The following is a 230,686-nucleotide window of genomic DNA, read 5'->3' as shown; positions in this document are numbered from 1 at the left end:
TCTAAAACTGATGGCCGAAGAAATGTGTCACTCGTCACACAATACAATCTGCCGTACCGTTGTCACAAAACCGACAAAATTGCTGTCAGGTGATGCGTTTAGCCCGGCTAACCTTCGTCCATTCTGGATTCGTACAGCGGGGGCATAATTGATGATCGCCCGCCTGCATGACCACCACATGACTACATTTTATGCAGGCATACTCCCCCGCTTCAGGTACAGTTTTGTATCGCTCGATGAGCATATCCGGCAGGATGCACAGACCGGGCTTCACCTCATCGTCGGGATAGTAATAAACGCTGATTTGACCATTCGTTTCCATAATCGCCAGACGCACCTGCCCCAGTTGCTCAACACTGCTCAGACGGAGTTCCATAAAGAACTCAAACTCCGTCATATTGGCGCTTTGCACATTCTCCCAGGCCAGTTGACCATCTTCGACAATCACCACCGGCTTCCCTTCGAGCAGATCTTCAAGTTTCTCACTTTTCGACATCAGCCACATGACCAGCCGGTACAGCAGTGCAAGCGTCACAAAGACGATAAAGACCGGCACCATCGGCACATCGTCATAAAAGGCAACGTCCCCTGCCGCCGACCCCAGCGTCAGGATAATCAGTACTTCAAACAGCGACATCTGCCGCACGCCGCGACGTCCGGTGATTTTCAGAAACAGGAAGACGAGTACAAAGGTGTAAAGGCTACGCAACGCCACTTCGCCTAAAAACTCAGGCGGGACTTTATCAAACGCCATCCGCTGGAGATCAAATGCTTTCATTTTTCTATGCCTTAACAGTAGGTTACTGCTTATAAGCATAGCCCAGCCATTTATTTTCGCCGGAGATAGCACCCGTCACGCAAAACCCGTATCATTGCGCGCTTTACGTACGATAAAAGTGAACGCCATGACTCAAACGTTTATCCCCGGCAAAGACGCCGCTCTGGAAGATTCCATCGCTCGCTTCCAGCAGAAACTGACCGACCTGGGCTTTAATATCGAAGAAGCCTCCTGGCTGAATCCTGTGCCTCACGTCTGGTCCGTGCATATTCGCGACAAAGACTGTGCGCTGTGCTTTACCAACGGTAAAGGCGCGACCAAAAAAGCGGCGCTGGCCTCTGCGCTGGGTGAGTATTTTGAGCGTCTGTCCACCAACTACTTCTTCGCCGACTTCTGGCTGGGCGAAACTATCGCCAACGGTCCGTTCGTTCACTACCCGAACGAAAAATGGTTCCCGCTGACCGAAAACGATGAACTGCCGGAAGGCATTCTCGATGCCCGCCTGCGCGCGTTCTACGATCCGGAAAACGAGCTGACCGGCAGCATGCTGATCGACCTGCAATCCGGCAATGAGGATCGTGGGATCTGCACCCTGCCGTTCACCCGTCAGTCTGACGAGCAGACCGTTTATATCCCGATGAACATCGTCGGCAACCTGTATGTGTCCAACGGCATGTCTGCCGGTAATACCCGCAACGAAGCGCGCGTGCAGGGGTTGTCTGAAGTTTTCGAGCGTCACATCAAAAACCGCATTATTGCTGAATCCATCAGCCTGCCGGAGATCCCGGCTGACGTGCTGGCGCGCTACCCGGGCGTGGTGGAATCCATCGCCAAACTGGAAGCAGAAGGTTTCCCAATCTTTGCTTATGACGGCTCTCTGGGCGGCAAATATCCGGTTATCTGCGTAGTGCTGTTCAACCCGGCCAACGGCACCTGCTTCGCCTCCTTCGGCGCGCACCCTGACTTCGGCGTGGCGCTGGAGCGTACCGTGACCGAACTGCTGCAAGGTCGTAGCCTGAAAGATCTCGACGTGTTTACGCCGCCGACCTTTGATGACGAAGAGGTCGCCGAGCACACCAACCTCGAAACGCACTTCATCGACTCCAGCGGTTTGATCTCCTGGGATATGTTCAAACAGGACGCGGACTATCCGTTCGTGGACTGGAGCTTTGCCGGTACGACGGAAGAAGAGTTCGCCACCCTGATGGCGATCTTCCACGCGGAAGATCAGGAAGTCTACATTGCCGACTATGAACATCTCGGCGTTTACGCGTGCCGTATTATTGTGCCAGGTATGTCGGACATTTATCCGGCAGAAGATCTGTGGCTGGCAAACAACAGCATGGGCGCGCATCTGCGTGAAACCCTGCTGGCCCTGCCAGGCAGCGAGTGGGATAAAGAAGATTATCTGAACCTGATCGCCCAGCTGGACGAAGAAGGACACGATGATTTCACCCGCGTACGCGAACTGCTGGGTCTGGCGACCGGAAAAGATAACGGCTGGTACACCCTGCGCATCGGCGAGCTGAAAGCGATGCTGGCGCTGGCGGGCGGCGATCTGGATCAGGCTTTGGCCTGGACCGAGTGGACGATGGAGTTTAACCAGTCCGTCTTCTCCGCCGAGCGCACTAATTATTACCGTTGCCTGCAAACGCTGCTCCTGCTTTCTCAGGAAGACGACCGCGAGCCATTGCAGTATCTGAACGCCTTTGTGCGTATGTACGGTGCGGATGCCGTTGAAGCTGCCAGCGCGGCGCTGAGCGGTGAAGAACCATTCTACGGCCTGCAAGCGGTTGACAGCGATCTGCAAGCCTTCCCGGCGCATCAGTCACTGCTGAATGCGTATGAAAAATTGCAGAAGGCAAAAGCCGCTTACTGGTCAAAATAAGCGCATATAACATTAATGGCTGTAGGCGTATTCAATCGCCTGAGCTATATTACGGGGCAATTTCATTGCCCCTTTTTTTTATTTTTCCGCAATGACGTTTAATTGTAATAATTAAGTTAACCACGGGTAAATATAAAAACGCTTACCTGAGCTTTACTGTTACTAATTATAATAAATACTCCATTTTAATTAACTGTTCCATGGGAGGCTGAAGGAAAAAATTCAACTCTTTTCATAACTTTTAAAATTTATTTTTATACGGATAATCAAATACTTACTCCGCTTTTGCTGTAAAACCATACACACTGCGGGCCTATAAGCCAGGCGAGATATGATCTATATCAATTTCTCTTCTATAATGCTTTGTTAGTATCTCGTCGCCGACTTAATAAAGAGAGAGTTAGTGTGAAAGCTGACAACCCTTTTGATCTATTACTCCCCGCTGCGATGGCGAAAGTTGCCGAAGAAGCGGGTGTCTACAAAGCCACGAAACATCCGATGACGACGTTCTTTCTGGCCATTACGGCTGGGGTGTTCATCTCCATCGCTTTCGTCTTCTATATCACAGCCACCACCGGCACTGCCGGGATGCCTTTCGGCATAGCGAAACTGATTGGTGGTATTTGCTTTTCACTGGGCCTGATTCTCTGCGTCATCTGCGGCGCCGACCTCTTCACCTCAACGGTGCTGATTGTTGTGGCAAAAGCCAGCGGAAGAATTACCTGGGGTCAACTGGGGCGCAACTGGCTCAACGTTTACGTTGGCAACCTGATTGGCTGTCTGCTCTTTGTTCTGTTGATGTGGCTCTCTGGCGAGTATATGACCGCCAACGGCGGCTGGGGGCTTAACGTCCTGCAAACCGCTGACCACAAAATGCACCATACATTTATCGAAGCCGTTGCTCTCGGCATCCTTGCAAACCTGATGGTCTGCCTGGCGGTCTGGATGAGCTACTCTGGTCGTAGCCTGATGGATAAAGCCATGATTATGGTTCTGCCGGTTGCGATGTTTGTTGCCAGCGGCTTTGAGCACAGTATTGCGAATATGTTCATGATCCCGATGGGGATTGTTATCCGCAACTTTGCAAGCCCGGAGTTCTGGACTGCTGTAGGTTCAACCCCGGAAAGTTTTTCACACCTGACGATTATGAACTTCATTACTGATAACCTGATCCCCGTCACTATCGGGAACATTATCGGTGGGGGTCTGTTAGTTGGGTTGACATACTGGGTCATTTACCTGCGTGGCGGCGATCATCATTAATGGTTGTCTCAGGCAGTAAATAAAAAATCCACTTAAGAAGGTAGGTGTTACATGTCCGAGCTTAATGAAAAGTTAGCCACAGCCTGGGAAGGTTTTACGAAAGGTGACTGGCAGAATGAAGTCAACGTCCGTGACTTTATTCAGAAAAACTATACCCCGTATGAAGGTGACGAATCCTTCCTGGCTGGTGCGACTGACGCAACCACCAAGCTGTGGGACAGCGTAATGGAAGGCGTTAAACTGGAAAACCGCACTCACGCGCCAGTTGATTTTGACACCTCCGTTGCTTCTACCATCACTTCTCACGATGCTGGCTACATCAATAAAGCCCTTGAGAAAATTGTTGGTCTGCAAACTGAAGCACCACTGAAACGCGCAATCATCCCGTTCGGTGGTATCAAAATGGTTGAAGGTTCCTGCAAAGCGTATAATCGCGAGCTGGACCCAATGCTGAAAAAAATCTTCACCGAATACCGCAAAACCCATAACCAGGGCGTATTCGATGTTTACACCAAAGACATTCTGAACTGCCGTAAATCTGGCGTTCTGACCGGTCTGCCAGATGCCTATGGCCGTGGCCGTATCATCGGTGACTACCGTCGCGTTGCGCTGTACGGTATCGACTTCCTGATGAAAGACAAATACGCGCAGTTCGTCTCTCTCCAGTCTGACCTGGAAAACGGCGTAAACCTGGAAGCGACTATCCGTCTGCGTGAAGAGATCGCTGAACAGCACCGTGCGCTGGGTCAGATCAAAGAGATGGCGGCTAAATACGGCTGCGATATCTCTGGTCCTGCTACCAACGCTCAGGAAGCTATCCAGTGGACCTACTTCGGCTACCTGGCCGCAGTTAAGTCTCAGAACGGTGCAGCAATGTCCTTCGGCCGCGTATCTACCTTCCTGGATGCGTACATCGAACGTGACCTGAAAGCAGGCAAAATCACCGAACAAGACGCTCAGGAAATGATTGACCACCTGGTCATGAAACTGCGTATGGTTCGCTTCCTGCGTACCCCAGAATATGATGAGCTGTTCTCTGGTGACCCAATCTGGGCAACCGAATCTATCGGCGGTATGGGCGTAGATGGCCGTACTCTGGTAACCAAAAACAGCTTCCGCTTCCTGAACACCCTGTACACCATGGGTCCTTCTCCGGAGCCGAACATCACCGTTCTGTGGTCTGAAAAACTGCCTCTGAACTTCAAGAAATTCGCCGCTAAAGTGTCCATCGACACCTCCTCTCTGCAATATGAGAACGATGACCTGATGCGTCCTGACTTCAACAACGATGACTACGCTATCGCTTGCTGCGTAAGTCCAATGGTTGTTGGTAAGCAAATGCAGTTCTTCGGTGCGCGTGCAAACCTGGCGAAAACCATGCTGTACGCAATCAACGGCGGCGTTGATGAAAAACTGAAAATGCAGGTTGGTCCTAAGTCTGAACCGATCAAAGGCGACGTGCTGAACTATGACGAAGTCATGGATCGCATGGATCACTTCATGGACTGGCTGGCTAAACAGTACGTGACCGCGCTGAATGTTATCCACTACATGCACGACAAGTACAGCTACGAAGCCTCTCTGATGGCGCTGCATGACCGTGACGTCATTCGCACCATGGCATGTGGTATCGCAGGTCTGTCCGTTGCGGCTGACTCCCTGTCTGCAATCAAATATGCGAAAGTTAAACCAATTCGTGACGAAGATGGTCTGGCTATCGACTTCGAAATCGAAGGCGAATATCCGCAGTTTGGTAACAACGACGCTCGCGTTGATGACATGGCGGTTGACCTGGTAGAACGTTTCATGAAGAAAATTCAGAAACTCACTACCTATCGTAACGCTATCCCGACTCAGTCTGTTCTGACCATCACCTCTAACGTTGTGTATGGTAAGAAAACCGGTAACACCCCAGACGGTCGTCGTGCTGGCGCGCCATTCGGCCCAGGTGCTAACCCAATGCACGGTCGTGACCAGAAAGGTGCGGTTGCCTCTCTGACCTCCGTTGCTAAACTGCCGTTTGCTTACGCGAAAGATGGTATCTCTTACACCTTCTCTATCGTGCCAAACGCGCTGGGTAAAGACGACGAAGTGCGTAAAACTAACCTCGCGGGTCTGATGGATGGTTACTTCCACCACGAAGCGTCCATCGAAGGTGGTCAGCACCTGAACGTGAACGTGATGAACCGTGAAATGCTGCTCGATGCGATGGAACACCCTGAGAAATATCCTCAGCTGACCATCCGCGTATCTGGCTACGCAGTACGTTTTAACTCCCTGACGAAAGAACAGCAGCAGGACGTTATTACCCGTACTTTCACTCAGTCCATGTAAGTGGAATTGACTGAAATCACGCGTTAAAAAGCGTACAATAAAGGCTCCACGCAAGTGGGGCCTTTTTAACACCCTCGCTTCATCAGTCTCTTTTGTCCGCTATCTATACTTAATGGATAACAGCCAAAACAGACTCGACATAGCCTTTGAGCTGTGCATCTACATAGGCCCCCGGATGGGCCAAATTCGGAGATATCACCGCAATGTCAATTATTGGTCGTATTCACTCCTTTGAATCCTGTGGCACCGTCGATGGCCCGGGGATCCGCTTTATCACTTTCTTCCAGGGCTGCCTGATGCGCTGCCTGTACTGCCATAACCGTGACACCTGGGACACCCATGGAGGTAAAGAAGTCACCGTAGAAGATCTGATGAAAGAGGTGGTGACCTATCGCCACTTTATGAACGCGTCCGGCGGTGGCGTGACGGCATCCGGCGGTGAAGCCATTCTTCAGGCTGAATTTGTGCGCGACTGGTTCCGCGCCTGCCACAAAGAAGGCATTCATACCTGCCTCGACACCAACGGCTTTGTGCGCCGTTACGATCCAGTTATTGATGAACTGCTTGAAGTGACCGATCTGGTCATGCTCGATCTCAAGCAGATGAACGATGAGATCCACCAGAATCTGGTTGGCGTCTCGAACCACCGTACCCTGGAATTTGCCAAATACATTGCCAACAAAGGCGTCAAGACCTGGATCCGCTACGTGGTGGTGCCGGGCTGGTCAGATGATGATGACTCTGCACATCGTCTGGGTGAATTTACCCGGGATATGGGTAACGTGGAGAAAATCGAACTTCTGCCCTATCACGAGCTGGGTAAACATAAATGGGTGGCGATGGGTGAAGAGTACAAGCTCGATGGCGTGAAGCCGCCGAAAAAAGAGACGATGGAGCGCGTCAAAGGTATTCTTGAGCAGTATGGCCACAAGGTCATGTATTAACGAAAAGGCCCGGTGAAAACCGGGCCTTTTTATATTCTATTTAAAGACGCCGTTAATAACGGAAGTCACAATCGCTGTACTCAGCGCAATTAAGACCAGGTCGTCACCTACCACGCGCCATTCATAGCCCGGATAGGAAGGAAGCTGACCCAGCATATCGGCTGGCACGGTTTTCTTCGCAATGCCCGGAGGCAGTGGCTTACCGCGCGCCAGGTTTTTCGCAATACCCGGAGGCAGAGAGTCGTAGCCCGTTAAGCCGTAATTCAGGGCCAGATGGCGGGCATGATCGAAGCTTACGCGAGCATCCACATCATTACCGACATCTTTGCTGTTTTTAAAGCTCTTATCCGATTTCCCAGGGTTATCCTGACCGTTATTGTGCTTATTACCATGGTTACCAGAGTTCCCGTTACCATGATTGCCGCTATTACCTTGTCCGCCACCGTTTCCGTGACCACCGCCATTCCCGTTTCCAGGATTAGCCATGGCCGGAGCCGTTGCAAACGTTAAAGCCAACACTACGGCAAGTGCGGTAGTGGAAAAACGACGAGTAGACATGATGGCTGCCTTTTAGTGGGAGAACTCATTGGAATTATCGCCAGGCAGTAAAAACTCACAATAAGTAAAAGTCTTATATGTGACAGGGACAAAAAAGCCTGTCATCGACAGGCTTTTAATAAATCAGGCATGGGCCACTGGCGTTGGATGTTCGCCCACTTTGCGCAGCAGCATTAGCAGATAAATAAACGACACGCTGGCGATCATAATAAACAGCAGATTATCAGAATAATTTTGCATGAGCATAGCGGTAAAAGTCGGCCCCAGTAAACTGCCGATGGTGTAACTCAGCAATAAAGCCTGGTTCATCGCCACCAGCTGGTGATGCTCAACTTTCTCACAGGCCCACGCCATCGCGACCGGATAGAGCGTAAAGCCCGCAGCCCCCAGAATGAACAGCGCGGGCGCCATCGCGGCGTTGCTGAGCATGGCGAGACAGCCCATGATGACCACGAAGACCTGAACGCGCAGCACCAGCAGACGACCAAAGCGGTCCGCCAGGCGGCCAATCGGCCACTGGCCGACAATCCCCGCGCTGACCATCACCGCCATCCAGAAACCGATCCCGGAATCACTGACGCCCTGATGGTTAAGATAGAGCGGCATCAGGCCATAGAGCGAGCCCAGCACAATCCCGGAAATAATGCAGCCGTTAACCCCCAGACGCGCCTGGCGCAGTCTCAGCATCGGCCAGACGTGGGTGGCTTCCTGATGTTCGCTGTTTTGATTCACAATACGGGTAAAGAGCAGCGGCAGGATCGCCGCCAGCACCATGCCCGTCACCCACGGCAGCACGCTCATCAGGTCGGTTGGCAGTTTGCTGACCATCAGCTGTCCCAGAACGGTACCGACGTAGTAAACCATCATATAGGCCGCCAGCAGACGCCCGCGATTACGGGACGTGCCGCTGCACATCAGCGCACTTTCAACCACCACCCAGATCATGGCGCAGCCGACGCCCGCAATAAAGCGCCAGACCATCCAGCTCCAGAAGCCGACCATAAGGCCTAAACCGGCGCAGCCGACGGCAAAGATCAGCGACGCCAGATAATAACTGCGGTTAAAACCAAAGCGCTTAATAAGGCTGCCCGTTAATAAGGTGCCCAGCAGATTGCCCGTAAAAAAGGACGAGCTAACCATACCCACCTGCCAGGTCGGTAAGTTTTCATGGGCGAGCCATAGCGGGACGAGTGTGTTTAACACCGCGATCGCCAGGGTCAGCAAAAGCAGGCCACAGAGCAACAAAAGCACCGGGCGGGTATAGGTGGTCATGGATTAAAAACCGTGAGGAAGTTCAGATTTCGTGCGCATCATGCCACTGGCAAAAATAAAGTCAATCCACCGATTCAGGCGTCACGCACGTTATGCACCTTGTCGATTTAAAAAACTCATCCTGCTAATGCAAAGCCTGCTACTGATATTAATTATCTATTTGTTTTTATTTATTTCCGGGAATTTTTACAACGAAACATCAGTCGAAAAATTTCATGAATGAAAAAAGAAAAGCCGGGCGCTATGTCCCGGCTTTTTATAACAAAATCTAAAATTAGCTGGCGATAGCCAGACCGACCGTCATATGCAGACCATAAAATACGCCGCGACCAATTAACTCCCCTGCCAGCACCAGTACAAAGGCCAGGGACAGTAACGGCAGCGCAGGCGAGTAACCTTTAAGCTGAGGGGCAATCCAGCACACCAGCGCAGCCGTCAGCAGCACCACACGCCAGGCCATCAGCGAACCGTAATCCGGCACCAGCGCCGAAGCCTGCTGGATAGAGCTGTGAATGGTCGCCAGCTCCGCTCCCTGCATGAGCGCGACAACGGTACTGATTACCAGCGCCAGCAGCGAGACCGCGGGCAGCAGGCGCATCGCCCAACCATTAATGCCAGCCACGCGCAGCAGCAGATAACCCAGCAGGGGCCCGCCAATAAACATGGTCAGGAAGAAGCTCATCGGCGTCCAGACGCTGTACCAGGTTGGAACCGTATCAATGGTGTTGTACACCCTGACCATCATCCAGACGAAGACAACGCCCAGTACCATGGTGACGATGAGCCACAACGCGCGTAACCCTGACGGCAGCTTTTTCACCGCTGCCAGTAACCACCCCAGCCCGCCAACGGCAAAGAAGATTGCACCGCTGGCAATCTCGTTACTCAGCGAAGAGGCACCTACGCGGTTCAGGGAGTTAAACGCGCGCATCGGTGAGCCCAGGTGCAGCGTAGAGGCGATAAACCCAATGCCCATCAACACCCACAGGCCAAACATGCTTAACACTAAACGCTGCTGCTGTTCAGTATTGAGGTTCCCTTTTAACAGCGCCAGCGCAAGAACGATAAACCCGCCCGCCACGCACTGCCCAAAGACCGTGAAGATCATCAGCGGCCATTCATGCCATCCACTTCCCATCTCACACCTCCTTCGGGTTTGCCAGGTAGCCGGTGGTGTCACCCGTCGGACGGCTGTTGGCGTTAGGTTTAATCACAATACTCGGCTTTGTGAAGTGCGCAGACGGCAGCGGCGCGACGGCAGCAAGCTGGCCGTGTTTTTTGCGCAGCTCCTCAATCGGGCCAAAGTCCAGCGCGCGCAGCGGGCAGGATTCGACGCAGATGGGCTTTTTGCCGTCCGCCACCCGGCTGTGGCAGCCGTCGCACTTGGTCATGTGGCCTTTGGCGGCATTGTACTGCGGCGCGCCGTACGGGCAGGCCATGTGGCAGTAGCGACAGCCGATGCAGACATCCTCGTCCACCACCACAAAACCGTCGTCACGCTTGTGCATTGCCCCGCTCGGGCAGACCTTGGTGCAGGCCGGATCTTCGCAGTGGTTGCAGGCAATCGACAGGTAATAGGCGAAGACATTCTGATGCCAGACGCCGTTATCCTCCTGCCAGTCGCCGCCCGCGTATTCATAAATACGACGGAAGCTAACGTCCGGGGTCAGATCTTTGTAATCCTTGCAGGCCAGCTCGCAGGTTTTGCACCCGGTGCAGCGGCTGGAATCAATAAAAAATCCATACTGGGTTGTCATCGGTTACTCCTTACGCCTTTTCAACCTGAACGAGGTTTGTGTGGGATGGGTTGCCCTTCGCCAGCGGCGATGGACGCTGCGTAGTGAGAACGTTGATGCAGCCCGCCTGATCGATACGGTTCGCATCCGGGTTATACCAGGCGCCTTCCCCCAGCGCGACAACGCCAGGCATCATACGCGGAGTCACTTTAGCTTCGATATGCACTTCGCCACGTCCGTTGAAGATACGTACGCGATCGCCATTACTGATGCCGCGGGCTTTCGCATCCATCGGGTTGATCCACATCTCCTGTCGGCAGGCCGCTTTCAGTACGTCAACGTTGCCGTAGGTGGAGTGAACACGCGCTTTGTAGTGGAAACCGGTCAACTGAAGCGGGAATTTCTCCGTCAGCGGATCGTTGTAGTTTTCGAAACCAGGCGTATAGATCGGCAGCGGATCGATAACGTCCCCTTCCGGCAATTCCCAGGTCGCGGCAATTTTTGCCAGCTCTTCCGAATAGATCTCGATTTTGCCCGACGGCGTGGTCAGCGGATTGGCCACCGGATCCTCGCGGAAGGCTTTGTACGCCACGTGATGCCCGTCCGGATCGCGCTGTTTGTACATCCCCTGCTTGCGGAAGGTATCGAAGTCCGGCAGGTCTGGAATGGCTTTGCGGGAGAGCTCATGCAGATGGCGCATCCACCCTTCCTGTGTGCGTCCCTCGGTGAACTGCTGCTCAACGCCAAGACGTTTCGCCAGTTCGGACGTCATCTCATAGATGGTTTTGCACTCGAAGCGCGGTTTGATGGCCTGGTCAGTGAAGATCACATAGGACATGTTGCCGCAGGAGGCGTCCAGCGCAAAATCCATCTGCTCAGAGGCGGTGCAGTCTGGTAGCAGGATATCGGCATACTTCGCCGACGAGGTCATATGGCAGTCGATCACCACAATCATTTCGCACTTCTTATCATCCTGCAAGATTTCGTGGGTGCGGTTGATTTCGGAGTGCTGGTTAATCAGGCAGTTGCCGGCATAGTTCCAGATCATTTTGATCGGCACATCCAGCTTATCTTTGCCCCGAACGCCGTCGCGCAGCTCGGTCATTTCCGGGCCGCGCTCGATCGCGTCAGTCCACATAAACATGGAGATGCTGGTCTGAACCGGATTATCCAGCGTTGGCATACGTTCAAACGGTACTTCATATGAGCCTTCACGCGCGCCGCTATTACCGCCATGAATGCCGACGTTGCCGGTCAGAATCGAAAGCATAGAAATGGCGCGGGTGGCAATTTCGCCATTCGCGTGGCGCTGAGGTCCCCAGCCCTGGCTGATATAAGCCGGTTTGGTTGAACCAATTTCACGTGCCAGCTGAACAATACGTTCGACAGGAATGCCGGTGATAGTGGATGCCCACTCCGGGGTTTTCGCCACGCCGTCGCTGCCCTGGCCAAGAATATAGGCTTTATAGTGCCCGTTAGCCGGTGCGCTGGCTGGCAGCGTCTTCTCGTCGTAACCGACGCAGTATTTATCCAGGAACGGCTGGTCGACGAGGTTTTCAGTAATCATCACATACGCCAGCGCATTGACCAGCGCCGCGTCGGTACCAGGGCGGATGGGGATCCACTCGTCTTCACGCCCTGCGCCGGTATCGGTGTAGCGCGGATCGACGATGATCATTCGTGCGTTGGATTTGGCGCGCGCCTGCTCAAGGTAATAGGTTACCCCGCCGCCGCTCATGCGCGTTTCGCCTGGGTTGTTGCCGAACAACACCACCAGTTTACTGTTCTCGATATCCGACGGGCTGTTGCCGTCTGCCCAGCCTCCGTAGGTATAGTTCAGGCCCGCGGCAATCTGTGCGGAAGAGTAGTCGCCGTAATGATTGAGATAGCCGCCGCAGCAGTTCATCAGGCGCGCCACCAGCGTTTTACCCGGCGGCCAGGAACGGGTCATGGTGCCGCCAAGCGTCCCGGTGCCGTAGTTGAGGTAGATAGATTCGTTGCCGTACTGTTTGATCAGGCGCTGCATGTTGGTCGCGATAATATCGTAGGCTTCATCCCAGCTAATGCGCTCGAACTTCCCTTCCCCACGCTTACCGACGCGCTTCATTGGGTATTTCAGACGATCCGGGTTATATACGCGACGGCGCATTGAGCGACCACGCAGACAGGCACGAACCTGATGTAACCCTTCGTAGTTATCATCGCCGGTATTGTCGGTTTCGACATATTTGATTTCACCGTCCACCACGTGCATACGCAGTGGGCAGCGGCTACCGCAGTTAACGGTACAGGCACTCCACACCACTTTTTCCGGGGCTGAAGCGGGAGACAGAGCCTCCGCCGCCGACGCCAGTCGGGTAAAGGGGAGCGTAAAGGCGCTGCTGGCAACCGCCAGACCACCTATTGCCGTGGTTTTCATCAACCCACGGCGAGTGACCTCGGCAGCCATTAACGCTTCAGGCGCTTTGATTTTCATAAAGACTCACTTTGGTTGCTCACAAAGAAAAGAGAGGCGGCGCAAACCGCTATGTAGTTTTATTTATAACGAATTACAACGTTATTGGTGTTTTATGCTGACTTTCGTTCGGAGGAGTATTACTACTTTAGAGGGAGGGGTTATTGCTTCGTATCAAATCAGAGTCATAAAAAAAGCGCCCTGAGGCGCTTTTTTGTCTTAGAGCAAATAATTAGCCGATGAACTGCTGGCCTTTCATGTAAGGGTGCAGCACTTCAGGGATCTCAATGCGACCGTCTGCCTGCTGGTAGTTCTCCAGCACGGCCACCAGCGTACGACCAACCGCCAGACCAGAACCGTTCAGGGTATGAACCAGACGGGTCTTCTTGTCGGACTTGCTGCGGCAACGCGCCTGCATACGACGCGCCTGGAAATCCCAGACGTTAGAGCAGGAAGAGATTTCACGGTAGGTGTTCTGCGCAGGTACCCACACTTCGAGGTCGAAGGTTTTGCAGGCGCCGAAGCCCATATCCCCGGTGCACAGCGCCATACGGCGGTAAGGCAGCCCCAGCAGCTCCAGCACTTTTTCCGCGTGGCCGGTCATCTCTTCCAGCGCGTCCATAGACTCTTCCGGACGAACGATCTGCACCATCTCAACTTTATCGAACTGGTGCATACGGATCAGACCGCGCGTATCGCGACCGTAAGAACCGGCTTCAGAACGGAAACATGGAGAGTGCGCAGTCAGTTTGATTGGCAGATCGTCTTCGTCGATGATCTCATCACGCACGAGGTTGGTCAGCGGCACTTCCGCAGTTGGGATCAGCGCGTAGTTGCTGCTGTCAGCTTCCTCGTCCAGCGGACGGGTATGGAACAGATCGCCGGCAAATTTCGGCAGCTGGCCTGTACCGTACAGCGTATCGTGGTTAACCAGATACGGAACGTAGGTTTCGCTGTAGCCGTGCTGCTCGGTGTGCAGATCCAGCATGAACTGCGCCAGCGCGCGGTGCAGGTGAGCAATTTGCCCTTTCATTACCACGAAGCGAGAACCGGTCAGCTTAACCGCTGCCGCAAAGTCCAGGCCCGCGTGCATTTCGCCCAGCGTCACGTGATCGCGCACTTCGAAGTCAAACTCGCGAGGCGTACCCCAGCGTTTCACTTCAACGTTGTCGTTTTCGTCTTTGCCGACAGGCACGCTGTCGTCAGGAATGTTCGGGATCGCCAGAGCAATATCGCGAATTTCAGCCTGAAGAACGTCCAGTTCAGCTTTCGCCTGATCCAGCTCTTCACCCAGTTTGTTCACTTCCAGGCGTAATGGCTCAATATCTTCCCCGCGCGCTTTCGCCTGGCCAATGGATTTCGATCGAGAATTACGCTCTGCTTGCAGATTTTCAGTTTGTACCTGCAAAACTTTACGACGCTCTTCAAGAGCGCGCAGCTTATCTACATCCAGCTTAAAGCCCCGGCGTGCCAGTTTTTCAGCGACTGCGTCTGGCTCATTACGCAGCAGATTGGGATCGAGCATGCTTATCCTGTGCTTATCGAATTAAAAAAGGAAAAAGTGACCACAGCCTGCGGCCACAGAGATATATTGCCAACATTACCGCAACGATTGAACTAACGGTAGCGTTTTATAGGGCTATTTTGATCCTGTCCGGCAAGCCAGGCGAGCTTTTCGCCAATCTTACCCTCAAGACCTCTGTTTGTAGGGTGATAATAGCGGGTTTGTGCCATCTCCTGCGGGAAATACTCCTCCCCGGCGGCGTAGGCATTGGGTTCATCATGGGCGTAGCGATACTCCTGCCCGTAACCCATTTCTTTCATCAGCTTTGTAGGGGCATTGCGAAGGTGTACCGGAACGTCGTAATCCGGACGTTCACGTGCATCCGACATCGCCGCTTTGAAGGCGGTATACACCGCGTTACTTTTCGGCGCGCAGGCCAGATAGACAATTGCCTGCGCAATGGCACGCTCACCTTCCGCGGGTCCGACGCGGGTAAAGCAGTCCCAGGCGGAAATAGCGACCTGCATGGCGCGTGGATCGGCATTACCGACATCTTCTGACGCAATGGCCAGGCAGCGACGCGCGACATATAACGGATCGCCACCGGCGGTAATGATACGCGCATACCAGTAGAGTGCCGCATCCGGCGCGCTGCCGCGCACGGATTTATGTAACGCAGAGATAAGATCGTAGAAACGGTCGCCTTTATTATCGAAGCGCGCACTGCGTTCACCGGCAATTTCGGTGAGCAGTTCAGGCTTCAATACGCGCTTGCCCGCATCGTCCACTTCGGCCATATCGGCCATCATTTCCAGCGTATTCAGTGCCCGACGCGCATCGCCGTTGACCAGTTCAGCGATCGCACGACGCGTCTCGTCCGGCAGAACGATATCCTGTCCGCCGTAACCCCGCGCTTTGTCCTCCATCGCCTGGGTCAGAACCTTTTCGATATCCTCTGTGGTCAGGGATTTAAGCAGGTAAACGCGGGCGCGGGAAAGCAGCGCGGAGTTGAGTTCAAACGACGGGTTTTCCGTGGTTGCGCCGATGAAGAAAATCGTGCCGTCTTCAATGTGCGGCAGAAACGCATCCTGCTGGCTCTTGTTGAAACGGTGGACTTCATCAACAAACAGAATGGTGCGGCGCCCGGCATTACGGTTTTGCCGTGCGCGCTCGATCGCCTCGCGGATCTCCTTCACGCCGGAGGTAACCGCCGAGATGCGCTCAACGTCCGCGTTAGCATAGCGGGCGATCACTTCAGCGAGGGTGGTTTTGCCGGTGCCGGGTGGCCCCCAGAGGATCATGGAGTGCAGATGCCCCGCCTCAATAGCGCGCGGCAAGGGTTTCCCCGCAGCCAGCAGGTGTTGCTGGCCGATGTACTGCGCTAAATTTTCTGGCCGCATACGGGCGGCCAGAGGTTGAAACGCATTATCTGAAAAATCGAGCGACAGGTTGCTCACTCATGCCTCTTACTTATTACGTTGGTCATCCACCGTTACGCCCTGCGGCGGGGTAAAGGTGAATTTCGAAGCATCTACAGCGCCGTTTTGCTGAGACTTAAGCTGATAGCTACTGCGCTGATCGTCCTGCTCAACCGCGCCGAACTGATTGATGGTACCGTTGCTGCTCACGTTAATCGTGAACTGCTTCAGATTACCGTTGCTGCCTTTTGGCGTCAGGACGAACTCATCACCGTTTTGTTTGATGTTGTACTGCTGCCAGTCGCTGGACTGGTTACGGGCAATGAGCATAAACGGCGTATTGCTGGTCGCGTCTTTCAGCCAGGTGGCGGTCGCCTGCTCAACAAACGGGTTGTAGAACCACAAGGTTTTCCCGTCGGACACCAGCACGCTTTCATCAGGCTGGGTCATGTGCCAGTTGAAGAGATTCGGGCGTTTCACCCACAAATCCCCCTGACCTTCCTGCACCGCGTTGCCGCTGCCGTCAGTCACTTTTTGCGTGAAGCTGGCGTGGAAGCTGCTCACTTTATCCAGTCGGCTTTTAAGGTCGCTGGCTGCATCAGCCCAGACGCTGCTGGCAACAAAACTGGAGAGTAATGCACAGGCGATGGCGATTTTTTTCATTGTTATTCCTTAAAATACGTCTTCCCGATATGGGGGTTCCGTTTCTATTCTGGACCTGCCCGAAGGCAGGCGACAGAAGAATATGCTTAATTTTTGCTGATTTACCCTTCTTTGCAATCGCTGAAGGTTAATCAAAAGGCGGTGGTGCCAGCACCTCTCGGTTACCGTTATGCCCCTGTTCGCTCACAATACCCTGGGCTTCCATCTGCTCGATAATACGCGCCGCGCGGTTGTAGCCGATACGGAACTGGCGCTGGACGCCGGAGATGGACGCCTTACGTTTTTCGGTGACGAAATTAACCGCCTGGTCAAATAACGGATCCAGTTCTTCGCCGCCGTCAAAACCACCGCCGCCACCTTCGCTTTCACTGTCGGAGGTGATGCCGTCAACGTATTGCGGCCGCCCGCGCGCTTTCCAGTCCTGTACCACCGCATGCACTTCCTGGTCGCGAACAAACGCACCGTGGACACGCACCGGCGAGGTGGAGTTCGGGCCGGAATAGAGCATATCACCCATTCCCAGCAGCGACTCTGCACCGCCCTGGTCAAGGATAGTACGCGAGTCAATTTTACTCGACACGGTAAACGCGATACGGGTCGGGATGTTTGCCTTAATAAGACCGGTGATAACGTCTACGGACGGACGCTGCGTTGCCAGTACCAGGTGGATGCCCGCCGCACGCGCTTTCTGTGCCAGACGCGCAATCAGCTCTTCCACTTTCTTACCAACGGTCATCATCAGGTCGGCAAATTCATCCACCAGCACCACGATGTAAGGCAGTTTTTCCAGCACCGGATGCTGGGCATCCATGCTGTCACCCGGCTTCCAGTATGGGTCCGGAATCGGACGGCCCATACGCGCCGCCTCGGCGATTTTCTCGTTATAACCGGCCAGGTTACGCACGCCCAGCGCCGACATCAGCTTGTAGCGACGCTCCATTTCATTGACGCTCCAGCGCAATGCGTTGGCGGCGTCCTTCATGTCGGTCACCACTTCCGTTAACAGGTGCGGAATGCCTTCGTAGACGGACAGTTCAAGCATTTTCGGGTCGATCATGATGAAACGCACATCTTCAGGCTGCGCTTTGTAGAGCATACTGAGGATCATGGCGTTCACCCCGACTGATTTACCGGAGCCGGTGGTACCCGCAACCAGCAGATGCGGCATCTTCGCGAGATCGGCAACCACCGGATCGCCGGCGATATCTTTACCCAGCACCACGGTCAGCGGGGACGGGTTGTCGCGGAATTTGGTGTTATCCAGAACTTCACGCAGATAAACGGTCTGGCGTTTCTTGTTTGGCAGCTCAAGGCCAACGTAAGGCTTACCTGGGATCACCTCCACCACGCGTACCGCCACGGTCGACAGAGAACGCGCCAGGTCACGGGACAGGTTAGAAATACGTGCCGCTTTTACGCCTGGCGCCAGATTCAGTTCGAAACGGGTGATCACCGGGCCAGGTGAGTAGTTCACCACGTCCGCTTTAATACGGAAGTCAGCCAGACGCGCTTCCACCAGACGGGCCATCTGTTCAAGGGCAAAGGTATCCACCGGCTCGACTTCCGCTGGCGGCGGCGTTAACAGATCCAGCGACGGCAGCGGCGTACTTGGTCGTTGCAGCGGACGGCTGTCTCCGTTACGCATCAGCAGCGGGTGAATCAGGCTTTCCTGCGGCTGTGGTGCTGGCTGCTGGAACTGCGGCTGCGGCGGTTGGGCCGGTGGTGTATGCGGCTGCGCATAAGCCTGCGACGCTGGCTGTGGTGGCTGCGCATTAACCTGTGGCGCTGGCGCCTGACGCACCGGTTCCGCTTCCGGCATCACGCTCGGCGTGAACAGCGGTTCGCTCGGACCGTCATCCACCAGATCTTTCATCGGTGAAAATTCAAAGTCCGAGAGCGAGAACGGATTTGCCCCCGAAGGCTGCTCACCGGAATAACGTTGCTGTTGCGTGGCGGCAAACTGACGCGCTAATTCCGCTTCGGCAGCATCATCTTCATCCTGCTGAGAATGAACATCGTGTTGGTACTCATTCCCGTAGCGTTGAGTCTGTTGGGCAGCAAACTGACGCGCCAGCTCATCCTGATGCAGTTCGTCGGCATCATCTTCGTAGTCGGATTCACGGGCTTTCTCTTCGGCCATACGCTGAGAAGGCAGTTTAATGCCATAAGAGGCCAGCTCCCGGCGCGTAGGTACGCGCACGCGATTAGGGCGCGGCAATTGTGGACCAATGCCCTCTTTCACCTGAGGACGCGGCGCACCGTCGATTGCCGGGCTAAATAGCGGAGCGGACGCGGCAGCGGCTGCCGTTGCCTGCTTCACGGTTTCTGCTCCTGACGCAACGGCTGGCGCTGGGTCTACAGGTGCAACGCTCGCAGAAGGCGCTTTTACAACAGGCTCCTGCACCGGCTCAGGCACGGGCTGATACCAGGCGGCAAGCTGCTCGCGCTCACGGGCACGGCGCTCTTCCACTTCTTCAAAATAGTACAATGGCGGACGGGATGGCTTCGCTTCCTCCACCACTTCGGGTTCAGACACCGGCGCAACATATGGCTGTTCAGGCACAGCGGGTTCGGGCGTATAAGCCTGATACGGCTGTTGCGGCTCGCTGGCAGGTTCAGACGGATGATACGATTGCTGACACTGTTCCTGCTGCACAGGAATATAGCTTTCAGGCTCCGGCGCAATGGTCGGTTCAGGCGTATGGACGCCTGGCGCAGTCTGCCAGTCCACCTGCGGTTGCTGGATCGCGGACTCCGGTGCCGGAACAGGCGAGGACGGCATCACGGCTTCAACAGGCGCAACATGGGCCTGCGCAGCCGTCGTTGCGGCAGCAGCAGCGGCTACCGGTTCAGTCACGGAATGACCATGCAACAGCGGATCGTATTCGTCATACTCACCCGGCGTAGCTCGATGACCAGAGAACAACACATCATCAGGATCGACGGCCGCACCGCGATACTCAATCTGCTCGTCTTCATCCATACGTTTGCCGGAGAAAAGCGCGGCATCCGTTTTACGGCCTAACGGGTTAGCGAATTTTTCAGCAACGCGCTGGCGGCGTGCCAGAGCACCGCGCAGAATACGGGCACGGCGGGATTCACGACGCTGCACAGGTGCCTCGTCTTCCTCTTCGTATTCATCTTCATATTCGTCTTCATCGACCCACGTATCATCACGACGGGTGCGATTGCTGGCAAACGTCAGCAGAGTCAGAATAAAGCTGCCGATTTTTTCGGCAATGCTCACCCAGGACCAGCCGGTAAACAGCGTCAGGCCCGCCGCCCAGATGCAGAGCAGCGCCAGCGTGCCGCCGCTGCTGTGAAGCATCGGTTGCAGCGCGGAGCTCAACAGGCTGCCAATCACACCGCCGGAGGCGAAATACCAGATGTCATCGGCATTGATCGCCGCCAGTCCGCAGGAGGTGAGGATCAGCGCCAGGGCGCCAATCAGGCGCAGCGAAACGGCAAAATAATCGATGTAGTCGTCGTTCTGTCGATGACGCCAGGCAAACCAGCATCCGCCAATAATGATGACAGGAAGGGTATAGGCCATCACACCGAAAATGAAGAAGAGCGTGTCCGCAAGCCAGGCGCCGGGAACGCCACCCAAATTATGGATAGGCTCATGCCATGCGGTTTGCGACCAGCTGGGATCTGAGGGGTTGAAACTGAGTAAGGCAGCCATCAGCCAGACGGCAAAAAGGGCAATAACAATCAGTAACGCCTCAAGGAGACGACGTCCGCTGCTTAGCTTAGATAATGTGACTTCTTTGTCTTCAGTGTATTCCTGGCTCAAGAAAGGCTCTCCAGGTATCAGGCATGTCCTGCCTGTGTGCTAAAACGGACAACAGCGCCGGGACTCCCCGGCACTGTTGCTGTATGGATTAACAGGAGTGTAATCAAACTACACTGATTTTGCACCTGTTCCGTGTTAGCGCGTCTTAATAACCAGACGATTGCTCTGTTTGACCTCTTCCATCACCACATAAGTACGGGTGTCGTTCACGCCTGGCAGACGCAGCAGGGTTTCCCCCAGCAGCTTACGGTAGGCGGACATATCAGGCACACGGGTTTTTAACAGGTAGTCAAAATCACCGGAAACCAGATGACACTCTTGAATTTCTTCAAGTTTTTGTACAGCGGCGTTAAATTGCTCAAACACATCTGGTGCACCACGATTCAGAGTAATCTCAACAAATACCAGAAGTGAGGCATCCAGATAATGCGGGTTCAGCAGAGCCGTATAGCCCTGAATAAAACCCTGTCTTTCCAGTCGACGCACACGCTCAAGGCACGGCGTCGGGGAAAGTCCCACACGTTTTGAAAGCTCGACGTTGGAAATACGCCCATCCTTTTGCAATTCATTAAGAATGTTACGATCGATACGGTCGAGATCTTTGCCAGGGCGCTTCTTGCTATCTACCATTATTATTGTCTCTCTGTATTCCTTCCCTACTCCTGCCTGGACCCTGTGCACATCACTGTTCAGAGCCTGTACCCGTTATTCATCACATCGCCTGGTTATGTATTAGACGCGATGTGGATTCGGGTTCTGCGGTAAGAAGACCGTTGCCCGAAAGCAGTCACAGACATCACGTATGGCGTCTGTCCACACCATGCGTAGATTTCACTGACCCGGTAAAAATGGCATTTCCGTGCATGTCTATGCGGCATGCAGTTCGTGCGTCTTTTTTTCTTCCTTGAATGTTTTCGCAAAAGCGCAGGGGATTGTCAAAGCAAAACATCGATTTTTAGTACAAGATGCCGGATATTCATTACGGAGGGGTATTAATCCTCATTTTATTGCCTTATAAACGCGCTGTTTTCAGTAGCAGACGTGATGTGACCGCCTCTGACCCATAGGGCGCGTCTATTGCATATATCGGAAGCAAAACTGCCCTGCTCTTTTTTTACGGCAACAAATTCCCTACAATCCAGCCCATTGCCTGCCAACAACAATGGGGATCTCATGGGCACGACCAAACACAGTAAGCTGCTAATCCTTGGATCTGGACCTGCGGGTTATACCGCAGCGGTCTATGCTGCACGCGCTAACCTGCAACCGGTACTGATCACCGGGATGGAAAAAGGCGGTCAGTTGACCACCACCACGGAAGTGGAAAACTGGCCGGGCGACCCGAACGACCTGACCGGGCCGCTGCTGATGGAGCGCATGCACGAGCATGCCGCCAAATTCGAAACCGAAATCCTGTTCGACCACATCAATAAAGTGGATTTGCAGAACCGTCCGTTCCGCCTGACGGGTGACAGCGGCGAATACACCTGCGATGCGCTGATCATCGCCACCGGCGCCTCTGCCCGCTATCTCGGTCTGCCGTCTGAAGAAGCGTTCAAAGGCCGCGGCGTGTCAGCCTGCGCGACCTGCGACGGTTTCTTCTATCGCAACCAGAAAGTTGCGGTGATCGGCGGTGGTAATACTGCGGTCGAAGAAGCGCTGTATCTGGCAAATATTGCCTCAGAAGTACACCTGATCCACCGTCGCGACACCTTCCGCGCGGAGAAGATCCTGATCAAACGCCTGATGGACAAAGTGGCGAGCGGTAACATTGTGCTGCATACCAACCGTACGCTGGAAGAAGTAACTGGCGATCAGATGGGCGTGGCGGGGCTGCGTATCCGTGATACCCAGAACACCGATAACGTCGAAACGCTGGAAGTGGCAGGCCTGTTTGTGGCAATCGGTCACAGCCCGAACACGGCTATCTTTGAAGGTCAGCTGGAGCTGGAGAACGGCTACATTAAAGTGCAGTCTGGCATTCACGGCAACGCCACCCAGACCAGCGTTCCGGGTGTCTTCGCAGCTGGTGACGTGATGGACCATATTTATCGTCAGGCGATCACCTCTGCGGGCACCGGTTGTATGGCCGCGCTGGACGCAGAACGCTACCTGGACGGGCTGGCTGAACAAGGTAAATAATCTTTACAAGTCAGTAACAAACGTAAATAAAGGCGGCCACTGGTCGCCTTTATTTTTGCTCACGTGTAACATGCAGATGTCTAATTTCTTATAACGTCACCTGCAAAGTACGCAATGGAAAAAACCCGTCAACAAGAGTTAACCCGCTGGCTGAAACAGCAAAGCGTTCTGTCCCGCCGCTGGCTTATGATTTCCCGCGTTCTGGGATTTATCAGCGGTCTGTTGATTGTTGCCCAGGCATGGCTGCTGGCCCGCATTCTCAACCATATGATCATGGAGAACATCCCGCGCGAAGCGCTGCTGTTGCCGTTTATCGTTCTGGCGCTGGTTTTCGTTCTGCGTGCGTGGGTGGTCTGGCTGCGCGAGCGGGTTGGGTTCCATGCCGGGCAGCACATCCGCTATGAGATCCGCCGCAAGGTGCTCGATCGGCTTTCAGAAGCCGGGCCTGCGTGGATCCAGGGCAAGCCGGCCGGTAGCTGGGCGACGCTGATCCTTGAGCAAATCGACGATATGCACGATTACTACGCGCGTTATCTTCCGCAGATGGCGCTGGCGGTGTTTGTGCCTCTGATGATTGTTATCGCCATCTTCCCGGTTAACTGGGTGGCGGCGCTGATCCTGCTGGGGACCGCCCCGCTGATCCCGCTGTTTATGGCGATGGTCGGCATGGGCGCGGCTGATGCTAACCGCCGCAACTTCCTGGCGCTGGGTCGGTTGAGCGGTCATTTCCTGGACCGTCTGCGCGGTATGGAAACCCTGCGGATCTTTGGTCGTGGTGAAGCGGAAACCGAAAACATTCGCCTGGCGTCGCAGGATTTTCGTCAGCGCACCATGGAAGTGTTGCGCATGGCCTTTCTCTCTTCTGGCGTACTTGAATTTTTCACCTCCCTGTCGATTGCGCTGGTGGCGGTTTACTTTGGTTTCTCCTACCTCGGCGCGCTGGACTTTGGTCACTACGGTACGGCGGTTACGCTTTCCGCTGGGTTCCTGGCGCTGATCCTGGCCCCGGAATTTTTCCAGCCGCTTCGCGATCTCGGCACCTTTTACCATGCCAAAGCGCAGGCGGTGGGTGCTGCCGACAGCCTGAAAACCTTCATGGAAACGCCGCTGGCGCATCCGGAGCGTGGTGAGGTAACGCTGAATACGAACGATCCGGTGACCATTGAAGCACAGAATTTTTCTGTTCTGTCGCCTGAAGGCAAAGTACTGGCCGGTCCGCTGAACTTTACCCTGCCTGCCGGGCAACGTGTGGTGCTGGTGGGTACCAGCGGCTCAGGTAAAAGCTCATTGTTGAATGCGCTTTCAGGTTTTATGGCGTACACCGGATCGCTGCGTATCAACAAAACGGAGCTGCGCGAGCTCGATCCTGATGCCTGGCGTAAACAGCTAAGCTGGGTGGGGCAAAACCCGCAGCTGCCAGCTCCGACGCTTCGCGAGAATGTGCTGCTGGCACGCCCGGATGCGCGTGACGATGAGCTGCAATCGGTCCTCGACCGCGCCTGGGTCAGCGAGTTTCTGCCGCTGCTTGCGCAGGGTATCGATACCGTCATTGGCGATCAGTCTGCCGGGCTGTCAGTAGGCCAGGCACAGCGCGTCGCGGTTGCCCGTGCGCTGCTGAACCCCTCTTCGCTAATGCTGCTGGACGAACCCGCCGCCAGCCTGGACGCTCATAGCGAGCAGCGCGTGATGGATGCGCTTAACGCAGCCTCACGCCAGCAAACCACCCTGATGGTGACTCACCAGCTGGAAGGTATTGCCGACTGGGATCAGATCTGGGTGATGGAAAACGGACACATTGTTGAGCAAGGCGACTACGCCGCGCTTGTTGCCGCGCAGGGGCCGTTTGCGACCCTGCTGGCGAACCGTCAGGAGGATATCTGATGCGCGCCCTGCTTCCGTATCTTGCACTGTATAAACGCCACAAATGGATGCTGACGCTCGGGATCGTGCTGGCGATCGTCACGCTGCTCGCCAGCATCGGCCTGCTTACGCTTTCCGGCTGGTTCCTCTCCGCGTCTGCGGCCGCAGGCTTTGCCGGACTGTACAGCTTTAACTACATGCTGCCTGCCGCCGGGGTGCGCGGCACGGCGATTACGCGAACTGCCGGGCGCTACTTCGAGCGTCTGGTCAGCCACGACGCGACCTTCCGCGTGCTGCAACACCTGCGTATTTATACGTTCAGCAAACTGCTGCCCCTCTCCCCTGCCGGGCTGGCACGTTTTCGACAGGGCGAATTACTCAACCGCGTGGTCGCGGATGTGGATACGCTGGATCACCTCTATTTGCGCGTCATTTCACCCATGGTGGGCGCGTTTGTGGTGATTGTCGTGGTCACGCTGGGGTTGAGTTTCCTGGATGTTCCCATCGCACTGACGCTCGGCGGCATCATGCTGATGACGCTGATTATTCTGCCACCCCTGTTTTATCGTGCAGGTAAAACCACCGGGGAAAACCTGACGCGCCTGCGCGGGGAATACCGCCAGCAGCTCACCGCCTGGTTGCAGGGACAGGCCGAGCTCACCCTTTTTGGTGCCAGCAAGCGCTACCGCGCCCGCATGGAAAATACGGAGCTGAACTGGCATGAAGCCCAGCGTCGCCAGTCTGAACTGACCGCTTTCTCCCAGGCGCTGATGATGTTAATTGGTGGGATTGCCGTAATCGCCATGCTCTGGATGGCCTCCGGTGGCGTGGGCGATAACGCGCAGCCTGGCCCGCTAATTGCGCTGTTTGTTTTCTGTGCCCTGGCAGCCTTTGAAGCCTTAGCCCCGGTTACGGGCGCCTTTCAGCATCTCGGCCAGGTGATTGCCTCTGCGCTGCGCATTACGGATATTGCCGAGCAGGAGCCGGAAGTGAAGTTCAGCGCGGGTCAAACCGCTGTGCCGGAGCAGGTCGCGCTGACGCTCAGCAATGTCACTTTCGCCTACGACAAGCCGGCGCAAAACGCGCTGGAAGACATCACCCTTTCTGTTGATGCCGGCCAGCGCATTGCGATCCTTGGCCGTACGGGATGTGGAAAATCGACACTTCTGCAACTTCTCACGCGCGCGTGGGACCCACAGCAGGGCGAGATTCGGTTTAACGACGTTCCGCTGTCTGGTTTTAGCGAAGCGGCCTTGCGTAAAACGGTCAGCGTCGTGCCCCAGCGGGTGCATCTGTTCAGCGCTACGCTGCGCGATAATCTTCTTCTGGCGGCACCAGACGCCTCCGACGATACGCTGCGGGCAATGCTGGAGCAGGTTGGGCTGCACAAGCTGCTTGAAGACGATGGCTTGAACAGCTGGCTGGGTGAAGGGGGTCGACAGCTTTCCGGCGGCGAACTGCGTCGTCTGGCCATTGCGCGTGCGCTGCTGCACGATGCGCCGCTGATGTTGCTGGATGAACCGACAGAAGGACTGGATGCCACGACTGAGAGTCAAATCCTTGATTTACTGGCGAATGTGATGAAAGGTAAAACCGTACTGATGGTCACGCACCGTCTGCGCGGGCTGGTGAATTTCGATCAGATAATTGTGATGGACAACGGACACATAATTGAGCAAGGTAGTCACGCAGAGCTGCTGGCAAAACAGGGTCGCTACTACCAGTTTAAACAGCGCCTGTAGACTATATTTGTAGCGTCCTCTCTCGCGTACTGGAGTTCTGTTGTCATGCGCCTGGTGCAGCTTTCTCGCCATAATATTGCGTTCCCTTCACCGGAGGGGGCGCTGCGTGAACCTAACGGCTTGCTGGCTCTGGGCGGCGATCTCAGCCCGGCACGGCTCTTAATGGCTTACCAGCGCGGCATCTTCCCTTGGTTTTCGCCTGGCGACCCGATCTTATGGTGGTCTCCCGACCCGCGAGCCGTGCTGTGGCCTGGGCAGTTTCACCTGAGCCGCAGCATGAAGCGGTTTCATGCAAAATCACCCTTTCGCGTCACGCTCAATCACGCCTTCGGCCAGGTTATCGAAGGCTGCGCTGAAGATCGTCATGAAGGCACCTGGATAACCCGCGATATCATTATCGCCTACCACCAGCTTCATGAGCTGGGCTACGCGCACTCTATTGAAGTATGGAAAGAGGATAACCTCGTCGGCGGAATGTACGGCGTGGCGCAGGGCACGCTGTTCTGCGGTGAGTCGATGTTCTCCCGTGCCACGAATGCGTCAAAAACCGCGCTGCTGGTGTTTAGCGAGGAATTTGCCCGACGTGGCGGACGGCTGATGGATTGTCAGGTGCTGAATGAGCACACCGCCTCGCTCGGCGCCGTTGAAATCTCCCGCCGACACTATATCGAACATATTGAACAATGCCGAAAAGAGACCCTTCCACGCGATTTTTGGGTTCCCAGAGCGCTCTTTATGCCCAATGCCTAAATGTTTTCCGCATATTTTTTATGAGGGTGTTATAATTATGCCGCAGAGTAGCTTCTGCCTGTTGCCCCGCCGCCGTTTGGGACCCTCGCTTCAGATAACGTCCTGACGTTTATCCTGTCGTCTCCCCTTTACGAATGCGCTTTCCGTTCGGTTGTACCGTGACGCTTGGGCAATACGCTGAGACTGTTTTGCTGCGTTTTAAACGCGCAATTCTTTACTTAATTGAGGAATTTCGGCATTATCTTGCCGGTTCAAAACTTGGTAGTGATACCCCAGAGGATTAGATGGCCAAAGAAGACAATATTGAAATGCAGGGTACCGTACTTGATACGTTGCCTAATACCATGTTTCGCGTAGAACTGGAAAACGGTCACGTGGTAACTGCGCACATCTCCGGTAAAATGCGCAAAAACTATATCCGCATTTTGACGGGCGACAAAGTGACTGTTGAACTGACCCCGTACGACCTGAGCAAAGGCCGCATTGTCTTCCGTAGTCGCTAATTGTTTTCGCCTGTAATGGCAGATGAATATTTAAAAGGTCGGGATATTCCCGGCCTTTTTTATTTATGGTCTTAGTGTGGCTGTGTCGGCAGATGTATAGTCATGCTCGGGTTCATAGGTACGATTAAATCTTCAGCTATCGCGTGGGTAATGTCATGCAGCAGTCCCGTCAGGTGCGGCAGCATATCGCGGTCAACATGCGATACCAGCAGCACATGGTTTAACGCCCGGCAGTAGTCGCATTTCGTTTCGGTATCTTCCAGCAACCACTCTTTTTGTCGCGGTTGCTCCGCGTCGTCCTCAAATTCCACCACCTGAAAATCACGCATGGATTCTGCGAGTCCGGTTTTAACTACTTCCAGATAAGCCCCGAGGCAACGGCAAACGGGCTGCGTTTGTGGGAGCGAATGGCAGTCAAGCAGGATTTCGGTGAGCAGGTTGCAGCGTTCGGCAAGGGTTGGCAGATCGGGGTTGAGGGAGAGTTCGCTATATAAATGGGCCAAATTATTTTCTGTATTCATTGGGTAATTCCTTCACACACTTTGAATTTACCACCGCAGGAAACGCCAATTCGCTGGCGGCGGACGAAAAGGAATTGGCGTACCAGTGTGTGTGCTACTGGCGCTTCAAGAGAAGCTTCCGATTCGCCCGCCAGATGCAGAATTATACCCCTTTCCTTAGGGCGAACGAAGCCTTCAGCATACTGCTGCTCACACACTTTCAGGACGCCAATCCCGGCACCTGATTTTGCAGGTGCGCCGCCATTTTATTACTGTGGATTTATCCAGCAACCAACGTAGTACGAAACTGGAAAGCGCTTCGCAAAATTCCTCTGCGGTCTGTTGCCCTCACCCCAACCCTCTCCCACAGGGAGAGGGGGAAAAGCAGGCATAAAAAAACCGGGCATTCGCCCGGTTTTTAACATTAACGTTCAATTCACTCAGTGAGCCGCTTCCGGCTTGTGCTTCGCCGCACTCTGGAAATCGTACGTCAGTTCGTTCTTCGCCTGATCCAGCCCTACCGTGACCTGGCCGCCGTCCACCAGCGAGCCAAACAGCAGCTCGTTCGCCAGCGGCTTCTTCAGGTTGTCCTGAATCACGCGCGCCATCGGACGGGCACCCATCGCACGGTCGTAGCCTTTCTCAGCCAGCCAGTTGCGGGCCTCCTGGCTCACTTCCAGCGACACGCCTTTCTGATCCAGCTGAACCTGCAACTCGACGATGAACTTGTCCACCACCTGATGGATCACCTCGGTAGACAGGTGATCGAACCAGATAATGTTGTCCAGACGGTTACGGAACTCCGGCGTGAAGATCTTCTTGATCTCTTCCATCGCATCGGTGCTGTTATCCTGGTGGATCAGGCCGATGGATTTACGCTCGGTTTCCCGCACGCCCGCGTTGGTGGTCATCACCAACACCACGTTGCGGAAATCGGCCTTGCGCCCGTTGTTATCGGTCAGCGTCCCGTTGTCCATCACCTGCAACAGGATGTTGAACACGTCCGGGTGCGCTTTCTCGATTTCATCGAGCAGCAGGACCGCGTGCGGATGCTTGATCACCGCGTCAGTGAGCAGGCCGCCCTGGTCAAAGCCCACGTATCCCGGAGGCGCACCAATCAAACGGCTGACGGTATGACGCTCCATATACTCGGACATATCAAAGCGCAGCAGCTCAATGCCCAGCGCTTTGGAGAGCTGAACCGTTACCTCGGTTTTACCCACACCGGTCGGACCGGCGAACAGGAAGGAACCAACCGGCTTGTGGTCATGCCCCAGGCCAGCACGAGCCATCTTGATCGCTTCGGTTAAAGCCTCAATGGCTTTATCCTGACCAAAGACCAGCATTTTCAGGCGATTGCCGAGGGTGCGCAGCGTATCACGGTCGCTCTGAGAAACGCTCTTCTCAGGAATACGCGCGATGCGGGCCACCACGGACTCGATATCCGCCACGTTCACGGTTTTCTTACGCTTGCTGGCTGGCATCAGGCGCGCACGCGCACCCGCCTCATCAATCACGTCAATCGCCTTATCTGGCAGATGACGGTCGTTAATGTATTTCACCGCCAGCTCCACCGCCGCACGGACCGCTTTCGCGGTGTAACGCACGTCGTGGTGTGCTTCGTACTTGGTTTTCAGGCCGTTGATGATCTGCACCGTTTCGTCAACCGACGGCTCGGTAACGTCGATTTTCTGGAAACGACGCGCCAGCGCACGATCCTTCTCAAAGATGTTGCTGAACTCCTGGTATGTCGTGGAGCCCATCACGCGGATCTTGCCGCTGGAGAGCAGCGGTTTAATCAGGTTAGCCGCATCCACCTGGCCACCGGAGGCCGCACCTGCGCCGATAATGGTGTGGATCTCATCGATAAACAGGATGCTGTTGGTATCCTGCTCCAGCTGTTTTAACAGCGCTTTGAAGCGTTTTTCAAAATCACCACGGTATTTGGTGCCCGCCAGCAGCGAGCCGATGTCGAGCGAGTAGATGGTGCAGTCGGCAATCACTTCCGGCACGTCGCCCTGCACAATGCGCCAGGCAAGGCCCTCGGCAATCGCGGTTTTACCCACGCCAGATTCCCCCACCAGCAGCGGGTTGTTCTTGCGTCGACGGCACAGCACCTGGATGGCACGCTCCAGCTCTTTGTCGCGGCCAATCAGCGGGTCGATACCGCCAACGCGAGCAAGCTGGTTAAGGTTGGTGGTGAAGTTTTCCATACGATCCTCCCCGCCTGCTTGCTCTTCATTGCTGTTGATCTGTCCGCTGGGATCCGATGCCTGGTTAGGCTCGTCTTTTCGCGTTCCGTGAGAGATGAAGTTGACCACGTCGAGCCGGCTGACTTCGTGTTTGCGCAGCAGGTAGGCCGCCTGGGACTCCTGCTCGCTGAAGATGGCGACCAGGACATTGGCGCCAGTCACTTCGCTACGTCCGGAAGACTGGACGTGGAAAACCGCGCGCTGCAACACGCGCTGGAAGCTGAGCGTCGGCTGCGTGTCGCGCTCTTCTTCACTGGCTGGCAGCACCGGTGTGGTTTGTTCGATGAAGGCTTCGAGTTCCTGACGTAGCGCCACCAGATCCACGGAGCAGGCTTCCAGCGCTTCGCGGGCAGATGGGTTGCTAAGCAGTGCGAGCAGCAGGTGCTCGACGGTCATAAACTCATGTCGGTGCTCACGCGCTCTGGCGAAAGCCATGTTTAAACTGAGTTCCAGTTCTTGATTGAGCATAGGCACCTCCCCCAATTTTATGCCTTATCAGGCCTTTTCCAGCGTACACAGCAACGGATGCTCGTTCTCCCTCGCATAGTCGTTCACCATCGCTACTTTGGTTTCCGCGACTTCGGCAGTGAAGATGCCGCAGATCGCTTTGCCACGATAATGAACGGTAAGCATCAGTTGCGTTGCACGTTCAACATCATAAGAAAAGAACTTTTGTAGCACGTCAATAACAAATTCCATTGGCGTGTAATCATCGTTCATTAACATAACTTTATACATAGATGGCGGTTTTAGCGCGTCGCGCACTTTATCTTCCGCCAGCTGGTCAAAATCCAGCCAATCGTTGGTCTTACCCATTATGCATAACCACTTTGAATCTACCTCAGATGTTAGATAACAATCATCTATTACTGTCATCCGCGATGTCTGTCACAAACTGTTGCAATAGCGTTAACTGCCTCAAATTTTGGTTGATTATTGTCCCAACTCCAGCGCCAAACGCTTGACGGCTTCTTCCGTTTCTCTAAATTGTACAAGCGTGAGTTGGCGAGGTTTTGAACAGCCCCCACTCCACCACCGGTTCATTCCATCTTAATTTATAAGATTTACGAAGGATGTCGAAGCATGGAAATGGGTACTGTTAAGTGGTTCAACAACGCCAAGGGGTTTGGCTTCATTTGCCCCGAAGGCGGCGGCGAGGATATCTTCGCTCACTATTCCACCATTCAGATGGATGGTTACAGGACGCTCAAAGCCGGGCAGTCCGTCCGGTTCGATGTACACCAGGGGCCAAAAGGCAATCACGCCAGTCTTATCGTGCCCGTTGAAGCAGAAACGGTTGCATAGCTCTCTGATTCATTGTGTACACCCCGCAGGCAAAATGCCAGCCCGATCGGCTGGCATTTTTATTTTCGGGCTATTCCCGCGCCAGCGCATCCACCGGATCGAGCCGCGCCGCGTTTCGCGCAGGCAGCCAGCCGAAAAGAATACCGGTGAAGGTGGAACATAAAAACGCCGTCAGGATCGCCATCGGCGAGAAGCCAATTTCCCAGCCCGGTAAGAAGAGCTGGAGCGCGAAGGCGATCATCATCGAAAGCGCAATCCCCATCGCGCCTCCCACCAGACACACCAGCACCGCTTCAATCAAAAACTGCTGGAGCACGTCGCTGGCTCTGGCCCCGACCGCCATGCGGATGCCTATCTCCCGCGTACGTTCGGTCACCGACACCAGCATAATGTTCATCACCCCAATCCCGCCGACGACCAGCGAAATCACCGCCACCAGCGTCAGGAACAGCTGAAGAGTACGTGTGGTCTTTTCCGCCGTTTTCAAGAGGCCGTCCATGTTCCAGGTGAAGAAATCCTTTTTCCCGTGGCGCAGGGTTAACAGCCGCTCAAGCTGCTGTTCCGCCAGCGCGCTGTCGTAGCCCTCCTTCACTCGCACGGTAATGGAGTTAAGCCAGGACTGCCCCATAATGCGCCCGGAAATGGTGCTGTATGGCAGCCAGACGCGCAGGATCTTGCTGCTGCCAAACATGGACTGTTTCTCTTCCGCCACACCAATCACCGTGGCGGGCATGTTACCCACCAGGATCACTTCCCCCACTACACGGGTTTTATTGGGGAAAAGCTGTCTGCGCGAGTTCGCGTCCAGCACCACCACCTGCGCCCTGCCCGCCAGCTGCTCCGCGTTGAAGGTCGCCCCTTCGCTAAAGGTCATGCCGTAGACGTTGAAGTAATCTCCGCTGACGCCGTTAGCACTGGCCGCCACGTCGATGTTGCCGTAGCGCAGACGCAGGTTTTGCGACACGGCAGGCGTGGCGGAGTTCACCCACGGCTGCTTCTGAATAGCCGCCAGATCGTCGTATTTCAGCGCCTGCTGATACTGCGGCTCGTCGTCGCCAAAATCTTTGCCGGGGTAAACGTCGATGGTGTTAGTCCCGATGGCCCGAATATCCGCCAGCACCAGCTGTTTCGCCGCATCGCCCACCACCACAATCGACACCACCGAGGCAATACCGATAATGATGCCGAGCATGGTCAGCAGAGTGCGCATTTTGTTGGCCGCCATCGCCAGCCAGGCCATGGTCAGCGCCTCGCGGAAACCGCTGGAAAACTGGCCCCAGCCGGTGGACGCAGGCAAAGCTTCTTTCGCCGCCGCCGCTCTGGACTGACGCGGCGGCGAGTTGCTGACCAGCTCGCCGTCGTGGATCTCGATAATGCGTTCCGCCTGCGCCGCCACCTGCGGATCGTGGGTGACGATAATCACCGTATGCCCCTGATCGCGCAGTTGATGCAGGATCGCCATCACCTCTTCACCGGAATGGCTGTCGAGCGCACCGGTTGGCTCATCGGCGAGGATCACCTGTCCGCCGTTCATCAGCGCGCGGGCAATACTCACGCGCTGCTGCTGACCGCCGGAAAGCTGCGAAGGCTGATAATCAACACGCTCCGCCAGCCCAAGACGCGTTAACAGCGCCTTCGCGCGTTCAAGGCGTTTTTTGCGCTCGACGCCCGCATACACCGCCGGCACTTCCACATTCTGCGCCGCGCTCAGGTGTGAAAGCAGATGGTAACGCTGAAAGATAAAGCCAAAATGCTCGCGACGCAGCTGCGCCAGCGCGTCGCCGTCCAGGGTGGAAACATCCGTCCCGGCCACGCGATAGGTGCCGCTGGTGGGCTTATCCAGACAGCCAAGAATGTTCATCAGCGTTGATTTACCCGAGCCCGACGCCCCGACAATCGCCACCATTTCACCGGCTTCAACGCGCAGGGAGATGCCCTTCAGCACCTCCACCGGCCCGTCGCCGGACGGATAGCTGCGACGAATGTCATTCAGCTCAAGCAGCGCCGTCATTGCGCGGCTCCGGGCAGGGTTTCGCTGGTGACCACTTCTTCACCCTCTTCCAGCCCTTTTACCACCACCACGTCGGTGTCGTTACGCGCGCCAATCACTACTTCCCGCTCGCGGGTTTCGCCGTTGCGCAGCACTTTCACCTTGTAGCGATTGTCCCCGGCGGATTCGCCCAGCGCGGAGAGCGGAACCGTCAGCACGTTTTTCACGCCGGTCAGCTGGATATGCACCTGGGCGGTCATGTCCAGACGCAGCACGCCCTGCGGGTTTGGCACCTCGAAACGCGCGTAGTAGAAGATGGCGTCGTTGACCTTTTCCGGCGTCGGCAGGATATCTTTCAGCACGCCCTCATAGCGGGTTTGTGGATCGCCCAGCACCGTAAACCAGGCTTTCTGCCCCGGCTTAAGGTGAATGACGTCCGCTTCGGATACCTGGGCTTTCACCAGCATGGTGCTCATATCCGCCAGGGTCAGGATGTTTGGCGCCTGCTGCGCGGCGATGACCGTCTGGCCTTGCAGGGTGGTTATCTGCGTCACTTCCCCGGCCATTGGCGCAACGATTTGCGTGTAATCGAGGTTGGTTTTCGCCGTATCCAGCGAGGCCTGATTCCGTTTGATTTGCGCATCGATGGTGCCAATCTGCGCCTGCTTCACCGCCAGCTCCGTGGCGGCTGTGTCCAGATCCTGTTTCGAGATGGCCTGCGTTTTCGCCAGCGCCTGCTGGCGCGTCAGGGTGACCTGAGCGAGATTACGCTCCGCCTGAGCCTGCGCGCGCTGCGCGCGCAGCTCCATCAGCGTCGCTTCCACTTCGCGGATCTGGTTTTGCGCCTGCTCAGGATCGATCACGCCCAGCAGCTGGCCTTTTTTAACCTTATCGCCAATCTCAACTGACAGGGTTTTAAGCTGACCGCTGACCTGCGCGCCCACGTCAACCTTACGCAGGGCATCCAGTTTCCCCGTCGCCAGCACGTTTTGTTGCAGCTCGCCCGGACGAACAATCAGCGTTTGATACTGTGGTACCGGCGCGTTCAGTACCTTCCATAACCAGAATCCGCCCGCTAACACCACTACCGCCAGCAGCAGAAACAGCTTTCTGCGTTTTCCCTTCAGGTTCATAAGTATTCCAAATAGTTGTTCTGGCTATCATCACCGTTGATTTTATCTAAACCACTCCTCAACGAAACCCCCGATCCCCGTAATCGTCGGGAATTGTTTACCCGATGTTGATAAAGCGCCTGCTGAAATAGCGATATTCCACCAGAAGCAGGATCTAACATGTCTTCCATCGTCGATACACCTTATTCAACGCTGCCCCAGCCTAAATCGGGCTGGCAACTGTTTAAAAGCCTGACATCGGGTTCCCTCACGCCGGGGCTGGCGTGGCAAAATCCGGCCTATCGACGTAAGTTTATGTTGCGCTCGCTGGCAACGCCGTTCACCACTGCGCGCCTGCTCGGAAACCTTGCAAAACAGCCCCGTCTGATGCAGATCCTGCGCGTGCAGCCCGGCCTGCCGTGCCGCCTGCACCGGCCGTGGCTGACCGTAAATATGGGTCGTCAGAATACGCTGGACGCATTGAACGATCACTATCAGATGATGAGCCGCCATCTTCCGGCGTCGCTGCTCAACGGCTACCTCTCCAGCCAGGGCATCACGCTGGTGACGTTAACGGGCAAAGAGGAACAGCAGTTTAGCGTTCGCCTGAGCGCGGATGCGTTTCTGGACAAAGAAGGGGAAGCGACCCTCACTTTTTGCGACCACCAGAACACGGTGCTGGCCGAGCTGACCTTTACGCTGTGCAAATACCAGGGCAAGACAACGCTCTTCATCGGCGGAATGCAGGGGGCGAAAGCGCATGTCCCGCACGAGCACATTCAGCTGGCGACCAAAGCCTGTCACGGACTGTTCCCAAAACGTCTGCTGGTTGAAGCGGTCATGACGCTGGCAGGCGCCTTCCCGGTCGAGCAGATCCTCGCGGTGAGTAACGCCACCCACATCTACCGCAGCTGGCGCTATCGCAAGAAAAAAGAGGGAAAATTGCTGGCTGACTATGACAGCTTCTGGCGCTCCCTTGGCGGACAGCAGCAGGATAACGGCAACTTTGCCCTGCCACTGACCATGCCACGCAAACCGATGGAAGAGATTGCGAGTAAAAAACGGTCCGAATACCGCCGCCGCTATACCCTGCTTGATAGCCTGATCCAACAGGTTTCGCAGGCGACTGACCGCTAATCGGCCCTCCCGCGAGCCAGCCAGAGGACGCGGGAGAACATTTTACGCAGCAGCGTGGGCACCGACTCCACGCCTCGCCTGCCGGCTTCCGTCGCGACTTCAATGGCCAAATCCGGTTTTGACGACCGATGGATAGCTTTGGCAATCACCCGACGCATGTTCATGGGTACATCCACCGGGATCATCGCCACGCGGTGAAAGACGTCGTCAAATCCCTGACGGTACATAAAGTGCTCCATGTCCATCGCAGGCAGCGCGGTCAGATGTTCCCGCTCCTCTTCACGATCGTTATTGAGCAGGCTGCGCACGGTCGCCGCATATTTTTTACCCGCCTCATCGCCATCCACCAGCACGTGCCACTCTATCCCCATCCGGCGCGCAAATTTGATCAGCGGTTTTAAGCCAGACTGAGCAAATTCGATCACTTTGATCCCTTCGGCATCAAAGTGGTGCCCGCACTGGCGAGCCAGCTCGTTTATCACCCAGGTTTCCGTTTCCCCTTCCACCAGCAACCAGCAGCGAGCAAACAGGGAAGAGGCACGGTTAAAACGGATATGAAACGCAATCCGTCGGCCATCTTCGGCATTTAACCCGCCGGGCCCGAGCCGGTAGGCGGTGACCCGCGACGATTCACGCACCAGGCGGCAGACATACTCTACCGGCGTCAGAGAGAGCAGCTCTCCGGAATTCGTGGTGGTGACTCGCTGCAACGGCAGCAGATTAAGAAGATGCCACGCCACGGAAAGCATAATCGGGTGGAGCCGCGTTTCCGGATCTTCCACCAGCAGCAGCGGGCGCGCGTCCCGATCCAGGCGCACCGTCCCTTTCGCCTGTAAAAGCGTGGAGAATAAACCCAGCAGGATCACCCGATGCGTACGCCCGCCGGGGCGGTCGATCATGCGGTTGATAATATCGAGATAGCGCCAGCTTCGTTGTTCATCGTGCGAGCGGCGACGCATCAGACGGTGGCGCGCCTGCCCCGTTCCCTGCTCGGAGAAGTAGTGCTCCAGCAGTTGTACCATGGCAGACAGTCCCTGACGGATCTGGCCGTCGGTGAGGTTCTGCGGCCGTGAGACCAGTTCACGGGCGAGGAAATCCAGTTCGCGGGCGGTTACTTCCACCTCGGGCATATTCGGCACGGTGCCGTTACGGATCCGCCGCATAAAACGCGCGTCGCGTAAGCGCAATACGGGGGAGAGGCGGATAAGATGTCGGGCAAGCTCGTCAATATTATCGAGCGGGATCGGATTCCCCTTCTCATCAAGAAATTCACGCAGGGTTAATACCCCGTCGTTTTGCGCCATTTCGCCCTCAAGGCGATAGAAAATACGCTGGACCCCATCTTCACAGGGAACCCAGCAGGCCGACATAGGGCGAAAACGACGCACGCGATGGCGGCCGGGCTCGGATTCGCGGAAGGTCAGAATGATATGCAGGTGTTTCTCGCGCCCGTTGACATCCCCCGGCGGAAACCAGAAGTCATCATGAACGAAGTGGTACAAGTTCTCTTCGGGCGAAAGCAGCAGCGTCAGGGCATCCAGCAGGCTGGATTTACCCCAGGCGTTTTCGCCTATCAGGACGTTGTTCTGTTCCAGTTGCAGCGACAGGCGGTTAATCCCGCGAAACCCGACAATCTCCACACGTTCGAGTAGCATACATCCCCCGCAATTCGGCCACTTTTTCCTTCAAGTTATCAGCAGTATAGCGGCAGGCTGTGGGTCACGACAGCAGAATATACGCCCCCTTAATTATTGGGCTATGCTCTAATTACCTCCGTTCTGAACAAGGATTGACATCACATTGCCTTAAATCAAATTTAGTGAATTTATTTGAGTGGCGAAGGGATGTTGATGGTTTCAAAATACTGGCTCTTTGAGTCGTCATCCCTTTATGGCGATATAACCCGCGCGCAGGAATGGGCGCGGACGTTTATTATTGAGGTGGTTATGTTCAGAAAATTAGCGGCAGAATGCTTTGGCACATTCTGGCTGGTGTTTGGTGGCTGCGGTAGCGCAGTACTGGCAGCCGCATTTCCGGAATTAGGTATTGGTTTTGTCGGCGTCGCGCTGGCATTCGGTTTAACTGTATTAACCATGGCATTCGCCGTGGGGCATATTTCCGGCGGTCATTTCAACCCGGCCGTCACATTAGGTTTATGGGCGGGCGGACGTTTCCCGGCGAAAGATATTATTGGCTATATTATTGCCCAGGTTATTGGCGGTATTATTGCCGCGGCGGTGCTGTATGTAATTGCCAGCGGAAAAGCCGGGTTTGACGCCGCGGCCAGCGGATTTGCGTCGAACGGCTTCGGCGAACACTCGCCAGGCGGCTACTCAATGCTGTCTGCTATCGTGATTGAAATTGTGCTCACCGCAGGTTTCCTGTTGGTGATCCACGGCGCAACGGACAAATACGCGCCTGCGGGCTTTGCCCCCATCGCTATTGGTCTGGCGCTGACGCTGATCCACCTCATCTCCATCCCGGTGACCAACACCTCCGTTAACCCGGCGCGCAGCACCGCGGTGGCTATTTTCCAGGGCGGCTGGGCGCTTGAACAGCTGTGGCTATTCTGGGTGATGCCAATTATCGGCGGTATTCTGGGCGGCGTGCTGTATCGCACCCTGCTGGAAAAACGCGATTAATGGTTTTCCCCCCTCTCCCTGTGGGAGAGGGCCGGGGTGAGGGCATCAGGCCGCACCACCCCAAATAGACAAGCCGGGTAAGGCGTAGCCGCCACCCGGCTTTTTTTGTAGCTTTACCTCACAGCCTTTATTGGGTAGTGTCTCTGGCGCTTAACTGATACTCAAAAGGACCGGCTGTTCATGTTCTCAGGACTCCTCATCATTCTTCTGCCCCTGATTGCGGGCTACCTTATTCCGCTGCGTCATGAATCGGCCTTAAAGCTTATTAATCGTTTTCTCAGCTGGATTGTTTACGTCATTCTGTTCTTTATGGGGATCAGCCTGGCCTTCCTGGATAATCTGGCGACGAACTTGCTTTCCATCCTGCATTATTCTGCGGTTACGGTAGTGGTTATTCTGCTGTGCAATATTGCCGCGCTGTTCTGGCTGGAACGCACTATTCCCTGGAAAAATCACCATCATCAGGAAAAGCTTCCCTCCCGTATTGCGATGGCGCTGGAATCATTAAAGCTGTGCGGCGTGGTGGTACTCGGTTTTTTACTGGGTCTGACCGGCTGGGCATTTTTACAGCACGCAACGGAAGCCAGCGAATATACGCTTATTTTCCTGCTCTTCCTGATTGGTATTCAGCTGCGAAATAATGGCATGACGCTGAAACAGATTGTCCTTAACCGCCGGGGCATGATGGTTGCCGTTATCGTTGTGGCCAGCTCACTGGCGGGGGGAGTGATTAACGCCTTTATTCTCGATCTGCCGCTGAAAACCAGCCTGGCGATGGCGTCCGGTTTCGGCTGGTATTCGCTCTCAGGTATTCTGCTGACCGAATCGTTTGGTCCGGTGATCGGCAGCGCCGCCTTCTTTAACGATCTGGCGCGCGAGCTGATAGCCATCATGCTGATCCCCGGCCTGGTACGCCGCAGCCGCTCTACTGCGCTGGGCCTGTGCGGGGCCACCTCAATGGACTTTACCCTGCCGGTGTTACAGCGCTCGGGAGGGCTGGAGATGGTTCCTGCCGCCATTGTACACGGCTTTATTCTGAGCCTGCTGGTACCCATTCTGATGGCGTTCTTCTCAGCCTGATACTGCTTTGGCGGTAGTGAACCTGCCGCCAAAATTGCGCTAAATCAATAACCCTCCACTTAGTATAAGAAAGCACTTTTCTCTGCTGTGGCACAGGCATAACCTTAAACATGTATCTCAAATATAACTTTAACAGGTGTGATTATGTTTTGTGTGCAATGTGAACAAACCATCCGTACCCCAGCAGGCAACGGCTGCTCTTACGCGCAGGGTATGTGCGGCAAAACCGCAGAAACGTCCGATCTCCAGGATCTGCTGATTGCGGCGCTGCAAGGCTTGTCCGCCTGGGCCTTCAAAGCCCGTGAATATGGCATTGTCGATCACTATGTCGACAGCTTTGCGCCGCGCGCATTTTTCTCCACGCTGACCAACGTTAACTTCGATTCTCCACGCATTGTGGGCTATGCCCGCGAAGCGATTGCCCTGCGTGAAGCCCTGAAAGCGCAGTGCCTGAATGCCGACGCCAGCGCCCGCGTGGACAACCCGATGGCGGAGCTACAGCTGGTGAGCGACGACCTGGGCGAGCTACAGCGTCAGGCCGCAGAATTCACCCCAAATAAGGACAAAGCGGCAATTGGCGAGAACATCCTCGGCCTGCGCCTGCTGTGCCTGTACGGTCTGAAAGGTGCTGCGGCCTATATGGAGCACGCGCACGTACTCGGCCAGTACGATAACGCTATTTACGCCCAGTACCACAAAATCATGGCATGGCTGGGCACCTGGCCTTCCGACATGAACGCCCTGCTGGAATGCTCGATGGAAATCGGCCAGATGAACTTCAAAGTGATGAGTATTCTGGATGCCGGTGAAACCAGCACCTACGGCCACCCAACGCCAACGCAGGTCAACGTCAAAGCGACCGAAGGCAAATGCATCCTGATCTCCGGTCATGACCTGAAAGATCTCTACAACCTGCTGAAGCAGACCGAAGGCACCGGCGTTAACGTTTATACCCACGGCGAAATGCTGCCCGCGCACGGCTACCCGGAGCTGCGTAAATTTAAGCATCTGATCGGTAACTACGGCAGCGGCTGGCAGAACCAGCAGGTGGAGTTCGCCCGCTTCCCTGGCCCAATTGTTATGACCTCTAACTGCATCATCGACCCGACCGTCGGCGCGTATGACGACCGTATCTGGACCCGCAGCATCGTCGGCTGGCCGGGCGTGAGCCACCTTGAAGGCGACGATTTCGGTCCGGTTATCGCTCAGGCGCAGCAGATGGCAGGCTTCCCGTACAGCGAAATCCCGCACCTCATCACCGTCGGTTTTGGCCGTGAAACCCTGCTGGGTGCGGCGGATTCCCTGATTGACCTCGTCAGCCGTGAAAAACTGCGTCACATCTTCCTGATCGGCGGCTGTGACGGCGCGCGCGGGGAACGTAACTACTTCACCGATTTCGCCACCCGCGTACCGGAAGACTGCCTGATCCTGACCCTGGCCTGCGGTAAGTACCGTTTCAACAAGCTGGACTTCGGCAACATCGAAGGTCTGCCGCGCCTGGTGGATGCGGGTCAGTGTAACGATGCGTATTCAGCCATCATTCTGGCGGTCACGCTGGCAGAGAAACTGGGCTGCGGCGTGAACGACCTGCCGCTGTCGCTGGTGCTCTCCTGGTTCGAGCAGAAAGCGATCGTTATTCTGTTGACCCTGCTCTCTCTCGGCGTGACCAACATCGTCACCGGGCCGACTGCGCCAGGCTTCCTGACGCCGGACCTGCTGGCCATCCTGAACGAGAAATTTGGTCTGCGTTCCGTGACCAACGTTGAAGATGATATGAAGCAACTGCTGAGCGCGTAAGGAGTAACTCATGACCATGCCAACCTCACAATGTCCGTGGCGGATGCAGGTTCATCACATCCATCAGGAGACGCCGGATGTGTGGACGCTGTCGCTGCTGTGCCATGACTACTACCCGTACCGCCCAGGTCAGTATGCGCTGGTTAGCGTGCGTAATTCGGCGGATACCCTGCGCGCCTACACCCTCTCCTCCACGCCGGGCGTGAGCGAATACATTACGCTCACCGTCCGTCGTATTGATGACGGCGCAGGATCCGAGTGGCTGACCCGGGACGTGAAGCGCGGGGATTACATCTGGCTGTCTGACGCGCAGGGCGAGTTTACCTGTGACGACAAGACGGAAGATAAATTCCTGCTGCTGGCGGCAGGCTGTGGCGTGACGCCGATTATGTCGATGCGTCGCTGGCTGGCGAAATACCGTCCTCAGGCCGACGTGCAGGTGATTTTCAGCGTGCGTTCCCCGGAAGATGTGATTTTTGCCGAAGAATGGCGCAACTATCCGGTGACGCTGGTGGCTGAGCACAACGCGACGCACGGTTTTGTCGCGGGGCGCCTGAGCCGCGAGCTGCTGCAAAGCGTGCCGGATATTGCGAACCGCATCGTGATGACCTGCGGCCCGGCGCCTTATATGGAGATCGTGGAGAAAGAAGTGAAAGCGCTCGGCGTGACCCGCTTCTTCAAAGAGCAGTTCTTCACGCCTGTAGCGGCAGCGGCGACCAGCGGGATGAAGTTCACGAAGCTGCAACCGGCGCAGACTTTCTTTGGCCGCGTGGGCACCACGCTGCTTGAAGCGCTTGAAAGTAACAACGTGCCGGTAGCGGCGGCCTGTCGCGCCGGGGTGTGCGGTTGCTGTAAGACCAAAGTGGTTTCCGGTGAGTACACGGTCACCAGCACCATGACGCTGACCGACGCGGAAATTGCCGAGGGCTATGTGCTGGCATGTTCGTGCCATCCGCAGGGCGATCTTGTGCTCGCATAATCTGTCGTGGTTCACCTGTAGGCCCGGTAAGCGTCAGCGCCACCGGGCTTTTTGCCGGGTGGCACTACGTTTACCCGGCCTATGTTGTGCCTACTGCCTGTACGGCAGCCCGTTATTTGTTTGACTTTGCCAGGCGCGTCGCGCAGAAAAACCACCTGTACTTAAAGAGGACTGAGCAGCCAATACAGCGACTTTCTTCTAAGCTTGTAAGCGATATCACATAAAGGAGAAGGACCACCATGAAACAAACCGTGGCTGCATACATAGCGAAAACCCTGGAGCAGGCTGGCGTAAAGCGTATCTGGGGCGTCACCGGCGATTCGCTGAACGGACTCAGCGATAGCCTTAACAAGATGAAAACTATTGAGTGGATGCCCACCCGCCATGAAGAGGTCGCCGCCTTTGCCGCCGGTGCCGAAGCGCAGCTTACGGGTGAACTCGCCGTATGTGCGGGTTCCTGCGGACCAGGAAACCTGCACCTCATCAACGGTCTGTTCGACTGTCACCGCAACCATGTTCCGGTGCTGGCGATTGCGGCTCACATTCCGTCATCTGAAATCGGTAGCGGCTATTTTCAGGAGACGCATCCGCAGGAGCTGTTCCGTGAATGCAGCCACTATTGCGAGCTGGTCTCATCACCGGAGCAGATCCCACAGGTGCTGGCGATAGCCATGCGTAAGGCGATCCTGAATCGCGGGGTTTCGGTGGTTGTGCTGCCGGGGGACGTGGCGCTGAAGGCCGCACCTGAAACCGCCACCACCCACTGGTACTCTGCGCCACAGCCAACCATTACCCCTGCCGAAGAAGAGCTGAAAAAGCTGGCGCAACTGCTGCGATACTCCAGCAATATCGCCCTGATGTGCGGCAGCGGCTGCGCCGGTGCGCATAAAGAGCTGGTGGAATTTGCCGGCAAGCTCAAGGCGCCAGTGGTGCATGCCCTGCGCGGGAAAGAGCACGTTGAATACGATAACCCGTACGATGTCGGCATGACCGGGCTGATCGGTTTTTCCAGCGGCTTCCACACCATGATGAACGCCGACACGCTGATCCTGCTCGGCACTCAGTTCCCGTACCGCGCGTTCTACCCGACGGATGCCAAAATTATCCAGATCGACATTAATCCCGGCAGCATCGGTGCGCACAGCAAGGTGGATATGGCGCTTATCGGCGATATCAAATCCACCCTCGCCGCCCTGCTGCCGCTACTGGAAGAAAAAACGGACCGCAAATTCCTGGATAAAGCCCTGAGCGACTATCGCGATGCGCGTAAGGGGCTGGACGATCTCGCCAAACCGAGCGAAAAAGCGATCCACCCGCAGTATCTGGCGCAGCAGATCAGCCACTTCGCCGACGACGATGCCATCTTCACCTGCGACGTGGGTACGCCCACCGTCTGGGCAGCACGCTACCTGAAAATGAACGGCAAACGACGCCTGCTTGGGTCGTTCAACCATGGCTCAATGGCCAACGCCATGCCGCAGGCGCTGGGCGCAAAAGCGACGGCACCGGAACGTCAGGTGGTGGCGATGTGTGGCGACGGCGGGTTCAGTATGCTGATGGGGGATTTCCTGTCGGTGGCGCAGATGAAGCTTCCGCTGAAAATCGTGGTCTTTAACAACAGCGTGCTGGGCTTCGTGGCGATGGAGATGAAGGCCGGAGGCTACCTCACGGACGGCACCGAGCTGCACGACACCAACTTCGCCCGCATCGCCGAAGCCTGCGGTATCACCGGTATTCGGGTGGAGAAAGCCTCAGAGGTGGACGACGCCCTGCAACGCGCCTTCGCCATCGACGGCCCGGTGCTGGTGGATGTGGTGGTCGCCAAAGAAGAGCTGGCGATCCCGCCTCAAATCAAGCTGGAACAGGCCAAAGGATTTAGCCTCTACATGCTGCGCGCCATCATCAGCGGGCGCGGTGACGAGGTGATCGAACTGGCAAAAACCAACTGGCTCAGGTAAAACATCTGGCATCGCCTTTTTAAATATAAGGACATGCCATGATTGATTTACGCAGTGATACCGTTACCCGTCCGGGCCGCGCCATGCTCGAAGAGATGATGGCCGCCCCGGTCGGGGACGACGTCTACGGCGATGACCCGACGGTCAACGAACTCCAGCGCTATGCGGCCGAGCTGAGCGATAAAGAGGCTGCTCTGTTCCTGCCCACCGGCACGCAGGCTAACCTGGTGGCGCTGCTGAGCCACTGCGAGCGCGGCGAAGAGTATATCGTCGGCCAGGGGGCGCATAACTACCTGTACGAAGCCGGCGGCGCGGCGGTGCTCGGCAGCATCCAGCCGCAGCCGATCGATGCTGCGCCGGACGGTACGCTGCCGCTGGACAAAGTCGCGGCGAAAATCAAAGCCGACGATATTCACTTCGCCCGCACTAAACTGCTGAGCCTCGAAAACACCCATAACGGTAAAGTCTTGCCGCGCGAATACCTGAAAGCGGCATGGGATTTTACCCGCGAGCGCAAGCTCGGCCTCCACGTCGACGGCGCACGTATCTTCAACGCCGTGGTGGAGTACGGCTGCGAGCTGAAAGAGATCACCCAATATTGCGACTCGTTCACCATTTGCCTCTCTAAAGGGCTGGGCACGCCGGTAGGTTCCCTGCTGGTTGGCAGCGCAGACTACATCAGACGCGCCAACCGGTGGCGCAAAATGACCGGCGGCGGGATGCGTCAGGCGGGTATTCTGGCGGCTGCCGGACTGTACGCCCTGAAAAATAACGTGTCACGCCTGAAAGACGATCACGACAATGCGGCGTGGATGGCAGCGCAGCTGCGTGAAATCGGCGCTGATGTCATGCGACACGACACCAACATGCTGTTTGTCCGCGTCGGCGATGAGCATGCTGCCGCGCTGGGCGACTTTATGAAAGCCCGAGGCGTGCTGATCAACGCCTCCCCGGTCGTGCGACTGGTGATGCATCTTGACGTTAACCGCGAGCAGTTGACCGAGGTGGTGAAACACTGGCAGGCGTTTTTACAGCGTTAAGGAGCATACCGTGCCGCAACGTATTCTGGTGCTCGGCGCCAGCGGGTATATCGGTCAGCATCTGACCACTGCGTTAAGCCAGCAGGGGCACCAGGTGCTGGCAGCGGCACGCAACACGGAACGCCTGCAAAAGCTACATTTGCCTGGCGTGACGTGTCACAACGTTGACCTTAACTGGCCGAAAGCGCTTCCTGCGCTGCTGGAAGGGGTCGATACGCTTTACTACCTTGTCCACAGCATGGGCGAAGGCGGCGATTTTATCGCCCACGAGCGTCAGGTGGCGATGAACGTTCGTGATGCGCTGCGGCAAACGCCGGTGAAGCAGGTGATTTTTTTAAGCTCACTCCAGGCGCCTGAGAACGAGCAGTCAGATCATCTGCGCGCCCGACAGCTGACGGCAGAAACGCTGCGAAGCGCCCGTATCCCCGTCACCGAACTCCGGGCAGGGATCATCGTCGGCGCGGGTTCCGCCGCGTTCGAAGTGATGCGCGATATGGTCTACAACCTGCCTGTGCTGACGCCGCCGCGCTGGGTACGCTCGCGCACCACGCCCATTGCGCTGGAGAATTTACTCCACTATCTGGTGGCATTGCTGGATCACCCGGCGGAGCAGCATCGCGTGCTGGAGGCGGCAGGCCCGGAAGTGCTGAGCTATCAGGCGCAGTTCGAACATTTTATGCGGGTGAGCGGCCGCCGCCGCTGGCTGATCCCCATCCCCTTCCCGACCCGCTGGATATCGGTGTGGTTTTTGAATGTGATCACCTCCGTGCCGCCGACGACCGCCAAAGCGCTGATCCAGGGGCTGAAGCACGATCTGCTGGCGGACGATCGCGCGCTGCGCGCCTTAATCCCTCAGGAATTGATCCGCTTTGACGACGCGGTGCGTAATACGCTGAAAGAAGAAGAGAAGCTGGTGAACTCCAGCGACTGGGGCTACGACGCGCAGGCGTTTGCCCGCTGGCGGCCCGAGTACGGCTATTATCCGAAACAGGCGGGCTGTACGGTCAAAACCACGGCCAGCCTGGCAGCGCTGTGGGAAGTTGTGAACCAGATTGGCGGCAAAGAGCGCTATTTCTTCGGCAATATTCTGTGGCAAACGCGCGGCGCGCTGGATCTGCTGGTCGGTCACCGGCTGGCAAAAGGGCGCCCTGCCCATCCCTGGCTGAAGGTGGGCGATACCGTCGACAGCTGGAAGGTGATTATCGTTGAGCCGGAAAAACAGCTGGCGCTGCTGTTTGGCATGAAGGCGCCGGGGCTGGGGCGGCTCTGCTTCACCCTGAAGGACAAGGGCGACCATCGTGAACTGGACGTTCGGGCATGGTGGCATCCGCACGGAATGCCGGGTCTGTTTTACTGGTTGCTGATGATCCCGGCACACCTGTTTATCTTCCGCGGAATGGCGAAACGGATTGCGCTACTGGCAGAAGAAAAGCGGGAAAATAACTAAATAAAACTCTTAATCTTTCACCTTTCCCATTGCAACACATCGTAATTCACGAAAGAATGCGCACGAAATTCTTTTCAACACAGTGGATTGTTATGAAGGTACTGGTTACCGGGGCGACCAGCGGCTTAGGCCGAAATGCGGTCGAGTTTCTGCGCAACAAAGGCATCAGCGTGAGGGCCACCGGTCGCAATGAGGCGATGGGTAAGCTCCTGCAAAAAATGGGCGCTGAATTTGTCCATGCCGATCTGACGGAGCTGGTCTCCTCTCAGGCCAAGGTGATGCTCGCCGGTATCGATACGCTGTGGCACTGCTCCAGTTTTACCTCCCCGTGGGGTACCCAGGAAGCCTTTGATCTCGCCAACGTGCGCGCCACGCGCCGTCTGGGTGAATGGGCCGTCGCCTGGGGCGTGCGTAACTTTATTCATATTTCCTCTCCATCGCTCTATTTCGACTATCACCACCATCGTGATATTCAGGAAAATTTCCGCCCGGCGCGCTTTGCCTGTGAGTTTGCCCGCAGTAAAGCGGCGGGCGAAGAGGTGATCGACCTGCTAGCCCAGTCAAACCCGCACACCCGCTTTACCGTGCTGCGTCCGCAGAGCCTGTTTGGGCCGCACGACAAAGTCTTTATCCCGCGACTGGCCCAGATGATGCATCACTACGGCAGCGTGCTGTTACCGCGCGGCGGCGATGCGCTGGTGGACATGACCTATTACGAAAATGCCGTTCACGCCATGTGGCTGGCGAGCCAGCCGGAGTGCGATAAGCTGGTGTCGGGGCGCGCGTATAACATCACCAACGGCGAACCCTGTACCCTGCGCAGCATTGTGCAAAGGCTAATTGACGAATTAAAAATCGACTGCCGGATCCGTTCCGTTCCCTACCCAATGCTGGACATGATTGCCCGCAGCATGGAGCGTTTTGGCAGCAAATCGGCGAAAGAGCCTGCGCTGACGCATTACGGTGTGTCGAAGCTCAACTTTGATTTTACGCTGGATATTTCTCGGGCGGAGAACGAGCTGGGATATAAACCGATTGTCTCGCTGGATGAAGGGATAGTGCGTACGGCGGCATGGTTACGGGATCACGGGAAGTTGCACCGGTAAGCGTTCCAGCCTCATGTAGGCCGGGTAAGCGCAGCGCCACCCGGCAAAAAACAGAGAGTGCGGACTGATGCCCTCACCCCGGCCCTCTCCCACAGGGAGAGGGTGCAGACACTAAAACGGCAACCCTGGGGGTTGCCGTTTGCTTTTACAGAGCCGTCCAGGCTTCAGCCCATGCCAGACCTGCGCCTGGTTCATAGTACGTTGGAGAGTTGTTACACCAGCCGCTGTACGGGAACGGTTTGCACTGGAACAGTTTACCGTGGTTGTTCACGATATCACCGGCGTTGTACTTGCTGTTCGCGCTCCATGCCGGGTAAGACGTATCTTCTCCGGATGGCGTTGCCGCTTTCGCTTTCACGTTCAGCAGGTAAGACGTGGTGCTGCTCAGCTCGCCATCGCTGACGGTCAGGCTCACTTCATACTGCTGCGCCGTCGCAGACTCTGGCGCTGTGAAGGTCACAACCGCTTTGTCCTGACCGGTAACAGTCTGACCATCCTGGGAACGCCAGGTATACGTCAGTTTGTTGCCATCAGGATCGGTAGAGCCTTCCGCACTCAGAGAAACCTGCGCACCTGCTTCCACTGCACCGATCGGACCGGCAATCTGCGCAACCGGCGCGTGGTTCACCACAACAGGTTCGACCGGGGTTTCATCCGGCGTTGGTGTTGGCGCTGGCGTTTCATCGCCAGATGGCGTCGGTGTTGGCGTGACCGGGGTTTCGTCCGGGGTAACGGAAGAACCATCATCGTTAACGATTTTCACGTTAAAGAACTTCTGCACGCACTTGCTGTAGTCACCTTCTTTAAAGGCGCTGAACGGAGTCTGGTAGCCCACCAGCTGGCAAGAGTAGGTTTTGCCGTCCGGGGTATCCGCGCTCCATCCCCAGTCCTGTTCCCAGTAAATCTTCAGGGCGCCTGCGCCACCTTCGTCGAACTGCTTCATGTTGGCGCAACCCAACACTTCGTTCGCCGGAACAGGCACTTTCAGGTAGTTTGCAAACTCTTTGTAGTATTTGATACGGTTCTGAGACTGCGCAATTTCAGTCGGGCCGCCGCACTCAACGCCGCCGTTGATGATCTGGGTGGTCACACCAAAGCCCGGAACCAGACCGTTGGCTTTATCGTGGTCGTTCGGCTGCCATGTACCGTCGATCACCTGCAACATGCTTGGTTTTGGCGGCTGCGGATAGGCGAAGAAGAAGATCGCACTCGCCAGGTTCAGCCAGGTGTCCGCCACCAGCTCAGGTTTGTCGAGCAGCGTACGCACGTCGCCGTACATCGCTTCAGAGAATGGACCGTAGTTGTAGTTGTAAGACAACTGTTTCGCACCGCGTCCGAAATAGCTCAGGAAATCGCCGTCTTTATCTTTACCGCAAGGCCAGGTCTGTCCTTGCCAGACGTCCGGGTTACATTCGCCGTTATAACCGCCCTTCTGCCCTTCGCTCCAGCCCATTTCACGTACGTGGACCAGCGCCTGACGCCATTCGGCTTCCGGACGCCAGCTTTCGTGGCCGCCAGTTTCCTGGGCAAAGTGGGCAAACATGGTGGCCAGCTCTTTGCGACAGATGGCGTCGCTGTCACGACCGTCATTATAGGTTTTACACAGCGCCGGGAATTTACCCACGGCTTTCAGGAAGTTGCTGTAGGTATAGGCCTGGGCGCGCAGCGGGAAGAGATATTCCCAGTCGCTGGCTTTCACAATCCCTTCAACGCGTTTAACGTTGTCCGGGTTCGCCGCCCGGCCTGGCTCAATCAGTTCGACCTGCGCGTTATCCAGCGTCTGGATGGTCTCTTTAACCGAAGCCATCAGCGGGAAGTCCGTCAGTTCCTTCTCTTTCTTCGCCAGATCGCTGGCTTTGATGGTGTACGGCTCACTGCTGGTCTCCTTCAGATTCGCAGCCTGGGCCATGAATGGCGCCACGCAGGCTCCCGCAATGAGTATACTCAGTAACGTCCTTTTGTTCATTTCAGTTTTCCTGTTCGTTTCAAATTAAATGTTAATATCCCGGCTTAGGTATTACTCCGTTAATACATAAACCACATTCAGCTGTTTTCACTTTTCGAAGAACACCTTCAGGAATTCTTCAAAAATAAAAAACGTTAATAACGTGCTGCTAATTTCAGTTGCTGATATTTGGCCCAGACCTTATGGGCATATTTCATCCTCTGCGGATAATTTTCTTTTTTCAGTCCGGCGTTATACGCGCCAACGGCTTCCCAGTTATAGCCATACACCCTGATCATCCCGGAAAGGATAGAAGCCCCGACCATGATCGAAGTACACGGCTCCGTGATTAATCGATATTCGTCGATGCCTCTGCTTTCCAGCGCGGTAAAATGCGAACTGTTGATTTGCATCAGCCCGACATCCCGCGTGCCATCACGGTTTTGCCCAACCGCATACGGATTCATACCGGATTCCACATTCGCTATCGCGTACAGTAAATAAGGATCGACATGATAATAATGCGCCGCTTTATCCCAACAATTTGCCAGTGCGCTTTGGCTTATTATCAATAACAACAAAATTAACTTTTTCATTTTTACCTGCTGACAGTTTCGGTTATTTCTCCTTACCAACATCCTGTAAAATGAATTTTGAATCACTCCCCCTCTAAAGGGGGAGTGATTAATGGGTTAGATTATTTGCAATCTGTTGATGCGCCTTCTTTTACCCATACGTCGCTGTTGGCTGGGTTATCACCACGGGTCCACCATTTCGCACGGTAAACGTTACCTTCATAGGTGGTAGTGTCGCCGCCGTTGTAGACCAGGTCAGAACGCCAGTTCATCTTCACGTTGCTCACCAGCTCCCATGCATCCACACCGAAGCCAGGCTGATTGCCCTGAGTCCAGTACTTCGCTTTCCACACCAGATGGTCGAAGCTTACGGTATCGCCACCGTTGTAGATTTTGCTGGATTCCCACGCCGCGTATTTGCTGGCGTTAGCATCCACAGGTGCATCGCAGCTTCCTTTGTCAGACGGAGGAGTCACATCATCAGCCGGAGGGGTAACGTCATCCACCGGGTTAGTGTCTTCGTCAGCAGGTACCGGTGCAGGCGCCGCTTTCGGATTCACGGTAACCTGGACGTTAGACTGCACGCTGGTCTTACCGTCGCTCACTACCACGCTCAGGGTGTAGGTAGACGTCGAGCTCACTTCCGGCGCCGTGATATTCACGTTCGCGGAGTCAGTTCCGGTGGCGTGCATATCTGCTGGTACGCTCCAGGCGTAGGTCAGCGCATCACCGTCTGGGTCCGCAGCCTGGGCATGCAGCGCATAGGTTTCACCAGATTCAAGCGTGATCGCTTCCATTGGGTTTAAAACCGGTGCCTGGTTAGCTTTCGGCGCCTTGTTCACCACCTGGACATCAATCGCGTTGCTCAGGCCTTTTGCATCGGTCACCGTCAGGCGGAACGTCATGGTCTGGTCGGTGGTCGCTGCCGCAACATTGAAGGTCGCTTTCGCTTTGGTGCTGTTGTTGATGGTGACAGACGGACCAGAGACCTGAGTCCATTTGTAGGTAATCGCATCGCCATCAGGATCGCTGGAAGCAGAGCCATCGAGCGTGACGGTTGCCGGGCCAGACACGTTCTGATCGGCAGAGGACGCGATTGGCGCGTGGTTGGTGACCACCGGATCAACCGGAGTCGAGTCGCCGCCCAGCAGGCTTTCGTTCATCGCATTCAGAATGTCGCCGGTATCAGAGTCGATAGACCACGCGAACAGACCGCCCAGTTTATTGGCCAGAACATACTTGCCTTTCGCCGTGGTTGAACGCGCATCTTCATACGAGATCAGGTCGCCGGTGGATTTGTTGAAGACGTAAGGGGCTTCAGCGGTCGTGTCGTAGCCGTATTCCCAGCCCGGTTTGCCTTTGTATTCGTTCACGATCTGACGGTAGTCAACCACGCCCGGTTCCCAGGTGCCTTTCACCATGCCGGTTGCCGTACCGGTGAATGGATTGTCACCGGTGTAGCCATGCACGCCGGTCCAGCCGCGGCCATACATGCCCGCACCCACCACGATCTTGCCTGGCTGTACACCCTGCGCAAGCAGCGCGTTAACGCCGTTTTCAGTGGTGTAATCAGTGTCCGGACGCCATGCTGGCGCACGCAGCGCAGCCTGGTGGCCGAGAACGGTGTTGCTCCAGCCGCCGTAGAAGTCGTAGCTCATCAGGAAGATGTGGTCGAGATACTGCTGAGCCGTGGTGTAATCCACGTCTTCGATCTTATCGCGACCTGCACCGATGGCGCTGGTCAGTTCATAGGTACGGCCCGTCTGTGCAGACAGCTCGTTCAGCATGGTGCGCAGGTCGTGCATCAGTGCGGTATAGGTTGCTTTATCCTGCTGCGGGTTACCCAGGTTTTCGGTTACACCGCCACCGCCCGGGAATTCCCAGTCGATATCCACGCCGTCAAAGAATTTCCACGTCTGGAGGAAATCTTTCACAGAAGAGACAAAGCGTGCTCGGATAGCCGGGTCGCCCATGTGGAAGAACGGATCGGAAAGCGTCCAGCCGCCGATAGATGGCAGCACTTTCAGGCCTGGATGCGCTTTTTTCAGCGCCATCAGCTGGCCAAAGTTACCTTTGTACGGATCATCCCAGTTGGAGACGCCAGCCTGTGGTTTTTGCAGCGCAGCCCATGGGTCGTGGATCGCCACGGTAAAGTCAGGACGGCCCTTACAGTCGTTCTGAAGCACGCGGAAGCTGTTACCACCTTCAATGGTTTTCAGGCCGTCGTTGATGCCGTCACCGCCACAGATTGGAATGAAGCCGTACAGAATGTGGTTGAGGTTTGCCGCAGGGATCTTATCAACCGGGAAGTTACGGTCGTAAACGCCCCATTCCGGGAAGTAGGCCGCAACCACTTTATCGGTATGCTTCGCGAACGCTTTGTTGTTCTCCTGGAGAGACGTATTCAGCGGCAGCAGGTGGCTACCGTCGGTGTCAGCCACAATAATCAGCTTACTGGCGCTTTTCGCACAGCCGCTGGCATTACAGACTTCAACCTGTTCCTGATAACGCCCGCCTTTTTTCACTTTAAACGTTGCAGAGCCCGTCGCACCGGCTGCGCCGGTCCATACGGTCTGTCCGTCCAGCAGAACTTTCGCAGAAGTTGGCGCATCACCACTCCAGACGTTCCACTCAACTTTTACATCCACGCCATCGTTATGCACTTTGACAAGATTGTTATAATCCTGTGCAGCCTGATCCACTTCCACCAGGGCAAATTTGTCATTGCCATAGCCGATCGTCGGTGCACCTGGCGCTGCTGCAAATGCGGAGCTGGTTGCCGCCGCAATAAAGAGCGCCAGATATTTTGGCTTCATAAATTTCATTTTTATTTCCTGATAAATTTATTTATAACGTAGTAACCCATGTCTTCCGTGAGATCATGGATGCGTTTCGCGTAATGCGTATTTAACCAACGTGAGTGCCGTGAACAAAAAATTGTTACTGCGTTGTATTCCTCCATTAAAAGATACAAGCCAAATCCCGTGTAGCTTATATCTCTTACGATACACTGAGCGTAAAGGATCGTCCTTTCCTTCCTCCATCAAAAAGATTTATAAAAAATCTTGACCTGTATATTTAAAATGTGAAAGCAATTTGCTGACTAATAAAAACCCCTATTCCAGCAAAGGCGAGATAAGGACCAAAAGAAATAGTGAGGTTATTTTTATTTAAATTATTTACGGCGAAATAACCGACAATACCGCTTAACGCTGCCGCCAGCTCAATAGAGGGCAACGCCTGCCAGCCGCACCAGGCGCCCAGCGCCGCCAGTAGCTTAAAATCCCCGTAACCCAGACCTTCTCGTCCCGTGATCAGACGAAAAGCCCAGTAGAGCAGCCAGAGCGACAGATAGCCCGCCACCGCGCCGAACAGCGCATCGCGTAGCAGCAACGTGTGGTCAAACACATGAAGCAAGAGACCTGCCCACAGCAGCGGCTGGGTCAGGCAGTCCGGAAGCAGCTGGTGCTGCCAGTCGATCATGGCCAGCGGCAGTAAAAAAGCCGCCAGTAACCACAAAGAGAACAGCGCCTGAACGTCTGGCATGCACCAGGCCGTGATGCCAAAAAACAAGGCGGAGATCAGTTCGACCAGAAAGAGTCGCAGCGGGATCGCGCTGCCGCACTGGTGGCAGCGCCCCCGTAATAAAAGCCAGCTGAGCAGCGGGATGTTTTCCCACGCGGCGAGCGCGTGCTGGCACACCGGACAGTGCGAGGCCGGAATGAGCAGATTACCGCTCCCCTCCTCATCCATCACCATCCCCGGTACGCGTTCGGCGACAACGCCAAGAAAACTGCCCACAATGCCGCCCAGGATCGCACTCATTATCGGGAACCCTACCGGAAAGGCATCCCGCATCAGCGCGAAGGTATTCATGCGTTTTTTGCCCAGGTGAGTTGCACCTGCGCTTTCACATCGCTGAGGTGGTCAAGCGGCGTGAGGTTTATTTTTTGCAATCTCACACCGGTGGTCTGATTAATTTCACGCAGCCAGCTTTTTAATTCATACACATTAACCCGATTCACCACGAACGATAAAGTTTGCCCCTCCTGGCGCACATCCGTCAGCGAAAGGTTAATTTCATGGGCGCTATTCTCGACCACCGTACGCGGATTATCCGTTTTGACTAACTGGATCTGAAGATGATTTTTATCAATTTCACTGCGCATCCAGTTAAGCGTCTCTTTTTGTCTTTTAAGTGTCGATTTACTATTTTTAATCATATTATCCAAGGGGATCACTCCTGTGTAATACACCGCTGCCCCCACAATGGCAACGGCACATATTTTTAAAATGATTTTTTCCCGGGCGCTGTAATTCTGATAGCGCGCTTTCAGCTGTGCGATTCGCTCTTTCATTTATGTTTCCCTGCGATCATGGCGGTATACGGTTCGGTTGTTGAAACAGGCTGTAAGGTAAAATCAAAATTCTCACTGGTCTGGTTAACAAACGCCTGCAACGCGGGCTGGTTTTGCGCGCTGACGCTCAGCGTCAGGGTGTTTTGCTGCGCATCGTATTCCAGCAGATCGATCTCCATCGCAGGGACTGACTGCCGGGCTTTCTCCAGCTCCTCAAGCTGAAGAAAGAACCCCTTGCTCTGTTTTTTCAGGCTTTGGCCAAAGTGATATTTGATATTGGTCTGCTGGCGCATGCTGGGGAAATGGTGCTGATAAACCTGGACGATCTCCTGCTGCACCCGATTTTCCTGCTGCACCAGCATCCAGGCCATCGCAATGCGTGGCCCCAGCAGCAGACCAACAGACAGCACGCCCGCCGCCACCATCGCGGCTTTCATCCTTTTCGCCGCCCGCCCATGACCGGCCTTAAGGCTGAATTCACCGTGAAGCAGGTTAACGCGACAGGTTTGCCACTGCGGCTGGATCAGCGCCAGCGGATGCTGCCAGGCATGCTGCACGTCAACGTGCACCTTCGCAGGCGCATCGCCGTAACACCACACTTCCCCGACCCCAGCTTTCTGCATTAACAGCGGCAGCAGGGTTGCCTCCATTTCACCCGCCACATGGGGCGATAAACGCAGCCAGTAGCCATCATCCTGCGCGACCAGCGTGCTGCCCCCTGCCGTCACGGGCAGGAGCCAGGCATCAGGCAGGGCCTGAATCACGTTTAATCCGGCCTCCTGACAGCGGGTTAATGTTGCGCGCAGGCGGTCGGCGTCAATGGCCACGGCGTCGACGTCGGCGCCTTTTTTGTGGAGTACCGTCCAGTGGAGGTTGTCCACGTCGCCAATCAGCGTCTCTTCTGCCATCCACGAGAAGGCCATTCCCTGAGAAGCCACCTTTTTCGGTAGCCTAAAATGGCGGAAAATCATGTCGCTGGCGGGTAACAGGAGACAAACGCGCGTAGCCAGGGGGTGTTCGGCCAGCATCTCCAGGCTGTCGACCACCTCGACGCGCTCGCTGCCGGACTCACACCACATTATTTTCCCGCCCTCGCGGCTGTCGGGACGAACAAAAAGTACCTGTTTCATAACGTTCTACTTTTCTTATTCAATCATTCGGTAACGACGCTGCCACGTCACGATCTCACCGGCTTCGTTATTCACCTGAAGCTGGCTGACCACGCGAAGCGTTAATTCATCGGTATTGCCGGTGTAATTCACGCGGAAGTACCGGCTGTTTATAGAAAATTGATCCACCACCTGCGGGAGATCGTCTTTTAACTGCGGGAAGGCCTGCTCCAGCGCTTTGCTGAACGCTTCCATATTTTCCCAGCCCGATTCCGGACGCGAATCCAGCAGGCGAACGGCGTCATCCCGCGTGAGTTTTCCCGGGAACATGGCCGCCAGCACGGCGGCCTGTTCCGGTTGCAGGGTGTTCACGTCCACCTTGCTGGCGGCGTCCGGCAGCGCGCATAACAGCTTGCTCACCTTTGGATATGCCGTAACAGGGAACGCCGGCAGCAGTTTGATTTCCGCGATGCTGCGCATCATCTGATTTGCCGGTTGCCGCGCGGGCACGACGCCAGCCCACGCATCGCTTTCGGCCCCCTCCTTCGCCGTGGTGCTGTCACCATCGAGATAATCCACCAGCTGGAAATAGACCGCCTCCGCCGTGCCCGGACTGAGCCCACTTTCCGTCAGAAGTTGTTCTACAATCCGCGCTTTACGCGGTGTTTCCGCCACCGCGGGAGCGCTTTGCCCCTGGGGTGCGATGTCGGCGGTCAACAGGTTATTGACGTTAAAGCAGTCCTGCGCATCTTCCACCTGGCTCACGACCGTGTAATCTTCACCCTGCGTCTCCAGCGGCTGATGCCAGTCGCCGTCCAGCGCCAGCGGCTTGCTCTCGCCGCTGGCGTCGGTCTGTAATCGGTCCTTCACCACTTTTTCCTGGGCCTGCATCGCCCAGCGCAGCTGCTGCTGGCTTACCTGATAATGCGTTTTCTGCAAATTACGGCAGAACTGCTGGCTGATTTTGGCGGCCAGCGCCGACATCATCACCAGCAAAATCAGCACCACCAGCAGGGCGACGCCCTGTTGTTGACGGATCCGCTTCATGGTCTGGTCTCCGGCGAAGGGGCAGGCGCAGGGGCTGCATCCGGGGGCGTCCCAGGCGCGTCGGCGGCTTTCTCTGGCGCCGCGGCAGCGGCCACCTCCGGCATATCACCCGGCGTGGTAAACACCCAGCGCCAGGTATCCCCGTTTTCCATCGTCAACGTAACCTCCACGCCGTCCGGCAGATGGGCGGCGTCGCTCCAGCTTTTCAGCCAGCCCTGACGATAAAACCGCCACTGCAATGATTTAACGCCGCTGACAATCGGCACTTCGTCAGGCTTAACGTCCGCCGGGCCGTCAATGACCGGCCAGACGTCGCGATACAAACGCCCCTCTTCCAGCCGCCAGCGCACGCGCTCCAGCTGGACCGTTCCGCTCACGCCATTCAGGGTGGTCAGTTCAAGGGCATCGCCCGCCTGACGAAACAGCTCCGGCTCATTACGCGGGGCGCGCGCCTGAAGCTGGAAAAAATCACGCTCCATCAGACTCCAGGCGCGCTGAAGCTGGTTGAGCTTTGCGGCGCTGGCATCCGTCGCCGAGCTGGTACGCATCGCGCCGTCCAGAATTTGCCAGGCCAGGGTGCTGATCACCGCGAAGATAGTCAGCGCAATCATGATCTCCAGCAGGGTAAATCCGCGCTGGCGTCGCATTTTCTTCACTTGCTCTCTCCCGGCGGAATGATATGCAGGGAAATAACCGGCTGGCTCTCATCGCCTTCCGCATACACGCGTATTGTATTCGCCCAGACGTTGTCGGCCGTTTTCACCCGCTGCTTACGCCAGTTCCAGCTGCGCCCGCCCATGATTTCCGTCCCCTGCTGTTCAGCATCCGGGAAGTCGGTTTTCGTGAGCTGTGCTTCCGCCAGCTGGTTTTCCGCCACCCAAGTGGCCTGCAAGGTATCGGCCAGGCCATGGGTAAAACGCACGTTCAGGGAGACCGAGTTCATCAGCGCCAGCGCGGCGGTGGAGAAAATCACCAAAGCGACCATCACCTCCAGCAGCGTCATCCCCTTTTGCTTTTTGTTGCCGTTAGCCATCGTTTTCTACCGATACCGGCGCCGCACCTTGCGACACCACGCGGAAATGGTGCTGTTTGTCATAACTTTGCAGCGTCAGCGTAAAGCGGCTGATTTCACCGTCCGGTAAAAAGATCACCTGCGGCTCGGACGTCACCGTCGCGGCCAGGCGCTGCGGCGAGAGCGACACATGCATCTCTTCCGGAAAATCACCTTTGGTGGTAATGCGTCCGGCAGATAATGGCACCCAGTGACGCTCGCCATTTTCATCGGCGATCGTCACCAGCTGATATTTATCGGTGGCGATCACCAGCCCGACAATATTTCCGTCCATCACCGCACGGTCTGAACCATAATCAACAAGCGCTTTTAATTGCTGGCCAAATATATCCGCGCCGCTGCGCGAAGGAATGGTGGACACCACCATCATGGCGCAACTGGCAAATATCACCAGCGCCAGAATAATTTCCAGCAACGTAAAGCCGCGTTGATTTTTCATTATTTCTCTTTCTTATCCAGAGACCAGTTGGTAATGTCATCGGCGGTATTGGCTTCGCCGTCCGGACCGGCTGAGAAGACGTCCACCGCGCCGTGTTCACCCGGGCTCACCAGAAGATAATCATTGCCCCAGGGGTCCTGCGGCAGGCGACGGATATAGCCGTCCGTGCGGTAGCCGTTCGGGATTGGCGCGATTTCAGGTTTGGTCACCAGCGCCTGCAAACCCTGCTCAGTGGTCGGGTAGCGGTGGTTATCCAGCTTGTACATATCCAGCGAGCCTTCGAGCGCGACAATATCGCTGGTTGCTTTTTGCGTATCGGCTTTTTCCTTATTGCCCATTAAATTTGGCACCACCATACTCGCCAGTACGCCGAGAATAACAATGACCACCATTAATTCGAGCAATGTGAAGCCCGCCTGGCGAGCCAGGTTTTTACGTTTTAAAGCCATGATTTAACCTACCATATTATTAAGTTGCAGAAGCGGTTGTAATATTGAAAGCACGATGAATAAAACAATCGTCGCCATGGATACCACCAGCGCCGGTTCAAAGACCGACAGCGTTAATGTAATTCGATGTTGTAAGGCCGATTCCTGATTTTCCGCCGCGCGATCCATTAAATTACCTAATTCCCCGCTCTCTTCACCGGAGGCAATCATATACAGCATGGTGGGCGGGAATAATTTCGCCTGTTCCAGCGCCGCATACAGCGACGCCCCCTGGCGCACGGTGTCGGCGGCCTGCTCCAGCACCTGCTGGGCATAGCAGTTTTCGATACCGTCCATCGCGATATACATCCCCTCCAGCAGCGGCACGCTACTGGCCTGCAAAATACTCAGGGTACGGATATAGCGGGCGCTGTTGATGGCGCAGACCAGCTTTTTAATCGGCGAGCCGTTCACCAGCCAGCTGTGCCAGCGAAAACGGTTTTTGGCATTCCTCAGCCAGGTTTTGAAGCCGATAAAGCCGCCCCCCAGAATGCCCACAATATAAATGCCCCAGGCTTGCAGGAAATCACTTACCGCAATCAGCGTCCGGGTGGTGATCGGCAGCTGCTGCTTCATGTGAGTGAACTGCTCGATCACCTGCGGCACCACCGCCACTAGCAGTATGCTGATGACCGCGATGGCGACCACGGTGAGGGTTATCGGGTAGACCATCGCCTGCGTCAGCTTGCTTTTCATTTTCTGGCGCTGCTCGTTGTACTCCGCCAGCTTCTCCAGCACGTCGCCCAGGTGACCGGTTTTCTCCCCGGCCATCACCAGCGTGCAGTAAAGCTTGTCGAAGGTGCGCGGGAACTGGCTGAAGGCATCGAACAGGGTGTGGCCTTCCACCACCTTCTCGCGGATCTCCACCACCATCGCCGCCAGCTTTTTGTCTTCCGTCTGCTTCGAGATCGCTTTCAGCGCGCTCTCCAGCGGCAGCGCGGCGTTGACCAGCGTCGAAAGCTGACGGGTAAACATCGACAGCACCGGAGTGGAGAGCTTCACCCCGGTTTTCGCTTTCCCGCCAGCCGCCGTTTCGCGGGTTTCGGTAATGCTGACGGGCATCAGTTTTTGCTCGCGAAGCCACTGGCGAACCTGCTTCTGCCCCTCGGCCTGTAACGTCCCGCGCTGGGTTTTCCCCGCGGCATCCGTCGCTGTCCAGGCGTAGAAAGCCATTATGCATCCCCCCCACGCTCGGCGGTGACGCGCATGACCTCTTCCAGAGACGTCACGCCGCCGATCACCTTCAGCAGCCCGTTTTCACGCAGGCTGTAGGCCTGCTTAAAGAGCTGCGTTTCGAGGGACATTTCGTCCTTATCTTCATGGATGGCGCGGCGCATGGCGCTGTCCACCACCAGAAATTCATGAATACCGGCGCGGCCCTGATAGCCGCTCTGACGGCAGTGTTCGCACCCCACCGCGCGGTAAATCGCTTCTGGCGGCGCGTCCATAAAGCTGAACAGCGCTTTTTCATTGGCGTCCAGCGGACTGGTGGTCCGGCAGTGCGTACACAGTCGACGCACCAGACGCTGGGCAATGACACCGAGCAACGATGAACCGATTAAGAAGGACTCCAGCCCCATATCCCGCAGACGGGTTATCGCCCCTGCGGCACTGTTGGTGTGCAGCGTCGACATCACCAGGTGACCGGTCAGCGACGCCTGCACCGCAATCTGGGCGGTCTCACCGTCACGAATTTCCCCGATCATTACCACGTCCGGGTCCTGACGCAGAATGGCGCGCAGCCCGCGGGCAAAGGTCATGTCCACGCGCGGGTTAACCTGCGTCTGCCCCACCCCTTCCAGCTCGTACTCAATCGGATCTTCCACGGTCAGAATGTTGCGTTCGTGGCCGTTCAGCGCTGAAAGAATGGCGTACAGCGTGGTGCTTTTACCGGAACCCGTCGGGCCGGTAACGAGGATGATCCCGTGCGGGCGTTCGATCAGCCCTTTCAGCTTCTCCAGTTCTTCATCAATCAGCCCCAGCTTGTTGATGTCCGGCTTGAGATTGCTTTTATCGAGCAGACGCATCACCACGCGCTCGCCGTACTGGGACGGAATGGTCGACACACGCACGTCGATCGCCTTGCGACCGATGCGCAGGGAGATACGGCCATCCTGGGGGAGACGTTTCTCGGCGATGTCGAGTTTCGACATCACCTTGATTCGCGATACCAGCAGCGGGGCGAGCTTACGCGCCGGTTGCAGCACCGGGCGCAGCACGCCGTCAACGCGAAAGCGAATGCTCAGGGTGCGCTCGAAGGTTTCGATATGAATATCCGACGCGCCGTCCTTCACCGCCTCGCCGAGAATGGCGTTGATCAGGCGGATCACCGGCGAGTTTTCGTCGTTATCGAGCAGATCTTCGTTATCCGGGATCTCCTCGGTTAACGCCATCAGATCGATATCCGCGTCCATGTCGTCCACCAGCTGCTGCGACACGCCGCTGCTCTGCTGCCAGATTTTGGCCAGCATCTCATCAAACGCTTCCGGCGCCAGGGTGATCGGGACGAACGCGCGTCCAAGCACCCGGCGCACCTCCAGCAGTGCTAACGCCGGGGTGTCCTCACGGATATAGACGTCATTGTTGTAAAGCAGAACGCCGTTATCTTTTGCGTAGTTGCTGCTACACAGGGATTTACTCAGTTCGTCCACGTTTTATCCCTCCGCCTTACTCTTTAAACGGATTGCGTGCCGCGGAGGTTTTCACCGGTGCGACGTGAGGGCTTGCTGAAGGAAACGCGGGCAGGACGGCATTGTCGCTCGGCTCAACAATACCGAGCTTTTTCTCTTCCACGCGCTGCATCTGGCGCACCCGGATCTGGTCATATTTCTCTTTCGAGGCTGCGCTGTAGTTGTCGTCGTCACGCAGGACGGTGGTATGAATAAACACCATCAGGTTGCGTTTAGAGGTATCCTGCGAGGTGTAGCGGAACAGCTGCCCGACCAGCGGGATATCGCCGAGCAGCGGCACTTTGGAGACGGACTGTTTGGTCACATTTTCCATCAGGCCGCCGAGCACCACCGTCTGGCCACTGTGAACCATCACTTCGTTATTGATCGTGCGCGTGTTGAAGGTTGGGCCGAGGCTGGAATCTTCCGTCGCGCTGTTGTCAACGCTGGACACTTCCTGCTCAATCTTCAGGTGGATCATGTCGCCATCGTTGATTTGCGGCACAATCTTCAGCTTGGTACCGACGGTTTTACGCTCAACGGAGTTAAACACGTTGTCGCCGCTGGTGGTTTGCGAACCGGAAAGCACCGGCACATCCTGACCGACGTTGAATGACGCTTCTTTGTTATCCAGCGTGACCACGCTTGGCGTGGAGAGGATGTCGTTTTTGCCGTTGGTGGAGAGCGCGGTCATCAGCGCACCGAAATCACCGTTAAAGAAGCCGGTCGCAAGGCCAGTGAAGCTCGCCCCTTTCATGGTGCCATTTTTAATCTGGCTGATTGGCAGGCCGGTAGCGCCAAACTGCACGCCGCCGTGCTTGCTGGTCCACTGCACCCCAAGATCCAGGCCGTTGCCGTCCTGCACTTCGGCAATGATCGCTTCCACCAGCACCTGCGGACGGCGAATATCCAGCTTGTCGATCACCTTCTCCAGGGAGTTCATCACATTAGGCTGCGCGGTGATCACCAGGGAGTTGGTTGACTCGTCGGCGGTGATATTCAGATCGGTTGAGGCGCTCGCGGTTTTCGCTTTGGCCGCGCCCGGCTTGTCTTTCAGCTGCTCGCCAATCCCGGTCAGCACCGGCACCACTTTGGTGGCGCTGGCATATTTGAGGTAGAAGACGCGGGTGTTCCCCTCGTTATTCTGCTCGCGATCCAGCTGATGGATAAGGGAACGGGTACGCGCGCGCGCATCTTCCGAACCGCTGATCACCAGGCTGTTGGTTTCGTCATCCGCCACCACCTTGGTCGCCAGCTGCGGCGCGTTCTGCCCTTTCTGCTCTTCGTTGTTGAGGTTGTTCAACATATCCGAAAGTTCTTTGGCAGAGGCAAAGCGCAGCGGGATGATTTCGCGGCGCTGAATACCGTCTTTATCGACGCGCTGCACCAGATCCACCAGGCGGTTCACCACCGAGGCTTTACCGGTTAACAGCAGGACGTTGGACGGCTCAAAGTGCACCACGTTCCCGATGCCAGTGGCATCGTTGAGCTGACGCAGCAGCGGGGCCAGCTCGCGAACGGGTACGTTTTCCATGCGCACCACGCGGGTGATGATCTCGTCACCTTTGCCCGGGTTCTTGCTGTCTGCCAGCGGCGCACCGGCGGTACGCGCCACGCTTGAGCGCACCACTTTGACCATGCCGTTGTCCATCGGGATCACCGACAGGCCGTAGAGATCCAGCACGCTCAGAAAGAATTGGTAGTACTCATCTTCCGTCAGCACGTTGTAGGTTCGGACCGAGACGGTGCCCTGGGCGGACGGGTCGACCAGAATGGTTTTGTTGAGATTGCGGCCTACCGTATCGATAAACTCGCGAATATCAGTATTTTTAAAACTCGCGCTAAAGTTAGCTGCAAGCAGCGAACTGGAATATAACGACAATGCGGTCAGCGCCACGCACGCCCAGGGAAATTTTTTCATGTCTGCACACTTGTTAATTGTTTAGAACATTAACCCGAATATTTTCAAGGTGAGCGTGACGCCGCACGACGACATCCGCTTCTTTCATTTTCGACCAGTTGGCAATAATGCTTTTCGCTTTTGCTTCATCGGTCATATCGACAGAGTTAACCTGAACCGCCACATCGCCTTTTTCCAGACCTGACTGACTGTAAAAGGCGGAGGCATTCCTTGGATTTATCCTGTAGCCTTCCAGTCGGCCTTTTTCAATGATGGGTTTTAACACCAGATAATCATCAAGATGCAAACTTTCTGCGCCAGCATCTTTCGTCGATTGTGTAACCGGGCCGCTATCCACGCCCCCCTTAAAATAGTCCGGTTTATTTAACGCCAGTACCTGCGTAGCACCTTCATAATTAACCACCACATTATCTTTGTTTATTTCCTGAATAAATGCGTCGTTAAATCCGGCGAGAGGTTCACCCTCACGGTAGCTTCGCTGACCGCCTGGGGTTTTGATAACAGCAAAGGAGAGCCAGGCGTCATCACTGCGCACAATGCCCTCTATCTCCGCTGCCAGCGGGGCTTTTGCCGCATCCGCTAAGTTCTCCTGACGGACGGCAGCCGTAAAAAGCGTGAAGGGTTTATCCTCGCGCGTTTTTTTCAGCGGCTGTAGATCAGCTTTAGCCAACTTATTCGTAACTTTTTTATAATCTTTTAAGGTGAGATACCCTTGCTGGCCGCTAAAAATGAGCAGCACAAACATAATACAAGGCGTTATCCCCCGTGACAGAAATGAGAACCTCATTTTTTATCCGGCCTATAGCAAAGCAAAAATAAGCAGCGTCATACTGCGCCAATATGGAGGAAAATAGTAATAAGCTGTTGCAAATACGACCACTGACTTCGCCACCAACTTTCATACAGAAAAATATTGACCGTATAAAATCCAGATGTTAGGCGCGGCCAGCTGGATATTTTTACCCTGTCTGCAAATTGACCGCTCAGGGGCATTACCTTACTTTCTGCTGCTGTTGCTATTCCTAATCAGAGACGGTCAGTCGTTATGTATCAGAGCCACTTTAATTTTAAAAATCCGCCATTCAGGACAATCACCCGTTTATCCGGTGATTTTCTGGTGCCTTATCATCAGGACGTGTTCAACCTGCTGAAAGAGAAAACCCAGCTGGCGGGTATTATCGGGCTTTTTTGCGACGACGCTCCGCTTCTGAGCCACTTCATCGACGCGCTGAAAGCCAGCAGCAATACCGTTATTGCCATCAACGCGTTTCCCAAACTGAGTGCCAGTAGCCTGCTGTACAAACTCAACCCGGGAACGAAAGCGATTAAAGATCGCATGCAGGCGGTGGATGCCGTCCTGCGCCAGTGGCAGGAGGGGAAAGCAAAATCCAGAGTGCTGACCATCGCCCATTCCGAAGCCATGAAGGAGAGCTGCCGTGAAGTCCTGGGAACGCTGCTCACGCGCGCCCAGGAGCTGAACTTCCGGCTCGCCGTGGTGCTGACGGGTGCTGCGGAGCAGGAACGCCTGCTAAAGCAACCTGAACTGCGCGAATATACGCACACACATCATGTCCTGCGCCCCCTCACCTGCCGCGAATACCTGAGCTATGTGCAGGCGCAGTGCGAAGAACACGACTGTGAACATTCGCCGTTGCCGCCTGCCCGCGTGCGCAAAATGCACACGCTGACCAAAGGCAACATCAGCAAACTGAACGCGCTGGCACACCTGTCAATGCTCGCCGCCTGGACGGAACGCGCGGCGCAGGTCAGCCCACGCCATTTACGTCTGGCGGCGGGAGAGATCCTGCCCGCCAAAAAACACGGTAAGCGCCTGGCAACCGTGGGGCTGTTTGCGTCCGTGCTATTTGCCGCCTGCGGCTGGTATTTTACCTCGTCGATCGGCGCGCGCCTGCCGATCCAGCTGCCGGTGCCCGTCAGCTGGAAACAGCAGACGCCAAAACCTGAGGCAGCCGTAGTGCCGGTTATCGACAACGAAATAGTTAATCAGCCGGATGCGATGCATCAGCTTTATCTCATGTGGGGGTATGACGCCTCGGCCGACGATGCGCTGTGCCAGAACGCCGCTAAAGTGAACCTGATGTGTAAACAGGGGAACGCGTCCCCGCAGACGCTGGCGCAGGAAGGGTATCCGTGGGTCAGTGAGCTGAAAACCAGCGGTCACCTTAACTATGCAGTGGTCGCCAGGGTCGGAGATACATCAATTGACTTGTTAATGAATAACCGGACCTGGCAGGTAAGCCGCAGCTGGTTTAACCGGCATGCGACCGGCAACTTCACCCAGTTGCACCGCCTGACACCGGAAGGAAAAGACGCGATCGGCACGGCCAGCGACAGCAAAGACATGGCCTGGCTCGATCAGCAGTTAAGCATCGCGTTGAGCCAGCCCGAAACGCATGCCCGGATCTGGACCGCAGAAATGATGAAACGCACCCGCGAGTTCCAGCAAAAAATGCATCTGCACGTGGATGGCATCCCCGGTGAAGAAACGCTGATGCAGCTGATGCGCGTGACCAACAGCACGCCGGGCGTACTGATTCAGGCAACCCGCACCACCCCGGACGCAAAAATGCAGGAGAAGAAAGCCTAATGTCGACCATCTGCCTTGCGGCCCAGCGCAGCTATACAACCGGGGAAGCGGTCTGGTTTTCGTACCGCCTCCCCAGCCTGAAAAACGTATTCGGCAAAACAGCGTTATGGCTGGTCGGGCTTTGCGCCATGCTGGTTGTCGGCCTGTATATGCACGTCTACTGGAACCTGCGCCACCCGGCACCTGAACCGGTCAACGCCAGCGTTGCCAAACCGGAAACGCAGCTTTCGGAAATGCATTACGTGTACGTGAGTAAACCGTTCCCGCATCCGCAGCCTAAAGTTGCGCCAGTGCATGTTGATGTTCCACCGATGCAGGATCTGCCGATCAGCAGTGATGATGCCGACTGGCAGCAGGCGCCCGAGGGCGCGGTGCCGCACGATACCTCGCGGGATACCTTACCCGGAACCGAGGCGCATGAGCACGATATCGCCCCCGCCAGCACGAGCAGTGAAGAGTCATCATTAACGGAATTATTTAAGCAGGCATTAAAAGAGCAGGAGCAGGATTATTCTCAAGGAAAAATTCCCGCGCCGCCGGTTGACGAAACGCAGGATAATTCACAAGCGAGTGTAAAAAACAGTGGAAATAGCCGTTCTCCTTTGAGTGAGAAAGGAGAACAGCGGGAGTAAGTATTAATATTTTTCAGGCAGTGCGGTGAGGTTAAGCAATCGACCTTTTTCCACCACAATATATTGACCTTTTTTCAGATCGGAGAGGATTTTGATAATAGTACTACGTGCGAGGTTAGTGTATTCCTGAATGTAATCATAAACGTTAATATCACGTTGCTGATGAACAGTCAGATCGTTGATCTCATATAAAAATTCACGAACAACAGAATACGCACTGCGGGCAACCAGAACATCATCACGTTTGCTCATCAGGCATATGTACCAGGAAAGGACTTTGGTCAGGTCAGGCCACAGATTTTTTTCGGTCATCAGCTGGGCGAAGACCTCTTTCTTGATCGAGCGAACGACCGTATTCGTCCGGACAAGGCCGTACATATGGGTGGCGTTGTAATACATTGACGATAGGCCGAAAAGGCATTGTCCGGTGACAGTAAACATGCACAGTTCGTCAGATTCACGTCGAAATTCGACTTCGCCGCTGACGATGACATGAATGTAACCGGAATCAGTAGTGGAAATTTTCTGCCATTTCTTTAACGTTTTTTCTTCAACGCCTGCGGTTGCAGAAATAATTCTTTCCATTTCATATTGTGGACGTAATTTTTTTCCATAGATGCTTAACATTGTTATACCCGATTTAAGATGTGATTTTTTAAAATAAGATGGCCGCGGCATTTACGCCGAACCATAAATTTTTACCTGATGAAAATCTCAAGAATAAAAATAAAAGAGTAAAGTTTTTGATTAATTCGCTACATTACTTAGCGCGCTATGTGTCCATCTTAAATCGGGATAATTTTAAGTCAATTAACTAAAAATGAAATGAGTTTGTACTTAGGATTAATCTGATAGAAACTTAAGAAAATATACTCACTCGGGGGTAATCCGAAGGTTTACCCCTGCCCGTATTTCTCTAAAAGTGCTTCGACAATCGCCATGGTTTCCACATCCGCTACGCCATTCCATAACTGCGGGCGGAAATGCATCTGGAAAACCATGATGATGCGTTTTTGCTGTGCGGGCGTGCTGTTTTCTGGCACCTCGTAACCGTAGCGCGCCAGCAGATCGAGCAGCGCTGCGGTATCAACCTGCTGATAATGCGGTCGGCCGTTGATATAAAAATTCACCCGCGCCGGATCGGGCCAGGCCCCGATACCCTGCTGCGCCAGCTCGCGCCACGGAAACATCGGGCCAGGATCGTCTTTGCGCTGCGGGGCGATATCCGAGTGTGCCACCACGTTCTGCGGTTTTATGTCGTAGCGGGCGATGATGTCTCTGGCAAGCGGGATCAGCGCCGCAATTTGCCCCGGTTCGAAGGGGGTAAAGGTTTTCACGCCATCGGTTTGCCGCCAGCCGCGGTTTTCCAGCTCAATGCCGACGGAGGTATCATTTATGCGGTTGGTGCCACGCCAGAAGCTGATGCCCGCATGCCAGGCCAGCTCGCTCTCCGGGACCAGCTGCCAGATACGCGGTTTGCCCTGGGGTGCTGGGGGCTTTGCGGGAATGAGATAGTGAGAGCTGACGTTTTTATCGGTCAGGGTCGCAAGCGAGGTGTCGAAATCGTCGGCGGTGTAGTGAATAACCAGCACCTTTATACGCGGGTAGGCCGCCTGCGCCTGATGGCGCGTATCCAGCTCGTACGCGCCTTTATCAACGATGCCCTCTTCCGAGGCGCATCCTGCCAGCAATATCGCCAGCAGGAGGGTTGAGAGCGAACGCTTCATCGACGGGTTTTCACCGCCGTACCGCTTACGCTCACCATCAGCATGCTGGCATCTTTCCCGACCGTTTCGTAGTCGATATCAATACCTACCACCGCATCCGCGCCCAGCGCTTTGGCCTGCTCGCCCAGCTCCTTAAACGCAATGTCACGCGCTTTACGCAGCTCTTTCTCGTACGCGCCGGAGCGACCCCCGACGATATCCCGAATGCCGGCAAAGAAGTCCCGGAATATGTTCGCGCCCAGAATCGCCTCACCGGTGACCACGCCGCAGTACTCGGTAATCGGTTGACCTTCCAGGGTTGGCGTTGTTGAAAACTGCATACTTTCTCTCCTTCTTTAGCGTTCAATGCGTTAGCAACTGCATTATCGGTTCGTTACGCTATGATTGAAAGGATAGTTAATAAATAAGGAAATCAACATGCGCTACTCTGCTTTAACGCTTTTAGTGCCATGCGCGCTGGTGCTCAGCGCCTGCACAACGCCGGTCACGCCAGCCTTTAAGGATATCGGAACCCGCAGCGGCCCTTGTATTGAGGGTGGCCCGGACGCCGTGGCGCAACAATTCTATGATTACCGTATTCAGCATCGCGGTAATGACCTGACCGCCCTGCGCCCGTACCTGAGCGATAATCTGGCGAAACTGCTCACCGACGCTTCGCGCGATCCGCAGCATAACGCCCTGCTGTCATCCGATCCGTTCTCCAGCCGCGCCACGCTGCCGGACAGCGCCGACGTCGCCAGCGCATCCACCATTCCAAATACTGACGCACGCAATATTCCCCTGCGCGTGAAGCTAACCCAGGGGACGCAAACCTGGCAGGATGAGGTGCTGATGATCCGTGAAGGCCAGTGCTGGGCAGTAGATGATGTACGCTACATTGGCGGCAGCGTTCATGCCCCGGCAGGCACCCTTCGCCAGTCGATTGAGAACCGCTAACGCATCCGTTAAATAAACGTTAACCCCGTAAAATGTCCGGCATTTCAGGCGGAATGCCGACATTTATACTCGCCCCCCTTTCCCGTCGCTATTTTGTGCTATGTTTAAGAGTAAACACGGGTTATATTTAACTTTTAACGCATAAATATTGCATAACTATTCTGTCAACGGTACTATCTGCGGCCTCAATTGCTATAGTTTGCCTGGATGAGTAAAGACTGCCCCGATGAGTATTAAACTAAACGGCATTAACTGCTTCTACGGCGCACACCAGGCGCTGTTCGACATTACGCTGAGTTGCCCGGAGGGCGAAACGCTGGTTTTGCTTGGCCCAAGCGGCGCGGGAAAAAGCTCCCTTCTGCGTGTTTTAAATCTGCTTGAAATGCCCCGTTCGGGAACGCTGGCCATCGCCGGTAACCATTTTGACTTCGCGAAAACCCCTTCTGATAAAGCGATTCGTGAACTGCGTCAAAACGTGGGCATGGTTTTCCAGCAATACAATCTCTGGCCGCATCTGACGGTGGTGCAAAACCTGATTGAAGCCCCGTGCCGCGTGCTTGGCTTAAGCAAAGACCAGGCGATGGCGCGCGCTGAAAAGCTGCTGGAACGTCTGCGTCTGAAACCGTACAGCGACCGTTATCCTCTGCATCTCTCTGGTGGTCAGCAACAGCGTGTGGCGATCGCCCGTGCGCTGATGATGGAGCCAGCGGTGCTGCTGTTCGATGAGCCGACCGCGGCGCTGGATCCGGAAATTACTGCCCAGATCGTGAGTATCATTCGTGAGCTGGCGGAAACCAACATTACCCAGGTCATCGTGACCCACGAGGTGGAAGTGGCGCGCAAAACCGCCAGCCGCGTGGTCTATATGGAAAACGGGTATATCGTTGAGCAGGGTGACGCGAGCTGCTTCACTAACCCGCAAACCGATGCCTTCAAAAACTACTTATCACACTGATGTGTTAGGGAAATTATAATGAAAAAAGTATTGATTGCCGCGCTGCTTGCTAGCGTCAGCCTTTCCGCTACCGCAGCCCAGACCATCCGTTTCGCCACTGAAGCGTCCTACCCTCCGTTTGAATCCATCGATGCGAACAACAAGATTGTTGGCTTCGACGTGGACCTGGCAAATGCCCTGTGTAAAGAGATCGACGCGACCTGTACCTTCAGCAACCAGGCGTTCGACAGCCTGATCCCAAGCCTGAAGTTCCGCCGTATCGACGCCGTAATGGCCGGTATGGACATCACTCCGGAGCGTGAGAAGCAGGTTCTGTTCACCACCCCTTACTACGACAACTCTGCGCTGTTCATCGGTCAGAAAGGTAAATACGCCTCCGTTGACCTGCTGAAAGGCAAGAAAGTCGGCGTGCAGAACGGCACCACGCACCAGAAATTCATCATGGATAAGCACCCGGAAATCACCACCGTGCCGTATGACAGCTACCAGAATGCGAAACTGGACCTGCAAAACGGTCGTATCGATGCGGTGTTCGGGGATACGGCTGTCGTGACTGAATGGCTGAAAGCGAACGACAAGCTGGCTGCCGTGGGTGACAAGGTGACCGATAAAGACTACTTCGGTACAGGTCTGGGTATTGCCGTACGTCAGGGCAACACCGAGTTGCAGCAGAAATTCAACGCTGCGCTGGAAAAAGTGAAGAAAGACGGCACCTACGAAACCATCTACAAAAAATGGTTCCAGAAGTAATTCCTGATGAATGAAATTTTTCCTTTAGCAAGCGCCGCCGGGATGACCGTCGGCCTTGCCGTTTGTGCACTGATTATCGGCCTCGTACTGGCGATGTTCTTTGCGGTGTGGGAGTCCGTTAAGTGGCGCCCTGTCGCATGGCTCGGTTCAGCGCTGGTGACTGTGCTGCGTGGACTCCCGGAAATTCTGGTGGTCCTGTTTATCTATTTCGGCTCCTCACAGCTGCTGTTAACGCTGTCGGACGGCTTCACGATTAATCTCGGCTTTGCGCAAATCCCGGTGCAGATGCAGATCGAGAACTTCGACGTCAGCCCGTTCCTGTGCGGCGTGATTGCGCTCTCCCTGCTCTATTCAGCCTATGCGTCACAAACGCTGCGCGGCGCGCTGAAAGCGGTGCCACAGGGTCAGTGGGAATCCGGTCAGGCGCTGGGCCTGTCGAAAGCGGCGATCTTCTTCCGCCTGGTGATGCCGCAGATGTGGCGTCATGCCCTGCCAGGGCTGGGTAATCAGTGGCTGGTACTGCTGAAAGATACCGCGCTGGTAAGCCTGATCAGCGTGAACGATTTGATGCTGCAAACCAAAAGTATCGCCACCCGTACGCAGGAGCCGTTTACCTGGTACATCGTCGCGGCGGCAATCTACCTGGTGATCACGTTGCTGAGCCAGTACGTTCTGAAGCGTATTGACCTGCGCGCAACGCGTTTTGAACGGAGACCAGGCTGATGCTGGATTATTTACCCGAACTGATGAAAGGGCTGCACACCAGCCTGACGCTGACCGTCGCGTCTATCATCGTGGCGCTGATCCTGGCGCTGATCTTCACCATCGTCCTGACGCTGAAAACGCCAGTGCTGGTGTGGATTGTACGTGGCTACATTACGCTCTTTACCGGTACGCCGCTGCTGGTGCAAATCTTCCTGATTTACTACGGCCCGGGGCAGTTCCCGTCGTTACAGGAATACCCGGTGATCTGGCACCTGCTCTCTGAACCGTGGCTCTGCGCCCTGATTGCCCTCTCGCTGAACAGCGCCGCCTACACCACGCAGCTGTTCTACGGTGCCATTCGCGCGATCCCGGAAGGCCAGTGGCAGTCCTGCGGAGCGCTGGGCATGAGCAAGAAGGATACGCTGGCGATCCTGCTGCCCTATGCCTTTAAGCGCGCGCTCTCTTCCTATTCCAACGAAGTCGTTCTGGTGTTCAAAAGCACCTCACTGGCCTACACCATCACCCTGATGGAAGTGATGGGCCACGGACAGCTGCTGTACGGACGCACCTACGACGTAATGGTGTTCGGTGCGGCGGGTCTGGTCTATCTGGTGGTCAACGGTCTGCTGACGCTGATGATGCGTCTTATCGAGCGTAAGGCGTTAGCGTTTGAGCGCAGGAATTAACCACCCAAATGCATAAAACGGTATTCATGGAGCGGGTAACCTGATGGGTTATCCGCTTTTTTTTGTGATTAAAATAATACTTAATCATTTTTATTGCATATAAATTCATTAACTGGCATTGTACATCCAGGCCGCAGACACGGCGCATCAATAAGACAGACGGGAGCATTACAATGAAAAAGTTAGTTCTGGCCGCATTACTCGCAACCTTCGCCGCTGGCGCATCCGCCGCCGATAAAATCAATTTTGGCGTTTCTGCCACCTATCCGCCGTTTGAATCGCTGGATGCCAGCAACCAGATCGTCGGTTTCGACATTGACCTGGCGAAAGCGCTGTGCAAACAGATGCAGGCCGACTGCACCTTTACTAACCACGCGTTTGACAGCCTGATCCCGTCCCTGAAATTTAAAAAATACGATGCGGTGATCTCCGGCATGGACATTACGCCAGAGCGCAGCAAGCAGGTCGCGTTCACCGACCCGTACTACGCGAACTCTGCGGTGGTGATTGCGAAGAAAGGAGCTTATAAATCTTTCGACGAGCTGAAAGGCAAGCGCATCGGCATGGAGAACGGCACCACGCACCAGAAATACCTCCAGGACAAGCATCCTGAAGTGAAAACCGTGGCCTACGACAGCTACCAGAATGCCATTATCGACCTGAAAAATGGCCGTATCGATGGCGTATTTGGCGACACCGCAGTCGTGAATGAGTGGCTGAAAACCAACCCGCAGCTGGGTACAGCGACGGAGAAAGTGACCGATCCGCAGTATTTCGGCACTGGCCTCGGTATTGCCGTGCGTCCGGATAACAAGGCTCTGCTTGAGAAACTGAACGGCGCGCTGAAAGCGATCAAAGCTGACGGTACGTACCAGAAAATCAGCGAGCAGTGGTTCCCTCAGTAATCTCTTTTTGCCGGGTGGTCTGGCCTGCGGGGGTGGTCTGTAGGCCGGATAAGCGCAGCGCCACCCGGCAATTTCTCATAGCGGTACAAAGAACCTGAACCGCGCCCCGCTCACGGACTCCATCAGCCTGATCCCACCGCCGTGCAGCTCCAGCATTCTCTTCACGATTAACAGCCCTAATCCCCCACGGTTCTCCCGCGACGCCTGAGGATTTAACGCTGAAGGCCGCTGGAACAAATCGTCGCGCAGCGAGGCATCTACGCCCGTACCATTGTCTGCCACTTCGACCTGAAGTCGTTCATTCTCCTGCCAGACCGCCAGACGAATTTCTCCGCCGCTCGGCGTATGACGGATGGCGTTATCCAGAAGGTTAGTGACCACGCGCTCGATCATCGACACGTCGGCGTTCACCAGCGGCAATCGCCCCGGCACATCAATACGCAGGTTCACCTCGCGCGTGCGGGCGGTAAGCTCAAACTTCTGCGCCACGTCGGAAATCAGTTCAGCCATGGCAAAACGTTCGCGCTGGGGCTTGATGCCGCCGTGCTCAAGACGCGCCAGCTCGAACAGCTGCTGCGACAGATGGCGTACCTTTTGCCCCTGACGCAGCGCGGTAGCGAGGTACTGCTGATGCTCCTGCGGCGACAGCGTGGCGGATTTGAGCGACAGCGTTTCCAGATAACCCAGCAGCGACGTCAGCGGGGTGCGTAAGTCGTGCGAAATGTTGGCGATAAACTCCCGGCGCTGGCGGTCGCTGTCGGCCAGCCGATCCCACTGAGAGGTGATTTTGCGCGCCAGCTCGATAAAGGTATTGCGCAGGATCGCCACTTCATCCTGGCCGGCAGGCTCAAGCGGCTGGGCCGCCAGCTGCTTAATCGCGCTGATGCTGTCCTGCTCCAGCCCGGCCACGTCCAGCGTGAGCTCTTTAACCGGGCGCGTCACCCAGTACCAGAGCAGCACCCCCGCCAGCAGACCAAACAGCGCCACCAGCAGCATCGACCACAGCGCCGTACTCCAGAGCGCTTTGTGCCAGGCCATCTCCGCCAGCGCGTTGGACTCTTCCCCCTGCAAAATAATGTACAGATACCCCTTCAGCTCGCCGTCCTGCCGCAGCGGGGTGGCGCTGAAGACTTTCTTATTCTGGCTTCGGGGATCGTCGCCAAACACCGGCATCACCGTCCCGCTCAGGAAATTCTGTATCGGCGCGAGGTCAATTTTTTGCCGCTGAATGTGCCCCGGCGGGGCGGCATCGGCCAGGATATCGCCATCAGGCGAGACAACATACAGCTCGACGCTCGGATTAAAGGTCATCAGCCGGTCGAACAGCGGTTTTAAGGCGCTGCGATCCACCCTGCCCTGCGAATCCAGAATCGCTTCCCGCTGCACAATCTGCTGCGCCAGCCCGCCGGAGAGCCGCTGCACCATCGCGTTGCCGTACTGCATGCTACTGTAGAGCTGCACCGCACAGGCGACGGTGGCGCAGAGCAGCAGTAACACCGTAAACAGCAGCGTCAGGCGCTGGCTCAGGCTAAAGCGACGCATCATGATTCTGCTCCGCAAATTTGTAGCCTTTGCCCCAGACGGTGCGAACGATCTCCGGCTCGGCGGCATCTTTTTCTATTTTGATGCGCAGGCGGTTAATATGGGTGTTGACGGTGTGTTCGTAGCCTTCGTGCTGATACCCCCACACCTGCTCCAGCAATGCCAGACGTGAAAAGACCTCTCCAGGATGACGAGCAAAAAAATAGAGCAGTTCAAATTCACGCGGAGTGAGATCGACGTGTTGACCGTTAAGACGCACGGTGCGCGCCAGCGGATCGATAGTCAGACCGTGCGCCTGAATAATGCCGTCCGTCTGCGCCTGGCCCATCGCCTGCTGTCGGCGGAACAGCGCCTTAATGCGGGCAATCAGCTCCTGCACCGAGAAAGGTTTTGCCAGATAATCATCCGCCCCGGTTTCCAGGCCGGTAATACGGTCAGTTTCACTGCTGCGGGCGCTAATGATGATAATGGGCAGGTAACGGGTCATCTGGCGGATACGGCGGCAAATCTCCAGACCATCAACATTCGGCAGCATCAGATCGAGGATCACCGCGTCCCACGGCTGTGTTTCAAGACGCTGTAAGGCGTTGCCCCCGTCGGGCTCGTGGGTAATGGCGTAGCCTTCATCTTCCAGGTTAAGACGCAGGAGTGCCGCGATATCGTGGTCATCTTCTACCAGCAGGATCTGCTTCATGGGTAAGCCTTCAATCATTTGTTATGTCGTAAGCTTACCTGATTTCGAGCGGGGGAAGAGTTCACATTTTGTTGAACATTGTGTGGGGTTTATGCCGGGGGGCGGCTTCGCCTTACCCGGCCTACGCTTTGGTTAACAACGTCAACACTTCATAATGGGCGGTATGGGGGAACATATCGAAAAGCTGAACGCGCGCGATGCGGTAGCCCGGCAGGCTGGCGATATCCTTCGCCATGGTCTGCGCGTTACAGCTGGAGTAGACGATGTACTCCGGCGCCATCTGGCTCAGGTAGTCGCAGAGCGCCTGGCCGATGCCCCGGCGCGGCGGGTTCACCAGCACCAGCTCCGGCACGTTGCCCTGCCCGGTCGCGAACTGCGTGGAGTCCAGCGCCTGGAAGTGCAGATTCGTCAGCCCCAGCTCCGCGGCGGACTGCTTCGCGCAGGCAATCGCTTCGGCGGAGATCTCAATGCCGGTGAGCTGCATGTCTGGCGTGGCACAGTGCAGGCCAAAGCCGCCGACGCCGCAGAACAGATCCCACATGTGATGAACCTGTAACGCACGCACCCAGTCGCGCGCGGTGATGTACAGCGCGCTGGCGACGGTGGGGTTAGTCTGAAAGAAGCTTTGCGGACGGATCCACAGCGGCACGCCGTTAAAACGCTCCTCCAGCGCATGCTGTTCGGTGAAGAAGATCTCTTTCTCCCCTTCCATGATCGCCATATGCACCGGCTGAATATTTGCGGTGATAACCTTGAGCTGCGGAAGCTGTTGCTGCAATCCCGGAAGTGCCGCGCGCAGCTGCTCCAGCTTGTTTTCCGAACGCAGCACAAAGCGCAGCATCATCCCGCCGTCGATCTGGCTTTCGGTCAGCAGAAGGTATTTCAGCTCGCCGCGCCTGCGGGCAACGTTATAGGGCGTTAACCCCGCCCGGGCGATAAACGGTTTCAGAGCGCTAAACACCGGCTCAAACGAGGCGGGATACAGCGGGCAGTCGGTTAAATCTTCCGGCGTACCGTCGCGGTGCAGCATCCCCAGCAGCGGCTTTTCAACGCTGCCGCTGACCACCATTTTGGCTTTATTGCGAAAGCCCTGCTCCGGGCCGCTGACGGGTGCGCACCACTCGCCCACCGCGTGTGCTGCCAGCAGCTGTTGCAGGTTGGCCATTTTGGCGGTGAGTTGTTGAGAGACCGGCTGTTCTATCCACTGACAGGAGCGGCAGCGTCCGGCGTCATAGAGTGCGCACTGCATATGAAAACCTTAAGAAACACGAGGGCTGCGATTATACACATTATTGCAGGCGGAAGAACCGCCGGCTCGAAGCTGGTGCAAATAGCAGGAACAGAACCAGCATATCCGGCAGTTTTTGCATCACCAGTGAATGGAAAATCTCACGTCGCGACTCACCGGGTATGCTGAACAGCTCCGGATAGCCATAGCCCAGCGAGGCGGCCCACAGGTAGCCTGCGGCGGTGATCTGCGTCAGCAGATACACCCAGCGCGCCCAGTTACGGCCTTTCACCAGCGAGAACGCACAGTAGATCTCAATAAACACCAGCATCAGGCTGCTGAGAAACACCAGCGTCAGATTCCACGTCTGCGCGCTGCGGTGAATAAATTCCCCCATTCCGCGCGGACCCAGCGTGTTCATTATCATCAGCACATCCAGACAGCGGATCATAATAATGGCGAGCGCCGCCACCTGCACCAGTGCAGGGACGTTCGGACGGGCGTGCGAATGACGTGTTTTTTGTAAGAATCCCAATGTTTTTACTTCCCTGAAAAACAGTGCCGCGTCATACGCGGCACATCACTGGAAATAGTAATTCCTTCAGCCGCGTCTTGCACGCTGGATATCGCGCACACGCTGTTTTTCCGCGCGCGCCATCAAATACCAGGCGATAAATCCGACAATTCCGACCACGCCAAGGATGATGGAGGCCAGGGCGTTGATCTCCGGATTCACCCCCATCCGCACGCTGGAGAAGACCAGCATCGGCAGCGTCGTCGCGCCCGGTCCCGACACAAAGCTGGCGATAACCAGATCGTCGAGCGAGAGCGTGAACGCCAGCAGCCAGCCGGAGATCACCGCCGGCATAATCATCGGCAGCGTGATGATGAAAAAGACCTTCAGCGGCGTGGCGCCGAGATCCATCGCCGCCTCTTCAATGGAGCGATCCAGCTCGCGCAGCCGCGAGGAGATGACCACCGCCACATATGCCGTACAGAAGGTGACGTGCGCCAGCCAGATGGTGAGCATCCCGCGATCCGCTGGCCAGCCGATGGCGTGCGCCAGCGCGACAAACAGCAGCAGCAGCGACAGTCCGGTGATCACGTCCGGCATGACCAGCGGGGCGGTGATCATAAATGCAAAACCATTTGCCCCGCGGAAACGGCCAAAGCGCACCATCACCAGCGCGGCAATCGTGCCCAGCACGCAGGCCATCGTCGCCGCCAGCGCCGCAATGGTCAGGCTCAGCCCCACCGCGCTCATCATCGCATCATCGTGGAACAGCTCGCTGTACCAGCGCGTCGACCAGCCCGCCCAGACGGTGACCAGCTTAGAGCTGTTGAACGAGTAGATCACCAGCATCAGCATCGGCGCATACAGGAAGGTAAAGCCGATAATCAGGATCGCAATTCGCCACGGGGAGCGTACTACCGGTAAGTTGTTCATCCGTGGTCTCCCATCTGTTTCTGCTGATGTTTATGGAACCACATGATCGGCACGATCAGCAGCAGTAACATGACGATCGCCACCGCCGAGGCCACCGGCCAGTCGCGGTTATTGAAGAACTCCTGCCACAGCACGCGGCCAATCATGATGCTGTCCGGGCCGCCGAGCAGTTCCGGGATCACAAACTCCCCAACAGCCGGGATAAACACCAGCATCGATCCGGCGATGATTCCGCCTTTGGTGAGAGGGACAATGACGCTGAAGAAAGTCTTCAACGGGCGTGCGCCGAGATCCAGCGAGGCTTCCACCAGCGAGTAATCAATACGCGTCAGCGCCGTATAGATCGGCAGCACCATAAACGGCAGATAGGCATAGACAATCCCGATATACACCGCAAGGTTGGTATGCAGGATCGTCAGCGGCTGGTCGATCACCCCAAGCCACAGCAGGAAGTTATTCAGTATGCCGTTATTCTTCAGGATCCCCATCCACGCGTACACGCGGATCAGGAACGACGTCCACGACGGTAAAATGACCAATAGCAGTAAAATATTTCGCGTCGACGGCTTGCTGTGCGCCACTGCCCACGCCAGCGGGTAGCCCATCAACAAGCAGCAGATCGTAGAAATAGCCGCAACCTGTAACGACTGCAAATAGGCTTCGAAATAGAGCGGATCGTCGGTCAGTTGCAGGAAATTACCGAGGTTTACGGTCAGCGTCAGCTGCCCGTCGGCCCACTCCCACAGATCGGTATACGGTGGGATCGCCCGCGCCATCTCCGCCAGGCTGATCTTAAAGACGATCAGGAACGGCAGCAGAAACAGCAGGATCAGCCAGATATAGGGCATGGCGATGACCAGCTTGCGGCCATGCGCCATCTGCATGCGCGCCAGCCAGAGCGCGAAACCGCCCGGTTTTTTGACGCGGGCTGGAGGTTCAAGTGTACTCATGACCGCTCCTTATACCGTCAGGACTACGCAACTGTCCGCATCCCAGCAGAGGCTCACTTCGTCGCCCCAGGTTGGCTGTCCCTTGCGATACCGGTGTTCGTTCTGTAACTGGGCGCTGAGCATCTGGCCGCTTTTCAGGCGGACATGGTAAATCGACAGATCGCCGAGATAGGCAATGTGCACCACTTCGCCCACGGCAAAGTTATAGCCATCGGCGGGTGGCTCATCGCATAGCATGATTTTTTCCGGGCGCAGGGCAACGTAAACCGGCACGTTGTCCACCACGGAGTTATCAGAATCAACCTTCAGCGGGTGCACCAGCCCCGGCGATTCAATCACCAGACCGTCGTCCTGGCGTTCCTTCAGCAGCCCTTCGAAGACGTTCACCGAGCCGATGAACTCCGCGCTGTAGCGGGTTGTCGGGTGTTCGTAAATCTCTTCCGGCTCGCCGATCTGCACGAACTTACCGCGATTCATGATCGCAATGCGCCCGGCCATGGTCATCGCCTCTTCCTGGTCGTGAGTCACCATCACGCAGGTCACCCCAACGCGCTCGAGGATATCCACCACTTCCAGCTGCATCCGGTCGCGCAGCTTTTTATCCAGCGCGCCCATCGGCTCGTCGAGCAGTAATAATTTTGGACGCTTCGCCAGACTTCTTGCCAGCGCCACGCGCTGACGCTGGCCGCCGGAAAGCTGATGCGGCTTACGCTTCGCAAACTCCTGCATATGCACTAGGCTCAGCATCTCCGCCACGCGCGCGGTGATTTCGGCTTTCGGCAGTTTGTCCTGCTTCAGGCCGAAGGCGATGTTCTGCTCGACGGTCATGTGCGGGAACAGGGCATAGGACTGGAACATCATGTTGATGGGCCGCTGGTACGGCGGCACGCTGGAGAGGTCTACCCCATCCAGCACGATCTGCCCGGCGGTGGGCTGTTCAAACCCGGCCAGCATGCGCAGCAGGGTCGATTTACCGCAGCCGGATGCGCCAAGCAAAGCAAAAATTTCACCTTTGTAGATCGTCAGGCTGACATCGTCCACGGCATGCTGGCCGTCGAAGGATTTGGTGAGGTTTCGAATTTCAAGAAGCGGGGTCAGCGCTTTACGGACTTTCGCCTGCGGGCGGGGGATCGCGTCATTCACGGGGTGCTCTCCGGCATAGATCAACACTGGTGCAAACGCACCGTCAGGGTGCGCATCGCCGGGCGGCGCTAACGCTTGCCCGGCCTACGGTATTTGTCGGCCCGGTAAGCGACGGCGCTACCGGGCAACGATATCAAACGCCGTTACTTACCACTTTTCACCTTGGTCCACGCGCGGGTACGCACACGGTCAATTTTTGGTTCCTGCACTTTCAGGGTGAAGAGCTTGGCAAACACATCGGCTGGCGGGTAGATCGCCGGATTATTGCGGATTTCTTCGCTCACCAGCGGCTCGGAGGCCTTGTTACCATTGGCGTAGTAGACGTGGTCGCTGATGTGAGCAATCACGTCCGGACGCATCAGGTAGTTGAGGAACTGATACGCTTCCTCTTTGTTTTTCGCATCAGCCGGCATCGCGAAGACGTCGAAGAACGCCAGCGCCCCCTCCTTCGGAATGAAGTAGGAAACATTCACGCCGTTTTTTGCCTCTTTCGCGCGGTTCGCCGCCTGCCAGACGTCACCCGCCCAGCCGATGGCCACGCAGATATCCCCGTTCGCCAGGTCGTTGATATACTGAGAGGAGTGGAAGTAGCGAATATTTGGACGCAGCTTCAGTAGCAGGTCGGTCGCCGGACCGGTGTAGTCGTCAGCCTTGCTGCTGTTTGGATCCTTGCCGAGATAGTTAAGCACGGTGGCGAAAATCTCTTCCGGCGCATCGAGGAAAGAGACGCCGCAGCTTTTCAGCTTCTCGAGGTTTTCCGGCTTCAGCACCACGTCCCAGCTGTCCAGCTTGACGTGCGGGCCCAGCGCCGCTTTGACTTTATCCACGTTATAGCCAATACCGGTGGTCGCCCACAGGTAAGGCATCGCGTATTTGTTGTCCGGATCGTGCTTCGCCACCAGCTTCAGCACGTCCGGATCGAGATTTTTCCAGTTCGGTAATTTGCTCTTGTCCAGCGGCTGGAAGACACCGGCGGTCAGCTGACGCTCCAGGAAGCTTGCCGACGGCACCACCAGGTCGAAACCGGTGCTGCCCGCCATCAGTTTGCCTTCCAGCACTTCGTTGGAATCGAATACGTCGTAGACAACCTTAATGCCGGTCTCTTTTTCAAAATTGGCGACGGTATCCGGCGCAATATAGTCAGACCAGTTATAGACGTGCAGCGTTTTTTGTTCCGCAGCGAGCGTGCCGGCAGAGACGGCCATCAGAGCACCCGCAACCAGACCCGATAACCATTTTTTATTCAAGGCGATCATATTGTTATTCCTTCTGAAAGCTCGTTAACAAACGAACCAAAACTGTGCAGCCTGAAGATATGCAATAATCATGCATAGTTTGTCGCTCTGCCCGAAATAAAATACCCCCCTCATCCCGGCAGGTTCCGCTCGCTTTTTTAAGCACCGCAAGAATAACTGTAGCCCGTGTCTCCGGCTATAGCCCAGACGAAAAAACGCCTTTTATCAATTTTTTATGCAGATTATGTCTACGTGATAAGCCGAAACGGCCGGAGAGGAGGTGAAAAATTCTTTAAAGAAAGGTTAAAAGCAGCAGAAAAAACGGTGTTATGCAGCCGCTCTGGCAGCGACTGCGCAAAAGTCAGACAGGCTTAGTGGAGAAAATTGGGAGATGCATCATTATTCTCGGCGTCATCTTCCGCACTATACAGCAGGTGATGTGCGTTGGCTTCCATCATGACCATGGAAATTTGCTCTTCGCTCAGGCGCATAAACCAGGCGAACTGCTTGAACGAGAGCCCCGCGCCGGAGAATAAAGACTGGCAAACCACCAGCTTTGGCAGATTATCATCCTGTATGTCGAGAAACGCTTTCACCGTCAAAGAACTGGCGTTGATCGCTGACAGATCGGATGCCAGCGCCAGCAGCGCGGACGGCTTTACTTCAGCCAGCGCGGAGAAAAGGATCACGTCGTTAATCAGATCGATTTTGGCATCGAAAATGCCGTCGAAATTTTGCATGTGAGGCAGATGCAGCGCCTGGCAGGAGTCGCATTCGAAGAAAGTAATACCGGCATCATCGAGCCATTGACGTAACGTATCCAGTGTAGGTACGACCTGTAAATCCATCGCAGTGCAGCCTCTTAAATAAAAACGTTGTCCAGATTACGCAAAAAGTGCGCGCCGATCCATTTAACCGCCCGTTTTCAGGCAAAATCCCGGCGTCGCATGGCGTTCAATCCATGCGATCATTTTACCTGCAATATCGACGCCTGTGGTTTTTTCCACCCCTTCCAGCCCCGGCGAGGCGTTAACTTCCATCACCAACGGCCCGCGGTCAGCACGCAGCAGATCGACCCCCGCCACGTCCAGGCCCAGCGTCTGCGCCGCTTTCACCGCAATCTCACGCTCGCGCTCGCTGATAAGGGCCACCCGTGCGATACCGCCGCGGTGCAGGTTAGAGCGAAAATCGCCCTCTTTCGCCTGCCGCTCTATGGCGGCCACCACTTCATCGCCCACCACAAAGCAGCGGATGTCGCACCCTTTAGCCTCTTTAATATACTCCTGCACCAGAATATGGGCATTCAGACCGCGAAACGCATCGATCACGCTTTCCGCCGCCTGACGCGTCTCCGCCAGTACCACTCCAATACCCTGCGTACCTTCCACCAGCTTAATGACCAGCGGCGCACCGCCCACCATATCGATTAAATCGCTGGTGTCGTCCGGGGAGTGGGCAATCCCGGTGACGGGCAGATCGATCCCCTGGCGCGCCAGCAGTTGCAGCGAGCGCAGCTTATCGCGGGCGCGGGAGATCGCCACGGACTCGTTGAGCGGATAGCTTCCCAGCATTTCAAACTGGCGCAGCGCGGCCGTGCCGTAATAGGTGATCTGGGAGCCAATACGGGGAATTACCGCATCAAAATGCGGGAGTTTGCGGCCTTTGTAATGAATCGACGACGCCGCAGGGTCGATGTTCATATAGCAGGACATCGGATCGAGGATCTCAACCTGATGTCCGCGTTTCGCCGCCGCTTCTCGCAGGCGTTTACATGAATAGAGCGTTCCATCCCGGGACAATATGGCAATTTTCACCCTGCACCTCTCTAAAGACATGGTAAAAGCCTGCCTATCATACACGAGGCGCAGGAGGAATGGACTACCGCGTTGCCCAGCCCTGTTTGTGCAGGTAGTCGAGAATGAACGGGCGGTTCTCCTTGATGATGGTGCGACGAATATGGTCGCTCCAGGTGTCGCGGCGGTTGTTGCTGTCGCGCGTCAGATAGTAGTTCGCCAGCTCTTCATCGTATTGATGCAGAATGTCCTGGTCGACCGGCTGGTAGTGGTTTTCATGCACCAGCATCGCAGCAGGAATGCGCGGCTTCAGATCCGGGTTATCCGCCGGCCAGCCGAGGCACAGACCAAACAGCGGCAGCACGTGTTTCGGCAGCTTCAGCAGTTCCGTCACGCTTTCGATGTTGTTACGCAGCCCGCCAATATAGACGCCGCCAAGCCCCAGTGATTCCGCCGCCGTGAACGCGTTTTGCGCCATCAGTGCCGTATCCACAACGCCCAGCAGCAGCTGTTCCGCCAGCCCCAGCTCGGCCTCAGGACAGATTTGCAGGTGACGGTTAAAATCGGCGCAGAACACCCAGAACTCAGCCGCCTGGGCAACGTGCTTTTGTCCGCCCGTCAGCGTTACCAGCTGCTCACGCATCGCCGGATCGGTGATGCGGATAATGGAGCTGCACTGCAAAAAGCTGGAGCTAGAGGTGCCTCTTGCGCTGTCGATGATCGCGTCCCGCTGCGCCTGGGTAATCGGCTCATCGGTGAAATGGCGAATGGAACGGTGGGAACGAAGCAGGTCAATGGTTGGCGTCATTTTGTCTCTCTTTGTGTTGCGTAAAACGTATGGCAGCCAGTATAGGCAATGATCCACCTGATGTAATTGGCGAAACATAGCCTGACTGTATCAAAGTGACAGGTGAAACCTTCTTTCCATGACGGCAGGTTATCGTGCACTATAGGTGCTATTCGCCGTCAGGCTTGTTTTTTGAGGAGAGAGAAATGTTTGCAGTAATTTTTGGTCGTCCAGGATGCCCTTACTGTGTGCGCGCGAAAGAGCTGGCAGAGAAACTGACTGAAGAGCGTGATGATTTCAACTTCCGTTATGTGGATATCCACGCGGAAGGCATCACTAAAGCCGATCTGGAAAAAACCGTGGGTAAACCGGTTGAAACCGTGCCGCAGATCTTCCTCGATCAGAAACACATCGGCGGCTGCACCGATTTTGAGGCCTACGCCAAAGAACACCTGGGCCTGTTTGCGGCTCAGTAATGCGAAGACGCCCTCACCCTGAGGGCGTTTTTATTTACGTTGCTTCCGCTGTTGCAGCAGGCTGCGCGTAAATAAGAAACAGAGCGCGCCCAGCGCACACCAGAAAACGCCACTCAGTAGCCACGCCACTTCCTGCCAGACGCTTCTCGACGAGAGAAACAGCACGCGCATCAGAAGCAGGCAGAGCGGGGCCGCAAGCATTGCCCCAATAAGCGGCATCACCACCTCGCCTTTACGTGAGAGAAAACCGGCTACTACCCCCGGCAGGATGAAGAACAACAGGCCCAGCTCGGGATGACCGGACGCTCTGAAGGCGCCTTTCACGTTAAAAGCGAGTGACATGCAAACGACCGTAAACAGCAAAAAACAGCTGATTACGCCAGCCCAGTTTCGTTTAAAGTTCAAACTATCCTCCTGACTTATCTCTATCAAATACAAAAATCGTCCGGTGAACGCCCAGTCAGATAAAGCAATGCGGCAATCCTTGCCAAAGCACGCACAGAAGTCGTGCGATAATAGGTGGCTGTCGGTAGCTATTACGATTAAACTAACCGACTGCTAGTGTTTAGGGTATTTATCAGGAAGCAGGGAGATGCAAAGTGATTCCCTGACTCTGAAAACAGTAGCCCAAATAGTCCTTTCATTCAACAACTTACTGGTAAACAAGAAGTTAGCCTCCGTGAATATAAACGTCGCAGACTTGTTAAATGGGAATTACATCCTGTTATTATTTGTGGTACTGGCGCTGGGCCTTTGTCTGGGTAAATTACGCCTGGGTTCAGTTCAACTTGGTAATTCCATTGGCGTTTTAGTCGTCTCCCTGTTATTAGGTCAACAACATTTCAGTATTAACACGGACGCGCTTAACTTAGGTTTCATGCTGTTTATTTTTTGCGTAGGCGTGGAAGCCGGTCCGAACTTTTTTTCCATTTTCTTCCGAGATGGCAAAAATTACCTGATGCTGGCTCTGGTGATGGTCGGCAGCGCCCTGCTGATTGCGTTAGGGCTGGGCAAGCTGTTTGGCTGGGACATCGGCTTAACGGCCGGTATGCTGGCAGGCTCGATGACCTCCACACCGGTGCTTGTCGGCGCGGGGGATACGCTTCGTCATTCTGGCATGGCCGGCACGCCGCTTTCCTCCGCGCTGGACAACCTGAGTCTGGGCTATGCCCTGACCTATCTGATTGGTCTGGTGAGCCTGATTGTTGGCGCGCGCTATCTGCCAAAACTTCAGCATCAGGATCTCCAGACCAGCGCCCAGACCATCGCCCGCGAGCGCGGCCTGGACACGGACTCCAAACGTAAAGTTTACCTGCCGGTGATCCGCGCCTACCGCGTCGGGCCGGAGCTGGTTGCCTGGACCGACGGGAAAAACCTGCGCGAGCTGGGGATCTACCGTCAGACCGGCTGCTACATCGAACGTATCCGTCGTAACGGCATTCTGGCAAACCCGGACGGTGACGCGGTGCTCCAGATGGGCGATGACATCGCCCTTGTTGGCTACCCGGACGCCCACGCGCGTCTCGATCCGAGCTTCCGCAACGGGAAAGAGGTGTTTGACCGCGACCTGCTGGACATGCGTATTGTCACCGAAGAGATTGTGGTGAAAAACCACAATGCCGTGGGTCGCCGTCTGGCACAGCTGAAGCTGACCGACCACGGTTGTTTCCTCAACCGCGTGATCCGCAGCCAGATTGAAATGCCTATCGACGATAACGTGGTGCTCAATAAAGGCGATGTGTTGCAGGTTAGCGGCGATGCCCGACGTGTTAAAACCGTTGCCGACCGTATCGGCTTTATCTCGATCCACAGCCAGGTGACGGACCTGTTAGCCTTCTGCGCCTTCTTCATTGTCGGCCTGATGATCGGGATGATCACCTTCCAGTTCAGCAACTTTAGCTTCGGCATTGGTAACGCAGCCGGTCTGCTGTTCGCCGGGATCATGCTGGGCTTCCTGCGAGCGAACCATCCCACCTTCGGCTATATCCCTCAGGGGGCGCTGAACATGGTGAAAGAGTTCGGTCTGATGGTCTTTATGGCGGGTGTCGGCTTAAGCGCCGGGAGCGGCATTGGCAACGGCCTGGGCGCGGTCGGCTGGCAAATGTTGGTTTCCGGACTTATCGTCAGCCTGGTACCGGTGGTGATCTGTTTCCTGTTCGGCGCCTACGTGCTGCGCATGAACCGCGCCCTGCTCTTCGGCGCGATGATGGGCGCGCGCACCTGCGCACCGGCGATGGAGATCATCAGCGACACCGCGCGCAGCAACATCCCGGCGCTGGGCTATGCAGGCACCTACGCCATCGCAAACGTGCTGCTGACGCTGGCAGGTACGCTGATCATCATTATCTGGCCAGGACTCGGATAAATCTCAAGTTTGCGTGTGGCGCAAAAAATTTTCGTTACGCGCAGAACTTTTTACGCAGGGTGCAGTCATAACTAGTGCCACTGCTTTTCTTTGATGTCCCCAATTTGTGGAGCCCATCAACCCCGCCGTTTTGGTTCAAGGTTGATGGGTTTTTTGTTTCCTGAAATTAATACCCTTCCCTATCAATTACTTATAACACTACCTTATTTCCATGGCGGTATAGCTGATCTTCTTGCGCGGTTAAATTTTGCCTGGTCAATATCTTAAAAGAACAACGATTGAGCGTAGATATGATCGGGTTTGAACTTTGATACAGGCAGCTGGCATAAGCTGGAACGAATTAATCCACCTGATGACAGGAAAAGGAATGAAGGCTTCATCCGGGGATAGCGGCAGAAGTCTACATAAAGCTCGCTCACCACTCCAATTTCGGAATCGCTCTTCTGAAACCGGAATTTATTTAGGTCCCATGTATGCGTTCACATATCGCGTGCAATAGTATTGAGGTTATTGACGGTGGATATCACTACCCTTGCCCGTAAATGGGGCTCAAGACTACTTAAGGCCGTCTGGTTTGTGTTAATTAGCTTCCTGGCAGGACGTATGCTGGGTCCTTCAACAGCTTATATTAACCACGACGTTGCAACTGCTATTTGCGGCTTCATCTATGGTGATATTAATGCGGAGACAATGTACGAAACATATACAAATATTGATATTTTGATTCTGTTAACATCTGCAACGATCGTCTGTCTCATAACATTGAAGATATTCAACAAAACCAGGAATCATTAATCTTCTAATCCCGCCCTGTCTGTGGCTCAAAGACGACGGCTCAACGTAGTGGTACTTCACTGAGGGCATTTATTTGCCCTTATTGCCCTTCCCTCACCTGCCACAAACATATATGATTTAATGTATATGATAAAAAAAACACGCAGGATCCCCAGATGCTTCACCCCGTTCAGCTCTTCAAAACCCTCTCCGACGAAACGCGGCTCTCCATCGTCATGCTGCTCCGTGAAGCAGGAGAATTGTGCGTCTGCGATCTCTGCGCCGCGACCACCGAGCCGCAGCCGAAAGTCTCGCGCCATATGGCCTTACTGCGCGAGGCCGGGCTGGTCATCGATCGTCGTGAGGGTAAATGGATCTACTACCGTCTCTCTCCCAACATGCCCGCGTGGGCGGCAACCGTTATCGATAACAGCTGGAACTGCCTGCGAGAAGAGACACGTATGAAGCTGAAAAACCGCCTCCCGGGCTCTTGCTGACCACGACACATTCACAAAAACAGATATAACGGAGTAAAAGATGTTTCTGGCAGGGGCTATTTTTCTGTTTACGCTGGTACTGGTTATCTGGCAGCCCAAAGGGCTCAGTATCGGCTGGAGTGCCACCATTGGCGCCGCGCTGGCGCTGGCGAGCGGTGTGATCCACGTTAACGATATTCCGGTGGTCTGGAACATCGTCTGGAATGCGACGGCCACGTTTATCGCGGTAATCGTTATCAGTTTGCTGCTGGATGAGTCCGGTTTTTTCGAGTGGGCGGCGCTGCACGTTGCTCGCTGGGGAAACGGTCGCGGGCGGTTGCTGTTTACCTGGATCGTGCTGCTGGGTGCGGCCGTGGCGGCGCTGTTCGCCAATGACGGTGCGGCATTGATCCTGACGCCTATCGTTATCGCCATGCTGCTGGCGCTGGGGTTCAGCAAGCAGGCCACGCTGGCGTTCGTGATGGCGGCGGGATTTATCGCCGATACCGCCAGCCTGCCGCTGATTGTCTCCAACCTGGTCAACATTGTGTCGGCGGACTTCTTTAAGCTGGGCTTTAGCGAATACGCCTCGGTGATGATCCCGGTTGATATCGCCGCAATTGCCGCAACGCTGGTGATGCTGCATCTGTTCTTCCGCAAGGAAATACCGCCGGAATATGACCTGGCAAAACTCCGCGAGCCTGCTTTGGCCATTCACGACCTGCCGACGTTCAGAACGGGCTGGATCGTGCTGCTGCTACTGCTCGTCGGTTTCTTTGTGCTTGAACCTCTGGGTATCCCGGTCAGCGCTATCGCAACAACTGGCGCGCTGATTTTGTTTGCCGTTGCTAAACGCGGGCACGCCATTAACACCGGAAAAGTGCTGCGCGGCGCGCCGTGGCAAATTGTTATCTTCTCGCTGGGGATGTATCTGGTGGTGTATGGCCTGCGCAACGCCGGGCTGACGGAGTCTCTTTCAGGCGTTCTTGATTACTTAGCCGGGTACGGACTCTGGGTCACCACGCTGGGAACCGGATTTATCACCGCCTTCCTGTCATCCATAATGAACAATATGCCAACGGTGCTGATTGGCGCGCTCTCCATTGAGGGTAGTGCTGCAACAGGGTTGGTTAAAGAGGCGATGATTTACGCTAACGTGATTGGCTGCGATTTGGGGCCGAAAATTACCCCCATCGGGAGCCTGGCTACCCTGCTATGGCTTCATGTGCTGGCACAGAAAAACATGACTATTACCTGGGGCTACTATTTCAGGACGGGCATCATAATGACGCTGCCAGTTCTCTTTGTGACGCTTGCCGCGCTGGCGCTACGTCTCTCCTTCACACTGTAATGAGTAACGGATATGAGCCATATCACTATCTACCACAACCCGGCCTGCGGCACGTCGCGCAATACGCTGGAGATGATCCGCAACAGCGGTACGGAACCCGAAATTATTCTCTATCTTGAGAACCCACCGTCGCGTGATGAACTGACCAGGCTGATTGCAGATATGGGGATTTCCATAGGCGATCTGCTGCGCAAAAACGTCGAGCCTTATGAGCAACTGGGCCTTTCACAGGGACATTTCACCGACGACCAGCTTATCGATTTCATGCTGCAATACCCTATTCTGATTAACCGTCCGATTGTGGTGACGCTGCTGGGTACCCGGCTGTGCCGCCCTTCTGAAGTCGTTCTCGACATCCTTCCGGACGCGCAAAAAGGGGCATTTACGAAGGAAGATGGCGAAGTCGTCGTTGACGCCAGCGGGAAAAAAATCTCCTGACATCAGGCGTGGCCGGGGCGAGCGCTATCAGACGGTATCCTCGCCTGCAATCCGCCCCACCATCACCCGGATCTCCTCCCGGGTTAACGGCGACCGGTCGGTTACAAAATGCAGCGTCATCCCCTCGATAAACGCATCCAGCGCACGGGCGGTGGCCGGATCAAACCACTGCTCAAGCGTAGTCTGGCTCATCTTCATCCAGTCCTGCATCACCGTTTTCAGCGCGGCGCTGCGGTGCATAAACGCGTATAACTGATACATCAGCGCCATATTGTGTGGCGTGGTCACGGCTGAACTGTGGATCAGCGTGGTAATGGCCTCGCACGCCCTCTCCCGCCCGGTCACCCCCGCGAAGAAATCCCGGTACTGCTGAGACATCTGCTGCGTAAACCACGTGAATGCCTCCTCCAGAAGCGACTCCATCCCGTCGAAATAGTAGGTCATCGACCCCAGCGGCACGCCTGCGCAGGTGGCAATTTTGCGGTGCGTGACGGCATGAATACCGTGCTCAGCAATGGTGTCCAGCGTCGCCTGGAGTATCTTCTCGCGGCGGTTAGGGTCGTTCGGTGGTCTGCTCATAAAATCCTCATCCAGTTTGTGTACAAATGTACACAAAGTTGCTAGTGTTGTCGCTATTGTTGTACTTCTGGTGCTGATCCCAATGACGCTAACTTCTCCTCGCAAAGCCCTGCATCTGCGCATGTGGGCGCTGTTTATGTTCTTCTTCATCCCCGGGCTGCTGATGGCTTCCTGGGCAACGCGCACCCCGGCAATCCGCGATACGCTGTCCGTCTCGACGGCGGAGATGGGGATCGTGCTGTTTGGCCTGTCGATTGGCTCGATGAGCGGCATCCTCTGCTCGGCCTGGCTGGTGAAGCGCTTTGGCACGCGCGCGGTGATTCGCACCACCATGTGCTGCGCCGTGGTGGGAATGCTCGGTCTGAGCGTGGCGCTGTGGTTCGCCTCGCCGCTGATGTTTGCCCTTGGGCTGATGGTATTTGGCGGCAGCTTTGGTGCGGCGGAAGTGGCCATTAACGTCGAGGGGGCCGCCGTCGAACAGGCGATGAACAAAACGGTGCTGCCGATGATGCATGGTTTTTACAGCCTCGGCACGCTGGCGGGCGCGGGCGTGGGGATGGCGCTGACGGCGCTGGGCATTGCGGCCAATGTGCACATTTTGCTGGCGGCGCTGGTCTGTATTATCCCGATCCTCACCGGCATCAGGGCTATTCCCGCAGGCACAGGACAACACGCCACGGACGAACAGAAGTCTGCGGAAAAAGGGTTGCCCTTTTATCGTGATTTCCAGCTAATGCTGATTGGCGTGGTGGTGCTGGCGATGGCGTTTGCTGAAGGCTCCGCCAACGACTGGCTACCGTTGCTGATGGTGGACGGGCACGGATTTAGCCCCACCTCCGGCTCGCTGATTTACGCCGGGTTTACGCTCGGCATGACCGTCGGACGCTTTACCGGGGGCTGGTTTATCGACCGTTACAGCCGCGTGGCTGTCGTCCGTGCCAGCGCCCTGCTGGGCGGGCTGGGCATCGCGATGATTATCTTTGTGGATGTGGACTGGATTGCCGGCGTGTCGGTGATCCTGTGGGGACTGGGCGCCTCCCTTGGCTTCCCGCTGACCATTTCCGCTGCCAGCGATACCGGCCCCGACGCGCCGACGCGCGTGAGCGTCGTGGCGACCACGGGCTACCTCGCTTTCCTGGTGGGCCCGCCGCTGCTTGGATTCCTCGGTGAGCACTACGGGTTACGCAGCGCGATGCTGGTGGTATTAGGGTTAGTCATTATTGCCGCCCTGGTGGCGCGAGCGGTGGCAAAACCGGAAGCAGAAACAACGTCAATGGAGAAGGGATATGAGCGTTAAACTGATTGCAGTCGACATGGATGGCTCCTTCCTGAGCGATGCGAAAACCTATAACCGCGCGCGTTTTCTGGCGCAGTACGCGCGCATGAAAGCGCAAGGCATCCGTTTTGTGGTCGCCAGCGGAAACCAGTACTACCAGCTGATCTCATTTTTCCCGGAGATCGCCCATGAAATTGCCTTCGTCGCCGAAAACGGCGGCTGGGTGGTAGATGCGGGCGAAGACGTGTTTAACGGCGAACTGTCGAAAGAGCATTTTCTGACCGTCGCCACCCTGTTAAACGACGTGCCCGGCATTGAGATAATTGCCTGCGGAAAAAACAGCGCCTACACGCTGAAAACGTATAACGACCTCTTCAAAGAGATTGCTGCGAAATACTATCACCGCCTTGAAAGCGTCAGCAGCTTTGACAACCTCAACGATATTTTCTTCAAATTCGGGCTAAACGTCTCTGACGACGAAATTCCGCGCATTCAGGCGCTGCTGCATGAGAAGCTTGGCGACATCATGGTGCCGGTGACCACGGGACACGGCAGTATCGACCTGATTATCCCCGGCGTACACAAAGCTAACGGCCTGCGGATCCTGCAAGCGCGCTGGGGCATTGAGGACAGTGAAGTGGTGGCCTTTGGCGACAGCGGTAACGACGTGGAGATGTTGCGCCAGGCTGGGTTTGGCTTCGCGATGGCCAATGCCAGACCGCACATTAAGGCGGTGGCCCGCTATGAAGCGCCGAACAATAATGACGAAGGGGTGCTGGACGTAATTGATAGGGTGCTGGACGGGGAGGCGCCGTTTAATTGATTCCGTGCGCTCTGGTGCCCTCATCCTAACCCTCTCCCACAGGGCTGAGGGTTCCCCACAAAATAATGCCTGCACAGACGGCCCCCTCTCCCTTGAGGGAGAGGGCTGGGGTGAGGGGGAACATACGGCTCTGGTGGTCATTCCGTTCACTTTATGTTCCTTGCTACTCTGTCACGACATGACCGGTGAACGTGCCAGGGTGGCTCAGTCGCCACCACCCTGGCGACCCGGGCTTCCGGCGGAAAATCGCCGCTTCGAGGTGCCTTCGGCTTATTCCTTCCGGCTTATCGGGGACGGGCGGAGGTAACATCCCTGTAAAGCCCGCCCTCTCGGCGCATCCCTGCGCCTCGCCCCGGCCTACAGGAAACGCCTCAGCGATTTACAGCCGGACCGAGGCATCGCTGAAAGCCCTCAGTTATTCTGAGGCAACGTTATCGCTTTTGCTTTCAAATTACTGGGGATCCCTCAGCCCACAGGGAGAGGGAACTGTCCCGAGCTCGCCCAGGGGGGAGAGGGAATAAGGATTACGGTTGCAGGGCATTTCCGACGCGTTTGTCCTTCAGGAACACCACCATCAGACCTACCCACAGCACACCGTTTGCGAGATTGAACAGGCTGAAGAGCCCGTTTCCGCCAAAAGCATAAGCATGCTTGCTCACCTCAATTCCGACGGTGAAAATCAGCATTTGCAGCATCCCCATCGCGGCAGACACCGTGCCTTTACTCATTTCACTGGCGAACAGCGTCAGGCGTACCAGACCGGCATTCGCCACGCCGATACCAAACGCGTAAATGCTCAGCCCCGCCGTCATCCACAGGTACGCATGAGACGAGGCTACGGTCGCCACCGCCGCGATAATCAGCCCTGCCGCTATGGGCCAACCGCCCATAATAATCAGCGAACGCACGGTACGGCGTGACGTCAGACGCGCCAGCACCAGGTTACCGATAATCAGCGCGCCAAAAATCGGCACCTGTAACAGGCCATACTCATAGCTGCTAAGCTGTTCGCCGCTGATGATAATGACCGGCGACTGGGCAATCCACGCCAGCAGCGGCAGGCTGACAAAGCCCGTCGCCAGCGCGCCCGCGACAAAACGGCCGTTTTTCAGCACCGCCTTATAATCACGCCCCAGCTCTTTAAGCGAGAGCTTTTCGCCCAGGCGGGTGGCGGTCTCCGGCATCGCACGGTGCAGACCAAGGAAAGAGATGGCCGCAAGCGCGGCAAAGAGCACGAACATCCCTTCCCACGGCGCGACGTGGACCCATGCGGCTCCCACCAGCGGCCCCAGAAGCGGTGCAATCAGCGCCACGTTCGCCATCAGCGCGGTAATTTTGATACATACCGCCTCCTCAAACGACTCCTGAATAGCGGCGTAGCCCACGGCACCAATAAAGCACAGGCTCACGCCCTGAAGGAAACGCAGCAACGTAAACTGCTCAATGTTCTGCGCCAGCAGCGTGGCGAGACAGGTGACGATAAACCATACCACGCCCGTCAGCATCACTGGGCGGCGGCCAATACGATCCGACAGCGGCCCTAAAAGCCACTGTAAAAACATGCCGCCCGCGAGATAGGCGGTCATCGATGTAGGTACCCACTCAATACCTGCGTTGTACTGCTCAACCACAGCCAGCATGCCTGGCTGGATCATGTCGTTGCCGATGTAGGTAGAGAATTCGTAAAGCACCAGACACAGAGGAAAAAGTAACGCCTGACGACCCAGACGATTACCGGAAGAAGAACGGTTTATCATGCAATCTCTTTAATATGAAAAAAACGCGATGAGTGTAATGAATTGTCGCTGTCTGAGATAGCAAATTAACGTGAAAAAACAGAAATAAGGCACTTATCGTTGTTGTTTAAGGTTTCCTTAAGTTGCCCTCCTTATGATAGTGCTATTTCACGTTATTGACCGAAACTATGACACACGCCGTCAGCCCTTCAGAATTATCTAAGTTACCGACAAATAAGACAAAACGCCTTTACCGTTTGCCTGCCCGCTTTTATGGTTATCAGCTTTTCGTGCTGATCGTCCTTGCGCTGCTTTTTACCTGGCTTTCGCGCGATGAATCGCTTGACCGATGGATCACCGGCTTCTGGTATGACGCGGCGACGCATCATTTCCCGCTACAGCAAAATCCGCTGCTGGATCTGCTCAACCATCGGCTGGCGAAATATGTGGCCATTGCCCTGGCCGTCATCGCGCTGGTTTACGGGACTTACAGACGCAATGCCCGGCTGGTGACAGCCGCGCTTCTGATGGGTCTGGGCGCGCTCGTTGTAGGAGCCCTGAAAAGCATGAGCCACCACAGCTGTCCGTGGGATCTGGTGGAGTATGGCGGCAAAGCCGTCTCGTATCCCCTGTTCAGCGCGATTCCGGCAGACAGCGGACCGGGACGCTGCTTTCCCGGCGGCCACGCCTCAAGCGGGTTTATGGTGATGGGGCTGTTTTTTGCCTTCTGGCGTGAACGTCCACGCCTGGCCTGGACCTTTGTCGCGTTGGGCGTTGTTATGGGGCTGCTGATGGGATTCGGGCAGGTCATGCGCGGCGCGCATTTTTTCTCTCACAACCTGTGGGCCGGGTGGTGGGTCTGGTTTTCCCAGGTGCTGGTTTACGGGCTGGTTTCCGCCTGGTTTGCTAAAGAGTAACGAGATTATGTTAGAAAATCTGAACTACGAACTGTTTTACCTGCTCAACGCCACGCCGTCGTCACCGGAATGGATGATCGATCTCGCCACCTTCATTGCGAAAGATGTGATCAGCATCGTACCGGCGCTGGCGGTGATCCTCTGGTTATGGGGACCTCGTACACAGGTCACCGCCCAGCGCCATCTGGTGATCAAAATGGCGATGGCGATCGGCGTCAGCGTGCTGGCAAGCTACGTGCTGGGCCACGCCTTCCCACACGATCGTCCGTTTGTCGATCGCGTCGGCTACAACTTCCTGCACCATGCGCCGGACGACTCGTTCCCGAGCGATCACGGCACGGTGATCTTCACCTTTGCGCTGGCCTTCCTGTTCTGGCATCGCCTGTGGTCCGGCGTAGTGCTGATGGGCGTGGCGGTCGCCATCGCCTGGTCCCGCGTCTACCTGGGCGTGCACTGGCCGCTGGATATGGTCGGCGGTTTCCTGGTGGGACTGATGGGCTGCGTCAGCGCAGCCATCCTGTGGAGCCTCTTTGGTCCGGCGCTTTATCGTGGATTATCACAGGCCTATCGCGTTCTGTTTGCCCTTCCGATCCGCAAAGGCTGGATACGTGACTAACCCCGGTCCGTCAGGTTACACTTGAGCCCCCGCCCTGCGGGGGCTCACTTTTTTAGCCCGAGGATCTATGGAAACACGTCGCGATGACCGCATTGCTCAGCTGCTCCAGGCGCTGAAGCGCAGCGATAAGCTGCATCTTAAGGAAGCCGCTACCCTGCTTGGCGTGTCTGAAATGACCATTCGTCGCGATCTGAACAGCGACAGCGCCCCCGTTGTGCTGCTTGGCGGGTATATTGTTCTGGAGCCGCGTAGCGCCAGCCATTATCTGTTAAGCGATCAAAAAACACGCCTGGTGGAGGAGAAGCGCAAAGCCGCGCGGCTCGCCGCCTCGCTGGTGCAGCCGCATCAAACGCTTTTTTTTGACTGCGGTACGACAACCCCGTGGATCATCGAGGCCATCGACAGCACCGTTCCCTTTACCGCCGTCTGTTATTCGCTAAACACCTTCCTGGCCTTGCAGGAGAAACCGGCGTGCCGGGTGATTTTGTGTGGCGGCGAATTTCATGCCAGCAACGCCATTTTCAAACCGCTGAATATTCAGGACACGCTGAGCAATGTATGCCCGGATATCGCCTTTTACTCTGCGGCGGGCGTGAATGTGAAACAGGGGGCAACCTGTTTTAATCTTGAAGAGTTACCGGTGAAACAGTGGGCGCTCAACGCCGCACAGCAGCATGTGCTGGTGGTTGATCACAGTAAATTTGGCAAGGTCCGTCCGGCAAGAATGGGAGAGCTGTCGCGCTTTGACGCCATCGTCAGTGATTGCCGCCCGGATGACGAGCTGGTGGCATACGCGAAAGCGCAGCAGGTGAAGTTGATGTATTGAGGTTATGCCGGGTAAGGCGAAGCCGCCACCCGGCAAAAACTTAGCTGAACCAGCTGCCAAACCAGCCGTGGAATTTCATTAACACAAAGTCCCATATCCGGCTGAAGAAGCCGCCCTCTTCCACCGCTTCCATTACCACCAGCGGACGCTGCTCAATGGATTTGCCGTTAAGCTGGAAATCTATCGTCCCGACCACCTGGCCTTTTTTTAACGGCGCGGTCAGCTGTGGCTCGGTCAGGGTATAGCTGGCTTTCAGGTTTTTCAGCTGGCCGCGTGGAATGGTGACGGACCCCGCTTCACCTGCCCCCAGGTTTACTTCACTTTTATCACCAAACCAGACGCGCTGGCTGACGAAGGTGGCGTCCGGCTTAATCGGCGTGACGGTTTCAAAGAAGCGGAAACCCCAGGTCAGCAGTTTTTCTGACTCGTTAAAACGAATGCGGTCGGTTTTCGTGCCCAGCACCACCGAGATCAGGCGCATATCGCCCTGCGTCGCAGAAGCCACCAGGTTGTATCCGGCCCCGGCAGTTGTACCGGTTTTCATGCCGTCCACGTTAACGTTACTGCTCCAGAGCAGGCGGTTACGGTTAGGCTGGCGAATATTATTGAAGGTAAACTCTTTCTCTTTATGGATGGCGTACTCATCCGGAACGTCATGGATCAGCGCTTTGCCCAGCAGCGCCATATCGCGCGCGGTACTGAACTGACCCGGCGCATCCAGGCCGTGAACGGTTTTAAAGGTGGTATTGGTCAGACCCAGTTTTTTCGCGTAGCCATTCATCAGCCCAATAAACGAGTCCTGACTGCCCGCGACGTAATCGGCCAGCGCAATACAGGCATCATTTCCCGACTGAATAATGACCCCTTTATTCAGATCGGAAACGGAGACCTGATCACCGGGCTTCAGGAACATCACGGACGAGCCGCGCAGCGCCGGGTTACCGGTCGCCCAGGCATCTTTCCCGACGGTGACCATGTCATTCAGCTTGATCTTGCCTGCTTTTAACGCCTGGCCGACCACATAGCTGGTCATAATTTTCGTCAGGCTCGCCGGGTCGAGTTTTTCGTCGGCGTTACCTTCCGCCAGCACTTTCCCGCTGGCGTAATCCATCAGGATCCAGGCGCGCGCATCAACAGGCGGCGCTTCGGGCGCTGTCTGTTCCGCCGCATGAAGCGTTGGGGCAAAAAGGAAAAGCAGCGCCGAGCCTGCCGCCAGGCTGCGCAGAGAAGAAGTTTTTTGCGTCATAAATGCCACCCGAGTGTCCATTCTAAAAATCACGTCACAATCACCGTGTCGCAAGAAGCGATGAGTAATAGCGCACTACAGCCTTCAAAGAAACCTGTTCCAGGTAAAGTTTTTAAAGTTTATGCAATAACATTCAGATACGCTTTGATTGCGGCGTTTTTTTTAGCATCTGTTGCGTAATTGTTAGGTTTATCTCACCATGGCGAAAAGCTGACTCGGATTCACATCTCATCGGGAGTAAATATGATTACGCTGTGGGGCAGGAACAATTCGACTAACGTGAAGAAAGTGCTCTGGACGCTGGAGGAGCTGGATTTACCGTTCAACCAAATTATGGCTGGCATGGCGTTCGGGGTGAATAAAGACGCCGACTATCTGGCGATGAACCCAAACGGGCTGGTGCCGTTGCTGCGCGATGACGAGACAGACGCCACGCTGTGGGAGTCCAATACCATTGTGCGTTATCTTGCCGCGCAGTACGGCCAGGGTCGCCTGTGGGTTGAAAATCCGGCCCAGCGCGCGCAGGGCGAAAAATGGATGGACTGGGCAAACCAGACGCTTTCCCCCACGCACCGCGTGATCCTGATGGGGCTTATCCGTACGCCGGAAGCCGATCGTGATTATCCCGCCATTCATGCCGCCCAGGATGCGTGTGAGTCGCTGTTTGCGATGATGGACGACGAACTGGCGAAGCATACCTGGTTCTCCGGCGACACGTTCGGCGTGGGCGATATCGCCGTCGCCCCCTTCGTCTGGAACCTCACTAACATGGGTCTCAGCTGGACCCCGCGCCCTCACCTTGAGCGCTGGATCCAGCAGCTCAGCGAGCGCCCGGCGTATCGCAACGTGGTGATGATCCCGGTGACCTGATTACGACCCGGACGGGCTGACTTTCCAAAGCTGCCCGTCCGTCTCGTCGGTCAGCACGTACAGATAACCATCCGGCCCGACGCGCACATCGCGGATACGCTGATCTTTATCCCCAAGAATTCGCCCATCCTCCGTCACGCTATTGCCCTTCACGCTCAGCACGATGACGTCTTTCTCCTTCAGCGCGCCGATAAACAGCTTGTTTTTCCACTGCGGGAAGACGTCGCTGTTGTAGAACGCCATGCCGCTGACGGCGGGCGACACTTTCCAGACAAACAGCGGTTTTTCAGTGCCCTCAACGTGCTCGCCTTTCGCTTCCGGGATTTTCAGCCCGCTGTAATTGATCCCGTGCGTCGCCAGGGGCCAGCCGTAGTTTTTGCCCTTCTCAGGAATGTTAATCTCATCCCCACCGCGTGGTCCGTGTTCGTTGAGCCACAGCGTGTCACTCCACGGGTTCATCGCCATTCCCTGCGGGTTGCGAATGCCATAGGACCAGATTTCCGGGCGCGCTCCGGCGGTGTTCACAAACGGATTATCCGGTGGCACTTTTCCGTCCTCCGTCAGGCGCACCACCTTGCCCTGAAGCTTGTCCAGATCCTGCGCCGTCGGGCGCTGGTTGTTTTCACCCAGGCCAATAAAGAGATGGCCTTTGCCGTCGAACACCAGCCGTCCGCCAAAGTGGTTGCCGGTAGAGAGCTTCGGCATCTGTCGGAACACCACCTGGAAGCCCTCAATGCGCGACAGGTCATCGCTCAACCGCCCATAGCCCACCGCGGTACCCGCTTTGCCATCATTACCTGCCTCGGCGAAGCTGAGCCAGACCCGCCGTGATTGTGCAAAATCCGGGGCCAGCGCGACGTCCAGCAGTCCGCCCTGGCCGCTCGCCCACACTTTCGGCACGCCGACAATCGGATCGGAGAGCCCTTTCCCTGCCTGCCAGTGCTTAAGCTGCCCGTCTTTGAGCGTGATGAGCAGCCCCTTGTTATCTGGCAGAAACGCCAGCGACCAGGGGTGATCCAGTTTTGTCTGTAGCACGTCGACCTTAACCGTCTCAGGCGCTGCAAGCAGTGAAAGCGGGAATAACAAGACTGGAAGGAAAATCAGCGAGGATCGAGGCATAACGCACTCCTTTATCGACATATGGCTTAAAGATTAGCCACTGTTCCCGGGTGCGTTACCACTTTTACAAAAGCTTAATCAGAAGGGGGAGTTGCCTCCCCCGGGTTCAGTGCCGGGCAAGCGTTTCCGGCTTGTTCAGACACATGATGCAAAGCGCGAGCGTGGTCAGGCAGTTTTCAAGCTTCTCCGCGTTAACGGCAATAAAATTCGGGCAGTCATGACGTCCGTTCATCAAACAGACCCCGGCGATGGAGAGCACCTCGGCGGCGCGGCGCAGCGCCACTAATTCGCTTTCAGCGTAGTGCGCTTTCAGGATGGGTGCTTTTTCACGCATGAAATTGCAAAGTTCAAAGAAGTTATCACGCAGATTTTCGCTTTCGCTGACTGACATATACCCTTTCGCCTTGCGGAGTTGCAGATATGCAGCCAGGTCGATTCGGGCGTTGATCATCTTGTTAAGCAGATCGCGTTTCAGTCTGTCAACGGACATGCTATTCCTCCTCTGTCAGCCATGTTACCTCATTAAGAATAAGGTCATTTTTTGTACAATGTAATGCCTGGGATCAATAAACGATAACTGATTAACATTCTTTACAATGTTACAACGATTGCCGGCCTCAACTGCGCCATCAAGAGTGTATAAATCCCCTGCGATACGCTGTAAAATCCCGCCCTGATAACTCCATAATTGATGAATTTTTAACCTATGAGCAATGTTACGCACCCGCCGAAAATCGGCTTTGTCTCCCTGGGCTGCCCGAAAAATCAAGAAATAAAATCCGGCTGATTAATCTTCGCTCACCGTTATCTATTGAAAAGACAAAAAAAAGAGGCCGATGGCCTCTTTTGCTTTACTGATATTTATCCCTTAGGCGGATATGGATCGTTGCCATATGAGTCACGAGAACGAATCTGCCCATCACGTCCATGAATTAACAATTCACTTTGTTGATGTCGAGCTATCTCACGAGCAGCTTCTATAGCTTCAGCTTGCGTTGAATGTACAGAAGTTGCTCGTTCATTACCTTCACCTTTTACAGCCCATCCATCAGGATGCGTTACTACATGTTGGTTCTTACCCATACAAGTTACCTGCTGTGTGAAATACACCATGTGGTGCAATAAGTAAGTATAGACACAATATGTAGCGTTACGCTTGCTTAAAATCACATTTTTAGTACTCAACCGTCACAACCTCACAGACTACCTTCGTACCGTTCCATTCGTCCTTGTAGATACTGGTATCAATCCCCACCCCTGGTTGAAACCTGTACCCTGTATCATGAACAAACTTCTGGTACTTGGATGTCTGTACTGTAGCGTCATAGTACCTATGTCCAGAGTACTTAAATCCTGCTGAACCCTGCGGTACTATCCATACCCCATATGAGGATAAGGTACTTGCATGTTCAATCACCTTGTATTCAAACTCTGAGCCTGTATAACGGCCTGTATACGCTTCTGAAGTGTTGATCTTACCGAAAGGTGGATTGCCATAGGCAACATCATAGAAACGGTCTGGTGAGTACTGGAGAGCGTCACCAATGATCCATTCTGCCTCTGGTAGTACCCTCTTCCCGATCATTACGTACTCTGGATTTAGTTCAACACAGGTAATGTGTGTTGGGTTGTTTCTTAAGTACTGGTAGTAACTGAGGCGACCGATACCCGCACATAGTTCGATACAGTCACCAGTACAACCAGCATCAAGTATGAAGTCCCATGCTAAAAATTCAGGTGTGAAGAAAGCACCAGTAGCACCAATGCCATCCCCCTTATAATTGGTGAATATGAATTCCTTATCATCTTGTGTTAGATGCTTATCAGAATGGATGAGATCCATTACTTGAATGTGTAATGCTGATTCCTTTTTGGTAATCCTTGCCATAAAATACCCCTGTACAGTTGTTGTACGGGTATTTAGGGGGGTCATAATGAGTCTTATCGATTTAAGTCTTTCCGGGTTATCTCAGCCAGGAACAAAACTTATTGAAAAAGTAAGCGATGCCATCGGAGTACTTTACGAACCAACAAGAATACGCAAAAAAGCAAAAGCTGAAGCTGAGGCTAAACGTACTGAGTTAATTTCAAGGTTAGAGCTTGAGGGAATAGAAAAACGAGCAGTTGAGCGTTTTCTAAAGCGTGAAACTAAACGACAAGAAAACATTGAAAACATTACAATACAAGCAGCACAAAATCTCTCAGAGACTGACAACGTTACAGATATCGACGAGGATTGGATAGAGGCTTTCTTCAAAGAATGTGAAGACATTAATGATGAACAAATGCAAACACTCTGGGGAAGGATTTTATCTGAAGAAGCCAAATTTAAAGGATCATTTAGTCGCAGAACCTTAAAACTGCTATCTACCTTAAACAAAGAAGAAGCGAATCTGATCACATTCTTTGGCAAATTTGTTTGGCAAGCAAGCAACCTTACACCAATTCTTACCCATGATAAGAATGGTGGCACAGAAGGAATGACATTCGATCAACTTGCATTATTGGACTCATTAGGGGTGATTCAACAAGGATTTGGTTATAATTTAACTTTTATGCAAAAAATAGGTCATATCCATTATTATGGAATCCCTATTAAAGTTGAATTTAAGAATGATGATCCAACCACTTGGTCATTTTCAACAGGTCAAGCATTGCTTTCACCTATCGGTGCAGAATTAATGAAGATTTGCGGCTCCACACCAGACTTTGATTATTTAAAAAAAACCATTGATAAAATCAATTCAGAACAAAACCAAGTTAATTTAACAATGGTTGTTAAGTAAATTCAGGCCGGATCTCCGGCCTAATTCGCTCCAACCATAATCAATAGCACCTGCAAAAGTTGTCCTAATGGTACTTGAATAACCACGATACCGAAAGCATCCAGTACTGGTACTATGATCCAGTTATAGAGGATGATTAAGGTAATCACAAATCCAAGAGCATTACGCCAGTGGAAAGTAACCTTTTCGATCTCTTCTTTGTTGGTTTCTATTTGTCCTTCAGTATTTGTTTTCTGCACTTCCTGTTCTATCGTTTTACGCTTTAGAAAGAAGTCCACACCTTTTGTTAGTAGTTCTACTATTACACCAATCATAATTAGTCCTTATTGTATTTGGCAAACACAAGAAAATACGCGATGACCTTTGTAGATGTGGTTATAAGATAGCAGTACCTGAACGTCTATTTTATCTTTTAGCAATTCTACCATTAGTACATCACCATCACTTACGTTAGGTTTTGTATGATGATGAAAGCTATATACGACTAAATCGCCTTTTGTTTTATCTACTTTCTTTTTTATGAGCTTACTACCAGATAGTGCTTTATCATATGGTATTGTTACACTTACTGGTTGGATTGTCTGAAAAGAAAAATCTGTTAGTACAGAATGATCATAACATGGGAAATTTTCTAAGTTATCCATCTTAATTCCTCCAACGGTAATCAAACGTACCGCGTAATGTTCTTAATTGTTCTATTACTTTTTTCTCGGTTTCATCGTAGAAATCAAATAATGGTTTTCTGCCTACGGAACCATAGTAACCAATAACCCTCTTTTCACGTGCCAGTTTAGGATTACGTTTAGAGGATTTCTTGGTAGTATCGATCAAGTACGTAGTGCCGTTCTTGCTCTTTACCTTTTTGTATTTATCAGTCTGAGTTCTTGAACGTAGCTGTGTAATGTTCCCCTGCTTCGTTAACTTAGCGTTCTTATACGGAATAATTTTACCTTCATTAACGTGTCTGTAGGCAGGATCAAGAATGTACTTCAAGTATGAGGTTTGGTTAGGTAGTACTATGATCTGGTTTACGGTCTTGTAGTCACTAATCTTTTTAAAATTAAAGTACATACTCTTACCAGTAAACGGTACACCACCACCTGCTACATCATTATCTACTTTACGTTGCATATGTTGGGTAACTATACGCATACGGTTACTTAGTTCTTTTTTGAACTCTTGCCCTATCGCTGGGCTGTTGTTGTTTATAAAACGCCTCATATCATTTGGGCTATTGCCTCTACGCCATGCCATAAATCATCCTTAATTTAGTAATTCATATAATGATTGAAGGATTCCACGTATACGTACTGCATCCTTTCCACTTGGCAAACGTGCCTTATGCATAACGGAAAGATTAATATTTCCCGTTTTCAATCCCTGATTAATGATAAGTGCTGTTTCTACAAATAGTGTTTCTTTCATTGATGGAAAAGCCCACAAAATGGTACGAGTATAATCTAAGCCATCTTCTATCTTTTGATTAACTATCTTTGAACTTGAACTGTACTCACGCCATCCATTTTCAACAGAATTAGCTTTTAGTTTCTTAACGTCCTTAACTCTCTTATACATCTGTTTACTACCTATATAAAAAGTACTGTCTTCGAACTGGAACAAGTACACGAATCCTACATAACTACCGTTTGTTAATTCTTCCTCACTCCAATCATCATTGTAAATCCATTGCTTCATATAAATACCCTATGATAATTGTTATAAGGTATTTATTTAATGGATTTAAAAAACAGGCTAATTAGCTATGAGGGATCAATTGCCTATCAAATTAAAGTTGGTTATTTTAAGAATGGTAAATTTTGGACATATAAAGATAGTCTTGGTTATCCAACTATTGGGTACGGTCGACTACTAAAAGCTGGTGAATCATATCCAAACGGTATTACACCAGAACAAGCCGAACGGATGTTAGAAGAAGATATCAGTACTGCTAAGTCTGCTGTTTGCTCATTAGAATTAGATTTGCCTGCTGACTGGCAGGACTTCATGATCATTATGGTCTTTCAACTTGGCCTATCAGGTACTTTAAAGTTCAGAAAGATGATTCAAGCCTTACGTGATAAAAAATATAAAGAAGCGATTGTACAGGCTAAGGATTCACTCTGGTACAGACAAACCAAATCACGAGTAGATCAGATGATTGCAGAACTCACCAACAAATAAAAAAGGGGCTATTTAGCCCCTTTTATTTTTTAGCGTTTCAAGCATTGTAATGACACGCTCAATTTTAATATCAAGCATATGTACACTATCTTCTAAATTTTTTAATGTCTTCTTCATTTGATCTTGTTCCTGCTCAAGCGAAGTTAGAGACTGATCCATCAAAGCAACTTTCGTTTCAACGGTAGAAATACGTGCATCTAATTCGTCTGAGTCAGATGTAAAATCCCTATAAACAGTCCAGCACAATACTAAAGCTGAAACAATCAATGAACCAATTGTTAAGATGTCCATTTATGTTCCTACGTATTATTTGGTATTAGTATTTATTACGCATTATATAAAGGTTGATCACCAGCACGATATAAGAATGAAGACCAGTTAGCAGGAACACTAAGTGAAGCAATTCCACTACGTGAAGTTGTACACATCACATAGATATAGTTCCAATTTCCACGACCAACAGGCGGTACATATATAGAATTTAATCTGAACGATGTAGAACTACCGCCGTTACCAGCATCATAATAGAACAAGTTAGTTAAACCAATTCCATCACCACCCATACGAATATAGAAGTATTGACGTTCATATGAGGTCAAGCTAATTGATAAATCACTATCAAAGTAACGTGGGAAATCTTCACCACGAATACGCAACGCTACATAGTGTTGGTTAGCTACTGGATCTAATGCGGCCTGACCACCTGAAACAGTACGTGAACCAAAGATAAACGGTACAGGGTTGATACCCGTCGATTGTGGACGGCAAATATCACCTACGATACGTGCGGCACTCAACGTACCAAGAATGTTACAGTTTTCATTGATAGTAACGTTGTTGAGTACCCCACTGTTCGCAAAAATTGTACCTCGAATAGTAGCGTTACCAAAGTTGGCTGTACCGTTCTTGTTAATCATCCAACCATTCGTACCATCCCAATTACTGGATTGTATCTGCTGGCTTATCTTCGCTGAGTCAATTTCACCATTCATGATATGTGCATTACGAATAGCGGCATTGGCAATCTTAGTATTATCAATAGCTGCGTTTTGAATCTTGGCGGTAGTCACTGCTAAGTTGTTAATTTGGACTGTATTGATACTCGCATCGGCTATTACTGCTGAGTTAAGAAAAACTTTCCCATTTTGAACAACAAGTGGATAAACCCTGTCTGATAGTTTGGCACTATCCGTACTGATAACACTAAAGCGATCCGCCATAACGGTAAACACTGATGTTTTTTCATCTGCGGCTAAAGCAATGCCCGTTACGTTACCGTTGTTTGATACCTGTAGCTGCCAGCGTGACCCAAGTTCATCTACGATCTGTTTCTCAACAATGCCAGTAGCCGTATCACTATTAAGTAGGCCATCAATAACATCTTCATTCAATTTGCTGTATGGAACCTTCGTATTCTGGTTGAAACCGATAGTAGGCGACCATACAAGTTCATCGGCCCCAAATATATCTTGAGCGGCAATACGTGCAAAAAATGAACCGTCCTCGATCGCGAATGATGCTGAATAACGGTTAGCACTGCTAAAGTACTTCGACCCTGAGCTAAAGCCCTCATCAAGTGCGATTTGAAGAACGATTCCCGCATAATCCGGTACGTTTGATTCAGTCCACTCAATGAACACAGAATCATAACCACTCTTCAAATTGATACCTAACAATTGTGGGTGTTGTGGGTTACTAACTTCAATCTGCACTTCTTCACTATAGATACCAGTACCCCAACCATGAGCGATAATCCCAAACACACGGTAACGGCTTAGGCCATCACTGGTATTCATTGAATATGAGTACGTCCAGTTGCTCGTAGTGGTGTAGTACGATGTGATGTAGTTCCTGTATCGGTCATACACACGAATTTCATAGTGTTTGAAGAAATCGGCAAAGGTTTTACCATTAACGGCTAAGTTACTCTGATCATCCCAACGGAAAATAAAATCTTGAGCATATGTCTGGTTTAAACCCATATCATCATTCACCATATCAAGATTAGTAATCTTAGGTAGAGCAAAAATAACTTGTGGTGTTTGATTGTAGATAGCTACTAAATCAGATGAATAACCCAATGTGTTGTACGCTTCAATAGCGAAATCGTACTGTACGCCATATAGAAGATTTAATATCTCAAAACTCGTAGAATACTGGCCTACGTTACCAATATTGATCCACACACCGGAATCACTGCGTTTATAACGAATCTTATAACCTCGTACAGTTGTATCCTGACTTAGATCCCAAGTTAATAGTACGGTGTTACCTGATGCCGTTGCCCCTAAACGTTGAGCCTGTAGGTTACTTGGCGGTTCTACGTATGTTGGGTTAGGGAGATTAGTCAAACCTTCCTGGGGGAATTGTCCCGGATCTTTTCCTTGATATATACCATCATCGTATGAAATCGCGGTGATCTGGATAATGCCTGCTTTATCAACGGTCATTGGTACAGTACGTTGAATACATCTGTACTTGTTATTACTAAATCCAGCTTCTTTAAAATCAATAGTAAACACATCATATACTTTCATATCTGTTACATAGGTATTGAAAGTAATTGTGTTCGTAATGTACTTAGATTTTAGTAATTCAATGTTACTAAGAATAGCAAGCTGATTTTTATCCTGTACCCAAAGATAGTTTAAATCCTTCTTGATAATATAACCATCTTTAGCAATGGATGCGTTACCGATGGCATCACTTGGATAACGGATAATATCTTGCGAATAGTCATTACCTGGATTTGTATAGGTACTGTCCATTGTATTAAAATAGTCAGACTTAGAACCCGTTGTGATATTCACACTGCCAATAATATTTGTTTCATCAAAATGTACACTTGGAATATCTGGAGCATCAACGGTTAGATAGTACTTACCATTTGATTCATAAAGTACACCACCAAATGTTTGTAGAATATTTTCAATGTTTTCCTTAAAGGATTTATCATATTGAATATTACCATTGGAATAGAAATGATTCTGAGCACAATAGTTTGCCATATTACGGAAACTGGTAATATCAATATCATTAGGATCAAGGCCGAATCCAAACTCTGTATTAGTGATAAAGTCATATAGTTGGCTTGGAGGGTTTGAACTTGGTTTACGTACATTATCAGTTAAGTCATAGATCATACGTCCACGCATTTCTACCGATAACGTATAGTTCTGGTTCGTTAGAATCCCATCAATCAATGAATCGTTGGTTTTCTTGATTACGGTACAGATCTGTACAAGACCATCACCACGCATGTTGTCAGTCCATTGACTACCGCCATATTGACGGGCAAGCGTCATAGAACCACCGTAGGACGGCTTACCGAAACGTACCTCAATCTGTAAGTATTTGCGGTACTTCTCAATCATCATTGAGGTAGGTACGATCCCTTCTGTGGTGATGTACGCACCATCCAGTAGTACCGGAGCATTATCAAAATAGATCTGCTTGATTACGCCTTGTGACTGTTCCCCTGGTACTTGCCCGATTTCACCGATACTGATCGCATGTACCGTACATAACTGGTTTGAAGTACCTTTATAGACGTTCTGCCATACGACGATAGAGCCTAACTTGTTATAGGCTACCTCTGTTGCGTTGCGGTTAGAACCACCGTATGAAATCGGTATGCCAGTACTTGGTGATGTTGATCGGGCATTGTTACTACCCGTACTCGGATACGTTACCCCCATTTGGCCTACATTCATCATCTGTGATGAACTAATGTAAGATAGTGCTGCTGTACCAATACCTATAGCTACTACTGCTGCTAAAGCTAAACCTGCTGCGTATGCTGCTGCCGCTGCTGATGCCCCTGCGATAATAGCTACGGCAACTGCTGCTACTGCCATAGTTATTCCCCTTTAAATCTGTATATTTTGTCTTTTTCATTTGGGATATATTGAGATACGATATAATTTGTTTTATCCTCGGATAAAATAATGACTTTCCCACGCCAATAAACTGTACTGTGACCTGATGAAATGATGATATCCCCATCAAGTGGTTCAGTTACTAATTGGCCTTTTTCTTTACACAATAGATGTAGAGTAGAATAACTACAGTTTTCTTTTGCGTATTTTCTACCTGCTGTTGGTGTTGTGTATTTCTGATAGATTTCATCACGGTAATTACTGCCAGTGCTCATATCAATTACTGTTAGCACCATGATATGACAATCATTAGTACCGTACACTAACGGTTTACCAACTAAACCACTTAGGTACTCAGTTATAAATCCGTTTTTCATTATTTCTTACTACTCTTCCAGAATTGCTCTGAACTATTTAGTATTCCGATTAGGTCAAAGAACTTATCACCAGTGTGTAATGATTGGTGTACTGATGTACTGGATAACAGGCGTTGTGTTTGGTCTAACTTCTTCCACAATGAATTTAGATTTACTGTTGTTTCATTTGTGGTATTACCTGTTGTGTTGTTAAAGTCTGAACTAAAGTAATCTATGTAACCACTAAACATACGATAGGCATATAGAATGCCCCCTGTAACTGGGTTAACAATACCCATCCAGATATTAACTTTGGCATCATTCCACAATCCGCGTAATGCCATAGATAGATAATCCTGGCTTACATTACTTACTTTCAAAGAAGTACCGTTATTATTGATTTGGTTCTTTTCTACATAGTTAGCAAATGATGAATCAAGGAAATCAGGTACAGACTTATAGTTAATTCCATTATAGTTCTGATCGGCAATGGCATCAGTTAGGTATATGTTACTTCCGGTAGGTGGAAGTACATCTATGAGCTTTACCATAACACCACATTGATATAGTTCTTTTTCTGTTAGTACGGTTTTGTTATCGCCTCGTGTAAGGTTCCAGTACGCGACAAGATCCGCATTAGTTAGTACATTGCTTGGAATAGACATAAATTAACCTCTGATGTTTTCAGTTGCATTTATTGTCACTTCCATAATGTTTGTACTTGGCATCTGATATGCTGCGTTCTGTGGTGTAAGAATAAATGAACCTTGAATATTGTCATATTTCATTACTTCCCCAAGTTGGATGTTTTTGATTAATCCAGGGAAGATAGTAATCACGTTGCCAGTGTTGGCTATGATTCGGTATAGTTTCTTGTGTCCGTTGAATTGAATTAACGTACCAACTTCAAGTGTATTAGCATTAACGGCAATGGATGTTGCCCCCGCTGCCCTTGCTGCTGTTGCCTGTACTTGTGATGTTTGAGTACCGTTGTATGTACTCCACCATCCAAGAGGCATAGAGAATGGTTTGCCCTGACCATATAAAGCGTAGAAGTTAGCGAGTTCAGCACGGTTCATCTTGTTCAAGGTAACTTTAAAGCTAAGGGTAAAGTACTGCGAACCAACAACACGTGTAATAGTTTCACCTGTCCATGTTTGGTTTTGGTATTGCGGTATATTATCCGTCAACAAGAACTCACTAATAATTGTGTTATTTAACATATTATTATTCCTTTAATAGTTAGCCCACAATCCATGTGGGCTATATGATATTTATACGTTATTCTTCTGAGATTTACGTGTTGCCTGAACGATAGTATCAGCGTGTTTATCACACATCTTTTGGAAATCTGAATCAGAAATTTGACCATTACTATTAATAATTAACGGTGCATCAATCTTAATATCACCTGATTTACTACCATCCTGATTACTCAAGTATTTTGTTAAATCCTGATTTAGTGATTTACCTACTACACGTTCCCCTTTTTCAAGATTGTATGTACCAGTACTTGGTAGTGAATCCCAACCATCATGGGCTTGCCCCTGGATAGCTGTACCTTTGATAGTACGGACAATAGAAGCACCCTGAGCTGCTACTTGTAGACCTGCTGCGATCCCCATAGGCCAACCAAGTTTGATAGCTTCGGATATACCCTGCTGGATGTTGATCACTGCCTGAGCAATGGCAATACCTTTACTTACGGCAAATGCTGCCTTAGCCGCTGCTGATGATTCACCGAATACACCAGCCATGATATCCGCTACGTTACCTGCTCCCGTTTGCCACATCCCTAAAGTACTGGTTAGTGCGTCTGCGGTTAATCGGCCACGTTTCATATCGGCGTTGGCCTGAATCGCTGTTAGCTGATCCTGGTACTCCTGGAAACCAAGTACTTTGGCATCATATAGAGCCTTAGCCCCATCTTTGTTCTCTTGTTCTTCGGTGTTGATGTTCTGGTGCTGTACCGGATCTGGCGAAAAGTCTAATGGGTTATTGTACCCTAAGCCCTGACTAACCGTGTCATTCATCCAGGTAGTACCCGCTGCCGCTGCTCGTGCCTTAGCATCTGCTGTTGCGTTAGGATCGTTAGCAATGGCTGCAATGTTCTGTGCCTGTTTGAGTCTGTTAGTTTCAGAAAGCATCTGATCAACCATGTCTTTGTACTTGGTTTTACGGCTTTCATATTGCTTGGATAACATATCTGTAATTTCAGATTCAGTACTTCCCGCTAATTTACCTGCTTCACGTATACGCTTTTCAATCTGGTCTTGTTCATAGTTAAAACGAGTAATACGTATTTGGGCTTCATTAGTACCGATTTGTGATAGCGTCTGTTCTAATAGTGCCTTTGCTCTTTTAGTTTGTTCATTAAGTTTGTCTTGTGCGGCTTGTGTTTTTTTGGCTGCTGCTTCATCTTTCTTAGCTTTGTCTTCACGTGCTTTATCTTCATCGGCTGTTAGGCTTTTTACTAACTTCTCACGGTTAGCTTTATACCCTTCATCAAGTTTAGCGAGATCGGCATTCATTGCCGCTTGATCACCCTTATAAGCACGTACTAAAGAATCTTTAATAGTCGCTCGTAATTGTGCATGAGTTGCATCAAGGGTATCAATCTGTGCCTGTGTTTTTTGTTTTGCTGAAAGATAAGGTTTTAAAGCAGTATCAATAACACTTCTGTCTGAGCCTTTATTATATTCTTCTTTCTGTTTATCAAGTAGGTTATGTGCCGCGTCAAGGTTTGCTAATAAGTTTGCAAAGGTTTTATTATTTTCCTCCTGTTGCTTTTGCTGGTCTGCTACTATCTGAGTACCATAAATTGAAGAATTTTTTAGTATCTGCTGTTGAAACTGCTGCTGGTATTGTTGAGTAGCCTGAATACCTTCTTTGCTAACTGCTGCTGCCGCTGCATTAACAGGTTTACTATTAATAATTTTCGTCATTAAGTCGAGAATTTCAGCAAGGTTCTGTGCGATAGGTGCAAGCGTTGAGTTCTTCCAGGTATCCCAGGCTCTGGATAAATTATTAGTTGCAGCCCTGTATTCTTCAAATTGTCGTGATTGTTCTGCGGTTAGTTGAATAGATTCATTAGCAAGACTGTTTTGGTACTCTTGTTCACTATTGAACTCTCGGTATATAGTCATGCGTTTTGACGCGTCATTTGCAACTGTTTCCATCATGTTTACTATCTGGGATTGACTGAATCCCATTTGTTTAGCCTGATAGTAAATCTTAGCAATAATATCTTCACCGTTTTCTGCTGCTTTCTGTAACTCGAACATATTCAACTTCAATGGTTGAATTACGTCAGTTAACATAGAACCTGCGTTATTCGTGATCGCATCGCCCAATTTATCCTTAGAGTCTTTTATTTGGTCCGCTACGTTATCCATAGTAAGACCAACGGCAGCGAACATATTAGCGGTCTGTTGAATCTGTAATATACCCGACTGTGATAGTGAAGCTGCCTGAAAGACTTCAAACGCCTTTTCTGATTGTTCCTGTACTTTTGCCATAGTTGCAGCAATTGCGATACCTGCGACCCCTACAGCACCAGCGAAACCAGACATAGCTTTAGAGGTAGTAGAAAGGCCAGTATTGATACCACCAAATACTCCGCCTGCCTGATCACCAAAGTTACCTATATCATTGGCTGCATTTTTTAGTGATCTTTGTAATCCTGATTCATCACCATTGATTTCAAAGATCATTGATTGTCTATTGTTATTTGCCATTAGGCTTTACTCCCATCCAATTAAGCATGTTTGCTTTTTGTTGTTCAGCGATCTTCTTCTCCCTCTCTGCATGTTGTTCAGCTAAGGTTTTATTTGAAATAATATTCAGTGAGTCGAGTTCATAGATATTAAATTTAGGTATATCTTCTTTCTTGATATTGCCTGTACTTAACCAAATTGCCTGTAGTAGTTCGGTATGCCTGATTTGCTCTATCTGTGAGGATTCAGGATCAACGATTTCTTTAAAAACTAATAGGTAGTAGAAAAGCAAAACGGGCATAGTGCAGAGTTCATCCACACTACACCCGTGTTTATACAATAAAGATAGTGATAGTTTGAGAGTCGGATCGCGTCTTACTTTCCCTCTACATCCTCAACATTAAAGGATTTAGCGAAAACGTTTCCAATTTCAGCATTCAATTTTAGTTGTACAGTAAGATCTACTTTTGCTTCAACTTGTTCAGGTGAATCAAAAATCTGTTTACCGTCCTCATCAACTACACAATAGAAAATTGCCTTATATGGATCGGTACATTCTGTATGTTGGGTAATGGAAGGTAGTTTGATATACACAGTACATTCTGGTGTTAGTTCTACTTGTGTTAGTTTCACACCAATAGTATTCATTAGATTAGAAAAATCCATTTTGTTTTATCCTTTTAGTTGGTTTGTAGTATTTAGTAATTAAGCACCAGTTACTTCACCAACTGCGATTGGAGCACCAGTTACAGATACAACGAAATCACGAGTAACTACACCATCAAAATCACCGTTCACTACATCTGAACTCACGTAACCATTTACAATACTGTAATAGGCAGGACCGTCTTGATCTGCGATGTTTTGGAAATAGGTTACTTTAACTTGCATTAATTTTTGTGAAGCTGCTGCTGATGCAAGTAGTTCCTGACCTGTTGAACCTGGTTTCCAGTTAACAGTCAGTGTTAAATCTGGAACACTACGAGAACCAAGTAATTTCTTAGCGTACTGTTGACCGAAAGAGTTTACGCTAACAACATTAGATTCTGCACCTGCTGCTGCGGGGAACGCACCAACTTCTTCAACAACGGTAAAAGTAGTTGCCTGACCGCCATTAGCTGGAGCTTCTGCGATTTCAACTTTGACATTATTACCAATGAAAATAGAATTAAAAGCCATTTTATTATTCCTTTAAATTTAGGGATAACGATCCTTGCTATCCCTTTCATATATTATTTATGTATGTAGGTTGTAGTACTTCATATATAAAGCTAAACCTCTTAGTAATTCACCAGTATAGAAACCAAAGTACATTGAATTGTTTTGGCTTGTTGTTGGTGTGCCACTTCTAATGGCTGGCGACCATGCTCCATTCATCACGTGATTAGCACTAATTACATCGTAGTTTTGTTGTATCTCAGCAAAGAGTAAATCAAGTAATTCATGATCTGGATAACCTGCAATCGCCATCATTGATGCACCTGCAAGCCATAGCCCTGACATATGACCTGTAAAGCCATCATAGATAACTTCCCCATTATCTTTAAATCGTGTTGGTGCATGGCCATCGTTATTTTTCATGAACCATTTTAAGTAGTTCATCCAGTTCTTACAGTACGTAAGTATGTTCTGTGGAATGGTGTAATCACCACGTTGATACAGTTCATGTACTACATCACAACCTGCAAAGAACGCACGAGGTTCATAACCAGACCATGCCTCTTCATACCAGTGCTGCATGATGAATACGTCGGGTTGTTCACCATCAGGTAAGTACGCTAATGCGTCCTGACGGTTCCACACAAACGCCTGTGCACATGGGCCTGGTACAGGCGGATGAAACTTTTTCGTAAACCAGTTCTGAGCATCACATAAGAACCTCATACTGTTATTCAATCTGGTTTCATCAATTGCAATACCCTGAAAGCACCATATAGCCGGTAATTGATACCCTGGGTATGGAAGTCCACGCCAGCCAGAATACAACTGAGCATACGGATCTGTGATGTTACTGAATGGTATTAAGCCTGGTGTGTACGCAAGGCTATCAAGCATATACTGCTTGATCACACAATCGCCTAAGCGGGCTGTATAGCCGTTTCCGGTACTGTCATTAAACGTAAGACTTAGCAGTACTGAATAGTCACCTGTACCGCCATCATCATAGAGTGCTGGTAGGTCATTAATGCAGTACCAGTCAATACGACCGCTAACGCCATCTACCGGATCGGTATCAAGTAGTAACGTAAACTCTTTACGTGTGGTAAGGGTTGGTTGTCCCGGCTGTTCATCGCCTTCTTGATGATCAGGTTGATATGAGCTTAATTTAAAATCTAAGACTGAAAATGTTTGTGTAACCCATGCACCATTACTTGCAGGTAACATAGCCCACCACCTCCAACCAAAATCATCAATAATGCGGATGTTAAAATCATCAGCATAAGTACGGTATGTAAAAGAAACTAAATCCTGTTCTTCTTTATTGAAAATCCAGAAACCTACTGTCGAACTACCGTCACTATCCATAGTACTTGTTATGACGTTATCATAGTACTTATCTGCAATGCCGCTTTGATATTCAAGTTTAGTTACGGTGTTACTACCATAATCAGAAATCATACGCATATCTGCTGTTAAGTACTGCCCACCATCTGGCTTAGCAATTCGTGTAAAGTGGTTCATAGGTATACTCATTGCCTGAATACTGCCATCCGTTTGAGTAATTGGCAGACCGCAACGATATCTAATTGCACCTTCATCTGTTTTTGTTTTATTCACAGTTAATGCAACGGCAAGACTTAATGCAGCACCAGAGGTATCTACACCACCATATTCAACATAGAAATTGCTACTATTATTAAATTTGAACCAAATTGATTGTTGTTCAAGTGTGGTTTGTGCTGATGCACTTTGATTAATTACAATATATCCATCAGCATCACGCGAGTAAGTAGCAGCCTGATTACTTGGATAGAAATAATCATATGAGATACCGTCTGTAAAAGGTGTTGTTGCTGCGGTAGATTTACGGAAGAACTTATCGAATTTATCTATATCAGAGTACCCAATACAGGTAATCATTGAGTTTTGCCAGGCTAACCAGTACTTACGCTCGCTTGTGATATCCCATAGTAGTTTTGCTGCCTGGCAGAACCACAATTCGGCATCTGATGCGTTATCTGCGAAATCAAAGAAACCATAGTTATCAATTGGTACATGTATTGGCCTGTTGTGCCAACGTTCATTACGCCCCATCAGATAACCGCCATGTTCTACAGGGTTACGTGTTGCATAGTTGAAGCGGTAATTACCGTTGATGGAAGTATTTTTGAGCTGGACTGTACCGATCTGGCTTGTTAGCCCTTCTGCCAGTACATCACCATTGCTATCTACCTTGCGGCCTGTACGGTCGATGATCCAATCAACATTGTATGTAGGTGCTTTGGTTTTCCAGTCTACCGAACCTTCTGAATCCCATGCATATACAGTAGCGTTTACCTGATTCCAGCCTAAAGAAGCACGTTCAGGAAAAGCGAACCATACAGCATCGAGGTACTCACCATAGTTTGGTGCACCGTGTGGTATCTGTGTCTGTCCGTTTGTCCATGTAAACAGTACTCCCTTGAAGCCTCCATGAGTTGGGTACTCTGGATCTAATGGATAGTGTGCCAGTACTGGAGCTTTTCCGTTACATATCCAGTTACAGCGTAATGAACCATCAGGTGGATCTGGAAAAGCTACCCCTCTGTAGAATGCATTGTGATACCCGTTAAAGTAGTCCTTTGCCAGTTCCAGATAGTGGGGTTCTTTGGTTGCCTGATATGCGTATATTGCACCTAAAATTGCTAATGACTGCCCTTCGGTGGTTGCGTCACCATCAGGTTGTGCTTCCCATCCTGTTTCCGCTATAAAGTGCCTGTTATTTGCAAGTACTTTATCTGGATTAAAAACAAAATGTTGATTTTTGTTATCGTTAGTTAAACCTGTATTACGTTCTAAAAATTTCAAATGCCCCTCTAACATTTGAAGAGCATTATCTATGTTACCTTTTCTAATCATTAATGAAGATCCGCCATTAGTAAGGAGCCGTACCAGGTACTCCCCCCATCTATTGACGTGAATTGAAAAACATCAACTGAATCTTTAGTGAAGGTTAATACTGGAGTACGCCCGTATGACCATTTAACATTCGAAGGCCATTCTATTTTATTAGCACCTGTGCCTTGCATCAGATATACCGTGATGGTTTGACTGTTCTTAGTACTACCGCTTGCATTGATAATGCTTAATTGAGTACTCGCAGAGGTAAGTGTTGCAGAGAACACTCTTTTACCATCTGACATATCAAGACTAAGTGCGTCTGTTATGGTATTTAGTACTAACAAATCTTGAGTGATAGTAACCTTAGTATCAATGTTTGCCTGTAGTGCTGCATTCTTTACATCAATCTGTGATTTTGAGTAAGTACCTACGTCATTATAGTTCAGAGACACGTTAGAACTTAATGGATAACCGTTAACAGTAGTAATACGTAGTGCAAAGAGATCGTTAGCATGGGTACGTGAATATACGTCACTAATATCTGCTGCTACCAATTGAATGTTAGTACCAGATAATGGCTTGTTATTGATTAGGAACGTCTTTGGAACGAAAGTACCATTACTATAACTTAGGCTTGTCATATCCGTTAACTGTGCTGCCGTTAGAGTAATATTACCTGTTAATGCTAATCCATTTACTGTAGTAGTTTTTGCTACAAAGTTTGTATTAACCTGCGTCTGTGAATATACATCTAAAATATCGGCTGCTACCAAGTTTAACGCCGTACCTGTTAGTGCGTGTCCGTTTAACTGGAACACTTTAGGAACATAGCTGTTATCGGTCTGTGTTTTTGAGTACACATCAGAAATATCGGCTGCTAAAAGAGTGATATTTCCGATTAATGGTTTGCCATTGATGGTACGGGTAATCGGTACGTAGTTACTGAGATCAGTAGCCGCTGCTGCACCAAGTTCTGACAAAGTAGGCTTATCGGCAGTGGTATAGACCTTGTACCATGCACCAGTACTTGCTGATGAGAAGTTACGGAAATTCAGTACCGGAGTACCGGATTTGTTCATCACTAACTGAGTACCGTTAGAACCATCAAGGTTCGTGATACCCAACATATCTACGCCTGATGGCGAGTTCACCGCTGGGATCTTAACAAATGAGTTACCGTCACGGCCTTGATAACTGGGGAACTCTACACCGTTACTACCTACGCCCCAATCACCACGGTTAAGCGGTACTACGGACTCATCAAGGATACCTGTTGCTACCTGTGTCTCAGGAGTAAACACATACGAGCGGGTAACTACGGTATCAATATCCGATGAGTCAGAAACTTTGGATAGATAGCCGTTGTACATCACATAGTTCACCGACGTATCGTTAGTACCAGCATCAAGCATTTCAACCTTGACCTGTACTAATTGCTGAGAATCAACAACAGAATCAAGTACGACGTTTTCACCTGGAACATAGTTAACTTCAATAGTCATATCACCATATGAACTATCACCCGCTACTTTAGAGGTGTAAGTACTATCATATGTTTCTACAGTTGAAATAGTTGTTGATTCACTAAAACTTGGAAATGCTGAAAGGTTTTCTACTTGAACAAAAGTACGGGCATTTGGATCAACATTAGTTGTATCGGTGTTAATCCATACCGTAGTTAAATTCCCTAAAAATGTTTGAGCCATAATTATTCCCCATAGCTAAAAGATAGAGTTTGCGTGTGTACATAAGCGGTTTCCGTTGATTCGGCTTGAGAAGTCATTAGGCTATCTTCAATACGTACATTGAATAATGGCATTGGAAGTTGCTGGTTTAAGTCATTAAAGAAACCAGGCGTATAAATTGCTTCAAGTATTTTTTCTATTTCATCGGATGCTTCTTTATATGATTGTCCGACAGACACAAACTGAACACGAAACTCACATAAATTTCGAATAGTTGATGGCATAATTTGATTATTAATGACTGTGTTTGCTTTAGGTACTTGAGTACGTTGTACAGAAGAATCACCAATATAAACCACAGTAATATCATCTACTGATGCTTTTGATGGAAAGTGTAAATTAGTAACTGGAGAGAGTTTATTAATTAAGTACTTTCTGATTTTATAGTCTGCCGTAAACATATTATATTTCCTCTTCTAAATCGACTTTGCGAATATAGTGATAATTAGAGATGCCGCTTGTATCATCATCTATCCTATTTACTACGTATTCGATGTTATCGATCTTGAAGGTGCTATTTAGTTTGATACCTGACTTAGCACTAAAATATGTCACAGTAGTTTGACTATCATCGAAAAAAAGCTCGTCTTGTTCGAAAATAGCGGTAATCGTTATTGATACACCATCTTGAACAATGACGAGCTTTTCACCAAAAGCATTAAGTAGTGACTCTGATTGTGAGTTACTAAAAAATGCTCTCATATTAGTTCCTGATTATTAACTTGTTAGTTTTAAAACTAAGAATGCTTCATCATGTGCAAATGCGTGTGCCTGGAAGCTGAAAGTACGTAGCACAATACCCATTGAATTACGTTGAGTGGTATCGTCACGATCCATAGTTACAGAACCCCATTGTGCAAGTACCAGATTTGACCAATCACCAAACACAATAGAACCGGCGGCAACTTGAGTACTTTCAACTAAGCGTACTGAATCAGCGAGGATGCCATCACCCATGTAACCTTGTAGAAGGTACTTGGCACTGGTATTAGCACCATCAAGAGTGGTACGTAGAACAGCAGCGGTAGAAGGATGTACGATAGCTACAACGTTCTCTACACGCACGTTATGAGCGGCAAGAGAAGCAAGAGCATCAATCACATCTTCCTTAGTAAGAGCACCAGTCAAAGTAACAGCTGGAGCCTTAGACACGGCATCAGCAAGAATTAGACGTTCCAGTTTAAGTGCAGCACCCTTAACCATTGCATCTTGAATATACTGTTCAGCGGTATTAGCTGATTTGATAAGAGTCCGAGTCAGTTCTACAGAACCTGTGAAGATCTCAGGTTTCAGAGTGATCTTTTCGAAAGATGCGTTGTATGACGGGCTTGGAGCACCTTCAGTTACATAACCGAAGTTATCAGTGAAATCAGAAGTTAGTTTTGGTAGTACCAGATTCCCTTCACCTTCAAGATTTGCAAATACCTGAACAGGTAAACCAGCAAATACAGAATTTGCACGTAGAACGTCAATATACGAATCTGCGTAAACTTCTTTGATTAAAGCAGTACCACCAACAGTGGTAGAAGTACGCACGAAATCACCCGCAGGGATTTCAGTTTTGCCTGTAAAATTTCCTTCACTTAAAGAACGAATTAGGCCATTAAGAACAGTTTTTTCCATTTTGATTTCCTTATCATTTGGATTTTTTTTTGTATTTAGTGATCGCTTGAAGTCCACAACAGAGATTCCTTTCTCGATGGCTTCAGATACATCAACTTTTAGAACCTCGCCGATTGATTCCAATTCACGCTTACGTTCCAGTTCATTTGTATTTACTTCTTCATTAGTACTTTCTTGTGGTACGTCTTCAGAATCGGATTCTTTAGTTTCAGAATCATTTACGCTTTGTTCTTCAACATCGCTTTTATTTAACATCTTGCTAAGTAATTCAGGACGATTAGAAATCATTTCTAAAAGCTCTTCGTCAGTAATTACTTTTCCAGATTCGGATTCAGCAGCTTCTTGTTCAGGCGTTTCATTAATTTCTTCCTGTACTTCATCTGTACCCTCTTCCATCATTTCTTGATTGTCATCCATGACATTAATATCCTCTTGGTTATCTTCTTTTTTATTTATCAAAGAGCGACCAACACCAGCCGATACATCAGCAGGTACAGTTACCAGAGATATTTCATATGGGGTGAAATGAGTTACATAGATAATGTTACCTTCAATACGGTAATCATTTACGGTATAACCGAAGCTAATATGTGTTAATACGCCTTCATTGATTTGCTCCCATTCTTTTTCCGAAGCATTGGAAATCTGTAATACAGCACGACCTACTTTATCTGAATCAATACGTGCTAATAGGACTTTGCCAATCAAATGATCTCGGTCATGATTAAAAAGTACTGCCCCTGAATTGTTCAAACGCGATAGGTCTACATTATCTGGATTACATAGAAGTACTTCGTTATATAACTTCCCTTCTATTTCACGTGCTACGGGAGTTTCAGAACAAAAAGCAACTTCAACGGTACGATTATCAGAATTAATCGCCGTTGGTAAGGTTAATTCCCTCGTCTGGTTTTTGAACTTCATTTTGAACTTCCTTGTTCATATTCTTCTCACTTTCTATTTCTTGCATTACGAGACGCGGATCACCGCCCATTTCACTAATAACTTGTGTACGAGATTTCAATCCAGCATCAATAGCAGCCACTTCACACTGAATATCCTTTAATGGATCAAGTGAGATTGGTTTAGTTTGAATATAACGAGCACAAACAAGATCATCGAAATCAGAGAATTTTAGATTTAACTTATTATTATTTAGCATTTCATTCTTTAACCATGCTGAATAGATTGGCTTCAGCACTTTATTAACAAGAACATTTGTACGTGTTGAGAATGTAGTAGCCTGAAGACGTTCAGCTAATTTAGCTGCACTAAATGATGCATCAGCAGTACTCCCCATTAGGCTTTGTTTAGTTACGTTTAAGCCCATAGAAATATTATCAAGTAATACATCTGTGAATTCGGCAATACCATCAACACCATTACGAGGATCAACAGATTTGATATCCTGGTTAGCACCTAATTCAAAAATAGCACCAGGCTCTAAGTACTCATTGTAGATAGCAGTACTTTGTTCACTTTCGTTTAGTGAAAGTTCGTTGTTGCCGCTATTGGTAATGAATGTAGTTACACTGGCTGAAATACGCTTTGCTAATAAAGCCGCTTCTTGAAAGTTCTTCAAATCTGAAAGGACTTTAGTACTTGCAACAAGATCGGGGATTCCTCGATTTTGCGTAGCATCATCTGCCACATAATAATGTAGGATTTCAGTAGCCGGAATTACGTCATAGCTCGTTGCATCGTATGTATATGTAACCGGATTGTATTTAGCAAAATAGTAATTTACTGGTTGATTGTATTTATTGAACTCAATACCGTTGCTGATATAACTTCCATTGCTGAGTAATGCATTGTTAAATTGTGTTAACCTGGCTGAATCAATCATTTCTATTTTGATGGTACGGTTAAAGTTATGAATTCTTACAAAGGCTTCACCATCACGCACACGGTGTTTTTCAAGAGTCTGAGTAAAGAGGTCAAACGTCATTGAATTATCCAGACTGAAACGGGTTTGATCATAGGCCCAACGGTCAAAAAGCTTTTCAAGTTGCATATTGATTTGATGCTTTTCATTTTCATCAATATCAAGTTCAACTGAAGGTTTTACATAGATACCGTTAGAACCTACAACACCATCAACTGATAACATCATGTACTTACGTGCGATTGGGTTTGTTAAGGTTGATTGTCGTGATTCATTACGCCATTCTGCTAAGTGCCATTTTATGAGATTGTTAATACTTACTGAGCTAACACCAGCATTAAAGCTGAAAACATTAATACCATTTGTTGTAGTTCTGATTTGATTCAAATCGCGTTGCAGTGTTCTGCCAGAATGTTCACGTACTTCAGTTTTCTTTGTTCGTACTTCTGGTTGTACATCAACCTTTTTTCTTTTAAACCACATTATCGAGTCCCCCAACGATTTGGATAGTTAGGATCTCGGAATACGGTAATACTCTTAAATGGTTTATTGGAATCAGGTTTACCATTCATTTTAGCCCACAGAGAATTAGCACGTTCAATATAACGTGTACGCATTGTTTCTAAATTGGCTAATGATTCACTAACTAATGTTTTATTATTAATTGCAATGCTATAGTTAGCACCGCCTTGTATTTTCGCTTCAATAACTGCTTCAATTTCACTAATCATTGTGCGAATACGTGCGTATTCTGCCGTATGCCTTGTTGGATCAATTACTTCACATTGAGAAGTACTAACAATACCGTTAGTAATCTGAGTACAGAATAGTTTTTCTGATGAAATAGCAAGATCAAACGTGATAATAAAATCACGTTCAACATCACTTGATTGATTATCAAGTGTTACAGATTGACCAGTACTAACATATGAAGTTACGAAAATTGTTTTTGCAGGAATCGCTACAGAGTACTCATACGGGTTTGATACCATATAAATTTGTTCTGGTAAAATTGCCATTTGATATCCTTATCATTTTACGTTTTGCCGAACCAATTAGAACCCATACCTGTACGTCTACGTCTGGTAGGTGTATTTTTTGGTTCTTCTGCTTTATTTATTTTGTTTTTGTTATTACTTTCAGATTGTTTATATTCGCGTAATTTTTTAAATGGTTGATTACCTAATTTAGATTGAGCGTAGGCAATAGCAATAAGACCATAACAAAGACAATCAAGACTTTCATTCCTTCTCTGGCCTTTCTTTAATCGCCATACTAATTTACCGCCAGCAGGTTTTAACTCTTCGGCTGATAGCTGTTCAAAATAATCAGTTGGTAATGAACTACTAAAGCGGAGCTTCACAGGTGCATTATCTGCTTCAGTACTAAGCATCAGATTGAGAAGTTTACGTATCGTATTCTTTTGATCATGTACGTTTAGGATCTGTAGCTTGTAACCAGCCTGTGTTGATTCCTTGAAGAGATCACCAGTAGTGGAGCTGGAACCCTTAATAGGATGGTACTTAGCCCAACGTGCTGTGAACTTCTTAACCGTATCAGTAGCGTTACCATTCGAACTGTCCACGAATACTGCGAGAGTTGGTACTAAACGACCTTCTACCGTGCGGAAATCTTGCCTACAGAACTGATCAAGGTCTTTCCAGGCTTGTGATTCGATTTTAGTTACATCGTGACCATAGAAAAATTCGTGACCAAGTACATATATGTTCTTCTCATCAAAGCCTAATATAGTGGCTTCGCATCTATCAATTTGCTGATCAACTGATATACAAATACCTAACGTACTTTCAGGGATTTTATGTAGGTTAAATTCATCTTCGCGTAGTGATTCCAATTGGAGAATATCTAATTCCTTTTGATATTCATCCTCATAAGGTAATCCAAGTTCGTTGTTATAGAATGTTTGTAGATTGAAGTTATAAAGGGCATCAGCAAACTTACTTACCATTTCAGTAATCGTATTCAATGGGGAATACATACGGCTGATTTGATAACCTACTACACCAGGTTCACCATCTGGATTAGTTGCAACCCATCGCCCGTTATCAATCATTTGATGTCGTGTATGTTCACCAATTTCCTGTTCACAGCACGGACATATTAAACGGGTAGTTGTACTATCTGGAATTGCTCTCCCATTCTCTAAATATTTAAATTCGAATGCTACCTGCTCCCATTCAAAAATATACTCATGACCGCAAGAATGTGTAACAAAGTAACGGCGTTTATCAGATAGGTTATATTCCGCATTAATTAAATCATCTTTATACAAAGGTGTTGAGGATACAACCACCAATGAATCACTACCAAAGGTACTGGTACGTGCTTCTGCTAATTTTATTGGATTCCCTTCATCAGTAATTTCGCAGTTGCTGACCTCATCTAACAGAACACACCTGGTTGTGATACCGCGAAGGTTCCCCGGCGTGTTGAGATTTAACCAATAGATAAAAGTACCGTTCACCATTTGTGTTTGTTTAGAGTTATTGGCGGCGTTCTTATCATTCTTATCGGTTACTAATGGCTTTAGTACTTCACTTGTTTCAATTGCTGGAAGAAATTTACCATCCTTGAATTTCTTCACTTCTGATTCAGAACTACTACCAAAAGCAAAGTTACAGGGATCATTTGCCATTAGACTAAAAGCTATTGATTGAAGTACTGTTGTTTTCAAAAGCTGTGAACATGATTGAAGTACAATCTTTTTAGTACTTCTCTCTTGAGCTATATCCATTGGTTCTTTTTGGAAACTAAAGGGTATCCAATCAAGGCCCATATTCGGCCCATCAACAAATTTAACTACACCATTACTAATCCACTCACTGGTTTTCTGAATCTTCGGCGGTTGTATCGTTGGTAGTACTTTCTTCAGAATCCTCGTTAATTTCTTTTTGTTTGTTTCCATCCTCTAATACTTCCATGTCATCGGGTAGCTCAAATTCCATTGAGCCTAATTGGTATAATGTTTTATCAATATGCGTTCTTAATACATCGCGTAAATCCTTTGCATCTGATTGTGCAAATAATTCAAGATAAGTTTTTGATGGTATTGCACGTACTGCTGTTTTGATCTGAAATAGATATTCTGTTAGTACTTGTTCTACATATTCAGCACTGACTACCAGCCCATTCTTTTCTGCTAACTCTAATTCTGCTAACTGCCTTTCTGCTGAAAGTTTCTTCAAACGTTCTTGTTCAATTTGTTCTTTTGTATTAGTATCACGCAACGGCTTTAGTACATTATCTACAATCCAACTTCTTGCGTTAGAATCAGTGCCTGTCGGCATTCCCTTTTCTACCCAAGTTCGAACTGTAGATTCATCGTATCCGTACTGTCTCGCTAATGATCTTAATGAGATATCCATATTTAATCCTTTTTATTTTATTTATAGGGTTTACAATGTCAGACCGTAACAATGATTTTTCTCTGTTAGTAAAATTGCTGAACGGGTTTTTGAAGAAAGATGAGATAAAAAAAAGGCTACATTCTTTTGTTGAAAAAGAAACTAATGATTGGGAAAAATGGCTGCAAATTGAATTTGCTCATTATCTCACTTCAAAAAAGAAGTATGAGCTACATCGTGAAGTCACAATATACCTCGATCCAGTAGATTACCCTGATAGCAGACTTGCTAAAGTAGATTTGATTCTGCGTGAAAAATCCTCACCCTCTGATGATTATATTTTTATAGAGTTCAAATGTACTAAACGTGTTGCACCATTAGTTAGGGGCTTAGCAGCCGACCAAAAGAAAATTAATGCTATTAAACATTGTAACTACAAAATGCGTAATTATCTCGGTGTCGGGTTTCATCTTTTTTGTGAACCAGATGATATCGATTTTATGGAAAAGTACGTTAGTGAAGAACTCAATGGCTCTTACGCTGTTTTTAAATTATGTGAGTGTCCAGTAAGATATAATTGCCAATGTGAATTAAATGAAATTGGCGTTGTTCTTTTTTGACTGCGGTGCGGGTATAGTTATTTCGTTCACACACAAATGTTCATATCCGGTGGCGAAACTACTCGATCACAACAAAATCGTCGAAGTACCTCCACCTTGCTTTCGGATTATTCCGATGTTAATATTTACTCACTTTACTTTTGCGGGAGATGTAACATGGGAAAGTTAACCTTCGTTTGCCTTAGTAAGTCCAAGAAACCAGGTGGCTACTGCGTAGCGGGTAAAATTGTTAACCAAGATGGTTCTATTGGTGAATGGATAAGACCTCTAAATAAATTTGGCTCTATAAGTGATCAAGATTGTCTTTATGAAGATTCTACTTATGCTAAGCCTCGTGACATAATTGAAGCGGAGTTTTTAAAATCTATTCCTGAGAGTTTCCAAACTGAAAACAATCTTATCGACTCTACTCAACGTTGGATTAAGAAAGGTGATTACCCTTTTACCCATGAAGAAATAATGAAATTATGCGATTATCCCGATTCGCTGTGGTCAAACAAATATCAATCAAAAACTGGCAAATGTGATCAAGTACATCCGACTGAAGCAACAAAGTTTAATGAAAGCTTGTATTTTATTTATGTAGACAAAATTCAGTTCCAAACTTCAAGATGGGAAAGTGAACCAATAAAAGTACGTGGTGAATTTACCTATAATGGTGTCATATATAATCTCCGTGTAACTGATATTGTATGGATTAACATCTTTGAAAAAAGGGCACCTGGAGTTTATAATGAAACAGGTAGAAATGTGACGGTCAGTTTAGCACATGATTTGCATACAAGCGTTAGTGGCGATTATTACTATAAATTAATAGCAGAGGTCATGTAATGAAAGTGTATTCAATTGGCTTTACTGAAAAAACTGCTGAAAAATTTTTTACCTTGATTAAGTCACAGCCAATCAAAACTCTGGTTGATGTCCGTCTAAACAATGTATCTCAGCTTGCTGGTTTTGCTAAAAAGAAAGACCTCGAATTTTTTCTTCGCGAACTGTGTGGGGTAGACTACGCCCATGTTCCAGACCTCGCACCAACCAAAGAGATGCTCGACCCTTATAAGAAAGGAAAAGTCTCTTGGGAGATTTACGAAGATAACTTTATGAATCTTATGGCTAAAAGGAACATTGAGCGTATAGATAAGAGCTTAATCTCTGACGGTTGCTTGTTATGTAGTGAGCACAAGCCCCATCACTGTCATCGTCGTCTTGTGATAGAATATCTGAACAAGCATTGGGATACTGATTTTGAGGTTAAGCATTTAATATGATGAAAGTACTAATTATGTATCATCCTGATTTTGCTTCAAAGGGTAAGTTTGAGCGAAAGCTTACCCGTATCTTCTCCGAATCGAGTGAATACAAAATCTTTTATTTTGAAGATCATCAGGATTTGATACATAACTATTTTTCCTCTAATTTAATTTTTAAACTTGATCATGATACTCTCGCTGACCCACTTAAAATAGGATTGACGCACGCTATTATTTTTGATTCAGCATTGAAACCGGAGTTCACAACTGTTTATGAAACGTTATCATCACAAATTCCTGTAAGGTATATAAAGGATAAAATTACGTTTGTTTCCAACAAAGACAGGGGCGAACACTTCGATGTATATTGCGGTCGCGGTACTTTATGGGGTAATCCCTATGCGATAGGAGCCGATGGTGATCGTGATGAAGTTATAAGAAAGTTTAAGTACGACTTTGATAGAAATTTCTTAAAAGGCGGGGAGGATTTCAAAGAAAAGCTTAAAGCACATAGAGGAAAAATCCTTGGCTGCCATTGCAAACCCTATCCATGCCACGGAGATGTTCTTGCCAGATTTTTAAATGAATTAGATGATGGTGAGTAAAGCCGCATTACAGCGGCTTAGATTTATAAAAGAAATGTCACCTTAGAGAAGTTCACTGAACGATAAAGATATCCTTGCACCGCTGATACTCCAGTATCACGTAGTACTGGTAGTTCTTGCCGCTGCTCTACTCCCTCAACGATCACATACGGGCAGTACTTCATGATGTTCTTCATCAGTACGTTGAATGTAGGTTTCTGTACTTCCTGATGGTAGAACGCCCTATCAAGTTTTACCGCCTCATAGCATCCAGTAGTTAGTGCTGCGACGTTGGCACGGCCTGAACCAAGATCATCAAGGAACAATCGATAGCCAACGTTTAACAGTGTTTTAAGTACTGGATGATTGATACCAAGTTCAAGCCCTTCAAAGTTCTCTGAGATCTCAAGCCTGATGAAGTCCATTTTATTCAATAGCTGAATAATCTCCCTGTCAAACACACATAGCCGTGCCTGTACGGTATCAACGTTAACGGTACAGAAAAGCCGGTGCTCTCTGAACCATGACGCATGAAAATCTACAGTCTCTAATTGTTGTTTCAGTAGTTCCTTCTTCCCTTCGACCGTCATAGCCATGATGAAGTACTTACTGTTAAGCACAGGCAGATCTTCGCAATGGAAGCGGGTTAACAGTTCACATCCTACGAGCTGGCCTGATGTAGTCATGATTGGTTCTGCTATGAAGGTCTTGGTGATCATCCGTGCATATCTCTAAAAATGGTAGATGATCAATTATTGATCATTTTTAGATATCAATAATAGAGCTACCCTACCAAATAACATTACTTAACCTATTGAAAATGATCATTTTTATGTGATTTTTAGCGTTTCGTATTGATCAACACAAGACCACTGTATAAATTTACAGTACAACAAACTCATATGAGGGCAGGAAAATGGGCAATAAAAATCTGTTTGATCCAAGCGTAAGAAAGGGTGTTCAGATGTTTTGGCAGTGTGGACAACGGATAGTGGTTGTTCATCCTGGAGGGTACTTAGAACGTATTGAAGACGGGCAATGTGTCTTGTTCGAGACAACACCTCATGAGGATGGTACTCGTTTGTACTGGTTCGGTGTGACTTCAAGTAACGCATACTACTTTATGCTTGAGGTAGCTCAGCCAGTAGATATCTTTGCTGTTGGTAGTTGGTTCTACGCACAGCAAGCTATGTTAGAGGCACATGATAAGGATGATGCATTCTGTGATATGCAGGGTGAATTACCGTTTTGATAGCACCTTAAACAAGGTTGTGGTACATACAATACATAAGATTTTATCGGGAAGTGATTCATGGATTGGGGCAATGGTTCAGATCTGATTAGTGCTGCCTGTAATGCAGTAATGGCAGGGGTAGCTGTGTATGCTGCTGTAAATGCTAAAGATTGGCTTTCACCTAAACTTAATGAGCGAAAATTTAAATTTGCAGATGAACTTATTGATCAGTTCTGTAAGTTACAACAGGAATCTTTTTACTTGCACAGTGATGTAAAACAATTGATTAATACAGAACCTGATGAACAACATGATGAAACTAAATTCAGGCTGCTTTGGGAAGAGCTTTTGCAAAGAGAAACAATATATAGAAAAAACATAATAAATTTACGTACATCGATGGAAAGGATGTATCTTTGGGGATTGCAGCCTATTAATGAACGCCATTTTATTAAAATAATAGATTCACATTTATCTTTGACATACACAATAAGAGATGCATTATCTGTAGGATCTGAAGAGATTTTTTTAAAACTACCTGTTTGTTTTGATTTCGACATGAGGATAAGTGAAAAGTATAGAACTGTTCGATCCTCACATAACAATATAATAAAGCACTATAGCAAACTATTTACTGATTGAGGTAACTTATGGCATGGTATGAAATAACTGGAACATTAGCGGATTGGGTAATGGCTGGTGCTGCTGCATATGCCGCGTTTAATGCCAAACAATGGTTTTCTCAAAGATCACACACTAAGGGTTTTGATAAAGCAGAGGAAATTTTATCTACAACTGATAGCCTATATAACTCAACATTTAAAACTATAGAAGATCTTTATCCAGCCCTTAACTATCTCAATGAATTAAATAATGGTTTGAAAAAACCTGATCTAAAAAAATCTGAAGAATTTGAAATACTTGAGAATATACATAGAGGATTTATATCAAAAATTGACAATTTAATAAAAGAATTGGATCTTATGGAAAGATGGTCAATCAAAGTAGAAAATAAAGACATTATCCTCGCAGTCACTAAGTCTCTTAGAGATGTTAACGCATCTGCGTGCAATGCTTATATTTCAGTGCAAACAAGCCTTTTTGATTATGCCAATAACAATCAACGAGGATTTGAGTTAAGTAGAAAAAGTTTCAATCAACACTATAAGGAATATTTAGAAAGTTTGGCTGCTTCAGAGAGTGCCTACAATCTATTCAAAAAGCAGAAATTTATAACCTTCTTTAAGGTGAAGTAACAGTTTCGGTTATTGATAATCTACAGATCAGGAGTAGTTGGTTCATGATTCACAAATGTTACGAAGTTTCACGCCACACCTACACCACAACAAACCAAACCCCTTTGTAGGTGTAGCGTGAACGTGAGAGTGTACTGATAGTTTTATAACTGGTAAAGTATTTATTTTTTTGACTCTGGATGAGATACATAAATGAGCAGAAGGGAAACAATTACAATACAAAATGACGATAAAAAATTCTTTAAACTATTCTTTGGGAAAGAAATTAATAGTTTCAAAGAGAACTCAAGAACACATATAATGTTGCAACTTGCATTAGAAAAAGCACACGACATTAGAAAATTTGAAATTGATTTATACTGGAAGCGTGCAACTTATTTCTTTGCATTTTTTACTGTGATTACTGCCACTTTTGGTTTTCTTTTCACATCTAAAGAATTTAACTACTTCGCTCCGGCATCAGCATTAATAGGGTCATTATTCTCAATTTGTTTCTATTTTGTTAATATTGGCAGTAAATACTGGCAATGTAATTGGGAGTATATTATTGATAAATTAGAGATTTATGTAACAGGAAATCTTTACAAAGTATATTTCTACGAAAAAAAAACACCTTATCGACCTTCGGTATCCGAAATTAATTCATTGGTAAGTATTATTATTATTTTTAGCTGGTTTTTATGCTTCGTAGTCTCAATATCTCAAGCATACATATATAACTTATTTTACATATCCTTCTTTTTATTTCTGTATTTTTTATTAAATTTTCTTACAGCATATTTGTGTTGTAAATCCGTCAAAAAAACAATATCAAATAATGATAGTAGTCATCGTTACTTTAAGTTTAGAAAACATACTTATGAAGAATATAACACTCAAGAGAACGCCCCTTAGTGGGCGTTTTTTACCTCTAAGCAATGTATTAACATACTAACAGCTTTAATCACTGTATCAATATTTGGATTGATCAATGATTCGTTAAAGTACTCGTCCTTACATTCAGTGATATTTAATAAGTACGTGTATGGGTCGCCTAAATCCCTTACCCTCGAATCACGCGTTTCTAACTGTATGCCTGAAACGCCGTTTGTTTCAATCCTTACTTCCTCGGTAACATAGAGAAAGTAGTATGTACCATCATCGTATGAGTAAAATTCCATTCTAATCACTTTAAGTACCTCACATACCATTACCAGTACTTACAAGCTCTAAGAATCTTTCAACGTCTTCTTTTACATAAATTGCCAGTAGTGTAATTACTAAATCCTTACGCTCATTATCAGCATCTTTTATAAAATAAAGATAATCAGAAATCAGTTCAAAATCATACTCTTTAGGTACTAATACTTGAACTCTATATTTGGGATATGCGAAAGGATTGTACAGTACTGCTTCTACTTCATCGATAAAAGATTCACCATGTACCATTTTATATCTTAATAACTGGAAATATTTTTTATGCATTAGCTTTTCCTTTTCTAATAAATATCACTTAGTTTTAATTTTTTACTTTACGTAATAAAACAAAGTCACTTCTTGATTGTTATTGTATTTATTTGTTTTATACGAAAAGCAGTCAATAACACTCACTAAATGAAGTTTCTGTACAAAGAACTTCACCCCTCTGGTTAAAAAAATTACATTGGTATGTGTAAGTACATTAAGGGCTTTAACAGCCCGATACCCCGCCCTTTGAGCGAAGCGGTACAGCGAAATATTTTAGGCACATAGTGCCGCCCCCTATTTTTGTGTACTTAATACAAAAGGGATATGTATGTACTTAGTCAAAAAGAAATTGAATGATATTTGTATGTACTCGCAAGTATTAGGTACTTTCAAGAAGAAGTACATTAACTACTCAGGCGAGTACATAGAAATAGAAATTCAAAGCCGAACGCGTTAGCGTTTGTGCTTCTTTATATTGATTGACCTTTATAAAGGCAGTTGCAAGCAACCGCCTTATGTCGGATTCACTGCGAAAAAAAGAACGAGCAAAGCCCGTTCTTTTTGTTCTTGTTCCCCGCCTTTCATTTTATTTTGTCTCCTTTTTGTACCTATAATATTAGATAGTTTTTAGAGACATTTTTATGATCATAGGAGTGAATTGTACTTGGATACAAAATGTGCTCTTTGTTGTTCATTGAGTACTAACTGTGCTTCCTTGTTCATCCACTTATTGAATAACTCAATTGTAGGGAAATGTTCAAGAGATATGCGTTGGTATGCCTTCTTCTGTGAAGTACTGAGATTCAAAGGAACAAAAGTACTAACTGATTTGGCACTATTAGTTACTTCAATTCCTAAATCTATGAAGATAGGTGTATCTGAAAGTGAAAGTGCTTGTTCTTTATCGAACACATAGATATCTACTACTTCATCACTTTTATAATCGCGTAGTTTGGTACGCTGTACGAATTGATATAGTTCTTCCTTCTCTCGTGCCTGTACTATCTGTTCGTATGTAAGACCAAACATTAGTTCACACTGTTTTACTTCTACATTGGAAGGTTTGAGACTACTTAACCAAACGGCTTTTGTATAGTTCTTGTAATCATTGATACCACGGCTTTTAGGCGGTACATACTTACCGTTAAGTACCTTTTCACTCTGATCGCTGTTCACGGTAAAGATGTAATCAGTAAGGTTCTCTCTTACCCATGCTAAAACCTTCTCAAACTGTTCTGGGGAGTTTGAACGTAGTGATGCCGTCAAAGGTACATCACTAAAGTAATGTACTCTCATGCGTTGATTTAGTGGTACTGTACGCTCTCTAAGTGACAATGTTGTACGTTCAAAACTATCAGGGGATGACAAGTACACAAGGGTGTTCTCAAAATCATTAGCCATAAAGGTAATATCAAGCCCCAAGAAGCGTTTTAAGTTTACCCATGACATAACCTGTAGCTGGTCTTTCTCCTGCTTGTACTGATTAGTACCACCTACTTTCTCAAAGAAACGTGCATTGAAAAGAAAGTGATCGTACTGCTGCACGAAAGCAAACGCTTTAGCGGCATTTTCAAGTACTACATCATCAAAATCAGTGACAGGTTTAGCCGTTACGTGATTATCACCTACTGCTTCAAAGCTATGAAACAACTCATTCTCAATGAGTGATTTCTGGTTTGTATTAGGTGTAGCAAAGTGATGGAAAGAAACAACATCATCAAGATAGATTTTCCATTTTTGTAGTAACGTCATATCTCGAATCTTTAGGAAAGCAATATCAGTTATTATTAGTACACGGTGTGTAGGGTTTAGTAAAAACTCAATTATATCCTCATGAACATTTTTTGATGTTACTGATGTGATTAGTTTTGCCACTTCACCTAAATCTTTTGCGGTCTGCTGTGTAAGATGTAATGTACCCTGCACAACAATATAGTTATCTGGTGTTCGTAAAATTTGTTGTACCAACGAGTGTGTTTTACCACTACCACAATCACCGCTGATAAACTTCATTTTATTTTTCGATAAATAGTTAAACATTATATAATATCTCCATATATTTTATGGCACTACCTCCATGTAGTGCCTTTTTTATTAAATTTTGTTGGCGTGTTCTAATAGTGCCGCACTTAGTTTTTCATATTCCTTGTACTTCTCAGCGAGTTCTATCAAACGTGCCTTACGCCACTTCATATGTACTTCATGTGCTTCAAGTTCTGTGGGATAAGTACCTAAACAAATCTTTTTCCTATCAACACTACAATACGCCCTAAACTTCTCACCTGATGCTTCAACACCTTTCATGTACTTACCAGGTTTGGTACTTTTGAAGAGTTGGTTAACTTCAGGAGGAACATACATACAGTTTTGAGGTGAGTACTCTCGTGAACATGGATTTAGTATATCTTTATCAAGTTGCCAATGCTCTTCATAATTCTGTTCATGCCAATCTAAAAATGATGTTAGTTTGCTAAATCCTTCACCAATACTTACATCAGCATAATCAGGATTATATAGCGTTCTATCGAACATATTATTGAATGCCTTGCGACCTTCTTTTAAATGAGGATAATCATTATGTTCACGTACATTTTTTAAATCATTAACTCTTTCCATTTTAAGATTCCTTTCTTTTGTGGCGAAACATCCTGTCTCACCATTTGCTATAACTTTATTAGGCGTACAGCATTAACCTTTTTTTAGAATAATGTATTGCGTCAATAAGTACTGAAGAGCACTTGCGAGTGAATTTTCTCGCTGGCACACTCCACTCTTAGATAGTTCCTGCAATGCGGTTAACTGAGTGTCAGTTAATCGCACGGTCACACAATTAGTTTTTACATCCTTTTTGTTTTTCATTTGTTTTTCCTTATTAAATGATTTCGATTTCGTAATAAATCCCATGAAAAAAGAACCCTACGGCGTAGGGTATCTTTTCAATGGAAGGATAGATGAGTCACAATCTATATATTATTTATTATTTTTCTTCGGAACATGTGAGATATGTTGAAGACATTAGTAGTATAGGATTTAAATAAAAATCGTTTCACGGATTTTTAAATCCTATGGTTGATTTAATCTGGAAGTACTGAAGAAGTTGGGAAACAGCATTGAGTACTCTAAACCTATATTATACCATGTTTATTTCTCCCGTTTCAGGTAGTTCCTAACCCATCTATTTATTACTGGTATCTTCAAAGGTAGTGTTAGTGCACCTAAGATCATGTAGATGATTAAACAAACCATGTAGAATGGTAATAGTACACAAACGCAAAAAACGAATGCCAGTACTTCTAAAATAACTTTAACGAACAAATTCATATATCCTCTCAAGTACATTATTTATAGTATTTAGTACTGAGGGTAAAAAATTGGTGCAAAATAGCCCCTTTTGGGGCTTATTAAAAATGAATGGGGTTAAAATACTTTATTGTACTTTGAAATTTTCAATAAATTGTTGACGAGTTAACCCTGTCGTTTCGAGTGCACTTGTAATCGCTTTAGGCAATCTACCGTTAAATGAAATAGTGTATACAATACCTTCAAAAGCAACCGTAACTTTCTCGTGCTTACCAGTATTAGGCCAAAATTGTGAACCTTTAATTTCAGGATAACCAACTTCGGAAAGCATAGTTACCGCAGCATCATACATTGCTACATAACTTTCTTTTAATTTATGCAAGTAACCTACTGCCTTTTGGATTTCAGGCATATTTATTAGATCATTTTCAAGTACTGTTAGTGCCCCCTCTTTCCCTGTATCAAAATCGATAGAAAACCGCCAATGTGGTTTTCTATCAACGCCACCGAACACCAAAACTTCATCATTACCATAATATTTAATTTTTATAGTTATACAATCATTTGTTTTATCTACGACGATATATTCAATAATTGCATCTATAATCTTTCTGATCTTATCCCTATCATTATCTTCCATGTTCGTAAAAACAGCCCATTGAATAAGGATAAGAAATTCCATGATATCTACTTCAAAAGAACCTTTTCCTTGTAATGAAACTAATCTTTCTTTCAATTTCTCTACGGATAAAACAAGTTCCTTTCTCTTGCTATTAATTTCGTTCAAAGAATGAGCCAAAGAATTTACATCAGGTGCAATAGCTATTGCAGTAACCAAATTTGAAATTTTAGAATCTAAAGATTTGATCAATTTTTCTTTTTCATTGAGTTCTTCTTCTATTAGGGTTGTATCACTACCATTTTTTCTACTTTTATCCATGTAGCCAATTAGGAGTGCAATCATAGTACAATGTTCAACTAATTGTGCTGTAATTGACCAACCTGAACAATTTTTTTGTAGATGTACCCCATTAGTACAGATGTATCGAGCTTTACCATGATTCATAAATGAATGCATAGTCCCGCCACATTTACTACATCTGAGAATAGAAAGACCAGAAAGTAATTTTATTGTGTCTGCACCATCTTTTTTTGATTTGTAGTTGTTTTGTTGTTTCCTTTTTTCCAATAAGAAAAACTCAGCTTCATCTTTGCACAACCACGGATAATAATTTTCTAACTTATAAGGTACACCTCTAAGATTTATAGTACGTTCTCCAATCAATGCACGGTTATCACGCATTTTTTTTAGTACTTGGTAATCCCACTCCCTTCCCTTCAAACCATTTGGATATTTCTCATCAAGGTATTTCTTAACACTGTAAACACCATTGCCAGACAAGAACATATCAATTATTTCTCGGGCAATATTCCAGTAAAAAGGATGTTTTTTTACTGCTTCATATTGTGATCCAGTATCATCTATCCAGAATGGATGTCGGCCAACTGACTTGATGTTTACTGGCAAGCCTTCTTTGTGGCGTTCGACCAAAGCAACAACATTACCTACAGTCCTGTTAGATTTCGTTTCGGACTCTTCATTGCCACGGATAAACATCAGAATAGAAATCATAAGATCAGTAGGGTTTTGTCTGATGGTATCTCGGTTATAAACCTTCCGATCCATTCCCGTGACAATCGTTAGCCCTAAACCTATCAACTCAAGGAATAAACGCAGTGCTTCATCCACCTGATCACGTGAAAGGCGGTCAAGATTCTCACAGTAAAGCCATGAGTCAGACGGTATAGCAGCGTTTTTTACGGCGTCAATGAAGTCGCCCAACTTACCCGCCCGGTTCTTTCCGCGAAAAGCACTTACGCCAGGCTCAATAATTTCAACCATTTCAAGGCCAGCTTCTTCAGCATAGGCTTTCGCCGCCGCTACCTGTCTGGTTCTGGTAGTCCTTTTATCCTGCCTATCTGTTGACCACCTGATGTAGCTATAAAGTTGCGGCATCTATATAATCCCCGGCATTGTGAGCAACTGATTGTACAAAAAAATGTCTAAGATTGGATTTATATCATTAGGGTGCCCGAAGAACCTGGTGGACTCCGAACGCATCCTGACTGAACTTCGCACTGAAGGCTATGACGTGATGCCAAGCTACGACAACGCCGACATGGTGATCGTCAACACCTGCGGCTTTATCGACAGCGCGGTTCAGGAATCCCTGGAAGCCATTGGTGAAGCCCTGACGGAAAACGGCAAAGTGATTGTGACCGGCTGCCTGGGCGCAAAAGAAGACCAGATCCGTGAAGTGCACCCGAAGGTGCTGGAGATCACCGGTCCACACAGCTACGAGCAGGTGCTGGAACATGTTCATCACTACGTCCCCAAACCAAAGCACAACCCGTTCCTGAGCCTGGTGCCGGAACAGGGCGTGAAGCTGACGCCGCGCCACTACGCCTACCTGAAAATTTCCGAAGGCTGCAACCATCGCTGCACCTTCTGCATCATCCCGTCGATGCGTGGCGATCTGGTGAGCCGTCCGATTGGCGAGGTGCTGGCAGAAGCCAAACGCCTGGCCGACGCGGGCGTGAAGGAGCTGCTGGTCATCTCCCAGGACACCTCCGCCTACGGCGTGGACGTTAAACACCGTTCCGGTTTCCACAACGGTGAGCCAGTGAAAACCAGCATGGTCGGCCTGTGCGAGCAGCTGGCTAAGCTCGGGATCTGGACGCGTCTGCACTACGTCTACCCGTACCCGCACGTTGACGATGTGATCCCGCTGATGGCGGAAGGCAAAATCCTGCCGTACCTGGATATCCCGCTACAGCATGCCAGCCCGCGCATTCTGAAGCTGATGAAACGCCCTGGCTCCGTTGACCGCCAGCTGGCGCGCATCAAGCAGTGGCGTGAAATCTGTCCGGATCTGACCCTGCGCTCCACCTTTATTGTCGGCTTCCCGGGTGAAACCGAAGAAGATTTCCAGATGCTGCTCGACTTCCTGAAAGAGGCGCGTCTGGATCGCGTCGGCTGCTTCAAGTACAGCCCGGTTGAAGGCGCAACGGCCAACGAGCTGGCGGACCAGGTACCGGAAGAGGTAAAAGAGGAGCGCTGGAACCGCTTTATGCAGCTGCAACAGCAGATCTCTGCTGAACGCTTGCAGGAGAAAGTGGGCCGCGAAATTCTGGTGATTATCGACGAAGTGGACGAAGAAGGCGCGATTGGCCGCAGCATGGCGGATGCGCCTGAAATCGACGGCGCGGTGTACCTGAACGGCGAAACCAACGTCAAGCCGGGCGATATTATTCGCGTGAAGGTCGAAAACGCCGACGAGTATGATTTGTGGGGCAGCCGGGTTTAATCTCCCCACGCCTCTGTTCTAGGCCGGGTAAGGCGTCGCCGCCACCCGGCACATTCCACAGCACTACCCTTTTATCCGCGGATCCAGCGCGTCGCGCAGCCCATCCCCCAGTAAATTAAACGCCAGCACGGTCAGGAAAATCGCCAGGCTCGGGAAGATCGCCACGTGTGGCGCAATCACCATATCCGCCCGCGCCTCGTTCAGCATCGCGCCCCACTCCGGCGTCGGCGGCTGTGCGCCTAACCCCAGAAACGACAGGCTGGCCGCCGAGATAATCGACACGCCTATGCGCATGGTGAAATAGACCACGATAGACGAGACCGTTCCCGGCAGAATATGGCTGAACAGGATGGTGGCATCGCTGGCTCCCATGCTGCGCGCCGACTCGATAAAGGTCTGCTGCTTCAGCACCAGCGTGTTGCCACGTACCAGACGCGCGAAAGCGGGAATCGAGAATACCGCCACGGCGATGATGACGTTCGCCATGCCGCTGCCCATCACCGCCACCACGGCAATCGCCAGCAGAATACCGGGAAAGGCAAACAGCACATCGCAGATACGCATGATGATGCGGTCCCACCAGCCTTCGTAGTACCCGGCCACCAGCCCCAACACGGTGCCAATTGCTGCGCCCATCAGCACCGCAAAGACCCCGGCCGCCAGCGAGATCTGCGCCCCTACCAGCACGCGGCTGAAAATATCGCGCCCGAGCGAGTCCACGCCAAACCAGTGCATCATCGACGGTCCATCGTTCAGCCGGTCGTAATCGAAGTAGTTTTCCGCATCAAACGGGGCTAACCAGGGGGCGATAATCGCCACCAGGATCAGCAGTAACACAAACAACCCGGCGACCATAGCGACGGGCTGACGACGGAATCGACGCCAGAACTCAATCCACGGGGTGCGAATATGGTCCGGCCTGATCCCCGGCATAGCGTTTAAAATGGCCTGGCGACGCCAGTTCAGTAATCGCATCTTACTTATACCTGATGGCCGGGTTAATGGCGGCGTATAGCACATCCACCACTAAGTTGATAAGAATAAACTCCAGCGAGAAAAGCAGGACTTCAGCCTGAATGACCGGATAGTCACGCATATCGACCGAGTCGACCAGCAGGCGCCCCAGCCCCGGCCAGTTAAAGACCTTCTCAACCACAATAGAGCCGCCCAGCAGGAAGCCGAACTGTAGCCCCATCATCGTGACCACCGGTATCATCGCATTACGAAAACCATGCTTCAGAATGACCCATTTCTCACTCACCCCTTTTGCCCGCGCGGTGCGAATGTAATCTTCGCTCAGCACGTCGACAAACGAGGCGCGGGTAAACCGAGCCATCACCGCCGCAACGGCCGCGCCAAGCGTCATAGAGGGAAGAATGTAGTGCTTCCAGGTGTCGGCCCCGACGGTCGGCAACCAGCCCAGCTCAACGGAGAAAATCTGCATCAGTAGCATGCCCAGCGCAAACGCCGGGAAAGAGATGCCGGTGACCGCCAGCGCCATACCGAGCTTATCCGGCCAGCGGTTGCGCCAGACGGCGGCGACAATCCCCGCTCCCAGGCCAAACACTACCGCCCAGCTCATACTGGCAATCGTTAACCAGAAGGTAGGCATAAAGCGGCTGGCAATCTCCTCCGACACCGGACGACGCGACACCATTGAGATGCCGAAATCGCCCTGAAGGACATTGCCAATGTAACGCAGAAATTGCCTGTACAGCGGCTGGTCAAGACCGAGCTGTTTACGCACCAGTTCAATAACCGTCGCATCCGCTTCCGGTCCGGCAATCAAACGCGCTGGATCGCCGGGCAGCATATGGACAAACAAAAACACCAGCACGGCCACAATCAGCAGCGTCGGGATAAGCCCCAGCAGGCGTTTACACACATAATTCAGCATGAGTTTTATTTTAAATCCGCGTCATCAAAGCTAAAGCCCGTATCCGGCATGATGTAAAAACCGGTCAGCGCTTTGTTGTGGGCTGAGACCAGTTTTTCCACCACCAGCGGCACCCACGGCGACTCTTTCCAGATAATGTCCTGCGCCTCTTTGTACAGGCGCGCTTTCTCTTCCGGTTTGGTGGTTTTCAGGGCATCGGCCAGATCTTTATCCACCTGCGGATTACTGTAGAACGCGGTATTGAACAGCGTTGGCGGCCAGTTCTGGGAAGCGAACAGCGGCGACAGGGACCAGTCCGCTTCGCCGGTTGAAGCCGTCCAGCCGGTGTAGAACATCCGCACGCCGCTCTCTTTCTGCCCTTTGCCTTCTACTTCCGCCGCTCGCTGTCCGGCATCCATCGCCGTGACCCTGGCTTTAATGCCCACCTGCGCCAGCTGCTGCTGGGTAAATTGCAGCACCTTCTGCGCGGTACTGTGGTTATGAGACGACCACAGCGTGGTGCTAAAGCCGTTCGGATAGCCCGCCTCTTTCAGCAGCTCCCGCGCTTTCGCCGGATCGTACGGCCATGGCTGGTAGCTCTGCGCATACTCGATGGCTGGCGGCATCACGCCCGTCGCGGGAGTGGCGTAACCGGCAAAGGCCACCTTCACCAGCGCCTGACGGTTAATGGCGTAGTTGATGGCTTCGCGCACCTTCGGGTTATCGAACGGTTTCTGCGTGACGTTCATGCTGATGTAGCGCTGCATAATCGACGGGCTGGCCACCAGCTCCAGCTTGCTGTTTTTCGCCAGCAGCGCCGCCTGTTCGTAAGGGATCGGGAAGGCAAACTGCGCTTCGCCGGTTTGCAACATCGCGGCACGGGTATTGTTGTCCACGACCGGACGCCAGGTGATGGTATCCAGCTTCGGCAGCCCCTGCTGCCAGTATCCGGCGAATTTTTTCACCTTCACAAAATCGGTCTGGTTCCAGGTAAGCAGTTCGTACGGCCCGGTTCCCACCGGGTGGAAGCCAATCTCTTTGCCGTATTTTTTCAGGGCGGCGGGCGAAATCATCGCCGTCGCGGGATGCGCCAGAATATTGATAAACGCCGAGAACGGCTCTTTCAGGGTGATCTTCACCGTCGCCGGGTCAACCGCCTCGGTGCTGGCGATATTTTTATACAGGTTGTAGCGCTTAAGGCCGTTCTCCGGATTGCTGGCACGGTCCAGGTTGATCTTAACCGCCTCGGCGTTGAAGTCGGTGCCGTCCTGGAACTTCACGCCGGTACGGAGCTTAACGGTATAGACCAGCCCATCGTCCGACACGGTATAGCCTTCCGCCAGCACGTTTTTCAGCTTCATCTCGCGGTCCAGGCCGAACAGCCCCTGGTAGAAAGATTTTGCCACCGCCTGAGAAAGGGTGTCGTTAGCATCATACGGATCCAGCGTCGTGAAGTTAGACCCCACAGCCACCACCACATCTTTCGCCGCGAACGCGGGGGCGGCGGCCAGCGCAGCCGTCACGCTCGCGGCAAGCAGCCATTGACGAGCAACAAAAGGAACCATTGTGTTCTCCTGCCTGTTGTAAGTTATAACCGCGAGAATGCATTGCCCTGACGCGGTGGTGCGACAAAATGACCGGGACCCACCTCACGCAGCGCCACGCGCTCAAGGGTTTCGCCCCGTTTACGAATATTGCTCGGCATTTCGTCCTGCAACAGCACGCGCTGGGCGTGACGATGCTCAGGATCGGCAACCGGTACGGCGGCCATCAGCTTGCGGGTGTACGGGTGCTGCGGGTTTTCAAACACCGCCCGACGGGGGCCGATTTCAACTATTTGCCCCATGTACATCACCGCCACGCGATGGCTGATCCGCTCCACCACCGCCATATCGTGGGAGATAAACAGAAACGCAATGCCTAAATCCCGCTGTAAATCGAGCAGGAGATTGATGATTTGCGCGCGGATGGAGACATCCAGCGCTGACACGGACTCATCCGCAATCACCACCTTCGGATTCAGGGCTAATGCCCGGGCTATGCAGATACGCTGTCGCTGACCGCCAGAAAATTCGTGCGGATAACGCCAGGCATGCTCCGGCTTCAGGCCCACGCGCTCCAGCAGCCACGCGACGCGGCGCTGCGCGGCTTCACCGTCGAGCAGGTTATGCACCCGCAGCGGCTCCATAATCGAGTACCCCACCGTATGGCGCGGATCGAGCGACGCATAAGGATCCTGGAATATAAACTGAATATCCCGGCGTACCGCCTGCAATTTACTGTTAGGTAGCGTGTCGATGCGCTCACCGTTGAAGGTGATGCTCCCCTCCTGCGACGCCACCAGCCTGAGCAGCGCCCGTCCGGTGGTGGATTTACCGCAGCCGGACTCCCCCACCAGCGCCAGCGTTTCGCCCGGCCAGAGATCAAAACTGACGTTTTCAACCGCATGCACTTCGCGCTTCACGCGATTGAGGATCCCGCTACGCAGCGGGAAACGGGTCACCAGGTCACGCACTTCGAGGATTGGCCTGCCGGGAACCACCGTATCCTGCTCGGTTTCGTCTTCCTGCTTACCCTGTTCGGTCTGTGAGATCAGCGGAAAACGGCGCGGAAAATCACTGCCATTCATGGCCCCCAGACGCGGGACCGCCGCCAGCAGCGCTTTGGTATAAGAATGCACCGGCGCATGAAAGACCTGCTCCACCGTGCCGGTTTCCACGGCATTGCCCTGATGCATAACCAGCACCCGATCGGCAATGTCCGCCACCACCCCCATATCGTGGGTGATGAAAATCACCCCCATCTCCATCTCCTGCTGCAACACCTTAATCAGTTGCAGGATCTGGGCCTGAATGGTGACATCCAGCGCCGTGGTGGGTTCGTCCGCAATGAGTACCACCGGACGGCACGACAGCGCCATCGCAATCATCACCCGCTGGCGCATGCCGCCGGAAAGCTGATGCGGGTAGCGGGACAAAATCGCGTGCGCCTCAGGGATACGCACCAGCTCCAGCATCCGTTTTGCTTCGTTGAGCGCCTCATCACCGCTCAGTCCCTGATGCAGGCGGATAGATTCGGCAATCTGCTCGCCCACCGGGAAAACCGGGTTCAGGGAGGTCATCGGCTCCTGAAAAATCATCGCAATATCTGCCCCGCGCACACCCTGCATCCGGGACGCGCTCAGCTCGTTGAGATCGATAACCTGACGGTTGCGACGGCGCAACAGCATCCGCTCGCTGGTGACCTGCCCGCCCGTCTGCTCAAGCAGACGCATCAGCGCCAGCGCGGTAACGGATTTACCGGAACCTGATTCGCCAACAATCGCCAGCGTCTCGCCGCGCCTGAGCGAAAACGATAAATTCTGTACTGCGGGGATGAACTGCCGCTCTTCCTGAAACGCAATATTCAGTTGGTGGACAGCCAGCACTTCGCAGTTGTCCAGCTCTTCACGGTGCGGCACGCAATGCCCCCTTATTCACGATAAATGCCTGTGCTGGGCGCATCGCCGGCATACCCCCACGCCCGGTACATCCCTTCACTGTTGAACGGCAGAGCCACGTTGCCCTCCCGATCCACCGCAATTAAGCCGCCAATCCCGCCCAGCGCCGGCAGTTTCTCCATCACTACCCGCTCGCAGGCTTCACTCAGGCTTAATCCGCCGTAATCCATTAGTGCGGTAATGTCGTAGGCCGCCAGCGCGCGGATAAACACTTCGCCGGTGCCGGTGCATGACACCGCCGCGGTGGCGTTATTGGCGTAACACCCGGCCCCCGGCAGCGGGCTGTCGCCGACGCGACCGGGAAGTTTGTTGGTCATGCCGCCTGTCGACGTCGCGGCGGCGAGGTTACCGGCTTTATCCAGCGCCACCGCGCCTACCGTGCCCATTTTGCTGCGTTCATCGAGCGGCGCGGCATGGTCCAGCTGCGTCATCCCCGCTGTACGGGCCTCCAGCAGTTGCCGGTAACGCTCCTCGGTGGAAAAAAGCTCGGGCGAGACCGTGTCCATACCGTGCTCGACGGCAAATTTTTCCGCCCCCGCCCCGGCCAGCAGCACATGCGGGCTTTGTTCCATCACCAGACGCGCGGCCAGCACCGGATTACGCAGACGGCTGACGCCCGCTACCGCGCCCGCTTTCAGGGTGACGCCGTCCATCACGCAGGCATCCAGCTCGTGCGTTTCATCGCGCGTAAAGACCGAGCCAATACCGGCATTAAACAGCGGACACTCCTCCAGCAGGCGCACCGCTTCGGTCACCACGTCCAGCGCGCTGTCGCCCGCTTCCAGCATCCGCTGGCCTGTTTCCACAATGGCGTTCAGCGCATCAATATAACGCTTCTCCTGCTCGGGACTGAGCTGTGCACGGGTGATTGCCCCGGCACCGCCATGAATTGCGATAACCGCTTTACTCATTTCGCATCACCCATCAGCCTGGCTGGCTGCTTTTTCTATAAATATCATTATCGTCGACGAATCTTCAGATGATTTTTGAATATAGAAAGACGCAACTGTGATGTAAAGCGTACACCCATCGGGTCATACAGTTAGCCGCACTTTTCTGCCATAATGAGCGCTTTCGTTGTTACTCCGCAGGAGCCCACCATGGATTTTACCGCCGGACTGATGCCGCTTGAGACGGCACTCTCGCAGATGCTTGATCGTATTACTCCCCTGCACGACGTTGAGACGCTGCCGCTTGTGCGCTGTTTTGGCCGTATTGCCGCGCGCGATATCGTCTCGCCGCTGAACGTGCCGGGGTTCGATAACGCGGCGATGGACGGCTATGCCGTACGTCTGGCGGATCTGCAAACGGGTCAGCCGCTGCCGGTGGCAGGGAAAGCGTTTGCCGGGCAGCCGTTCAACGGTGAGTGGCCAGCGGGCACCTGCGTGCGCATTATGACCGGCGCGCCGGTGCCAACGGGCTGTGAAGCCGTGGTGATGCAGGAAGAGACCGAACAAACGGACGACGGCGTGCGTTTTACCGCCAGCGTCAAAGCGGGACAGAATATCCGCCATATCGGGGAAGACATTACCCTGGGCGCAACGGTCTTTGCCGCCGGGCAAAAACTGACGGTCGCCGAACTGCCGGTGCTGGCATCGCTTGGCATCGCGGAGATTGACGTGGTCCGCAAAGTGCGCGTAGCGGTGTTCTCCACGGGAGACGAGCTACAGCTTCCGGGTCAGCCGCTGAACGAGGGGCAGATTTACGACACCAACCGTCTGGCGGTGCACCTGATGCTTGAGCAGCTGGGCTGCGAGGTGATTAACCTCGGTATCATTCCTGACGATCCGCAAAAACTGCGCTCGGCGTTTATCGACGCTGACGCCTCTGCCGACGTGGTGATCAGCTCCGGCGGCGTTTCGGTTGGCGAAGCGGATTACACCAAAACCTTGCTTGAAGAGCTGGGTGAAATCGCCTTCTGGAAGCTGGCGATTAAGCCGGGCAAACCGTTCGCGTTTGGTAAACTTCCGCACAGCTGGTTCTGTGGCCTGCCGGGTAACCCGGTCTCTGCCGCGCTGACCTTCTACCAGCTGGTGATCCCGCTGCTGGCGAAGCTTTCAGGCAACAATGCCAGCCCGCTGCCGGAACGTGTGCGCGTGCGGGCGGCAACGCGCCTCAAAAAATCACCGGGCCGTCTCGATTTCCAGCGCGGCATTCTGGCGCGCAACGCCGACGGCGAGCTGGAGGTGAGCACCACCGGGCATCAGGGTTCGCACATCTTTAGCTCCTTCAGCCAGGGTAACTGCTTTATCGTGCTGGAGCGCGATCGCGGCCACGTTGAGGCGGGCGAATGGGTTGAAGTGGAACGCTTTAACCACCTGTTCGGAGGCTGACATGACGATGGAACTGAGCGACCCGGAGATGATGCGCTATAACCGCCAGATCGTGCTGCGCGGATTTGATTTCGAGGGTCAGGAGGCGCTCAAGGCGGCCAGCGTGCTGGTTGTTGGTCTTGGCGGGCTGGGCTGCGCGGCAGCGCAATACCTGGCTGCGGCGGGCGTCGGCAGCATGATGCTGCTGGATTTCGACACCGTGTCGGTGTCCAACCTGCAACGCCAGACGCTGCACAGCGACGCGACGGTCGGTCAGCCTAAAGTGGAATCAGCACGCACGGCGCTGGCGCGCATTAACCCCAACGTTCAGTTCACCCTGATTGACGCGATGCTGGATGACGACGCGCTGTTTGCGCAGATTGCACGGCATGACCTGGTGCTGGACTGCACCGATAACGTCGCCATTCGCAACCAGCTCAATGCGGGCTGCTTTGCCCATAAAACGCCGCTGATTTCCGGCGCGGCCATCCGCATGGAGGGGCAAATCACCGTCTTCACCTACGCTGAAGGAGAGCCCTGCTACCGCTGCCTGAGCCGTCTGTTTGGCGAGAATGCCCTCACCTGCGTCGAGGCGGGCGTAATGGCGCCGCTGGTTGGCGTTATCGGTTCCTTGCAGGCCATGGAGGCGATCAAAGTGCTGGCGCACTATGGCACGCCCGCCGCGGGTAAAATCGTGATGTATGACGCGATGACCTGCCAGTTTCGCGAGATGAAGCTAATGCGTAATCCCGGGTGTGAGGTATGCGGAGGTTAAAGCAAACGGCAACCTTCAGGTTGCCGTTTTAGTGTTTGCTCCCTCTCCCTGTGGGAGAGGGTTGGGGTGAGGGCATCAGGCCACACCCATCAAATAGATGTCCGCCCAAACGCCCCCTGCCAGTCCTGCTCAAACTTCACAATTGCCGCATCCACCGCCGGAGAGGTAATAAACTGCTGCGCCACGTCCAGCGGCAGCGTGATGGACTCGCACCCTGCCAGCAGGCAGTCCAGCGCCTGGCGCGGGGTTTTAAAGCTCGCCGCCAGCACTTTTGACTGCGGCGCGTGCAGGGTCAGCAACTGTTGCAGTTCGACCACCGTCTGGATCCCGTCCCCGCCCTGCGCGTCCACGCGGTTCACGTAAGGGGCCACATACTCAGCCCCCGCCAGTGCGGACAACATCCCCTGCGCGGCACCGTACACCGCCGTACCCAGCGTCGGGATCCCTTCCGCTTTCAGCATCTTGATCGCCGCCAGCCCTTCAGCGGTCACGGGCACTTTCACCACCAGGTCATTGATTATCGCGCGCAGCTTACGTGCGTCTTCCACCATCCCCTCGGCAGTCTTCGCCATCACCTGAGCGAACAGCCGGCCCTTGCCGCCCAGCGCGTCGTGCAGCGCGGGCAGCAGCTCTTCCAGGGGGGTTTTACCCGCCGCCACAATGCTTGGGTTAGTGGTCACGCCCGCCAGCGGGAAGATACGCGCCAGCTTTTTGACTGCCGCAACGTCAGATGTGTCGAGATAAAGTTCCATGATGTCACCCTCAAATTTAGCCTGCACTTACCCTATCACAGCAAAACCTGCTCAGGAATTGACCCACATCAAGATGGCTTTCATTCGAAAGTAATTTAATCTTCATATGTAATCCGAGGGCAAAAAAATGATCTTCAATATACAGCGTTACTCCACCCACGACGGCCCAGGTATTCGAACCGTGGTATTCCTGAAAGGCTGCTCGCTGGGCTGTCGCTGGTGTCAGAACCCGGAAAGCCGCTCCCGCAGCCGGGACGTGCTGTTTGATGCGCGTCTGTGCCTGGACGGCTGCGACCTGTGCCAGCAGGCGGCACCGGGCTGCATCGAACGCGCGCTGAATGGCCTGGTCATCCACCGCGAAAAGCTGAGTGAAGAGACGCTTGATGCCCTCACCGACTGCTGCCCGACGCAGGCGCTGACCGTTTGCGGCGAAGAACAGCAGGTCGAAGAGATCATGGCGACCGTATTGCGCGATAAACCCTTCTACGACCGCAGCGGCGGCGGGATCACCCTTTCCGGCGGCGAGCCGTTTATGAATCCGGAGCTGGCGCACGCGCTGTTTAAAGCCAGCCACGACCAGGGTATCCACACCGCCGTCGAAACCTGCCTTCACGTGCCGTGGCACTATATTGAGCCGTCATTACCGTACGTCGATCTGTTCCTCGCCGACCTGAAGCATGTCGACGGAGACGTTTTCAAGCAGTGGACGGACGGTTCGGCTAAGCGCATCCTGGACAACCTGAAACGCCTGGCCGCCGCCGGGAAAACGATCACCATCCGCGTGCCGCTGATCCAGGGCTTTAACGCCGATGAAGCGTCCGTTACCGCCATTACCAATTTCGCCGCCGATGAACTCGGCGTCGATGATATTCATTTTCTGCCGTATCACACGCTGGGCATGAACAAATACACCCTGCTCGGCCAACCCTACTCTGCCCCTGACAAACCGCTGGATAACCCTGCCCTGCTGGACTTCGCACAGCAGTATGCCTGCCAGAAAGGGTTAACCGCGACCTTACGAGGATAAACTTATGACCACCCTGAATCTCAACACCCTCAGCGAGCGCATCAAGGCGCACAAAACGGCTCTGGTGCATATCGTTAAGCCGCCGGTCTGTACCGAACGCGCGCAGCACTATACCGAAATGTATCAGCAGCATCTGGACAAGCCGATCCCGGTGCGCCGCGCCCTGGCGCTGGCGCATCACCTGGCCAAGCGTACCATCTGGATCAAGCACGACGAGCTGATCATCGGTAACCAGGCCAGCGAAGTGCGCGCCGCGCCGATCTTCCCGGAATATACCGTCTCCTGGATTGAGAAAGAGATTGACGATCTGGCGGACCGTCCGGGCGCGGGCTTTGCGGTGAGCGAAGAGAACAAGCGCGTGCTGCATGCGATCTGCCCGTGGTGGCGCGGCCAGACGGTGCAGGATCGCTGCTACGGCATGTTCACCGACGAGCAGAAAGGCCTGCTGGAAACCGGCATCATCAAAGCCGAAGGCAACATGACCTCCGGCGACGCGCACCTGGCGGTGAACTTCCCGCTGGTGCTGGAGAAAGGTCTCGACGGCCTGCGCGCCAAAGTGGCCGAGCGCCGCTCACGCATCAACCTGACGGTGCTGGAAGACCTGCACGGCGATCAGTTCCTGAAGGCGATCGATATCGTGCTGGAAGCGGTGAGCCTGCACATCAAACGCTTTGCCGAACTGGCGCGTGAAATGGCCTCCACCGAAACCCGCGTAAGCCGCCGCGACGAGCTGCTGGCGATGGCAGAAAACTGCGACGTGATTGCTCACGAGCCGCCAAAAACCTTCTGGCAGGCGCTACAGCTGTGCTACTTCATTCAGCTAATCCTGCAAATTGAGTCCAACGGTCACTCCGTTTCCTTCGCCCGTATGGACCAGTACCTTTACCCGTACTATCGCCGCGACGTGGAGCTGGACCAGAGCCTGGATCGCGAGCACGCCATCGAGCTGCTGCACAGCTGCTGGCTGAAGCTGCTGGAGGTGAACAAAATCCGCTCCGGCTCGCACTCTAAAGCTTCCGCAGGTAGCCCGCTGTACCAGAACGTCACCATCGGCGGCCAGAAGCTGGTTAACGGTGAGCCTATGGACGCGGTGAACCCGCTCTCCTACGCGATTCTGGAATCCTGCGGTCGCCTGCGATCCACCCAGCCTAACCTGAGCGTGCGCTACCACGCGGGCATGAGCAACGACTTCCTCGACGCCTGCGTGCAGGTGATCCGCTGCGGCTTCGGGATGCCGGCGTTCAACAACGATGAAATCGTCATTCCGGAATTCATCAAGCTCGGCGTTGAACGCGACGACGCCTACGACTACGCGGCCATTGGCTGTATCGAAACCGCGGTGGGCGGCAAATGGGGCTACCGCTGCACCGGTATGAGCTTTATCAACTTCGCCCGCGTGATGCTGGCCGCGCTGGAAGGCGGCCGCGACGCCACCAGCGGCAAGGTGTTCCTGCCGCAGGAGAAAGCCCTCTCTGCCGGTAACTTCGATAACTTCGAGGAGGTGATGGCGGCGTGGGACACCCAGATCCGCTACTACACCCGCAAATCCATCGAAATTGAATACGTGGTGGACACTATGCTGGAAGAGAACGTCCACGATATTCTCTGCTCGGCGCTGGTTGACGACTGCATCGAGCGCGCGAAAAGCATTAAGCAAGGCGGCGCGAAGTATGACTGGGTTTCCGGCCTACAGGTGGGGATCGCCAACCTCGGCAACAGCCTGGCGGCGGTGAAGAAGCTGGTGTTTGACCAGGGTGTTATCGGTCAGCAACAGCTGGCGGCGGCGCTGGCGGATGACTTCGAGGGGCTAACCCACGAGCAGCTGCGCCAGCGCCTGATCAACGGCGCGCCGAAGTACGGCAACGACGACGACAGCGTGGACCTGCTGCTGACCCGCGCCTACGAAACCTACATTGAAGAGCTGAAGCAGTATCACAACCCACGCTACGGCCGCGGCCCGATTGGGGGTAACTACTACGCGGGCACGTCGTCTATCTCAGCAAACGTGCCGTTTGGCGCAGCGACCATGGCGACGCCGGACGGGCGTAAGGCGCATACCCCTCTGGCGGAAGGGGCCAGCCCGGCTTCCGGTACCGACCACCTCGGGCCGACGGCGGTGATTGGCTCCGTGGGTAAACTGCCGACGGAAGCGATTCTTGGCGGCGTGCTGCTTAACCAGAAGCTGAACCCGTCGACGCTGGAAAACGACATCGATCGCCAGAAGCTGATGGTGCTGCTGCGCACCTTCTTCGAGGTGCATAAGGGCTGGCATATTCAGTACAACATCGTCTCGCGCGAAACGCTGCTGGAAGCGAAGAAACACCCGGACCAGTACCGCGACCTGGTAGTGCGCGTCGCGGGCTACTCGGCGTTCTTCACCGCCCTGTCGCCGGATGCGCAGGACGATATTATCGCCCGTACTGAGCATACGCTGTAATAGTGTATCCCCTCTCCCTTGAGGGAGAGGGAGAAAACACTAAAAACGGCAACCTCGGTTGCCGTTTTGCTTTTACTTTCGAATGAAATTAAATTTGTGCTCCCCGTCACCTTGTTATTAGAATGTTTCAAAACGCAGTGACCCAGGAGCATAGTATGACCGTAAAAGTTATCGTCACCGATATGGACGGAACTTTCCTTGATGATGCCAAGCAGTACGATCGTGACCGCTTCCAGGCACAGTTTAAACAGCTTAAAGCCCGCAACATTGAATTTGTTGTCGCCAGCGGCAACCAGTATTACCAGCTCATCTCGTTTTTCCCGGAACTGAAGGATCAAATCTCCTTCGTGGCGGAAAACGGCGCGCTGGTCTTCGATCACGGCGAACAGATTTTCCACGGCGAACTGACCCGCCATGAGTCGCAGATCGTGATTGGCGAACTGCTGAAAGACAAAGGGCTGAACTTCGTGGCCTGCGGGCTGGAGAGCGCCTATGTCAGCGATAAAGCACCAGAAGCGTTCGTGAAGCTGATGTCGAAACACTACCATCGCTTAAAACCCATCAGCGATTACCGCGACATTGACGACGTGCTGTTTAAGTTCTCCCTGAACCTGCCGGACAGCGATATTCCTAATCTGGTGGATAAACTCCACGTCTCCCTGGACGGCATCATGAAGCCGGTCACCAGCGGCTTTGGCTTTGTCGATTTAATTATCCCCGGCCTGCACAAAGCCAACGGCATCAGCCGCCTGCTGAAGCGCTGGAAAATCTCTCCGCAAGAGTGCGTGGCCATTGGCGACAGCGGCAACGATGCCGAGATGCTGAAGCTGGTGAAATATTCCTTTGCGATGGGTAACGCGGCAGAGAGCATCAAAGAAATCAGCCGCTACAGCACCGATGACAACAACCATCACGGCGCGCTGAACGTCATTCAGGCCGTGCTCGACGCGCACTCCCCGTTCGACGCCTGATCCTCTTCTCGCCGGAGCCCTGCTCCGGCACCCTCACTCATTTTCCCGTCCTGTGGCGCACGTCAAGTTTTTAAACTTGCATTAACTTATTTTTAACTTAAAGTATCGCTTGTAGATACTTTTACTTTCGAATGAAAGATGCGAGGCAGTTATGACCTTTACCAGTGAAACCTTGCCGGCGGATCACAAAGCGGCAATCCGTGAGTTGAAACGTGAATTACGCGCGCAGATCGGCGACGTGCAGGCGGTGTTCGACAAGCTCAGCGACAGCATTGCCACCCGCGTGGCGGAAATTAACGCCCTTAAAAATAAAGGTGAATCCGTCTGGCCGGTGATCCCGTTTAACGATGTGAAAAACGGCACGATTACCGACGCACAGCGCGAGGCCGTTAAGCGCCGCGGCTGCGCGGTGATTAAAGGTCACTTCCCGCGCGAGCAGGCGCTGGCGTGGGATCAGTCGATGCTTGACTACCTCGATCTGAACAAGTTTGATGAGGTGTACAAAGGGCCAGGCGATAACTTCTTCGGCACCCTGACCGCCTCCCGTCCGGAGATTTACCCGATCTACTGGTCGCAGGCGCAAATGCAGGCGCGCCAGAGCGAAGAAATGGCGCAGGTGCAGTCGTTCCTGAACCGCTTATGGACGTTCGAGAGCAACGGCAAGCAGTGGTTCGACCCGGACGTGAGCGTGATTTACCCGGATCGTATTCGCCGCCGTCCGCCGGGAACCACCTCGAAGGGACTTGGCGCACACACTGATTCTGGCGCGCTGGAGCGCTGGCTGCTGCCCGCTTATCAGCAGGTCTTTGCCCGCGTGTTTGACGGCAACGTTGAGAAATACGATCCGTGGAACGCCGCGCATCGTACCGAAGTGGAAGAGTATACCGTCGATAACACCACCAAATGCTCGGTGTTCCGCACCTTCCAGGGCTGGACGGCGCTGTCGGACATGATCCCCGGTCAGGGGCTGCTGCACGTGGTGCCGATCCCGGAAGCAATGGCCTATATTCTGCTGCGTCCGCTGCTGGACGACGTGCCGGAGGACGAGCTGTGCGGCGTGGCGCCGGGGCGCGTGCTGCCGGTTTCCGAGAAGTGGCACCCGCTGCTTATCGAGGCGCTGACCAGCATTCCTGCGCTGGAGGCGGGTGATTCGGTGTGGTGGCACTGCGATGTGATCCACTCCGTCGCGCCGGTGGATAATCAGCAGGGCTGGGGCAACGTGATGTATATCCCCGCCGCACCGATGTGCGAGAAGAACCTCGCCTATGCGAAGAAGGTCAAGGAAGCGCTGGAGACCGGCGCGTCGCCGGGAGACTTCCCGCGCGAGGATTATGAAAAAACCTGGCAGGACCGCTTTACCGTGAACGATCTCAACATCCACGGCAAACGCGCGCTGGGCATGGTCTAGCTGTCGTACAGCCCTTCCCGCTCCACGGCGGTGCGTCGTTTCCCCTGACGTATCCGCCGTACCGATTCCCGCACGGCCAGCGTGCCGTTCAGCAGCAATGTGCCCACCGGCGCGTCCGGGCGCATGAGCCGCTGCTGGAGCATGTGTACCGCTTCCGTTCCCAGCTCATCGCGGGGAACATGCACGGCCGTTAATGGAACATCCTGTATCGCCGCCAGGTTAAAGCCGTCGATGCTCATCACCGAGACGTCCTGCGGCACGCGCAGGCCGTGGTTTTGTAATGCGCTGATGGTGCCCGCCGCCATAAAGTCGCCGCCAACCAGGAAAGCCGTCGGCATGTCTTTTCCCTGCTGCTGATTTAGCCAATCGCTCACCAGCTGCTCCGTCTCTCTGGCGCTGAAGCTCGGCACCACCAGCAGATCGCGCTTGTCGTTGAACGCCAGGTTGTGGGACTGCCACGCGTCGCGGATCCCCGACAGGCGCAGCTCCATCGTGTAGCGACGCAGGCACAGCACGTTCATCACCTCGCGGTGCCCCATCTCGAACAGGTACTCCGCCGCCCGCTCGCCGATGGCGCGGTGATCCGGCGCAACGGCAGGCAGACGCATGTGCCGGTCGCGGCAGTTAATCAGTATGCAGGGTTTGCCCACGTCTACCGCCAGATCGTGGATGTGCGGATCGTCAATACCGAGAAGAATGGCCGCCTGGGTGTCCGGCTCGTTCATCCGCGCCAGAAACAGCTGGGCGTCGCTGTCGTTCTCCTCCAGCGCGCAGTAGCGCAACCGGACCTCGTGGGAGGCAAGTGCTTTGCTCACGCTCTGGATCACGCGGTAGTAAAAGTTGTCGGACCGCTCGTCAAACGCCCGCTGCGGGGCAAAAACCACCAGGCTGTTAAGCAGCAGACGCCCTGCCGCCATGCCGTCCATTACCCCCAGCTCGCGCGCGCACGCCAGCACCTTTGCACGCGCTTTTTCGCTGGTATTCGCTTTCCCCGCCAGCACCCGCGACACGGTGCTGATGGAGAGCTGCGTGCGGGACGCGATTTCGGTGATTTTTAGCCTTTTGTCCATTTTGTGATCTGGCTCCATTTGCAAAATGAAAAAATTTTCATAGCGTGTGTGTCAGGCAATAACTGACGTGAATGCCATCATGCCAGAGTGTTTTCGTCGGTTATGAGAAATTTTGCACAAAATCCACTTTTGCCCACTCATTTTCTTCCTTAAGGTGAACTTGTCACACAGCTTCCATACTAGTTGTATAGCAACTTAAGCATTATAAGCGGATTGAAATCAAAGGCATAACAATCTGTGTGACACCTGAACCTCCGTCCCCTTACCGTCCGTCTTGTGGAGAGTAAAATGAGTCAGGACATCAATAACACCATTGCGACAAGCAAAACCCGTCGCGTCATCAAGAACCTGCGCTGGTACGTGCTGCTGCTGTTTTTGCTGGGCGTCACCGTTAACTACATCACCCGAAATTCCTTAGGTATTCTCGCTCCGGAACTGAAAGAGAGCCTCGGGATCACCACCGAGCAATACTCCTGGATCGTCGGCGCGTTCCAGATCGCCTATACCATTTTCCAGCCCCTGTGCGGCTGGCTGATTGACGTCATTGGCCTGAAGATTGGCTTTATGGTCTGCGCCGGGATCTGGGCGCTGATGTGTATTTTCCACGCGGGCGCCGGAAGCTGGCTGCACCTGGCCATACTGCGCTTCTTTATGGGGGCTTCAGAAGCCGCTGCCACCCCGGCGAACGCCAAAACCATCGGCGAATGGTTCCCGAAATCAGAGCGTCCCGTTGCTGCTGGCTGGGCGGGCGTGGGCTTCTCCATCGGCGCGATGCTGGCTCCGCCTATCATCTACTTTGCTCACGCCTCGTTCGGCTGGCAGGGCGCGTTTATGTTTACCGGCGTGCTGGCGCTGCTGTGGGTGATCCTCTGGTGGGCGTTCTACCACAACCCCGAGCAGCACCCGAACCTGAGCAAGGACGAGCTGGCGTTTATCAAGCAGGATAACGAACCAGCGCCGGTCAAATTGCCCTTCCTGACCGCGCTGAAAACCGTTTCAAAAAACAAACGTTTCTACGGTATCGCCATTCCGGCCTTTATGGCAGAACCCGCCTGGGCGGTGCTGAGCTTCTGGGTGCCGCTGTACCTCGCCAAAGAGCACGGCATGGACCTGAAGCAGATTGCGATGTTTGCCTGGCTGCCGTTCCTCGCCGCCGACCTCGGCAGCGTGGCGAGCGGCTACCTGACGCGTCTGTATACCCGCCTGTTCGGCTGCTCCCGCGTGAACTCGGTTGTCGCCAGCTCCGTGACCGGCGCGTTCCTGATGATCTCGCTGGCCATCGTGGCCATTACCCGCGACCCGTATATCACCATCGTGCTGATCTCCATCGGCGGCTTCGGGCACCAGATCATCTCCTGCATGCTCAGCGCCCTGGTCGTGGAGTCATTCGACAAAGGCCAGATGGCGACCGTCAACGGCATGCGCGGCTCGGCGGCGTGGATCGCCAGCTTCCTGTTCTCGCTGTTAATCGGTGTGACCGCCGACAAAATCGGCTTTAACCCGCTCTTTATCGCCATGGGGTTCTTTGACCTGATTGGCGCTCTCTTCCTGGTAGCATTTATTGCTGAACGTCGCGCGAAGCGCGCCTGATAGTGGATGTATTGCATATGAAAACCCTGAAAAACTGGACCCTTGATACGCAGTCGGCAAACCATCTGGAACTGCTGGTCGATAGCCAGCACCGCCTGTGCCTGTATGTGCTGGAAGAGAACCTGTTCCGCGTGCTGATCAAGCGTAAAGGCGAGCTGGCGCTGGACCGCACCTGGAGCATCGCACCGGAAAAAGACGTGCCGTGGGAAGGTCGCCGTCGTGACGATATCAGCGGCTTCTCCTGCCCCGCCTGGACGCTGACGCAGCAGGACGATACGTTAACCGTGGCAACCGAGCAGCTGCGCGTCACCGTCCACCAGCCGCTGTGGCTGGAGTGGCACTACCGCAATGACGCGGGCGAGTGGCAGCCGCTGGTCAATGACCGCCCGACCAGCGCCTACCTGCTGAACGCCCACGGTGACGGCGTGGCGCACTATCTCAGCCGCCGTAAGGATGAACGTTTTTACGGTCTGGGTGAGAAAGCGGGCGATTTACAGCGCAACGGCAAACGCTACGAGATGCGTAACCTGGACGCGATGGGCTATAACGCGGCCAGCACCGATCCGCTGTACAAGCACATCCCGTTCACCCTCACCCGTCGCGATGACGTGAGCTACGGTCTGTTCTACGATAACCTGAGCAGCTGCTGGCTGGATCTGGGTAACGAGATCGACAACTATCACACCGCCTACCGCCGCTGGCAGGCGGAAGCGGGCGATATCGATTACTACATCTTTACCGGCAAGCGCGTGCTGGACGTCACTAAAGCCTTTGTTCGCCTGACCGGAAAAACGCTGTTCGGACCGAAATGGAGCCTGGGCTACAGCGGCTCAACCATGCACTACACCGACGCGCCGGACGCGCAGAATCAGCTGATGAACTTCATCCGCCTGTGCGAGGAGCATGCCATTCCGTGCGACTCGTTCCAGCTCTCCTCCGGCTATACCTCAATTAACGGCAAGCGCTACGTCTTTAACTGGAACTACGACAAAGTGCCGCAGCCGAAGGTGATGAGCCAGGCGTTCCACGACGCGGGGCTGCGGCTTGCGGCCAACATCAAGCCTTGTCTGTTGCAGGATCATCCCCGCTACGGCGAAGTGGCGGAACGCGGGCTGTTCATTCGCGATTCAGAAACCGATGCACCCGAACGCTCCAGCTTCTGGGATGATGAAGGCTCACACCTCGACTTTACCAACCCGCAGACGGTGCAGTGGTGGCAGAACGGCGTGACCACGCAGCTGCTGGAGATGGGCATCGACTCCACCTGGAACGACAACAACGAGTATGAAGTGTGGGACGGGGAAGCGCGCTGCTATGGCTTCGGCAAGGAGATAGCCATCAAGCATATTCGCCCGGTGATGCCGCTGCTGATGATGCGCGCCTCGCTGGAAGCGCAGCAGCGCTTTGCGCCGGAAAAGCGTCCGTATCTGATCTCCCGCTCCGGCTGCGCCGGGATGCAGCGCTACGTTCAGACCTGGAGCGGCGACAACCGCACCAACTGGGACACCCTGCGCTATAACATCCGCATGGGGCTGGGCATGAGCCTGTCCGGGCTGTTCAACGTCGGGCACGACGTCGGCGGTTTCTCCGGCGACAAGCCGGACGCCGAGCTGTTCGTGCGCTGGGTGCAGAACGGCGTGATGCACCCGCGCTTTACCATTCACTCGTGGAACGATGACCACACGGTGAACGAGCCGTGGATGTATCCGGGCGTCACGCCTGCCATCCGCGGCGCGATTGAGCTGCGCTACCGCCTGCTGCCGTATCTTTACACCCTGCTCTGGCAGGCGCACGCCGACGACGAACCGATGCTGCGCCCGACCTTCCTCGATCATGAGCACGATGCGCAGACCTTTGAAGAGTGCGACGACTTCCTGCTGGGCCGCGACCTGCTGGTCGCCAGCGTCGTCGAAGCCGGGCAGCGCGAGCGCCGCGTCTGGCTGCCGGATAACGAAACCGGCTGGTACGATTTTTACACCCACGCGTGGTATGCGGGCGGGCAAGCGATCGTCCTTGATGCGCCGCTGGAAAAACTGCCGCTGCTGGTGCGCGCCGGGGCCGGTCTGCCGCTCAGCGAGCGCATCCGTCACGTGAGCGCCGATAAAGACGATACCCGTGAGCTGAAGCTGTTCCCGGTGAAAGGCGTCGGCACAACCTCGGGGCTGCTGTTTGAAGACGACGGTGAAAGCTGGGGCTACCTGAACGGCAATGCGCTGTGGGTGGAATGGGAAATGGTGTGCGATGGCGCAACCATCAACCTGAAGGTGAACGCTCGCGGCGACTATCGTCCGGCATGGAAGGCGCTGAAGGTATCATTACCGGCGGGGGAAAAACGTACGCTGCGGGTGAATGGAGTTGAAGGGGGCGAGTGGGTGGTGTAGTGCGGCCTGTAGCCCTCACCCTAACCCTCTCCCACAGGGAGAGGGGATAAAATGTAGGCCGGGTAAGGCGAAGCCGCCACCCGGCTATTTTTTAACTCTCGATACCTTTACTGCGCAGGTAATCTTCGTAGTTACCGGTGAAGTCCACCACGCGCTCTGGCGTAATTTCGATCACGCGGGTCGCCAGCGAGCTGACGAACTCACGGTCGTGAGAGACGAAGATCAGGGTGCCCTGATACATCTCCAGCGCCATGTTCAGGGATTCGATCGATTCCATATCCAGGTGGTTAGTCGGTTCGTCCATCACCAGAATATTCGGTTTTTCCATCATCAGCTTGCCGAACAACATACGGCCCTTTTCACCACCGGAGAGCACTTTGGCGGGCTTTTTGATGTCGTCCTGGCTGAACAGCAGACGCCCCAGAATGCTGCGTACCGCCTGCTCATCGTCGCCTTCCTGCTTCCACTGGCTCATCCAGTCGAAGACAGTCAGATCGTTTTCGAATTCATATTCATGGTCCTGCGCGTAGTAACCAATCTGCGCGTTTTCAGACCATTTCACGGTTCCGTTGTCCGGTTGCAGTTCACCCACCAGGGTTTTCAGCATAGTGGATTTACCCACGCCGTTGGCGCCGAGGATGGCAATCTTCTCGCCCACTTCCAGCAGCAGGTTGAAGTTTTTGAACAGCGGGCCTTCATCGAAGCCTTTGGTGAGGGCTTCCACTTCCAGCGCGTTACGGAACAGCTTCTTGTCCTGCTCGAAGCGGATGAACGGGTTCTGACGGCTGGAGGCTTTAACCTCTTCCAGCTTGATTTTGTCGATCTGACGCGCACGCGAGGTCGCCTGACGCGACTTAGAGGCGTTGGCGCTGAAGCGGCTGACGAAGGATTGCAGGTCCGCAATCTGCGCTTTCTTCTTGGCGTTGTCGGCCAGCAGACGTTCACGTGCCTGGGTTGCCGCCGTCATGTACTCATCGTAGTTGCCCGGATAAACGCGCAGCTCGCCGTAGTCCAGATCCGCCATGTGGGTACACACCATGTTCAGGAAATGACGGTCGTGCGAAATGATGATCATGGTGCTGTCGCGATCGTTCAGCGTCTGCTCCAGCCAGCGGATGGTGTCGATGTCCAGGTTGTTGGTCGGTTCGTCGAGCAGCAGGATGTCCGGGTTAGAGAACAGCGCCTGCGCCAGCAGCACACGTAGCTTCCAGCCTGGCGCAACTTCGCTCATCGGACCATAATGCTGTTCAACAGGAATGCCGACGCCCAGCAGCAGTTCGCCCGCACGCGCTTCCGCAGAGTAGCCGTCCATTTCACCGTATTGCGTTTCCAGGTCGGCCACTTTGTAACCGTCTTCTTCGCTCATCTCAGCGAGACCGTAGATACGATCGCGCTCCTGCTTCACTTCCCACAGCTCCGCGTGCCCCATGATCACGGTGTCGAGCACGGTGAACTCTTCGAAGGCGAACTGATCCTGACGCAGCTTACCGATGCGCTCGTTAGGGTCGAGCGACACGTTACCGAGCGTTGGCTCCAGGTCACCGCCGAGGATCTTCATAAAGGTGGATTTTCCGCTACCGTTGGCACCAATCAGGCCGTAACGGTTGCCGCCGCCAAATTTGACGGAAATATTTTCGAACAGCGGCTTACTGCCAAACTGCATAGTGACGTTGCTGGTAACTAACACGGAGAGATTCCTGCGAAAAGTGTGATAAACGCGGCATTATGCCACAATTCCGAATTGAGATCCCGTGTTGCAGTAATCCACTAAACTTTAACAAAATCGAAAAAAATGTGATTTCGTACACATCTGAATTCCCAGTTAACGGGAATGCACATATAATGCGCTCCCATTACCGATTCAGACTTATCAACTCATCGCCAGAATGGCTTAGATACCTCGCATAACATGAACATGAAATTAACAACGCTTTTTGCGGCGGCGTTAGCCGTAGTAGGTTTTTGTAAGACCGCGTCTGCGGTGACGTATCCCCTGCCGACAGACGGAAGCCGTCTGGTGGGTGAAAACCAGGTGGTGACGGTGCCGGAAGGTAACACTCAGCCGCTGGAATACTTCGCGGCGCAGTATCAGCTCGGCCTGTCTAACATGCTGGAAGCGAACCCGGGCGTTGACCCGTATCTGCCGAAAGCGGGTACCGTACTCAACATTCCACAGCAGCTGATCCTGCCGGATACCGTGCACGAAGGTATCGTAATTAACAGCGCCGAAATGCGTCTGTATTACTACCCGAAAGGCACCAACACCGTGATCGTTCTGCCTATCGGTATCGGTCAGCTGGGTAAAGACACCCCGCTGAACTGGACCACCAAAGTGGAGCGTAAGAAAGCGGGCCCAACCTGGACGCCGACCGCCAAAATGCACGCTGAGTACATTGCTGCCGGTGAACCGCTGCCAGCCGTTGTGCCTGCCGGCCCGGATAACCCGATGGGTCTGTACGCGCTGTACATTGGTCGTCTGTATGCCATCCACGGTACAAACGCCAACTTCGGTATCGGCCTGCGCGTAAGCCACGGCTGCGTGCGTCTGCGTAATGAAGACATCAAATTCCTGTTCGATAACGTGCCGGTTGGTACGCGCGTGCAGTTCATTAACGAACCGGTGAAAGCGACGTCAGAGCCGGACGGCAGCCGTTACATTGAAGTGCATAACCCGCTGTCCACCAGCGAAGATCAGATCAACAACAACGAAATCGTACCGATTAAGCTGACCAGCGCGGTGCAATCCGTTACCTCTCAGGCGGATGTTGACACGACCATCGTTGACCAGGCGATTCAGAACCGTTCCGGTATGCCGGTGCGTTTAAACTAATCGTGATAATTAAAAAAGCGGACCTTGAAGTCCGCTTTTTTTTATCCGTTATTCACGATAACGATACCGCCATGGTCATAGCGATAGTGACAATGGGCGTACTCCAGCGGCGTACCATCTTCCAGATAGATCACCTGCTCTACCTCCAGCACCGGGTCGGTTGGCTCGCAGACAAGGTGCTGCATATCCAGCGCACTGGGCTTCAGCGCCCGCACCACCCGATACGATCCCATGATCTTCAGCCCCAGCGTCTCCTGCACATACCGGAATACCGAACTTTCAAGATGGGTTTTGTTCAGACCGGGGACCAGATTGAGCGGCATTACCGTGGCGTCCAGAGACATCGGCTCACCGTTTAGTAAACGCAGACGGATAAAGTCATAGATCGGCGTATCCGGATTTATCATCAGCGATGCCTGCTCTTTCTCGTTCGGGAAGCGCAGTTCGAAGTGCACCACCTGGCTCGTCACCGTGCCTAAATGTTCCCAGGTTTTGGTCGCCCCGAAGTAGTCGCTGCCGGAGAGATCCCACTGGGAAAGCTGGAGGAAATTTTTGCGGATGAACGTGCCCTGCCCCTGTCGGGTATAGACCAGCCCTTCAACGATCAGCTGGCGCATCGCCTGCTGAATGGTCATCCGGCTGGTGCTGAACTCCGCCGCCAGCGCGAACTGGTCCGGCAGCGGTTCATTGGCGGCGTACTGCTGGGTAATAATGCGTTTCTTAATTTCCCGCGCTATGGTGATGTACTTCGCCGCCATCTTCCTTCCTTTCAGTTAGTTTTCTATCCCGCTGTTTTTCAAGGCCACTCGCTCGGCCACCTTTAGGAAAGGCAGGTAGAAGAATACACCAAATACGATGATTGCCAACTGCACCACCACCGCCCGCCAGTCCCCCGCCGTCGCCAGCCAGGCGCTAAGGATCGGCGGGGTCGTCCACGGGATCATCACCACGCAGCGCGACATGAACCCCAGCGTGGTACAGAGCCACGCAAAGTAAATCCCGATAGCAGGCAGCAGCACAAACGGGATCATCAGCGGTAGGTTAAAGACTATCGGCAGGCCGAAAATCACCGGCTCGTTGATGTTAAACAGACCCGGCGCCAGCGACAGACGCGCCACCTGCTTCGCTGATTTCTGTCTTGAGAAGATGAAGATAGCGATCAGCAATGAGATTGTGCTGCCCGTCCCGCCCACCATGCCAAAGGTCGGCACAAAGATGTTGTTGATGATGTGCGGGATCGGCTGGCCGTTGGCGAAGGCCAGCATATTCTCATTGGTATTGATCAGCAGGAACGGCTCCAGCACCACGCTGTTGACCACCGACTGATGAATACCGAGCGTGAACAGGAAGTTACCGAAGCTGTAGATGAAAATCGTCCCGGGCAGACTGGTGTTGATCAACCGCAGCGGCTGCTGAATAAATGTCGTAATGAGATGGATCAGATCCGTGTGCAGCACGTTCGCCAGTATGGCCGCCAGCACCGCAAACAGGGAAAGCGTGAGGATCGTCGGGATCAGCGCGGTAAAGGATTTGCTCACCGCTGGCGGTACGTTCTCCCCGAGCGAAATGTGCAGCGCCTTCAGCCGTGAAATGGCGATAAACAGCTCGGTTGAGAGCAGCCCAATCAGCACCCCGGCGAAAATCCCGGTGGAGCCAATATTGGCGAACGTCAGAACCTGGGTGACGTTCACCGTGGCGTCGCTGCCGACGGGGGTAATCTGTAAGCGCATCGGCATCATGATAATGAAACTGCTGACGGCGATAACCACTGCCGAGACCGGATTGTCGAAATCTTTGTTGCGCGCCAGCGACCAGGCGATCATCGGGGCCAGCAGCAGCGCGGCGATGTTCAGCGTGCCGTTGATAATCGCCTCGCCCCACACCTTAAACTGCGTAAGCGTGTCGCCCGCAAAAATCCACGGGAACACCACGTTATTCACCAGCACCGCCAGACCGGCAAGGATGAAAATCGGCATTACCGTGGCGAAGGCATCGCGAAGGGAGCGAAGATGCACCTGGTTTGCCAGGCGCGCCGAGAACTCTACAAATTTATCGACAAAAGACTGCATGTGCGGTGTTATTTTTGTTTCAGACATAGCGGAGTGTTCCCATTAATCAGTCACAAAAACGGCCCGGCAGCGTACGGCTTACATCTCGCGTCCGTTAGTATGGATAACCTGTTTTAACCACGCGTAGCTCTTCTTCGGCACGCGCTTCAGGTCTTTCAGGTCGTGATTTTCACGGTTGACGTAGACCACGCCGTAGCGCTTGCGCATGTCACCCTGCGAGCTGAGAATGTCAATCAACCCCCAGCCGAGATAGCCCATCACCTCTGCCCCATCCTCGAATATTGCCGCTTTCATCGCCTCGATGTGCGCCCGGTGGTAGTCGATGCGGTAGGTGTCCTCAACCGGATCCACGCCATCCCAGGACTCAATCACCCCAATACCGTTCTCAATCGGGAATACCGGCATCCGCCAGTCGTTGGCGTAGCGGGTGATGATGGTGCGAAAGCCCAGCGGATCGATCTGCCAGTTCCACTCGGTGGCCTTCAGGTACGGATTGTTTTTCTCGCCGTGCAGCAGGTAATAGTTAACCGGCGTGCCTTCCGGGATGGCATCGCTGTCCAGCGTTTTGCTGGCGTAGTAGCTGAAGGCCATAAAGTCGTTCTTCGTGCGCGCAAACAGCGCGAGATCGTCTGCGCGGTAGATATCGCCGAAGCCCTCCTGCTCCACCACCGCCATTACCGCCGGGCTGTAGCCCTGGCCCGCGAAGACGCGCAGCAGGTTCTGGTTGAGGAATTCGTCGTACTGCTGGGCGCAGAAGATATCGCGCGGTTTGCAGGTGGCCGGATAAATCAGCTGGTGCGCCAGCATGCCGCCCATCAGCTTGCCAGGCTTAGTCTGGTGCAGGTATTCGGTCAGTGTCATGTGCGCCACCATCGCATGGTGCTGAAGCTCATACAGCTCGCGCAGGGTTTGTTCACCTTTCATGTAACCGGAAATGCGAAAAGCTTCCGGCATATGGAAAATGTTCTGCTCGTTGAAGGTCAGCCAGTACTTCACCCGGTCAGCGAAGCAGTCGATCATCTTTTTGCCGTAGCGGATAAAGGCGTCCACCACGCGGCGATCGTTGAAGCCGTTGTACTCCTGCGCCAGCGCCAGCGGCATATCGAAGTGGTAGAGACAGACCATCGGCTCGATACCGCGGGCGAGCAAATCGTCAATAAAGCGGTCGTAAAAGGCGATGCCCTCGTCGTTGAACTCGCCGTCACCCTGCGGGCAGATGCGGCTCCAGGAGATCTGGAAGCGGTAGCAGTTCATGCCCAGATCCTGCATCAGGTCGAAATCTTCCCGGTAGCGGTGGTAGGAGTCGGTCGCCACTTTCCAGTCAGAGATGTTTTCACCGGCTTCCCGAATGTCATACACCGACATCCCCTTCCCGCCCTCATTCCAGGCCCCTTCCGTCTGCATGCTGGATACCGAGTTGCCCCATAAAAAGTTGGCTGGCAGTGATTTGTTCATGGTTGCTCCCTTTATGCCTAGTCATTTAAATTTCATGACTAGTCATATAGGCGAAGATGGTATGTCGATCAAAGGTGTGGATCGTTTTTTGTGAGGTTGATGGAAATAAAAAGCCCCGGCAGTTGCCGAGGCTAAGTTCCTGTTTAACGTTTAAAGCCCGCTTTCGGCTGCAATTTTTGCCTGGGCAATTGCTCCGGCATTGAATATGGGATGCTCATAGTTGTCGGTGACATCACGAACCCTGTATATCTTCCATGCGCCAGCCTCACGACGAACGAATACCTGCAACTCTACTTTTCCGCCGTTTTCTCTCCCGATCCAGACTGGCATAACCTCACCTCCCATAAACGATTTGGCTGGCCCGACATTTAACGCCGACACCCAGGCGGGATCATAGTCCTGCGCATAAGCGAAGTAATCAGATCCAAGCAGGTCTTGTTCAGGTATCGACTCTATATCATCCAGTCTCTTAATCGTGTCAGCAGAGACATATACGCGCAGATCAGACGGCGAATATTCATTGTCGCTACTTGTAAGTGACATCAGATACGTGGCGTAAAAAGAATGTACTCGCGTCGGCGCGCTCTGTTCCGGCTTAACTGAGCAAGCTGAGAGCAAGCATACGCCTAACACTATTGCGGCTCGCATCAATTCATCCTGTATATTTTGAAAGTCGGTTGAGCTGCGCGATACCCTGGACCAGGGTACATGCTGCGCTGTCGGAAATCGGAGATCCATTGTGTCCCATCATACATTGTCATATGCCCACTGGAGTTTCCTCCCGGATAAGGTTGGATCACTGCGACATCACCGCTCAATAATGTTGAACCCGGCGGGACTTCACGAAATCCCGCCCGCAATAATGATGGCCCATAATCTTTTGCGTTTAGCGTTCTCTCCAGACGAATGCCGCCTGCCGCTATAGCCTCTCTGGTAAAAGTCGCACATTCGTTATGCGAACGACCAAGAGCGTGTGACCGGAGGTGTGAAATAGCAACATCTTTATTCCAACTCATTCTTAGTTCCCTTAAGTAAGTAAGAACGGAATTATTGTGCCAGTCATTAACCTGATGTTGGCTAAATAATGCTTAAATTTGTCCGGTCAAAATATTTATTTCGCGCCCAATAAAAAGGCCGGATTCGCTGCGCGGATCCGGCCAGAGTCATCGCTGTTAACAGATTATCCGCGCGGGGCGTCGCCAAAGACGCTGTAGTCTGGCAGCCGCACCTGCTGATACGGCTCCCAGCCGCCGCCGAGGGCTTTGTAGAGCGCCACCAGATCAAGCGCGCTCTGCACCTGCGCCTGCGCCCGCTGCTGTTCGGCCTGAGCGAGCTGACGCTGGGCGTCCAGCACGTCAATAAAGCTGGCGATCCCCTGCCGGTAGCTGTCGCTGGCGAGATCAAAGGCGTTTTGCAGCGCGTCGATGGTTTTCGCCAGGCCCGCTTCACGCTGCTGGTCGGTGCGATAGCTCACCAGCGCGTTTTCAACGTCGCCGAGCGCCGTCAGCACCGTCTGACGATAGTCCAGCACCGCCGCCCCCTGCTGCGCGCGCGCCACCTTAACGCTGGAGACCAGCCGACCGCCCTGGAAAATCGGTATGGAAACCTGCGGGCCAAAGCTGTAGAAGTGGCTGCTCCAGTCGGTTAGCCAGTTGGATTCGCTGTTGCGCAAGCCAAACTGCCCGGAGAGGGTAAAGCTCGGGAACAGCTCTGCCACCGAGACGCCAATCTGCGCCGTGGCGGCATGGAGATTCGCCTCCGCTTCGCGCACGTCCGGGCGACGGCGCGCCAGGGTGGACGGAATACCGGTCTGCACAATATCCGGCAGGGCAGGCATCGACTGCACGGATTGCAGTTCGGCATCCAGCGCCCCCGGCGGTTTGCCAAGGAGGATCGCCAGCCCGTTCATCGCCTGGCGTTCCTGCGCCTGATACTGCGGCAGCTGCGCTTCAAGGTTGCCCAGCTGCGCCCGGGCGTTCTCCACGTCCATCTGCGGCGACAGCCCGCCCCGCTGGCGGCTTTCGGTCAGATCCAGCGTCTGCTGTGCGCTTTCAATTTGCGTATTAAGCGTGGCAATGATGCTCTGCGCCCCACGCAGCTGTAGCCACGCCCGCGCCACTTCGGCTTCCAGCGAGACCAGCACATCGTTACGCTGCTCGATCGCTGCCCGCTGCTGCGCCTCGGCCGCTTCTACCTGACGGCGCACCTTGCCCCACAGGTCGATTTCCCACTGGGCGTCGAAGCTGCCCTGATAGAGGTTAATCGGCTGCGTCAGCGGGCCTAACGCGCCCCGCAGTTCAGGATCGACATTATTCAACTGGTCGTACACGCCGTGGGATTTCAGCTCCCCTTCCAGCCCAAGCTGCTGGCGCGTCGCCTGCACATTGCCATTCACCGACGGGAAAAACGCCCCGCCGGCCTGGTTAATCTGTTCGCGCGCGCCGGCAATGCGTAATACCGTTTGCTGTAGCGTCAGATTCCCGGCGATGGCGCGTTCAATCAGGCTGTCGAGCTGCGGCGAGCCGAAGGTTTTCCACCAGCGCGGGTTAGTGGCGGCGGAGGAAGTTTGCGATTTCACCGCGCTGTCGCCCTTATCGTTCCAGTGCGTGGTGGCGAGCAGTGCAGGCTGTTGGTAGTCCGGCCCGACGGCGCAACCCACCAGCAGCATCATTATCATCAGGGGGTGTAAACGTCTGTGTATCATCAGTGTGCTCCTGCACTCCCCTCGCTCTTAACCGGCGAGAGCAATAAACAAAACGGAATCAGTAATAAGGCCACCGCGCTCAGAATGGTGAAGACGTCAATGTAGGCCAGAAAGCGCGACTGCTCGATCATCGTCTGGTACATCCGTCCGGTGGCAATGCCGGTCGGATCGCCCACCTGAGTGGTGAAGTTCTGGATCGCCTGGGCGCTTTCGCGAATCGCCAGCTGGAATTGCTCGTTAAACGGCGAAGCGTGGTAAGCCAGATGCGCGCTGTGCGCCTGCGAGCGCTCGGTGATCGCCGCCGTCGAGAGCGAAATCCCAATCGAGCCGGCCACGTTGCGGAACATGGTAAACAGCGCCGCCGCGTCGGCGTTAAGCCGCCTCGGGATCGAGATAAAAGCAATTGTGGTGAGGGGCACAAACAGGAACCCCAGTCCAATCGACTGAGCGCTGCGGAACAGCACCAGCGTTTCGAAATCGATATCCGGCGTCAGCGTGCGGGACCAGAAGAACGACACCGCCAGGCAGGTAAAGCCGAAGGCGATGATCCAGCGCGTCTGCACCACCGGCATCAGCTTCAGCACCAGCGGGATGGTCAGCACAATCAGCACCGCGCCGGGCGAGAGCACCAGCCCGGACCAGGTGGCGGTATAGCCCAAATCCTGCTGCGCCAGCTGCGGAATAACCACCGAACTGCCGTACAGGATCATCGCCATCCCCGCCATCAGCAGGCTGGAGATCGCAAAGTTGCGGTCCTTCATACAGTGCAGATCCACCACCGGCTTTCTGGCATACATCAGCCAGTAGATCGCGCCGATAATACCGACCAGCGTCAGTACTGCGAAGGTGCGGATAAAGTTCGAATAAAACCAGTCATCATCTTCGCCCCGGTCGAGCATCACCTGCAAACAGCCAAGACCGAGGGCGATCAGGCCGATCCCCGTCCAGTCGACGGTGAGCTTCTCTTCCGACTTTTTCTCCCACGGCGGATCTTCCAGCAGCTGATAGATGGCCAGCACCGTCACAATCCCTACCGGGATATTGATAAAGAACACCCAGCGCCAGGAGTAGTTATCGGTGATCCAGCCCCCCAGCGTGGGGCCGAGTACCGGCGCGACGATAATGGCAATGGATGAAAGGCCAAAGGCTTTGCCCCTGTCCTCCGGCTTAAAGTAGTCGAGTAGCACCGACTGCTGGGTAGGCTGCAACCCGCCGCCAAAGAACCCCTGCATCACGCGGAACAGGATGATTTGCCATAGCTCGGTGGCGATACCGCACAGGAACGAGCAGATGGTGAACATCACAATGCAGATCAGGAAGAACTGTTTGCGGCCAAACAGGCGGCTGAGAAAGGCCGAAATCGGCAGCACGATGCCGTTCGCCACCAGGTAGCTGGTGAGCACCCAGGTGGATTCGTCATAGCTGGCCGAGAGCGACCCCGCGACGTGGGGCAGCGCCACGTTGACGATGGTGGTGTCCAGAATTTCCATAAACACCGCCAGGGTGACCACAATCGCCACCGCCCACGGGTTACTGGCTGGCTTCCAGTTATCGTGGCTGTGATCCGTCATTCCACGGTGACCTTCGGTTCAACCGACAGCCCCAGCGGCAGCGGCTTGTTCGGATCCAGCCCTTTGTCAATCACGATTTTCACCGGTACGCGCTGAACGATCTTCACAAAGTTACCGGTGGCGTTTTCCGACGGGAAGGCGGAGAAGCGCGAGCCGCTGCCCTGCTGGATGCTGTCGATATGGCCTTCCAGCTCCATATCCGGCCAGGCATCGACGGACACGGTCACTTTGTCGCCCGGCTTCATGCGCTCAAGCTGCGACTCCTTGAAATTCGCCACCACCCACACGTTCGGGGAAACCAGCGAGAACAGCGCCGTGCCGGCCTGCACCAGCGTACCGGGCTGGACGTTGCGTTTAGTGACGAAACCGTCGAACGGGGCGCGGACTTCGGTATAAGAGAGGTTCAGGTTGGCGGTTTCCAGCTGCGCTCTGGCCTGATCGACCTGGCGTTCGCGGGCTTCGACGTTGGTCTCCTGCTGGCGGATTTGCAGCTGGACCTGCTCCGCCACCTCCAGCTGCGCCTGGGCGCTGGCCAGCCCCGCCTGCGCACTGCGCAGCTGAGCGTTCGCGGCATCGATACTTTGTTGCGTGGTCGCGCGCGGGTCAACGCCGCGCTGACGGCGGTACTCCGCCTGCGCGTTGGCCATATCCGCCTGGGCTTTAAGTACCTGGGCTTTGGCTTCATCACGCTGGGCGGGATATTGCACCTTCGAGAGCGCCAGCTGCGCCTGGGCCTGATGCAACTGCGCAACCGCCAGCCCAAGCTGGGCCTGAGCCTGATCGCGCTGAGCGGTGGTATCACGCGGATCGATCACCACCAGCACATCCCCTTTTTTCACGCGCTGGTTATCCCGTACGCGAAGTTCTGTGACGTAGCCTGCCGTTTTTGGGGCAATGGTCACTACGTCGCCATCGGTGAAGGCGTCGTCGGTGGTCTCTTCGTTACGGGTTAAAAACCACCAGACCAGCGCCACAATCACCATCACGATGACCACGATACCAAGGATAATTAACGGTTTTTTCCCCGGGCGCTTGCGCTCGTTATTGTTTTGATCCTGCTCGTCAGCAGGTGGGTTTTGATCTTCTGCCATAGTTCAGCAACGGTCCTGTCAGTGAGCGGCATCACACTATGCCGTTCACTAAAGCTAGGACGTTGCTATACATTTGCCAGGAAAAACTGACAAATTGCGCACTATATGAGAAGGAATAGTCCGAAACCGACCGCCGCTGACCAGAGCAGCATCGGGATTGACCATAAATGGAAGCGCCACCAGATGCGGCGATCGTTGGCCATCCGCAGGGCGATGAGGTTAGCCAGCGAGCCGGGCAGCAGCCCAAAGCCGCCGACGTTGACCGCCCACGCCAGCAGTACCGTAGGGGGAACATAGTTAAGCAGCAAAATGGTGGACGGCACGTTACTGATCACCTGCGAGAGACCAATCGCCGTCAGCCATAATCCCGGCTGCGACAGACCGCTGACGCTATGGAGAACGTTCTGCAATACCGGGAGCTGGATCAGCAGATGGACGTCAATAAACATCGCCATAAACACCAGCAGCAGCGTCCAGTCAACGCTCACCAGCACCCGCCGGGCGAGGAACAGGAAGCCACACGCCACCAGCAGCGCGCCAGCCAGCGCCTGGTTTAACTCCAGCGCGATAAGAAAAACGATATACAGCCCCAGGCAGCTCCAGACGAGACGCGGCTGCCACTGGGGCCCGGTTGTACCGCTGTGGTACTGCAACGATTTATTCGGGAAAGCAAACCAGCCCACCGCCAGCAGCGACGCCACGATCGCCAGCGCCAACGGCGCCATCTGCCCGGTAAATGCGGTAAACGACAGGCCGGAGCGTCCCCACAGCAGAATGTTCTGCGGGTTACCGATCGGCGTGAGCAGCGAGCCCGCATTGACGGCCAGCGCTTCAAAGATAATCAGACGGGTAACCGGTATTTCGCACAGTTTACGCAGCGTGAGCGTAAGCGGCACCACGATAAACAACGCCACGTCATTAGTGAGAAACGTCGACAGCAGCGCCGCCGAAAAGACCATGAACAGGGCCAGCTTGCGCTCGGTGGCGAAGCGGCGCACCATTTTGCGCCCCAGCACGTCAAAATAGCCGCTCAGCTCCACGCCTTTGGTGAGCATCATCAAACCGCTCAGGGTAATAATGGTGCGCCAGTCTATGGCCGCCGGCCAGGTGTGCGGCGTGAAGGGCACAAAGACGCTGAGCCCAACGCCAGTGATAAGTAAAAGATGGAAAAAGCGATCGCGTTTCAGGGCCTGCAAGCCGGGGATGTTCATTCAGCGGAGGGACCGTATTTGAGCGTAAATTCGCGGAACTTCACCAGCGTCTCTTCGCTGACGTGGTGTTCCATACCTTCGGCATCCCGACGGGCAATTTCCGGGCTGACGCCCAGCACCAGTAAAAAATTCTCGACGATCTGATGGCGCTCGCGGCTCTCCTGCGCCAGTTTTTCGCCTTCAGCGGTGAGAAACACCCCGCGCCAGGGGATCATCTCGATCAGCCCGACCGACGCCAGACGTTTTAACATTTTGGCAACGGTTGGCTGCGACACCCCAAGGCGTGCGGCCATATCCACCTGGCGCGCTTCTCCAACCTCACGAATCAGATCAGAGATCAGTTCGACATAATCATCAATCAGCTCCCGGCGATGCGCCTCGCGCACCTGGCGGAAGCCTTCCACATGCTCTTCAACGTTCACCAGTTGCGTCGTTTTTTTTGTTGTTGGCTTACCTGCGCGACGGTTCATTGTGCTTCCTCAATGGGGTTGACGCTTCCAGCGCCCTGTAACGGAGCGCACATTGTAAACCATAGCTCTACAAGCACAAAAAATTAACGAATTAGCCATAGCTATACAATATAGCCTGTGCTATATCTGTATGTAATGCAGTCACCCTTCACGGATCGAAGGGATCATGAATCAGGAGGTCTTATGAATGAATTCAAGAGGTGTATGAACGTGTTTACCCACTCTCCTTTTAAAGTGCGCCTGATGCTGTTGAACATGCTGTGCGATATGTTTAACGCCAAACCCCAGCAGGACGACAACTCTTCCCACTAAGCGGCGTCGCGGTACGCCGCTTCATTTTCCTGTCACACTTTCGCTGTAAGCTGGCCTGTTCCCGATTATTTTTGCGTATTTGCAGCCCCCTTCGCAAAACATCTGTTTAGCAACTGTTGACCTTAATTCACGCTCGCACTATCTTCTTGCAGCCCTGCACAATTTGCGGCTCGCTGAAGCGGACCTCTCATTCCCTTTCCACGCACTGTCCGGCAGGCTTTGACCCTTGACGCCAGGGTGAGCACATGGCGTTTTCGTGATAGTGATCTATGAACGTAACCCTGATTGATACACTTGTTACCCGCAGCCGGGGCTTAAGCCCGTGGACGGGATTCTATTTTTTGCAATCGCTGTTGATTAACTTTGCTCTTGGCTACCCCTTTAGCCTGCTTTATGCCGTCGGGTTCACCTGTATTCTTCACCTTCTCTGGCGAAGCGCACCGCGCATGCAGAAGGTGCTTATCGGGATCTGTTCTCTGGTTGCTGCCGCCTATTTCCCGTTTGGCCAGGCCTATGGCGCGCCAAACTTTAATACCCTGCTGGCGCTCCACTCCACCAATATGGAAGAGTCCACAGAGATCCTGACGATCTTTCCGTGGTACAACTACGTGGTTGGCCTTTTCATTTTTGCCCTCGGCGTGATTGCGGTTCGCCGTAAGCCCGTCGGGAAAAAAGCATGGGGTAAAATTGAAAGCCTGTGCCTGGCCTTTAGCGTGGTGACGTTTTTTGTTGCGCCGGTACAAAATCTGGCCTGGGGCGGCGTGTTTAAGCTTAAAGATACCGGGTATCCGGTGTTTCGCTTCGTCAAAGACGTGGTGGTGAATAACGAGGAAGTGCTCGACGAGCAGGCACGTATGGCCGAGCTTTCCACCATGAAAGACACCTGGAACGTGCTGGCGGTGAAACCGAAGTATCACACCTACGTGGTGGTGATCGGAGAAAGCGCGCGTCGCGATGCGCTCGGCGCGTTTGGCGGTCACTGGGATAACACGCCGTTTGCCAGCGCCGTTAACGGTACGCTGTTTACCGACTACGTGGCGGCCAGCGGCTCGACGCAGAAATCACTCGGTCTGACGCTCAACCGCGTGGTGGATGGAAAACCGCAGTTTCAGGATAATTTTGTCACCCTGGCCAACCGGGCAGGTTTTCAGACATGGTGGTTCTCTAACCAGGGACAGATCGGCGAATATGATACCGCCATCGCCAGCATCGCGAAGCGTGCCGACGAGGTACAGTTCCTGAAAAGCGGTGATTTCGAAGCCGATAAAAACACAAAAGATGAAGCGTTGCTAAAAATGACGGCGCAGGTCTTTGCCACCCAGCGCACCCAGCCGCAGCTGATTGTCCTGCACCTGATGGGGTCACACCCGCAGGCATGCGATCGTACCGGGGGAAAATATGCGGAGTTTGTGCAATCCAAAGAGACGTCCTGCTACCTCTACACCATGACGCAAACCGACGATCTGCTCAGCAAGCTGTACGGGCAGCTGCGCAACAGCGGCGACAGCTTCTCGATGGTCTATTTCTCTGACCACGGCCTGGCGTTTAAGGAGCGCGGTAAAGAGGTGCAGTATCTGGCCCACGATGACAAGTTCCAGCAGAACTTCCAGGTACCGTTTATGGTGCTGTCGAGTGATGACAAAACGCATCGCATTATAAAAGCGCGCCGTTCCGCGAACGATTTCCTGAAATTCTTCTCACAGTGGACGGGGATTAAGGCGAAAGAGATAAAAAATGATTACCCGTTTATCTCCGGGAAGAAGGGCCCGCCAGTTTACATTACCAACTTTAAGTTACAGAAAGTCGACTATAACCATCTTGGGACGGATATTTTCGATATTAAGAGTAAGTAATTTCTGCCGTTTCGTGCGGGCTAATGCCCTCACCCTGGCCCTCTCCCACGGGGAGAGGGTACAAACAAAAAAATCCGCCTCAAAGGGCGGATTTTTTACTGGCTCACCGAAGTGATTAGAAGCGGTAACCTACGCCCGCGATCCAGGTGCCAACGTCAACGTTGCGGATACGGCTCTGCTCATAGGAGAAGTCCAGAGCAACGTTTTCGATTGGGTTGAACTGCATACCTGCGCCATAGGAGAAACCATAGTCGCTGTTGCTTGCAGTACGGTTCAGACCCTGGTTTTCGGTCTGCTGGAATTTACCGTAGCCAACACCTACAACACCGTAGATGCTTGCCCAGTCATTCAGGCGGTAAGCAGGACCCGCGGTGATGCCGTAGTACTGACCTTTATTGTAAGAGCCATTTTCAGTACGATCTTTCTCGGTGTAAGTGAAAGAACCGATCACACCCAGCGGGTTGTTGTCTTGCTCGTAACGGTACTTCAGGTTGAAACCGTTGGTTTTGTTCATCACGCCCTGCATATCGCTCTGAGCGTAACCACCAGTTACAGTAGAAGTTGCCGCTACAGCGGTACCTGCGGAAACAGCCAGAACAGCTGCCAGTGCTGAAAGACATGCAATTTTTTTCATAACCACCTCAAATGTGCTTCAAGTAAGTCCGTAAGTTTTAAATATATCAAAAAAATCTGTGAAACTCTTTGTCATTCACGATGTCTAATGCGACCTTTCCTGTAACAGAACATTTCCAGCACCAGCTATCTTGTTAAAATAACTCCAGATTTTCACCTTCAAACGCTAATAGTGCGCGTCATCGCCAGAAAGTTCATCCAGATTATTCCTAATCTTTCAGGCGATAAAAGCATCAACCTTTCCTCATTTTACGGATTTTCCCTGGATTTTTTTCAACAGTAGCTCAACCGTCGCAGCTTATTTCCATTACACTGCGACTTTTACCTCTTTTGACAAAAATTGACAGGAGAAAGGATGCCAGGTTTACCCCGTAAATCGTCGGTCTGGATGCCGGTGGCAGTCATACTTATCGCGATGATGTCCATACAAAGCGGCGCGTCGCTGGCAAAATCGCTGTTTCCGCTGGTTGGTGCGCCCGGCGTCACGGCGCTGCGTATCGCATTAGGCACCCTGATCCTCGTGGTTATCTTTAAACCCTGGCGGCTACGGTTTAAAAAGGAGCAGCGACTGCCACTGCTTTTTTATGGGCTGGCACTGGGAGGGATGAACTACATGTTCTATCTCTCTATTCAGACTATCCCGCTGGGGATCGCGGTCGCGCTTGAATTTACCGGCCCGCTGGCGGTTGCACTCTTCTCTTCTCGTCGTCCGGTAGATTTTATCTGGGTCATACTGGCCGTGCTGGGGCTATGGTTCCTGCTGCCGCTCGGGCAAAGCGTTTCACAAATCGATTTGACAGGGGCAGCTCTGGCGCTGGGCGCGGGGGCATGCTGGGCGGTGTATATTCTCACTGGCCAGCGTGCGGGCGAAGAGCACGGCCCCGCGACGGTCGCCTTAGGCTCACTAATTGCCGCCGTAATCTTTGTCCCAATCGGAATGGCACAAGCGACAGACTCAATATGGCAGTGGTCAATCCTGCCGGTTGGTCTGGCGGTTGCCATTCTCTCTACGGCCCTGCCCTACTCTCTGGAGATGATCGCCCTGACGCGCCTGCCCACACGCATTTTTGGTACGCTCATGAGCATGGAGCCCGCGCTGGCCGCCATCTCAGGAATGATTTTCCTCGGTGAAACCCTGACCCTGGTACAAACGCTGGCGCTCTGTTCCATTATCGCGGCGTCAATGGGCTCCACCCTGACCATGCGCCCGGAACCTAAAGTGCAAAAAATCGATCTCAACTAGGCCTTAAATTCTGCATGGCTAACCCGCCATGCAGAATATACGCCTCGTCAGTACTTCAAATAATTTCTTACAAACTGTCTTGTATTGCCAAAATATTTCACCTGCCCGGCTTCCCGAAGAATGAATTAAGATTGATCTGTATCAACTTTAATAAACTACTTATTTTTCAATCAGTTGATAATACAATCTTACTTTCACTATTAAACCAATAGGCAGAGCCAAACCGCAGAGAAAAAATCCGGTGCTATACTTAGTCCCGTAATTACCTGGGACACAAACATCAAGAGGATATGAGATTATGAGTACCGCTAAACTGGTGAAAACGAAAGCGTCTAATCTGCTTTATACCCGTAACGATGTATCGGATAGCGATAAAAAAGCGACCATTGAGCTGCTGAATCGCCAGGTGGTTCAGTTCATCGATCTTTCGCTGATCACCAAACAGGCTCACTGGAATATGCGCGGTGCAAACTTTATTGCCGTTCATGAAATGCTGGATGGCTTCCGCACAGCACTGGTGACTCACCTGGATACCATGGCCGAACGTGCCGTACAGCTGGGTGGCGTGGCACTGGGTACCACACAGGTGATCAACAGCAAAACGCCATTGAAAAGCTATCCGCTGGATATCCATACCGTTCAGGATCACCTGAAAGAGCTGGCGGACCGCTACGCGATTGTGGCGAATGATGTTCGTAAAGCGATTGGCGAAGCCAAAGATGAAGATACTGCTGATATCTTCACTGCCGCATCACGCGACCTGGATCAGTTCCTGTGGTTCATTGAGTCCAACATCGAATAATCCCTGCGGATTTTCCGAATAACCCTCGCCCCTGGCGGGGGTTTTGCACATTTATGGTGCGCACTTTTGCCCGCAACGGCCGCAAAAGTGAATAAAATGTAATAATCACCTCACACAACCGTTAACGGAAGATTGTTTTTTCGTCAGATTCTGCGCTAAATATCCCCCTGTCAGAAGACCTTAACGAAGCGCACCAAAACGGTGCTCCATTCTGGTGCAACCTGGCAGAATTGCCACGCTTTTCGTGCAATGCGTGACATCATCCCCTTTGCAAAACAACAGCTTGTAAAATTGGCACGATTTTTTCATTGTGCCTGAGGTTCTCGCAGGGGATCGCCCCGTGGATATAAAAGGAAATGCTATGAAGTCTGTATTAAAAGTTTCACTGGCTGCACTTACCCTGGCGTTTGCGGTGTCCTCGCAGGCTGCCGACAAACTGGTTGTGGCGACGGACACGGCGTTCGTACCGTTTGAATTTAAACAGGGTGATAAATACGTTGGTTTTGACGTGGATCTGTGGGCCGCTGTCGCAAAAGAACTCAAACTGGATTACACCCTGAAGCCAATGGACTTCAGCGGCATTATCCCGGCACTGCAAACCAAAAACGTTGACCTGGCGCTGGCAGGCATCACCATTACCGAAGAGCGTAAAAAGGCCATCGATTTCTCTGACGGCTACTACAAAAGCGGCCTGCTGGTGATGGTGAAAGCGGATAACAACGATGTGAAAAGCGTGAAAGATCTCGACGGTAAAGTGGTCGCCGTGAAGAGCGGCACTGGCTCAGTTGATTACGCGAAAGCCAACATCAAAACCAAAGACCTGCGTCAGTTCCCGAACATCGACAACGCTTACATGGAACTGGGCACCAACCGCGCGGATGCGGTGCTGCACGATACGCCTAACATCCTTTACTTCATCAAAACTGCCGGTAACGGCAAGTTCAAAGCGGTAGGTAATTCTCTGGAAGCTCAGCAGTACGGTATTGCATTCCCGAAAGGCAGCGACGACCTGCGTAACAAAGTTAACGGCGCGCTGAAAACCCTGAAAGAGAACGGCACCTATAACGAAATCTACAAAAAATGGTTCGGTACCGAGCCTAAATAATTTCACCTGACTTCAGGTTTGTAACGCCCGGTGGCGCTTACGCTTACCGGGCCTACGTTTTTCGTTTTTCACCACGGTATACAGGAATACATCATGCAGTTTGACTGGAGCGCCATCTGGCCTGCCATTCCACTCTTGCTTGAAGGCGCTAAAATGACCCTGTGGATTTCGGTCCTCGGTCTGGTTGGCGGGTTGATTATCGGTCTTGTCGCCGGTTTCGCCCGCACCTACGGTGGCTGGATTGCAAATCACATCGCACTGGTTTTCATCGAAGTGATCCGCGGCACACCCATTGTGGTGCAGGTCATGTTCATCTACTTCGCCCTGCCGATGGCCTTCACCGACCTGCGCATTGACCCGTTCAGCGCCGCCGTTGTCACCATCATGATCAACTCCGGCGCCTACATTGCGGAAATTACCCGCGGTGCGGTGCTGTCGATTCATAAAGGGTTCAGTGAAGCTGGCCTGGCGTTAGGTCTTTCCCGTCGCGAAACCATCCGTCACGTGATCCTGCCGCTGGCGCTGCGCCGCATGCTGCCGCCGCTGGGTAACCAGTGGATCATCAGCATCAAAGACACCTCGCTGTTTATTGTTATCGGCGTGGCCGAGCTGACCCGTCAGGGCCAGGAGATCATCGCGGGTAACTTCCGCGCCCTGGAAATCTGGAGTGCGGTCGCCGTTGTCTACCTGATTATCACGCTTGTCCTGAGCTTTGTTCTGCGTCGTCTTGAAAGAAGGATGAAAATCCTGTGATTGAATTTAAAAACGTTTCCAAGCACTTTGGCCCAACCCAGGTGTTGCACAATATCGATTTGAACATCAGGCAGGGCGAAGTGGTGGTGATCATCGGGCCGTCCGGTTCCGGTAAATCCACCCTGCTGCGCTGCATTAACAAGCTTGAGGAGATCACCAGCGGCGATTTGATCGTCGATGGTCTGAAGGTTAACGATCCGAAAGTGGACGAGCGCCTGATCCGCCAGGAAGCGGGCATGGTGTTCCAGCAGTTCTACCTGTTCCCGCACCTCACGGCGCTGGAAAACGTGATGTTCGGTCCTCTGCGCGTGCGCGGGGCCAGCAAAGCGGCAGCGGAAGCGCTGGCAAAAGATCTGCTGGCGAAGGTTGGTCTGGCGGAGCGTGCCCACCACTATCCTTCCGAGCTGTCCGGCGGCCAGCAGCAGCGCGTGGCCATTGCCCGTGCGCTGGCGGTGAAGCCAAAGATGATGCTGTTCGATGAGCCAACGTCGGCACTCGACCCGGAGCTGCGTCACGAAGTGCTGAAAGTTATGCAGGATCTGGCGGAAGAAGGCATGACGATGGTCATCGTTACCCACGAAATCGGCTTTGCCGAAAAAGTGGCGTCCCGTCTGATCTTCATTGATAAGGGCCGCATCGCGGAAGACGGTAATCCGCAGACGCTGATTGCGAACCCACCAAGCCAGCGCCTTCAGGAGTTCCTGCAACACGTCTCCTGATAGCCATACAGAGCCGGGCATGCCCGGCTTTTTTATGCCGGATTGTTCCCAAAAACTCCCCTCTGCTCCGCGCGCTCTATACTTATCATTTTGCACGATATTTTTGTCGGAGGACGCCGTGCCGTGGATCCTGTTACTCCTGTTTAGCCTGTTTAGCGCGCCGTCGCTCGCCGTAACCCTTCCCGGCGTCACCACCGGAGCCACCGCCACCCAGCAAAATGCGCCGCCAGAACCGGATGCTGAAAAGAAAAAAGCTGCCTACAGCGCGCTTGCCGACGTGCTTGAGAACGACACGTCACGGCAGGAGCTGATCGATCAGCTGAGGAAGGTGGCCGCCACGCCGCCTCAGGATCCGGTTCCAGCTGTTGCGCCGCCGGAAGCCGAAGAAGAAAAAACGGTGCTGGAAAACGTCACCGACATCAGTCGCCGCTACGGGGAAGCCCTGTCGTCGCGTTTTGCCCAGCTCTATCGCAACCTGGTTGGCACCTCACATAAGCCTTTTAATCCTCACACCTTTTCCGCCGCCGCCACCCAGTTTGCTATTCTGGCTGGCGCCGTCTTCATTTTTTACTGGCTGTTGCGCCTGTCTGTCTGGCCGCTTTACCGGAAAATGGGACAGTGGGGACGCAAAAAGAATCAGCATAAAAGCAGCTGGCTGCATCTTCCGGCAATGATTACCGGGGCGTTTGTCATCGATTTGCTGCTGCTGGCCCTGACGCTGTTTGTCGGTCAGCTGCTGGCTGACCGCCTTAATACTGGAAACAAAACCATCGCGTTTCAGCAGGGACTGTTCCTCAATGCGTTTGCCCTGATTGAGTTCTTTAAAGCCCTCCTGCGGTTGATCTTCTGCCCGCGCGTGCCGGACCTTCGCCCCTTCGCCATTTCGGATCAGAGCGCCAAATACTGGGCGGTGCGGCTTAGCGTGCTGAGCGGGTTGATCGGTTATGGCTTGTTGGTTGCCGTGCCGATTATTTCCAACCAGGTTAACGTGCAGTTCGGGGCGCTGGCGAACGTGCTGATCATGCTGTGCATTACCGTCTGGGCGCTGTACCTCATCTTCCACAATAAAAAAGCGATCACCGACAGCCTGCTGCACCTGGCCGATCGCTCCCTCTCCTTTTTCAGCCTCTTTATTCGCGCCTTTGCGCTGGTGTGGCACTGGCTGGCCAGCGCCTATTTTATTGTGCTCTGTTTCTTCTCCCTGTTCGACCCGGGCAATAGCCTGAAATTTATGATGGGGGCGACGTTCAAAAGCCTGGCGATTATCGGCATTGCGGCCTTTGTCTCTGGCCTGCTTTCCCGCTGGCTGTCGAAAACGATCACCCTGTCGCCGCAGGTTCAGCGTAACTACCCGGAACTGCAAAAGCGGGTGAATGGCTGGATGACCGTATCCCTGAAGGTGGCGCGTATTCTGACGGTCTGCGTGGCAATTATGCTGCTGCTGAACGCGTGGGGGCTGTTTGATTTCTGGAACTGGCTGCATAACGGCGCGGGGGAAAAGACCGTTGATATTCTTATTCGTATCGCGCTGATCCTGTTTTTCTCCGCCGTCGGCTGGACGCTGCTGGCAAGCCTTATCGAAAACCGTCTGGTGTCGGATGTCCACGGCAGGCCGCTACCGAGCGCCCGCGCCCGCACGCTGCTAACCCTGTGCCGCAACGCGCTGGCGGTGATCATCAGTACCATCACCATCATGATTGTGCTGTCGGAAATCGGCGTGAATATCGCCCCGCTGCTGGCGGGTGCCGGTGCGCTGGGGCTGGCGATCTCCTTCGGTTCTCAGACGCTGGTGAAGGATATTATCACCGGCATTTTTATCCAGTTTGAGAACGGGATGAATACCGGGGATCTGGTGACCATCGGTCCGCTCACCGGCACGGTCGAGAGGATGTCCATTCGCTCCGTCGGCGTGCGTCAGGATACCGGCGCGTACCACATTATTCCGTGGTCATCGATCACCACCTTTGCCAACTTTGTGCGCGGCATTGGTTCGGTGGTGGCGAATTATGATGTCGATCGTCACGAAGATGCAGATAAGGCGAAGCAGGCGCTGCGGGATGCGGTGAACGAACTGATGGAGATGGAGGATATTCGCGGGCTGGTGATTGGTGAACCATCGTTCGCGGGCATCGTCGGGCTGACGAACACTGCCTTTACCCTGCGCGTGTCGTTCACCACCCAGCCGCTGAAGCAGTGGACGGTGCGCTTCGCCCTCGACAGCATGGTGAAAAAACACTTCGATCTGGCGAACGTGAGAGCGCCGGTGCAGACGTATCAGGTATTGTCGCCGCCCGCTTCGCCGCTCCCTCCGCAGGAGCCGACGCTGTAAACGAGCCGGGTGGCGGCTTCGCCTTACCCGGCCCGAGAAACGATTATTTGCGGCGTTTGTTATCGTCCATAAAGGACCAGGCAATAAAGCGGCTCTGCTTCTGGCCCTGCGCCATCTCTTTTTTAACCACTTTCACCGCGCCGACGTCGGTCAGCGCGCGGTAAAGCGGCGGCAGGTTATCGCCACGGGAGACCAGCGTGGTAAACCATTTCACCTGACGACCGAAGCCCTTACTCTCGGCAATCATGCGCAGAATAAATGCCACTTCCCCGCCCTCGCACCACAGCTCCTGCTGTTGGCCGCCAAAGTTCAGCGCGCCATCTTCAGCCTGGCCCAGGTTACGCCGCTTGCGTTCACTTCCCGCACGAGCGGAGGCGGCGGAGTCGTGGAATGGCGGGTTGCACAGGGTGGCATCATATTGTTCGTTCTTATGAATAATGCCGTTGAAAATAGCAGCGGCATCCTTCTGACGACGCAGACGAACGGCCCGGCTTAACCCCGGGTTAGCGTTGATAATGGCCTGCGCGCTGGCGAAGGCCTCGGCACCGATCTCGCTACCGGTAAACCGCCACTGATATTCATGTGCGCCTATCAGGGGGTAGATCAGGTTCGCGCCCGTACCGATATCAAGCACGGTGGCCTGTTTTGGCACCACGCCGCCATTGTCATCCGCCAGCAGATCGGCAAGATGATGGACGTAATCCGCACGTCCTGGCACCGGTGGGCAGAGAAAGCCATCCGGGATGTCCCAGTGCGTAACGCCATAAAAATGGGCCAGCAGCGCTTTGTTCAGCGTCTTAACCGCCAGCGGATCGGCAAAGTTTACCGACGGTTCACCGGCTGGTGTCTGAACAATAAAATCCTGCAATTCGGGGCAGCTCAGGCACAGGGCTTTCATGTCGTAGCGGCTACGGTGGCGGTTACGCGGGTGCAATCCCGGCTTTTGGGAAGTCATGGCATTCTCCTTTAAACAGCCGCGTAAGATACCCTGTGACGGCGCGGGGGTAAATATCTGTCTGAGTCGCACAAAAAAACGACAAAAATCATCGACCTGTATGTCTATGATCTGTCAACAAATTGTCAGAATTTATCGTTCAAAAAATAAGCAGATCATCATCAAATTTTTGCGCTAAATCACACGCGTCAGGCTTCTAAACTTAAGAGGAATCACCTGTTGTTTCCCCTGAGGATGTGATTATGAAAAAATATCTGACCTTTATTATTGCGGGTGCGCTGGCAGGCGCATCTTTCTCAGCCTGGTCCGTTCAACCTCTGACCGACAGCAACGACACCAGCCAGCTACGTGCGGCGGGGACGGTCTCTGTCAGCCGGGCAAGCAACCTTGATGACCTTCAGGACAAGCTGGCCGAAGAAGCGCGTCAGGAAGGGGCTAAAGGCTTCGTGGTGAACGCTGCCGGTGGTGATAACCATATGTACGGCACCGCGACCATCTATAAATAATCGATTTCCTTCCCACACTGCATCTGCCAGGCAGATGCAGTTCTCATTCCCTTCCTTCGCCTTGACTGTGCGTTTTTTAACCCCATATTAAGATGAATGGCTTAAACAGATCAGGAGAACATGATGGCTTCCGGCTGGGCGAATGACGACGCCGTTAACGAACAGATCAACAGTACTATTGAAGATGCGGTCGCGCGTGCTCGCGGTGAAATTCCACGCGGCGAAAGTTTGACGGAATGCGAAGAGTGCGGAGATCCGATTCCTGAGGCACGGCGTAAAGCCATTCCTGGCGTACGGCTATGTATTGCCTGTCAGCAGGAGAAAGATTCGAAAAATGCGACACATTCAGGATATAATCGCAGAGGATCGAAAGACAGCCAGTTACGTTGACTTTCCTTTACCGAAGTTAAACCGCGCCAGCCGTTTACTTTACGCTCACGACTTTTAGCGATACGCGTAGCAAATCGTGCCCTTCCGATGGCTTCTGTAAAGCGCATCCACAAGAAGTGTCAATTCCGCTTCTGAATTTATTAATAATCAATAAGTTATTTGTCATTCAATTTTTTTGAGCAACCACGTCAATTCTCTTCGATTTTATCTTCCGCTAAAAACCGTGATACTTATCACATCGACGGAACATCGTCCCTTTAACAGAATAACCTGCGAGAATTGACCTATGAAAACCATCAAATATGCTGTTGCCGCTGTTGCCCTGTCCGCTCTCTCTTTCGGCGCTTTCGCCGTAGAGCCAGTCTCCTCTACTCAGGCACAGGATCTGAACAAAATCGGGGTGGTGAGTGCTGAAGGCGCGACCACGCTGGACGGTCTGGAAGCCAAACTGGCGGAAAAAGCAGCCGCTGCCGGCGCAAGTGGATACACCATCACGTCCACTAACGGTAATAACAAACTGAGCGGTACTGCGGTTATCTACAAGTAATCGAACGAATTATGCTCCACCCTCACCATACCCTCTGGTGAGATGCTCCAACCCTCATTGACCCTGTTGTTACCCTTGTTTGCCCGTCCGCCACTGGACGGGCTTTTTTTTACTTAAACGACTGTGCCACGCGCTGCAATCCGGCTTCCACGGATGCCACTTCCCCTGCCGCCAGCAGGCAGCAGGCCATTTGCAGCTTGATCGACTGAGGAACCGGCACCTTTCCGGCCAGACACTGTACGATCCAGTGCGCGGTGACCTGCGGATCTTTTGACTCGGGCAAGATCACATCGCAGTTCTCTTCCCCACGTTCCAGTACGACCCGCGTCCCGGCAGGCTCAATCAGCATCAGCTGTGGACAACGCTGCGGGTTGGCATAAACCTCCCCTTCCGTCCCGTGCATCAGCAGCGCCCGCCCGCCGATTTCGGCAAAAAATTGTCCGACCCGCGTCACGTACTCCGGATGGGAGACGCTGGAAAGACGTAGCGCGGCGTCTTCGGCAAACGGCGTCGCCAGCTTCGCCAGAGTGTGGGCGCTGTTACGTACTCCCATTCGCCATCGCATGTCCAGCTGCTTTTCCAGCGGCGGGCAGAGCGCGCGCACGGGAATATAGACCGGCTGGTTCCCCTCCAGTTTGGCCTGCGCCTGGCCAGCATGGAGAGTAGGTTCGATGCCTAATAATTCCAGAATGGTTTCTGTCAGCACGCGCGTTGGATCTTCGCTCACGCCATGCACCACCACCGGGAAACCGAGTTTCTGCAACAGAATAGCCAGCAGCGGCGTGAGGTTTGCCTGCTTACGCGCGCCATTGTAGGTCGGGATCACTATCGGCATCGGCTTCGTGACGGGCGGGGTTAAACGCATCGTCTGCGACTGCATGGCCTCATAAAAACCCCGCATCTCCGCCTCACCTTCCCCTTTGATGCGCAGCGCAATCAGAATGCCGCCCATTTCCAGCTCCGGCACGTCGCCATTCAGCATATGGGTGTACAACGCACGGGCCGTGACCTGGTCCAGATCGCGAGCATGGTTTTTCCCACGCCCTACCTCTTTGATAATTTTGCGGTAATCCACGACATTTCTCCTGACAGCATCATCTTGTTAACAATATAGCCCGATGGACACGCACCCGATAGTGTTTTGTGATCATTATCAACCTGCTGTTTTCAGATAAAAAAATAAACTCAAGCATTATTTGCAATATTTGTGATTGGGACAAAAGATTCGTCTCTGTCCTTTTTTTGATTAAATAAACATCGAAAAGTCATTAAAGGTCAACGGTGAAAACGTCCAGGCAACGTTTTTGCCAGAAACACATCGGGATTTACTATGAACAAGGTTGCATTAGGGTTGTTTATCGCCGCAACGGTGGGATGTTCTGCATCTGCATTTGCGGCAACCAACGGTGAAGGGCAGATTAATTTCACCGGAGAAATTATCGATTCTGCTTGCCAGGTCGTGAATGGATTAAGTAATCCATTAGATGTTCAGTTGGGAAAAGTATCTAAAACGGTATTTACCGGTGCAGGCTCTACCAGCACATTAACGAAGTTTGATATTAAGTTAACCAATTGTCCGGAAACCGTAACCTCGGCAGCGATTAACTTCGGTGGTACCCCGGATGCGGATAATAATGCCGCGCTGGCGTTAACGCCCGATACCGATGCGGCTACCGGTGTGGCTATTCAGCTGGTTGACACGTCCGGGCAGCCTGTCAGCCTGTATACCCCTTCGAAGCAATATCCTTTAGCCTCCGGCACGGCGGTTAACGATCTGGAGTTCGGTGCGCGTTATATTCAAACCCAGGCGGCAGTCACCGCGGGCCCTGCTAACTCTGTATCAACCTTCACCGTTATTTATAACTGATCTTATCAATCCTGAGATATTAATGCTTTTGCGAGCATTAATATCTCATCTTTTTATTGAGAAATCTTTATGCGCCACGGTTATTTACTGAGCATTCTTTTACTGGTAGCAGCCTCGGCACAGGCGGGGGTCGTGATTAATGGCACCCGGCTGGTCTATCAGGGAGATAAAAAGGAATCATCTCTCGGTCTTTCAAACCCGGATACCACGGATTATCTGGTGCAGTCCTGGGTCGATTCTGGCGGTAAAAACCAGGCCAAAGCCCCGTTCCTGATCACCCCGCCGCTTTTTCGACTGGATGCGAAAGAGGATAACGTCCTGCGCGTAGTCCGTACGGGAGGAAATTTACCGGAAGACAGGGAATCTCTGTACTGGCTGAATATTAAAGCGATCCCGTCCTCGAAGCATGTCGAAGGGGTAAATACGCTGCAAATTGCCATTAATACCCGCATTAAATTGCTCTATCGCCCGTCAGCGGTAAAAGGCAGACCAGAAGATGTGGCCGATAAACTTGAATGGCATCGCGAAGGGAATGATTTAGTGGTGAATAATCCCACACCTTTCTTTATGAATTTTCAGACCGTCACCCTGAATGGACAGAAAGTCAAAAAAGCCACCTGGGCTGTGCCGAAAACTGAAACGCATTTTGCTTTACCTGGCAACGTCGGAGGTTCTACCGTCGCGTATTCCATTATTACCGATTACGGCAGCATCAGTCAGACATGGTCTAAACCCGTTCATTAATCGTATTACCCGGTAATAAAATCATCATGTACAGCCATAAAAAGCCGTTCACCTGCCGATTTTCGTCATTGCTGATGGCTATTTGTTGCCTGGCAATGGCGATCTTTGCGCAGCAGGTTTTGGCTGATGATTATTTTAACCCTGCCCTGCTGGACATTGATAACCCGCAGCAGGGAAAGACCGATCTGTCTGTCTATGAAAAAGGTCCCGGCCAGGCACCAGGTAAATATCAGGTCGCGATCTTTATCAATAACAATAAAATTGATACCCGCGACGTGACCTTCAACTTAGTTAAAGATCCACAGGGCACCAGCACGCTCCAGCCTTGTTTTACACTGGACGAATTAAAGAGCCTCGGGATCAAAACGCAAAAATATCCGCAGCTGAGGGCAGAAGGTCAGTGCGCCGATCTACACGCCATCCCTTCGGCATCCGCGACCTTTCGCGTGCGCAATCAGCAGCTGCTGCTGAGCATTCCGCAAAAGGCGCTCGGTCAGGTACCTCGCGGTTACATCGACCCGAAAGAGTTTGACGAAGGGATCAACGCGGGCCTGCTTAATTACAGCGTCAACGCCAGCCAGAGCCATGCGCGCCAGCAGGGTGAAGAGAATAGCAGCAGCCAGTACGTTAACCTGCGTCCCGGCTTCAACATCGGGGCATGGCGCGTTCGTAACTACTCCACCTGGAATCGCAGCACCACGGGTCATGAGGAGGAACAGAAATTCACCTCCGTTTATACCTATGCGCAACGCGATATTGTGGCGATGAAAAGTGACGTGACGGTGGGCCAAAGCACCTCACCTTCCGACGTTTTTGACAGCGTCCCCTATACCGGCGTGGAGCTAAAATCCGACAGCGACATGCTGCCGGACAGCGAGAAAGGCTATGCCCCTATTATTCGCGGCAGCGCCCACAGTAACGCGCAGGTGGTGGTACGCCAGAACGGTTACATCATTTATCAGAACACGGTCGCCCCCGGCGCGTTCGAAATTAACGATCTCTACCCCACCGGCAGCAGCGGCGATCTCCAGGTCACCGTGAAAGAGACCGACGGCAGCGAAAGCCATTTCGTCGTGCCGTTTGCCTCCGTGCCGGTATTGCAGCGTGAAAAAAATCTGCGCTACAGCGTGACTGCCGGACGCTACCGTTCTTATGACAACGACGTCGAGAAGACCCCGTTTGCCCAGGGCAGCGCCATCTACGGTTTACCCTACGGTTTCACCGCCTACGGTGGCGTGCAGCAGAGCAGCCATTACCAGTCTCAGGCGGCTGGCGTCGGGAAAAACATGGGCGATTTAGGCGCCTTTTCCATTGACGTGACCCGCGCGAAGGCCCTGTTGAAAAAACAGCAGGCCAGCAAAGGCCAGTCGTGGCGCGTGCGCTATAGCAAAGACATCGCCCGGTCAGGCACCAATTTCTCGCTGGCCGGCTATCGCTATAACAGCAAAGGGTTTTACACCCTGGACGACACCATGGAGTCATATACCCGCTCCGACAACTGGTCTGCACCGCAGCAGCGCCGCGCCCGAACCGAAGCCACCATCGACCAGACGCTGCCGGAAGGCTGGGGATCCGTCACCCTGAGCATGGTGAAAGAGACGTACTGGAGTCAGAGCCAGAACATGACCTCGATGAGCGTCAGCTACAACAATAGCTGGCACGGGGTGAGCTACAGCCTCAGCTACAGCATGAACAAAAACACCCAGGACAGCGATGAAGACGGTAACGAGGTGACAAACGACAACCAGTTCTCGCTGAGCGTCTCGGTGCCGCTGGACCGCTGGATGCATAACACCTGGGCCACCTACAACCTGAACAACACCAAAGACGGCACGACGCAGAACATCGGCCTGAACGGCACGGCGCTGAAAGAGGACAACCTGAACTGGAACATCCAGGAAGGGCTGAGCAGCATCGGCAGCGGTAACTCCACCAGCATCAACGCCGATTACAAAGCGACATATGGCGAAGTGAGCGCAGGCGTCAGTCAGGATAAGTATCAGCAGACCCTGAACGTCGGTTTGCAGGGCGGCGTGGTTGCCCATGCGAACGGAATAACCCTGAGCCAGCCGCTCGGTGACACCATCGCGCTGGTGAAAGCGCCGGGCACGCACGGAACCCATATCACGAACCAGACGGGCGTCGAGACCGACTTCCGCGGCTACACCGTCGTGCCGTTTGTTACCGCGTATCGCCGCAACACCATCGCGCTGGATACCGAAACGCTACCGGACAACGCCGACGTCACCCACGCGGCGCAGATCGTGACGCCAACCCGCGGGGCCGTGGTGCGCGCCAGCTTTAACACCCGCGTGGGTAACCGCGTCCTGATGACGCTTACGCAAAAGGGTAAACCGCTGCCCTTCGGCGCAACGGTCACCACCGAAGATAAGGACAGCGAATTTATTGTCGGGAATGACGGCCAGACCTACCTCTCTGGTCTGCCGCAGCAAGGGCATCTCTACGTTTCCTGGGGACAGGGGGCGAACGAGCACTGCGTCGCTGACTATGCGCTAACGGATGAGAAAGAGCAAACCAGCATCATTAACGCTGCCGCGCAGTGTCACTGATCCACCGTTCAGGCTAACGATTATGCAAATGATTAAACAGTGCTTTTTCTTACTGGTTCTGGGAACCGCCGCGTTATTTATGCCGCATGCGAAGGCGACCTGCACCACGCCGGATCTGCCCAAAATGATTAACATGGCCTCCATTTCTGTCCCGACGACGCTGGCGGTTGGTGCAACCATTCCGGGTACAGAGCAGAGCGTTCATGTTGCCGGGCACTGCGATCAGAGTATCGACAGCGGACTGGAAATTGTCTCGTGTTACTACGGTACCGGAGCGGAAATTCCGGGGCTGAAGGGAGTATACGAATCCGGCGTACCGGGTGTCGGGGTCGCATTGATGAACGATCAGGGTCAGCGAATCAGCGGAGCAGGCGGAGTACAGTGCGATTCACGCGGAACGCCTGTTGGCTATGTTTCTGGCGATGGCACACAGTCGTTTAACTTTGACGTCACGCTTGAACTGGTCAAAACAAGCGACGCCGTGACCTCCGGCACGCTGGTGCAGTCTCAGACCGAATTCGGCATTGGCGTTTTCGGTCACGAAGGGATCGGCAGCCCTAACCATATTGCGTATGCAGGTAACGTCATTTTGCATCAGGTCACCTGCTCTGTTTCGCCAAAAAATCTCACCGTTAATTTGGGTGATTTTCCCGTCAGTGATTTTATGAGCGTGGGTTTTTTATCCAGCCCCGCTCAAACGTTTAATATCACCGTTAACTGTGACACAACCGTTCAGCCTGAGCTAAAAATCACCAGTGCTAACGGCTACGAGACGGCATTCGAGGGGGTGATCAAACTGACGAAGCAGACAGGCATGGCAACGGGCGTCGGGGTGAGAATGCTGTTTGATGACCGCATTGCGACCTTTGATACCTACGTCAACACTCAAAGCCAGGCCGTTGCCAATGAAACGCTGGAGATCCCCTTTCAGGTTCGCTACGAGCAGATCAACGATGTGGTGACGCCCGGCCCCGCCAACACCGTAGCAACCATCACTCTCGCCTATAAGTGACCAACATGAAAAAGACAATCGCGTTTCTGACGATGGGCTTACTGGCCCAGGCCCACGCAGACGATATTCAGATCCAGATGACGGGAAATATTTACGCCAATACCTGCATCATTGACAGCGCCAGCCGCAACCTGACGGTGGACTTAGGCCAGACGGTGTCGGGCAGTTTTAAAGACGTGGGGGATACCGGCGAGTGGAAAGACTTTTCCCTGTCAGTATCGCACTGTCCTGCCACGCTGGCGCTTGCCACGGCCTTTTTCTATGGCCAGGCAGACAGCGTGCATCCGACCAAATTTGCCAATATCGGCAGCGCAAAGGGGCTGGCGCTGGAGCTGGCAGACCGGCAGGACAAAATACTGATTGCCCCGCAGGCCGCCTTTAACGCCGCCATCAATCCGAGCGACCACACGGCAACCTTTCCCCTGTCCGCGCGCTACTACGCCACCTCAATGCCCGTCACTGCCGGGACGTTCAGCAGCGTGATTCAGGTGACATTCACTTACCAGTAGGACCGCGCCTCTTTGCACGGATGCTTTTTGTACGCCCGGCAGAGGGTTTTGCCGGGCGTTTTTTTACCTCCGGCACTTCTGGCTGCTCAATCGGGAAGATCGGCAGCGCATTCAGCAGCCGTTGGCCGTAGTTTTTGGTGAGCAGTCGTTTGTCATAAATCACCACCTCGCCCCAGCAGCCGTGGCTACGGATCAAGCGCCCGACCTGCTGAATAAGGTTAAACGACGCCGCAGGCAGGCTTTGCACTTCAAACGGATAACGGTTCAGGCTTTTCAGCCATTCGCCTTCGGTGATCACCACCGGGCTGTCGATGGGCGGGAAGGCAATTTTGTGGATATGCACCTGCGTCAGGTAGTCACCTTTCAAATCAAGCCCTTCCGCAAAGGACTGTAACCCCACCAGCACGCTGCGCTCGCCGTTATCAATGCGTTTACGGTGGGTTTCCACCAGCCGATAGCGCGGCTGATCGCCCTGCACCAGCAGGAGCAAGCGCAGATCGGTGACGTGCTCCAGGAAGCGTTGCATCGCGCGGCCGCTGGCAAACAGCACCAGCATACCGGGGTATTTTTTACTCTCAACCTGCTCGCGGAAGTAGGCCGCCATTTCCGCAATATGCTGCTCTTCGTTATCGATAAGCGGCTCATAGTTCATGCGCGGGATCACCAGCTTGCCCTGCTCACAGTGGTTGAACGGCGAGTCCAGGGCCACAAAACGGTCCCCCGCTTTCTCTTTCAGGCCGCTCATTTCCTGCAACCTTGAGAAGCTGTTCAGTGAACGCAGGGTCGCCGATGTCACTACCACGTGCGGCACGCTGCGCCAGATCAGCTTTTCCAGCTGATCGGCCACGCGGATGCCCACGCAGTGGAAGAAAAGATGTACCTGCCCGTCTCGCACTTCGCGGGTGGCCCACTTTGTCACCGGCGCGCCGGACGCCTGCGCCATTGAGGCCAGCCGCCAGAGTTTGCTCTGCGCCTCAAACATGCCCAGCGCGCGGTTCATTTGCAGCAGAATGCGGTGCAAACGCACCACGTTATGGGTACCGGTTTTCTCGCTGAGATCATTTAAGAACATCTCCGCCAGCCCGCGCAGCTTTTCAAGGTGCTTCGCCAGCTGCTGACAAATTTCCATCACTTCCTGCGGCAACTCCCCCATCGCAAAGCGGTGTTCCGCCTCCTGGGTGGCGGGGAGATACAGGTTAAGAATGTTATTCAGCGAGGCGATGAGGCCGTACACCTCTTCACAGTGCTCGCTCAACCGCTCCGGAACCGCCAGCGGCGGCGTGGTTTTCGGGCGGAACTGCTCCATGCAGGTTGCCACCAGCTTACAGAACAGATCCAGTTGCAGGCGAAACCACGGGGCGGTAATTTCCGCGCTCATCTCCAGCGCATCCCGCGCCACGTCGGGCAGATGATGACCTTCATCGAGCACCAGCAGCAGGTTTTTGGGCTCCGGCAGGACCGCTTCACTCTCCAGTGCGGCCATCACCAGCGCATGGTTGGCGACAACCACCTCCGCTTCCTGAATCTCACGCCGGGCAACAAAGAAAGGGCATTCGCGGTAGTAGTGACAGTTGCGGTTCAGGCAGCTCGCTTTATCGGTGCTGAGCCTGCGCCACAGGTCGTCGCCGATCGCCTGGCTGGTGTGATCCCGCAGGCCGTCCCACCTGTAGCTGTCGAGATCGGCCTTCAGCTTTGCGCACTGCTCCTGCTCCGCCTTGTTGTTTGGCGTCAGCTCGTCATCAAGAAACGCGAGCAGATCCTGCTGGGCGGGTTCACTGCTGGCCAGCGCCGCCAGATTGCGCGGGCAGACGTAGCGCCCGCGACCAAAGGCGGCGGTGAAGCGTAAATCGGGGATAATTTTGCGCAGCAGCGGCAAATCTTTGCTGAAGATCTGATCCTGCAAGGCCACGTTGGCGGTGCTGACCACCAGCGTTTTGTCCTCCTCCCGCGCGATGGCGATGCCGGGAATGAGATACGACAGGGTTTTCCCGACGCCGGTCGGGGCTTCAATCGCCAGATGTCGCCCGTCGTCCCCGGCGAGCGTTTTTGCCACGTCGGCAATCATCTGCCGCTGCGGCGCTCGGGGGATAAAATCGGGGATCTGCTGCTGTAGCGCCTTATACCAGGCGCCTATTTGCGCTTTCAGCGCAGCGGTTAAAGCCATCGGAAAACCTGAAATACTGTATAAACAGCCACTATTGTGGCACTTTCTCTCCGCTGCCGCAAAAAGAAAAGCCCGGCTTTACGACCGGGCTTCCAGATTACTGCGAGTTAGCAGGTTTACGCGGGCGGCGTCGGCGCTGCCCCTCGCCTGCCGGTTTCCCTTCGCCGCTACGCCACGGGTTTTCACCGGCTGGTTTGCTGTCGTTATTACGACGCGGCGGTTTGCCCGAAGATTTCGGCGCGCCACCTTCTGAACGACGCGGCTGCTGACCGCGACCACCGCCGCCCTGACCGCGTCCGCCACCCTGACGACCGTTCTGAATTGGCTCGGCTTTGATCGACGGGTCCACTTCATAGCCCGGGGTTTCAATGCGCGGGATCTCTTTCTTCAGCAGGCGTTCAATGTCGCGTAGAAGCTTGTGTTCATCCACGCAAACCAGAGAGAGCGCTTCCCCGGTTGCCGCCGCACGGCCGGTACGGCCGATACGGTGAACGTAATCTTCCGGCACGTTTGGCAGCTCGTAGTTCACAACGTGCGGCAGCTCTTCGATATCCAGACCGCGTGCGGCGATGTCGGTTGCCACCAGCACGCGAATGTCGCCAGATTTAAAGTCCGCCAGCGCGCGGGTACGCGCGCCCTGGCTCTTGTTGCCGTGGATCGCCGCGCTGCGGATGCCGTCTTTATTCAGCTGTTCCGCCAGGTGGTTGGCGCCGTGCTTGGTGCGGGTAAAGACCAGCACCTGCTGCCAGTTGCCCTGACCGATCATCTGGGAGAGCAGCTCCCGCTTGCGCTTCTTATCTACGAAGTGAACGTGCTGCGTCACCTGCTCGGAGGCGGTGTTGCGGCGCGCGACTTCCACTTCCAGCGGGTTATGCAGCAGCTTTTCCGCCAGCGCCTTGATCTCGTCGGAGAAGGTCGCGGAGAAGAGCAGGTTCTGACGACGCGTCGGCAGCTTCGCCAGCACGCGGCGAATGTCGTGGATGAAGCCCATGTCCAGCATACGGTCGGCTTCGTCCAGCACCAGGATTTCGATGTTATCGAGCTTCACCGCGTTCTGGTGTTCCAGATCCAGCAGACGTCCCGGTGTTGCCACCAGCACGTCCACGCCGCCGCGCAGCTTCATCATCTGCGGGTTAATGCTTACCCCGCCGAAAACTACCAGCGAACGAATGTTGAGGTAGCGGCTGTATTCACGCACGTTCTCGCCAATCTGGGCCGCCAGCTCGCGGGTTGGGGTGAGGATCAGCGCACGCACCGGACGACGGCCTTTGGCGTGCGGCTGGTTTTTTACCAACAGCTCCAGCAGCGGCAGGGTAAAGCCCGCGGTCTTACCGGTACCGGTCTGCGCGCTTGCCATCAGGTCACGGCCCTGCAAAACGGCCGGAATGGCCTGCTGCTGGATAGGGGTTGGCTCAACGTAGCCCTGCTCTGCGATGGCGCGCAGAATTTCCGGGTTCAGACCAAGGGAATCAAAAGACATAAAAACTCCGAACCGCCCCGACCATCACAGGTGTAGTTTTCAGGGAGATATAACGAATAGAAGGACAAAAACCACAATGTCGCGAAGGTGCGGAGTGTAGCAGCTTTTGTGACGTGGCGCATAAAATATCCCCGGCGATGACTCGACGTTTGCGCAAATCAGGCATAATCTTAATCAATCGATTGATTAATTTTTAATGCTGCTATGAATACAACCCCAACGACAACCAAAGGCGAACAGGCGAAAAGTCAGCTTATCGCCGCCGCGCTGGCGCAGTTTGGCGAGTATGGTCTGCATGCCACCACGCGGGATATCGCCGCTCAGGCCGGGCAGAATATTGCGGCCATCACCTACTATTTTGGTTCAAAAGAGGATTTATACCTCGCCTGCGCCCAGTGGATCGCGGATTTTATCGGCACCAGCTTTCGCCCGCACGTGGAAGAAGCCACCGCGCTGTTCAGCCAGCCAGAGCCTGACCGGGCTGCCATCCGCCAGCTGATCCTTAACGCCTGTCACAACATGATCCGCCTGCTGACGCACGACGATACGCTGAACCTGAGCAAATTTATCTCCCGCGAGCAGCTCTCCCCCACTGCCGCGTACCAGCTGGTGCACGATCAGGTGATCGCCCCGATGCACAGCCATCTGACCCGGCTGATCGCCGCCTATACCGGACGGGACGCGAGCGATACCGACACCATTTTGCATACCCACGCCCTGCTGGGCGAAGTGCTCGCCTTCCGTCTGGGGCGTGAGACCATCCTGTTACGTACGGGCTGGACACAATTCGATGAGGATAAAGCCGCGCAAATTAGCCAGGTCATTACCTGTCACGTTGATCTGATCCTGCAAGGCTTAACGCAAAGGAGCCAGAAGTCATGAAAAAACCTGTCGCCATCATTCTGGTGGTTGTTGTCTTGCTTGCCGCGGGAACAGGCGGCTGGCTGTGGTATCAGAGCCAGCAGGATCGTGGCCTGACGCTGTATGGCAACGTGGATATCCGCACCGTGAACATGAGCTTCCGCGTTGGCGGACGGCTGGCCTCGCTGAACGTTGACGAAGGCGATGCCATCAAAGCCGGGCAGACGCTGGGGATGCTGGACAAAGCCCCGTTTGAGAACGCGCTGATGCAGGCAAAAGCAGGCGTCTCCGTCGCACAGGCGCAATACGACCTGATGCTGGCGGGCTATCGCGACGAAGAGATCTCCCAGGCGGCCGCTGCCGTTAAGCAGGCAAAAGCCGCCTATGACTATGCGCAGAATTTCTATAACCGTCAGCAAGGCTTATGGAAAAGCCGTACTATTTCCGCCAACGACCTGGAAAATGCGCGCTCATCCCGCGACCAGGCACAGGCGACGCTGAAATCTGCCCAGGATAAGCTAAGCCAGTACCGCACCGGTAACCGTGCGCAGGACATTGCCCAGGCGAAGGCCAGCCTTGAGCAGGCGCAGGCGCAGTTAGCCCAGGCGGAGCTGGATCTGCACGACACCACGTTAATCGCCCCGTCTGACGGCACGCTGATGACCCGCGCCGTGGAGCCGGGCAGCATGCTCAGCGCGGGCAGCACCGTGTTAACGCTCTCCTTAACCCGTCCGGTGTGGGTGCGCGCTTACATTGATGAGCCGAATCTTGGCCAGATGCAGCCGGGCCGCGAACTGCTGCTCTATACCGACGGTCGCCCGGACAAGCCCTATCACGGCAAAGTGGGCTTCGTCTCTCCTACCGCCGAGTTCACGCCAAAAACCGTTGAAACCCCGGACCTGCGTACCGACCTGGTGTATCGCCTGCGCATCATCGTCACCGATGCGGACGACGCGCTGCGTCAGGGCATGCCTGTTACCGTGACCTTAAACGACGGGGAACGACATGAATGACGCGGTTATCCAGCTCAACAATCTGGTCAAACGCTTCCCGGGAATGGCTAAACCGGCGGTCGCACCGCTGAATTGTACGATTCAGAAAGGCTATGTGACCGGGCTGGTGGGGCCGGACGGCGCGGGTAAAACTACGCTGATGCGGATACTGGCGGGATTGCTGAAGCCGGATGAAGGCAGTGCCAGCGTGCTTGGCCTCGATCCGATCAAAGACGACGCGGCGCTCCACGGCATGCTCGGCTATATGCCGCAGAAGTTTGGTCTGTACGAAGACCTGACGGTAATGGAAAACCTCAACCTGTACGCCGACCTGCGCAGCGTCACCGGCGAAACCCGGGAGAAAACCTTCGCCCGCCTGCTGGAATTTACCTCGCTCGGCCCGTTCACCGACCGGCTGGCGGGCAAGCTCTCCGGCGGGATGAAGCAGAAGCTGGGGCTGGCCTGCACGCTGGTGGGCGAACCGAAGGTGCTGTTGCTGGATGAACCCGGCGTCGGCGTGGACCCGATTTCCCGCCGTGAACTGTGGCAGATGGTGCACGAGCTGGCGGGTGACGGCATGCTGATCCTCTGGAGTACCTCATACCTTGATGAAGCAGAACAGTGCCGCGACGTGCTGCTGATGAATGAAGGCGAACTGCTCTATCAGGGCGAACCCACCGAGCTGACGCAAACCATGGCCGGGCGAAGTTTTCTGCTGCACAGCGCGCAGGAATCCAACCGCACGCTGCTGCAACGGGTGCTGAAGCTGCCCCAGGTGAGCGACGGGATGATTCAGGGCCGTTCGGTGCGCGTGATCCTCAAAAAAGAGGCCACCGCCGACGATATCCGGCGTGCGCAGGGGATGCCTGAGATCGACATGACAGAGACCGCGCCGCGCTTTGAAGATGCGTTTATCGATCTGCTGGGCGGGGCGGGAACCTCAGAATCACCGCTTGGCGCCATTCTGCACACGGTGGAAGGTACGCCGGGCGAAACGGTCATAGAAGCGAAATCGCTCACCAAAAAATTCGGCGATTTCGCCGCCACCGATAACGTCAATTTTGCCGTGAAGCGCGGCGAGATATTTGGCCTGCTCGGGCCGAACGGCGCAGGGAAATCCACCACCTTTAAAATGATGTGCGGCCTGCTGGTACCAACCTCCGGCAAAGCGCTGGTGCTGAACATGGATCTCAAAGTCAGCTCCGGCAAGGCGCGCCAGCACCTGGGCTATATGGCGCAGAAGTTTTCGCTCTACGGCAACCTGACGGTGGAGCAAAATCTGCGATTTTTCTCCGGCGTCTACGGCCTGCGGGGACGGGCACAGAATGAGAAGATCGGCCGCATGTGCGACGCCTTCGGCCTGACCGATATCGCCTCACACGCTACCGACGCTCTGCCGCTTGGCTTCAAACAGCGGCTGGCGCTGGCCTGCTCACTGATGCACGAGCCGGATATCCTGTTTCTTGATGAACCGACTTCAGGCGTGGATCCCCTCACCCGCCGTGAATTCTGGTTGCATATCAATAGCATGGTGGAAAAAGGCGTGACCGTGATGGTCACCACCCACTTTATGGACGAGGCGGAGTATTGCGACCGTATCGGGCTGGTCTATCGCGGCAAGCTGATTGCCCACGGCACGCCGGATGACCTGAAAGCGCAGGCCGCCGACGACGCGCAGCCAGACCCGACCATGGAGCAGGCGTTTATCACCCTCATTCACGACTGGGATAAGGAGAATACTCATGCGCAGTAACGCCCTCTCCTGGCGCCGGGTGCGCGCCCTGTGCGTTAAAGAGACGCGTCAGATCGTGCGCGATCCCAGCAGCTGGCTGATTGCGGTGGTGATCCCCCTGCTGCTGCTGTTTATTTTCGGCTACGGGATTAACCTCGATTCCAGCAAGCTGCGGGTCGGGATTTTGCTGGAGCAGCAGAGCGAAGAGGCGCTGGACTTCACCCACGCCATGACCGGCTCGCCCTACATCGATGCCACCATCAGCGACAGCCGGCAGGAACTGATCCAGAAAATGCAGGCCGGAAAAATTCGCGGTCTGATCGTCATTCCGGTCGATTTTGCCGCTAACATGGCACGCCCGGGCGCCGATGCGCCAATTCAGGTGATCACCGACGGCAGCGAGCCGAACACCGCGAACTTTGTGCAGGGTTACGCGGAGGGGATCTGGCAGCTGTGGCAGATGCAGCGCGCCGAAGACCGGGGGGAGGAGTTTGAACCGCTGATTGACGTGCAGACACGCTACTGGTTTAACCCCGCCGCCATCAGCCAGCACTTTATTATTCCGGGCGCGGTAACGATTATTATGACGGTGATCGGCGCGATTCTGACCTCGCTGGTGATCGCCCGCGAATGGGAGCGCGGCACCATGGAGGCGCTGCTTTCAACTGAAGTGACGCGCGTCGAGCTGCTGCTGTGCAAGCTTATTCCCTACTACTTCCTCGGCATGCTGGCGATGCTGCTCTGCATGCTGGTGTCCGTCTTTATCCTCGGCGTGCCGTACCGCGGCTCGCTGGTGGTGCTGTTCTTTATCACAAGCCTGTTTTTACTCAGCACGCTGGGGATGGGGCTGCTCATCTCCACCATCACCCGCAACCAGTTTAACGCCGCGCAGGTGGCGCTGAACGCCGCTTTCCTGCCGTCAATAATGCTCTCAGGGTTTATCTTCCAGATAGACAGTATGCCTGCCGTCATCCGCGCCGTGACCTACATTATCCCGGCGCGCTACTTCGTGAGCACGCTGCAAAGCCTGTTCCTGGCGGGGAATATTCCGGTAGTGCTGATTATCAACACGCTGTTTTTAATGGCGTCGGCGGTGATGTTTATCGGGTTGACGTGGATGAAAACCAAACGGCGGTTAGATTAAGGAGCGCGCATGTTTCACCGTTTATGGACACTGATCCGCAAAGAGCTGCAATCCCTGCTGCGCGAGCCGCAGACCCGCGCCATTCTGGTGCTGCCGGTGCTGCTTCAGGTTGTACTGTTTCCGTTTGCCGCCACGCTGGAGGTCACCAACGCCACCATCGCCATTTACAACGAAGACAATGGCAAGCATTCCGTCGAGCTGACGCAGCGTTTCGCCCGCGCCAAAGCCTTTACCCATGTCCTGCTGCTGCAAAGCCCGCAGGCGATCCAGCCCACCATCGACACGCAGAAAGCATTATTGCTGGTGCGCTTCCCGGCGGATTTCTCCCGCAATCTGGATACCTTCCAGACCGCGCCGATGCAGCTGATCCTCGACGGGCGTAACTCCAACAGCGCCCAGATTGCGGCGAACTATTTGCAGCAGGTAGTGAAGGACTACCAGCAGGAGCTGATGGCGGGCAAACCGAAGCCCTACAACAGCGAACTGGTGGTGCGCAACTGGTATAACCCGAATCTGGACTACAAGTGGTTTGTGGTGCCGTCGCTGATCGCCATGATCACTACCATCGGAGTGATGATTGTGACCTCTCTCTCCGTCGCCCGCGAGCGCGAACAGGGCACGCTGGATCAGCTGCTGGTCTCGCCGCTCGCCACCTGGCAGATATTTGTCGGCAAGGCGGTGCCGGCACTGATTGTCGCGACGTTCCAGGCCACCATCGTGCTGGGGGTGGGAATATGGGCGTACCAGATCCCGTTTGCCGGATCGCTGGCGCTGTTTTACTTCACGATGGTGATTTACGGCCTGTCGCTGGTGGGGTTTGGGCTGCTGATTTCCGCGCTATGCTCAACGCAGCAGCAGGCGTTTATTGGGGTGTTTGTCTTTATGATGCCGGCGATTTTGCTTTCTGGGTACGTTTCGCCAGTGGAGAACATGCCGGTGTGGTTACAGGATTTGACGTGGATAAACCCGATTCGTCACTTCACGGATATCACCAAGCAGATCTATCTGAAGGATGCGAGTCTGGATATTGTGTGGGGAAGTTTGTGGCCGCTACTGGTCATCGCGGCCACTACGGGCTCAGTGGCCTATGCGATGTTTAGACGAAACATCGCGTAGCTTTTTCTCTTTGGTGAGCAACGACACCACCGCGGGTCCTGCGAGGATAGCCAGACCCGCCAGGGCCAGCAGCAGGTTGTTTTGCAGCACGCGTGACAACAGCCACAGGACGATCATTGCCGCACCAAAATACCAGGTGGTGGTGAGCTCTTCGAGCACATCTCCCACTTCGCGCCAGCGCGCGTCGTGATGACGCTGTAAAAACAGCATCGACAGCACGGTCACGCCGTAAACCACGCATAACCCTAAGCCAACACGCACCAGCGTGCCGCTCATCCAGCCCATCACCAGTACGGCCACGACCAGTAAATGCAACATTATCTGCCAGCAACTCAAACCGGTTGCGACACGAACGCGTTGTTGCCACTTCATGGCTTCTCTCCTGAAGGATTTTTCTCTGCTAATTCAGACTACCGCACTTTACGGAAAATTCCGTAACGCCGCATCTTTTTGTGACGCCTACTACACTTTATTTTCATCGGGATAGTCACCCAGGAAGGTGTTTATGAGCAAAAAAACGCAGCATTTCTCGCTTAAGGTGCTGACGATAAACATTCATAAGGGCTTCACAGCATTTAACCGCCGCTTCATTTTACCGGAGCTGCGCGACGCGGTGCGCACCGTCAGCGCCGATATTGTCTGCCTCCAGGAGGTCATGGGCGCGCATGAAGTGCACCCGATGCATTTCGAAAACTGGCCCGACACGCCCCACTACGAGTTTCTGGCGGATACCATGTGGAGCGATTACGCCTACGGGCGCAATGCGGTCTACCCGGAGGGGCATCACGGTAACGCGGTGCTGTCGCGTTTTCCTATCGAGCATTATGAGAACCGGGACGTCTCCGTTGGCGAGAGTGAAAAACGCGGGCTGTTATACTGTCGTATCACCCCCCCAGAGCTCGATTTTCCCATTCATGTAGGCTGTGTTCATCTTGGCCTGCGTGAAGCCCACCGTCAGGCCCAGCTACAGATGCTGGCAGACTGGACAAATGCGCTGCCGGAGGGCGAGCCCGTGGTGGTGGCCGGTGATTTCAACGACTGGCGACAGCGTGCCAACCATCCGCTGAAGGTGAATGCGGGGCTGGAGGAGATTTTTACCCGCGCACGCGGTCGTCCCGCGCGAACGTTTCCGGTGCGCTTCCCCCTGCTGCGCCTTGACCGCATCTACGTAAAAAATGCCCACGCCAGTAGCCCGACGGCGCTGGCCTTGCTCAACTGGCGACATCTCTCCGACCATGCCCCACTCAGCGCGGAGATCCACTTATGAAATGCACATGGCAGGAAGGTAACCGTATTACGCTGCTGGAAAATGGCGATAACTATTACCCTGCGGTTTTTGAGGCGATTAGCCACGCACAGCAGAAAGTCTTTCTGGAAACGTTTATCTGGTTTGAAGATGACGTGGGCAGGCAGTTGCATAGCGCACTGCTGCATGCCGCTCGTCGCGGTATAAAAATCGAGGTCCTGCTCGACGGATATGGTTCGCCGGATCTCAGCGACGAATTTGTTAACGAGCTCACCGCCGCAGGGGTGGTGTTCCGCTATTACGATCCCGGCCCGCGTCTGTTCGGCATGCGCACCAACCTGTTCCGCCGTATGCACCGCAAAATTGTGGTGGTGGATGAAACGGTGGCCTTCGTGGGCGGCATTAACTACTCCGCCGAGCATATGTCGGATTACGGTCCCGAAGCGAAACAGGACTACGCGATCCGTATCGAAGGGCCGGTAGTGCAGGACATCCAGCTGTTCGTGCTGGAAAACTTACCCGGCAAGGAGGCCGTCCGCCGCTGGTGGCGACGCCGTCACCGCCCGGAGGAGAACCGCAAGCCCGGCGAGGCGCAGGCCCTGTTCGTCTGGCGTGATAACGAGGAGCATCGGGACGATATCGAGCGTCATTACCTGAAGATGCTGGCGAACGCGAAGCGCGAGGTGATTATCGCCAACGCCTATTTCTTCCCCGGTTACCGGATTTTGCATGCCATGCGCAACGCGGCCCGACGCGGCGTGAGCGTGAAGCTTATCGTGCAGGGTGAGCCCGATATGCCGATTGTGAAGGTGGGCGCGCGTCTGCTCTATCGCTATCTGGTCAAAAGCGGCGTGCAGATCTATGAATATCGCCGCCGCCCGCTGCACGGCAAAGTCGCCGTGATGGATGACCACTGGGCGACCGTCGGCTCCAGCAACCTTGATCCGCTTAGCTTATCGCTGAATCTGGAAGCGAACCTCATCATCCACGATCGCCAGTTTAATCACACCCTGCGCGATAACCTTCAGGGTCTTATTAATAAAGACTGCGTGCGTGTGGATGAGTCCATGGTGCCGAAACGGAGCTGGTGGAACGTGGGCATCGGCGTGGTGGTGTTCCACTTCCTGCGCCACTTCCCGGCCATGGTGGGCTGGCTGCCCGCGCATACGCCGAAACTGGCGCTGGTGGATCCGCCTGTGCAACCCGAAATGGAAACCCAGGACCGCGTAGAGGCGGAAGATGGAGGGAAAACCTGATGTCGAAATCTCATCCTCGCTGGCGGCTGGCGAAAAAAATCCTGACCTGGCTGTTCTTTATTGCCGTCGCGGTCCTGCTGGTGGTGTATGCCCAGAAGGTGGACTGGGAAGAGGTGTGGAAAGTTATTCGCAACTACAACCGGACAGTCCTGCTGGGTGCCGTTGGGCTGGTGATTGTGAGCTACCTGATGTACGGCTGCTATGACCTGCTGGGACGCGCCTACTGCGGGCATAAGCTTGCCAAACGGCAGGTTATGCTGGTGTCATTCATCTGCTACGCCTTTAACCTGACGCTGAGCACCTGGGTGGGCGGGATTGGTATGCGCTATCGCCTGTACTCCCGCCTTGGCTTACCGGGCGGCACCATTACGCGTATTTTCTCCTTAAGCATAACCACCAACTGGCTGGGGTATATTCTGCTGGGCGGGGTGATTTTCACCATCGGCGTGGTGCAGCTGCCTGCGCACTGGTACATCGATGAGGCCACTCTGCGCATTCTGGGCATCGTACTGCTGCTGATCATCGCGGCCTACCTGTGGGCCTGCGCCTTTGCCAAACGTCGTCACATGACCATTAAAGGCCAGAAGCTGGTGCTGCCGTCATGGAAGTTTGCCGTCCTGCAAATGGTGGTTTCCAGCGCCAACTGGATGGCGATGGGGGCCATTATCTGGCTGTTAATTGGCGAAGATGTGAATTACTTCTTTGTGCTGGGCGTGTTGCTGGTAAGCAGTATTGCCGGGGTGATTGTGCATATTCCGGCGGGTATTGGCGTACTGGAAGCGGTGTTTATCGCGCTGCTTGCGGGGGAGCATGTGTCTCACGGGACGATTATCGCCGCCCTGCTCGCGTACCGCATGATCTACTACTTCCTGCCGCTGGCGCTGGCAACGGTCTGTTATCTGGTGCTGGAGAGTCGGGCCAAGAAGCTGCGCGCGAAGAACGAGAAGGAAATGGCAAAATAAAAGCAAAACGGCAACTTCGTTGCCGTTTTTAGGGTTTGTTCCCTCTCCCTGTGGGAGAGGGTCAGGGTGAGGGCATCAGACAGCGCCACCCTCACTAACGACGGTTGCCGAAGATACGCAGCAGCATCAGGAACAGGTTGATGAAGTCCAGATAAAGCGTCAACGCGCCCAGAATCGAGTATTTGCGCAGGTTTGAACTGTCACGAACATCAATTTGTTCACCGATGTTTTTGAGCTTCTGGGTGTCGTAGGCGGTTAAGCCCACGAAGATCACCACCCCGATATAGGTCACCGCCCACATCAGCGCGTCACTCTTCAGCCACAGGTTCACCAGCGACGCCAGCACAATCCCAATCAGCCCCATAAACAGCATGTTGCCGAAGCCGCTCAGGTCACGTTTGGTGGTGTAACCGTACAGGCTCATCACACCGAACATCCCGCCGGTCACCACAAAGGTGCTGGCGATGGAGGAGTAGGTGTAAACGATGAAAATACTGGAAAGCGTCAGCCCGGTCAGCGCCGAATAGAGCATAAACAGCGTGGTCGCCATACCCGAGCTGAGCTTGTGCACCAGCCCGGAGAGCACAAATACCAGCGCCAGTTGCGCAATAATCAGCCCAAAGAAGGTGATTTTGCTGGAGAAGATAAACATCATCAGTTCAGGCGTGCTTGCCGCATACCACGCGATAAACGCGGTAAGCAGCAGGCCAACCGTCATCCAGCCATATACCTGAGCCATGTAGGTTTGCAGCCCGCTACGGGTCTGCTGAACTATCGAATCGGAACGCGGAAATCGGTCCATGATTCACTCCTGATTAAGTAAACACACACGTTAAGACTAACACATCCACGTAAACCTGTTACCAACGGCTGGCGGCATGCTTATCGCTGTCGCGTGATTCCACCCAGCGCTCACCTTCCGGCGTCGCTTCACGTTTCCAGAACGGCGCTTTGGTTTTAAGATAATCCATGATGAACTCCCCCGCCGCAAACGCACTCCCGCGATGGGCGCTGGTGACGCCGACAAACACAATCTCTTCGCCGGGCCACATTTCGCCGATGCGATGGATAACCGTAACGCGCCCCAGCGGCCAGCGGCCTCGCGCCTCTTCGACAATGGCCGCCAGTGATTTTTCGGTCATCCCCGGATAGTGCTCCAGCGTCAGCGCTTTTACGCTGTCGCCGAGGTTGTGGTTACGCACTTTTCCGGTAAACGTCACGACCGCGCCGTCTTCATCGCGCTCTGCCAGCCAGCTGTATTCGGTACCGACGCTAAAGCGCTCATGGCTGACCAGAATTCGGGTTTCCGTCATCTTAACCCCCTGTGACCGGCGGGAAGAAGGCCACTTCGTCCCCATCGGCCAGCGGGTGGGTCAACTCCACCAGCGTCTGATTCACGGCGGCCAGCAGTTTGCCTTCATCCAGCGCCAGCGCCCAACGGTCGCCTTGCGCCGCCAGATGCGCGCGCAGGGCGGCGACGTTTTCGAAAGAGCCGTCCAGCGTCAGGCTGTCGGTATTGACCAGCTCACGGACCTGGGCAAAAAAGAGCACCTTAATCATGGCTTTCCACCTTAAAATCACCGGATTTGCCGCCGCTTTTTGCCAACAGACGCACCGGGCCAATCACCATATCTTTCTGCACCGCTTTACACATGTCGTAGATGGTCAGCGCCGCCACGGAGGCCGCCGTCAACGCCTCCATCTCCACGCCGGTTTTCCCGGTTAAGCGGCACAAGGACTCGATACGCACGCGATTATGCGCCGGCTGCGCCTGCAAATTTACCTCCACTTTGCTGAGCATCAGCGGATGGCAGAGCGGGATGAGGTCCCAGGTACGTTTAGCGGCCTGAATACCAGCGATACGGGCGGTGGCAAACACATCACCCTTGTGATGGCTGCCGTCGATAATCATCGCCAGCGTCTCCGGCAGCATGGTGATGAACGCTTCAGCACGCGCCTCGCGCACCGTTTCGGCTTTGGCGGAGACATCCACCATATGCGCTTCGCCAGCGGCGTTTATGTGGGTCAGTTGTGACATAGCTTATTTCTTTAAATGGGGATGGAAATTACACGGACGGGTACGAGCATCCAGCTGCGGGGCAATAATGTTTTCCCACGCGGTGCGGCAGGCTTTGGTCGACCCCGGCATGGCGAAGATCAGCGTCTTGTTCGCCACCCCCGCGACAGCACGGGACTGAAGCGTAGAGGTACCAATCTCTTCAAACGAGAGCATGCGGAACACTTCGCCGAAGCCTTCCACTTCGCGATCGAACAGCGGGAGCAGCGCTTCCGGCGCCTGGTCGCCTGCGGTAAAGCCGGTGCCGCCAGTGATCAGCACCACCTGGACGTCATCGTTCGCAATCCACTGTGAGACCTGAGCGCGAATGGCGTAACGGTTTTCTTTGACGATCGCTTTATCAACAATCTGGTGTCCGGCTTCGTGTGCCGCCTCGCGCAGCCAGTGGCCGGAGGTATCATCCTCTTCACCACGACGTTCGGAAACGGTAAGAATAGCAATGCGTGTCGGGATAAATTCCGCGCTTACTTGACTCATCTTCTGGTTCCTTCTAAAGCCTGATTACCCGCCGATATAGGACAGGTTCTGAGTAATGCCGGTGTTGCCCTGATGCAGGAAATGGGTCTGCTTTTTGTGCGTCAGCGCCTCGGAAATGCGTGCTTCAAGCGCGTCCTGTTGAGCGTCATCTTCCAGCAAATCGCGCAGATCGACGCCGCCATCCCCGAACAGGCAAAGATGGAGCTTGCCAACGGAGGAGACACGCAGGCGGTTGCAGCTGGCACAGAAGTCTTTTTCATAGGGCATGATCAGGCCGATTTCGCCTTCATAATCCGGATGACAAAAAACCTGCGCCGGGCCATCGCTGCGCTGGCGGATCTGATGGATCCAGCCGCGTTTCAGCAGCTCGTCGCGCAACACCATGCCGGAAATATGGTGACGGCGGAACAGCTCGCTGCCCTCGCCCGTTTCCATCAGCTCGATAAAACGCAGTTGAATGGGACGGGATTTAATCCACGCCAGGAAGGTGTCCAACTGATGGTGGTTTACGTCGCGCATCAGCACCGTGTTGACTTTGACTTTTTCGAACCCGGCGGTAAACGCCGCATCGATGCCGTCCATCACCTGGCGGAACTTGTCCTGACCGGTAATGGCGTGAAACTGCCGGGCATCAAGGCTGTCCACGCTGACGTTGATCGCCGTCAGCCCCGCATCGCGCCAGTACGCCACGTCACGCGCCATGCGGTAACCGTTGGTGGTCACCGCGATCTGGCGGATACGTTCGTTTTCACGCACGGCGGCAATAATGTCAGGGAAATCACGACGCAGGGAGGGCTCTCCCCCGGTAAGACGCACTTTTTCCGTGCCGAGTTCCGAGAACGCACGCGTAACGCGGCGTACTTCATCCACGGAGAGAAAGCCATTATTGGTGACGCTGCCCGGCTTGTAGCCATCGGGCAGGCAGTAGGTGCAACGGAAGTTGCACACATCGGTAATCGACAGACGCAAGTAGTAAAACTTACGCGCGAAAGCATCAGTAAGTTGTGAAGCCATGTACACCTTTCCAGATCGGGAGGCACAGTCATTTCTTTCTGTACCCTGGTGGCAAATCCGCCACGGCCAGGGCGCCATATCTCTCGACACAGGCGCCAGGGCTAGAGTGTATGTTTTCAGTTTTGAAAACGTGGTTATGGCGATAGTAGCGTGGAAATCGCCACTTCGCCATTGTCGCTTTTCGCTATATAAATTTATACATAACGATGTTATCGTGCATTTTCACTACAGAATACGCAAAAACAGCGCTTTCGCATTGATATACGTCATTATGGATTGTGAGAGGCATCGTCTTTTAGGAGTAGTTGCGTTACTGTGACGCAAGCTTAACAGGATAAGGAATAGGTATGCGCAATCGCACTTTTGCGGATCTGGACCGCGTGGTCGCTCTTGGCGGAGGTCACGGTCTGGGACGGGTTATGTCGTCGTTATCGTCACTGGGCTCACGCCTGACGGGCATCGTGACAACAACGGACAACGGCGGCTCAACCGGGCGGATCCGACGTGCTGAAGGCGGGATAGCCTGGGGCGACATGCGCAACTGCCTCAACCAGCTCATCACTGAGCCAAGCGTGGCCTCGGCGATGTTTGAGTACCGTTTTGGCGGGAATGGCGAACTTTCAGGCCATAACCTTGGAAATCTGATGTTGAAGGCGCTGGATCACCTGAGCGTGCGCCCTCTGGAAGCGATCAATTTAATTCGTAACCTGCTAAAAGTGGATGCGTTCCTGATCCCAATGTCCGAACAGCCGGTAGATTTGATGGCGATCGATGCTGACGATCATGAAGTGTATGGTGAAGTGAATATCGACCAGCTTCTTCTGCCGCCAAAAGAGCTGATGACCTACCCCAGCGTACCCGCAACGCGTGAAGCGGTAGAAGCGATTGGCGAGGCCGATCTGATCCTGATTGGGCCGGGAAGTTTTTACACCAGCCTGATGCCGATCCTGCTGGTGAAAGAGCTGGCGCAGGCGCTGCGCAGAACGCCTGCGCCCATGGTCTATATCGGTAATTTAGGCCGCGAACTCAGCCCGGCGGCGGCAAGCCTGTCGCTGGCGGATAAGCTGGACCTGATGGAACAGTACGTTGGTAAGAAAATTATCGATGGTGTCGTGGTCGGGCCGAAAGTGGATGTGTCAGGGATTGGCGATCGCGTGGTGGTACAGGAGCCGCTGGAAGCCAGCGATATTAAATATCGCCACGACCGCCATCTGCTACGCGAGGCTCTGGAGAAGGCGATTCAGGCATTAGGTTAGGTTCGTTTTGTGCGGCCTGATGCCCTCATCCCGGCCCTCTCCCACAGGGAGAGGGAGAAAACGCCACCGGGCAAAAAACTACGATGCCGCAATAAACAGATCCCGCAGCTGATGCAGCTGATCGCGGATTTGCGCAGCCTCTTCGAACTCCAGGTTCTGCGCATGCTGCATCATCTGCCCTTCCAGCTCGTGGATCTTCTGCTGCAACGCTTTCGGCGTCAGCGCGACGGTATCCTCTTCCACCACTGAACGGGCCTTGCCGCGGCCTTTCGCTTTAGTCTTCGCAATGTTCTGACCCAGCGCCAGGATATCCACCACCTTCTTGTTCAGCCCCTGCGGCGTGATGCCGTGCTCTTCGTTATAGCGCTGCTGCTTCTCGCGACGACGTTCCGTTTCGCCAATCGCTTTGGCCATCGACGGGGTGATTTTATCCCCGTACAGGATCGCCTTCCCGTTGACGTTACGCGCGGCGCGGCCAATGGTCTGGATCAGCGAGCGCTCGGAACGCAGGAAGCCCTCTTTGTCCGCGTCCAGAATCGCCACCAGCGACACCTCCGGCATATCCAGACCTTCTCGCAGAAGGTTAATTCCTACCAGCACGTCGAACTCGCCCAGACGCAGATCGCGGATGATCTCCATACGCTCCACGGTATCGATATCCGAGTGCAGATACCGCACCTTCTCGCCGTGTTCTTCCAGATACTCCGTCAAATCTTCCGCCATACGTTTGGTGAGCGTGGTAACCAGCACGCGCTCGTTGATGGCGGAACGGGCACGTATTTCCGAGAGCAGATCGTCCACCTGCGTCGCCACCGGACGCACCTCGATAATCGGATCCAGCAGCCCGGTCGGACGCACCACCTGGTCCACCACGTCATCACCGGATTTTTCAAGCTCGTAGTTGCCCGGCGTCGCCGATACGTAGATGGTCTGCGGAGCAAGCGCCTCAAATTCTTCAAACTTCATCGGACGGTTGTCCAGCGCTGACGGCAGTCGGAACCCGTACTCCACCAGCGTCTCTTTACGCGCGCGGTCACCGCGGTACATCCCGCCGATCTGGGGGATCGTAACGTGGGATTCGTCGATCACCAGCAGGCCGTCCGCCGGAAGGTAGTCAAACAGCGTCGGCGGCGCTTCGCCCGGCCCGCGCCCGGAGAGGTAGCGCGAGTAGTTTTCGATGCCGGAGCAGTAGCCCAGCTCGTTCATCATCTCCAGATCGAACTGGGTACGCTGGCTCAGGCGTTGCTCTTCCAGCAGCTTATTGTTCGCCAGCAGCACCTTGCGGCGGTCCGCCAGCTCAATTTTGATCTCTTCCATCGCCTGCACGATACGCTCGCGTGGCGTCACGTAGTGCGTTTTCGGGTAGATGGTGAAGCGCTGGATCACCGACTCGACGTGACCGGTCAACGGATCGAACAGCGACAGGCGTTCAACCTCTTCGTCGAACAGCTCCACGCGCAGCGCCATGTCGTCCGATTCCGCCGGGAAGATATCAATCACCTCGCCACGCACGCGGAAGGTCCCGCGCTGGAACGCCTGATCGTTACGGGTGTACTGCAACTCCGCCAGACGGCGCAAAATCGCCCGCTGATCGATGATCATCCCCTGCGTCAGGTGCAGCATCATCTTGAGATAGAGATCCGGATCGCCCAGGCCGTAGATCGCCGACACCGAGGCCACCACCACCACATCACGACGCTCCAGCAGCGCCTTGGTCGCCGACAAACGCATCTGCTCGATATGTTCGTTCACCGAGGCATCTTTCTCGATAAACGTGTCGGAGCTGGGAACGTAGGCTTCCGGCTGGTAGTAGTCGTAGTAGGAGACGAAATACTCCACCGCGTTTTCCGGGAAGAACTCTTTCATCTCACCATACAGCTGCGCCGCCAGCGTTTTGTTCGGCGCGAGGACCATCGTCGGACGCTGGAGATCGGCAATGACGTTGGCAATGGTGAAGGTTTTGCCCGAACCGGTAACCCCCAGCAGAGTCTGGTGCGCCAGCCCGTCCTCCAGCCCCTCTTCCAGGCGACGAATAGCCTCGGGCTGATCCCCGGAAGGACGGAAAGCAGAATTCAGTTTAAACGGTTTACTCATGGGCGACGACCTGATGACAGAATAAGCGGCAGGTGAGTAATTTTACTCGTTGTGGCCAGGATTGCCAGTAAAAAACACTGGATGAAAAACCAGTAGCGTGTCAGGATATTTAGCGTAGCGCAGAGAGGATTAGAGCGTTCGCGAGCCAAATTTCGACTGTGACAAAATAAAACACCAGCCTCAGGGGGTTATCCCCAGAACTATTACTTTTTTAACATTTGTCAAGGGCGGTTATGAAAGTTTTATGGCAACAGGTGTCGCTGGCGTTGAGGGAATTGCTTTTATCTAATTCGTTAAAAAATAAAGACTAATTTATTAAGCCGCGTTTCCCATCAATTTGGTCGTAACCCGCGTATTCTCTCGCTTATCGCGTGTTTTCTAACTCTAATGCACAAGGTTATCCACAGGAATAGTGGATAACTGCCTCCAGCCCGTACAGCATGCACTTCAGCAAATTCCCGGTTTTTCCCACGAAGCGGCAGTAAAAAATTTTTATCACTCTTTTTTGCCTGGAAAACGTTCATTTTTTCATAAGCAACTGGCGAGATCTTAATCACAATTCTGTCATTTCTCCTGCACCACGATTCGACATACGCGGCACCGGGAATGTGCATTTCGTATAAACGTACTGCTTTTGATAGTGAGTTATTCCTAAAAATGGCCTTTTTTTAATCATTATGAAGTTCCTGGCAGGCGTTTTGCAGACATCACTCTGTGCATCACCCCCACACATTTTTAAGGAGAGAAAGATGTTGAGTCTGCGTGCTGTAAATCAGTTTTACGGAAGCCAACATACGCTATGGAACGTGAATATCGATTTCCCGCAAGGCATCTGTACGGGCATTGTTGGCCTGCCTGGCATGGGTAAATCCACGCTCATGAACTGCATTACCGGAAAGGTGCCCGTTGAGAGCGGCACCATCATCTGGCATGAGGCTGGCGCGCCGCCGCGTAATTTGCTCAGCCCTGCGTCAGCATTCACGGCGCCGCCGACGATAGGCTACGTCCCGCAGGATCGGCGGATATTTTCCCAGCTGACCGTCGATGAAAATCTGCATATCGCTATGCGGGCGACAGGGAAACCTGACCCGACATCAAAAAGTGACGTGTATGCCCTGTTTCCGGAGCTCTATCCGCTGCGACAGAGCCGTGCCTCTTCGCTGTCCCCTGACGACCAGTATCAGCTGGCCCTCGCCAGTGCGCTGGTTAATCGCCCGCGCGTGTTGATTCTGGATGAGCCCATGCATGGCGCAGGGCACGGTTTCGCGCGCAGGCTGGGGCAGCTGCTGGTGCGGCTGAATCGGGAGCTGGGAATGACGGTGCTGTTAGCTGAGCAACAGCTGTCGTTTATCCGCCGGGTAGCGGATCGTTTCTGCATGCTCTATCGCGGGCGTAACGTGGCACAGGGCCACGTTAACGAGCTGGATGACGACCTTATTGCGCACTGGATGGCGCGGGACATAAGGCGCTAAGGTCAAGATAGCGTCCGGTTTCCGCCTGCTCTGCGCCGTCGGCAAGCCACGGGATCTCGCCGAGAAACGGCGCAGGCAGCCCCCGCTTCAGCGTCGCCAGATACTCAGCATGACGTTTACCCGGCGCAACCACGTCATTGGCAATCCACCCTGCCAGACGCAACCCGGCCTGCTGCACGGCCTGAGCGGTCAGCATGGCGTGATTGATACAGCCAAGCTTCACGCCGACCACCAGAATGACAGGAAGCTGCTCGGCCTGCACCCAGTCAGCAAATGTCTGCTCGTCGGACAGCGGGGTAAACCAGCCGCCAGCCCCCTCCACCAGCACCCAGTCGGCCTGCGTTTCCAGGTCGCGTAACCCGGAAGAGAGCACCGAAAAATCAATCGGACGATCTTCATCGGCGCTGACGATGTGCGGCGAGGTGGGTTCAGCAAAGGTATAGGGGTTCACCGCAGAATAGGCCAGCGCAAGGCTGCTATTACGCTGTAGCGCCAGCGCATCGGTATTGCGTAAGCCTTCCGGCGTCATCTCGCTGCCGGAGGCTACGGGCTTATACCCGGCAGTTGTTTTCCCCAGCAGACGCGCCGCCTGCAACAGCGCGGCGCTGGCAACCGTTTTACCGACTTCAGTGTCCGTGCCGGTAACAAAATAACGTTCAGTCACGTTCAATAATCCCATGAAAAAGATGATAAGAGAGCGGGAACCGGCCCCGCTCCTGCGGCCAGGCCAGCTCGAGACGCTGGAGTTGTCCGCGGGTAAGGGGTTTCTTCTCCCGTCCGGCGTGCAGGTGCGTCGCGCCTATGCCCTTAAGCGATCGCATGGCGCTTAACGCATCGCTAAATTCGAGGGTGACGGTCTGGACCACGCTGCGATAGCGCCAGCCTGCCAGCGCCTGAGTGACCTGTTCGTGCGAGAGAAACCGGTTGGCATGAGGCTGTGCATCCACTGCCCTCCACGCCTGATTCAGCTCCGGCAACGAACTTTCCAGCAGGGTGGTAAAGGCCACCGCTCCGCCGGGCCGCGCCACGCGGTATAACTCGCGTAGGGCCTGCGGCAGGCTGGCGCACCACTGCACCGCCAGATGGCTCCAGACGAGGTCAAACAGCGCATCCTCCAGCGGGATGGCCTCGATATCGGCCACCAGATAACGGTCTGCTGACTGCTGCTGGCGGGCTTCATCCAGCATCTGCGCGGATAAATCCAGCGCCGTGACGTGGCTACCTGTTGCGCGCCAGTAACGGCTATTGCCGCCTGGCCCGCAGCCTGCGTCGAGCACCTGCGCAAAACGCCCGTCACCGAGCGCGGCCAGCAGCCCGCGGGCGCTCAGGCGTTGCAGCTCATCGTGCTGTGAATAGCTTTGCGCTGCCCGGCCAAACGCGGCGGCAACGGCCTGTTTATTGACGAGAGACATACAGTGCCTCCAGAAGCGTATCGATATCCTGCGGCTCATGCGCTGCCGTGAGCGTCAGACGCAAGCGCGCGGTGCCTGGTGGCACGGTGGGTGGGCGGATCGCCGTGACCCACTGCCCGCGTTCTCGTAGCGCCTGTGCCACCATCAGCGCCCGATGGTTTTCACCCACAATTACGGGCTGAATGGCGCTGTGCGAGTCGGTAAGCCGGTAAGACAGCTCGCTTATCCCCCGGCGAAAACGCTGAATATGGTCGGCCAGGCGCGCCCGGCGTTCAGCGCCGTCTTCGCCGCGGATCACCGCAAGCGACGCAGAGAGCGCCACGGCCTGCGCCGGGGGCATGCTGGTGCTGTAGATCAGGTGACGGGCGAACTGCACCAGGTAATCGGCCACCGGCTCGCTGCACAACACCGCGGCGCCGCTGACGCCGAAGCCTTTGCCGAAGGTGACCACCAGCAGTTCCGGCCTGACGCGTTGCTGGTGCGCGCTTCCGCGCCCCTCCTCGCCGGTGACGCCAATGCCGTGGGCATCGTCGACCAGCAGCCAGGCGTTCTGCTGTTTTGCGACGTCATGCAAGGTGGCAAGGGGCGCGCTGTCGCCGTCCATGCTGAATACCCCTTCCGTCACCGCCAGCTGAAGCCCAGAACAGGGTTTACCCAGCAGAACGTTCAGCTGAGAGGCATTGTTATGGGCAAAACGCCGCAGCTGCGCCGGGCTGAGACTGGCCGCTTCAAGCAGAGACGCGTGGCTCAGGCGGTCCGCGACGATGCGGTCATCTTTGCCCATCAGGGCGGCAATCACCGCCTGATTCGCGGCAAAACCGGAGATAAACAGCAGCGCCCGCGGGTAGCCCAGCCAGTCGGCCAGCTCTTCCTCCAGCGCCTGATGCGCCGTGGTGTAGCCGCTGACGTGCCCGGAGCCGCCGCTGCCCACGCCGTAACGATCCGCGCCCTGCTGCCAGGCGCGAACGATCTGCGGGTGCTGGCTCAGTCCCAGATAATCGTTGCTGGAGAAATTACAGAACCGCTCTCCTTCCCGGGTGAGAAAACGGCCTGCACCGTTTTCCACTACCCTGCGCACCCGAAACGCATCCGCCGCCCGCCGCTCGTCGAGCGCGGTCCTGATACGTGCCTGCCAGGTCATACGGCTGCCGCGTTGTAGAACTGGTCGGTGTCGGCGTTAAAAATCTGCTGCTCCAGCTGCTGCTGTTGCTCGTTATCCCCCACCTGTACCCCGGTCTGGTGTGGGTTCAGCCCCAGCTTGCGGAACAGCTGGACATCTTTGTCCTCTTCCGGGTTTGGCGTGGTCAGCAGTTTGCAGCCGTAGAAGATGGAGTTGGCCCCGGCCATGAAGCACATCGCCTGGGTCTGCTCGCTCATCTGCTCACGACCGGCAGAGAGGCGAACGTAAGAGGTCGGCATCATGATGCGCGCCACCGCGATGGTGCGGATGAAATCGAAGGCATCCACGTCCTCGTTATCCGCCAGCGGCGTGCCTTTTACCTTCACCAGCATGTTGATGGGCACGCTTTCCGGCGGGGTCGGCAGGTTTGCCAGCTGTAACAGCAGGCCGGCACGATCTTTTACCGTCTCGCCCAGTCCCACGATCCCGCCGGAACAGACCTTGATCCCCGCATCACGCACTTTATCCAGCGTGTCCAGACGCTCCTGATAGGTACGCGTGGTGATGATGTTGCCGTAGAACTCCGGCGAGGTATCAAGGTTGTGGTTGTAGTAATCCAGCCCCGCCGCCGAGAGACGCTGCGCCTGCTCTTCGTTCAGCGTACCCAGGGTCATGCAGGCTTCAAGCCCCATCTCCTTCACCCCCTTCACCATCTGCTCCAGATAGGGCATGTCGCGGTCATGCGGATTTTTCCACGCCGCGCCCATGCAGAAGCGGGTCGAGCCAGCGTTTTTGGCCTTGCGCGCGGAGTCGAGCACTTGCTCGACTTCCATCAGGCGCTCGGATTCGAGACCGGTTTTATAGCGCGCGCTTTGCGGGCAATATTTGCAGTCTTCCGGGCAAGCCCCGGTTTTGATCGACAGCAGCGTGCTGACCTGAACATGACGCGGATCGAAGTGCTGGCGGTGCACCTGTTGCGCCTCAAACATCAGCTCCAGGAAAGGTTTATTGAATAATTCAGTGACTTGCGACATCGTCCAGCGTGCGTGGTGAGCCATCGGGCTTCTCCAAAGGGTTTTGTTAATTGTCGGTTCGGTTTATACTTGTAAACCTAAAACTTTTCAAAATGGTTTACAAGTCGATTATGACCCAGGACGATCTCGCCTTCGACAAGCAGCATATCTGGCACCCTTACACCTCCACGACCCGCCCCCTTCCCGTCTATCCGGTAGCCTCTGCCCACGGCTGCGAGCTGCATCTCGCCAGCGGCGAGCGGCTTGTTGACGGGATGTCCTCCTGGTGGGCGGCGATCCATGGCTACAACCACCCGCGTCTGAACGCGGCGATGAAAGCGCAGATTGACCAGATGTCACACGTGATGTTTGGCGGGATCACGCACCAGCCCGCGGTGGATTTATGCCGTCGCCTGGTAGCGATGACGCCTGAATCGCTGGAGTGTGTTTTCCTGGCCGACTCCGGCTCGGTGGCCGTGGAAGTAGCGATGAAAATGGCGTTGCAGTACTGGCATGCGAAGGGCGAAACGCGCCAGCGGTTCCTCACCTTCCGCAACGGCTATCACGGCGACACCTTCGGGGCGATGTCGGTGTGCGATCCGGACAACTCCATGCACAGCCTGTGGAAAGGCTACCTGCCGGAAAACCTGTTTGCGCCAGCCCCGCAGAGCCGCTTCGACGGCGAATGGGACGAGATGGACATGGTGGGCTTCGCGCGGCTGATGGCGGCCCATCGCCACGAGATTGCCGCCGTTATTCTCGAACCGATTGTGCAGGGCGCGGGCGGAATGCGGATCTATCACCCCGAGTGGCTGAAGCGCATTCGGAAGATGTGCGACCGCGAAGGAATTTTGCTGATTGCCGATGAGATCGCCACCGGCTTTGGCCGTACCGGGAAGCTGTTTGCCTGCGAGCATGCGGGGATCGCGCCGGATATTCTGTGCCTGGGGAAAGCGCTCACCGGCGGCACCATGACGCTCTCCGCCACGCTTACCACGCGCCAGGTTGCCGACACCATCAGCGACGGTGACGCGGGCTGCTTTATGCACGGCCCGACGTTTATGGGCAACCCGCTGGCCTGCGCCGTGGCAAGCGAAAGCCTCGCCATTCTGGAGAGCGGCGCGTGGCAGACGCAGGTGGCGGCGATTGAGGCGCAGCTGAAGCAGCAGTTAAGCGCGGCGGCGGAGGCGGAATACGTCGCGGACGTCCGCGTACTGGGCGCCATCGGGGTAATCGAGACAACGCATCCGGTGAACATGGCCGCGTTGCAGCGCTTCTTCGTTGACCAGGGCGTGTGGGTGCGACCTTTCGGTAAGCTGATTTACCTCATGCCGCCGTACAGCATTTCTGCGGATCAGCTCCGCAAGCTGACCGGGGCAGTGGTTGAAGCCGTTAACACTTCAGCGCATTTCGCGATTTAACCCCATGCGTTACACTTTCTGAATGAGTGAGTAACGAGGAAAATCGGATGAAAATCATCAGTAAAGATTTGCGCGACGGCGAAAAGCTGCCGGAACGTCACGTGTTTAACGGGATGGGTTATCAGGGGGATAATATCTCTCCCCATCTGGCGTGGGACGATGTGCCAGCGGGAACCAAAAGTTTTGTTGTGACCTGCTACGATCCGGATGCGCCAACCGGGTCGGGCTGGTGGCACTGGATCGTGGCAAACCTGCCCGCCGACACGCGCGTATTACCGCAGGGCTCCGGTTCCGATCTGGTTGCTCTGCCTGACGGTGCGATTCAGACGCGCACTGACTTTGGCAAAGCGGGCTACGGCGGCGCGGCGCCGCCAAAAGGGGAAACGCACCGCTATATCTTCACCGTGCACGCGCTGGATGTGGACAAGATTGAGGTCGACGAAGGGGCGAGCGGCGCGATGGTAGGCTTTAACGTGCATTTCCATTCGCTGGGTAGCGCGTCGATTACGGCGATGTATTCGTAATCGTGCGGGCTGATGCCCTCACCCCGGCCCTCTCCCACAGGGAGAGGGTTAGGGTGAGGGTAAAAATCACAGCACGGAAGGCAATAACCCCACCAGCCGCCCTTCTTCCAGAAGCTGCATCGCCTTATCAATATCCGGCGCAAAGAAGCGGTCGTCATCGTAGTGCGTAACGTGCTCGCGCAGCGTATGACGCGCCTGCTCCAGCAGCGGGCTGGATGTTAGCCCTTCGCGCAAATCAATACCCTGACACGCCGCCAGCCACTCCACCGCCAGCACGCCGCGGGTGTTAGAGGCCATCTCCCACAGACGACGCCCGGCAGCCGGGGCCATCGACACGTGATCTTCCTGGTTGGCTGAGGTTGGCAGGCTGTCCACGCTGTGCGGGTGCGACAGCGCCTTGTTCTCGCTTGCCAGTGCCGCGGCGGTGACCTGGGCGATCATAAAGCCCGAGTTCACGCCGCCGTTACGCACCAGGAATGGTGGCAGCTGGGACATGTGCTTATCCATCATCAGCGCGATTCGACGCTCAGACAGCGCCCCGATTTCGGCAATCGCCAGCGCGATATTATCTGCCGCCATCGCCACCGGCTCGGCGTGGAAGTTGCCGCCAGAAACCACCTCGTTTTCCTGGGCAAACACCAGCGGGTTATCGGACACCGCATTGGCCTCCACCAGCAGCACTTCTGCCGCCTGGCGCAGCTGAGTCAGGCATGCGCCCATCACCTGCGGCTGGCAGCGCAGGGAATACGGATCCTGCACCTTCTCGCAGTTATGGTGTGATTCGGCAATGTCGCTGGTATCGGTAAGTACGTGGCGGTACATGGCAGCGGCATCAATCTGACCGCGCTGGCCGCGCACCTCGTGGATGCGGGCATCGAACGGACGACGCGAGCCGAGCACCGCCTCAGTGGTCAGTGCACCGCACACCACCGCCGAGGCGAACAGATCTTCCGCTTCAAACAGACCGCGCAGCGCGAAAGCGGTCGACGCCTGCGTGCCGTTGAGCAGCGCCAGCCCCTCTTTTGCCGCGAGGGTGATCGGCGTTAAACCGGCTTTTTTCAGCGCCTCTTTCGCAGGCAGCCACTCCCCTTGCCAGCGCGCCTGGCCTTCACCCAGCAGGAGCAGCGACATATGCGCCAGCGGCGCCAGATCGCCGGAGGCGCCGACGGAGCCCTTCGCCGGGATCCACGGATAAACTTCCGCATTGACCAGCGCCATCAGCGCCTGAATCACGCTCAGACGAATGCCGGAAAACCCACGCGCCAGGCTGTTGATTTTCAACACCATCATCAGGCGGACGATCTCATCGTCCAGCGGCTGGCCAACCCCCGCCGCGTGCGACAGCACCAGCGAACGCTGTAAATTCTCCAGATCGTGCGTGGCGATGCGGGTCTGCGCCAGCAGGCCAAACCCGGTGTTGATGCCATAGGCGGTGCGCCCCTCCGCCACAATCGCCTCCACGCAGGCCACGCTGTCGTTAATGGCACGGTGGGCGCTTTCATCAAGGGAGAGTGTCACCGGCTGACGCCAGACGTGACGCAGCTGTTGGAGCGTCAGCGAGCCGGGAGTAAGTGTTAACGCGTTCATGCAGGCTTTCCTTGTGTGGCGGGGATCATCGGCAGGTTCAGCCCCTGCTCTTTGGCACAATCAATGGCAATCTCGTAACCCGCATCCGCGTGACGCATCACGCCGGTTGCCGGGTCGTTGTGTAGCACGCGAGCGATACGCGCGGCCGCGTCATCAGTTCCGTCACAGACGATGACCATCCCGGAATGCTGGGAGAAGCCCATCCCGACGCCGCCGCCGTGGTGCAGCGACACCCAGGTCGCGCCGCTGGCGGTGTTCAGCAGGGCATTCAGCAGCGGCCAGTCGGAGACCGCATCCGAGCCGTCGCACATGGCTTCGGTTTCACGGTTCGGACTGGCGACAGAGCCGGAGTCCAGGTGGTCGCGGCCAATGACGATCGGCGCGGAAACTTCACCGCTGCGCACCATTTCGTTAAAGGCGAGGCCCAGTTTTTGACGCCACTCCAGCCCTACCCAGCAGATACGCGCCGGTAACCCCTGGAAATTAATGCGCTCGCGCGCCATATCCAGCCAGCGATGCAGGTGTTCGTCGTCGGCGACAATTTCTTTCACTCTGGCGTCGGTTTTGTAGATATCCTCCGGGTCGCCGGACAGGGCAACCCAGCGGAACGGCCCGATGCCGCGGCAGAACAGCGGACGAATATAGGCGGGCACGAAGCCGGGGAAGTCAAAGGCGTTATTCACACCCATCTCTTTCGCCATCTGGCGGATGTTATTCCCGTAATCAAAGGTCGGAATACCCATCTTACTGAAGGCCAGCATCGCGGAGACGTGTTCCGCCATGGCGCGTTTAGCCGCCAGTACCGTGCCCTCAGGATCGGTTTCTGCTTTTTGCTGGTAGTCTTCCCATGTCCAGCCTTTTGGCAGATAGCCGTGGAGCGGATCGTGAGCGCTGGTCTGGTCGGTGACCAGATCCGGACGCACGCCGCGCGCCACCAGTTCCGGCAGAATATCCGCCGCGTTGCCGCACAGGGCAACCGACACGGCTTTGCCTTCAGCGGTGTACTTTTTGATTCGCGCCAGCGCATCATCGAGGTTGTCGGCCTGTTCATCGACATAGCGGGTACGCAGACGGAAATCGATGCGGCTCTGCTGACACTCAATGTTCAGGGAGCACGCGCCCGCCAGCGTCGCGGCCAGCGGCTGCGCGCCGCCCATGCCGCCCAGTCCGGCGGTGAGCACCCAGCGGCCTTTCAGTGAGCCGTTATAGTGCTGACGGCCCGCTTCCACGAAGGTTTCATAGGTGCCCTGCACAATCCCCTGGCTGCCGATGTAGATCCAGCTACCGGCGGTCATCTGGCCGTACATGGCCAGCCCTTTTGCGTCCAGCTCGTTGAAGTGTTCCCACGTCGCCCAGTGCGGCACCAGGTTGGAGTTGGCAATCAGCACGCGGGGCGCATTTTTATGGGTTTTGAATACGCCAACCGGTTTGCCGGATTGCACCAGCAGCGTTTCGTCGTTTTCGAGATTCGTCAAAGACTCGACAATCGCGTCATAGCACGCCCAGTTGCGTGCGGCGCGGCCAATGCCGCCGTAGACCACCAGCTCGTGGGGATTTTCTGCTACCTCAGGATCAAGGTTGTTCATCAACATGCGCAGCGGTGCTTCGGTGAGCCAGCTTTTTGCGGTGAGCGTGGTGCCGCGCGCGGCGCGGACATCCTGCTTGCGGTATTTATCTGACGACATTGTGTGTTCCTCATAAGGGACAGATGATGCATTTAGATATACTTGTATAGACAAGCACACACAAGGTCGGATTTAACAAAAAAGATACAATTTTGCTATATTGCGTTAGCGATCACGCTTATAAAACTTATGACATAAAGTGGCCCTGCAACCGGTAGCGATTTCCCGGGAACAGCAGCTTCGCATGCGACACAATTTGCGAGGACGACCAGGTACGACGGCGGATCAGCAGGCAGGGATCGTGCTCTTTAATACGCAACAGCTCGCATTCCTGCGGCGTGGCGCGCACGGCTTCCACGATATGCTCCCCTTCCGTCAGCGGGGCGACGAGCGAGAGATACGCATGCGGTGTGGTTTGGGTGTAATCCTGATTCAGATAGTCCGGTATCCGCTCCGCGTTGACGCAGCGATCTTCAATCTGGACCGGAATGTCGTTCTCATAGTGCACCATCACCGAATGGAAAATCCGGGTGCCCTCGGTAACGTTCAGCTCGATGGCCTGTTCGGCGCTGGCCTGCGTCTCTTCAAGCACCAGCACCTCGCAGTGGTGCTGATGGTTGCGGGCGGCAATTTCATCGGCAATGCTGCGGATTTCAAACAGCGCCGACTGTCCTTTTGGCTCCGCCACAAATGTCCCGACCCCTTGCAGGCGCACCAGCAACCCTTCATCGGTCAGCTCCCGCAGCGCCCGGTTAATGGTCATTCGACTAAAGCCAAACTGCGCGACCAGTTCGGCTTCGGACGGAATGCGGTCATGCGGGCGCCAGACGCCGGCTGCGATTTTTTCGCTGATCGCCTGCTTCACCTTTTCGTAAAAAGGCGCGGGAGGGCTCGGCTGCGGCAGGGGCGAGCGTGAAAACATCATGACTCCTTGAATGTTGTTATGCCCACCAGTGAGCAATTTGCCAGGCCAGTCGGGCGGCAAGCTTCGCCCCCTGACCGTCCCGATCGTAGTGCGGATTAAATTCCACCAGATCCGCCGCCTGTAGTTTACCGCTTCGGCAGATACGCTCAATCACCGGGAACAGATCCAGCGCCGGGATCCCCAACGCCGCAGGGGCGGACACGGCGGGCATTTCTGCGGCAGGCAGCACATCGAGGTCAACGGTGAGATAAACCCGGTCTGCCTGCGTAAGCACGCTATCCAGCGCGGATAGCGCATCCCGGCGAAAATCGAGATCTTCAACCAGCGTCACGTTCAACCGCTCAGCTTCCTCCCACAGCGCCTGAGTATTCGCCGCACGGCTTACCCCCAGGCAGGCGTAGTGAAACACCCGAGACTGAGACGCGCAGTAGTGCGCCAGCTGGCGGAACGGCGTGCCGGACGTTGCCCGTTCAGCCTTGCGTAAATCGAGGTGCGCATCCAGGTTGATCACCGCAATGCGATCGTTCGGAAAGGCGTCCAGCACGCCGCGCCCGTGCGCCCAGGCGGTTTCATGTCCACCGCCGAAAACCAGAGTACGCATCCCGGATTGCTGGCACGCGGTTATGGCCTCGCTCAGCGCCTGCTGTGCCGCCTCCAGCGCGTGGCCTTCAACATAAACAGAACCCATATCCACGAGGCGCGCATGCCCCTGATGGCTCGCCATATTCGCCAGCGCGCCGCGCAACACATCGGGCGCCTGTGCAGCACCGGGCCTGCCCTGGTTACGCTTAACCCCTTCATCACATTCAAAGCCCAGCAGGGCAATGCCTGACGGCACGGGAGAAAAGTGTTCGCGCTGCTGTATGGTCTGGAAGAGACGTTTCGCGGTGCTGGACTCGGCGCTGTCGTCACGCCCCTGCCAGACCTGCGGGGAGACGGGATGCCACAGTTTCATGCTACCTGCCCCCGAAACACGCGTTGATACAAAGGATTCCGCCCCGGCTCGTAAACCATCTCAACCGGATGATTCGCCTCCCAGACGACGAAATCAGCCACATAACCGGGCTTTAACTGCCCGTGCGTCGCAGCACGTCCTAGCGCCTGCGCCGCATGCCGCGTCACGCCAGCCCAGGCCTCTTCCGGCGTGAAGCCAAACTGGACGCAGGCCATGTTCATTGCCAGATGCAGGCTGGCAAACGGACTGGTGCCCGGGTTGTAGTCGGTAGCCACCGCCATCGGCACACCCTGCTCTCTGAGCTGCGCCACCGGTGGACGCTGGCGCTCCTGAAGAAAATAGAACGCGCCGGGGAGCAATACCGCCACCGTGCCGCTTTGCGCCATCGCCTGAATACCTGCATCATCGAGATACTCAATATGATCGGCCGACAGCCCTTTATACTGGCTGACCAGCGCCGCGCCGCCAAGATTCGACAGTTGTTCTACATGCCCTTTTACCGGGATCCCGAGCGCGGCGGCGGCCCTGAACAGGCGCTCGGTTTGCGCCGGGGTAAAGCCGACGTTTTCACAAAACACGTCCACCGCTTCAAATAACTCTTTTTGCCACAGCGTGGGCATGATCTGCTCACAGACCAGTGCCAGATAGGCATCCGGATCCTGTCGGTACTCGGCAGGAACGGCGTGCGCGGCCAGCAGCGTCGGGCTGATATCGACCAGATTATTCAGGCTGAGCTGGCGGGCAACCAGCAGCATTTTCTCTTCGGCTTCGGCATTCAGACCGTATCCTGATTTGATTTCAACGGTCGTTACGCCTTCATTCATCAGCCGCTGGAGTCGCTGCTGCGCCACCGTCAGGAGCGTTTCCGGCGAACTGTTGCGGGTGGCCGTGACCGTGGCGTTAATTCCGCCGCCCTGCGCGCTAATGGTCTGATATGACACGCCGTTAAGCCGTTGCTCCCATTCCGCTGCACGATCGCCGCCGAACACCAGATGGGTGTGGCAATCGATCAGGCCGGGAGTAACCAGACGCCCGTCGAGATCGACACACTGACGATGCCCGGAGGGGATCTCGGATTCAGGAATAATGGCCAGAATCGTCTGGCCGCGCACAACGAGGGCATGTTGTTCTCTCAGGCCGTAGGGTTCCGCCTCGCCTGTCGCCAGGGTTGCCAGTCGCGCATTTCGCCATATAACATCATCGGGATTAAGCTGCTGCATGTGCCTTCCACTTGTCATGGGTTGTATAGACATTTATTTTCATCTGCCGCCTGCTGTCAACCGCATTGGGGGAAAATGTTATTTATTTGTGATGACTTTCCCGTCGCCTGCGGGCAAAAATGCAACTTTTCCGGTTTTTATCTTCCCGTTTCGCTCAACTTAGTATAAAAAAGCAGGCTATTTCGTCTATCCAGATAAGACTTGCATACCCAGGAGCATTACCTTGAATATTTCCAGGATTTCCCGTCTGGCGTTGGCACTCGCCTTTGGCGTGACTTTATCCGCTTGCAGTTCAACTCCACCGGATCAGCAACCTTCTGAGCAGGTTGCTCCGGGCACCGCTTCCCGTCCGATCCTGTCAGCGGCTGAAGCGAAGAACTTCACCCGTGCGCACTATTTCTCGGCGATGGATCCCAATGCAGCCCCGTGGACGCCTTCTTCTATTAACCTGCCGAAACAGCCAGACTTCGTTGTCGGCCCGGCCGGGGCGCAGGGCGTTACACACACCTCTATTCAGGCAGCCGTTGATGCCGCAATCACCAAACACAGCGCATCTCGTCAGTACATTGCCATCCTGCCGGGTGAATACGAAGGAACCGTTTATGTTCCGGCAGCACCGGGAAGCATTACGCTTTACGGCCTGGGCGAAAAAGCGGTCGACGTAAAAATTGGCCTGGCGATTGATTCAGAGATCGACAGCACCACCTGGCGCCATCTGGTGAACCCGGCCGGTAAATACATGCCAGGTAAACCGGCGTGGTATATGTTTGATAACTGCCAGCGCAAGCGTGCCGCCACCATTGGCGTGATGTGTTCGGCGGTATTCTGGTCACAAAACAATGGCCTGCAATTGCAAAACCTGACCATTCAGAACACCCTGGGCGACAGCGTTGACGCAGGTAATCATCAGGCCGTGGCGCTGCGTAGCGATGGCGACAAGGTACAGATTAACAACGTCAATATCCTGGGCCGCCAGAACACCTTCTTCGTGACCAACAGCGGCGTGCAGAATACCCTTCAGAACAACCGTCTGACGCGTACTCTGGTCACCAACAGCTACATTGAAGGCGACGTGGATATGGTCTCTGGCCGCGGCGCGGTGGTATTTGATAACACCGACTTCCGCGTGGTGAATTCACGTACGCAGCAGGAAGGTTACGTCTTTGCACCGGCCACGCAGTCTAACCTGTTCTATGGCTTCCTGGCCGTGAATAGCCGCTTTACTGCTGCTGGCGATGGCGTGGCGCAGCTTGGTCGCTCTCTGGACGTGGACTCCGCCACTAACGGCCAGGTCGTGATCCGCGACAGCGTGATTAACGAAGGCTTTAACATGGCGAAACCGTGGGCGGATGCGGCGATCTCGAAACGTCCTTTCTCCGGCAACACCGGCACGGTGGATGATAAAGACAACGTGCAGCGTAACCTGAACGACGCTAACTTCAACCGCATGTGGGAATACAACAACCGCGGTCTGGGTAGCAAAGTGGTTGCTGAGCCGAAGCAGTAAAATGCCTGCTGCCGGGTGGCGGCTGCGCCTTACCCGGCCTGCCACATGCATTAACCGCGCATAAAAAACCTCGCATTTGCGAGGTTTTTTTTCGTCTACGGATCAATGAGCGTTAATCACAACCCACATCGGCCCTTGTCCGACCGCATAGCGTCCTTTCTCTTCCAGTAGACCCTGCAAGCCCTGGATTTCATAGAGCGCAATGTGGTGGGATTTCTGCCCCGCCGCAATCAGGTATTTGCCGCTGTGGTCGACATTAAAGCCGCGCGGCTGGGTTTCAGTTGGCTGGAAGCCTTCAACTGCCAGAACGCTGCCGTCTTCAGAGACGCTGAAGACGGTGATCAGACTGGAGGTACGGTCACAGGCATACAGGTGACGGCCATCCGGCGTGATGTGAATGTCTGCCGCCCAGCGTGTGTCAGAGAAATCAGATGGCATCATGTCCAGCGTCTGTACGCACTCGATCTGCCCGTTAGGATCGTTCAGCTCCCACACGTCTACCGAGCTGTTCAGCTCGTTAACGACATAGGCATACTGCTGATTCGGATGGAAGACCATGTGGCGCGGGCCTGCGCCTTCCACGGTGGTGACTTCCGCCGGGCTCTGCGCGACCAGATGGCCGTCATCGCTCAGGGTAAACAGGCAGATGCGGTCCTGCTTAAGCGCTGGCACCCACAGCGTGCGGTTATCCGGCGAAATGTTGGCTGAGTGGCAACCTTCGAGCCCTTCTACCACGTCGACGGTTTTAACGGGAATACCGTCTTCCAGGCGGGTGACGCTCACGCAGCCTGCATTGTAGGAGCCGCTGAAGATAAAGTTGCCTTTATGGTCAGTGGAAATATGGGTCGGGCTGCCCGGCAGCGGGGCTTCTGCGGTATAGGTCAGCGCGCCGTCATCCGGGGAGATGCGGTATGCCAGTACGCGGAATTCGGGGCGTACGCCGACATAAAGAAAACGTTTATCCGGGCTGACGACCATCGGCTGCACCTGGCCTGGCACATCAACAACCTGAACCAGCGTAAGCGAACCTTCTGTATTCAAACGCCAGACATGGATCTGCTGACTTTCAGGACTGGCGGTATAAACGGTTTGTTTCATGAATACTCCTGATTATTTTTAACGGTGAATGCTGAATTGTAGTCCGGGATTTTGCAGGGTTCCGCTCTCGGTGTACCATCCCGACAGACCTTAAATTCAACATTAACCCGGAAGAAAAAATGACCTCGCGAGTGATTGCCCTGGATTTAGACGGAACACTGCTTACCCCTCAGAAAACCCTGCTCCCCTCTTCTCTTGAGGCCCTCAAACGAGCCCAGGAAGCGGGGTATCAACTTCTCATCGTAACGGGTCGACATCACGTAGCCATTCATCCTTTTTATCAGGCACTGGGCTTAGATACACCTGCAATTTGTTGTAATGGCACCTATTTGTATGATTATCAGGCAAAAAAGGTTTTAGCCTCCGATCCGCTTCCCGTTACGCAGGCGCTGCAATTGATTGATTTACTGGATGAGCACGCCATTCACGGCCTGATGTATGTGGATAACGCCATGGTGTATGAACGCCCTACCGGCCATGTGATCCGCACCAGCAATTGGGCCCTGTCTCTGCCGGAAGCGCAGCGTCCGGTGTTTACTCAGGTTTCCTCCCTGCGCCAGGCGGCGGAAGACGTCGAAGCAATCTGGAAATTTGCCCTGACCGATGAAGACACCGCCAAACTGAATACCTTCGCAAAACTTGTCGAGCATACGCTGGGTCTGGAATGTGAATGGTCCTGGCACGATCAGGTGGATATCGCCCGCAAAGGCAACAGCAAAGGAAGGCGTCTGACCCAGTTCGTTGAATCGCAGGGCGGATCAATGCAGGACGTAATTGCTTTCGGCGATAACTATAACGACATCAGCATGCTGGAAGCGGCCGGAACGGGCGTGGCGATGGGTAATGCCGATGACGCGGTGAAAGCGCGCGCTGACGTGGTGATTGGCAATAACACCACCGACAGCATCGCGCAGTATATCTATACCCACCTGCTGTGATCAGGCGGTTATGGAAACGCTCTTGATTTGCGCGTAAAGCCACAGGCCAGGCTTGATACCCAGCTCATCCCTGGCCCACGGGCTGATGCGCGCCCACAGCGTTCTGCTGCCCACTTCCAGCTGCACTTCCACCTGGCCGTTATCATCAAAACACTGCGCCACTTTTGCGCGCAAAATATTGCGGATACTGGTTTGCAGCGGCGGTTGCAGCACCAATGAGACATCCGACGCCTGAATGCGGATCCGTAACGTGGACTGAATTGGCGTATCGATTTTATTCACCCACAAATGCTGATCGCCCAGCGCCAGCGCGGTCATCGCGTAGTGCGGATGGTGCTCCAGCACGCTCACCTTCAGAATGCTGCTCTGCTGCTCCTTTGGCAGCCATGGATGCATAACGCTGCTGCCCCACACCTCCTCCAGATTGCCGAATGCCTTCACCCTGCCCGCTTCCAGCACCAGCACTTTGTCGGCCAGATGTAAAATCTCATCCAGCGAATGGCTGACGTAGAGCATGGGCACGTTGATTTCCCGCGCCAGACGTTGCAGATACGGCAGCAGCTCGCGCTTGCGCGGAATATCCAGCGAGGCCAGCGGCTCATCCAGCAGCAGCAGTTCCGGCGCGGTTAACAGGGCGCGGCCAATCGCCACGCGCTGTTTTTCACCACCCGACAGCGACGACGGCAGACGATCCAGCAGCGGTTCGATGCCCAGCAGCGCCACCAGCTTATCGAACTGTCCGGCCATGCTTTTTGCCATGCCGTAACGCAGGTTCCCGCGAACGCTGTAGTGCGGAAACAGGCGCGCATCCTGAAACACATAGCCGATACGGCGTTTGTCCGGTGACAGGCAGACCTTCTTCTCCGCGTCATTCAAGACGCGGTTATTTAACACAATACGGCCAGACTGGGGACGCGTCAGGCCGCTAATCGCATTAATCAGCGACGTTTTCCCCGCCCCGGACACGCCAAAAATGGCGGTGATACCGCTGGCAGGCAGCGTTTCGTTCAGCGTCAGGGTGTGACTGCCCAGGGTTTGCGTAAAGTTGAGTTCCAGCATCACGATTTCCCCATCCGTTCACGGCTGAGGCGCGCCAGCCATTCAGACACCAGCAGCGAGACCAGGGCGAGTACAATCGAAATAATACACAGCCGGGCCGCCGCACCTTCGCCACCCGGGGTCTGAATCAGGGTATACATGGCCGACGGGATGGTCCGCGTCTCGCCGGGAATGTTGGACACAAAGGTGATGGTCGCGCCAAACTCACCCAACGAACGGGCGAAGGCTAACACCGTACCGACGATAATGCCCGGTAACGTGAGCGGAAGCGTAATGGTCAGGAATACCCGCCAGCGGCCTGCGCCCAGCGTGCGGGCGGCCTGTTCTAACCGGATATCCACCCCTTCCAGCGCCAGGCGGATAGCGCGCACCATCAGCGGGAAGGACATTACTGCCGCGGCCAGAACCGCGCCGCGCCAGCTGAAAGCAAAGGTCAGTCCGAACCAGTCGTACAGCCATTCGCCGATAAAACCGCGTCGCCCCATGGAGATCAGCAGCAGATATCCGACCACCACAGGCGGTAAGACAAGCGGAAGATGGAGAACACTGTCGAGCAGGGCTTTGCCTGGAAACTTCACGCGAACCAGTAACCAGGCAAAGAACACCCCAAAGGGCAAACTCAGCGCAACCGCCAGGGAAGAGACTTTCAGGCTCAGCAGCACGGCCTGCCATTCAGATTCGGTCAATATCATTCGTGAGTCGTAAATCCGTAACGTTTAAAGATAGCGGACGCTTCAGGCCCCTTCAGGTAGTCAACGAAGGCCGTCACGCTCGCATTTTTATGTCCATCAACTATCGCAACAGGATATTCCACTTTCTTATGCGAGTCTTCCGGGAAGGTGCCCACCACCTTCACACCTTTACTGGCGACGGCATCGGAGCCGTAAACAATCCCGAGTGGGGCTTCGTTACGCTCCACCAGCGCCAGCGCGCCACGCACATCTTCTGCGGGTGCCAGCTTCGGCGATAAGGCCTCCCATGCGCCCAGCTTTTGCAGCGCTTCCTTCGCATAAATTCCGGCAGGAACATGCTCCGGATCGCCCACCGCCAGACGGCCACCGTTCAGCAGACGGGTCCAGTCCGTCTGTTTGTTAATGGCAATGTCGCCCTGCTTGCTGTTTGCGGGTGCAACCACCACAAGGCTATTTCCCAGCAGCGTTTCGCGGGTAGCCGTATCAACAGATTTTTTCTCCACCGCGTAATCCATCCATTTCTGATCGGCAGAGATGAACAGATCCGCGGGCGCCCCCGCTTCAATCTGGCGGGCCAGTGTGGACGAGGAGGCAAACGACGAGACCACCTCGACGTTTTTCTCTTTTTTGTATACCGCAGCAATATCCTGCATCGCGTTAGTCAGCGACGCCGCCGCAAAGACCGTGATTTTTCCTTCATCCGCCAGCGCGTGGCCGGTGAGTGAGAGAGTCAGCGTTGCCCCTGCGAAAAGGCGTACCCATGAACGTGCCATTTGAAGCTCCTGTGCGTATCGTTATATACAAACAAATATAACGATATATCGCAGGCGTTCCTAGCGCTAAATCGTACCCATTAATGCGTAAACTCAAGGAACGTTGTAAAAGATATCGGCGGGAGAGGAATAAACTTGAGAGCAAAACGCCCGGGCTGGCCGGGCGTTTTGGAGGAAATCATTGCTGCTTTTTAGGCTGGTCACGACGATGACCAATGTTCGAAAAGACGTTGAACACTTCACCCAGGCCGTAGATGGCACCGAGGATGATAGCCATCACTACTGGCACCATGATTACCGCGAATAC

General features: G+C 53.6%; 214 protein-coding genes and 1 riboswitch (1 of these 215 running past the window's edge). Of the genes, 88 read left to right on the top strand and 126 right to left on the bottom strand.

The genetic code is table 11. The features are described 5' to 3' along the window. Positions 1-85: 85 nt before the first annotated feature. Positions 86-778, bottom strand: a complete 693-nt coding sequence (locus DD597_RS01970) for a DUF421 domain-containing protein (RefSeq protein WP_003858241.1) — start codon at positions 776-778, stop codon at positions 86-88. Positions 779-905: 127 nt separating this feature from the next. Here DD597_RS01970 and ycaO point away from each other — a divergent pair, with 127 nt between their 5' ends. The 4 genes from ycaO to pflA all read left to right on the top strand — a co-directional run bounded on the left by ycaO (position 906) and on the right by pflA (position 7,207). Further along, positions 906-2,666: a 30S ribosomal protein S12 methylthiotransferase accessory factor YcaO gene (gene ycaO, locus DD597_RS01965; RefSeq protein WP_003858243.1), complete on the top strand. Its 1,761-nt coding sequence runs from the start codon at positions 906-908 to the stop codon at positions 2,664-2,666. 405 nt (positions 2,667-3,071) lie between these two features. Continuing rightward, positions 3,072-3,929, top strand: a complete 858-nt coding sequence (gene focA / locus DD597_RS01960) for a formate transporter FocA (RefSeq protein ID WP_017384832.1) — start codon at positions 3,072-3,074, stop codon at positions 3,927-3,929. A 51-nt stretch (positions 3,930-3,980) separates the two neighbouring features. Then, on the top strand, positions 3,981-6,263 hold the full coding sequence (gene pflB / locus DD597_RS01955) for a formate C-acetyltransferase (RefSeq protein ID WP_023315750.1): 2,283 nt from the start codon (positions 3,981-3,983) through the stop codon (positions 6,261-6,263). Between the two features lie 203 nt (positions 6,264-6,466). Continuing rightward, positions 6,467-7,207 (top strand): pyruvate formate lyase 1-activating protein, encoded by a 741-nt coding sequence (pflA, locus tag DD597_RS01950; protein ID WP_003858250.1) that lies wholly within the window; start codon positions 6,467-6,469, stop codon positions 7,205-7,207. 36 nt (positions 7,208-7,243) lie between these two features. On the opposite strand, the gene DD597_RS01945 is transcribed toward pflA, so the two are convergent. From DD597_RS01945 to lrp, 10 genes are all read right to left on the bottom strand, one after another. Beyond that, positions 7,244-7,765, bottom strand: a complete 522-nt coding sequence (locus DD597_RS01945) for an anti-virulence regulator CigR family protein (RefSeq protein WP_022650721.1) — start codon at positions 7,763-7,765, stop codon at positions 7,244-7,246. A 123-nt stretch (positions 7,766-7,888) separates the two neighbouring features. Continuing rightward, positions 7,889-9,037, bottom strand: a complete 1,149-nt coding sequence (locus DD597_RS01940) for an MFS transporter (RefSeq protein ID WP_003858254.1) — start codon at positions 9,035-9,037, stop codon at positions 7,889-7,891. A gap of 274 nt (positions 9,038-9,311) precedes the next feature. Then, on the bottom strand, positions 9,312-10,175 hold the full coding sequence (locus tag DD597_RS01930; RefSeq protein WP_003858256.1) for a dimethyl sulfoxide reductase anchor subunit family protein: 864 nt from the start codon (positions 10,173-10,175) through the stop codon (positions 9,312-9,314). Position 10,176: 1 nt separating this feature from the next. Beyond that, a complete protein-coding gene (locus DD597_RS01925) occupies positions 10,177-10,794 on the bottom strand; it encodes a DMSO/selenate family reductase complex B subunit (RefSeq protein WP_017384545.1) in 618 nt (205 codons plus the stop codon). 10 nt (positions 10,795-10,804) lie between these two features. After that, positions 10,805-13,249 (bottom strand): dimethylsulfoxide reductase subunit A, encoded by a 2,445-nt coding sequence (gene dmsA, locus DD597_RS01920; RefSeq protein WP_129255906.1) that lies wholly within the window; start codon positions 13,247-13,249, stop codon positions 10,805-10,807. Positions 13,250-13,460: 211 nt separating this feature from the next. After that, positions 13,461-14,753 carry a serine--tRNA ligase gene (gene serS / locus DD597_RS01915; protein ID WP_129255905.1) on the bottom strand — a complete coding sequence of 431 codons (1,293 nt, stop codon included), beginning with the start codon at positions 14,751-14,753 and terminating at the stop codon, positions 13,461-13,463. Positions 14,754-14,845: 92 nt separating this feature from the next. After that, on the bottom strand, positions 14,846-16,189 hold the full coding sequence (rarA, locus tag DD597_RS01910; protein ID WP_003858268.1) for a replication-associated recombination protein RarA: 1,344 nt from the start codon (positions 16,187-16,189) through the stop codon (positions 14,846-14,848). A 9-nt stretch (positions 16,190-16,198) separates the two neighbouring features. Then, positions 16,199-16,813 (bottom strand): outer membrane lipoprotein chaperone LolA, encoded by a 615-nt coding sequence (lolA, locus tag DD597_RS01905; RefSeq protein ID WP_003858270.1) that lies wholly within the window; start codon positions 16,811-16,813, stop codon positions 16,199-16,201. Positions 16,814-16,940: 127 nt separating this feature from the next. Further along, a complete protein-coding gene (locus tag DD597_RS01900; RefSeq protein WP_129255904.1) occupies positions 16,941-20,609 on the bottom strand; it encodes a DNA translocase FtsK 4TM domain-containing protein in 3,669 nt (1,222 codons plus the stop codon). 135 nt (positions 20,610-20,744) lie between these two features. Further along, on the bottom strand, positions 20,745-21,239 hold the full coding sequence (gene lrp, locus DD597_RS01895; protein ID WP_000228469.1) for a leucine-responsive transcriptional regulator Lrp: 495 nt from the start codon (positions 21,237-21,239) through the stop codon (positions 20,745-20,747). A gap of 543 nt (positions 21,240-21,782) precedes the next feature. Here lrp and trxB point away from each other — a divergent pair. From trxB to infA, 5 genes are all read left to right on the top strand, one after another. Continuing rightward, positions 21,783-22,751 (top strand): thioredoxin-disulfide reductase, encoded by a 969-nt coding sequence (gene trxB / locus DD597_RS01890; RefSeq protein ID WP_003858303.1) that lies wholly within the window; start codon positions 21,783-21,785, stop codon positions 22,749-22,751. Between the two features lie 114 nt (positions 22,752-22,865). Next, on the top strand, positions 22,866-24,632 hold the full coding sequence (cydD, locus tag DD597_RS01885; RefSeq protein WP_045347134.1) for a cysteine/glutathione ABC transporter permease/ATP-binding protein CydD: 1,767 nt from the start codon (positions 22,866-22,868) through the stop codon (positions 24,630-24,632). After that, positions 24,632-26,353 carry a cysteine/glutathione ABC transporter ATP-binding protein/permease CydC gene (gene cydC, locus DD597_RS01880; RefSeq protein ID WP_023315743.1) on the top strand — a complete coding sequence of 574 codons (1,722 nt, stop codon included), beginning with the start codon at positions 24,632-24,634 and terminating at the stop codon, positions 26,351-26,353. The genes cydD and cydC overlap by 1 nt, the downstream gene beginning before the upstream one ends. A 45-nt stretch (positions 26,354-26,398) precedes the next feature. Then, positions 26,399-27,103, top strand: coding sequence for a leucyl/phenylalanyl-tRNA--protein transferase (gene aat / locus DD597_RS01875; RefSeq protein ID WP_003858309.1), 705 nt, complete (start codon positions 26,399-26,401; stop codon positions 27,101-27,103). Between the two features lie 284 nt (positions 27,104-27,387). Further along, positions 27,388-27,606, top strand: a complete 219-nt coding sequence (infA, locus tag DD597_RS01870; RefSeq protein WP_002211347.1) for a translation initiation factor IF-1 — start codon at positions 27,388-27,390, stop codon at positions 27,604-27,606. 71 nt (positions 27,607-27,677) lie between these two features. Here the strand turns inward: infA and DD597_RS01865 are convergent, their stop codons facing one another. The 3 genes from DD597_RS01865 to clpS all read right to left on the bottom strand — a co-directional run bounded on the left by DD597_RS01865 (position 27,678) and on the right by clpS (position 31,174). Further along, a complete protein-coding gene (locus DD597_RS01865; protein ID WP_127675232.1) occupies positions 27,678-28,127 on the bottom strand; it encodes a hypothetical protein in 450 nt (149 codons plus the stop codon). A gap of 419 nt (positions 28,128-28,546) precedes the next feature. Then, entirely contained in the window at positions 28,547-30,826 is a 2,280-nt protein-coding gene (gene clpA / locus DD597_RS01860; RefSeq protein ID WP_006809407.1) for an ATP-dependent Clp protease ATP-binding subunit ClpA, read from the bottom strand. Positions 30,827-30,853: 27 nt separating this feature from the next. Beyond that, positions 30,854-31,174: an ATP-dependent Clp protease adapter ClpS gene (clpS, locus tag DD597_RS01855; RefSeq protein ID WP_006174393.1), complete on the bottom strand. Its 321-nt coding sequence runs from the start codon at positions 31,172-31,174 to the stop codon at positions 30,854-30,856. Between the two features lie 267 nt (positions 31,175-31,441). Here clpS and cspD point away from each other — a divergent pair, with 267 nt between their 5' ends. Further along, complete coding sequence (gene cspD / locus DD597_RS01850) at positions 31,442-31,663, top strand: cold shock-like protein CspD (protein ID WP_006809408.1); 222 nt, start codon at positions 31,442-31,444, stop codon at positions 31,661-31,663. A 70-nt stretch (positions 31,664-31,733) separates the two neighbouring features. Here the strand turns inward: cspD and macB are convergent, their stop codons facing one another. Then, complete coding sequence (macB, locus tag DD597_RS01845; protein WP_129255903.1) at positions 31,734-33,674, bottom strand: macrolide ABC transporter ATP-binding protein/permease MacB; 1,941 nt, start codon at positions 33,672-33,674, stop codon at positions 31,734-31,736. Beyond that, positions 33,671-34,786: a macrolide transporter subunit MacA gene (gene macA / locus DD597_RS01840; RefSeq protein ID WP_017384842.1), complete on the bottom strand. Its 1,116-nt coding sequence runs from the start codon at positions 34,784-34,786 to the stop codon at positions 33,671-33,673. Before macA ends, macB begins: the two co-directional genes overlap by 4 nt. A gap of 159 nt (positions 34,787-34,945) precedes the next feature. On the opposite strand from macA, the gene DD597_RS01835 reads away from it, so the two are divergent. Beyond that, the gene (locus DD597_RS01835; protein WP_022650714.1) at positions 34,946-35,902 is read left to right on the top strand and encodes a VirK/YbjX family protein; all 957 of its coding nucleotides are present in this window, start codon (positions 34,946-34,948) and stop codon (positions 35,900-35,902) included. Here the strand turns inward: DD597_RS01835 and DD597_RS01830 are convergent. Beyond that, positions 35,899-37,557, bottom strand: a complete 1,659-nt coding sequence (locus tag DD597_RS01830; RefSeq protein WP_129255902.1) for an ATP-dependent endonuclease — start codon at positions 37,555-37,557, stop codon at positions 35,899-35,901. The genes DD597_RS01835 and DD597_RS01830 overlap by 4 nt on opposite strands. Before the next feature lie 291 nt (positions 37,558-37,848). On the opposite strand from DD597_RS01830, the gene aqpZ reads away from it, so the two are divergent. The 8 genes from aqpZ (at position 37,849) to DD597_RS01790 (ending at position 47,951) form a co-directional block, all read left to right on the top strand. After that, positions 37,849-38,544 carry an aquaporin Z gene (aqpZ, locus tag DD597_RS01825; protein ID WP_026080729.1) on the top strand — a complete coding sequence of 232 codons (696 nt, stop codon included), beginning with the start codon at positions 37,849-37,851 and terminating at the stop codon, positions 38,542-38,544. A 180-nt stretch (positions 38,545-38,724) separates the two neighbouring features. Further along, a complete protein-coding gene (locus tag DD597_RS01820) occupies positions 38,725-39,624 on the top strand; it encodes a lysine exporter LysO family protein (protein WP_022650712.1) in 900 nt (299 codons plus the stop codon). A 144-nt stretch (positions 39,625-39,768) separates the two neighbouring features. Next, positions 39,769-41,421, top strand: a complete 1,653-nt coding sequence (hcp, locus tag DD597_RS01815) for a hydroxylamine reductase (protein WP_017384847.1) — start codon at positions 39,769-39,771, stop codon at positions 41,419-41,421. 10 nt (positions 41,422-41,431) lie between these two features. Beyond that, entirely contained in the window at positions 41,432-42,400 is a 969-nt protein-coding gene (hcr, locus tag DD597_RS01810) for an NADH oxidoreductase (RefSeq protein WP_045347129.1), read from the top strand. Between the two features lie 239 nt (positions 42,401-42,639). After that, complete coding sequence (gene poxB / locus DD597_RS01805; protein ID WP_017693711.1) at positions 42,640-44,358, top strand: ubiquinone-dependent pyruvate dehydrogenase; 1,719 nt, start codon at positions 42,640-42,642, stop codon at positions 44,356-44,358. Positions 44,359-44,396: 38 nt separating this feature from the next. Continuing rightward, complete coding sequence (gene ltaE / locus DD597_RS01800; RefSeq protein WP_126542567.1) at positions 44,397-45,398, top strand: low-specificity L-threonine aldolase; 1,002 nt, start codon at positions 44,397-44,399, stop codon at positions 45,396-45,398. A 10-nt stretch (positions 45,399-45,408) separates the two neighbouring features. Continuing rightward, positions 45,409-46,845: an SDR family oxidoreductase gene (locus DD597_RS01795; protein WP_045332338.1), complete on the top strand. Its 1,437-nt coding sequence runs from the start codon at positions 45,409-45,411 to the stop codon at positions 46,843-46,845. A 92-nt stretch (positions 46,846-46,937) separates the two neighbouring features. Continuing rightward, positions 46,938-47,951, top strand: a complete 1,014-nt coding sequence (locus DD597_RS01790) for an NAD(P)-dependent oxidoreductase (protein ID WP_032661724.1) — start codon at positions 46,938-46,940, stop codon at positions 47,949-47,951. 145 nt (positions 47,952-48,096) lie between these two features. Here the strand turns inward: DD597_RS01790 and DD597_RS01785 are convergent, their stop codons facing one another. The 15 genes from DD597_RS01785 to gspC form a co-directional block, all read right to left on the bottom strand. Continuing rightward, positions 48,097-49,917: a chitinase gene (locus DD597_RS01785; protein WP_063855800.1), complete on the bottom strand. Its 1,821-nt coding sequence runs from the start codon at positions 49,915-49,917 to the stop codon at positions 48,097-48,099. Positions 49,918-50,051: 134 nt separating this feature from the next. Beyond that, positions 50,052-50,492 (bottom strand): type III secretion system invasion protein IagB, encoded by a 441-nt coding sequence (gene iagB / locus DD597_RS01780; protein WP_022650708.1) that lies wholly within the window; start codon positions 50,490-50,492, stop codon positions 50,052-50,054. Between the two features lie 101 nt (positions 50,493-50,593). Next, positions 50,594-53,296: a glycosyl hydrolase family 18 protein gene (locus DD597_RS01775; protein ID WP_022650707.1), complete on the bottom strand. Its 2,703-nt coding sequence runs from the start codon at positions 53,294-53,296 to the stop codon at positions 50,594-50,596. Between the two features lie 253 nt (positions 53,297-53,549). Continuing rightward, a complete protein-coding gene (locus DD597_RS01770) occupies positions 53,550-54,347 on the bottom strand; it encodes an A24 family peptidase (RefSeq protein WP_058648673.1) in 798 nt (265 codons plus the stop codon). Then, positions 54,344-54,829: a type II secretion system protein GspM gene (gspM, locus tag DD597_RS01765; protein ID WP_063159184.1), complete on the bottom strand. Its 486-nt coding sequence runs from the start codon at positions 54,827-54,829 to the stop codon at positions 54,344-54,346. Before gspM ends, DD597_RS01770 begins: the two co-directional genes overlap by 4 nt. Then, on the bottom strand, positions 54,826-55,959 hold the full coding sequence (gene gspL, locus DD597_RS01760; RefSeq protein ID WP_045337400.1) for a type II secretion system protein GspL: 1,134 nt from the start codon (positions 55,957-55,959) through the stop codon (positions 54,826-54,828). The genes gspM and gspL overlap by 4 nt, the downstream gene beginning before the upstream one ends. A 15-nt stretch (positions 55,960-55,974) precedes the next feature. Further along, a complete protein-coding gene (gspK, locus tag DD597_RS01755) occupies positions 55,975-56,985 on the bottom strand; it encodes a type II secretion system minor pseudopilin GspK (protein WP_023315728.1) in 1,011 nt (336 codons plus the stop codon). Next, positions 56,982-57,641: a type II secretion system minor pseudopilin GspJ gene (gene gspJ / locus DD597_RS01750; protein WP_045895452.1), complete on the bottom strand. Its 660-nt coding sequence runs from the start codon at positions 57,639-57,641 to the stop codon at positions 56,982-56,984. The genes gspK and gspJ overlap by 4 nt, the downstream gene beginning before the upstream one ends. After that, positions 57,638-58,018, bottom strand: coding sequence for a type II secretion system minor pseudopilin GspI (gene gspI / locus DD597_RS01745; protein WP_048209018.1), 381 nt, complete (start codon positions 58,016-58,018; stop codon positions 57,638-57,640). The genes gspJ and gspI overlap by 4 nt, the downstream gene beginning before the upstream one ends. Continuing rightward, positions 58,011-58,496 carry a type II secretion system minor pseudopilin GspH gene (gspH, locus tag DD597_RS01740; protein ID WP_032608942.1) on the bottom strand — a complete coding sequence of 162 codons (486 nt, stop codon included), beginning with the start codon at positions 58,494-58,496 and terminating at the stop codon, positions 58,011-58,013. Before gspH ends, gspI begins: the two co-directional genes overlap by 8 nt. After that, positions 58,496-58,945, bottom strand: coding sequence for a type II secretion system major pseudopilin GspG (gene gspG / locus DD597_RS01735; RefSeq protein ID WP_003858352.1), 450 nt, complete (start codon positions 58,943-58,945; stop codon positions 58,496-58,498). The genes gspH and gspG overlap by 1 nt, the downstream gene beginning before the upstream one ends. A gap of 3 nt (positions 58,946-58,948) precedes the next feature. After that, positions 58,949-60,157 (bottom strand): type II secretion system inner membrane protein GspF, encoded by a 1,209-nt coding sequence (gspF, locus tag DD597_RS01730; protein WP_129255901.1) that lies wholly within the window; start codon positions 60,155-60,157, stop codon positions 58,949-58,951. Beyond that, positions 60,157-61,635 carry a type II secretion system ATPase GspE gene (gene gspE, locus DD597_RS01725; RefSeq protein ID WP_022650700.1) on the bottom strand — a complete coding sequence of 493 codons (1,479 nt, stop codon included), beginning with the start codon at positions 61,633-61,635 and terminating at the stop codon, positions 60,157-60,159. The genes gspF and gspE overlap by 1 nt, the downstream gene beginning before the upstream one ends. A gap of 16 nt (positions 61,636-61,651) precedes the next feature. Beyond that, positions 61,652-63,574, bottom strand: coding sequence for a type II secretion system secretin GspD (gene gspD, locus DD597_RS01720; RefSeq protein WP_129255900.1), 1,923 nt, complete (start codon positions 63,572-63,574; stop codon positions 61,652-61,654). A gap of 13 nt (positions 63,575-63,587) precedes the next feature. Further along, complete coding sequence (gspC, locus tag DD597_RS01715) at positions 63,588-64,319, bottom strand: type II secretion system protein GspC (RefSeq protein ID WP_032645856.1); 732 nt, start codon at positions 64,317-64,319, stop codon at positions 63,588-63,590. Between the two features lie 300 nt (positions 64,320-64,619). Here gspC and DD597_RS01710 point away from each other — a divergent pair, with 300 nt between their 5' ends. Continuing rightward, entirely contained in the window at positions 64,620-66,182 is a 1,563-nt protein-coding gene (locus DD597_RS01710; protein WP_060579656.1) for an ExeA family protein, read from the top strand. Further along, complete coding sequence (locus tag DD597_RS01705) at positions 66,182-66,814, top strand: hypothetical protein (RefSeq protein ID WP_023315719.1); 633 nt, start codon at positions 66,182-66,184, stop codon at positions 66,812-66,814. The genes DD597_RS01710 and DD597_RS01705 overlap by 1 nt, the downstream gene beginning before the upstream one ends. A 3-nt stretch (positions 66,815-66,817) precedes the next feature. Here DD597_RS01705 and DD597_RS01700 read toward each other — a convergent pair whose 3' ends face one another. The 3 genes from DD597_RS01700 to DD597_RS01690 form a co-directional block, all read right to left on the bottom strand. Further along, positions 66,818-67,441 (bottom strand): helix-turn-helix domain-containing protein, encoded by a 624-nt coding sequence (locus DD597_RS01700; RefSeq protein WP_023315718.1) that lies wholly within the window; start codon positions 67,439-67,441, stop codon positions 66,818-66,820. Between the two features lie 269 nt (positions 67,442-67,710). Then, a complete protein-coding gene (locus tag DD597_RS01695) occupies positions 67,711-68,541 on the bottom strand; it encodes an N-acetylmuramoyl-L-alanine amidase (RefSeq protein ID WP_032608935.1) in 831 nt (276 codons plus the stop codon). Beyond that, positions 68,538-68,861, bottom strand: a complete 324-nt coding sequence (locus DD597_RS01690; protein ID WP_003858361.1) for a heavy metal-binding domain-containing protein — start codon at positions 68,859-68,861, stop codon at positions 68,538-68,540. Before DD597_RS01690 ends, DD597_RS01695 begins: the two co-directional genes overlap by 4 nt. 97 nt (positions 68,862-68,958) lie before the next feature. Here DD597_RS01690 and DD597_RS01685 point away from each other — a divergent pair, with 97 nt between their 5' ends. From DD597_RS01685 to artJ, 6 genes are all read left to right on the top strand, one after another. Beyond that, a complete protein-coding gene (locus tag DD597_RS01685) occupies positions 68,959-69,477 on the top strand; it encodes a lipoprotein (protein WP_023315717.1) in 519 nt (172 codons plus the stop codon). 226 nt (positions 69,478-69,703) lie between these two features. Further along, a complete protein-coding gene (gene artP, locus DD597_RS01680) occupies positions 69,704-70,432 on the top strand; it encodes an arginine ABC transporter ATP-binding protein ArtP (RefSeq protein ID WP_006809439.1) in 729 nt (242 codons plus the stop codon). An 18-nt stretch (positions 70,433-70,450) separates the two neighbouring features. Further along, on the top strand, positions 70,451-71,182 hold the full coding sequence (gene artI / locus DD597_RS01675; protein ID WP_006174322.1) for an arginine ABC transporter substrate-binding protein ArtI: 732 nt from the start codon (positions 70,451-70,453) through the stop codon (positions 71,180-71,182). Between the two features lie 6 nt (positions 71,183-71,188). Next, complete coding sequence (gene artQ / locus DD597_RS01670; RefSeq protein ID WP_003858367.1) at positions 71,189-71,905, top strand: arginine ABC transporter permease ArtQ; 717 nt, start codon at positions 71,189-71,191, stop codon at positions 71,903-71,905. After that, a complete protein-coding gene (gene artM, locus DD597_RS01665; RefSeq protein ID WP_003858369.1) occupies positions 71,905-72,573 on the top strand; it encodes an arginine ABC transporter permease ArtM in 669 nt (222 codons plus the stop codon). Before artQ ends, artM begins: the two co-directional genes overlap by 1 nt. Positions 72,574-72,746: 173 nt before the next feature. Next, positions 72,747-73,478 carry an arginine ABC transporter substrate-binding protein ArtJ gene (artJ, locus tag DD597_RS01655; protein ID WP_015571008.1) on the top strand — a complete coding sequence of 244 codons (732 nt, stop codon included), beginning with the start codon at positions 72,747-72,749 and terminating at the stop codon, positions 73,476-73,478. 75 nt (positions 73,479-73,553) lie between these two features. Here the strand turns inward: artJ and DD597_RS01650 are convergent, their stop codons facing one another. From DD597_RS01650 to nfsA, 11 genes are all read right to left on the bottom strand, one after another. Beyond that, entirely contained in the window at positions 73,554-75,023 is a 1,470-nt protein-coding gene (locus DD597_RS01650; RefSeq protein ID WP_022650691.1) for a sensor histidine kinase KdpD, read from the bottom strand. Continuing rightward, the gene (locus DD597_RS01645; protein WP_022650690.1) at positions 75,007-75,714 is read right to left on the bottom strand and encodes a response regulator transcription factor; all 708 of its coding nucleotides are present in this window, start codon (positions 75,712-75,714) and stop codon (positions 75,007-75,009) included. Before DD597_RS01645 ends, DD597_RS01650 begins: the two co-directional genes overlap by 17 nt. 121 nt (positions 75,715-75,835) lie before the next feature. Next, on the bottom strand, positions 75,836-76,963 hold the full coding sequence (gene rlmC / locus DD597_RS01640) for a 23S rRNA (uracil(747)-C(5))-methyltransferase RlmC (RefSeq protein WP_129255899.1): 1,128 nt from the start codon (positions 76,961-76,963) through the stop codon (positions 75,836-75,838). A gap of 40 nt (positions 76,964-77,003) precedes the next feature. Beyond that, positions 77,004-77,501: a YbjO family protein gene (locus DD597_RS01635; RefSeq protein WP_086527936.1), complete on the bottom strand. Its 498-nt coding sequence runs from the start codon at positions 77,499-77,501 to the stop codon at positions 77,004-77,006. A gap of 42 nt (positions 77,502-77,543) precedes the next feature. Then, a complete protein-coding gene (gene potI, locus DD597_RS01630; protein WP_003858378.1) occupies positions 77,544-78,389 on the bottom strand; it encodes a putrescine ABC transporter permease PotI in 846 nt (281 codons plus the stop codon). Beyond that, complete coding sequence (gene potH, locus DD597_RS01625) at positions 78,386-79,339, bottom strand: putrescine ABC transporter permease PotH (protein WP_017384875.1); 954 nt, start codon at positions 79,337-79,339, stop codon at positions 78,386-78,388. The genes potI and potH overlap by 4 nt, the downstream gene beginning before the upstream one ends. A 9-nt stretch (positions 79,340-79,348) precedes the next feature. Then, positions 79,349-80,482, bottom strand: a complete 1,134-nt coding sequence (potG, locus tag DD597_RS01620) for a putrescine ABC transporter ATP-binding subunit PotG (protein ID WP_017693732.1) — start codon at positions 80,480-80,482, stop codon at positions 79,349-79,351. Between the two features lie 143 nt (positions 80,483-80,625). Further along, positions 80,626-81,738 (bottom strand): spermidine/putrescine ABC transporter substrate-binding protein PotF, encoded by a 1,113-nt coding sequence (gene potF, locus DD597_RS01615; RefSeq protein ID WP_129255898.1) that lies wholly within the window; start codon positions 81,736-81,738, stop codon positions 80,626-80,628. Between the two features lie 350 nt (positions 81,739-82,088). Continuing rightward, a complete protein-coding gene (locus DD597_RS01605) occupies positions 82,089-82,565 on the bottom strand; it encodes a YbjN domain-containing protein (RefSeq protein ID WP_003858385.1) in 477 nt (158 codons plus the stop codon). A gap of 63 nt (positions 82,566-82,628) precedes the next feature. Continuing rightward, the gene (gene rimK / locus DD597_RS01600) at positions 82,629-83,531 is read right to left on the bottom strand and encodes a 30S ribosomal protein S6--L-glutamate ligase (RefSeq protein WP_032621711.1); all 903 of its coding nucleotides are present in this window, start codon (positions 83,529-83,531) and stop codon (positions 82,629-82,631) included. 64 nt (positions 83,532-83,595) lie between these two features. Then, positions 83,596-84,318: a nitroreductase NfsA gene (nfsA, locus tag DD597_RS01595; protein WP_129255897.1), complete on the bottom strand. Its 723-nt coding sequence runs from the start codon at positions 84,316-84,318 to the stop codon at positions 83,596-83,598. A gap of 185 nt (positions 84,319-84,503) precedes the next feature. Between nfsA and DD597_RS01590 the strand changes: the two genes are divergently transcribed. After that, entirely contained in the window at positions 84,504-84,773 is a 270-nt protein-coding gene (locus DD597_RS01590; RefSeq protein WP_006809455.1) for a GrxA family glutaredoxin, read from the top strand. A gap of 30 nt (positions 84,774-84,803) precedes the next feature. Here DD597_RS01590 and DD597_RS01585 read toward each other — a convergent pair whose 3' ends face one another. Continuing rightward, positions 84,804-85,178 carry an inner membrane protein YbjM gene (locus tag DD597_RS01585; RefSeq protein WP_032608930.1) on the bottom strand — a complete coding sequence of 125 codons (375 nt, stop codon included), beginning with the start codon at positions 85,176-85,178 and terminating at the stop codon, positions 84,804-84,806. 274 nt (positions 85,179-85,452) lie between these two features. Here DD597_RS01585 and DD597_RS01580 point away from each other — a divergent pair, with 274 nt between their 5' ends. From DD597_RS01580 to arsC, 4 genes are all read left to right on the top strand, one after another. Beyond that, positions 85,453-87,138 carry an aspartate:alanine antiporter gene (locus DD597_RS01580; RefSeq protein ID WP_032610193.1) on the top strand — a complete coding sequence of 562 codons (1,686 nt, stop codon included), beginning with the start codon at positions 85,453-85,455 and terminating at the stop codon, positions 87,136-87,138. 950 nt (positions 87,139-88,088) lie between these two features. Then, a complete protein-coding gene (locus DD597_RS01570; RefSeq protein WP_045337505.1) occupies positions 88,089-88,409 on the top strand; it encodes a metalloregulator ArsR/SmtB family transcription factor in 321 nt (106 codons plus the stop codon). A gap of 40 nt (positions 88,410-88,449) precedes the next feature. After that, positions 88,450-89,739, top strand: a complete 1,290-nt coding sequence (locus DD597_RS01565; protein WP_022650685.1) for an arsenic transporter — start codon at positions 88,450-88,452, stop codon at positions 89,737-89,739. Between the two features lie 12 nt (positions 89,740-89,751). Beyond that, entirely contained in the window at positions 89,752-90,177 is a 426-nt protein-coding gene (arsC, locus tag DD597_RS01560; RefSeq protein WP_129255896.1) for a glutaredoxin-dependent arsenate reductase, read from the top strand. Between the two features lie 27 nt (positions 90,178-90,204). Here arsC and DD597_RS01555 read toward each other — a convergent pair whose 3' ends face one another. Then, entirely contained in the window at positions 90,205-90,756 is a 552-nt protein-coding gene (locus DD597_RS01555; RefSeq protein ID WP_022650683.1) for a TetR/AcrR family transcriptional regulator, read from the bottom strand. An 82-nt stretch (positions 90,757-90,838) separates the two neighbouring features. On the opposite strand from DD597_RS01555, the gene DD597_RS01550 reads away from it, so the two are divergent. Together DD597_RS01550 and DD597_RS01545 are read left to right on the top strand one after the other, a co-directional pair. Beyond that, a complete protein-coding gene (locus DD597_RS01550; protein ID WP_022650682.1) occupies positions 90,839-92,053 on the top strand; it encodes an MFS transporter in 1,215 nt (404 codons plus the stop codon). After that, on the top strand, positions 92,043-92,855 hold the full coding sequence (locus DD597_RS01545) for a Cof-type HAD-IIB family hydrolase (RefSeq protein ID WP_022650681.1): 813 nt from the start codon (positions 92,043-92,045) through the stop codon (positions 92,853-92,855). The genes DD597_RS01550 and DD597_RS01545 overlap by 11 nt, the downstream gene beginning before the upstream one ends. 524 nt (positions 92,856-93,379) lie before the next feature. On the opposite strand, the gene DD597_RS01540 is transcribed toward DD597_RS01545, so the two are convergent. Next, positions 93,380-94,612, bottom strand: a complete 1,233-nt coding sequence (locus DD597_RS01540; RefSeq protein ID WP_129255895.1) for an MFS transporter — start codon at positions 94,610-94,612, stop codon at positions 93,380-93,382. A 167-nt stretch (positions 94,613-94,779) separates the two neighbouring features. On the opposite strand from DD597_RS01540, the gene DD597_RS01535 reads away from it, so the two are divergent. The 3 genes from DD597_RS01535 to deoR all read left to right on the top strand — a co-directional run bounded on the left by DD597_RS01535 (position 94,780) and on the right by deoR (position 96,950). After that, entirely contained in the window at positions 94,780-95,508 is a 729-nt protein-coding gene (locus DD597_RS01535) for a phosphatase PAP2 family protein (protein WP_032657833.1), read from the top strand. Positions 95,509-95,515: 7 nt separating this feature from the next. Further along, on the top strand, positions 95,516-96,124 hold the full coding sequence (ybjG, locus tag DD597_RS01530; protein ID WP_003858405.1) for an undecaprenyl-diphosphate phosphatase: 609 nt from the start codon (positions 95,516-95,518) through the stop codon (positions 96,122-96,124). A 67-nt stretch (positions 96,125-96,191) separates the two neighbouring features. Further along, the gene (gene deoR, locus DD597_RS01525) at positions 96,192-96,950 is read left to right on the top strand and encodes a DNA-binding transcriptional repressor DeoR (RefSeq protein WP_022650678.1); all 759 of its coding nucleotides are present in this window, start codon (positions 96,192-96,194) and stop codon (positions 96,948-96,950) included. Positions 96,951-96,990: 40 nt separating this feature from the next. On the opposite strand, the gene dacC is transcribed toward deoR, so the two are convergent. Next, on the bottom strand, positions 96,991-98,196 hold the full coding sequence (dacC, locus tag DD597_RS01520; protein WP_022650677.1) for a serine-type D-Ala-D-Ala carboxypeptidase: 1,206 nt from the start codon (positions 98,194-98,196) through the stop codon (positions 96,991-96,993). 243 nt (positions 98,197-98,439) lie between these two features. Between dacC and DD597_RS01515 the strand changes: the two genes are divergently transcribed. Beyond that, positions 98,440-99,066 (top strand): glutathione S-transferase family protein, encoded by a 627-nt coding sequence (locus DD597_RS01515; protein ID WP_003858411.1) that lies wholly within the window; start codon positions 98,440-98,442, stop codon positions 99,064-99,066. Here the strand turns inward: DD597_RS01515 and DD597_RS01510 are convergent, their stop codons facing one another. The 4 genes from DD597_RS01510 to DD597_RS01495 form a co-directional block, all read right to left on the bottom strand. Beyond that, complete coding sequence (locus tag DD597_RS01510) at positions 99,067-100,185, bottom strand: PQQ-dependent sugar dehydrogenase (RefSeq protein WP_022650676.1); 1,119 nt, start codon at positions 100,183-100,185, stop codon at positions 99,067-99,069. Positions 100,186-100,291: 106 nt separating this feature from the next. After that, complete coding sequence (gene bssR / locus DD597_RS01505) at positions 100,292-100,675, bottom strand: biofilm formation regulator BssR (protein WP_045336953.1); 384 nt, start codon at positions 100,673-100,675, stop codon at positions 100,292-100,294. 371 nt (positions 100,676-101,046) lie between these two features. Then, entirely contained in the window at positions 101,047-101,268 is a 222-nt protein-coding gene (locus tag DD597_RS01500; protein WP_072051591.1) for a DUF2188 domain-containing protein, read from the bottom strand. 91 nt (positions 101,269-101,359) lie between these two features. Further along, complete coding sequence (locus tag DD597_RS01495) at positions 101,360-102,073, bottom strand: methyltransferase (RefSeq protein WP_045618131.1); 714 nt, start codon at positions 102,071-102,073, stop codon at positions 101,360-101,362. A 46-nt stretch (positions 102,074-102,119) separates the two neighbouring features. Here DD597_RS01495 and DD597_RS01490 point away from each other — a divergent pair, with 46 nt between their 5' ends. Next, a complete protein-coding gene (locus DD597_RS01490; protein ID WP_045618129.1) occupies positions 102,120-102,971 on the top strand; it encodes a DUF2806 domain-containing protein in 852 nt (283 codons plus the stop codon). Between the two features lie 20 nt (positions 102,972-102,991). Here DD597_RS01490 and DD597_RS01485 read toward each other — a convergent pair whose 3' ends face one another. From DD597_RS01485 to DD597_RS01470, 4 genes are read right to left on the bottom strand one after another with little or no spacing between them, the layout of a single operon-like run. Next, positions 102,992-103,285 carry a 3TM-type holin gene (locus DD597_RS01485; protein WP_045618127.1) on the bottom strand — a complete coding sequence of 98 codons (294 nt, stop codon included), beginning with the start codon at positions 103,283-103,285 and terminating at the stop codon, positions 102,992-102,994. A gap of 9 nt (positions 103,286-103,294) precedes the next feature. Next, positions 103,295-103,615 (bottom strand): hypothetical protein, encoded by a 321-nt coding sequence (locus tag DD597_RS01480; protein WP_100152823.1) that lies wholly within the window; start codon positions 103,613-103,615, stop codon positions 103,295-103,297. 1 nt (position 103,616) lies between these two features. Beyond that, entirely contained in the window at positions 103,617-104,225 is a 609-nt protein-coding gene (locus DD597_RS01475) for a hypothetical protein (protein ID WP_045618125.1), read from the bottom strand. A 9-nt stretch (positions 104,226-104,234) separates the two neighbouring features. Next, on the bottom strand, positions 104,235-104,666 hold the full coding sequence (locus tag DD597_RS01470) for a hypothetical protein (RefSeq protein ID WP_045618123.1): 432 nt from the start codon (positions 104,664-104,666) through the stop codon (positions 104,235-104,237). Between the two features lie 39 nt (positions 104,667-104,705). Here DD597_RS01470 and DD597_RS01465 point away from each other — a divergent pair, with 39 nt between their 5' ends. Next, entirely contained in the window at positions 104,706-105,152 is a 447-nt protein-coding gene (locus tag DD597_RS01465) for a glycoside hydrolase family protein (RefSeq protein WP_045618121.1), read from the top strand. 12 nt (positions 105,153-105,164) lie between these two features. Here DD597_RS01465 and DD597_RS01460 read toward each other — a convergent pair whose 3' ends face one another. The 18 genes from DD597_RS01460 to DD597_RS01375 are packed head-to-tail and all read right to left on the bottom strand — an operon-like array spanning position 105,165 to position 125,782. Next, positions 105,165-105,443, bottom strand: coding sequence for a hypothetical protein (locus tag DD597_RS01460; protein ID WP_028018548.1), 279 nt, complete (start codon positions 105,441-105,443; stop codon positions 105,165-105,167). Positions 105,444-105,478: 35 nt separating this feature from the next. Further along, on the bottom strand, positions 105,479-109,009 hold the full coding sequence (locus DD597_RS01455; protein ID WP_129255894.1) for a fibronectin type III domain-containing protein: 3,531 nt from the start codon (positions 109,007-109,009) through the stop codon (positions 105,479-105,481). A gap of 2 nt (positions 109,010-109,011) precedes the next feature. Continuing rightward, on the bottom strand, positions 109,012-109,407 hold the full coding sequence (locus DD597_RS01450; RefSeq protein WP_129255893.1) for a hypothetical protein: 396 nt from the start codon (positions 109,405-109,407) through the stop codon (positions 109,012-109,014). Continuing rightward, positions 109,407-110,051, bottom strand: a complete 645-nt coding sequence (locus DD597_RS01445) for a hypothetical protein (RefSeq protein WP_052686706.1) — start codon at positions 110,049-110,051, stop codon at positions 109,407-109,409. Before DD597_RS01445 ends, DD597_RS01450 begins: the two co-directional genes overlap by 1 nt. Before the next feature lie 3 nt (positions 110,052-110,054). Further along, positions 110,055-110,609: a hypothetical protein gene (locus tag DD597_RS01440; protein ID WP_045618115.1), complete on the bottom strand. Its 555-nt coding sequence runs from the start codon at positions 110,607-110,609 to the stop codon at positions 110,055-110,057. Between the two features lie 51 nt (positions 110,610-110,660). Then, a complete protein-coding gene (locus tag DD597_RS01435) occupies positions 110,661-113,123 on the bottom strand; it encodes a hypothetical protein (RefSeq protein ID WP_045618113.1) in 2,463 nt (820 codons plus the stop codon). Next, positions 113,113-113,421, bottom strand: a complete 309-nt coding sequence (locus DD597_RS01430) for a hypothetical protein (protein ID WP_127348488.1) — start codon at positions 113,419-113,421, stop codon at positions 113,113-113,115. The genes DD597_RS01435 and DD597_RS01430 overlap by 11 nt, the downstream gene beginning before the upstream one ends. A gap of 56 nt (positions 113,422-113,477) precedes the next feature. Next, positions 113,478-113,768, bottom strand: coding sequence for a hypothetical protein (locus DD597_RS01425; RefSeq protein WP_045143191.1), 291 nt, complete (start codon positions 113,766-113,768; stop codon positions 113,478-113,480). Between the two features lie 39 nt (positions 113,769-113,807). Continuing rightward, positions 113,808-114,281 (bottom strand): hypothetical protein, encoded by a 474-nt coding sequence (locus tag DD597_RS01420; protein ID WP_072051590.1) that lies wholly within the window; start codon positions 114,279-114,281, stop codon positions 113,808-113,810. 57 nt (positions 114,282-114,338) lie between these two features. Next, positions 114,339-117,161: a hypothetical protein gene (locus DD597_RS01415; protein ID WP_129255892.1), complete on the bottom strand. Its 2,823-nt coding sequence runs from the start codon at positions 117,159-117,161 to the stop codon at positions 114,339-114,341. Further along, positions 117,161-118,849, bottom strand: coding sequence for a hypothetical protein (locus tag DD597_RS01410; RefSeq protein ID WP_129255891.1), 1,689 nt, complete (start codon positions 118,847-118,849; stop codon positions 117,161-117,163). Before DD597_RS01410 ends, DD597_RS01415 begins: the two co-directional genes overlap by 1 nt. A 2-nt stretch (positions 118,850-118,851) precedes the next feature. Then, entirely contained in the window at positions 118,852-119,289 is a 438-nt protein-coding gene (locus tag DD597_RS01405) for a hypothetical protein (RefSeq protein WP_129255890.1), read from the bottom strand. A 1-nt stretch (position 119,290) separates the two neighbouring features. Next, a complete protein-coding gene (locus DD597_RS01400; protein ID WP_045617188.1) occupies positions 119,291-119,590 on the bottom strand; it encodes a hypothetical protein in 300 nt (99 codons plus the stop codon). 15 nt (positions 119,591-119,605) lie between these two features. Beyond that, entirely contained in the window at positions 119,606-121,435 is a 1,830-nt protein-coding gene (locus DD597_RS01395) for a phage major capsid protein (RefSeq protein WP_045617190.1), read from the bottom strand. Then, positions 121,386-122,879, bottom strand: coding sequence for a phage portal protein (locus DD597_RS01390; RefSeq protein ID WP_045617191.1), 1,494 nt, complete (start codon positions 122,877-122,879; stop codon positions 121,386-121,388). Before DD597_RS01390 ends, DD597_RS01395 begins: the two co-directional genes overlap by 50 nt. Further along, a complete protein-coding gene (locus DD597_RS01385; RefSeq protein ID WP_129255889.1) occupies positions 122,879-123,415 on the bottom strand; it encodes a hypothetical protein in 537 nt (178 codons plus the stop codon). The genes DD597_RS01390 and DD597_RS01385 overlap by 1 nt, the downstream gene beginning before the upstream one ends. Positions 123,416-123,432: 17 nt before the next feature. Further along, positions 123,433-125,322, bottom strand: a complete 1,890-nt coding sequence (locus DD597_RS01380; protein WP_129255888.1) for a terminase gpA endonuclease subunit — start codon at positions 125,320-125,322, stop codon at positions 123,433-123,435. Further along, entirely contained in the window at positions 125,237-125,782 is a 546-nt protein-coding gene (locus DD597_RS01375) for a terminase small subunit (RefSeq protein WP_234708133.1), read from the bottom strand. The genes DD597_RS01380 and DD597_RS01375 overlap by 86 nt, the downstream gene beginning before the upstream one ends. A 35-nt stretch (positions 125,783-125,817) precedes the next feature. Here DD597_RS01375 and DD597_RS01370 point away from each other — a divergent pair, with 35 nt between their 5' ends. From DD597_RS01370 to DD597_RS01355, 4 genes are all read left to right on the top strand, one after another. Continuing rightward, on the top strand, positions 125,818-126,381 hold the full coding sequence (locus tag DD597_RS01370; protein ID WP_045617193.1) for a hypothetical protein: 564 nt from the start codon (positions 125,818-125,820) through the stop codon (positions 126,379-126,381). Positions 126,382-126,537: 156 nt separating this feature from the next. Further along, positions 126,538-127,212, top strand: a complete 675-nt coding sequence (locus DD597_RS01365; protein ID WP_129255887.1) for a hypothetical protein — start codon at positions 126,538-126,540, stop codon at positions 127,210-127,212. Next, positions 127,212-127,649 carry a DUF488 family protein gene (locus tag DD597_RS01360; RefSeq protein ID WP_045617197.1) on the top strand — a complete coding sequence of 146 codons (438 nt, stop codon included), beginning with the start codon at positions 127,212-127,214 and terminating at the stop codon, positions 127,647-127,649. Before DD597_RS01365 ends, DD597_RS01360 begins: the two co-directional genes overlap by 1 nt. Further along, positions 127,646-128,236 (top strand): DUF4326 domain-containing protein, encoded by a 591-nt coding sequence (locus DD597_RS01355; protein ID WP_052686690.1) that lies wholly within the window; start codon positions 127,646-127,648, stop codon positions 128,234-128,236. Before DD597_RS01360 ends, DD597_RS01355 begins: the two co-directional genes overlap by 4 nt. 23 nt (positions 128,237-128,259) lie before the next feature. Here the strand turns inward: DD597_RS01355 and DD597_RS01350 are convergent, their stop codons facing one another. Next, positions 128,260-128,901, bottom strand: a complete 642-nt coding sequence (locus tag DD597_RS01350; RefSeq protein ID WP_165298092.1) for an EAL domain-containing protein — start codon at positions 128,899-128,901, stop codon at positions 128,260-128,262. Between the two features lie 230 nt (positions 128,902-129,131). Between DD597_RS01350 and DD597_RS01345 the strand changes: the two genes are divergently transcribed. From DD597_RS01345 to DD597_RS01330, 4 genes are all read left to right on the top strand, one after another. After that, the gene (locus DD597_RS01345) at positions 129,132-129,467 is read left to right on the top strand and encodes a hypothetical protein (protein ID WP_129255886.1); all 336 of its coding nucleotides are present in this window, start codon (positions 129,132-129,134) and stop codon (positions 129,465-129,467) included. Positions 129,468-129,527: 60 nt separating this feature from the next. Then, complete coding sequence (locus tag DD597_RS01340) at positions 129,528-130,091, top strand: hypothetical protein (protein WP_045617203.1); 564 nt, start codon at positions 129,528-129,530, stop codon at positions 130,089-130,091. A gap of 8 nt (positions 130,092-130,099) precedes the next feature. Beyond that, positions 130,100-130,705, top strand: a complete 606-nt coding sequence (locus DD597_RS01335) for a hypothetical protein (protein WP_045617204.1) — start codon at positions 130,100-130,102, stop codon at positions 130,703-130,705. 192 nt (positions 130,706-130,897) lie between these two features. Then, positions 130,898-131,599: a hypothetical protein gene (locus DD597_RS01330; protein ID WP_129255885.1), complete on the top strand. Its 702-nt coding sequence runs from the start codon at positions 130,898-130,900 to the stop codon at positions 131,597-131,599. A 285-nt stretch (positions 131,600-131,884) separates the two neighbouring features. On the opposite strand, the gene DD597_RS01325 is transcribed toward DD597_RS01330, so the two are convergent. The 4 genes from DD597_RS01325 to DD597_RS01310 all read right to left on the bottom strand — a co-directional run bounded on the left by DD597_RS01325 (position 131,885) and on the right by DD597_RS01310 (position 137,468). Continuing rightward, positions 131,885-132,169 carry a hypothetical protein gene (locus DD597_RS01325; RefSeq protein WP_045617206.1) on the bottom strand — a complete coding sequence of 95 codons (285 nt, stop codon included), beginning with the start codon at positions 132,167-132,169 and terminating at the stop codon, positions 131,885-131,887. 627 nt (positions 132,170-132,796) lie between these two features. Continuing rightward, positions 132,797-134,191, bottom strand: coding sequence for a hypothetical protein (locus DD597_RS01320; RefSeq protein WP_045617208.1), 1,395 nt, complete (start codon positions 134,189-134,191; stop codon positions 132,797-132,799). Between the two features lie 54 nt (positions 134,192-134,245). After that, entirely contained in the window at positions 134,246-134,767 is a 522-nt protein-coding gene (locus DD597_RS01315) for a hypothetical protein (protein ID WP_129255884.1), read from the bottom strand. 811 nt (positions 134,768-135,578) lie between these two features. Further along, positions 135,579-137,468, bottom strand: a complete 1,890-nt coding sequence (locus DD597_RS01310; protein ID WP_129255883.1) for a recombinase family protein — start codon at positions 137,466-137,468, stop codon at positions 135,579-135,581. Between the two features lie 43 nt (positions 137,469-137,511). Here DD597_RS01310 and rimO point away from each other — a divergent pair, with 43 nt between their 5' ends. Then, positions 137,512-138,819: a 30S ribosomal protein S12 methylthiotransferase RimO gene (rimO, locus tag DD597_RS01305; protein ID WP_129255882.1), complete on the top strand. Its 1,308-nt coding sequence runs from the start codon at positions 137,512-137,514 to the stop codon at positions 138,817-138,819. 63 nt (positions 138,820-138,882) lie between these two features. Here rimO and gsiD read toward each other — a convergent pair whose 3' ends face one another. Genes gsiD through iaaA form a run of 5 tightly spaced genes read right to left on the bottom strand, consistent with a single transcriptional unit; the run spans position 138,883 to position 145,105 of the window. Next, on the bottom strand, positions 138,883-139,794 hold the full coding sequence (gsiD, locus tag DD597_RS01300; protein WP_003858425.1) for a glutathione ABC transporter permease GsiD: 912 nt from the start codon (positions 139,792-139,794) through the stop codon (positions 138,883-138,885). Position 139,795: 1 nt separating this feature from the next. After that, on the bottom strand, positions 139,796-140,716 hold the full coding sequence (gsiC, locus tag DD597_RS01295) for a glutathione ABC transporter permease GsiC (RefSeq protein WP_006809475.1): 921 nt from the start codon (positions 140,714-140,716) through the stop codon (positions 139,796-139,798). A gap of 5 nt (positions 140,717-140,721) precedes the next feature. Continuing rightward, positions 140,722-142,260 (bottom strand): glutathione ABC transporter substrate-binding protein GsiB, encoded by a 1,539-nt coding sequence (gsiB, locus tag DD597_RS01290; protein ID WP_060579556.1) that lies wholly within the window; start codon positions 142,258-142,260, stop codon positions 140,722-140,724. Between the two features lie 23 nt (positions 142,261-142,283). Next, a complete protein-coding gene (gene gsiA / locus DD597_RS01285; protein WP_063158623.1) occupies positions 142,284-144,155 on the bottom strand; it encodes a glutathione ABC transporter ATP-binding protein GsiA in 1,872 nt (623 codons plus the stop codon). Positions 144,156-144,166: 11 nt separating this feature from the next. After that, positions 144,167-145,105: a beta-aspartyl-peptidase gene (iaaA, locus tag DD597_RS01280; protein WP_023315701.1), complete on the bottom strand. Its 939-nt coding sequence runs from the start codon at positions 145,103-145,105 to the stop codon at positions 144,167-144,169. A 189-nt stretch (positions 145,106-145,294) separates the two neighbouring features. On the opposite strand from iaaA, the gene moeA reads away from it, so the two are divergent. Together moeA and moeB are read left to right on the top strand one after the other, a co-directional pair. Then, positions 145,295-146,527: a molybdopterin molybdotransferase MoeA gene (gene moeA / locus DD597_RS01275; protein WP_048243664.1), complete on the top strand. Its 1,233-nt coding sequence runs from the start codon at positions 145,295-145,297 to the stop codon at positions 146,525-146,527. Between the two features lies 1 nt (position 146,528). After that, positions 146,529-147,281 (top strand): molybdopterin-synthase adenylyltransferase MoeB, encoded by a 753-nt coding sequence (gene moeB / locus DD597_RS01270; protein WP_129255881.1) that lies wholly within the window; start codon positions 146,529-146,531, stop codon positions 147,279-147,281. An 89-nt stretch (positions 147,282-147,370) separates the two neighbouring features. On the opposite strand, the gene fsa is transcribed toward moeB, so the two are convergent. Beyond that, positions 147,371-148,033, bottom strand: a complete 663-nt coding sequence (gene fsa / locus DD597_RS01265; RefSeq protein ID WP_017384896.1) for a fructose-6-phosphate aldolase — start codon at positions 148,031-148,033, stop codon at positions 147,371-147,373. A 127-nt stretch (positions 148,034-148,160) separates the two neighbouring features. Between fsa and DD597_RS01260 the strand changes: the two genes are divergently transcribed. From DD597_RS01260 to DD597_RS01245, 4 genes are all read left to right on the top strand, one after another. Continuing rightward, entirely contained in the window at positions 148,161-149,060 is a 900-nt protein-coding gene (locus DD597_RS01260) for a glycyl-radical enzyme activating protein (RefSeq protein WP_126525156.1), read from the top strand. Positions 149,061-149,064: 4 nt separating this feature from the next. Beyond that, positions 149,065-151,497: a formate C-acetyltransferase/glycerol dehydratase family glycyl radical enzyme gene (locus DD597_RS01255; RefSeq protein WP_129255880.1), complete on the top strand. Its 2,433-nt coding sequence runs from the start codon at positions 149,065-149,067 to the stop codon at positions 151,495-151,497. A 155-nt stretch (positions 151,498-151,652) separates the two neighbouring features. After that, complete coding sequence (locus DD597_RS01250; protein WP_129255879.1) at positions 151,653-152,468, top strand: Cof-type HAD-IIB family hydrolase; 816 nt, start codon at positions 151,653-151,655, stop codon at positions 152,466-152,468. Between the two features lie 151 nt (positions 152,469-152,619). After that, positions 152,620-153,876, top strand: coding sequence for a DUF1479 domain-containing protein (locus DD597_RS01245; RefSeq protein WP_023315695.1), 1,257 nt, complete (start codon positions 152,620-152,622; stop codon positions 153,874-153,876). On the opposite strand, the gene DD597_RS01240 is transcribed toward DD597_RS01245, so the two are convergent. Then, complete coding sequence (locus DD597_RS01240) at positions 153,873-154,946, bottom strand: LacI family DNA-binding transcriptional regulator (RefSeq protein WP_129255878.1); 1,074 nt, start codon at positions 154,944-154,946, stop codon at positions 153,873-153,875. The genes DD597_RS01245 and DD597_RS01240 overlap by 4 nt on opposite strands. A 288-nt stretch (positions 154,947-155,234) precedes the next feature. Between DD597_RS01240 and DD597_RS01235 the strand changes: the two genes are divergently transcribed. Together DD597_RS01235 and DD597_RS01230 are read left to right on the top strand one after the other, a co-directional pair. Beyond that, complete coding sequence (locus DD597_RS01235) at positions 155,235-156,536, top strand: MFS transporter (protein ID WP_045331556.1); 1,302 nt, start codon at positions 155,235-155,237, stop codon at positions 156,534-156,536. 17 nt (positions 156,537-156,553) lie between these two features. After that, a complete protein-coding gene (locus tag DD597_RS01230) occupies positions 156,554-158,917 on the top strand; it encodes a TIM-barrel domain-containing protein (RefSeq protein WP_129255877.1) in 2,364 nt (787 codons plus the stop codon). Between the two features lie 91 nt (positions 158,918-159,008). Here DD597_RS01230 and DD597_RS01225 read toward each other — a convergent pair whose 3' ends face one another. Beyond that, positions 159,009-160,604 (bottom strand): ABC-F family ATPase, encoded by a 1,596-nt coding sequence (locus DD597_RS01225; protein ID WP_003858434.1) that lies wholly within the window; start codon positions 160,602-160,604, stop codon positions 159,009-159,011. A 222-nt stretch (positions 160,605-160,826) separates the two neighbouring features. On the opposite strand from DD597_RS01225, the gene ldtB reads away from it, so the two are divergent. Beyond that, positions 160,827-161,747 (top strand): L,D-transpeptidase, encoded by a 921-nt coding sequence (ldtB, locus tag DD597_RS01220; RefSeq protein ID WP_003858435.1) that lies wholly within the window; start codon positions 160,827-160,829, stop codon positions 161,745-161,747. Positions 161,748-161,788: 41 nt separating this feature from the next. On the opposite strand, the gene DD597_RS01215 is transcribed toward ldtB, so the two are convergent. The 10 genes from DD597_RS01215 to mntR form a co-directional block, all read right to left on the bottom strand. Then, entirely contained in the window at positions 161,789-162,505 is a 717-nt protein-coding gene (locus tag DD597_RS01215) for a GntR family transcriptional regulator (protein ID WP_015571043.1), read from the bottom strand. Positions 162,506-162,520: 15 nt separating this feature from the next. Beyond that, on the bottom strand, positions 162,521-163,843 hold the full coding sequence (locus tag DD597_RS01210; RefSeq protein ID WP_023324365.1) for a PTS sugar transporter subunit IIC: 1,323 nt from the start codon (positions 163,841-163,843) through the stop codon (positions 162,521-162,523). Positions 163,844-163,894: 51 nt separating this feature from the next. Next, positions 163,895-165,271 carry a glycoside hydrolase family 1 protein gene (locus DD597_RS01205; RefSeq protein ID WP_022650662.1) on the bottom strand — a complete coding sequence of 459 codons (1,377 nt, stop codon included), beginning with the start codon at positions 165,269-165,271 and terminating at the stop codon, positions 163,895-163,897. Between the two features lie 150 nt (positions 165,272-165,421). Further along, a complete protein-coding gene (locus DD597_RS01200; RefSeq protein WP_129255876.1) occupies positions 165,422-165,919 on the bottom strand; it encodes a YbjP/YqhG family protein in 498 nt (165 codons plus the stop codon). Next, complete coding sequence (locus tag DD597_RS25080) at positions 165,919-166,287, bottom strand: NlpC/P60 family protein (protein ID WP_071787975.1); 369 nt, start codon at positions 166,285-166,287, stop codon at positions 165,919-165,921. Before DD597_RS25080 ends, DD597_RS01200 begins: the two co-directional genes overlap by 1 nt. Before the next feature lie 164 nt (positions 166,288-166,451). Continuing rightward, positions 166,452-167,975: an efflux transporter outer membrane subunit gene (locus DD597_RS01190; RefSeq protein ID WP_129255875.1), complete on the bottom strand. Its 1,524-nt coding sequence runs from the start codon at positions 167,973-167,975 to the stop codon at positions 166,452-166,454. Further along, on the bottom strand, positions 167,975-169,546 hold the full coding sequence (locus DD597_RS01185; RefSeq protein WP_015571056.1) for a DHA2 family efflux MFS transporter permease subunit: 1,572 nt from the start codon (positions 169,544-169,546) through the stop codon (positions 167,975-167,977). Before DD597_RS01185 ends, DD597_RS01190 begins: the two co-directional genes overlap by 1 nt. Next, positions 169,543-170,637 (bottom strand): HlyD family secretion protein, encoded by a 1,095-nt coding sequence (locus DD597_RS01180; protein WP_015571057.1) that lies wholly within the window; start codon positions 170,635-170,637, stop codon positions 169,543-169,545. The genes DD597_RS01185 and DD597_RS01180 overlap by 4 nt, the downstream gene beginning before the upstream one ends. A 101-nt stretch (positions 170,638-170,738) precedes the next feature. Beyond that, positions 170,739-171,848, bottom strand: coding sequence for an anion transporter (locus DD597_RS01175; protein WP_017384914.1), 1,110 nt, complete (start codon positions 171,846-171,848; stop codon positions 170,739-170,741). Beyond that, positions 171,845-172,318, bottom strand: a complete 474-nt coding sequence (gene mntR / locus DD597_RS01170) for a manganese-binding transcriptional regulator MntR (protein WP_022650657.1) — start codon at positions 172,316-172,318, stop codon at positions 171,845-171,847. The genes DD597_RS01175 and mntR overlap by 4 nt, the downstream gene beginning before the upstream one ends. A gap of 183 nt (positions 172,319-172,501) precedes the next feature. On the opposite strand from mntR, the gene mntS reads away from it, so the two are divergent. Then, a complete protein-coding gene (gene mntS, locus DD597_RS01165) occupies positions 172,502-172,630 on the top strand; it encodes a manganase accumulation protein MntS (RefSeq protein WP_017384915.1) in 129 nt (42 codons plus the stop codon). Between the two features lie 269 nt (positions 172,631-172,899). Then, entirely contained in the window at positions 172,900-174,483 is a 1,584-nt protein-coding gene (locus DD597_RS01160; RefSeq protein ID WP_032608903.1) for a phosphoethanolamine transferase, read from the top strand. Positions 174,484-174,598: 115 nt separating this feature from the next. Here DD597_RS01160 and ompX read toward each other — a convergent pair whose 3' ends face one another. Next, positions 174,599-175,117 (bottom strand): outer membrane protein OmpX, encoded by a 519-nt coding sequence (ompX, locus tag DD597_RS01155; protein WP_003858450.1) that lies wholly within the window; start codon positions 175,115-175,117, stop codon positions 174,599-174,601. A gap of 354 nt (positions 175,118-175,471) precedes the next feature. Between ompX and rhtA the strand changes: the two genes are divergently transcribed. From rhtA to ybiO, 6 genes are all read left to right on the top strand, one after another. Continuing rightward, on the top strand, positions 175,472-176,359 hold the full coding sequence (gene rhtA, locus DD597_RS01150; protein ID WP_022650655.1) for a threonine/homoserine exporter RhtA: 888 nt from the start codon (positions 175,472-175,474) through the stop codon (positions 176,357-176,359). A 298-nt stretch (positions 176,360-176,657) separates the two neighbouring features. Further along, positions 176,658-177,161: a DNA starvation/stationary phase protection protein Dps gene (gene dps, locus DD597_RS01145; protein WP_000100801.1), complete on the top strand. Its 504-nt coding sequence runs from the start codon at positions 176,658-176,660 to the stop codon at positions 177,159-177,161. A 361-nt stretch (positions 177,162-177,522) separates the two neighbouring features. Further along, positions 177,523-178,266 carry a glutamine ABC transporter substrate-binding protein GlnH gene (gene glnH / locus DD597_RS01140; protein ID WP_129255874.1) on the top strand — a complete coding sequence of 248 codons (744 nt, stop codon included), beginning with the start codon at positions 177,523-177,525 and terminating at the stop codon, positions 178,264-178,266. Between the two features lie 93 nt (positions 178,267-178,359). Then, positions 178,360-179,019: a glutamine ABC transporter permease GlnP gene (gene glnP / locus DD597_RS01135; protein ID WP_003858462.1), complete on the top strand. Its 660-nt coding sequence runs from the start codon at positions 178,360-178,362 to the stop codon at positions 179,017-179,019. After that, the gene (glnQ, locus tag DD597_RS01130; protein ID WP_003858465.1) at positions 179,016-179,738 is read left to right on the top strand and encodes a glutamine ABC transporter ATP-binding protein GlnQ; all 723 of its coding nucleotides are present in this window, start codon (positions 179,016-179,018) and stop codon (positions 179,736-179,738) included. Before glnP ends, glnQ begins: the two co-directional genes overlap by 4 nt. Before the next feature lie 118 nt (positions 179,739-179,856). After that, a complete protein-coding gene (gene ybiO, locus DD597_RS01125) occupies positions 179,857-182,067 on the top strand; it encodes a mechanosensitive channel protein (protein WP_100154339.1) in 2,211 nt (736 codons plus the stop codon). 43 nt (positions 182,068-182,110) lie between these two features. Here ybiO and rlmF read toward each other — a convergent pair whose 3' ends face one another. Next, complete coding sequence (gene rlmF / locus DD597_RS01120) at positions 182,111-183,022, bottom strand: 23S rRNA (adenine(1618)-N(6))-methyltransferase RlmF (protein ID WP_023315680.1); 912 nt, start codon at positions 183,020-183,022, stop codon at positions 182,111-182,113. A 242-nt stretch (positions 183,023-183,264) separates the two neighbouring features. On the opposite strand from rlmF, the gene mcbA reads away from it, so the two are divergent. From mcbA to ybiJ, 3 genes are all read left to right on the top strand, one after another. After that, the gene (gene mcbA, locus DD597_RS01110) at positions 183,265-183,528 is read left to right on the top strand and encodes a DUF1471 family periplasmic protein McbA (protein ID WP_129255873.1); all 264 of its coding nucleotides are present in this window, start codon (positions 183,265-183,267) and stop codon (positions 183,526-183,528) included. A gap of 123 nt (positions 183,529-183,651) precedes the next feature. Next, positions 183,652-183,918: a DksA/TraR family C4-type zinc finger protein gene (locus DD597_RS01105; RefSeq protein WP_003858472.1), complete on the top strand. Its 267-nt coding sequence runs from the start codon at positions 183,652-183,654 to the stop codon at positions 183,916-183,918. Positions 183,919-184,204: 286 nt separating this feature from the next. Beyond that, positions 184,205-184,465 (top strand): DUF1471 family protein YbiJ, encoded by a 261-nt coding sequence (gene ybiJ, locus DD597_RS01100; RefSeq protein WP_003858474.1) that lies wholly within the window; start codon positions 184,205-184,207, stop codon positions 184,463-184,465. A 109-nt stretch (positions 184,466-184,574) separates the two neighbouring features. Here the strand turns inward: ybiJ and ybiB are convergent, their stop codons facing one another. Beyond that, complete coding sequence (gene ybiB, locus DD597_RS01095) at positions 184,575-185,540, bottom strand: DNA-binding protein YbiB (RefSeq protein ID WP_129255872.1); 966 nt, start codon at positions 185,538-185,540, stop codon at positions 184,575-184,577. A 255-nt stretch (positions 185,541-185,795) separates the two neighbouring features. On the opposite strand from ybiB, the gene DD597_RS01090 reads away from it, so the two are divergent. From DD597_RS01090 to DD597_RS01070, 5 genes are all read left to right on the top strand, one after another. Next, positions 185,796-186,332, top strand: a complete 537-nt coding sequence (locus DD597_RS01090; protein ID WP_003858476.1) for a fimbrial protein — start codon at positions 185,796-185,798, stop codon at positions 186,330-186,332. 69 nt (positions 186,333-186,401) lie between these two features. Further along, a complete protein-coding gene (locus DD597_RS01085) occupies positions 186,402-187,076 on the top strand; it encodes a molecular chaperone (protein ID WP_023324355.1) in 675 nt (224 codons plus the stop codon). Between the two features lie 26 nt (positions 187,077-187,102). Continuing rightward, the gene (locus tag DD597_RS01080) at positions 187,103-189,646 is read left to right on the top strand and encodes a fimbria/pilus outer membrane usher protein (protein ID WP_023324354.1); all 2,544 of its coding nucleotides are present in this window, start codon (positions 187,103-187,105) and stop codon (positions 189,644-189,646) included. Between the two features lie 22 nt (positions 189,647-189,668). After that, positions 189,669-190,658 carry a fimbrial protein gene (locus DD597_RS01075; protein ID WP_003858481.1) on the top strand — a complete coding sequence of 330 codons (990 nt, stop codon included), beginning with the start codon at positions 189,669-189,671 and terminating at the stop codon, positions 190,656-190,658. Positions 190,659-190,663: 5 nt separating this feature from the next. After that, positions 190,664-191,167, top strand: a complete 504-nt coding sequence (locus tag DD597_RS01070; RefSeq protein WP_003858483.1) for a fimbrial protein — start codon at positions 190,664-190,666, stop codon at positions 191,165-191,167. Here DD597_RS01070 and dinG read toward each other — a convergent pair. Further along, positions 191,154-193,331: an ATP-dependent DNA helicase DinG gene (gene dinG, locus DD597_RS01065; RefSeq protein WP_129255871.1), complete on the bottom strand. Its 2,178-nt coding sequence runs from the start codon at positions 193,329-193,331 to the stop codon at positions 191,154-191,156. The genes DD597_RS01070 and dinG overlap by 14 nt on opposite strands. Positions 193,332-193,428: 97 nt before the next feature. Then, the gene (rhlE, locus tag DD597_RS01060; RefSeq protein ID WP_045894941.1) at positions 193,429-194,811 is read right to left on the bottom strand and encodes an ATP-dependent RNA helicase RhlE; all 1,383 of its coding nucleotides are present in this window, start codon (positions 194,809-194,811) and stop codon (positions 193,429-193,431) included. A gap of 204 nt (positions 194,812-195,015) precedes the next feature. On the opposite strand from rhlE, the gene cecR reads away from it, so the two are divergent. From cecR to DD597_RS01035, 5 genes are read left to right on the top strand one after another with little or no spacing between them, the layout of a single operon-like run. Next, positions 195,016-195,693 carry a transcriptional regulator CecR gene (gene cecR, locus DD597_RS01055; RefSeq protein WP_003858489.1) on the top strand — a complete coding sequence of 226 codons (678 nt, stop codon included), beginning with the start codon at positions 195,016-195,018 and terminating at the stop codon, positions 195,691-195,693. Beyond that, entirely contained in the window at positions 195,690-196,685 is a 996-nt protein-coding gene (hlyD, locus tag DD597_RS01050; protein ID WP_023315672.1) for a secretion protein HlyD, read from the top strand. The genes cecR and hlyD overlap by 4 nt, the downstream gene beginning before the upstream one ends. Beyond that, positions 196,678-198,417 (top strand): ATP-binding cassette domain-containing protein, encoded by a 1,740-nt coding sequence (locus DD597_RS01045; RefSeq protein ID WP_022650644.1) that lies wholly within the window; start codon positions 196,678-196,680, stop codon positions 198,415-198,417. The genes hlyD and DD597_RS01045 overlap by 8 nt, the downstream gene beginning before the upstream one ends. After that, the gene (locus DD597_RS01040; RefSeq protein ID WP_022650643.1) at positions 198,407-199,540 is read left to right on the top strand and encodes an ABC transporter permease; all 1,134 of its coding nucleotides are present in this window, start codon (positions 198,407-198,409) and stop codon (positions 199,538-199,540) included. The genes DD597_RS01045 and DD597_RS01040 overlap by 11 nt, the downstream gene beginning before the upstream one ends. 9 nt (positions 199,541-199,549) lie before the next feature. Beyond that, on the top strand, positions 199,550-200,656 hold the full coding sequence (locus DD597_RS01035) for an ABC transporter permease (RefSeq protein ID WP_129255870.1): 1,107 nt from the start codon (positions 199,550-199,552) through the stop codon (positions 200,654-200,656). Here DD597_RS01035 and DD597_RS01030 read toward each other — a convergent pair. Beyond that, positions 200,618-201,028: a YbhQ family protein gene (locus tag DD597_RS01030; protein WP_003858499.1), complete on the bottom strand. Its 411-nt coding sequence runs from the start codon at positions 201,026-201,028 to the stop codon at positions 200,618-200,620. The two genes, DD597_RS01035 and DD597_RS01030, sit on opposite strands and share 39 nt — an antisense overlap. Positions 201,029-201,161: 133 nt before the next feature. On the opposite strand from DD597_RS01030, the gene DD597_RS01025 reads away from it, so the two are divergent. Genes DD597_RS01025 through DD597_RS01015 form a run of 3 tightly spaced genes read left to right on the top strand, consistent with a single transcriptional unit; the run spans position 201,162 to position 204,120 of the window. Next, positions 201,162-201,923 carry an endonuclease/exonuclease/phosphatase family protein gene (locus DD597_RS01025; RefSeq protein WP_023315668.1) on the top strand — a complete coding sequence of 254 codons (762 nt, stop codon included), beginning with the start codon at positions 201,162-201,164 and terminating at the stop codon, positions 201,921-201,923. Then, on the top strand, positions 201,920-203,158 hold the full coding sequence (gene clsB, locus DD597_RS01020; RefSeq protein ID WP_003858503.1) for a cardiolipin synthase ClsB: 1,239 nt from the start codon (positions 201,920-201,922) through the stop codon (positions 203,156-203,158). Before DD597_RS01025 ends, clsB begins: the two co-directional genes overlap by 4 nt. Continuing rightward, complete coding sequence (locus tag DD597_RS01015) at positions 203,158-204,120, top strand: YbhN family protein (protein WP_129255869.1); 963 nt, start codon at positions 203,158-203,160, stop codon at positions 204,118-204,120. The genes clsB and DD597_RS01015 overlap by 1 nt, the downstream gene beginning before the upstream one ends. A gap of 94 nt (positions 204,121-204,214) precedes the next feature. Here the strand turns inward: DD597_RS01015 and DD597_RS01010 are convergent, their stop codons facing one another. The 6 genes from DD597_RS01010 to moaA form a co-directional block, all read right to left on the bottom strand. Continuing rightward, the gene (locus DD597_RS01010) at positions 204,215-204,922 is read right to left on the bottom strand and encodes a Bax inhibitor-1/YccA family protein (protein WP_129255868.1); all 708 of its coding nucleotides are present in this window, start codon (positions 204,920-204,922) and stop codon (positions 204,215-204,217) included. Between the two features lie 58 nt (positions 204,923-204,980). Beyond that, the gene (moaE, locus tag DD597_RS01005) at positions 204,981-205,433 is read right to left on the bottom strand and encodes a molybdopterin synthase catalytic subunit MoaE (protein ID WP_047054682.1); all 453 of its coding nucleotides are present in this window, start codon (positions 205,431-205,433) and stop codon (positions 204,981-204,983) included. Position 205,434: 1 nt separating this feature from the next. Then, a complete protein-coding gene (gene moaD / locus DD597_RS01000) occupies positions 205,435-205,680 on the bottom strand; it encodes a molybdopterin synthase sulfur carrier subunit (RefSeq protein ID WP_003858510.1) in 246 nt (81 codons plus the stop codon). Beyond that, positions 205,673-206,158, bottom strand: coding sequence for a cyclic pyranopterin monophosphate synthase MoaC (moaC, locus tag DD597_RS00995; RefSeq protein WP_003858511.1), 486 nt, complete (start codon positions 206,156-206,158; stop codon positions 205,673-205,675). Before moaC ends, moaD begins: the two co-directional genes overlap by 8 nt. Before the next feature lie 3 nt (positions 206,159-206,161). Continuing rightward, positions 206,162-206,674: a molybdenum cofactor biosynthesis protein B gene (gene moaB / locus DD597_RS00990; protein WP_003858514.1), complete on the bottom strand. Its 513-nt coding sequence runs from the start codon at positions 206,672-206,674 to the stop codon at positions 206,162-206,164. A 24-nt stretch (positions 206,675-206,698) separates the two neighbouring features. After that, on the bottom strand, positions 206,699-207,688 hold the full coding sequence (gene moaA / locus DD597_RS00985) for a GTP 3',8-cyclase MoaA (protein ID WP_003858516.1): 990 nt from the start codon (positions 207,686-207,688) through the stop codon (positions 206,699-206,701). Continuing rightward, a riboswitch (molybdenum cofactor riboswitch) is annotated at positions 207,676-207,809 on the bottom strand. (Overlaps the previous gene by 13 nt.) 226 nt (positions 207,810-208,035) lie before the next feature. On the opposite strand from moaA, the gene yvcK reads away from it, so the two are divergent. Further along, the gene (gene yvcK, locus DD597_RS00980; RefSeq protein WP_023299636.1) at positions 208,036-208,944 is read left to right on the top strand and encodes a uridine diphosphate-N-acetylglucosamine-binding protein YvcK; all 909 of its coding nucleotides are present in this window, start codon (positions 208,036-208,038) and stop codon (positions 208,942-208,944) included. Positions 208,945-209,022: 78 nt separating this feature from the next. Here yvcK and uvrB read toward each other — a convergent pair whose 3' ends face one another. Continuing rightward, entirely contained in the window at positions 209,023-211,038 is a 2,016-nt protein-coding gene (gene uvrB / locus DD597_RS00975; RefSeq protein WP_003858519.1) for an excinuclease ABC subunit UvrB, read from the bottom strand. Between the two features lie 749 nt (positions 211,039-211,787). On the opposite strand from uvrB, the gene DD597_RS00965 reads away from it, so the two are divergent. Further along, entirely contained in the window at positions 211,788-212,510 is a 723-nt protein-coding gene (locus DD597_RS00965; RefSeq protein WP_003858522.1) for an ABC transporter ATP-binding protein, read from the top strand. On the opposite strand, the gene bioD is transcribed toward DD597_RS00965, so the two are convergent. From bioD to bioB, 4 genes are read right to left on the bottom strand one after another with little or no spacing between them, the layout of a single operon-like run. Continuing rightward, positions 212,473-213,174 (bottom strand): dethiobiotin synthase, encoded by a 702-nt coding sequence (gene bioD / locus DD597_RS00960; RefSeq protein ID WP_003858523.1) that lies wholly within the window; start codon positions 213,172-213,174, stop codon positions 212,473-212,475. The two genes, DD597_RS00965 and bioD, sit on opposite strands and share 38 nt — an antisense overlap. Beyond that, positions 213,167-213,922: a malonyl-ACP O-methyltransferase BioC gene (bioC, locus tag DD597_RS00955; protein ID WP_032608895.1), complete on the bottom strand. Its 756-nt coding sequence runs from the start codon at positions 213,920-213,922 to the stop codon at positions 213,167-213,169. The genes bioD and bioC overlap by 8 nt, the downstream gene beginning before the upstream one ends. Next, positions 213,906-215,063 carry an 8-amino-7-oxononanoate synthase gene (gene bioF / locus DD597_RS00950; protein ID WP_003858526.1) on the bottom strand — a complete coding sequence of 386 codons (1,158 nt, stop codon included), beginning with the start codon at positions 215,061-215,063 and terminating at the stop codon, positions 213,906-213,908. The genes bioC and bioF overlap by 17 nt, the downstream gene beginning before the upstream one ends. Beyond that, on the bottom strand, positions 215,060-216,100 hold the full coding sequence (gene bioB / locus DD597_RS00945) for a biotin synthase BioB (protein ID WP_003858529.1): 1,041 nt from the start codon (positions 216,098-216,100) through the stop codon (positions 215,060-215,062). The genes bioF and bioB overlap by 4 nt, the downstream gene beginning before the upstream one ends. A gap of 68 nt (positions 216,101-216,168) precedes the next feature. Here bioB and bioA point away from each other — a divergent pair, with 68 nt between their 5' ends. Beyond that, on the top strand, positions 216,169-217,476 hold the full coding sequence (bioA, locus tag DD597_RS00940; protein WP_023315662.1) for an adenosylmethionine--8-amino-7-oxononanoate transaminase: 1,308 nt from the start codon (positions 216,169-216,171) through the stop codon (positions 217,474-217,476). 47 nt (positions 217,477-217,523) lie between these two features. After that, on the top strand, positions 217,524-218,000 hold the full coding sequence (locus DD597_RS00935; RefSeq protein WP_003858531.1) for a kinase inhibitor: 477 nt from the start codon (positions 217,524-217,526) through the stop codon (positions 217,998-218,000). A gap of 66 nt (positions 218,001-218,066) precedes the next feature. Here DD597_RS00935 and hutH read toward each other — a convergent pair whose 3' ends face one another. The 5 genes from hutH to hutI all read right to left on the bottom strand — a co-directional run bounded on the left by hutH (position 218,067) and on the right by hutI (position 224,312). After that, the gene (gene hutH, locus DD597_RS00930) at positions 218,067-219,587 is read right to left on the bottom strand and encodes a histidine ammonia-lyase (RefSeq protein ID WP_059294679.1); all 1,521 of its coding nucleotides are present in this window, start codon (positions 219,585-219,587) and stop codon (positions 218,067-218,069) included. Further along, positions 219,584-221,272: a urocanate hydratase gene (gene hutU, locus DD597_RS00925; RefSeq protein WP_063864163.1), complete on the bottom strand. Its 1,689-nt coding sequence runs from the start codon at positions 221,270-221,272 to the stop codon at positions 219,584-219,586. Before hutU ends, hutH begins: the two co-directional genes overlap by 4 nt. Before the next feature lie 127 nt (positions 221,273-221,399). Further along, on the bottom strand, positions 221,400-222,134 hold the full coding sequence (locus tag DD597_RS00920; protein WP_003858534.1) for a histidine utilization repressor: 735 nt from the start codon (positions 222,132-222,134) through the stop codon (positions 221,400-221,402). Between the two features lie 19 nt (positions 222,135-222,153). Further along, complete coding sequence (gene hutG / locus DD597_RS00915; protein ID WP_003858535.1) at positions 222,154-223,092, bottom strand: formimidoylglutamase; 939 nt, start codon at positions 223,090-223,092, stop codon at positions 222,154-222,156. Further along, complete coding sequence (hutI, locus tag DD597_RS00910) at positions 223,089-224,312, bottom strand: imidazolonepropionase (RefSeq protein ID WP_045346786.1); 1,224 nt, start codon at positions 224,310-224,312, stop codon at positions 223,089-223,091. The genes hutG and hutI overlap by 4 nt, the downstream gene beginning before the upstream one ends. Before the next feature lie 223 nt (positions 224,313-224,535). Between hutI and DD597_RS00905 the strand changes: the two genes are divergently transcribed. After that, positions 224,536-225,819 carry a putative acyl-CoA thioester hydrolase gene (locus DD597_RS00905; RefSeq protein ID WP_003858537.1) on the top strand — a complete coding sequence of 428 codons (1,284 nt, stop codon included), beginning with the start codon at positions 224,536-224,538 and terminating at the stop codon, positions 225,817-225,819. Positions 225,820-225,921: 102 nt separating this feature from the next. Here DD597_RS00905 and pgl read toward each other — a convergent pair whose 3' ends face one another. Then, complete coding sequence (pgl, locus tag DD597_RS00900) at positions 225,922-226,917, bottom strand: 6-phosphogluconolactonase (protein WP_061856294.1); 996 nt, start codon at positions 226,915-226,917, stop codon at positions 225,922-225,924. 119 nt (positions 226,918-227,036) lie between these two features. Between pgl and DD597_RS00895 the strand changes: the two genes are divergently transcribed. Continuing rightward, the gene (locus DD597_RS00895; RefSeq protein WP_045331625.1) at positions 227,037-227,855 is read left to right on the top strand and encodes a pyridoxal phosphatase; all 819 of its coding nucleotides are present in this window, start codon (positions 227,037-227,039) and stop codon (positions 227,853-227,855) included. Here DD597_RS00895 and modC read toward each other — a convergent pair whose 3' ends face one another. From modC to DD597_RS00875, 4 genes are all read right to left on the bottom strand, one after another. Further along, a complete protein-coding gene (modC, locus tag DD597_RS00890; RefSeq protein ID WP_023303318.1) occupies positions 227,856-228,914 on the bottom strand; it encodes a molybdenum ABC transporter ATP-binding protein ModC in 1,059 nt (352 codons plus the stop codon). Then, positions 228,914-229,606, bottom strand: a complete 693-nt coding sequence (modB, locus tag DD597_RS00885; RefSeq protein ID WP_129255867.1) for a molybdate ABC transporter permease subunit — start codon at positions 229,604-229,606, stop codon at positions 228,914-228,916. Before modB ends, modC begins: the two co-directional genes overlap by 1 nt. Then, positions 229,603-230,379 (bottom strand): molybdate ABC transporter substrate-binding protein, encoded by a 777-nt coding sequence (gene modA / locus DD597_RS00880; RefSeq protein WP_126525072.1) that lies wholly within the window; start codon positions 230,377-230,379, stop codon positions 229,603-229,605. The genes modB and modA overlap by 4 nt, the downstream gene beginning before the upstream one ends. A 178-nt stretch (positions 230,380-230,557) precedes the next feature. Further along, positions 230,558-230,686, bottom strand: the 3' portion of a protein-coding gene (locus tag DD597_RS00875; protein WP_003858549.1) for an AcrZ family multidrug efflux pump-associated protein. 24 nt of this gene lie beyond the right edge of the window; 129 of the gene's 153 nt are visible here — the last part of the coding sequence; the start codon falls outside the window, past its right edge; the stop codon is at positions 230,558-230,560.

Source organism: Enterobacter cloacae complex sp. 677-3DZ2D5B, assembly GCF_004136695.1.
In the GTDB taxonomy this organism is placed as follows: Bacteria; Pseudomonadota; Gammaproteobacteria; order Enterobacterales; family Enterobacteriaceae; genus Enterobacter; species Enterobacter hormaechei_C.
Note: the sequence above shows the minus strand (reverse complement) of the source record. Positions and strands in the feature narration are given on the sequence as shown.

Bases quoted from the DNA above. Each gene is read 5' to 3' on its own strand.
- DD597_RS01970 (WP_003858241.1), bottom strand. From the start codon at position 778: ATGAAAGCATTTGATCTCCAGCGGATGGCGTTTGATAAAGTCCCGCCT.
- ycaO (WP_003858243.1), top strand. From the start codon at position 906: ATGACTCAAACGTTTATCCCCGGCAAAGACGCCGCTCTGGAAGATTCC.
- pflB (WP_023315750.1), top strand. From the start codon at position 3,981: ATGTCCGAGCTTAATGAAAAGTTAGCCACAGCCTGGGAAGGTTTTACG.
- pflA (WP_003858250.1), top strand. From the start codon at position 6,467: ATGTCAATTATTGGTCGTATTCACTCCTTTGAATCCTGTGGCACCGTC.
- DD597_RS01945 (WP_022650721.1), bottom strand. From the start codon at position 7,765: ATGTCTACTCGTCGTTTTTCCACTACCGCACTTGCCGTAGTGTTGGCT.
- DD597_RS01940 (WP_003858254.1), bottom strand. From the start codon at position 9,037: ATGACCACCTATACCCGCCCGGTGCTTTTGTTGCTCTGTGGCCTGCTT.
- DD597_RS01930 (WP_003858256.1), bottom strand. From the start codon at position 10,175: ATGGGAAGTGGATGGCATGAATGGCCGCTGATGATCTTCACGGTCTTT.
- DD597_RS01925 (WP_017384545.1), bottom strand. From the start codon at position 10,794: ATGACAACCCAGTATGGATTTTTTATTGATTCCAGCCGCTGCACCGGG.
- dmsA (WP_129255906.1), bottom strand. From the start codon at position 13,249: ATGAAAATCAAAGCGCCTGAAGCGTTAATGGCTGCCGAGGTCACTCGC.
- serS (WP_129255905.1), bottom strand. From the start codon at position 14,753: ATGCTCGATCCCAATCTGCTGCGTAATGAGCCAGACGCAGTCGCTGAA.
- lolA (WP_003858270.1), bottom strand. From the start codon at position 16,813: ATGAAAAAAATCGCCATCGCCTGTGCATTACTCTCCAGTTTTGTTGCC.
- lrp (WP_000228469.1), bottom strand. From the start codon at position 21,239: ATGGTAGATAGCAAGAAGCGCCCTGGCAAAGATCTCGACCGTATCGAT.
- trxB (WP_003858303.1), top strand. From the start codon at position 21,783: ATGGGCACGACCAAACACAGTAAGCTGCTAATCCTTGGATCTGGACCT.
- cydD (WP_045347134.1), top strand. From the start codon at position 22,866: ATGGAAAAAACCCGTCAACAAGAGTTAACCCGCTGGCTGAAACAGCAA.
- cydC (WP_023315743.1), top strand. From the start codon at position 24,632: ATGCGCGCCCTGCTTCCGTATCTTGCACTGTATAAACGCCACAAATGG.
- aat (WP_003858309.1), top strand. From the start codon at position 26,399: ATGCGCCTGGTGCAGCTTTCTCGCCATAATATTGCGTTCCCTTCACCG.
- infA (WP_002211347.1), top strand. From the start codon at position 27,388: ATGGCCAAAGAAGACAATATTGAAATGCAGGGTACCGTACTTGATACG.
- DD597_RS01865 (WP_127675232.1), bottom strand. From the start codon at position 28,127: ATGAATACAGAAAATAATTTGGCCCATTTATATAGCGAACTCTCCCTC.
- clpA (WP_006809407.1), bottom strand. From the start codon at position 30,826: ATGCTCAATCAAGAACTGGAACTCAGTTTAAACATGGCTTTCGCCAGA.
- clpS (WP_006174393.1), bottom strand. From the start codon at position 31,174: ATGGGTAAGACCAACGATTGGCTGGATTTTGACCAGCTGGCGGAAGAT.
- cspD (WP_006809408.1), top strand. From the start codon at position 31,442: ATGGAAATGGGTACTGTTAAGTGGTTCAACAACGCCAAGGGGTTTGGC.
- macB (WP_129255903.1), bottom strand. From the start codon at position 33,674: ATGACGGCGCTGCTTGAGCTGAATGACATTCGTCGCAGCTATCCGTCC.
- macA (WP_017384842.1), bottom strand. From the start codon at position 34,786: ATGAACCTGAAGGGAAAACGCAGAAAGCTGTTTCTGCTGCTGGCGGTA.
- DD597_RS01835 (WP_022650714.1), top strand. From the start codon at position 34,946: ATGTCTTCCATCGTCGATACACCTTATTCAACGCTGCCCCAGCCTAAA.
- DD597_RS01830 (WP_129255902.1), bottom strand. From the start codon at position 37,557: ATGCTACTCGAACGTGTGGAGATTGTCGGGTTTCGCGGGATTAACCGC.
- aqpZ (WP_026080729.1), top strand. From the start codon at position 37,849: ATGTTCAGAAAATTAGCGGCAGAATGCTTTGGCACATTCTGGCTGGTG.
- DD597_RS01820 (WP_022650712.1), top strand. From the start codon at position 38,725: ATGTTCTCAGGACTCCTCATCATTCTTCTGCCCCTGATTGCGGGCTAC.
- hcp (WP_017384847.1), top strand. From the start codon at position 39,769: ATGTTTTGTGTGCAATGTGAACAAACCATCCGTACCCCAGCAGGCAAC.
- hcr (WP_045347129.1), top strand. From the start codon at position 41,432: ATGACCATGCCAACCTCACAATGTCCGTGGCGGATGCAGGTTCATCAC.
- poxB (WP_017693711.1), top strand. From the start codon at position 42,640: ATGAAACAAACCGTGGCTGCATACATAGCGAAAACCCTGGAGCAGGCT.
- ltaE (WP_126542567.1), top strand. From the start codon at position 44,397: ATGATTGATTTACGCAGTGATACCGTTACCCGTCCGGGCCGCGCCATG.
- DD597_RS01790 (WP_032661724.1), top strand. From the start codon at position 46,938: ATGAAGGTACTGGTTACCGGGGCGACCAGCGGCTTAGGCCGAAATGCG.
- DD597_RS01785 (WP_063855800.1), bottom strand. From the start codon at position 49,917: ATGAACAAAAGGACGTTACTGAGTATACTCATTGCGGGAGCCTGCGTG.
- iagB (WP_022650708.1), bottom strand. From the start codon at position 50,492: ATGAAAAAGTTAATTTTGTTGTTATTGATAATAAGCCAAAGCGCACTG.
- DD597_RS01775 (WP_022650707.1), bottom strand. From the start codon at position 53,296: ATGAAATTTATGAAGCCAAAATATCTGGCGCTCTTTATTGCGGCGGCA.
- DD597_RS01770 (WP_058648673.1), bottom strand. From the start codon at position 54,347: ATGAATACCTTCGCGCTGATGCGGGATGCCTTTCCGGTAGGGTTCCCG.
- gspM (WP_063159184.1), bottom strand. From the start codon at position 54,829: ATGAAAGAGCGAATCGCACAGCTGAAAGCGCGCTATCAGAATTACAGC.
- gspL (WP_045337400.1), bottom strand. From the start codon at position 55,959: ATGAAACAGGTACTTTTTGTTCGTCCCGACAGCCGCGAGGGCGGGAAA.
- gspK (WP_023315728.1), bottom strand. From the start codon at position 56,985: ATGAAGCGGATCCGTCAACAACAGGGCGTCGCCCTGCTGGTGGTGCTG.
- gspI (WP_048209018.1), bottom strand. From the start codon at position 58,018: ATGGCTAACGGCAACAAAAAGCAAAAGGGGATGACGCTGCTGGAGGTG.
- gspH (WP_032608942.1), bottom strand. From the start codon at position 58,496: ATGAAAAATCAACGCGGCTTTACGTTGCTGGAAATTATTCTGGCGCTG.
- gspG (WP_003858352.1), bottom strand. From the start codon at position 58,945: ATGGCTTTAAAACGTAAAAACCTGGCTCGCCAGGCGGGCTTCACATTG.
- gspF (WP_129255901.1), bottom strand. From the start codon at position 60,157: ATGGCTTTCTACGCCTGGACAGCGACGGATGCCGCGGGGAAAACCCAG.
- gspD (WP_129255900.1), bottom strand. From the start codon at position 63,574: ATGAAAAAATTTCCCTGGGCGTGCGTGGCGCTGACCGCATTGTCGTTA.
- gspC (WP_032645856.1), bottom strand. From the start codon at position 64,319: ATGTTTGTGCTGCTCATTTTTAGCGGCCAGCAAGGGTATCTCACCTTA.
- DD597_RS01710 (WP_060579656.1), top strand. From the start codon at position 64,620: ATGTATCAGAGCCACTTTAATTTTAAAAATCCGCCATTCAGGACAATC.
- DD597_RS01705 (WP_023315719.1), top strand. From the start codon at position 66,182: ATGTCGACCATCTGCCTTGCGGCCCAGCGCAGCTATACAACCGGGGAA.
- DD597_RS01700 (WP_023315718.1), bottom strand. From the start codon at position 67,441: ATGTTAAGCATCTATGGAAAAAAATTACGTCCACAATATGAAATGGAA.
- DD597_RS01695 (WP_032608935.1), bottom strand. From the start codon at position 68,541: ATGAAGCGTTCGCTCTCAACCCTCCTGCTGGCGATATTGCTGGCAGGA.
- DD597_RS01690 (WP_003858361.1), bottom strand. From the start codon at position 68,861: ATGCAGTTTTCAACAACGCCAACCCTGGAAGGTCAACCGATTACCGAG.
- DD597_RS01685 (WP_023315717.1), top strand. From the start codon at position 68,959: ATGCGCTACTCTGCTTTAACGCTTTTAGTGCCATGCGCGCTGGTGCTC.
- artP (WP_006809439.1), top strand. From the start codon at position 69,704: ATGAGTATTAAACTAAACGGCATTAACTGCTTCTACGGCGCACACCAG.
- artI (WP_006174322.1), top strand. From the start codon at position 70,451: ATGAAAAAAGTATTGATTGCCGCGCTGCTTGCTAGCGTCAGCCTTTCC.
- artQ (WP_003858367.1), top strand. From the start codon at position 71,189: ATGAATGAAATTTTTCCTTTAGCAAGCGCCGCCGGGATGACCGTCGGC.
- artM (WP_003858369.1), top strand. From the start codon at position 71,905: ATGCTGGATTATTTACCCGAACTGATGAAAGGGCTGCACACCAGCCTG.
- artJ (WP_015571008.1), top strand. From the start codon at position 72,747: ATGAAAAAGTTAGTTCTGGCCGCATTACTCGCAACCTTCGCCGCTGGC.
- DD597_RS01650 (WP_022650691.1), bottom strand. From the start codon at position 75,023: ATGATGCGTCGCTTTAGCCTGAGCCAGCGCCTGACGCTGCTGTTTACG.
- DD597_RS01645 (WP_022650690.1), bottom strand. From the start codon at position 75,714: ATGAAGCAGATCCTGCTGGTAGAAGATGACCACGATATCGCGGCACTC.
- rlmC (WP_129255899.1), bottom strand. From the start codon at position 76,963: ATGCAGTGCGCACTCTATGACGCCGGACGCTGCCGCTCCTGTCAGTGG.
- potI (WP_003858378.1), bottom strand. From the start codon at position 78,389: ATGAACAACTTACCGGTAGTACGCTCCCCGTGGCGAATTGCGATCCTG.
- potH (WP_017384875.1), bottom strand. From the start codon at position 79,339: ATGAGTACACTTGAACCTCCAGCCCGCGTCAAAAAACCGGGCGGTTTC.
- potF (WP_129255898.1), bottom strand. From the start codon at position 81,738: ATGATCGCCTTGAATAAAAAATGGTTATCGGGTCTGGTTGCGGGTGCT.
- DD597_RS01605 (WP_003858385.1), bottom strand. From the start codon at position 82,565: ATGGATTTACAGGTCGTACCTACACTGGATACGTTACGTCAATGGCTC.
- nfsA (WP_129255897.1), bottom strand. From the start codon at position 84,318: ATGACGCCAACCATTGACCTGCTTCGTTCCCACCGTTCCATTCGCCAT.
- DD597_RS01590 (WP_006809455.1), top strand. From the start codon at position 84,504: ATGTTTGCAGTAATTTTTGGTCGTCCAGGATGCCCTTACTGTGTGCGC.
- DD597_RS01570 (WP_045337505.1), top strand. From the start codon at position 88,089: ATGCTTCACCCCGTTCAGCTCTTCAAAACCCTCTCCGACGAAACGCGG.
- DD597_RS01565 (WP_022650685.1), top strand. From the start codon at position 88,450: ATGTTTCTGGCAGGGGCTATTTTTCTGTTTACGCTGGTACTGGTTATC.
- arsC (WP_129255896.1), top strand. From the start codon at position 89,752: ATGAGCCATATCACTATCTACCACAACCCGGCCTGCGGCACGTCGCGC.
- DD597_RS01555 (WP_022650683.1), bottom strand. From the start codon at position 90,756: ATGAGCAGACCACCGAACGACCCTAACCGCCGCGAGAAGATACTCCAG.
- DD597_RS01550 (WP_022650682.1), top strand. From the start codon at position 90,839: ATGACGCTAACTTCTCCTCGCAAAGCCCTGCATCTGCGCATGTGGGCG.
- DD597_RS01545 (WP_022650681.1), top strand. From the start codon at position 92,043: ATGAGCGTTAAACTGATTGCAGTCGACATGGATGGCTCCTTCCTGAGC.
- DD597_RS01540 (WP_129255895.1), bottom strand. From the start codon at position 94,612: ATGATAAACCGTTCTTCTTCCGGTAATCGTCTGGGTCGTCAGGCGTTA.
- DD597_RS01535 (WP_032657833.1), top strand. From the start codon at position 94,780: ATGACACACGCCGTCAGCCCTTCAGAATTATCTAAGTTACCGACAAAT.
- ybjG (WP_003858405.1), top strand. From the start codon at position 95,516: ATGTTAGAAAATCTGAACTACGAACTGTTTTACCTGCTCAACGCCACG.
- deoR (WP_022650678.1), top strand. From the start codon at position 96,192: ATGGAAACACGTCGCGATGACCGCATTGCTCAGCTGCTCCAGGCGCTG.
- dacC (WP_022650677.1), bottom strand. From the start codon at position 98,196: ATGACGCAAAAAACTTCTTCTCTGCGCAGCCTGGCGGCAGGCTCGGCG.
- DD597_RS01515 (WP_003858411.1), top strand. From the start codon at position 98,440: ATGATTACGCTGTGGGGCAGGAACAATTCGACTAACGTGAAGAAAGTG.
- DD597_RS01510 (WP_022650676.1), bottom strand. From the start codon at position 100,185: ATGCCTCGATCCTCGCTGATTTTCCTTCCAGTCTTGTTATTCCCGCTT.
- bssR (WP_045336953.1), bottom strand. From the start codon at position 100,675: ATGTCCGTTGACAGACTGAAACGCGATCTGCTTAACAAGATGATCAAC.
- DD597_RS01500 (WP_072051591.1), bottom strand. From the start codon at position 101,268: ATGGGTAAGAACCAACATGTAGTAACGCATCCTGATGGATGGGCTGTA.
- DD597_RS01495 (WP_045618131.1), bottom strand. From the start codon at position 102,073: ATGGCAAGGATTACCAAAAAGGAATCAGCATTACACATTCAAGTAATG.
- DD597_RS01490 (WP_045618129.1), top strand. From the start codon at position 102,120: ATGAGTCTTATCGATTTAAGTCTTTCCGGGTTATCTCAGCCAGGAACA.
- DD597_RS01485 (WP_045618127.1), bottom strand. From the start codon at position 103,285: ATGATTGGTGTAATAGTAGAACTACTAACAAAAGGTGTGGACTTCTTT.
- DD597_RS01480 (WP_100152823.1), bottom strand. From the start codon at position 103,615: ATGGATAACTTAGAAAATTTCCCATGTTATGATCATTCTGTACTAACA.
- DD597_RS01475 (WP_045618125.1), bottom strand. From the start codon at position 104,225: ATGGCATGGCGTAGAGGCAATAGCCCAAATGATATGAGGCGTTTTATA.
- DD597_RS01470 (WP_045618123.1), bottom strand. From the start codon at position 104,666: ATGAAGCAATGGATTTACAATGATGATTGGAGTGAGGAAGAATTAACA.
- DD597_RS01465 (WP_045618121.1), top strand. From the start codon at position 104,706: ATGGATTTAAAAAACAGGCTAATTAGCTATGAGGGATCAATTGCCTAT.
- DD597_RS01460 (WP_028018548.1), bottom strand. From the start codon at position 105,443: ATGGACATCTTAACAATTGGTTCATTGATTGTTTCAGCTTTAGTATTG.
- DD597_RS01455 (WP_129255894.1), bottom strand. From the start codon at position 109,009: ATGGCAGTAGCAGCAGTTGCCGTAGCTATTATCGCAGGGGCATCAGCA.
- DD597_RS01450 (WP_129255893.1), bottom strand. From the start codon at position 109,407: ATGAAAAACGGATTTATAACTGAGTACCTAAGTGGTTTAGTTGGTAAA.
- DD597_RS01445 (WP_052686706.1), bottom strand. From the start codon at position 110,051: ATGTCTATTCCAAGCAATGTACTAACTAATGCGGATCTTGTCGCGTAC.
- DD597_RS01440 (WP_045618115.1), bottom strand. From the start codon at position 110,609: ATGTTAAATAACACAATTATTAGTGAGTTCTTGTTGACGGATAATATA.
- DD597_RS01435 (WP_045618113.1), bottom strand. From the start codon at position 113,123: ATGGCAAATAACAATAGACAATCAATGATCTTTGAAATCAATGGTGAT.
- DD597_RS01425 (WP_045143191.1), bottom strand. From the start codon at position 113,768: ATGGATTTTTCTAATCTAATGAATACTATTGGTGTGAAACTAACACAA.
- DD597_RS01420 (WP_072051590.1), bottom strand. From the start codon at position 114,281: ATGGCTTTTAATTCTATTTTCATTGGTAATAATGTCAAAGTTGAAATC.
- DD597_RS01415 (WP_129255892.1), bottom strand. From the start codon at position 117,161: ATGATTAGAAAAGGTAACATAGATAATGCTCTTCAAATGTTAGAGGGG.
- DD597_RS01410 (WP_129255891.1), bottom strand. From the start codon at position 118,849: ATGGCTCAAACATTTTTAGGGAATTTAACTACGGTATGGATTAACACC.
- DD597_RS01405 (WP_129255890.1), bottom strand. From the start codon at position 119,289: ATGTTTACGGCAGACTATAAAATCAGAAAGTACTTAATTAATAAACTC.
- DD597_RS01400 (WP_045617188.1), bottom strand. From the start codon at position 119,590: ATGAGAGCATTTTTTAGTAACTCACAATCAGAGTCACTACTTAATGCT.
- DD597_RS01395 (WP_045617190.1), bottom strand. From the start codon at position 121,435: ATGAAGTTCAAAAACCAGACGAGGGAATTAACCTTACCAACGGCGATT.
- DD597_RS01390 (WP_045617191.1), bottom strand. From the start codon at position 122,879: ATGTGGTTTAAAAGAAAAAAGGTTGATGTACAACCAGAAGTACGAACA.
- DD597_RS01385 (WP_129255889.1), bottom strand. From the start codon at position 123,415: ATGGCAATTTTACCAGAACAAATTTATATGGTATCAAACCCGTATGAG.
- DD597_RS01380 (WP_129255888.1), bottom strand. From the start codon at position 125,322: ATGGAAACAAACAAAAAGAAATTAACGAGGATTCTGAAGAAAGTACTA.
- DD597_RS01375 (WP_234708133.1), bottom strand. From the start codon at position 125,782: ATGGATATCTCATTAAGATCATTAGCGAGACAGTACGGATACGATGAA.
- DD597_RS01370 (WP_045617193.1), top strand. From the start codon at position 125,818: ATGTCAGACCGTAACAATGATTTTTCTCTGTTAGTAAAATTGCTGAAC.
- DD597_RS01365 (WP_129255887.1), top strand. From the start codon at position 126,538: ATGGGAAAGTTAACCTTCGTTTGCCTTAGTAAGTCCAAGAAACCAGGT.
- DD597_RS01360 (WP_045617197.1), top strand. From the start codon at position 127,212: ATGAAAGTGTATTCAATTGGCTTTACTGAAAAAACTGCTGAAAAATTT.
- DD597_RS01355 (WP_052686690.1), top strand. From the start codon at position 127,646: ATGATGAAAGTACTAATTATGTATCATCCTGATTTTGCTTCAAAGGGT.
- DD597_RS01350 (WP_165298092.1), bottom strand. From the start codon at position 128,901: ATGACTACATCAGGCCAGCTCGTAGGATGTGAACTGTTAACCCGCTTC.
- DD597_RS01345 (WP_129255886.1), top strand. From the start codon at position 129,132: ATGGGCAATAAAAATCTGTTTGATCCAAGCGTAAGAAAGGGTGTTCAG.
- DD597_RS01340 (WP_045617203.1), top strand. From the start codon at position 129,528: ATGGATTGGGGCAATGGTTCAGATCTGATTAGTGCTGCCTGTAATGCA.
- DD597_RS01335 (WP_045617204.1), top strand. From the start codon at position 130,100: ATGGCATGGTATGAAATAACTGGAACATTAGCGGATTGGGTAATGGCT.
- DD597_RS01330 (WP_129255885.1), top strand. From the start codon at position 130,898: ATGAGCAGAAGGGAAACAATTACAATACAAAATGACGATAAAAAATTC.
- DD597_RS01325 (WP_045617206.1), bottom strand. From the start codon at position 132,169: ATGCATAAAAAATATTTCCAGTTATTAAGATATAAAATGGTACATGGT.
- DD597_RS01320 (WP_045617208.1), bottom strand. From the start codon at position 134,191: ATGTTTAACTATTTATCGAAAAATAAAATGAAGTTTATCAGCGGTGAT.
- DD597_RS01315 (WP_129255884.1), bottom strand. From the start codon at position 134,767: ATGGAAAGAGTTAATGATTTAAAAAATGTACGTGAACATAATGATTAT.
- DD597_RS01310 (WP_129255883.1), bottom strand. From the start codon at position 137,468: ATGCCGCAACTTTATAGCTACATCAGGTGGTCAACAGATAGGCAGGAT.
- rimO (WP_129255882.1), top strand. From the start codon at position 137,512: ATGTCTAAGATTGGATTTATATCATTAGGGTGCCCGAAGAACCTGGTG.
- gsiD (WP_003858425.1), bottom strand. From the start codon at position 139,794: ATGCGATTACTGAACTGGCGTCGCCAGGCCATTTTAAACGCTATGCCG.
- gsiC (WP_006809475.1), bottom strand. From the start codon at position 140,716: ATGCTGAATTATGTGTGTAAACGCCTGCTGGGGCTTATCCCGACGCTG.
- gsiB (WP_060579556.1), bottom strand. From the start codon at position 142,260: ATGGTTCCTTTTGTTGCTCGTCAATGGCTGCTTGCCGCGAGCGTGACG.
- iaaA (WP_023315701.1), bottom strand. From the start codon at position 145,105: ATGAGTAAAGCGGTTATCGCAATTCATGGCGGTGCCGGGGCAATCACC.
- moeA (WP_048243664.1), top strand. From the start codon at position 145,295: ATGGATTTTACCGCCGGACTGATGCCGCTTGAGACGGCACTCTCGCAG.
- moeB (WP_129255881.1), top strand. From the start codon at position 146,529: ATGACGATGGAACTGAGCGACCCGGAGATGATGCGCTATAACCGCCAG.
- fsa (WP_017384896.1), bottom strand. From the start codon at position 148,033: ATGGAACTTTATCTCGACACATCTGACGTTGCGGCAGTCAAAAAGCTG.
- DD597_RS01260 (WP_126525156.1), top strand. From the start codon at position 148,161: ATGATCTTCAATATACAGCGTTACTCCACCCACGACGGCCCAGGTATT.
- DD597_RS01255 (WP_129255880.1), top strand. From the start codon at position 149,065: ATGACCACCCTGAATCTCAACACCCTCAGCGAGCGCATCAAGGCGCAC.
- DD597_RS01250 (WP_129255879.1), top strand. From the start codon at position 151,653: ATGACCGTAAAAGTTATCGTCACCGATATGGACGGAACTTTCCTTGAT.
- DD597_RS01245 (WP_023315695.1), top strand. From the start codon at position 152,620: ATGACCTTTACCAGTGAAACCTTGCCGGCGGATCACAAAGCGGCAATC.
- DD597_RS01240 (WP_129255878.1), bottom strand. From the start codon at position 154,946: ATGGACAAAAGGCTAAAAATCACCGAAATCGCGTCCCGCACGCAGCTC.
- DD597_RS01235 (WP_045331556.1), top strand. From the start codon at position 155,235: ATGAGTCAGGACATCAATAACACCATTGCGACAAGCAAAACCCGTCGC.
- DD597_RS01230 (WP_129255877.1), top strand. From the start codon at position 156,554: ATGAAAACCCTGAAAAACTGGACCCTTGATACGCAGTCGGCAAACCAT.
- ldtB (WP_003858435.1), top strand. From the start codon at position 160,827: ATGAACATGAAATTAACAACGCTTTTTGCGGCGGCGTTAGCCGTAGTA.
- DD597_RS01215 (WP_015571043.1), bottom strand. From the start codon at position 162,505: ATGGCGGCGAAGTACATCACCATAGCGCGGGAAATTAAGAAACGCATT.
- DD597_RS01210 (WP_023324365.1), bottom strand. From the start codon at position 163,843: ATGTCTGAAACAAAAATAACACCGCACATGCAGTCTTTTGTCGATAAA.
- DD597_RS01205 (WP_022650662.1), bottom strand. From the start codon at position 165,271: ATGAACAAATCACTGCCAGCCAACTTTTTATGGGGCAACTCGGTATCC.
- DD597_RS01200 (WP_129255876.1), bottom strand. From the start codon at position 165,919: ATGCGAGCCGCAATAGTGTTAGGCGTATGCTTGCTCTCAGCTTGCTCA.
- DD597_RS25080 (WP_071787975.1), bottom strand. From the start codon at position 166,287: ATGAGTTGGAATAAAGATGTTGCTATTTCACACCTCCGGTCACACGCT.
- DD597_RS01190 (WP_129255875.1), bottom strand. From the start codon at position 167,975: ATGATACACAGACGTTTACACCCCCTGATGATAATGATGCTGCTGGTG.
- DD597_RS01185 (WP_015571056.1), bottom strand. From the start codon at position 169,546: ATGACGGATCACAGCCACGATAACTGGAAGCCAGCCAGTAACCCGTGG.
- DD597_RS01180 (WP_015571057.1), bottom strand. From the start codon at position 170,637: ATGGCAGAAGATCAAAACCCACCTGCTGACGAGCAGGATCAAAACAAT.
- DD597_RS01175 (WP_017384914.1), bottom strand. From the start codon at position 171,848: ATGAACATCCCCGGCTTGCAGGCCCTGAAACGCGATCGCTTTTTCCAT.
- mntR (WP_022650657.1), bottom strand. From the start codon at position 172,318: ATGAACCGTCGCGCAGGTAAGCCAACAACAAAAAAAACGACGCAACTG.
- mntS (WP_017384915.1), top strand. From the start codon at position 172,502: ATGAATGAATTCAAGAGGTGTATGAACGTGTTTACCCACTCTCCTTTT.
- DD597_RS01160 (WP_032608903.1), top strand. From the start codon at position 172,900: ATGAACGTAACCCTGATTGATACACTTGTTACCCGCAGCCGGGGCTTA.
- ompX (WP_003858450.1), bottom strand. From the start codon at position 175,117: ATGAAAAAAATTGCATGTCTTTCAGCACTGGCAGCTGTTCTGGCTGTT.
- rhtA (WP_022650655.1), top strand. From the start codon at position 175,472: ATGCCAGGTTTACCCCGTAAATCGTCGGTCTGGATGCCGGTGGCAGTC.
- dps (WP_000100801.1), top strand. From the start codon at position 176,658: ATGAGTACCGCTAAACTGGTGAAAACGAAAGCGTCTAATCTGCTTTAT.
- glnH (WP_129255874.1), top strand. From the start codon at position 177,523: ATGAAGTCTGTATTAAAAGTTTCACTGGCTGCACTTACCCTGGCGTTT.
- glnP (WP_003858462.1), top strand. From the start codon at position 178,360: ATGCAGTTTGACTGGAGCGCCATCTGGCCTGCCATTCCACTCTTGCTT.
- rlmF (WP_023315680.1), bottom strand. From the start codon at position 183,022: ATGACTTCCCAAAAGCCGGGATTGCACCCGCGTAACCGCCACCGTAGC.
- mcbA (WP_129255873.1), top strand. From the start codon at position 183,265: ATGAAAAAATATCTGACCTTTATTATTGCGGGTGCGCTGGCAGGCGCA.
- DD597_RS01105 (WP_003858472.1), top strand. From the start codon at position 183,652: ATGGCTTCCGGCTGGGCGAATGACGACGCCGTTAACGAACAGATCAAC.
- ybiJ (WP_003858474.1), top strand. From the start codon at position 184,205: ATGAAAACCATCAAATATGCTGTTGCCGCTGTTGCCCTGTCCGCTCTC.
- DD597_RS01090 (WP_003858476.1), top strand. From the start codon at position 185,796: ATGAACAAGGTTGCATTAGGGTTGTTTATCGCCGCAACGGTGGGATGT.
- DD597_RS01085 (WP_023324355.1), top strand. From the start codon at position 186,402: ATGCGCCACGGTTATTTACTGAGCATTCTTTTACTGGTAGCAGCCTCG.
- DD597_RS01080 (WP_023324354.1), top strand. From the start codon at position 187,103: ATGTACAGCCATAAAAAGCCGTTCACCTGCCGATTTTCGTCATTGCTG.
- DD597_RS01075 (WP_003858481.1), top strand. From the start codon at position 189,669: ATGCAAATGATTAAACAGTGCTTTTTCTTACTGGTTCTGGGAACCGCC.
- DD597_RS01070 (WP_003858483.1), top strand. From the start codon at position 190,664: ATGAAAAAGACAATCGCGTTTCTGACGATGGGCTTACTGGCCCAGGCC.
- dinG (WP_129255871.1), bottom strand. From the start codon at position 193,331: ATGGCTTTAACCGCTGCGCTGAAAGCGCAAATAGGCGCCTGGTATAAG.
- rhlE (WP_045894941.1), bottom strand. From the start codon at position 194,811: ATGTCTTTTGATTCCCTTGGTCTGAACCCGGAAATTCTGCGCGCCATC.
- cecR (WP_003858489.1), top strand. From the start codon at position 195,016: ATGAATACAACCCCAACGACAACCAAAGGCGAACAGGCGAAAAGTCAG.
- hlyD (WP_023315672.1), top strand. From the start codon at position 195,690: ATGAAAAAACCTGTCGCCATCATTCTGGTGGTTGTTGTCTTGCTTGCC.
- DD597_RS01045 (WP_022650644.1), top strand. From the start codon at position 196,678: ATGAATGACGCGGTTATCCAGCTCAACAATCTGGTCAAACGCTTCCCG.
- DD597_RS01040 (WP_022650643.1), top strand. From the start codon at position 198,407: ATGCGCAGTAACGCCCTCTCCTGGCGCCGGGTGCGCGCCCTGTGCGTT.
- DD597_RS01035 (WP_129255870.1), top strand. From the start codon at position 199,550: ATGTTTCACCGTTTATGGACACTGATCCGCAAAGAGCTGCAATCCCTG.
- DD597_RS01030 (WP_003858499.1), bottom strand. From the start codon at position 201,028: ATGAAGTGGCAACAACGCGTTCGTGTCGCAACCGGTTTGAGTTGCTGG.
- DD597_RS01025 (WP_023315668.1), top strand. From the start codon at position 201,162: ATGAGCAAAAAAACGCAGCATTTCTCGCTTAAGGTGCTGACGATAAAC.
- clsB (WP_003858503.1), top strand. From the start codon at position 201,920: ATGAAATGCACATGGCAGGAAGGTAACCGTATTACGCTGCTGGAAAAT.
- DD597_RS01015 (WP_129255869.1), top strand. From the start codon at position 203,158: ATGTCGAAATCTCATCCTCGCTGGCGGCTGGCGAAAAAAATCCTGACC.
- DD597_RS01010 (WP_129255868.1), bottom strand. From the start codon at position 204,922: ATGGACCGATTTCCGCGTTCCGATTCGATAGTTCAGCAGACCCGTAGC.
- moaE (WP_047054682.1), bottom strand. From the start codon at position 205,433: ATGACGGAAACCCGAATTCTGGTCAGCCATGAGCGCTTTAGCGTCGGT.
- moaD (WP_003858510.1), bottom strand. From the start codon at position 205,680: ATGATTAAGGTGCTCTTTTTTGCCCAGGTCCGTGAGCTGGTCAATACC.
- moaC (WP_003858511.1), bottom strand. From the start codon at position 206,158: ATGTCACAACTGACCCACATAAACGCCGCTGGCGAAGCGCATATGGTG.
- moaB (WP_003858514.1), bottom strand. From the start codon at position 206,674: ATGAGTCAAGTAAGCGCGGAATTTATCCCGACACGCATTGCTATTCTT.
- moaA (WP_003858516.1), bottom strand. From the start codon at position 207,688: ATGGCTTCACAACTTACTGATGCTTTCGCGCGTAAGTTTTACTACTTG.
- yvcK (WP_023299636.1), top strand. From the start codon at position 208,036: ATGCGCAATCGCACTTTTGCGGATCTGGACCGCGTGGTCGCTCTTGGC.
- uvrB (WP_003858519.1), bottom strand. From the start codon at position 211,038: ATGAGTAAACCGTTTAAACTGAATTCTGCTTTCCGTCCTTCCGGGGAT.
- DD597_RS00965 (WP_003858522.1), top strand. From the start codon at position 211,788: ATGTTGAGTCTGCGTGCTGTAAATCAGTTTTACGGAAGCCAACATACG.
- bioC (WP_032608895.1), bottom strand. From the start codon at position 213,922: ATGTCTCTCGTCAATAAACAGGCCGTTGCCGCCGCGTTTGGCCGGGCA.
- bioF (WP_003858526.1), bottom strand. From the start codon at position 215,063: ATGACCTGGCAGGCACGTATCAGGACCGCGCTCGACGAGCGGCGGGCG.
- bioB (WP_003858529.1), bottom strand. From the start codon at position 216,100: ATGGCTCACCACGCACGCTGGACGATGTCGCAAGTCACTGAATTATTC.
- bioA (WP_023315662.1), top strand. From the start codon at position 216,169: ATGGTTTACAAGTCGATTATGACCCAGGACGATCTCGCCTTCGACAAG.
- DD597_RS00935 (WP_003858531.1), top strand. From the start codon at position 217,524: ATGAAAATCATCAGTAAAGATTTGCGCGACGGCGAAAAGCTGCCGGAA.
- hutH (WP_059294679.1), bottom strand. From the start codon at position 219,587: ATGAACGCGTTAACACTTACTCCCGGCTCGCTGACGCTCCAACAGCTG.
- hutU (WP_063864163.1), bottom strand. From the start codon at position 221,272: ATGTCGTCAGATAAATACCGCAAGCAGGATGTCCGCGCCGCGCGCGGC.
- DD597_RS00920 (WP_003858534.1), bottom strand. From the start codon at position 222,134: ATGTTTTCACGCTCGCCCCTGCCGCAGCCGAGCCCTCCCGCGCCTTTT.
- hutG (WP_003858535.1), bottom strand. From the start codon at position 223,092: ATGAAACTGTGGCATCCCGTCTCCCCGCAGGTCTGGCAGGGGCGTGAC.
- hutI (WP_045346786.1), bottom strand. From the start codon at position 224,312: ATGCAGCAGCTTAATCCCGATGATGTTATATGGCGAAATGCGCGACTG.
- pgl (WP_061856294.1), bottom strand. From the start codon at position 226,917: ATGAAACAAACCGTTTATACCGCCAGTCCTGAAAGTCAGCAGATCCAT.
- DD597_RS00895 (WP_045331625.1), top strand. From the start codon at position 227,037: ATGACCTCGCGAGTGATTGCCCTGGATTTAGACGGAACACTGCTTACC.
- modC (WP_023303318.1), bottom strand. From the start codon at position 228,914: ATGCTGGAACTCAACTTTACGCAAACCCTGGGCAGTCACACCCTGACG.
- modB (WP_129255867.1), bottom strand. From the start codon at position 229,606: ATGATATTGACCGAATCTGAATGGCAGGCCGTGCTGCTGAGCCTGAAA.
- modA (WP_126525072.1), bottom strand. From the start codon at position 230,379: ATGGCACGTTCATGGGTACGCCTTTTCGCAGGGGCAACGCTGACTCTC.